Source organism: Ornithinimicrobium avium, assembly GCF_003351765.1.
Taxonomy (GTDB): Bacteria; Actinomycetota; Actinomycetes; order Actinomycetales; family Dermatophilaceae; genus Ornithinicoccus; species Ornithinicoccus avius.
Genome location: NZ_CP031229.1, coordinates 57,672 through 283,818, shown reverse-complemented (window position 1 = coordinate 283,818; position 226,147 = coordinate 57,672). Strand labels below are relative to the sequence as shown.

Annotated in this window: 211 protein-coding genes, 3 tRNA genes, 1 other RNA gene and 3 pseudogenes (2 of these 218 only partly in view); 71 read left to right on the top strand and 147 right to left on the bottom strand. The window is 72.9% G+C overall.

The genetic code is table 11. From position 1 onward, the window contains the following. The 4 genes from DV701_RS01305 to DV701_RS01290 all read left to right on the top strand — a co-directional run. Positions 1 to 1,004, top strand: the 3' portion of a protein-coding gene (locus DV701_RS01305; protein WP_114926757.1) for an acyl-CoA dehydrogenase family protein. The gene continues 622 nt to the left of window position 1, outside the view; 1,004 of the gene's 1,626 nt are visible here — the last part of the coding sequence; its start codon lies beyond the left edge, outside the window; its stop codon occupies positions 1,002 to 1,004. 138 nt (positions 1,005 to 1,142) lie between these two features. Next, positions 1,143 to 2,162, top strand: coding sequence for a TRAP transporter substrate-binding protein (locus tag DV701_RS01300; RefSeq protein WP_114926756.1), 1,020 nt, complete (start codon positions 1,143 to 1,145; stop codon positions 2,160 to 2,162). Positions 2,163 to 2,309: 147 nt separating this feature from the next. Then, positions 2,310 to 2,897, top strand: coding sequence for a TRAP transporter small permease (locus DV701_RS01295; RefSeq protein ID WP_228255149.1), 588 nt, complete (start codon positions 2,310 to 2,312; stop codon positions 2,895 to 2,897). Position 2,898: 1 nt separating this feature from the next. Beyond that, entirely contained in the window at positions 2,899 to 4,221 is a 1,323-nt protein-coding gene (locus DV701_RS01290; protein ID WP_114926755.1) for a TRAP transporter large permease, read from the top strand. Between the two features lie 48 nt (positions 4,222 to 4,269). Here the strand turns inward: DV701_RS01290 and DV701_RS01285 are convergent, their stop codons facing one another. Then, complete coding sequence (locus DV701_RS01285) at positions 4,270 to 5,670, bottom strand: glycine--tRNA ligase (RefSeq protein WP_114926754.1); 1,401 nt, start codon at positions 5,668 to 5,670, stop codon at positions 4,270 to 4,272. A gap of 57 nt (positions 5,671 to 5,727) precedes the next feature. On the opposite strand from DV701_RS01285, the gene DV701_RS01280 reads away from it, so the two are divergent. Genes DV701_RS01280 through DV701_RS18620 form a run of 5 tightly spaced genes read left to right on the top strand, consistent with a single transcriptional unit; the run spans position 5,728 to position 9,215 of the window. Next, a complete protein-coding gene (locus tag DV701_RS01280) occupies positions 5,728 to 6,057 on the top strand; it encodes a DUF6703 family protein (RefSeq protein WP_114926753.1) in 330 nt (109 codons plus the stop codon). A 44-nt stretch (positions 6,058 to 6,101) separates the two neighbouring features. Further along, complete coding sequence (locus tag DV701_RS01275; protein WP_114926752.1) at positions 6,102 to 7,055, top strand: metal ABC transporter substrate-binding protein; 954 nt, start codon at positions 6,102 to 6,104, stop codon at positions 7,053 to 7,055. Beyond that, the gene (locus tag DV701_RS01270; RefSeq protein ID WP_114930537.1) at positions 7,052 to 7,795 is read left to right on the top strand and encodes a metal ABC transporter ATP-binding protein; all 744 of its coding nucleotides are present in this window, start codon (positions 7,052 to 7,054) and stop codon (positions 7,793 to 7,795) included. Before DV701_RS01275 ends, DV701_RS01270 begins: the two co-directional genes overlap by 4 nt. Then, complete coding sequence (locus tag DV701_RS01265) at positions 7,792 to 8,811, top strand: metal ABC transporter permease (protein WP_228255148.1); 1,020 nt, start codon at positions 7,792 to 7,794, stop codon at positions 8,809 to 8,811. Before DV701_RS01270 ends, DV701_RS01265 begins: the two co-directional genes overlap by 4 nt. Further along, on the top strand, positions 8,808 to 9,215 hold the full coding sequence (locus DV701_RS18620; protein ID WP_228255147.1) for a Fur family transcriptional regulator: 408 nt from the start codon (positions 8,808 to 8,810) through the stop codon (positions 9,213 to 9,215). Before DV701_RS01265 ends, DV701_RS18620 begins: the two co-directional genes overlap by 4 nt. 488 nt (positions 9,216 to 9,703) lie before the next feature. Here the strand turns inward: DV701_RS18620 and DV701_RS01260 are convergent, their stop codons facing one another. Further along, positions 9,704 to 10,492: an isoprenyl transferase gene (locus tag DV701_RS01260; protein ID WP_114926751.1), complete on the bottom strand. Its 789-nt coding sequence runs from the start codon at positions 10,490 to 10,492 to the stop codon at positions 9,704 to 9,706. A 4-nt stretch (positions 10,493 to 10,496) separates the two neighbouring features. Continuing rightward, positions 10,497 to 11,228 (bottom strand): DNA repair protein RecO, encoded by a 732-nt coding sequence (recO, locus tag DV701_RS01255; protein WP_114926750.1) that lies wholly within the window; start codon positions 11,226 to 11,228, stop codon positions 10,497 to 10,499. Positions 11,229 to 11,318: 90 nt separating this feature from the next. Here recO and DV701_RS01250 point away from each other — a divergent pair, with 90 nt between their 5' ends. Beyond that, on the top strand, positions 11,319 to 11,960 hold the full coding sequence (locus DV701_RS01250; RefSeq protein WP_114930533.1) for an alpha-ketoglutarate-dependent dioxygenase AlkB: 642 nt from the start codon (positions 11,319 to 11,321) through the stop codon (positions 11,958 to 11,960). Here DV701_RS01250 and ptsP read toward each other — a convergent pair. The 11 genes from ptsP to hrcA all read right to left on the bottom strand — a co-directional run bounded on the left by ptsP (position 11,926) and on the right by hrcA (position 24,452). Then, positions 11,926 to 14,520 carry a phosphoenolpyruvate--protein phosphotransferase gene (gene ptsP, locus DV701_RS01245; protein WP_114926749.1) on the bottom strand — a complete coding sequence of 865 codons (2,595 nt, stop codon included), beginning with the start codon at positions 14,518 to 14,520 and terminating at the stop codon, positions 11,926 to 11,928. The two genes, DV701_RS01250 and ptsP, sit on opposite strands and share 35 nt — an antisense overlap. Positions 14,521 to 14,530: 10 nt before the next feature. Next, the gene (dhaL, locus tag DV701_RS01240; protein ID WP_114926748.1) at positions 14,531 to 15,157 is read right to left on the bottom strand and encodes a dihydroxyacetone kinase subunit DhaL; all 627 of its coding nucleotides are present in this window, start codon (positions 15,155 to 15,157) and stop codon (positions 14,531 to 14,533) included. Between the two features lie 6 nt (positions 15,158 to 15,163). Next, complete coding sequence (gene dhaK, locus DV701_RS01235) at positions 15,164 to 16,168, bottom strand: dihydroxyacetone kinase subunit DhaK (RefSeq protein WP_114926747.1); 1,005 nt, start codon at positions 16,166 to 16,168, stop codon at positions 15,164 to 15,166. Between the two features lie 38 nt (positions 16,169 to 16,206). Continuing rightward, positions 16,207 to 17,166 carry a GTPase Era gene (era, locus tag DV701_RS01230; protein WP_114926746.1) on the bottom strand — a complete coding sequence of 320 codons (960 nt, stop codon included), beginning with the start codon at positions 17,164 to 17,166 and terminating at the stop codon, positions 16,207 to 16,209. Further along, entirely contained in the window at positions 17,156 to 18,541 is a 1,386-nt protein-coding gene (locus DV701_RS01225) for a hemolysin family protein (protein WP_114926745.1), read from the bottom strand. The genes era and DV701_RS01225 overlap by 11 nt, the downstream gene beginning before the upstream one ends. After that, the gene (ybeY, locus tag DV701_RS01220; RefSeq protein WP_114926744.1) at positions 18,538 to 19,038 is read right to left on the bottom strand and encodes an rRNA maturation RNase YbeY; all 501 of its coding nucleotides are present in this window, start codon (positions 19,036 to 19,038) and stop codon (positions 18,538 to 18,540) included. Before ybeY ends, DV701_RS01225 begins: the two co-directional genes overlap by 4 nt. After that, positions 19,035 to 20,045, bottom strand: a complete 1,011-nt coding sequence (locus DV701_RS01215; protein ID WP_114926743.1) for a PhoH family protein — start codon at positions 20,043 to 20,045, stop codon at positions 19,035 to 19,037. Before DV701_RS01215 ends, ybeY begins: the two co-directional genes overlap by 4 nt. 53 nt (positions 20,046 to 20,098) lie before the next feature. After that, positions 20,099 to 21,472, bottom strand: a complete 1,374-nt coding sequence (locus tag DV701_RS01210) for an MFS transporter (RefSeq protein ID WP_228255146.1) — start codon at positions 21,470 to 21,472, stop codon at positions 20,099 to 20,101. Next, positions 21,469 to 22,206: a 16S rRNA (uracil(1498)-N(3))-methyltransferase gene (locus DV701_RS01205; RefSeq protein ID WP_114926742.1), complete on the bottom strand. Its 738-nt coding sequence runs from the start codon at positions 22,204 to 22,206 to the stop codon at positions 21,469 to 21,471. Before DV701_RS01205 ends, DV701_RS01210 begins: the two co-directional genes overlap by 4 nt. 10 nt (positions 22,207 to 22,216) lie before the next feature. Next, positions 22,217 to 23,344: a molecular chaperone DnaJ gene (dnaJ, locus tag DV701_RS01200; RefSeq protein WP_114926741.1), complete on the bottom strand. Its 1,128-nt coding sequence runs from the start codon at positions 23,342 to 23,344 to the stop codon at positions 22,217 to 22,219. Positions 23,345 to 23,435: 91 nt separating this feature from the next. Further along, positions 23,436 to 24,452, bottom strand: a complete 1,017-nt coding sequence (hrcA, locus tag DV701_RS01195; protein ID WP_114926740.1) for a heat-inducible transcriptional repressor HrcA — start codon at positions 24,450 to 24,452, stop codon at positions 23,436 to 23,438. Between the two features lie 131 nt (positions 24,453 to 24,583). Here hrcA and fumC point away from each other — a divergent pair, with 131 nt between their 5' ends. From fumC to DV701_RS01180, 3 genes are all read left to right on the top strand, one after another. After that, positions 24,584 to 25,990 (top strand): class II fumarate hydratase, encoded by a 1,407-nt coding sequence (fumC, locus tag DV701_RS01190; protein ID WP_114926739.1) that lies wholly within the window; start codon positions 24,584 to 24,586, stop codon positions 25,988 to 25,990. 134 nt (positions 25,991 to 26,124) lie between these two features. After that, a complete protein-coding gene (locus tag DV701_RS01185) occupies positions 26,125 to 26,988 on the top strand; it encodes a DUF3097 domain-containing protein (RefSeq protein WP_114926738.1) in 864 nt (287 codons plus the stop codon). Between the two features lie 37 nt (positions 26,989 to 27,025). Then, positions 27,026 to 27,433: a DUF4870 domain-containing protein gene (locus DV701_RS01180; RefSeq protein ID WP_228255145.1), complete on the top strand. Its 408-nt coding sequence runs from the start codon at positions 27,026 to 27,028 to the stop codon at positions 27,431 to 27,433. A gap of 472 nt (positions 27,434 to 27,905) precedes the next feature. On the opposite strand, the gene hemW is transcribed toward DV701_RS01180, so the two are convergent. Further along, positions 27,906 to 29,132 carry a radical SAM family heme chaperone HemW gene (gene hemW / locus DV701_RS01175; protein ID WP_114926737.1) on the bottom strand — a complete coding sequence of 409 codons (1,227 nt, stop codon included), beginning with the start codon at positions 29,130 to 29,132 and terminating at the stop codon, positions 27,906 to 27,908. 66 nt (positions 29,133 to 29,198) lie between these two features. Between hemW and ppk2 the strand changes: the two genes are divergently transcribed. Continuing rightward, on the top strand, positions 29,199 to 30,089 hold the full coding sequence (gene ppk2, locus DV701_RS01170) for a polyphosphate kinase 2 (RefSeq protein WP_114926736.1): 891 nt from the start codon (positions 29,199 to 29,201) through the stop codon (positions 30,087 to 30,089). Between the two features lie 113 nt (positions 30,090 to 30,202). On the opposite strand, the gene DV701_RS19070 is transcribed toward ppk2, so the two are convergent. The 5 genes from DV701_RS19070 to DV701_RS01150 form a co-directional block, all read right to left on the bottom strand. Next, complete coding sequence (locus DV701_RS19070) at positions 30,203 to 30,331, bottom strand: hypothetical protein (RefSeq protein WP_267874126.1); 129 nt, start codon at positions 30,329 to 30,331, stop codon at positions 30,203 to 30,205. 124 nt (positions 30,332 to 30,455) lie between these two features. Further along, positions 30,456 to 31,103, bottom strand: a complete 648-nt coding sequence (locus DV701_RS01165; RefSeq protein WP_114926735.1) for a hypothetical protein — start codon at positions 31,101 to 31,103, stop codon at positions 30,456 to 30,458. Positions 31,104 to 31,273: 170 nt separating this feature from the next. Further along, positions 31,274 to 32,035, bottom strand: coding sequence for a tRNA (guanosine(46)-N7)-methyltransferase TrmB (gene trmB / locus DV701_RS01160; protein ID WP_228255144.1), 762 nt, complete (start codon positions 32,033 to 32,035; stop codon positions 31,274 to 31,276). Next, on the bottom strand, positions 32,032 to 33,897 hold the full coding sequence (lepA, locus tag DV701_RS01155) for a translation elongation factor 4 (RefSeq protein WP_114926734.1): 1,866 nt from the start codon (positions 33,895 to 33,897) through the stop codon (positions 32,032 to 32,034). The genes trmB and lepA overlap by 4 nt, the downstream gene beginning before the upstream one ends. Positions 33,898 to 33,992: 95 nt before the next feature. Then, entirely contained in the window at positions 33,993 to 34,445 is a 453-nt protein-coding gene (locus DV701_RS01150) for a GNAT family N-acetyltransferase (RefSeq protein ID WP_114926733.1), read from the bottom strand. 124 nt (positions 34,446 to 34,569) lie between these two features. Here DV701_RS01150 and aceB point away from each other — a divergent pair, with 124 nt between their 5' ends. The 5 genes from aceB to DV701_RS01130 are packed head-to-tail and all read left to right on the top strand — an operon-like array spanning position 34,570 to position 40,414. Then, the gene (gene aceB, locus DV701_RS01145) at positions 34,570 to 36,186 is read left to right on the top strand and encodes a malate synthase A (RefSeq protein ID WP_114926732.1); all 1,617 of its coding nucleotides are present in this window, start codon (positions 34,570 to 34,572) and stop codon (positions 36,184 to 36,186) included. A 37-nt stretch (positions 36,187 to 36,223) separates the two neighbouring features. Further along, positions 36,224 to 37,705 (top strand): FAD-linked oxidase C-terminal domain-containing protein, encoded by a 1,482-nt coding sequence (locus DV701_RS01140; RefSeq protein WP_114926731.1) that lies wholly within the window; start codon positions 36,224 to 36,226, stop codon positions 37,703 to 37,705. Beyond that, positions 37,705 to 37,989, top strand: coding sequence for an FAD-binding oxidoreductase (locus tag DV701_RS19065; protein WP_202863593.1), 285 nt, complete (start codon positions 37,705 to 37,707; stop codon positions 37,987 to 37,989). The genes DV701_RS01140 and DV701_RS19065 overlap by 1 nt, the downstream gene beginning before the upstream one ends. Then, the gene (locus tag DV701_RS19060; protein WP_202863592.1) at positions 37,935 to 38,987 is read left to right on the top strand and encodes an FAD-binding oxidoreductase; all 1,053 of its coding nucleotides are present in this window, start codon (positions 37,935 to 37,937) and stop codon (positions 38,985 to 38,987) included. The genes DV701_RS19065 and DV701_RS19060 overlap by 55 nt, the downstream gene beginning before the upstream one ends. A gap of 2 nt (positions 38,988 to 38,989) precedes the next feature. Further along, positions 38,990 to 40,414, top strand: a complete 1,425-nt coding sequence (locus tag DV701_RS01130) for a heterodisulfide reductase-related iron-sulfur binding cluster (protein ID WP_324616610.1) — start codon at positions 38,990 to 38,992, stop codon at positions 40,412 to 40,414. A gap of 58 nt (positions 40,415 to 40,472) precedes the next feature. Here DV701_RS01130 and DV701_RS01125 read toward each other — a convergent pair whose 3' ends face one another. Continuing rightward, on the bottom strand, positions 40,473 to 42,263 hold the full coding sequence (locus tag DV701_RS01125) for an L-lactate permease (RefSeq protein ID WP_114926730.1): 1,791 nt from the start codon (positions 42,261 to 42,263) through the stop codon (positions 40,473 to 40,475). Between the two features lie 129 nt (positions 42,264 to 42,392). On the opposite strand from DV701_RS01125, the gene DV701_RS01120 reads away from it, so the two are divergent. Next, positions 42,393 to 43,172 (top strand): IclR family transcriptional regulator, encoded by a 780-nt coding sequence (locus tag DV701_RS01120; protein ID WP_202863591.1) that lies wholly within the window; start codon positions 42,393 to 42,395, stop codon positions 43,170 to 43,172. Next, positions 43,169 to 43,663 carry a type II toxin-antitoxin system PemK/MazF family toxin gene (locus tag DV701_RS01115; RefSeq protein ID WP_114926729.1) on the top strand — a complete coding sequence of 165 codons (495 nt, stop codon included), beginning with the start codon at positions 43,169 to 43,171 and terminating at the stop codon, positions 43,661 to 43,663. Before DV701_RS01120 ends, DV701_RS01115 begins: the two co-directional genes overlap by 4 nt. A gap of 151 nt (positions 43,664 to 43,814) precedes the next feature. On the opposite strand, the gene DV701_RS01110 is transcribed toward DV701_RS01115, so the two are convergent. The 5 genes from DV701_RS01110 to DV701_RS01090 all read right to left on the bottom strand — a co-directional run bounded on the left by DV701_RS01110 (position 43,815) and on the right by DV701_RS01090 (position 45,830). Continuing rightward, positions 43,815 to 43,890: transfer RNA gene (locus tag DV701_RS01110), tRNA-Ala, on the bottom strand. 92 nt (positions 43,891 to 43,982) lie between these two features. Next, entirely contained in the window at positions 43,983 to 44,618 is a 636-nt protein-coding gene (locus tag DV701_RS01105; RefSeq protein ID WP_114926728.1) for a histidine phosphatase family protein, read from the bottom strand. An 8-nt stretch (positions 44,619 to 44,626) separates the two neighbouring features. Further along, a complete protein-coding gene (gene rsfS / locus DV701_RS01100) occupies positions 44,627 to 45,010 on the bottom strand; it encodes a ribosome silencing factor (RefSeq protein WP_114926727.1) in 384 nt (127 codons plus the stop codon). Continuing rightward, the gene (nadD, locus tag DV701_RS01095) at positions 45,007 to 45,594 is read right to left on the bottom strand and encodes a nicotinate-nucleotide adenylyltransferase (protein ID WP_114926726.1); all 588 of its coding nucleotides are present in this window, start codon (positions 45,592 to 45,594) and stop codon (positions 45,007 to 45,009) included. The genes rsfS and nadD overlap by 4 nt, the downstream gene beginning before the upstream one ends. After that, entirely contained in the window at positions 45,594 to 45,830 is a 237-nt protein-coding gene (locus DV701_RS01090) for a hypothetical protein (protein ID WP_114926725.1), read from the bottom strand. Before DV701_RS01090 ends, nadD begins: the two co-directional genes overlap by 1 nt. A 41-nt stretch (positions 45,831 to 45,871) precedes the next feature. Here DV701_RS01090 and DV701_RS01085 point away from each other — a divergent pair, with 41 nt between their 5' ends. Then, the gene (locus DV701_RS01085) at positions 45,872 to 46,918 is read left to right on the top strand and encodes a glycosyltransferase family 2 protein (RefSeq protein ID WP_114926724.1); all 1,047 of its coding nucleotides are present in this window, start codon (positions 45,872 to 45,874) and stop codon (positions 46,916 to 46,918) included. Here DV701_RS01085 and DV701_RS01080 read toward each other — a convergent pair. The 7 genes from DV701_RS01080 to DV701_RS01050 form a co-directional block, all read right to left on the bottom strand. After that, the gene (locus DV701_RS01080; RefSeq protein ID WP_114926723.1) at positions 46,906 to 48,201 is read right to left on the bottom strand and encodes a glutamate-5-semialdehyde dehydrogenase; all 1,296 of its coding nucleotides are present in this window, start codon (positions 48,199 to 48,201) and stop codon (positions 46,906 to 46,908) included. The genes DV701_RS01085 and DV701_RS01080 overlap by 13 nt on opposite strands. A gap of 32 nt (positions 48,202 to 48,233) precedes the next feature. Beyond that, positions 48,234 to 49,382, bottom strand: a complete 1,149-nt coding sequence (gene proB, locus DV701_RS01075) for a glutamate 5-kinase (protein WP_114930521.1) — start codon at positions 49,380 to 49,382, stop codon at positions 48,234 to 48,236. Positions 49,383 to 49,460: 78 nt separating this feature from the next. After that, complete coding sequence (gene obgE / locus DV701_RS01070; RefSeq protein WP_114926722.1) at positions 49,461 to 50,975, bottom strand: GTPase ObgE; 1,515 nt, start codon at positions 50,973 to 50,975, stop codon at positions 49,461 to 49,463. Between the two features lie 122 nt (positions 50,976 to 51,097). Further along, positions 51,098 to 51,370 (bottom strand): 50S ribosomal protein L27, encoded by a 273-nt coding sequence (gene rpmA, locus DV701_RS01065; protein WP_114926721.1) that lies wholly within the window; start codon positions 51,368 to 51,370, stop codon positions 51,098 to 51,100. A gap of 37 nt (positions 51,371 to 51,407) precedes the next feature. Next, entirely contained in the window at positions 51,408 to 51,722 is a 315-nt protein-coding gene (gene rplU, locus DV701_RS01060; RefSeq protein ID WP_114926720.1) for a 50S ribosomal protein L21, read from the bottom strand. A gap of 160 nt (positions 51,723 to 51,882) precedes the next feature. Beyond that, positions 51,883 to 54,669: an Rne/Rng family ribonuclease gene (locus DV701_RS01055; RefSeq protein ID WP_228255143.1), complete on the bottom strand. Its 2,787-nt coding sequence runs from the start codon at positions 54,667 to 54,669 to the stop codon at positions 51,883 to 51,885. Between the two features lie 322 nt (positions 54,670 to 54,991). Further along, a complete protein-coding gene (locus tag DV701_RS01050) occupies positions 54,992 to 55,750 on the bottom strand; it encodes a TIGR03936 family radical SAM-associated protein (RefSeq protein ID WP_114926718.1) in 759 nt (252 codons plus the stop codon). A 159-nt stretch (positions 55,751 to 55,909) separates the two neighbouring features. Here DV701_RS01050 and serC point away from each other — a divergent pair, with 159 nt between their 5' ends. The 3 genes from serC (at position 55,910) to DV701_RS01035 (ending at position 58,495) form a co-directional block, all read left to right on the top strand. After that, positions 55,910 to 56,989, top strand: a complete 1,080-nt coding sequence (gene serC, locus DV701_RS01045) for a 3-phosphoserine/phosphohydroxythreonine transaminase (protein ID WP_114926717.1) — start codon at positions 55,910 to 55,912, stop codon at positions 56,987 to 56,989. A gap of 3 nt (positions 56,990 to 56,992) precedes the next feature. Next, on the top strand, positions 56,993 to 58,183 hold the full coding sequence (locus tag DV701_RS01040) for a phosphoglycerate dehydrogenase (protein ID WP_114926716.1): 1,191 nt from the start codon (positions 56,993 to 56,995) through the stop codon (positions 58,181 to 58,183). A gap of 102 nt (positions 58,184 to 58,285) precedes the next feature. Continuing rightward, positions 58,286 to 58,495, top strand: a complete 210-nt coding sequence (locus DV701_RS01035) for a dodecin (RefSeq protein WP_114926715.1) — start codon at positions 58,286 to 58,288, stop codon at positions 58,493 to 58,495. A gap of 51 nt (positions 58,496 to 58,546) precedes the next feature. Here the strand turns inward: DV701_RS01035 and DV701_RS01030 are convergent, their stop codons facing one another. The 7 genes from DV701_RS01030 to DV701_RS01000 are packed head-to-tail and all read right to left on the bottom strand — an operon-like array spanning position 58,547 to position 66,867. Next, complete coding sequence (locus tag DV701_RS01030; protein ID WP_114926714.1) at positions 58,547 to 59,614, bottom strand: hydroxymethylglutaryl-CoA reductase; 1,068 nt, start codon at positions 59,612 to 59,614, stop codon at positions 58,547 to 58,549. Beyond that, positions 59,611 to 60,747, bottom strand: coding sequence for a type 2 isopentenyl-diphosphate Delta-isomerase (gene fni / locus DV701_RS01025; protein WP_202863589.1), 1,137 nt, complete (start codon positions 60,745 to 60,747; stop codon positions 59,611 to 59,613). Before fni ends, DV701_RS01030 begins: the two co-directional genes overlap by 4 nt. Continuing rightward, the gene (locus DV701_RS01020; RefSeq protein ID WP_114926713.1) at positions 60,744 to 61,838 is read right to left on the bottom strand and encodes a phosphomevalonate kinase; all 1,095 of its coding nucleotides are present in this window, start codon (positions 61,836 to 61,838) and stop codon (positions 60,744 to 60,746) included. The genes fni and DV701_RS01020 overlap by 4 nt, the downstream gene beginning before the upstream one ends. Further along, positions 61,835 to 62,845 (bottom strand): diphosphomevalonate decarboxylase, encoded by a 1,011-nt coding sequence (gene mvaD / locus DV701_RS01015; protein WP_114926712.1) that lies wholly within the window; start codon positions 62,843 to 62,845, stop codon positions 61,835 to 61,837. The genes DV701_RS01020 and mvaD overlap by 4 nt, the downstream gene beginning before the upstream one ends. Further along, positions 62,842 to 63,837 carry a mevalonate kinase gene (mvk, locus tag DV701_RS01010; RefSeq protein ID WP_202863588.1) on the bottom strand — a complete coding sequence of 332 codons (996 nt, stop codon included), beginning with the start codon at positions 63,835 to 63,837 and terminating at the stop codon, positions 62,842 to 62,844. Before mvk ends, mvaD begins: the two co-directional genes overlap by 4 nt. 36 nt (positions 63,838 to 63,873) lie before the next feature. Beyond that, entirely contained in the window at positions 63,874 to 65,856 is a 1,983-nt protein-coding gene (locus DV701_RS01005; protein WP_114926711.1) for a TIGR03960 family B12-binding radical SAM protein, read from the bottom strand. A 51-nt stretch (positions 65,857 to 65,907) separates the two neighbouring features. Continuing rightward, positions 65,908 to 66,867, bottom strand: a complete 960-nt coding sequence (locus DV701_RS01000) for a sugar-binding transcriptional regulator (protein ID WP_114926710.1) — start codon at positions 66,865 to 66,867, stop codon at positions 65,908 to 65,910. Between the two features lie 161 nt (positions 66,868 to 67,028). Here DV701_RS01000 and DV701_RS00995 point away from each other — a divergent pair, with 161 nt between their 5' ends. Genes DV701_RS00995 through xylB form a run of 7 tightly spaced genes read left to right on the top strand, consistent with a single transcriptional unit; the run spans position 67,029 to position 75,251 of the window. Next, a complete protein-coding gene (locus tag DV701_RS00995; protein WP_114926709.1) occupies positions 67,029 to 68,411 on the top strand; it encodes an ABC transporter substrate-binding protein in 1,383 nt (460 codons plus the stop codon). Next, on the top strand, positions 68,408 to 69,349 hold the full coding sequence (locus DV701_RS00990) for a carbohydrate ABC transporter permease (protein ID WP_114926708.1): 942 nt from the start codon (positions 68,408 to 68,410) through the stop codon (positions 69,347 to 69,349). Before DV701_RS00995 ends, DV701_RS00990 begins: the two co-directional genes overlap by 4 nt. Further along, a complete protein-coding gene (locus tag DV701_RS00985) occupies positions 69,346 to 70,230 on the top strand; it encodes a carbohydrate ABC transporter permease (RefSeq protein ID WP_114926707.1) in 885 nt (294 codons plus the stop codon). Before DV701_RS00990 ends, DV701_RS00985 begins: the two co-directional genes overlap by 4 nt. Positions 70,231 to 70,283: 53 nt before the next feature. Continuing rightward, a complete protein-coding gene (locus DV701_RS00980; protein ID WP_114930515.1) occupies positions 70,284 to 71,732 on the top strand; it encodes a mannitol dehydrogenase family protein in 1,449 nt (482 codons plus the stop codon). Beyond that, positions 71,719 to 72,756: an NAD(P)-dependent alcohol dehydrogenase gene (locus DV701_RS00975; RefSeq protein WP_114926706.1), complete on the top strand. Its 1,038-nt coding sequence runs from the start codon at positions 71,719 to 71,721 to the stop codon at positions 72,754 to 72,756. Before DV701_RS00980 ends, DV701_RS00975 begins: the two co-directional genes overlap by 14 nt. Before the next feature lie 4 nt (positions 72,757 to 72,760). Next, positions 72,761 to 73,828 (top strand): zinc-dependent alcohol dehydrogenase family protein, encoded by a 1,068-nt coding sequence (locus DV701_RS00970; RefSeq protein ID WP_202863587.1) that lies wholly within the window; start codon positions 72,761 to 72,763, stop codon positions 73,826 to 73,828. Positions 73,829 to 73,832: 4 nt separating this feature from the next. After that, on the top strand, positions 73,833 to 75,251 hold the full coding sequence (xylB, locus tag DV701_RS00965) for a xylulokinase (RefSeq protein WP_114926705.1): 1,419 nt from the start codon (positions 73,833 to 73,835) through the stop codon (positions 75,249 to 75,251). Positions 75,252 to 75,306: 55 nt separating this feature from the next. On the opposite strand, the gene DV701_RS00960 is transcribed toward xylB, so the two are convergent. From DV701_RS00960 to DV701_RS00920, 9 genes are all read right to left on the bottom strand, one after another. Further along, positions 75,307 to 77,151 carry an AMP-dependent synthetase/ligase gene (locus DV701_RS00960; protein ID WP_114926704.1) on the bottom strand — a complete coding sequence of 615 codons (1,845 nt, stop codon included), beginning with the start codon at positions 77,149 to 77,151 and terminating at the stop codon, positions 75,307 to 75,309. A 33-nt stretch (positions 77,152 to 77,184) separates the two neighbouring features. After that, positions 77,185 to 78,387, bottom strand: coding sequence for a rod shape-determining protein RodA (gene rodA, locus DV701_RS00955; RefSeq protein ID WP_202863586.1), 1,203 nt, complete (start codon positions 78,385 to 78,387; stop codon positions 77,185 to 77,187). 8 nt (positions 78,388 to 78,395) lie between these two features. Beyond that, complete coding sequence (locus tag DV701_RS00950) at positions 78,396 to 79,352, bottom strand: bifunctional riboflavin kinase/FAD synthetase (protein ID WP_114930509.1); 957 nt, start codon at positions 79,350 to 79,352, stop codon at positions 78,396 to 78,398. 10 nt (positions 79,353 to 79,362) lie between these two features. After that, positions 79,363 to 80,331, bottom strand: a complete 969-nt coding sequence (gene truB, locus DV701_RS00945; RefSeq protein WP_114926703.1) for a tRNA pseudouridine(55) synthase TruB — start codon at positions 80,329 to 80,331, stop codon at positions 79,363 to 79,365. Then, entirely contained in the window at positions 80,321 to 80,791 is a 471-nt protein-coding gene (gene rbfA / locus DV701_RS00940) for a 30S ribosome-binding factor RbfA (protein ID WP_114926702.1), read from the bottom strand. The genes truB and rbfA overlap by 11 nt, the downstream gene beginning before the upstream one ends. 127 nt (positions 80,792 to 80,918) lie before the next feature. Beyond that, a complete protein-coding gene (gene infB, locus DV701_RS00935) occupies positions 80,919 to 83,777 on the bottom strand; it encodes a translation initiation factor IF-2 (protein ID WP_114926701.1) in 2,859 nt (952 codons plus the stop codon). A 192-nt stretch (positions 83,778 to 83,969) separates the two neighbouring features. Then, on the bottom strand, positions 83,970 to 84,224 hold the full coding sequence (locus DV701_RS00930) for a YlxR family protein (RefSeq protein ID WP_228255295.1): 255 nt from the start codon (positions 84,222 to 84,224) through the stop codon (positions 83,970 to 83,972). 76 nt (positions 84,225 to 84,300) lie between these two features. Next, entirely contained in the window at positions 84,301 to 85,332 is a 1,032-nt protein-coding gene (gene nusA / locus DV701_RS00925; RefSeq protein WP_114926699.1) for a transcription termination factor NusA, read from the bottom strand. After that, complete coding sequence (locus DV701_RS00920; RefSeq protein WP_202863585.1) at positions 85,332 to 85,859, bottom strand: ribosome maturation factor RimP; 528 nt, start codon at positions 85,857 to 85,859, stop codon at positions 85,332 to 85,334. Before DV701_RS00920 ends, nusA begins: the two co-directional genes overlap by 1 nt. Positions 85,860 to 85,959: 100 nt before the next feature. Between DV701_RS00920 and DV701_RS00915 the strand changes: the two genes are divergently transcribed. The 4 genes from DV701_RS00915 to DV701_RS00900 all read left to right on the top strand — a co-directional run bounded on the left by DV701_RS00915 (position 85,960) and on the right by DV701_RS00900 (position 91,667). After that, positions 85,960 to 87,018, top strand: coding sequence for a ferritin family protein (locus tag DV701_RS00915; RefSeq protein ID WP_162802745.1), 1,059 nt, complete (start codon positions 85,960 to 85,962; stop codon positions 87,016 to 87,018). Beyond that, a complete protein-coding gene (locus tag DV701_RS00910) occupies positions 87,015 to 88,010 on the top strand; it encodes an aminoglycoside phosphotransferase family protein (protein ID WP_162802744.1) in 996 nt (331 codons plus the stop codon). Before DV701_RS00915 ends, DV701_RS00910 begins: the two co-directional genes overlap by 4 nt. Positions 88,011 to 88,228: 218 nt before the next feature. Then, the gene (locus DV701_RS00905) at positions 88,229 to 90,220 is read left to right on the top strand and encodes a thioredoxin domain-containing protein (protein WP_114926696.1); all 1,992 of its coding nucleotides are present in this window, start codon (positions 88,229 to 88,231) and stop codon (positions 90,218 to 90,220) included. 175 nt (positions 90,221 to 90,395) lie between these two features. Then, positions 90,396 to 91,667, top strand: coding sequence for a CapA family protein (locus DV701_RS00900; protein ID WP_162802743.1), 1,272 nt, complete (start codon positions 90,396 to 90,398; stop codon positions 91,665 to 91,667). 57 nt (positions 91,668 to 91,724) lie between these two features. On the opposite strand, the gene DV701_RS00895 is transcribed toward DV701_RS00900, so the two are convergent. The 5 genes from DV701_RS00895 to uxaC all read right to left on the bottom strand — a co-directional run bounded on the left by DV701_RS00895 (position 91,725) and on the right by uxaC (position 98,769). Continuing rightward, complete coding sequence (locus DV701_RS00895; protein WP_407669332.1) at positions 91,725 to 92,555, bottom strand: sulfite exporter TauE/SafE family protein; 831 nt, start codon at positions 92,553 to 92,555, stop codon at positions 91,725 to 91,727. 14 nt (positions 92,556 to 92,569) lie between these two features. Continuing rightward, entirely contained in the window at positions 92,570 to 94,378 is a 1,809-nt protein-coding gene (locus DV701_RS00890; protein WP_114930503.1) for a proline--tRNA ligase, read from the bottom strand. Positions 94,379 to 94,468: 90 nt separating this feature from the next. After that, positions 94,469 to 95,689, bottom strand: coding sequence for a cysteine desulfurase-like protein (locus DV701_RS00885; RefSeq protein WP_114926694.1), 1,221 nt, complete (start codon positions 95,687 to 95,689; stop codon positions 94,469 to 94,471). Between the two features lie 294 nt (positions 95,690 to 95,983). Beyond that, positions 95,984 to 97,312 (bottom strand): mannitol dehydrogenase family protein, encoded by a 1,329-nt coding sequence (locus DV701_RS19055; RefSeq protein WP_202863583.1) that lies wholly within the window; start codon positions 97,310 to 97,312, stop codon positions 95,984 to 95,986. Positions 97,313 to 97,347: 35 nt separating this feature from the next. Then, entirely contained in the window at positions 97,348 to 98,769 is a 1,422-nt protein-coding gene (uxaC, locus tag DV701_RS00875; protein ID WP_114926692.1) for a glucuronate isomerase, read from the bottom strand. Between the two features lie 168 nt (positions 98,770 to 98,937). On the opposite strand from uxaC, the gene DV701_RS00870 reads away from it, so the two are divergent. Further along, complete coding sequence (locus DV701_RS00870; protein WP_114930501.1) at positions 98,938 to 100,266, top strand: lactate racemase domain-containing protein; 1,329 nt, start codon at positions 98,938 to 98,940, stop codon at positions 100,264 to 100,266. Here the strand turns inward: DV701_RS00870 and DV701_RS00865 are convergent. Continuing rightward, complete coding sequence (locus DV701_RS00865; protein WP_114926691.1) at positions 100,212 to 101,252, bottom strand: LacI family DNA-binding transcriptional regulator; 1,041 nt, start codon at positions 101,250 to 101,252, stop codon at positions 100,212 to 100,214. The genes DV701_RS00870 and DV701_RS00865 overlap by 55 nt on opposite strands. Before the next feature lie 116 nt (positions 101,253 to 101,368). Here DV701_RS00865 and DV701_RS19310 point away from each other — a divergent pair. The 3 genes and pseudogenes from DV701_RS19310 to larB form a co-directional block, all read left to right on the top strand. After that, positions 101,369 to 101,497 (top strand): annotated as a pseudogene (locus tag DV701_RS19310) (hypothetical protein); the annotation flags it as partial. After that, a complete protein-coding gene (larE, locus tag DV701_RS00855; RefSeq protein ID WP_114926690.1) occupies positions 101,442 to 102,347 on the top strand; it encodes an ATP-dependent sacrificial sulfur transferase LarE in 906 nt (301 codons plus the stop codon). The pseudogene DV701_RS19310 and the gene larE, both read left to right, overlap by 56 nt. Continuing rightward, on the top strand, positions 102,344 to 103,024 hold the full coding sequence (larB, locus tag DV701_RS00850; RefSeq protein ID WP_114930498.1) for a nickel pincer cofactor biosynthesis protein LarB: 681 nt from the start codon (positions 102,344 to 102,346) through the stop codon (positions 103,022 to 103,024). The genes larE and larB overlap by 4 nt, the downstream gene beginning before the upstream one ends. On the opposite strand, the gene larC is transcribed toward larB, so the two are convergent. Continuing rightward, positions 102,988 to 104,196: a nickel pincer cofactor biosynthesis protein LarC gene (larC, locus tag DV701_RS00845; protein ID WP_114926689.1), complete on the bottom strand. Its 1,209-nt coding sequence runs from the start codon at positions 104,194 to 104,196 to the stop codon at positions 102,988 to 102,990. The genes larB and larC overlap by 37 nt on opposite strands. 23 nt (positions 104,197 to 104,219) lie before the next feature. Between larC and DV701_RS00840 the strand changes: the two genes are divergently transcribed. Beyond that, on the top strand, positions 104,220 to 105,119 hold the full coding sequence (locus tag DV701_RS00840; RefSeq protein ID WP_114926688.1) for an alpha/beta hydrolase: 900 nt from the start codon (positions 104,220 to 104,222) through the stop codon (positions 105,117 to 105,119). Continuing rightward, positions 105,116 to 106,096 (top strand): DMT family transporter, encoded by a 981-nt coding sequence (locus DV701_RS00835; RefSeq protein WP_228255141.1) that lies wholly within the window; start codon positions 105,116 to 105,118, stop codon positions 106,094 to 106,096. Before DV701_RS00840 ends, DV701_RS00835 begins: the two co-directional genes overlap by 4 nt. 59 nt (positions 106,097 to 106,155) lie before the next feature. Here the strand turns inward: DV701_RS00835 and DV701_RS00830 are convergent, their stop codons facing one another. The 6 genes from DV701_RS00830 to DV701_RS00805 all read right to left on the bottom strand — a co-directional run bounded on the left by DV701_RS00830 (position 106,156) and on the right by DV701_RS00805 (position 113,564). Next, on the bottom strand, positions 106,156 to 107,628 hold the full coding sequence (locus tag DV701_RS00830; RefSeq protein WP_228255140.1) for an HNH endonuclease signature motif containing protein: 1,473 nt from the start codon (positions 107,626 to 107,628) through the stop codon (positions 106,156 to 106,158). Between the two features lie 125 nt (positions 107,629 to 107,753). Then, positions 107,754 to 108,509 carry an ABC transporter ATP-binding protein gene (locus DV701_RS00825; RefSeq protein WP_114926686.1) on the bottom strand — a complete coding sequence of 252 codons (756 nt, stop codon included), beginning with the start codon at positions 108,507 to 108,509 and terminating at the stop codon, positions 107,754 to 107,756. Next, entirely contained in the window at positions 108,506 to 110,200 is a 1,695-nt protein-coding gene (locus DV701_RS00820; protein ID WP_228255139.1) for a branched-chain amino acid ABC transporter ATP-binding protein/permease, read from the bottom strand. Before DV701_RS00820 ends, DV701_RS00825 begins: the two co-directional genes overlap by 4 nt. After that, positions 110,200 to 111,075 (bottom strand): branched-chain amino acid ABC transporter permease, encoded by an 876-nt coding sequence (locus DV701_RS00815; protein WP_114926684.1) that lies wholly within the window; start codon positions 111,073 to 111,075, stop codon positions 110,200 to 110,202. Before DV701_RS00815 ends, DV701_RS00820 begins: the two co-directional genes overlap by 1 nt. Positions 111,076 to 111,082: 7 nt before the next feature. Then, positions 111,083 to 112,258, bottom strand: a complete 1,176-nt coding sequence (locus tag DV701_RS00810; RefSeq protein ID WP_114926683.1) for an ABC transporter substrate-binding protein — start codon at positions 112,256 to 112,258, stop codon at positions 111,083 to 111,085. Between the two features lie 49 nt (positions 112,259 to 112,307). Further along, a complete protein-coding gene (locus DV701_RS00805; protein WP_228255138.1) occupies positions 112,308 to 113,564 on the bottom strand; it encodes an alpha-hydroxy acid oxidase in 1,257 nt (418 codons plus the stop codon). A gap of 137 nt (positions 113,565 to 113,701) precedes the next feature. Here DV701_RS00805 and DV701_RS00800 point away from each other — a divergent pair, with 137 nt between their 5' ends. After that, positions 113,702 to 115,813, top strand: a complete 2,112-nt coding sequence (locus DV701_RS00800) for a prolyl oligopeptidase family serine peptidase (protein ID WP_114926682.1) — start codon at positions 113,702 to 113,704, stop codon at positions 115,811 to 115,813. A gap of 36 nt (positions 115,814 to 115,849) precedes the next feature. Here DV701_RS00800 and DV701_RS00795 read toward each other — a convergent pair whose 3' ends face one another. Next, positions 115,850 to 116,482 (bottom strand): GNAT family N-acetyltransferase, encoded by a 633-nt coding sequence (locus tag DV701_RS00795; protein WP_324616607.1) that lies wholly within the window; start codon positions 116,480 to 116,482, stop codon positions 115,850 to 115,852. A 327-nt stretch (positions 116,483 to 116,809) separates the two neighbouring features. On the opposite strand from DV701_RS00795, the gene DV701_RS00790 reads away from it, so the two are divergent. Together DV701_RS00790 and glpK are read left to right on the top strand one after the other, a co-directional pair. Continuing rightward, entirely contained in the window at positions 116,810 to 118,549 is a 1,740-nt protein-coding gene (locus DV701_RS00790) for a glycerol-3-phosphate dehydrogenase/oxidase (protein WP_114926681.1), read from the top strand. A 68-nt stretch (positions 118,550 to 118,617) separates the two neighbouring features. Continuing rightward, positions 118,618 to 120,117 (top strand): glycerol kinase GlpK, encoded by a 1,500-nt coding sequence (glpK, locus tag DV701_RS00785; RefSeq protein ID WP_229574898.1) that lies wholly within the window; start codon positions 118,618 to 118,620, stop codon positions 120,115 to 120,117. A gap of 9 nt (positions 120,118 to 120,126) precedes the next feature. Here the strand turns inward: glpK and DV701_RS00780 are convergent, their stop codons facing one another. The 9 genes from DV701_RS00780 to DV701_RS00745 all read right to left on the bottom strand — a co-directional run bounded on the left by DV701_RS00780 (position 120,127) and on the right by DV701_RS00745 (position 129,873). Further along, on the bottom strand, positions 120,127 to 120,843 hold the full coding sequence (locus DV701_RS00780; protein ID WP_114926679.1) for a nucleoside/nucleotide kinase family protein: 717 nt from the start codon (positions 120,841 to 120,843) through the stop codon (positions 120,127 to 120,129). Between the two features lie 81 nt (positions 120,844 to 120,924). Further along, positions 120,925 to 121,776, bottom strand: coding sequence for a GNAT family N-acetyltransferase (locus DV701_RS00775; protein WP_114926678.1), 852 nt, complete (start codon positions 121,774 to 121,776; stop codon positions 120,925 to 120,927). A 22-nt stretch (positions 121,777 to 121,798) separates the two neighbouring features. Next, positions 121,799 to 122,968: a flavodoxin-dependent (E)-4-hydroxy-3-methylbut-2-enyl-diphosphate synthase gene (gene ispG, locus DV701_RS00770; protein ID WP_114926677.1), complete on the bottom strand. Its 1,170-nt coding sequence runs from the start codon at positions 122,966 to 122,968 to the stop codon at positions 121,799 to 121,801. A 30-nt stretch (positions 122,969 to 122,998) separates the two neighbouring features. Further along, on the bottom strand, positions 122,999 to 124,318 hold the full coding sequence (locus DV701_RS00765; RefSeq protein ID WP_202863680.1) for a M50 family metallopeptidase: 1,320 nt from the start codon (positions 124,316 to 124,318) through the stop codon (positions 122,999 to 123,001). After that, positions 124,318 to 125,550, bottom strand: a complete 1,233-nt coding sequence (dxr, locus tag DV701_RS00760; RefSeq protein ID WP_228255137.1) for a 1-deoxy-D-xylulose-5-phosphate reductoisomerase — start codon at positions 125,548 to 125,550, stop codon at positions 124,318 to 124,320. The genes DV701_RS00765 and dxr overlap by 1 nt, the downstream gene beginning before the upstream one ends. Further along, positions 125,547 to 126,371, bottom strand: coding sequence for a hypothetical protein (locus tag DV701_RS18585; RefSeq protein ID WP_228255136.1), 825 nt, complete (start codon positions 126,369 to 126,371; stop codon positions 125,547 to 125,549). Before DV701_RS18585 ends, dxr begins: the two co-directional genes overlap by 4 nt. Beyond that, a complete protein-coding gene (locus tag DV701_RS00755) occupies positions 126,368 to 127,516 on the bottom strand; it encodes a hypothetical protein (protein ID WP_114926674.1) in 1,149 nt (382 codons plus the stop codon). The genes DV701_RS18585 and DV701_RS00755 overlap by 4 nt, the downstream gene beginning before the upstream one ends. Continuing rightward, the gene (locus DV701_RS00750; RefSeq protein WP_114926673.1) at positions 127,513 to 127,836 is read right to left on the bottom strand and encodes a hypothetical protein; all 324 of its coding nucleotides are present in this window, start codon (positions 127,834 to 127,836) and stop codon (positions 127,513 to 127,515) included. The genes DV701_RS00755 and DV701_RS00750 overlap by 4 nt, the downstream gene beginning before the upstream one ends. 126 nt (positions 127,837 to 127,962) lie before the next feature. Next, entirely contained in the window at positions 127,963 to 129,873 is a 1,911-nt protein-coding gene (locus DV701_RS00745; protein ID WP_114926672.1) for a propionyl-CoA synthetase, read from the bottom strand. A gap of 125 nt (positions 129,874 to 129,998) precedes the next feature. Here DV701_RS00745 and DV701_RS00740 point away from each other — a divergent pair, with 125 nt between their 5' ends. After that, positions 129,999 to 131,210: an LOG family protein gene (locus DV701_RS00740; RefSeq protein ID WP_114926671.1), complete on the top strand. Its 1,212-nt coding sequence runs from the start codon at positions 129,999 to 130,001 to the stop codon at positions 131,208 to 131,210. A 133-nt stretch (positions 131,211 to 131,343) separates the two neighbouring features. Further along, the gene (locus DV701_RS00735) at positions 131,344 to 131,898 is read left to right on the top strand and encodes a mycothiol transferase (RefSeq protein ID WP_114926670.1); all 555 of its coding nucleotides are present in this window, start codon (positions 131,344 to 131,346) and stop codon (positions 131,896 to 131,898) included. Positions 131,899 to 131,913: 15 nt separating this feature from the next. Here the strand turns inward: DV701_RS00735 and rlmN are convergent, their stop codons facing one another. Genes rlmN through pyrH form a run of 4 tightly spaced genes read right to left on the bottom strand, consistent with a single transcriptional unit; the run spans position 131,914 to position 135,489 of the window. After that, positions 131,914 to 133,137, bottom strand: coding sequence for a 23S rRNA (adenine(2503)-C(2))-methyltransferase RlmN (gene rlmN, locus DV701_RS00730; protein ID WP_114926669.1), 1,224 nt, complete (start codon positions 133,135 to 133,137; stop codon positions 131,914 to 131,916). A gap of 43 nt (positions 133,138 to 133,180) precedes the next feature. Further along, positions 133,181 to 134,062, bottom strand: coding sequence for a phosphatidate cytidylyltransferase (locus DV701_RS00725; RefSeq protein ID WP_114926668.1), 882 nt, complete (start codon positions 134,060 to 134,062; stop codon positions 133,181 to 133,183). A gap of 41 nt (positions 134,063 to 134,103) precedes the next feature. Beyond that, positions 134,104 to 134,670: a ribosome recycling factor gene (frr, locus tag DV701_RS00720; protein WP_114926667.1), complete on the bottom strand. Its 567-nt coding sequence runs from the start codon at positions 134,668 to 134,670 to the stop codon at positions 134,104 to 134,106. Between the two features lie 45 nt (positions 134,671 to 134,715). Further along, entirely contained in the window at positions 134,716 to 135,489 is a 774-nt protein-coding gene (gene pyrH / locus DV701_RS00715; protein WP_114926666.1) for a UMP kinase, read from the bottom strand. A 99-nt stretch (positions 135,490 to 135,588) separates the two neighbouring features. On the opposite strand from pyrH, the gene DV701_RS00710 reads away from it, so the two are divergent. Continuing rightward, positions 135,589 to 136,488, top strand: coding sequence for an NUDIX hydrolase (locus DV701_RS00710; protein WP_114926665.1), 900 nt, complete (start codon positions 135,589 to 135,591; stop codon positions 136,486 to 136,488). A gap of 55 nt (positions 136,489 to 136,543) precedes the next feature. On the opposite strand, the gene tsf is transcribed toward DV701_RS00710, so the two are convergent. Then, positions 136,544 to 137,371: a translation elongation factor Ts gene (gene tsf / locus DV701_RS00705; RefSeq protein ID WP_114926664.1), complete on the bottom strand. Its 828-nt coding sequence runs from the start codon at positions 137,369 to 137,371 to the stop codon at positions 136,544 to 136,546. A gap of 45 nt (positions 137,372 to 137,416) precedes the next feature. Next, a complete protein-coding gene (gene rpsB, locus DV701_RS00700; RefSeq protein ID WP_114926663.1) occupies positions 137,417 to 138,427 on the bottom strand; it encodes a 30S ribosomal protein S2 in 1,011 nt (336 codons plus the stop codon). Between the two features lie 250 nt (positions 138,428 to 138,677). Between rpsB and DV701_RS00695 the strand changes: the two genes are divergently transcribed. The 3 genes from DV701_RS00695 to DV701_RS00685 are packed head-to-tail and all read left to right on the top strand — an operon-like array spanning position 138,678 to position 141,329. After that, positions 138,678 to 139,841, top strand: coding sequence for a pyridoxal phosphate-dependent aminotransferase (locus DV701_RS00695; protein ID WP_114926662.1), 1,164 nt, complete (start codon positions 138,678 to 138,680; stop codon positions 139,839 to 139,841). Between the two features lie 13 nt (positions 139,842 to 139,854). Next, positions 139,855 to 140,424, top strand: coding sequence for an RDD family protein (locus DV701_RS00690; RefSeq protein WP_114926661.1), 570 nt, complete (start codon positions 139,855 to 139,857; stop codon positions 140,422 to 140,424). Further along, complete coding sequence (locus tag DV701_RS00685; RefSeq protein WP_114926660.1) at positions 140,421 to 141,329, top strand: tyrosine recombinase XerC; 909 nt, start codon at positions 140,421 to 140,423, stop codon at positions 141,327 to 141,329. The genes DV701_RS00690 and DV701_RS00685 overlap by 4 nt, the downstream gene beginning before the upstream one ends. Before the next feature lie 246 nt (positions 141,330 to 141,575). Here the strand turns inward: DV701_RS00685 and DV701_RS00680 are convergent, their stop codons facing one another. The 9 genes from DV701_RS00680 to rplS all read right to left on the bottom strand — a co-directional run bounded on the left by DV701_RS00680 (position 141,576) and on the right by rplS (position 148,320). Further along, complete coding sequence (locus DV701_RS00680) at positions 141,576 to 142,043, bottom strand: SRPBCC family protein (protein ID WP_114926659.1); 468 nt, start codon at positions 142,041 to 142,043, stop codon at positions 141,576 to 141,578. Between the two features lie 78 nt (positions 142,044 to 142,121). After that, positions 142,122 to 142,763, bottom strand: coding sequence for a M23 family metallopeptidase (locus DV701_RS00675; RefSeq protein ID WP_162802742.1), 642 nt, complete (start codon positions 142,761 to 142,763; stop codon positions 142,122 to 142,124). 77 nt (positions 142,764 to 142,840) lie between these two features. Next, positions 142,841 to 143,962, bottom strand: coding sequence for a DNA-processing protein DprA (gene dprA, locus DV701_RS00670; protein ID WP_114926657.1), 1,122 nt, complete (start codon positions 143,960 to 143,962; stop codon positions 142,841 to 142,843). Continuing rightward, positions 143,959 to 145,485 (bottom strand): YifB family Mg chelatase-like AAA ATPase, encoded by a 1,527-nt coding sequence (locus DV701_RS00665; protein WP_114926656.1) that lies wholly within the window; start codon positions 145,483 to 145,485, stop codon positions 143,959 to 143,961. The genes dprA and DV701_RS00665 overlap by 4 nt, the downstream gene beginning before the upstream one ends. Continuing rightward, positions 145,485 to 145,865, bottom strand: coding sequence for a YraN family protein (locus DV701_RS00660; RefSeq protein ID WP_114926655.1), 381 nt, complete (start codon positions 145,863 to 145,865; stop codon positions 145,485 to 145,487). Before DV701_RS00660 ends, DV701_RS00665 begins: the two co-directional genes overlap by 1 nt. Before the next feature lie 130 nt (positions 145,866 to 145,995). Continuing rightward, a complete protein-coding gene (locus DV701_RS00655; RefSeq protein WP_114926654.1) occupies positions 145,996 to 146,319 on the bottom strand; it encodes a DUF2469 domain-containing protein in 324 nt (107 codons plus the stop codon). Then, positions 146,316 to 147,029, bottom strand: a complete 714-nt coding sequence (locus DV701_RS00650; protein ID WP_267874141.1) for a ribonuclease HII — start codon at positions 147,027 to 147,029, stop codon at positions 146,316 to 146,318. Before DV701_RS00650 ends, DV701_RS00655 begins: the two co-directional genes overlap by 4 nt. 2 nt (positions 147,030 to 147,031) lie before the next feature. Then, positions 147,032 to 147,799, bottom strand: a complete 768-nt coding sequence (lepB, locus tag DV701_RS00645) for a signal peptidase I (protein ID WP_228255134.1) — start codon at positions 147,797 to 147,799, stop codon at positions 147,032 to 147,034. 119 nt (positions 147,800 to 147,918) lie between these two features. Next, positions 147,919 to 148,320 carry a 50S ribosomal protein L19 gene (rplS, locus tag DV701_RS00640; RefSeq protein WP_114926653.1) on the bottom strand — a complete coding sequence of 134 codons (402 nt, stop codon included), beginning with the start codon at positions 148,318 to 148,320 and terminating at the stop codon, positions 147,919 to 147,921. 218 nt (positions 148,321 to 148,538) lie between these two features. Here rplS and serB point away from each other — a divergent pair, with 218 nt between their 5' ends. Beyond that, on the top strand, positions 148,539 to 149,417 hold the full coding sequence (serB, locus tag DV701_RS00635) for a phosphoserine phosphatase SerB (RefSeq protein ID WP_114926652.1): 879 nt from the start codon (positions 148,539 to 148,541) through the stop codon (positions 149,415 to 149,417). Between the two features lie 48 nt (positions 149,418 to 149,465). Here the strand turns inward: serB and DV701_RS00630 are convergent, their stop codons facing one another. Continuing rightward, positions 149,466 to 149,885 (bottom strand): hypothetical protein, encoded by a 420-nt coding sequence (locus tag DV701_RS00630; protein ID WP_114926651.1) that lies wholly within the window; start codon positions 149,883 to 149,885, stop codon positions 149,466 to 149,468. Further along, entirely contained in the window at positions 149,882 to 151,147 is a 1,266-nt protein-coding gene (locus tag DV701_RS00625; protein ID WP_162802741.1) for a DUF3238 domain-containing protein, read from the bottom strand. The genes DV701_RS00630 and DV701_RS00625 overlap by 4 nt, the downstream gene beginning before the upstream one ends. A 274-nt stretch (positions 151,148 to 151,421) precedes the next feature. Here DV701_RS00625 and DV701_RS00620 point away from each other — a divergent pair, with 274 nt between their 5' ends. Next, positions 151,422 to 152,987 carry an IS1380 family transposase gene (locus DV701_RS00620; RefSeq protein ID WP_114926649.1) on the top strand — a complete coding sequence of 522 codons (1,566 nt, stop codon included), beginning with the start codon at positions 151,422 to 151,424 and terminating at the stop codon, positions 152,985 to 152,987. 607 nt (positions 152,988 to 153,594) lie between these two features. Here the strand turns inward: DV701_RS00620 and DV701_RS00615 are convergent. The 6 genes and pseudogenes from DV701_RS00615 to DV701_RS00590 form a co-directional block, all read right to left on the bottom strand. Next, on the bottom strand, positions 153,595 to 154,677 hold the full coding sequence (locus tag DV701_RS00615; RefSeq protein WP_114926648.1) for an IS630 family transposase: 1,083 nt from the start codon (positions 154,675 to 154,677) through the stop codon (positions 153,595 to 153,597). A 50-nt stretch (positions 154,678 to 154,727) separates the two neighbouring features. After that, positions 154,728 to 155,444 carry a tRNA (guanosine(37)-N1)-methyltransferase TrmD gene (gene trmD / locus DV701_RS00610; RefSeq protein WP_324616606.1) on the bottom strand — a complete coding sequence of 239 codons (717 nt, stop codon included), beginning with the start codon at positions 155,442 to 155,444 and terminating at the stop codon, positions 154,728 to 154,730. Positions 155,445 to 155,447: 3 nt separating this feature from the next. After that, the gene (rimM, locus tag DV701_RS00605; protein WP_114926647.1) at positions 155,448 to 155,981 is read right to left on the bottom strand and encodes a ribosome maturation factor RimM; all 534 of its coding nucleotides are present in this window, start codon (positions 155,979 to 155,981) and stop codon (positions 155,448 to 155,450) included. Between the two features lie 118 nt (positions 155,982 to 156,099). Next, on the bottom strand, positions 156,100 to 156,342 hold the full coding sequence (locus tag DV701_RS00600; RefSeq protein ID WP_114926646.1) for an RNA-binding protein: 243 nt from the start codon (positions 156,340 to 156,342) through the stop codon (positions 156,100 to 156,102). A 113-nt stretch (positions 156,343 to 156,455) separates the two neighbouring features. Next, a pseudogene (gene rpsP, locus DV701_RS00595) lies at positions 156,456 to 156,974 on the bottom strand (30S ribosomal protein S16); the annotation flags it as partial. Between the two features lie 173 nt (positions 156,975 to 157,147). Continuing rightward, complete coding sequence (locus DV701_RS00590; protein WP_114926644.1) at positions 157,148 to 158,683, bottom strand: helix-turn-helix domain-containing protein; 1,536 nt, start codon at positions 158,681 to 158,683, stop codon at positions 157,148 to 157,150. A 120-nt stretch (positions 158,684 to 158,803) separates the two neighbouring features. On the opposite strand from DV701_RS00590, the gene aceA reads away from it, so the two are divergent. Further along, a complete protein-coding gene (gene aceA / locus DV701_RS00585) occupies positions 158,804 to 160,129 on the top strand; it encodes an isocitrate lyase (protein ID WP_114926643.1) in 1,326 nt (441 codons plus the stop codon). Between the two features lie 64 nt (positions 160,130 to 160,193). Further along, positions 160,194 to 161,771 (top strand): aldolase/citrate lyase/malate synthase family protein, encoded by a 1,578-nt coding sequence (locus tag DV701_RS00580; RefSeq protein WP_114926642.1) that lies wholly within the window; start codon positions 160,194 to 160,196, stop codon positions 161,769 to 161,771. A gap of 16 nt (positions 161,772 to 161,787) precedes the next feature. Here the strand turns inward: DV701_RS00580 and DV701_RS00575 are convergent, their stop codons facing one another. Next, positions 161,788 to 162,891, bottom strand: a complete 1,104-nt coding sequence (locus DV701_RS00575) for an amidohydrolase family protein (protein ID WP_114926641.1) — start codon at positions 162,889 to 162,891, stop codon at positions 161,788 to 161,790. Positions 162,892 to 162,966: 75 nt separating this feature from the next. Between DV701_RS00575 and DV701_RS00570 the strand changes: the two genes are divergently transcribed. Next, positions 162,967 to 163,722, top strand: a complete 756-nt coding sequence (locus tag DV701_RS00570; protein WP_114926640.1) for an N-acetyltransferase — start codon at positions 162,967 to 162,969, stop codon at positions 163,720 to 163,722. Here the strand turns inward: DV701_RS00570 and DV701_RS00565 are convergent. From DV701_RS00565 to ffh, 4 genes are all read right to left on the bottom strand, one after another. Beyond that, the gene (locus tag DV701_RS00565) at positions 163,683 to 164,279 is read right to left on the bottom strand and encodes a mismatch-specific DNA-glycosylase (RefSeq protein ID WP_114930488.1); all 597 of its coding nucleotides are present in this window, start codon (positions 164,277 to 164,279) and stop codon (positions 163,683 to 163,685) included. The genes DV701_RS00570 and DV701_RS00565 overlap by 40 nt on opposite strands. Next, positions 164,276 to 165,475 carry a M4 family metallopeptidase gene (locus DV701_RS00560; protein ID WP_114926639.1) on the bottom strand — a complete coding sequence of 400 codons (1,200 nt, stop codon included), beginning with the start codon at positions 165,473 to 165,475 and terminating at the stop codon, positions 164,276 to 164,278. The genes DV701_RS00565 and DV701_RS00560 overlap by 4 nt, the downstream gene beginning before the upstream one ends. Positions 165,476 to 165,516: 41 nt before the next feature. Continuing rightward, entirely contained in the window at positions 165,517 to 166,548 is a 1,032-nt protein-coding gene (locus DV701_RS00555; protein WP_114926638.1) for an LLM class flavin-dependent oxidoreductase, read from the bottom strand. Positions 166,549 to 166,613: 65 nt separating this feature from the next. Further along, positions 166,614 to 168,254, bottom strand: coding sequence for a signal recognition particle protein (ffh, locus tag DV701_RS00550; protein ID WP_114926637.1), 1,641 nt, complete (start codon positions 168,252 to 168,254; stop codon positions 166,614 to 166,616). 22 nt (positions 168,255 to 168,276) lie between these two features. Between ffh and DV701_RS00545 the strand changes: the two genes are divergently transcribed. Continuing rightward, positions 168,277 to 169,203 (top strand): oxygenase MpaB family protein, encoded by a 927-nt coding sequence (locus DV701_RS00545; RefSeq protein WP_114926636.1) that lies wholly within the window; start codon positions 168,277 to 168,279, stop codon positions 169,201 to 169,203. Between the two features lie 351 nt (positions 169,204 to 169,554). Here DV701_RS00545 and ftsY read toward each other — a convergent pair whose 3' ends face one another. The 4 genes from ftsY to DV701_RS00525 all read right to left on the bottom strand — a co-directional run bounded on the left by ftsY (position 169,555) and on the right by DV701_RS00525 (position 175,464). After that, entirely contained in the window at positions 169,555 to 170,751 is a 1,197-nt protein-coding gene (gene ftsY / locus DV701_RS00540) for a signal recognition particle-docking protein FtsY (protein ID WP_114926635.1), read from the bottom strand. Between the two features lie 158 nt (positions 170,752 to 170,909). After that, a complete protein-coding gene (locus DV701_RS00535; RefSeq protein WP_114926634.1) occupies positions 170,910 to 171,266 on the bottom strand; it encodes a hypothetical protein in 357 nt (118 codons plus the stop codon). A gap of 80 nt (positions 171,267 to 171,346) precedes the next feature. Beyond that, complete coding sequence (smc, locus tag DV701_RS00530) at positions 171,347 to 175,081, bottom strand: chromosome segregation protein SMC (protein ID WP_114926633.1); 3,735 nt, start codon at positions 175,079 to 175,081, stop codon at positions 171,347 to 171,349. A gap of 101 nt (positions 175,082 to 175,182) precedes the next feature. Further along, a complete protein-coding gene (locus DV701_RS00525; RefSeq protein WP_114926632.1) occupies positions 175,183 to 175,464 on the bottom strand; it encodes an acylphosphatase in 282 nt (93 codons plus the stop codon). Positions 175,465 to 175,487: 23 nt separating this feature from the next. Between DV701_RS00525 and DV701_RS00520 the strand changes: the two genes are divergently transcribed. Then, positions 175,488 to 176,507, top strand: coding sequence for a Gfo/Idh/MocA family protein (locus tag DV701_RS00520; protein ID WP_162802740.1), 1,020 nt, complete (start codon positions 175,488 to 175,490; stop codon positions 176,505 to 176,507). Positions 176,508 to 176,535: 28 nt separating this feature from the next. Here DV701_RS00520 and mutM read toward each other — a convergent pair whose 3' ends face one another. From mutM to DV701_RS00475, 9 genes are all read right to left on the bottom strand, one after another. Next, the gene (mutM, locus tag DV701_RS00515; protein ID WP_114926630.1) at positions 176,536 to 177,438 is read right to left on the bottom strand and encodes a bifunctional DNA-formamidopyrimidine glycosylase/DNA-(apurinic or apyrimidinic site) lyase; all 903 of its coding nucleotides are present in this window, start codon (positions 177,436 to 177,438) and stop codon (positions 176,536 to 176,538) included. Beyond that, positions 177,431 to 178,261: a ribonuclease III gene (gene rnc, locus DV701_RS00510; protein WP_114926629.1), complete on the bottom strand. Its 831-nt coding sequence runs from the start codon at positions 178,259 to 178,261 to the stop codon at positions 177,431 to 177,433. The genes mutM and rnc overlap by 8 nt, the downstream gene beginning before the upstream one ends. 15 nt (positions 178,262 to 178,276) lie before the next feature. Then, the gene (gene rpmF, locus DV701_RS00505) at positions 178,277 to 178,471 is read right to left on the bottom strand and encodes a 50S ribosomal protein L32 (RefSeq protein ID WP_114926628.1); all 195 of its coding nucleotides are present in this window, start codon (positions 178,469 to 178,471) and stop codon (positions 178,277 to 178,279) included. Between the two features lies 1 nt (position 178,472). Beyond that, entirely contained in the window at positions 178,473 to 179,087 is a 615-nt protein-coding gene (locus tag DV701_RS00500; RefSeq protein ID WP_114926627.1) for a YceD family protein, read from the bottom strand. Between the two features lie 111 nt (positions 179,088 to 179,198). Continuing rightward, on the bottom strand, positions 179,199 to 179,696 hold the full coding sequence (gene coaD, locus DV701_RS00495; protein WP_114926626.1) for a pantetheine-phosphate adenylyltransferase: 498 nt from the start codon (positions 179,694 to 179,696) through the stop codon (positions 179,199 to 179,201). 35 nt (positions 179,697 to 179,731) lie between these two features. Beyond that, positions 179,732 to 180,292 carry a hemerythrin domain-containing protein gene (locus tag DV701_RS00490; RefSeq protein WP_114926625.1) on the bottom strand — a complete coding sequence of 187 codons (561 nt, stop codon included), beginning with the start codon at positions 180,290 to 180,292 and terminating at the stop codon, positions 179,732 to 179,734. Positions 180,293 to 180,345: 53 nt separating this feature from the next. Continuing rightward, positions 180,346 to 180,936, bottom strand: a complete 591-nt coding sequence (gene rsmD / locus DV701_RS00485) for a 16S rRNA (guanine(966)-N(2))-methyltransferase RsmD (RefSeq protein ID WP_114926624.1) — start codon at positions 180,934 to 180,936, stop codon at positions 180,346 to 180,348. 5 nt (positions 180,937 to 180,941) lie between these two features. After that, the gene (locus tag DV701_RS00480) at positions 180,942 to 183,245 is read right to left on the bottom strand and encodes an ATP-dependent DNA helicase RecG (RefSeq protein WP_228255133.1); all 2,304 of its coding nucleotides are present in this window, start codon (positions 183,243 to 183,245) and stop codon (positions 180,942 to 180,944) included. Beyond that, entirely contained in the window at positions 183,242 to 185,005 is a 1,764-nt protein-coding gene (locus tag DV701_RS00475) for a DAK2 domain-containing protein (RefSeq protein ID WP_162802739.1), read from the bottom strand. Before DV701_RS00475 ends, DV701_RS00480 begins: the two co-directional genes overlap by 4 nt. A 186-nt stretch (positions 185,006 to 185,191) precedes the next feature. On the opposite strand from DV701_RS00475, the gene rpmB reads away from it, so the two are divergent. After that, on the top strand, positions 185,192 to 185,377 hold the full coding sequence (gene rpmB, locus DV701_RS00470) for a 50S ribosomal protein L28 (protein ID WP_084617151.1): 186 nt from the start codon (positions 185,192 to 185,194) through the stop codon (positions 185,375 to 185,377). A gap of 98 nt (positions 185,378 to 185,475) precedes the next feature. Here the strand turns inward: rpmB and thiL are convergent, their stop codons facing one another. Then, entirely contained in the window at positions 185,476 to 186,507 is a 1,032-nt protein-coding gene (gene thiL / locus DV701_RS00465; protein ID WP_228255132.1) for a thiamine-phosphate kinase, read from the bottom strand. Between the two features lie 45 nt (positions 186,508 to 186,552). On the opposite strand from thiL, the gene DV701_RS00460 reads away from it, so the two are divergent. Beyond that, complete coding sequence (locus tag DV701_RS00460; protein ID WP_114926621.1) at positions 186,553 to 186,786, top strand: Lrp/AsnC ligand binding domain-containing protein; 234 nt, start codon at positions 186,553 to 186,555, stop codon at positions 186,784 to 186,786. Next, positions 186,765 to 187,232: a DUF3515 domain-containing protein gene (locus DV701_RS00455; protein WP_228255131.1), complete on the top strand. Its 468-nt coding sequence runs from the start codon at positions 186,765 to 186,767 to the stop codon at positions 187,230 to 187,232. The genes DV701_RS00460 and DV701_RS00455 overlap by 22 nt, the downstream gene beginning before the upstream one ends. A 29-nt stretch (positions 187,233 to 187,261) precedes the next feature. Here the strand turns inward: DV701_RS00455 and DV701_RS00450 are convergent, their stop codons facing one another. Genes DV701_RS00450 through DV701_RS00440 form a run of 3 tightly spaced genes read right to left on the bottom strand, consistent with a single transcriptional unit; the run spans position 187,262 to position 190,230 of the window. Beyond that, positions 187,262 to 188,419 carry a D-alanine--D-alanine ligase family protein gene (locus DV701_RS00450; RefSeq protein WP_114926620.1) on the bottom strand — a complete coding sequence of 386 codons (1,158 nt, stop codon included), beginning with the start codon at positions 188,417 to 188,419 and terminating at the stop codon, positions 187,262 to 187,264. 51 nt (positions 188,420 to 188,470) lie between these two features. After that, positions 188,471 to 189,472, bottom strand: coding sequence for an NAD(P)H-dependent glycerol-3-phosphate dehydrogenase (locus DV701_RS00445; protein ID WP_114926619.1), 1,002 nt, complete (start codon positions 189,470 to 189,472; stop codon positions 188,471 to 188,473). After that, positions 189,469 to 190,230 (bottom strand): lysophospholipid acyltransferase family protein, encoded by a 762-nt coding sequence (locus DV701_RS00440; RefSeq protein WP_228255130.1) that lies wholly within the window; start codon positions 190,228 to 190,230, stop codon positions 189,469 to 189,471. The genes DV701_RS00445 and DV701_RS00440 overlap by 4 nt, the downstream gene beginning before the upstream one ends. Positions 190,231 to 190,276: 46 nt before the next feature. Here DV701_RS00440 and cofC point away from each other — a divergent pair, with 46 nt between their 5' ends. From cofC to DV701_RS00425, 3 genes are read left to right on the top strand one after another with little or no spacing between them, the layout of a single operon-like run. Further along, positions 190,277 to 190,930, top strand: a complete 654-nt coding sequence (gene cofC, locus DV701_RS00435; RefSeq protein WP_114926618.1) for a 2-phospho-L-lactate guanylyltransferase — start codon at positions 190,277 to 190,279, stop codon at positions 190,928 to 190,930. A gap of 10 nt (positions 190,931 to 190,940) precedes the next feature. Continuing rightward, a complete protein-coding gene (locus DV701_RS00430) occupies positions 190,941 to 191,174 on the top strand; it encodes a hypothetical protein (protein ID WP_114930479.1) in 234 nt (77 codons plus the stop codon). 40 nt (positions 191,175 to 191,214) lie between these two features. Beyond that, positions 191,215 to 191,898, top strand: a complete 684-nt coding sequence (locus DV701_RS00425; protein ID WP_228255129.1) for a M50 family metallopeptidase — start codon at positions 191,215 to 191,217, stop codon at positions 191,896 to 191,898. Positions 191,899 to 191,909: 11 nt separating this feature from the next. Here the strand turns inward: DV701_RS00425 and DV701_RS18580 are convergent, their stop codons facing one another. The 7 genes from DV701_RS18580 to clpS form a co-directional block, all read right to left on the bottom strand. Next, a complete protein-coding gene (locus tag DV701_RS18580; protein ID WP_228255128.1) occupies positions 191,910 to 192,650 on the bottom strand; it encodes an HU family DNA-binding protein in 741 nt (246 codons plus the stop codon). Between the two features lie 105 nt (positions 192,651 to 192,755). Further along, positions 192,756 to 192,828, bottom strand: a tRNA-Glu gene (locus DV701_RS00415). A 96-nt stretch (positions 192,829 to 192,924) separates the two neighbouring features. Beyond that, positions 192,925 to 192,996: transfer RNA gene (locus DV701_RS00410), tRNA-Gln, on the bottom strand. Between the two features lie 50 nt (positions 192,997 to 193,046). Further along, positions 193,047 to 193,874, bottom strand: coding sequence for an HAD family hydrolase (locus tag DV701_RS00405; protein WP_114926616.1), 828 nt, complete (start codon positions 193,872 to 193,874; stop codon positions 193,047 to 193,049). Further along, complete coding sequence (gene gltX, locus DV701_RS00400) at positions 193,874 to 195,427, bottom strand: glutamate--tRNA ligase (RefSeq protein WP_114926615.1); 1,554 nt, start codon at positions 195,425 to 195,427, stop codon at positions 193,874 to 193,876. The genes DV701_RS00405 and gltX overlap by 1 nt, the downstream gene beginning before the upstream one ends. A 24-nt stretch (positions 195,428 to 195,451) precedes the next feature. After that, positions 195,452 to 196,036 carry a DUF2017 family protein gene (locus tag DV701_RS00395; RefSeq protein WP_114926614.1) on the bottom strand — a complete coding sequence of 195 codons (585 nt, stop codon included), beginning with the start codon at positions 196,034 to 196,036 and terminating at the stop codon, positions 195,452 to 195,454. 3 nt (positions 196,037 to 196,039) lie between these two features. Continuing rightward, entirely contained in the window at positions 196,040 to 196,372 is a 333-nt protein-coding gene (gene clpS, locus DV701_RS00390; protein WP_114930477.1) for an ATP-dependent Clp protease adapter ClpS, read from the bottom strand. A gap of 38 nt (positions 196,373 to 196,410) precedes the next feature. Here clpS and DV701_RS00385 point away from each other — a divergent pair, with 38 nt between their 5' ends. Both DV701_RS00385 and DV701_RS00380 read left to right on the top strand, forming a co-directional pair. Beyond that, the gene (locus DV701_RS00385; protein ID WP_114926613.1) at positions 196,411 to 197,712 is read left to right on the top strand and encodes a nicotinate phosphoribosyltransferase; all 1,302 of its coding nucleotides are present in this window, start codon (positions 196,411 to 196,413) and stop codon (positions 197,710 to 197,712) included. Between the two features lie 2 nt (positions 197,713 to 197,714). After that, positions 197,715 to 198,287 carry an isochorismatase family protein gene (locus tag DV701_RS00380; RefSeq protein WP_114926612.1) on the top strand — a complete coding sequence of 191 codons (573 nt, stop codon included), beginning with the start codon at positions 197,715 to 197,717 and terminating at the stop codon, positions 198,285 to 198,287. 21 nt (positions 198,288 to 198,308) lie between these two features. Here DV701_RS00380 and DV701_RS00375 read toward each other — a convergent pair whose 3' ends face one another. Beyond that, complete coding sequence (locus DV701_RS00375) at positions 198,309 to 199,184, bottom strand: RDD family protein (RefSeq protein WP_114930475.1); 876 nt, start codon at positions 199,182 to 199,184, stop codon at positions 198,309 to 198,311. A gap of 187 nt (positions 199,185 to 199,371) precedes the next feature. Next, a complete protein-coding gene (hppD, locus tag DV701_RS00370) occupies positions 199,372 to 200,592 on the bottom strand; it encodes a 4-hydroxyphenylpyruvate dioxygenase (protein ID WP_114926611.1) in 1,221 nt (406 codons plus the stop codon). 108 nt (positions 200,593 to 200,700) lie between these two features. Here hppD and DV701_RS00365 point away from each other — a divergent pair, with 108 nt between their 5' ends. Then, positions 200,701 to 201,192 carry an Lrp/AsnC family transcriptional regulator gene (locus DV701_RS00365; protein WP_114926610.1) on the top strand — a complete coding sequence of 164 codons (492 nt, stop codon included), beginning with the start codon at positions 200,701 to 200,703 and terminating at the stop codon, positions 201,190 to 201,192. Positions 201,193 to 201,240: 48 nt separating this feature from the next. Here the strand turns inward: DV701_RS00365 and DV701_RS00360 are convergent, their stop codons facing one another. The 8 genes from DV701_RS00360 to DV701_RS00320 form a co-directional block, all read right to left on the bottom strand. Beyond that, positions 201,241 to 202,515 (bottom strand): glycoside hydrolase family 3 N-terminal domain-containing protein, encoded by a 1,275-nt coding sequence (locus tag DV701_RS00360; RefSeq protein WP_228255127.1) that lies wholly within the window; start codon positions 202,513 to 202,515, stop codon positions 201,241 to 201,243. Between the two features lie 10 nt (positions 202,516 to 202,525). Beyond that, positions 202,526 to 204,241: an ABC1 kinase family protein gene (locus tag DV701_RS00350; RefSeq protein WP_228255126.1), complete on the bottom strand. Its 1,716-nt coding sequence runs from the start codon at positions 204,239 to 204,241 to the stop codon at positions 202,526 to 202,528. 60 nt (positions 204,242 to 204,301) lie between these two features. Beyond that, positions 204,302 to 204,958 (bottom strand): IclR family transcriptional regulator, encoded by a 657-nt coding sequence (locus tag DV701_RS00345; RefSeq protein WP_114926608.1) that lies wholly within the window; start codon positions 204,956 to 204,958, stop codon positions 204,302 to 204,304. 38 nt (positions 204,959 to 204,996) lie between these two features. Next, the gene (locus tag DV701_RS00340) at positions 204,997 to 206,748 is read right to left on the bottom strand and encodes a DEAD/DEAH box helicase (protein WP_114926607.1); all 1,752 of its coding nucleotides are present in this window, start codon (positions 206,746 to 206,748) and stop codon (positions 204,997 to 204,999) included. 78 nt (positions 206,749 to 206,826) lie between these two features. After that, positions 206,827 to 207,168 (bottom strand): DUF3039 domain-containing protein, encoded by a 342-nt coding sequence (locus DV701_RS00335; protein ID WP_228255292.1) that lies wholly within the window; start codon positions 207,166 to 207,168, stop codon positions 206,827 to 206,829. A 49-nt stretch (positions 207,169 to 207,217) separates the two neighbouring features. Continuing rightward, on the bottom strand, positions 207,218 to 207,799 hold the full coding sequence (locus tag DV701_RS00330) for a YqgE/AlgH family protein (RefSeq protein ID WP_114926605.1): 582 nt from the start codon (positions 207,797 to 207,799) through the stop codon (positions 207,218 to 207,220). A gap of 7 nt (positions 207,800 to 207,806) precedes the next feature. Then, positions 207,807 to 208,193, bottom strand: a complete 387-nt coding sequence (locus DV701_RS00325; protein ID WP_114926604.1) for a VanZ family protein — start codon at positions 208,191 to 208,193, stop codon at positions 207,807 to 207,809. Between the two features lie 41 nt (positions 208,194 to 208,234). After that, positions 208,235 to 209,650: an NAD-dependent malic enzyme gene (locus tag DV701_RS00320; protein ID WP_114926603.1), complete on the bottom strand. Its 1,416-nt coding sequence runs from the start codon at positions 209,648 to 209,650 to the stop codon at positions 208,235 to 208,237. Positions 209,651 to 209,754: 104 nt separating this feature from the next. On the opposite strand from DV701_RS00320, the gene trxA reads away from it, so the two are divergent. Continuing rightward, the gene (gene trxA / locus DV701_RS00315) at positions 209,755 to 210,126 is read left to right on the top strand and encodes a thioredoxin (RefSeq protein ID WP_114926602.1); all 372 of its coding nucleotides are present in this window, start codon (positions 209,755 to 209,757) and stop codon (positions 210,124 to 210,126) included. 69 nt (positions 210,127 to 210,195) lie between these two features. Here trxA and DV701_RS00310 read toward each other — a convergent pair whose 3' ends face one another. From DV701_RS00310 to DV701_RS00300, 4 genes and pseudogenes are all read right to left on the bottom strand, one after another. Next, on the bottom strand, positions 210,196 to 212,343 hold the full coding sequence (locus DV701_RS00310) for a DEAD/DEAH box helicase (protein ID WP_114926601.1): 2,148 nt from the start codon (positions 212,341 to 212,343) through the stop codon (positions 210,196 to 210,198). A gap of 314 nt (positions 212,344 to 212,657) precedes the next feature. Next, positions 212,658 to 213,362 (bottom strand): annotated as a pseudogene (locus DV701_RS00305) (response regulator). Continuing rightward, positions 213,347 to 213,544, bottom strand: coding sequence for a sensor histidine kinase (locus DV701_RS18075; protein WP_162802738.1), 198 nt, complete (start codon positions 213,542 to 213,544; stop codon positions 213,347 to 213,349). Before DV701_RS18075 ends, DV701_RS00305 begins: the two are co-directional and overlap by 16 nt. A 20-nt stretch (positions 213,545 to 213,564) precedes the next feature. Then, positions 213,565 to 214,464 carry a sensor histidine kinase gene (locus tag DV701_RS00300; RefSeq protein WP_114926600.1) on the bottom strand — a complete coding sequence of 300 codons (900 nt, stop codon included), beginning with the start codon at positions 214,462 to 214,464 and terminating at the stop codon, positions 213,565 to 213,567. A gap of 107 nt (positions 214,465 to 214,571) precedes the next feature. Here DV701_RS00300 and DV701_RS00295 point away from each other — a divergent pair, with 107 nt between their 5' ends. Next, complete coding sequence (locus DV701_RS00295) at positions 214,572 to 215,075, top strand: EscU/YscU/HrcU family type III secretion system export apparatus switch protein (protein WP_162802737.1); 504 nt, start codon at positions 214,572 to 214,574, stop codon at positions 215,073 to 215,075. Positions 215,076 to 215,100: 25 nt separating this feature from the next. Here the strand turns inward: DV701_RS00295 and DV701_RS00290 are convergent, their stop codons facing one another. Then, positions 215,101 to 216,387, bottom strand: a complete 1,287-nt coding sequence (locus tag DV701_RS00290; RefSeq protein ID WP_114926598.1) for an IS256 family transposase — start codon at positions 216,385 to 216,387, stop codon at positions 215,101 to 215,103. 558 nt (positions 216,388 to 216,945) lie between these two features. Here DV701_RS00290 and DV701_RS00285 point away from each other — a divergent pair. Next, positions 216,946 to 218,229 carry an ISL3 family transposase gene (locus DV701_RS00285; protein WP_114926597.1) on the top strand — a complete coding sequence of 428 codons (1,284 nt, stop codon included), beginning with the start codon at positions 216,946 to 216,948 and terminating at the stop codon, positions 218,227 to 218,229. 377 nt (positions 218,230 to 218,606) lie between these two features. On the opposite strand, the gene DV701_RS19305 is transcribed toward DV701_RS00285, so the two are convergent. The 8 genes from DV701_RS19305 to ftsE form a co-directional block, all read right to left on the bottom strand. Beyond that, positions 218,607 to 218,996: a halocin C8-like domain-containing protein gene (locus DV701_RS19305; protein ID WP_407669357.1), complete on the bottom strand. Its 390-nt coding sequence runs from the start codon at positions 218,994 to 218,996 to the stop codon at positions 218,607 to 218,609. A 354-nt stretch (positions 218,997 to 219,350) separates the two neighbouring features. Next, entirely contained in the window at positions 219,351 to 219,878 is a 528-nt protein-coding gene (locus DV701_RS00275) for a MauE/DoxX family redox-associated membrane protein (RefSeq protein WP_162802735.1), read from the bottom strand. A 270-nt stretch (positions 219,879 to 220,148) separates the two neighbouring features. Continuing rightward, positions 220,149 to 220,517, bottom strand: a transfer-messenger RNA (tmRNA) gene (ssrA, locus tag DV701_RS00270). Positions 220,518 to 220,656: 139 nt separating this feature from the next. Then, positions 220,657 to 221,076 carry a CBS domain-containing protein gene (locus tag DV701_RS00265; RefSeq protein ID WP_114926594.1) on the bottom strand — a complete coding sequence of 140 codons (420 nt, stop codon included), beginning with the start codon at positions 221,074 to 221,076 and terminating at the stop codon, positions 220,657 to 220,659. A 102-nt stretch (positions 221,077 to 221,178) separates the two neighbouring features. Further along, on the bottom strand, positions 221,179 to 221,655 hold the full coding sequence (smpB, locus tag DV701_RS00260) for an SsrA-binding protein SmpB (protein WP_114926593.1): 477 nt from the start codon (positions 221,653 to 221,655) through the stop codon (positions 221,179 to 221,181). Between the two features lie 51 nt (positions 221,656 to 221,706). Beyond that, a complete protein-coding gene (locus DV701_RS00255) occupies positions 221,707 to 223,380 on the bottom strand; it encodes a M23 family metallopeptidase (protein WP_162802734.1) in 1,674 nt (557 codons plus the stop codon). Between the two features lie 11 nt (positions 223,381 to 223,391). After that, positions 223,392 to 224,315 (bottom strand): permease-like cell division protein FtsX, encoded by a 924-nt coding sequence (gene ftsX / locus DV701_RS00250; RefSeq protein ID WP_114926591.1) that lies wholly within the window; start codon positions 224,313 to 224,315, stop codon positions 223,392 to 223,394. Further along, positions 224,312 to 225,007 carry a cell division ATP-binding protein FtsE gene (gene ftsE, locus DV701_RS00245; RefSeq protein ID WP_114926590.1) on the bottom strand — a complete coding sequence of 232 codons (696 nt, stop codon included), beginning with the start codon at positions 225,005 to 225,007 and terminating at the stop codon, positions 224,312 to 224,314. The genes ftsX and ftsE overlap by 4 nt, the downstream gene beginning before the upstream one ends. 96 nt (positions 225,008 to 225,103) lie before the next feature. Between ftsE and DV701_RS00240 the strand changes: the two genes are divergently transcribed. Continuing rightward, on the top strand, positions 225,104 to 226,147 hold the 5' portion of the coding sequence (locus tag DV701_RS00240; RefSeq protein WP_114926589.1) for an alanine racemase. Its footprint extends 279 nt past the window's final position; the window shows 1,044 of its 1,323 coding nt (coding positions 1-1,044); the start codon lies at positions 225,104 to 225,106; the stop codon falls past the right edge of the window.

Genomic DNA, 226,147 nt, shown 5'->3' with positions numbered 1-226,147 from the left:
AGTGGTTCTGCAGCGCTCCCATGTCCGACGCCTTCCTCGTGCTCGCGCAGGCGCCCGAGGGGCTGAGCTGCTTCCTGGTCCCCCGCGCGCTGCAGGACGGCACCCGCAACACCTTCCGGATCCAGCGCCTCAAGGACAAGCTGGGCAACCGCTCCAACGCCTCGGCGGAGATCGAGCTCGAGGACACGGTCGGCCACCTCCTCGGCGAGCCCGGTCGCGGGGTGCGGGCGATCATCGAGATGGTCGCCCGCACCCGTCTGGACTGCGTGCTCGGCACCGCGGCCGGTATGCGGCAGTCCGTCGCCGAGGCGCTGTGGCACGCCCGCCACCGGTCGGCCTTCGGCGCCACGCTGGTCGACCAGCCCGCGATGACCGGCGTCCTGGCCGACCTCGCGCTGGAGTCGGAGGCGGCCACCACCACGGCGCTGATGCTGGCGCGTGCCCACGACGCCGACCAGGACCACGAGGACGACGTGGCCCTGCGCCGGCTCGCGACCGCCGTCGCCAAGTACTGGGTGTGCAAGCGCGGGCCCGGCCACGCCTACGAGGCGATGGAGTGCCTCGGTGGCAACGGCTACGTCGAGGAGTTCCCGCTGGCCATGCGCTACCGGGAGCAGCCGGTGATGGCGATCTGGGAGGGCTCGGGCAACGTCATCGCGCTCGACGTCCTGCGCACGCTGGCCCGGGAGCCGCGGGCGCTCAAGGCGTTCGAGGCCGAGGTGGGCCGGGCGCAGGGCGGGCACCGCCTGCTCGACGAGCACCTGCGCCGCACCGGCGAGCTGGCCGCCAGGCTGACGTCGGCGCCCCCGCACGAGGCGGCGGCCGAGGCGCGCCGGTTGGTCGAGGCGCTGGCCCTCGCGCTGCAGGCCTCGTTGCTGGTGCGTCTCTCGCCCGCCGCGGTGGCCGACGCGTTCGTCGCCTCCCGCCTGGGCCCGGCCGGCAGCCACCTGTACGGCGTGCTGCCCCGCGGCACCGACACCGCCGCGATCCTCGCCCGGCACTGAGTCCCGCGACAGGACGCGACGCGCGCCGTGCGACGGCGAGGCAACGAACGGCAACTGTTGGCATGCCCGGTGGCCCGCCGATTGAATGGCACGCAGACGGAGCCCCACCCTCCCGTCCCCGTGCTCGAAGGAGAACCCATGCGGACCACGTCCCGACTCGCACTCACCGGTATCGCCACTGCTGCGGCCCTCACTCTCGCCGCCTGCGGCGGTTCGGGTGACGGAGCCGGCGCCGGGGGTGACGGCAAGACCATGAAGCTGGCCCTCAACCAGACCGAGGACCACCCCTCCTACATCGCCCTGGAGGCCTTCGGGGAGGACCTCAACGAGGCCACGGACGGCCGCTGGGACATCGAGGTCTACCCGAACGCCACGCTGGGCGCCCAGGACGAGACCATCCAGCTGGTCAGCGACGGCAGCGTCGACCTGTCGATCGTGTCCGCGCCGCAGCTGGAGAACCTCAACGACGACTTCGTCGTGTTCAGCCTCCCGACGGTCTTCGACTCCGTCGACTCCCAGATGAGCATCATCAACGACGCGGACGTCGTCGGCGACGTCTACGCCAGCCTCGAGGACTCCCAGAACTTCAGCGTCGTCGGTGGCATCACCCAGGGTGCGCGCAGCTTCTACACCAAGGACGGCCCCGTCCAGACCCCCGCGGACATGCAGGGCCTGAAGATCCGGGTGCAGGAGAGCCCGGTCTTCATCTCGATGATGAAGGCGCTCGGCGCCTCCGCCACGCCGATGGCCTTCGGCGAGGTCTACACCGGCCTGCAGTCCGGCGTCATCGACGGCGCCGAGAACAACGAGGTCTCCTACTTCACCCAGAAGCACTTCGAGGTCGCGCCCTACTTCTCCTACACCCGTCACCTCATCGGCGCGGACTTCCTGATCGCCAGCACCCCGGTGCTCGACGCGATGTCGCAGGAGGACCGCGCCGCCTTCGACGAGGCCTGGCAGAACACCTGGAAGTACCACACCGAGCTGTGGAACGAAGCCACCGAGAAGGCCATCACCGACGCCGAGTCCGGCGGCGCGACGTTCACCGAGGTCGACGCCGGCGCCTTCGCCGACGCCCTCTCCCCGATGATCGAGGAGTTCGTCACCACGGACACGCAGCGCGCGCTGTACGACGGCATCAAGGCGGCCGGAGAGTAGTCTCCAGCTCACCAACGCAACGCATGGGGGCGCCGGACGGCTGATGTCGCACGGCGCCCCCTAGCCATATCCCGAGGCACGCACCACTCGCCCCCCACGCCACACCCCGACATCACGGCTCCCCACCAAGGGCGGCCAGGAGGAACGATGAGCACCGAACCACCACCGAAGGGCGAGGACGCCCCACCCGAGGGACCCGTGCGCTGGGGCCCGCTCATGTCCGCGCTGCGCGCCGTGCGCCGCGTCGTGGACCTGGTCCTCGCCGCGCTGTGCATCGTGGTCTTCACGGCGCTGGTCCTCATCGTCTCCTGGCAGGTCTTCACCCGCGAGGTCCTCAACTTCTCGGCGCCGTGGACCGAGGAGGCGGCCCGCTACACCTTCGTCGTCCTGGCGCTCGTCGCCGCGGCCTACGTCTTCTCCGAGCGCGGGCACATCGCGGTCGAGATGCTGGTCGAGAAGTTGCCGGCGCGCGGGCAGCTGGTCATGGGCCTGCTGATCGAGGCGATCGTCATCTTCTTCACCGCCTTCACCTTCGTCTGGGGCGGCTGGAGGATCGCGCTGAACGCCTGGAACCAGCACCTGTCGACGCTGCCGATCACGGTCGGCCAGGTCTACCTGGTGATGCCGGTGGCCGGGGTGCTCATCCTCTTCTACTCCGTCTACCACGTGATCGGTATCCTCTCCGGCGCGGAGTCGGCCACGCCGGAGTTCGACGAGAACGCGGAGGCGATCTGACATGGACACCCAGGTCCTCATCGCCACGATCGTCCTCATCGGCGGCATCGCCCTCTTCATCGCGATCGGGCTGCCCGTCGCCTACGCGATGGGCCTGCCCTCGGCCCTCGCCATCGTCATCCTCCTCAGCTGGGACGGGGCAGCGCTGACCTCGGCGCAGCGGATCCTGGCCGGCAGCAACTCCTTCCCGCTGCTGGCGATACCGTTCTTCATCCTCGCCGGAGGCCTGATGAACACAGGAGGGATAGCCCAACGGCTCATCGACCTGGCCCTCGTGGTCTCCGGCCGGCTACCGGCCTCGCTCGCGCAGACGACCGTCGTGGCCAACGCCATGTTCGGTACCGTCTCCGGCGCCTCTGTCGCGGCCGCCGCCGCGGTCGGCACCGTCCTCAACCCGCCGATGCGCCAGGCCGGCTACGACCCGAAGTTCTCCGCGATGATCAACGCGGTGTCCTCCCCGGCCGGGATGCTGCTGCCGCCCAGCAACACCTTCATCGTCTACTCGCTGGTGTCGGGCAGCTCGATCGCCGCGCTGTTCATGGCGGGCGTCGGGCCGGGCCTGCTGTGGGCACTGGTCTGCATCGTCATGGTGGCGCTCTACGCCCGCAAGCACCCGGAGCTCAAGGGCACCGGCGAGCGCCCGACCGTCGGCCAGGCGATCATCGTCTTCCTGCGCGCCCTGCCCGCGCTGCTCATGATCGTCGTGGTCATCGGCGGCATCCTCGCGGGCCTGTTCACCGCGACGGAGTCGGCCGTCATCGCCGTGCTCTACTGCCTGGCGCTGGGCCTCGCGCAGCGCACGCTGCCCGTCAGCTCCCTGCCCAGCGTGCTGCTGGAGGCCTCCAAGGTCACCGGCATCATCATGCTGCTGATCGGGATGTCGGGCGTCCTGGGCTGGGTGCTCTCCTTCGCCCGGCTCCCAGGGATGGTCGCGGAGTCGATGCTCGGGCTCACCGACAGCAAGGTGATCATCGTCCTGATCATCATGGTCGTCCTGCTCCTCGCCGGGACGGTGATGGACCCGACGCCGGCCATCCTGATCTTCACCCCGATCTTCCTGCCGGTGGTCACCGAGCTGGGTATCAGCCCGATCCACTTCGGCGCGATGATGGTGTTCAACATGTGCCTGGGCAACATCTCTCCCCCGATCGGCAACAACCTCTTCGTCGCGGCCCGCGTCGGGGACGTCCGGCTGGAGGGCCTCATCTCCAGGCTGTGGCCGTTCTTCTGGGCGCTGGTCGTCGCCCTGTTCGTCGTGGCCTTCGTGCCGGCGCTCTCCGAGTGGCTCCCGACCACCCTCGGGCTGATGGACATGGCGCCGTGACATGGCTCATCCGCTGACGCGCGTCATCCCCGGTGGCGGGCGTCGGCCTCAGCAGCCGACGAGACGCTGCGCCAGGTAGCCCTCGACCTGGTCCAGGGCGACACGCTCCTGGCTCATCGTGTCGCGCTCGCGGATCGTGACCGCCTGGTCCTCCAGGGTGTCGAAGTCGACGGTGACGCAGAACGGCGTGCCGATCTCGTCCTGCCGCCGGTAGCGACGCCCGATGGCACCCGCGTCGTCGAAGTCGACCATCCAGTGCTGCCGCAGGGCGGCAGCCAGGTCGCGCGCCTTGGGCGAGAGGTCGGCGTTGCGGGACAGCGGCAGCACCGCGACCTTCATCGGCGCCAGCCGCGGGTCGAGGCGCAGCACCGTGCGCTTGTCGACGCCGCCCTTGGTGTTGGGCGCCTCGTCCTCGGTGTAGGCCTCCACGAGGAAGGTCATCAGCGACCGCGACAGGCCGGCCGCCGGCTCGATGACGTAGGGGGTGTAGCGCTCCCCCGTCGTCTGGTCGAAGAAGGTCAGGTCCGCCCCTGAGTGCTCGGCGTGCGTGGAGAGGTCGAAGTCGGTGCGGTTGGCCACGCCCTCCAGCTCTCCCCACTCGCTGCCGGTGAAGTTGAAGCGGTACTCGATGTCGACGGTCCGCTTGGAGTAGTGGGAGAGCTTCTCCTTCGGGTGCTCGAAGTGGCGCAGGTTCTCCGGCGCGATGCCCAGGTCGGTGTACCACCGGGTCCGCTCGGCCAGCCAGTACTCGAGCCACTCCTCGTCCTCGCCGGGCTTGACGAAGAACTCCATCTCCATCTGCTCGAACTCACGGGTGCGGAAGATGAAGTTGCCGGGCGTGATCTCGTTGCGGAAGCTCTTGCCCACCTGGGCGATGCCGAAGGGCGGCTTCTTGCGCGCCGCGCCCATGACGTTGGCGAAGTTGACGAAGATGCCCTGGGCCGTCTCCGGGCGCAGGTAGTGCAGACCCGACTCGTCCTCGACCGCGCCGAGGTAGGTCTTGAGCATCATGTTGAACTCGCGAGGCTCCGTCCAGGCCTTGTTGCCGCAGTTGGGGCAGGCGATGTCGGCCAGCGGGACGTCGTCGGGGTCGACCGGCTTGCCCTTCCTGGCCAGCTTGTCGGCGACGCCCTCCTGGAGGTGGTCGGCGCGGAAGCGCTTGTGGCAGGACTGGCACTCGGTCAGCGGGTCGGAGAACGCGCCGACGTGACCCGAGGCGACCCACACCTGCCGCGGCAGGATGATCGAGGAGTCCAGGCCTACGACGTCGTCGCGCATCTGGACCACCGAGCGCCACCACTGGCGCTTGATGTTCTCCTTGAGCGCCACGCCGAGCGGCCCGTAGTCCCAGGCCGACCTCGTGCCCCCGTAGATCTCCCCGCTGGGGAAGACGAAGCCCCGACGCTTGGCGAGGGACACGACGAGGTCGACGGTAGAGGTCTTGGCCATGGGGGTCAGTCTAAGGGTGCGCCAGGGGCGTCCCACCCACGGACTACGCTTGGCGACGTGTCTACCGCGCCCTCCTCCGAGCCCGCCTCCTCCGCCGGTCCCGGTCCCACGCGACGCCGGGTCGAGCAGGCTTCCCTGCCTGCCCTCGAGCTGCTCGCGCGGCTTCCCGTCTGGCTGCCCTTCCTGGTGCTCCTGCTGCTCATGGTCGGTGGTGGGTTCCTCGGTGGTGTGGTCGGCTGGGTGCTGGTCGGGGTGGCCCTGGCGTTCATCCTCTGGCTCCTCTACCTGTCCTGGCCGCGGCTGAGCACCGTGGACCGGGTCATGCGCCTGGCGGTGCTGCTCCTCTTCGTGGCCGTCGCCGTGACCCAGCTGGTGCCGCGCGCCTGAACTCGTATTGACAATCATTCTCATTTCCGTGGACACTGGGGGCCATGCCCGCACGCCTGCGCCCCTTCCTGCTCGCCCCGCTCGTCCTCGCCCTGGCGGGCTGCGGCGAGGGGACCGGTGACGCCACCGGCGGCACCGCGGCAGACGGCGCCGGCCTGCAGCTGGTCGCCAGCTTCTACCCCCTCGAGTACCTCCTGGAACGCGTCGCGGGTGACCGGGCGACGGTCGACACGCTGACCGCCCCCGGGGTCGAGCCGCACGAGGTCGAGCTCAGCCCCCGCTCGGTCGGGTCGCTCGGCTCGGCGGATCTCGTGGTCTACGAGTCGGGTATGCAGCCCGCCGTCGACGACGCGGTGGGCCACCAGGCGGCCGACCACAGCTTCGACGTCGCACCCGCCGCCGACCTGCTCCCCCTCGGGGAGAGCTCGGACGAGCACGGGACGGCGGCGAGCGGGCACGACGACCACGACCACGGCCCGCTCGACCCCCACTTCTGGCTCGACCCGCAGCGCTACGGCGCGGTCGCCACTGCCCTCGGCGAGCGCCTGGCCGAGCTCGACCCGCAGCACGCGCAGGCCTACGCCGCCGACGCGGCGGCCCTGGTCGAGGACCTCGACGCCCTGGACGGCGAGCTCGCGGCCGGCCTGGCCAGCTGCGAGGTGCGCGAGGTGGTCACCACCCACGACGCGTTCGGCTACCTCGGTGCCCGCTACGACCTGCACATGACCGGCATCACCGGCCTCTCCCCCGAGTCCGAGCCGTCTCCGGCCCGCCTGGCCGAGGTCGCGGCCCTGGTCGACCGGCTCGGGGTGAGCACCATCTATGCCGAGCCCCTTCTCCCGCGCGCGATCGCCGAGACCGTGGCCGAGGAGACCGGCGCCCAGGTCCTGACTCTCGACCCGGCCGACGGCCTGAGCAGCGCCGGCTCGGACGCGGACTATTTCGACATCATGCGCACCAACCTGGCCACCCTGCGCGAGGGGCAGCGGTGCTCGTGAACGCCCCCTCCACCCCCGTCCTCCGGCTGCGCTCGGCCTCCTTCGGCTACGACGGCAAGCCGGTCGTCACCGACGTCGACCTCGACGTCGGCCGGGGCGAGGTGGTCGCGGTCCTGGGCCCGAACGGCTCGGGCAAGACCACCCTGGTCAAAGGCCTGCTCGGGCTCTCCGAGCACCTCTCCGGACAGGTCGAGGTGCTCGGCGCCCCCCTGTCCCGGCTGCGCGACCGGACCCGGATCGGCTACGTGCCACAGCGTCATACCCTCGTCGGCGCGGTGAGCGCGACCGTGAGCGAGGTCGTCGACACCGGACTGCTCGCCACCCGTCCGTGGTGGCGGCCGGCCGACCGCACCGAGCGCGAGCGGGTGCGGGAGGCGATCGAGGTCGCCGGCCTCGCCGACCGCGCGACCTTCGACGTCGACACGCTCTCCGGCGGCCAGCAGCGGCGGGTGCTCATCGCCCGCGCGCTGGTCTCGCGCCCCGAGGTGCTCGTCATGGACGAGCCCACCGCGGGCGTGGACCGGGCCAGCCAGGACGTGCTCGCCGGGGTGCTGCACCGGCTGGCCGACGAGGGGACCACGCTCGTCGTCGTCACCCACGAGCTGGCGGCGCTGCGCGGCATCGTCGACCGGATCGTGGAGGTCGACACCGGGCACCTCACCTTCGACGGCACGCCCGAGGGGTATGCCGTGCACCGGGCCGAGTCGGCCCGCCTGGCCGGGAGGACGAGGCTGTCGTGACCGAGATGCTGAGCCTGGACTTCATGCGCAACGCGCTGCTGGCCGCCTTCTTCGTGGGGCTCGCCGCCCCGATGGTCGGGATCTTCCTGGTCCAGCGCGGGCTGTCCCTCATCGGCGACGGCCTGGGCCACGTGGCCCTCGCCGGCGTCGCCGTCGGGGTGCTCACCGACCGCTCGCCGGTCCTCACCGCGCTGATCACCGCGGTCGTGGCGGCGGTCGCGATCGAGCTGGTGCGCGCCCGGGGCCGCACCTCCGGCGACGTGGCGCTGGCCCTGATGTTCTACGGCGGCATCGCGGCCGGCGTGGTCATCATCAACCGGTCCGCCGGCGCCCAGACCGGGACGCTGACCGGCTACCTGTTCGGCGCCATCACCACCACCTCCCGCTCCGAGCTCCTCGTCTTCGGCATCCTCTCGGGCGTGATCGTCGCGGTCACGCTGGTGCTGCGGCCGCGGCTGTTCGCCGTGGCCGGCGACGAGGAGTACGCCCGTGCCAGCGGCCTGCCCGTGCTGGCGCTCAACATCCTGCTCGCCGTGCTCACCGCGGTCACCGTCGTCGTCGCGATGCGCGTCATCGGGCTGCTGCTCATCAGCGCCCTGATGATCGTGCCGAACGCTGCCGCGCAGCAGGTCTCCGGCAGTTTCCGCGCCACCAACCGTTGGGCCGTGCTCTTCGGGGTGCTCTCGGCGGTCGGCGGCGTGGCCGCCTCCTACCAGCTGGACACCGCCTCGGGCGGGACCATCGTCCTGCTGGCCATCGCGATCTTCTTCCTCGCCGCCGGCGCCGGCGCCCTGGTGCGCGCGCTCTCCCGCCGCAGCCACCGCCGGGCCGAGCGGCACGCTCACGAGCACGGCCCGGACTGCGGGCACGAGGCCGTCGCCCACGGCGACCACCTCGACTACCTGCACGACGGCCACCGGCACGCCGCCCACGAGGGGCACTACGACGAGCACGCGGACCACGGGCACGGGGGCACCGACCACCCGAGCGTCGAGCACGAGGAGGCCGCACCGTGACCGCCACCCCGAGGAGGCGCCCCACGCGCCAGCAGTCCACCGTCATCGAGCAGCTGGGTCGGACCGAGGACTTCACCAGTGCCCAGGACCTGCACGCCCGCCTGCGCGAGGACGGGGCCCGGGTCGGCCTGGCCACGGTCTACCGCACGCTCACGGCCCTGGCCGCGGCCGGGGAGATCGACACCCTGCGCACCGACGAGGGCGAGGCCGTCTACCGGATGTGCTCGACCGGGCACCACCACCACCTCGTCTGCCGCGGGTGCGGGCGGACCGTGGAGATCGAGGGTCCGGCCGTCGAGCGGTGGGCCGACCGGGTCGGGCACGAGCACGGCTACACGCAGGTGGAGCACACCCTGGAGGTCTTCGGCACCTGCCCGGCCTGCGCGGGGGCCAGGACCCCGTGACCATCCCGGTCCGCGACGACATCGGACTCGACGAGCCGTCCTGGCTGCGCTGCCGGGTGCTGTCGTTCCTCGGCTCCGCCTACTTCGACGACGTCAAGACCGCGCGCACCACCTTCGAGGGCGAGGCCGCGGCGTGGCGATCGCCGGCTGGCCTGGATCCACGCCTGGACCCGCGAGAACCCGGCGGCCGACGCCTGGTACCTCGCGCGAGGTCTCGCCCTCGACCAGACCTACCTGCACATCTACGACGACTGGTCCGACCCGGACGCGGGTCTTGCCGCCCCGTACGGCCTGGGCGCCCCGGTCACGGCCTTCCTCCACGGCCCGGACGAGGACCCCGCGGTATGGCGTGCCCGCTTCGCGCGCATGCACCGGTGCCGCCGCTACGTGCTCACGCTCTGACCCCGGCCCACACCGGTGGCGACAGCCTCCCGGCCGCCCGACAGCGCAAGTAGGGCATCCGCGACCGGCCGATCACGCATGGAGGCTCACGTCCGCCCGGGCCGGTCCACCGCTCCCCCGTAGCGCCGGTCGCGAGCGGCATACGTCTCGATAGCGTCCCACAGGTGCCGGCGGTCGTAGTCGGGCCACAGGACGTCCTGGAAGACCATCTCGGCGTAGGCGCTCTGCCAGAGCAGGAAGTTGGAGGTGCGCTGCTCCCCCGAGCTGCGCACGAAGAGGTCCACGTCGGGCACCTGGGGGTGGTAGAGGTACCGCGCGACGGTCCGCTCGTCGACCCCCTGCGGGGACAGCCGCCCGGCCCTGACGTCCTCGGCGATGCGGCGCACCCCGTCGGCGACCTCGGCCCGCCCCCCGTAGTTGACGCAGAAGTTGAGCGTGATGACGTCGTTGTCGCGGGTCTGCCGCTCCGCCTGCTCCAGCTCGGAGATGACCGAGCGCCACAGCCGCGGCCGACGACCCGACCAGAACATCCGCACCCCCCAGGAGTCCAGCTGGTCGCGGCGCCGGTGGATGACGTCCCGGTTGAAGCCCATGAGGAAGCGCACCTCGTCGGGGCTGCGCCGCCAGTTCTCGGTGGAGAAGGCGTAGGCGGAGATGCACTCCACGCCGATCTCGATCGCGCCGGCGACGACGTCGAGCAGGGAGGCCTCCCCCGCCTCGTGCCCCTGCGTCCGCCTCAGCCCGCGCTGGTTGGCCCACCGTCCGTTGCCGTCCATGACGATCGCCACGTGTCGCGGCACCAGCTCGCGCGGCACGGCGGGCGGGCGCGCCCCGGAGGGGTGCGGGAAGGGTGGTTGCGGCTGGCGGGCGGCCATGGGGTCAGTGGATCCTCTCGACGTGGCGCAACGATCTCACCCCGCGCTCCAGGTGCCACTGCAGGTATGCGGCCACGAGCCCGCTCGCCTCGCTGCGGTGGCGCCGCTGGCTGGCGTCGGCGACCACCCAGTCGCCGCTGAACAGGGCCCCGAGCAGGTCCAGCGTCTCCGGTGCGGGCGCCGAGGAGCCGGGCGGGCGGCATGACGGGCACACCGACCCGCCCGACGGGACGTGGAAGGCGCGGTGCGGCCCCTCCATGCCGCAGCGCGCGCAGTCGTGGAAGCTGGCCCGCCAGCCCCCGATCGCCAGCGCCCGCACCAGGTAGGAGTCGAGGACCAGACGCGCCTCGTGCTCGCCCGAGGCGAGGGCGGAGAGTCCCCCCGCGAGCAGCCGGAAGTGCTGGAGCGCGGGCTGTCCCTCCTCGGTGAGCTGCTCGCAGGTCTCGAGCATGACGCTGGCGGCCGTGAAGGAGGGGTAGTCGCGAGCGATCGCCTCGCCGTAGGCGGCCAGCCCGTCGGCCTGGGTGATCGTGTCCAGGTTGCGCCCCTCGTAGCACTGGACGTCGACGACCATCCCCGGCTCGAGCCGTGCGCCGAACTTGCTCCTGGTGCGGCGCACGCCCTTGGCGACGGCGCGGACCTTGCCGCGCCCGCGGGTGAGCAGGGTGACGATGCGGTCGGCCTCGCCCAGCTTGTGCGTGCGCAGCACGACTGCTGCTTCGCGGTAGGTGGGCATGGACCCATTGTCCCCCGTGCACGCCCGGATCCGTGGCGGCAGGCCGGGGTGCAGGACACCTGGCGCGATTAGCACACCTGTTCTATGCTCATGACCATGATGCTCCAGGGTTCCTTGCTCGACCAGGTCGACGAGGTCGGTCTGCGCCCGCTGGCCGGCGCGGTCCGCCGCACCACGCTGTCCCACGGTGCCTGGGTGGACGTGCGCCCGGGCTGGCTGACCGGCGCGGACGAGCTGTTCGCCCGGCTCGCCCTGGGCGGACCGGCCGGCGTGGAGTGGCGCGCGGAGCGCCGCACGATGTGGGACCAGGAGGTCGACACCCCGCGTCTGCTGAGGTTCTACCGCGAGCACGAGACCCTGCCCGACCCGGTCCTGACGCGGGCGCGCGAGGCGCTGTCGCAGCACTACGCGCGCGAGCTCGGGGAGCCGTTCCGCACCGCCGGGATGTGCCTCTACCGCGACGGCCGCGACAGCGTCGCCTGGCACGGCGACCGGCACGGCCGCAGCACCCACCAGGACACGATGGTCGCGATCGTGAGCCTGGGTTCGCCGCGGACGCTGATGCTCCGGCCACGGGGCGGTGGCACGAGCACGCGCCACGTCCTCGGGCACGGCGACCTGCTGGTCATGGGCGGCAGCTGCCAGCGCACGTGGGACCACTGCGTGCCCAAGACGAGTCGACCGGTCGGTCCGAGGATCAGCGTGCAGTTCCGCCCGCTCGGGGTGCGCTGAGAGCCGCCCCGCGGACGGCCGGGCCGACCAGCTCGCGGACCGCGGCGGCGTCCGGGGCCGCCAGCGCCCGGTCGGCCAGCTCGCGGTACTCCCACGTGGAGCCGGCCCGAAGTGCCCGCTTGACCATCGGGACCGCCGACGCCGTCGCGCTCAGCTCGTCCACGCCGAGCCCGACGAGCAGCCCGGCCAGGTCGGGGTCGGAGGCGCTCGCGCCGCAGAAGCTCACGGCCACGCCCGGCGGGACGTGGTCGGCCACGTGCCGCACGAGCTGGAGCACGGCCGGCTCGAGGGGATCGGACCACGCCGCGAGCGCGGGGCTGCCGCGCTCGGCGGCCAGCACGTACTGCGCGAGGTCGTTGGACCCCACGGAGACGAAGTCCAGACCCCCGGCCAGCGTGCCGACGCACAGGGCCGCGGCGGGGACCTCGACCATGATCCCGACGCCCAGCCCCTCCGGCGGGCCGGGCAGGCCCGCGCGGGCGGCCGCCCGCGCCAGGAACGAGCGGGCGGTCCGCACGTCGTCGGCGGTGGAGACCATGGGGAAGAGCACCCGCAGGGGGTGGTCGACCGCGACCCTGCAGATGGCCTCGAGCTGGTCCAGCAGCAGCGCGGGCTGGGCGACGAAGGCGCGCAACCCCCGGAGGCCGAGGAAGGGGTTGCGGCCCTCCTCCGCGGGCATGAACGCCAGCGGCTTGTCCGCGCCGGCGTCCCACGTCCGGATCGTCACGTCGTGCGGGTCGAAGACCTCGGCCAGCGCGGCATACACCTCGACCTGCTGCTCCACCGTCGGAGCCTGGCGCCAGCGGGCGAAGACCGCCTCGGTGCGGACCAGCCCCGCGCCGTCGGCGCCCTGCCCCGCACCGGCGCGGGCCACGGCGAGGGAGGCGACGTTGGCCTTGACCCGGACGCGCACGTGGTCGGCGGTGAGAGCGGGCACGTGGGCGTCGCGCAGCCCCTGCTCGCGCTCCGTGCGGCGCCGGGTGACCATCTCCTCGAACTCCGCGCGCTCCTGCGGCCCCGGGTCGACCTCGAGCCGCCCGTTGCGGGCGTCGAAGGCGACCACGGTGCCGTCGGGCACGTCGAGCCGCGAGCCGACGCCGGTGAGGACCGGCATGCCCCGCGCCGTCGCCACCAGCACGCCGTGGCCGGTCGTGCCGCCGTGCCTGGTGAGCACACCGTGGACCCGCCCGGGGTCGAGCGCGAGCGCGAGCCCGGGATCGAGCTCGTCGACGACGAGGACGCCCTCGCCGGCGACCTCCGGCTCGGCCAGGCCGAGAAGCTCGCGCAGGACGCGCTCGCCGACGCTGCGCACGTCGAGCGCCCGCTCGCGCTGGTAGGGGTCGTCCAGCTCCTCGAAGCGACCTGCCGCCTCGGCGACCGCGTCCCACCAGGCACCGGCAGCGGACGACCCGCCCTCGATGCGCTCCGTCGCCGCCCCGGTGATCTGCGGGTCGCGCAGCAGGGTGGCCTGCGCGGTGAAGACCTCGGCCTCCCCGCGCCCGAGGTCGCTCAGAGCCCGGTCGGCCAGCTCCTCCAGCCGGCCCCCGGACTCCTCGAGAGCCACGCGCAGCCGGTCGGACTCCACGCCGGCGTCCTGCGCCGGCACCCCGTGCGGGTCCGGGAGGACGTCCAGCCGCACCACCGGGCCGATCGCGGCGTCCAGCCCGGAGCCCGTGACGGCGATGCCCGGCTCCCTCGCGACCGACAGGACCGGCGGCCCGTCCGCCAGCGGCTCGGCGGGGGGCAGGTCGCCGAAGCCCAGCTCGGCCAGCTCGACCAGGGCGGCCAGGACCTCCTCGCTGCGAGGGCCACGCGCCTCCGCCACGAGCACGTGGCCCTGGCGCGCGTCGAGGGTGGCCACGCCGGACAGGCTGAGGGCGTCGACGGGGCCGCGTCCCGAGGTGCGGTTGCGCACCAGCACGGTGGTGTCGGGGGCCACCGCGCCCGCCCGGGCGACGAGCCGCGCGGCCGGCCGGGCGTGCAGACCGTGCTCGGCCAGGACCGGCAGCTCCACCGACCTCGCCGGCGGACCCGGGGCGTCGCAGGTGCGGGTGCCCTCGCCGGTCGGTGCCGGGTGCGGACCGGGCCGCTCGTTGACGATGTGCCCCGCGGAGCCCCCGAGCGCAGCGTCGCCGGCACCGCCGCCGGCAGCGAGGTGCTCGACCTTGGCCCGCTGGGCGGCCTCCGCCTCGCGCGCGCAGGTCCACAGGTCCGCCCCGGCTGCCGCGGAGGCACTGGCGGCCACGACGCCCTCGACCAGTGGCGCCGGGCTGAGCACGACGCGCGCGGCCAGCTGCGGGTCGACCAGCTCAAGGGCCATCTCCGCGGAGAGGACGGCGCTGCCGAGGTCGAGCAGGACCAGCACGCCGTCGCCGCCCGAGGCGGTGTCCGCACGGACCAGCGCCTGCGCCACCGCGGTGGCGTCCGTGCCGAGCGTCTCCTCGTCCAACCCGGCCGCCATCTCCAGGTGCGGCCCGTCCCCGTCGACCGTGGCGTGCGCCAGCGCCACCACGGCGCGGGCGAGGCTCCGGCTGTGGGAGACCACGACGAGCGAGATCACGACGCTCCGATCAGCCGAGCGTGCGGGCCGCTGCCTCGAGCAGCAGCACCGCGCTGGACGCCCCCGGGTCCACGTGCCCCGCGCTCCGCTCCCCGAGGTAGGAGGCGCGTCCCTTGCGCGCCACCAGCGGCTCGGTGGCGTCGCGCCCGCGTGCCCCGGCCCCGGCGGCGGCCGCGAGGCACTCCGCCGTGCCCGACCCTGCGGCCAGCGCGGACTCGAACGCCTCCAGGGCGGGGGCGAACGCGTCGTACATCGTCTTGTCGCCGACCTCCGCCCGGCCCCGGGCGACGATCCCGTCCACCCCTGCGCGCAGTGCCTGCGCCAGGGCGCGGGCGTCCACGTCGGGGGCCGCGGACAGCGGCCCGGCCATCCGCAGGAAGAAGGTGCCGTAGAGGGGGCCCGACGCACCGCCGACGGTGCCCACCAGGGTCATCCCGACCTTCTTGAGGTAGGCGTCGATGCTGGTGAAGTCCTCCTCGGCGGCCAGCTCTGCGCACCGTCGGAAGCCACGGGCCATGTTGGTGCCGTGGTCACCGTCGCCGATGGCGCGGTCGAGGTCGGTCAGGTGCTCGGCCTGCTCCTCGATCGAGGTCGAGCAGTCGGCCAGCCAGTCCTGGAAAGCGGTCAGTGTCGTCATGTCTCCTCATGCTCCCCATCGCAGGCCGGGGGTCACCACGGGGGCGTCCCACAGCCTCACGACCTCGTCGTCGGCCCGCAGGAGGGTGACCGAGCAGCCGGCCATCTCCAGCGAGGTGATGTAGTTGCCCACCAGGCTACGGGCCAGGCCGACCCCGGCCCCGTCCAGGAGGTCCCGGACCTCGTGGCACATCAGGTAGAGCTCGAGCAGCGGGGTGCCGCCCATCCCGTTGACCAGGGCCAGCACCGCGTCGCCGCGCCGCAGACCGAGGTCCTCCACCACCGGCCCGACGAGGTCCGCGGCGACCTCGCGCGCGGTGCCCAGGGGCAACCGCCTGCGACCCGGCTCGCCGTGGATGCCGATGCCGAGCTCCATCCGCCCCTCCTCCAGCTCGAAGGTGGGCACCCCGGCGGCCGGCACCGTGCAGGAGGTGAGGGCCACCCCCATGGAGCGGGTCCGGGCGTTGACGTCGCGGGCGAGGGCCGTGCAGCCGGCCAGGTCGCGCCCCTCCTCGGCCGCGGCACCCACGATCTTCTCCAGCAGCACGGTGCCGCCGACCCCGCGACGGCCGGCGGTGGAGAGGCTGTCCTCGACGGCGACGTCGTCGTCGGTGACGACCACCTCGACCTGCGGGCCGTCCCCGGACTCCAGCAGCTCGAGGGCCATCTGGGCGTTGAGCACGTCGCCGGTGTAGTTCTTCACCACGTGCAGCACCCCGGCTCCACCGTCGGCGACGCGGTGCGCCGCCACGAGCTGCTCGGGCACCGGGGAGGTGAAGACCTCCCCGCAGGCCGCGGCGTCGAGCATGCCCACTCCGACATAGCCGGCGTGCAGCGGCTCGTGCCCCGACCCGCCCCCGGACACCAGCCCCACCTTGCCCGGCACCGCCCCGCCGCGGCGGCTGACCACGCGCTGCCCGAGGTCGACCACCAGGTCGTCGGGGTGGGCGGCGGCCATCCCGGCCAGCGCCTCCACCACGGCGTCCGCGGGGTCGTTGAGCAGCTTCTGCATGCGCCCACTCTGCCACGCCGCGGGCGGGACGGGCCTGGTCAGAACCCCAGCCGGTCCAGCGCCTTGGGGTCGCGCTGCCAGTCCTTGGCCACCTTGACGTGCAGGTCGAGGTAGACCCGCTGCCCGAGGAGCTGCTCGATGCCGCGCCGGGCGGTCGTCCCCACGTCCCGCAGACGGGAGCCGCCACGGCCGATGACGATCGCCTTCTGGCTGGGCCGCTCGACGTAGACGTTGACGCGCACGTCGCTCATCGGGTCGCCCTCGGGGCGGTCCTCGCGCGCCACGATCTCCTCGACCTGCACCGCCAGGCTGTGCGGCAGCTCGTCGCGCACCCCCTCCAGCGCGGCCTCGCGCACCAGCTCGGCGATCATCACCACGGTCGGCTCGTCGGTGACCTGGTCGGCCGGGTAGAGCATCGGCGAGGGCGGCAGGTAGGACGCCAGCAGGTCGCCGACCTCCTCCACCTGGTCGCCGCGCACCGCGGAGCACGGGATGATCGCCGCCCAGTCGCCGAGCCGGTCGATGGCGACCAGATGCTCGGCCAGGCGGTCCCGGTCGACCGCGTCGGCCTTGGTCGCGATCGCCACGACAGGCACCCGCCGCACCCGGTACAGGTCGGCCAGGTCCCCGGCGATGAAGGTGTCACCGGGCCCGATCCGCTGGTCGGCCGGCAGGCAGAAGCCGATGACGTCCACCGACAGCAGCGTCTCGCGCACGAGGTCGTTGAGCCGCTGGCCGAGCAGGGAGCGCGGCCGGTGCAGGCCCGGCGTGTCGACGAGGACGAGCTGGGACTCGTCGGTGGTGCGGATCCCCCGGATCGTGTGCCGCGTGGTCTGCGGCTTGGAGGAGGTGATCGCCACCTTCTGGCCGACGAGGGCGTTGGTCAGGGTCGACTTGCCCGCGTTGGGGCGTCCGACCAGGCAGGCGAACCCGCTGCGGTATGCGGTCTGCTGCCCTGCGGCGTCGTCGCCCGGGTGCTCGGGGTGGTCAGCGGGCACGGGTCACCTCCGTGGTCTCGGGGCCGTCGGTGGCCCGGGGCCGCCCTGGTGTGGCGTCGGGCCCGTCCTCGGGCTCGTCGTGGTCGGAGTCCCGGCTCCCCGGGTCGGTCTCGGGCAGCCTGCGGACCAGGACGGTCGCGACCCGCCGGCGACGGCCGGCCATCCGCTCGGCGGTCAGCTCCAGGCCGCCGACCAGGCCCACGGCACCCTGGATCGGGACACGCCCGATGACGGTGGCGAGGAGACCGCCGACGGAGTCGACGTCCTCGGACTCGATCTCCACGTCGAACATCTGCGCCAGGTCGTCGACGGGAAGGCTGGCCGGGACCCGGACGACGTCGGTGCCGTCCTCGGCCGCGAGAGTCTCGACCTCGACGTGGTCGCGGTCGTACTCGTCGGTGATCTCCCCGACGATCTCCTCCAGGATGTCCTCGATGGTGACCAGTCCCGCGGTGCCGCCGTACTCGTCGATGACGATGGCCACGTGCTGGCGAGCCTGCTGCATCTCTCGGAGCAGGTCGTCCACGCGCTTCATCTCCGGCACCCGTTGGACCGGCCGCATCACCTCGGTGACGGGCACGGTGCGGGCCGACCCGGAGTTGGAGTTGACCTGGCGCGCGACGTCCTTGAGGTAGAGCATGCCCAGCACGTCGTCGGCGTCCTCGCCGACGACGGGGACGCGGGAGAACCCGGAGCGCAGGAAGAGGGACATCGCCTGACGCAGCACCTTCTCCGCCTTGATCGAGACGAGGTCGGGGCGCGGCACCATGACCTCGCGGGCGACGGTGTCGCCGAGCTCGAAGATCGAGTGGATCATCTCCCGCTCGTCCTCCTCGATGAGCGCGGACTCGCCGGCCAGGTCGACCAGGTCGCGCAGCTCGGACTCCGAGGAGAAAGGACCCTCGGCATAGCCGCGGCCCGGCGTCACCGCGTTGCCGAAGACGACCAGCAGCTTGGCCACCGGGCCCAGGAAGACCCGCAGCAGCCGGACGACGGGAGCGGCCAGCAGCGCGACCGACTCGACGTGCCGGCGGCCCAGGGTGCGCGGGGAGACGCCCACGACGACGAAGGAGACGACGGCCATGATGGCGGTGGCCACGAGTGCGGTCTGCCAGTGCGAGTCGGCGACCATGTCCACCGCGACGGTCACCGCCACGGCGGTCGCCGCCTCGGCGGTGACCCGGACGAAGGTGGCCACGGCCAGGTAGGGCGAGGCGTCGACGCTGATCCGCACCAGGGCCCCGGCCCCCCTGCGCCCCTCCTCGAGCAGCTGCTCGGCGCGGTGCCGCCCGGTCCGGATCAGGGCGGTCTCCCCGGCCGCGAGGAGGAAGGTGACGACCGTGGTCAGGATCGCGACCAGGACGAGCGCGGTCATGCGCGACCGGCCTCCGGTGCGGCGGTGGTGGTCCTCCCCCGGGCGGCGAGGAAGGTGAGCAGCAGCGTGCGCTGCAGGTCGAACATCTCCCGCTCCTGCGCCGGCTCGGCGTGGTCGAAGCCGAGCAGGTGCAGGATCCCGTGGGTGCTGAGCAGGAGCAGCTCGTCCCCGACGGCGTGGCCGGCCGCCGCGGCCTGGCGCCGGGCGACGGCCGGGCAGAGCACGACGTCGCCCAGCACCCCCTCGGCCAGCTCCTCGTCCTCGCCCCCCGGACGCAGCTCGTCCATCGGGAAGCTCATCACGTCCGTGGGGCCGGGCAGGTCCATCCACCGCTCGTGCAGCGCGGCCATCGCGCCCTCGTCCACGAGCGTGATCGTCAGCTCGGCGAGCGGGTGCACGCGCAGCTCCTGCAGGACGTGGCGGCCCAGGTCGGCCAGCTCCTGCTCGGGCACCGGGGAGGGGACCTCCCCCGACTCGTTGAGGATCTCGACGCTCACGCCTGACCCCGTCGTCCCCCGCCGTGGCTGGCGTCGTAGCGGCCGTAGGCGTCCACGATCTCGCTGACCAGCCGGTGCCGGACGACGTCCTGGCTGGTGAGCTCGGCGAAGTGGATGTCCTCCACGCCGTCGAGGATCTCGCGCACGACGTTGAGGCCGGAGCGCGTGCCGCCCGGCAGGTCCACCTGGGTGGTGTCGCCGGTGACCACCATCCGGGAGGCGAAGCCGAGCCGGGTCAGGAACATCTTCATCTGCTCCGGGGAGGTGTTCTGCGCCTCGTCCAGGATGATGAAGGCAGAGTTGAGGCTGCGGCCCCGCATGAACGCCAGCGGTGCGACCTCGATCGTGCCGGCGGCCATCAGCCGCGGGATCGAGTCGGGGTCCACCATGTCGTGCAGCGCGTCGTAGAGGGGGCGCAGGTAGGGGTCGATCTTGTCGGTCAGCGTGCCGGGCAGGAAGCCGAGCTTCTCCCCCGCCTCCACCGCGGGCCGGGTCAGGATGATCCGGTTGACCTCCTTGGCCTGCAGGGCGGCCACCGCCTTGGCCATCGCCAGGTAGGTCTTGCCCGTGCCGGCGGGCCCCAGGCCGAAGACGATCGTGTTGCGGTCGATGGCGTCGACGTAGTGCTTCTGGTTGAGGGTCTTGGGCCGGATGGTGCGCCCGCGGCTGGAGACGATGTTCATGGTCAGCACGTCGGCGGGCCGCTCGGAGGTGGAGGCGCGCAGCATACCGATCGCGCGCTCGACCGCCTCCCGGTTCAGCGGCTGGCCCGCGCCGGCGACCTCGAGCAGCTCGTCGACGAGCCGTTCGACGAGGGCCATCTCCCCGGAGTCCCCGGCGAGCCGGAACTCGTTGCCGCGCACGTGGACGTCGACCTTGGGGAAGGCGCGCTCGATCGTGCGCAGGAGCTCGTCACGGGGCCCCAGGAGCGCCACCATGGGCACGTCGTCCGGGACCACGACGGTATGGGTGGGGACGGTCCGGCGCTCCGGCTGCGTGTCTGTCATCGTGCTCCCAGTCTATGCGGGGCTCGCGGGTACGGCGGCGACGACGGCGGCCCTCACGCCGGCCGCGAGCGCGCCGCCGCAGCCACCGCGACCGAGCCGACCAGCGCGGCGACGACGAGCGTGCCGACGAAGGACACGTGCGGCAGGGTGGCGTAGAAGTAGCCGAAGACCACCCCGGTCAGGGCCAGCGCGACGGCCCCGGTGAGCGACTCGCCGACCTGCAGCGCCGAGGAGTTGCGTCCGATCTCGGCGTCGGGTGACAGTCGCATGACCAGCAGCGTCGTCGTCGGATAGGCGAGCCCGACCCCGAGCGTCGCCAGGCCGTAGACGAGGATCGGCACCCAGCCGGGCCAGGAGGCCCAGACCGCCACCGCGAGCAGCACCATCATGACCGCGAAGACGCTCACGCCCGCCCTCATCAGCCGGTAGCGGTCCACGGTCTCGCCGAGGCGACCCTGCACCCACGAGCCGAGCGCCCAGGCCACGGACGCGACGGCCAGCACCCCGCCGGCCCGGGCCGGCGAGTAGCCGTGCTCGTCGCGCAGCATGAGCGGCAGGTAGGCCTCGGCCGCCAGGAACGAGCCGCCCATCGCCGCGCGCACCGCGATCACCGAGGGCAGGCCCCGCGCCAGGTAGAGCGTGCCCACCGGCAGCAGCCGCCAGCTGGCGACGGCCACCACCAGCAGGACCAGCGGCCCGATGAGGCGCTCCGCCCCCTCGACCCGCTCACCGGCGAGGTTGAGCACGCCGACGCCGAGGGCCGCCACGATCGCCCACAGGATCGTCGAGGGGCGCAGGAAGGGGGTCTCCTCGCCAGCGTGGGTGGCGCGCAGCGCGCGCCAGAAGACGAGGAGGGACAGCAGCGCGAAGGGCGCCACGCCGAGGAAGACCCAGTGCCAGCTGAGGTGCTCGACGATGAGGCCGGTGAGCAGCGGGCCGGCGAGCCCGGGGACCACCCAGGCCGCCGCCAGCAGGGAGAACACCGCGGGGCGTCGCGCGTCCGGGATGCGCTGGGCGATGACGACGTAGACGGCCACCGTCGTCAGCCCGCTGCCCAGGCCCTGGACGGCGCGGCCGGCGACGAAGACCTCCATCGACAGCGCGAGCCCGGCCAGCACGAGCCCCACCGTGAAGAGCAGGACACCGACCACGGTCACCCGGCGCGGCCCGGCTCGGTCGCTCCACCAGCCGCCGACGATCATCCCCACGACGCTGCTGGCCACGGTGGCGCCGAAGGCCATGTTGTAGAGGTGGTAGCCGTCCAGGTCCGCGGCGATCGTCGGCATCGCGGCACCGACGGCGATGTACTCCAGGGCCAGCAGGGCGATGAGTGCGGCCGCACCCACGGAGGCGCTGCGCAGGCCCGGCGAGAAGATCGAGCGCGGCACCTCGTCGGCGACGAGCGGGGGCCCCGCGCTCACGCTCACCGCCAGCCCCCGAGGGTGTGCAGCGAGGCCAGCGCCGCGGCGCCCGCCGTCGAGGTCCGCAGCACGGTGCGGCCGAGGCGCACCGGCTGGGCGCCGGCGCCGGTCAGGGCGTCGAGCTCGTCCGGGGAGACGCCACCCTCGGGACCGACGACCAGCAGCACCTCCCCCTGCTCCGGCAGGCTCACGCCGGTGAGCGCCGCGTCGGCCTCCTCGTGCAGGACGATGGTCAGGGCGGCACCGCGGACGCGCCCGACCAGGTCCGCCCGGCCGACCGGCTCGGCGACGTGCGGCACGCGTGCCCGGCGCGACTGCTTGGTGGCCGCGACCGCGGTCCGCTGCCAGCGGCGGCGGGACTTCTCGCCCCGTTCGCCGCGCCAGCGCACGATCGAGCGGTCCGCCTGCCAGGGGACGACCTCGTCGACGTCGAGCTCGGTGGCCGACTCGACGGCGAGCAGGTCGCGCTCCCCCTTGGCCAGTGCCTGGACCAGGACCAGCCGCCGGGCGGGCTCGGGCTCGTCACGCAGCTCCTCGACGGCCAGGTCGAGCGCACCGCGGTGCGCGGTGGTCACGGTGCACCGCGCGACCCGGCCGGCGCCGTCGGCGAGCAGCACGGTCTCGCCCGGGGCGAGCCGTTGCACGTCGGCGGCATGCCGACCCTCGGCGCCGTCGAGGTGGACCGTGGTGGTGCCGTCAGGCAGGGCTCCGGGCCCGACGAGGAAGAGGGGTGCGCTCACGGACGTGCCGTCAGCGGCCCCGCAGGGCGTCCCAGAACTTGCCGGCGCGGCCGTGTCCGTGCCCGGCCGCGGCCATCCGGGCCTCCGGGCGCGACTCCCCCCGGTCCTCGGCCAGCCGGGCCAGCAGCTCGCGCTGCTCCTCGGTGAGCCGGGTCGGCGTGCGGACGTCCAGGTGCACCACGAGGTCGCCGCGGCCGCCGCCGCGCAGGTGCGTCACCCCGTGCTCCGCCAGGGTCACCGTCTCGCCCGGCTGGGTGCCCTCCTCGACGTCGATCTCGGTCGGTCCGTCGAAGGTCTCCACCGGCAGGGTCGCGCCCAGCGCCGCGGCGGTCATCGGCAGCTCGACCGTGCAGTGCAGGTCGTCGCCGCGACGGGCGAAGGTGTCGTGCGGCTCCACGGCCACCTCGACGTAGAGGTCACCGGGGGCTCCCCCGTAGGGACCCGCCTCGCCCTCGCCCGCCAGCTGGATGCGGGTGCCGCTGTCGACGCCGCCGGGCACCTTGAGCGTGAGGTCGCGCCGGGTGCGCACACGGCCCTCCCCCGAGCAGTCGAAGCACGGGTGCTCGATCACGTCGCCGTAGCCTCGGCACGCCTGGCAGGGCCGGGAGGTCATGACCTGGCCGAGGAACGAGCGCTGGACCTGCTGCACCTCCCCCCGGCCGGCGCACACCTCGCAGGTGCGGGTGCCGCTGCCGGGCTGCGCGCCGGACCCGGTGCAGGTGCTGCACCGGATCGCGGTGTCGATGGTGAGCGTCTCCTCCCCTCCGAACACGGCGGTGCGCAGGTCGACGTCCAGACGGACCAGCGCGTCGTGGCCGCGCTGCACCCGCGAGCGCGGGCCGCGGGAGCCCGCGGCCGTCCCGCCGAAGAAGGCGTCCATGATGTCGCTGAAGGTGAAGCCCTGGCCGAAGCCGCCGCTCGCGCCGCCGTAGGGGTCCTGACCGCGGTCGTAGGCGGCCCGCTTGCCGTCGTCGGAGAGCACGTCGTAGGCCTGCGAGACCCGCTTGAACTCCGACTCCGCCTCAGCGCCAGGGTTGACGTCGGGGTGCAGCTGGCGGGCCTTCTTGCGGTAGGCCCTCTTGATGTCCTCCGCGCTGGCGTCGCGGGAGACTCCCAGGTCGGCGTAGTAGTCGTTCACGGCGTGACAGGTCCTCGGGTCGGTGTGGTTCTGGGCTCAGGGGTGCAACGGTCTGGGGCGCCCGGGTATGCCGTGCGCCCACGGGTCGTGGTCATCCGTCCAGGATCTCGGCCACGTAGCGGGCCACGGCGCGCACCGACGCCATCGCCTGCGGGTAGTCCATGCGGGTGGGACCGACGACGCCGAGGCCGCCGGCCACGCCGTACCTGCTGGTGACCACGGAGGTGGTCTGCAGGGGGACGTAGGCGTTCTCCGCGCCGATGCTCACGGCGACGTGCTCGCCGTCCCCGGCGGTCAGGCCGCCCATCAGGCGCAGCAGCACGACGTGCTCCTCGAGCGCGTCGAGGACCAGGGACAGGGAGGTCGGGAAGTCGCTGCCGACCCGGGCGAGGTTGGCCGTGCCGGAGAGGACCACACGTTCCTCGGTCTCCTCCTGGAGGGCCTCACCCAGCGCGGCGGCCACCGACTCGGCGACCGGCCGGTCGAGCGGGTCGACCGCGTCCACCACCGCGGCCATCCGCGTCGGTGCCGCCGTCAGCGCGAGCCCGGCGACCTCGGCGTTGACCCGTGAGCGGAGGTCGGCGACGAGGTCCTCGGCGTCGGCGAGGTCGCGGCCGACGTCGACGACCCGCTGCTCGACCCGTCCGGTGTTGACGATGAGCACGATCATGAGGCGGCCGCCGCCGACCGGCACCAGCTCGACGTGACGGACGGTGGAGCGGGACAGGCTCGGGTACTGCATGACCGCGACCTGGTGGGTCAGGCTGGACAGCAGCCGGGTCGTGCGCGCCACGACGTCGTCGAGGTCGACGGCCCCGTCGAGGAAGCGCTGGATGGCGGTGCGCTCTGCCCGGGTCAGCGGCTTGACCGAGGAGAGCCGATCGACGAAGAGGCGGTAGCCGGCGTCGGTCGGGACCCGCCCGGCGCTGGTATGCGGCGCGGTGATCAGCCCCTCGTCCTCGAGCAGGGCCATGTCGTTGCGCACGGTCGCGGCGGAGACGCCGAGCTCGTGCCGCTCGAGGAGCGCCTTGGACCCGACCGGTTCCGAGGTGCGCACGTAGTCCTGGACGATGGCACGCAGCACGTCGAGGCGACGGTCGTCGCTCATGGTCCTGCTCACCTCCCCGGGCTCGATGCTGGACGGCCGCTCCTGGCACTCTGCGACCCTGAGTGCCAGTCTACGCGTCCGGCGCAAACCGGGGCCCGGACGGCCGCAGGGCTGTGCCTACGATGGGGCACATGACCGAGGTGCGCAACGAGACCGACAGCATGGGCCAGGTCGAGGTTCCCTCCGACCGCTACTGGGGAGCGCAGACGCAGCGCAGCATCCACAACTTCCCGATCGGGCGGGACACCTTCGTCTGGGGCCGGCCGGTCATCAAGGCCCTCGGCATCCTCAAGAAGGGCGCGGCGCAGGCCAACGCCGAGCTGGGCGAGCTGCCCCAGGACGTGGCCGACCTCGTGGTGCGGGCCGCCGACGAGGTCATCGCCGGCGACCTCGACGACCACTTCCCGCTCGTCGTCTTCCAGACCGGCTCCGGGACCCAGAGCAACATGAACAGCAACGAGGTCATCGCCAACCGTGCGATCGAGCTCGCCGGGGGCCGGCTGGGCAGCAAGACCCCGGTGCACCCCAACGACCACGTCAACCGCGGACAGAGCAGCAACGACACCTTTCCCACCGCGATGCACATCGCGGTCCTGCTCGAGCTGCGCGACCGGCTCGAGGCCGACGTGGCGGTGCTGCGCGACACCCTCGCGGCCAAGGCCGAGGAGTTCGCCGGGGTCGTCAAGGTCGGCCGCACCCACCTGCAGGACGCCACGCCCATCACTCTCGGCCAGGAGATGAGCGGCTGGGTCGCCCAGATCGACTACGCGATGGCTGAGGTCGGGCACGCGGCGCAGGGCCTGCACGAGCTGGCCATCGGCGGCACCGCCGTCGGCACCGGCCTCAACGCCCACCCCCGCTTCGGCGAGCTCGCCGCGCAGAAGATGGGGCAGGAGGCGGGCCTGGAGCTGCGCTCGGCGGCCAACAAGTTCGCGGCCCTGTCCGCCCACGACGCGCTCGTCCAGGTCTCTGCCGCCCTGCGCACCCTCGCCGGGGCGCTGATGAAGATGGCCAACGACGTGCGATGGCTCGCCTCGGGGCCGCGCAACGGCATCGGCGAGCTGCTCATCCCCGAGAACGAGCCGGGCTCGAGCATCATGCCGGGCAAGGTCAACCCGACCCAGGCCGAGGCGCTGACCATGGTGACGACCCGTGTCTTCGGCAACGACGCGACCGTCGCCTTCGCCGGCACCCAGGGCAACTTCCAGCTCAACGTCTACAAGCCGGTCATGGTGCACGGGGTGCTGGAGAGCATCCGACTGATCGCCGACGCCAGCCGCGCCTTCAACGACCACTGCGCGGTCGGCCTGGAGCCCAACACCGAGCGGATCGAGGCCAACCTGTCCAGCAACCTCATGCAGGTCACGGCGCTCAACCCGCACATCGGCTACGACAAGGCGGCGGCCATCGCCAAGAAGGCCCACAAGGAGGGCCTGACCCTGCGCGAGGCCGCGATCGCCAGCGGCGCGCTCACCGCCGAGGAGTTCGACCAGTGGGTCGTGCCGGTCGACATGACCCACCCGCGCCGGGTCGACTGACGCGCCGGGCGGTCCACCACGACCGGCAGCCCGACCGTCGCCCGGCGGTCTCGGCCCGGCCAGCAGAGCCCCGCCGGACCTCGCCCCGCGAGCCTCACCGGTCCCAGCGGCCCGACCGCGTACCCTCGTGCGCTGTGAGCGACCGCTACGGGACCGATGTGCTGAAGACGGACTGGCGCGTGCCGCCACGCGGCCGCGCCCAGGAGGTGGAGGCCGAGCACGGCCTCGTCGTCGAGGACGTCGACACCGGCTGGTGCGGCGCCGTGGTGCGCGTCGAGAAGGCCGGTGGCATGCAGGTGGTGCACCTGGAGGACCGGCGCGGGCGGGTGAAGGGCTTCCCCCTGGGTCCGGGGTTCCTCCTCGACGGCGCGCCGGTGATCCTCACCGTCCCGACCGCCGAGAGCCGGGCGCGCAGCGCCGCGGCCGCCGCCGCCCGCAGCCGGACGGCCAGCGGCTCGGTCCGGGTCACCCACCGGCGCGCCAGGGTCGCCAGCGGATCGCGCATCTGGGTCGAGGGCAGGCACGACGCCGAGCTGGTGGAGAAGGTCTGGGGCGACGACCTGCGCGTGGAGGGGGTCGTGGTCGAGATGCTCGACGGCATCGACGACGTTGCCGACCTGGTCCGGAAGTTCGCCCCGACCGCGGACCGCAGGCTCGGCGTGCTGGTCGACCACCTCGTCGCCGGCACCAAGGAGACGCGCATCGTCGCCGAGGCGGCCAGGGTCAGCCCGCACGTGCGCATCCTGGGCCACCCCTACGTCGACGTGTGGCAGTCGGTCAAGCCCGCCCGCCTGGGGCTGGAGGCCTGGCCGGTCATCGAGCGCGGCCGCTCCTGGAAGCACGGCATCCTCGCCGAGCTGGGCTGGCCGCACGCCTCGCAGGCAGACGTCGCGCGGGGATGGAAGAAGATACTGGGGTCCGTGCGTTCCTACAGTGACCTGGAACCCACGCTGCTCGCCAGCGTCGAAGAGCTGATCGACTTCGTGACCGTCACCTGACGCTCGCCGAGGTTCCGGAACGACCCAGGAGGGGATCATGACCTACCAGCCAGACCGCGCCCACGGCGCGCCCGCACCGTCCGTCTCCAGCGAGGAGCGGTCGATGATGATGATCGCGCACCTGTCGGCGCCCGCCGCGATGCTGCTCAGCGCCGGCTGGCTGCCCTTCCTCGGGCCGCTGCTGGTGTGGCTCTTCTACAAGGACCGCAGCCCGGCGGTCCGGACCGCCGCCGCCGGCGCCTTCAACTTCAACATCTCGCTGACGATCGTCTCGGTGCTGACCTGGATCAGCGTCTTCCTCACCCTGTTCATCGGCCTCATCTGGGCCATCCCTATCTGGATCGTGCTCTTCGTGGTCCAGCTCTGGGTGCACATCAAGGGTGCGGTCAAGGCTTCCCACGGCGAGGTCTACGACTACCCGTTCCAGATCCGCATCCTCAGCTGATTCCCTGACCCGCCACCTCGGCACGGCGTGTCAAGCACGACACGCCGTGCCGAGACATCATTTCGACTTGACCCCTTGCGCCCGGCGCGCAGACCGGGTAGACATCTCTCTACGCGCTTCCGCAAGGAGGTGCGGGTCGCAAGACTTGTCGAGGATTCGAGAGTCCTACCGGTGCTTCGGCACCGACGGACACCTCCGGTGATGCGGAGGTCGAGCCTCCGGACACCTTGCGCACCGTCCGTCGCGTCACCGTCGGTCAGTGGCCCGCTTCGCGAACTCATACTTCGCGAAGCGGGCCACACCCTTTGACGCCACGCATCAGGCCCTGCCCGCTCATACCCGGCAGGGTCTGCTGTCATGTCTACCGCGTGCGGGCAGCGCGCAGCCGCCTTGGAGGTGGCGTGTCGGTGAACTGCCCGCGTCCGGCTCTCCCGTCGGCCTCGACCGGCTCGACGCCGACCGGGCGCGTCGGTCAGGCGCGGAGCAACCGGTGGACCACGGTGTCGGCCAGCAGTCGACCGCGGCGGGTCAGCACCACCCGCCCGCCGACAGCGGCGCCGCGCTCCACGAGCCCGTCCGCGACGAGGCCGGGCACCTCCAGCCGACCCCCGTCGCGCAGCCGTCCGACGGCCAGTCCTTCGGCCAGCCGGGACCGCAGCAGCACCGTCTCGTCGAAGCGCTGCGCGTCGTCGAGCACCTCCCGGGCGTGCGCGGGGCTGGCGTCGCAGGCCAGCCGGTCGGCGTAGGCCCGCGGGTGCTTGACGTTCCACCACCGCACGCCGCCGACGTGGCTGTGCGCCCCGGGGCCCACGCCCCACCAGTCCCCGCCCCGCCAGTAGGCCACGTTGTGCCGACACTCCAGGCCGGGCCCGCGCGACCAGTTCGAGATCTCGTACCATCCGTAGCCCGCGGCGCCGAGCAGCTCGTCGGCCAGCTCGTACTTGTCCGCCTCGTCGTCGTCGTCGGGCGCCGGCACCTCGCCGCGGCGCACCTGCGCCGCCAGGCGGGTCCCCTGCTCCACGACGAGCGCGTACGCCGAGACGTGGTCGGGCTCGAGCTCGACCACGGCCTCCAGGCTGCGCCGCCAGTCCTCCAGGCTCTCCCCCGGCGTGCCGTAGATCAGGTCGAGGCTGACCTGCATCCCGGCCGCCCGTACCGCGGCCACCGCGGCCACGACGTTGGCGGGGTCGTGCGTGCGGTCCAGCGTGCGCAGCACGTGCGGCACCGCCGACTGCATGCCCAGGCTCACCCGCGTGAAGCCCCGCTCCGCCAGCCGCTCGGCCACCGCCGGGGTGATCGTGTCCGGGTTGGCCTCGGTCGTCACCTCCGCGTCCGGTGCGGTCCCGAAGCGGTCGCGTATGTCGTGCACGAGGTCTCCCAGCACCTCCGGCGCGAGCATGGTCGGGGTGCCACCGCCGAGGAAGACGGTCGAGACCGCGGGGGGGCGCCCCCCGGCCAGCACCTGCTGCGCCAGCGCCAGCTCGGCGTGCGCGGCCGTCGCGTAGTCCAGGGTCTGCCGCTCGCCCTCGCCCAGCTCGGGCAGCGTGTAGGTGTTGAAGTCGCAGTAGCCGCACCGCACCCGGCAGAAGGGCACGTGGACGTAGACGGAGAAGGTGCGCGACGGCATACCCTCCAGCGCGGAGGCCGGCAGGCCGCCGTCGGCGGGCGCGGGGTCCCCGGGAGGGAAGGTGGACGGCATACCCGCAGTGTCCCATCCGCCCCCGTGGCCTCCTGCCCGCGAGGGTGCTCGCGCTAGGGTCGGCACGTGCAGCAGCGCCTCCGCGAGTACATCGACCACCTCCGTGAGGAGGGGTACACCGTCCGGGACGACCAGGGGTCGGACCCGGACCTGATCACGCCCGACGGCAGCGCCGTCGACACCTGGCGCGAGGACTACCCGTACGCGGAGCGGATGACCCGCGACTACTACGAGGTGGAGAAGTGGCTGCTGCAGGTCGAGCTGCTGAAGTTCCAGTACTGGGCCAAGGACAACGACAGCCGGCACATCCTCGTCTTCGAGGGGCGTGACGCGGCCGGCAAGGGCGGCTCGATCAAGCGCTTCACCGAGCACCTCAACCCGCGCGGGGCGCGCGTCGTGGCGCTGAACAAGCCGACCGAGGTCGAGGCCGGGCAGTGGTACTTCCAGCGCTACGTGCAGAACCTGCCGACCAGCGGGGAGATGGTGCTCTTCGACCGCAGCTGGTACAACCGCGCAGGGGTCGAGCGGGTGATGGGCTTCTGCTCCAACCGCGAGTACGAGACCTTCATGCGGCACGCGCCGATCTTCGAGCAGATGCTCGTGGAGACCGGCATCACGATCACCAAGTTCTGGTTCTCGGTCACGCGCACCGAGCAGCGGACCCGCTTCGCCATCCGACAGCTGGACCCGGTGCGGCAGTGGAAGCTGTCGCCGATGGACCTGGAGAGCCTGGACCGGTGGGAGGACTACACCGAGGCCAAGGAGGAGATGTTCCGGCGCACGGACACCGACTGGGCCCCGTGGATCACGATCAAGTCCAACGACAAGAAGCGTGCGCGGATCAACGCGATGCGCCACTTCCTGAGCCAGTTCGAGTACGACGGCAAGGACCACGACGTCGTGCTGCGCCCCGACCCGCGGCTGGTCAAGCGGGCGCGGGACAGCGTCGGCGACTGACGGCCGCGCTCGGCATCGCCTCACCGGGGGCGAGTGCCCCGCTCCGGTCGACCTGCTGTGACCTCCGCCGCCCGGACCCGGGCGAGTGCCCCGCTTCCGTCGACGGGCTGGGCTCAGGTGCGCTCCGGGAAGTAGCGACGCCACTCCTGCAGCGGCCTGCCGACCGGTATGCCGCGCCGGGTGAAGGTCCGCCGCAGGCGCTCGACGGTGGCACCGGGCGAGGTGTAGACGTCCTTGCTCACGAGCGTGACGATGCGCCACTCCTGGTCCTCGAACTCCCCCCGCCGCCCGATGTCGGCCTCCCACTGCGCCTCGCGCTCGATGTGGTGGCGACCGTCGTACTCGACGGCCAGCCGCGTCGCCCGGTCACCGGAGTCGAGCCGCCGCAGGAGGTTGCCGTCGAGGTCGAAGAACCTGACATCGGTCTCCAGCTCCCAGCCCGCTGAGCACCCGGAGCATCCGGCAGCGCGTCTCCATCGGCGAGTCCACGCCCGTCCGCACCAGACCCGCGGCGCGACGGGCCAGACGCACGCCGCGTCCGTCCGCCTCAGCGGCGGCGCGCACCAGCTGCTCCGGGGTGGCCCGCTTCCTGCGCACCAGGCTGTCCCCCAGCACGACGAGGTCCAGCAGGTTGAGGTGGGCAGCCAGGTCGAGGAAGGTGTCCTGCGCAGAGGTGGTGCGCTGACCCCGGAAGAGCACCGGAGCCCGTGAGGAGGCGTGCACCGTCACGTCGCTGCGGTCTGCGCGCGACACGCCCCTGGGCACGCTGACGTGCACCTTGTCGCAGTGCGGGACGACGGCGCCGTAGAGTCGCGCGGCCGTGTGGTGGGAGACGAAGGCCGACCGGTGCGTCACCAGGAGGGCCGCCCTGGCCTCGACGTAGCCGTCCACCTTGGTGCCGTGCCCGACGAAGACGCCCCGCAGCAGCTGCCGGTACTTTCCGGTCACGAGCGCGTGGTGGGTGATCCCGGAGGCGAGGCCCTCCTGGCGGCGCATGGTGGTGTCGAGAGGCACTCGACCACACTGCCTGCGCGCGGGCTCGGGCCGCAGAACTCGTCCACAGGGTCGGCGCCACCGGGTCCGGGGTCGCTGAGCGCCGGACCGGGGCCAGTGCCCCGCTTCGGTCGATCTGCCACGCTCGGCATCGCCCGGACCGGGGCGAGTGCCCCGCTTCCGTCGGTGCGTCAGTCCCGGACGTAGGCCAGGTCGGTGATCGGGCGGCCCTCCTCGATCCCGCGACGCTCGAACCTCGTCATCGGTCGCAACGGGGCCCGGTCCGTGGAGACCAGCCGCAGACCGTCGTGGGCATCGAGGACCTCGCGCATCGAGCGGGCGTACTCCGCCCAGTCGGTGGCCAGCCGCCACGTCCCGCCCGGCTCGAGCAGCCGGAGCACGGTGCCGGCGAATCCGGCGTCGACGATCCGGCGCTTGTGGTGACGCTGCTTGGGCCACGGGTCCGGGAAGAACGTCCACACCTCGTGCACCGAGCCGGCGGCCAGCAGCGTGCGCAGCGCCACCTCGGCGTCCACCTCGACGAAGCGGACGTTGGGCAGGGCCTCTCCCCCGGTCGCCGAGGACATCTTGGCCAGCGTGTGCCCGATGCCGGGGCGCCAGACCTCCAGGGCGAGGAAGTCCCAGTCGGGATGCTCCGTCGCCCCGGTCACGAGGGCGTCGCCGGACCCGGAGCCGATCTCGACGACCAGCGGGGCGCGCCGCCCGAAGACCTCGTCGACGTCCAGCTCGACGGTCGGGTCGACCACCGTGGAGCTGTCCCCGTTCAGGCGGGGCAGGTCCAGCACGGCGACGTGGGCGAGCCGGTCCCAGGCCGCCTGGTGGGTGCGCGGCATACGGCCGCCCCGTCGCGTGAACGACCGGGTGCGCCGCAGCGGGCGCGGGCCGACCGCCGGGTTGCCCAGGGCGTAGTGGCCGCGGGGCTCCTCGGTCACTTCTTGCCCTTCTCGCCCGCTCCCGACCCGTCCTGGGACAGCGCCGCGATGAAGGCCTCCTGCGGCACCTCGACCGACCCGACCATCTTCATCCGCTTCTTGCCCTCCTTCTGCTTCTCGAGCAGCTTGCGCTTGCGGCTGATGTCGCCGCCGTAGCACTTGGCGAGCACGTCCTTGCGGATCGCGCGGATGGTCTCGCGGGCGATGACGCGCGAGCCGATGGCGGCCTGCACCGGCACCTCGAACTGCTGGCGCGGGATGAGCTCCTTGAGCTTGGTCGCCATCTGCACACCGTAGGCGTAGGCCTTGTCCCGGTGCACGATCGCGCTGAAGGCGTCGACCGTGTCGCCCTGGAGCAGGATGTCGACCTTGACCAGGTCCGCCTCCTGGTCCCCGTCGGGCTCGTAGTCCAGCGAGGCGTAGCCGCGCGTCTTGGACTTCAGCGCGTCGAAGAAGTCGAAGACGATCTCGGCCAGCGGCAGGGTGTAGCGCATCTCCACGCGCTCCGGAGAGAGGTAGTCCATCCCGCGCAGCACGCCCCGCCGGGACTGGCACAGCTCCATGATCGCGCCGATGAACTCGCTGGGCGCCAGGACGGTCGCGCGCACCACCGGCTCGGTGATCGAGCCCACCTTGCCCCCCGGGAACTCGCTGGGGTTGGTGACGTCGACGTGCGTGCCGTCCTCGAGCACGACGTCGTACTCCACGTTGGGAAGGGTCGAGATGAGGTCGAGGTCGAACTCGCGCTCCAGCCGCTCCCGCACGATCTCCAGGTGGAGCATGCCCAGGAAGCCGACGCGGAAGCCGAAGCCCAGCGCCGCGGAGGTCTCCGGCTCGTAGACCAGCGCCGCGTCGTTGAGCTTGAGCTTGTCGAGGGCGTCGCGCAGGATCGGGTAGTCCGAGCCGTCCATCGGGTAGAGCCCCGAGAAGACCATCGGCCGGGGCTCCTTGTAGCCGCCCAGCGCCTTCTGCGCGGGCCGCGAGGCACCGGTGACCGTGTCGCCGACCTTGGACTGGCGCACGTCCTTGACGCCGGTGATCAGGTAGCCCACCTCGCCCACGCCCAGGCCCTTGCTCGGCACCGGATCGGGGCTGATGGCCCCGATCTCGAGCAGCTCGTGCGTGGCGCGCGTGGACATCATCGAGATGCGCTCGCGCGGCGAGAGGGAGCCGTCGATGACGCGCACGTAGGTCACCACGCCGCGGTAGGTGTCGTAGACCGAGTCGAAGATCATCGCGCGCGCCGGGGCGCCGGCGTCCCCGACCGGCGGCGGGACCAGGTCGACGATGTGGTCCAGCAGCTCGGGCACGCCCTCGCCGGTCTTGCCCGAGACCCTCAGCACCTCCGCCGGGTCGCAGCCGATGAGCCCGGCTAGCTCCTCGGCATACTTCTCCGGCTGCGCGGAAGGCAGGTCGATCTTGTTCAGGACCGGGATGATCGTGAGGTCGTTCTCCATCGCCAGGTAGAGGTTGGCCAGCGTCTGCGCCTCGATGCCCTGCGCGGCGTCGACGAGCAGCACCGCGCCCTCGCACGCCGCGAGGCTGCGGCTCACCTCGTAGGTGAAGTCGACGTGCCCCGGGGTGTCGATCATGTTGAGGATCAGCGTCCGGTCACCGACCGCCCAGGGCATCCGCACGGCCTGGCTCTTGATCGTGATGCCACGCTCGCGCTCGATGTCCATCCGGTCGAGGTACTGGGCCCGCATGAGCCGCTGCTCGACGACGCCGGTCTCCTGCAGCATCCGGTCCGCGAGCGTCGACTTGCCGTGGTCGATGTGGGCGATGATGCAGAAGTTGCGGATGCGCCCGGGCGGCGTGGAGGCCGGCTGGGGCACCGTGCTGGGCGGGGCAAGGGGTGACACGCTCGGTCTCGACCTCGTGGCTCTCGAAGGGGGGTATGTCGTGCGTCGGACAGTCGTCCCAGTCTCCCACGGACGAGGGCCAGGTCCGGCCCTTCCTACGCCTGGCGCGCGCCGTCCGGCTCGTCGAAGCGCACGAAGGCGCGCAGCCGGCCGTCCCCGTGCTCCCGGATCTCGGAGTAGCCCAACGACTCGTAGAACTTGCGCTGGCGCGGCTCGTCGTCGGTGAGCAGGACCTTCTGCCGGCAGGCGGCAAAGGGCTCCAGCGCCGCCTGCACCAGCTGGCGCCCGACCCCCTCGCGCTGCAGCTCGGGCCGTACGAGCACGTCCTGCAGGTAGGCGATCGTCACGCCGTCGGAGACCACCCGCGCCAGGCCGAGCAGCTGGTCGCCGTAGCGCGCGGTCACCACCCGCGAGGACCCGCACACGGCGGCCTCCAGGACCTCCGGGTCGGAGGCGTACGCCGTCCACCCCACCGCGTCGTAGAGCTCGACGAGCTCCTCACGCCCCGGTCGGTCCTCGGCGCTGATGACGATCTCGTGCGCACCCACGCCTGCAGCCTAGCCGCAGGGCCGGTGCGCTCCCCGCTGGACCCGACCGCCAGGCACCGGCTAGGCTAGATTTCATCTAGCGGATCATTTATTCCGCTGAACGGAATCTACGCCGGGAGGCCTCATGACCGACGCGACGACCACCATGCTCGACCTGCCCGACGGTGTCGAGGTCACCGGCGAGCTCCGCCCCGGCTACGAGGACATCCTGAGCCGTCCGGCGCTGGAGCTGGTCGCCACCCTGCACCGCGCGCTCGAGCCGCGCCGCCAGGAGCGCCTCGCCGCCCGCGAGAAGGTCGTGCAGGCCGTCGCCGAGGGCCAGGACCTCGACTTCCTGCCCGAGACCGCGCACGTGCGCGAGGACCCCTCGTGGCGGGTCGCCGACCACGCCCCCGGCCTCGTCGACCGCCGGGTCGAGATGACCGGCCCCACCGACCGCAAGATGACGATCAACGCGATGAACTCCGGCGCCAGGGTGTGGCTGGCCGACCAGGAGGACGCCAACACCCCCCTGTGGGAGAACGTCGTCGAGGGTCCGGCCAACCTGCGCGACGCCGCGCTCGGCACGATCAGCTTCACCTCCCCGGAGGGCAAGGACTACGCCCTGTCCACCACCGACCACTCCCAGCTGCCGACGATCGTCGTGCGGCCCCGCGGCTGGCACCTGGACGAGAAGCACGTCCTGGTCGACGGGCAGCGCACCTCCGGCTCGCTCGTCGACATGGCCCTCTACCTGGCCGCGTGCGCCCAGCCGCAGCTCGACGCCGGCAAGGGGCCCTACTTCTACCTGGCCAAGATGGAGCACCACCTCGAGGCCCGGCTGTGGAACGACGCCTTCGTCATCGCCCAGGAGGCGCTCGGCATCCCCCGCGGCACGATCCGCGCGACCTGCCTGGTCGAGACCTACCCGGCCGCGTTCCAGATGGAGGAGATCCTCTACGAGCTGCGCGAGCACTCCGCCGGGCTCAACGCCGGCCGCTGGGACTACCTGTTCAGCATCATCAAGACCTACCGCACCCGCGGCGCGGACTTCGTCCTGCCCGACCGCAACGCGGTGACGATGACCGCGCCGATGATGCGCGCGTACACCGAGCTGCTCGTGCGCACCTGCCACAAGCGCGGAGCCCACGCGATCGGCGGCATGGCCGCCTTCATCCCGTCCAGGGACGAGGAGGTCAACGAGGCGGCGTTCGAGAAGGTCCGCGCCGACAAGCAGCGCGAGGCCGCCGACGGCTTCGACGGGTCGTGGGTGGCGCACCCGGGCATGGTCGACACCTGCCGGGAGGTCTTCGACGAGGTGCTGGGCGAGCGGCCGAACCAGGTCGACACGCTGCGCGAGGACGTCAACGTCGGCGCCGCCGACCTGCTCGACGTCAAGGGCACGCCCGGCGAGGTCACCGAGACCGGGCTGCGCGCCAACATCGACGTCGCGATCCAGTACCTCGCCGCCTGGCTCACCGGCCGCGGCGCGGTCGGCATCCACAACCTCATGGAGGACGCGGCCACGGCCGAGATCTCGCGCAGCCAGATCTGGCAGTGGATCCACAACGGGGTGAAGCTCGCCGACAGCGGCGAGACGGTCACCCGCGAGCTCGTCGAGCGGCTCACCGCAGAGGTGCTGGCCAGCCTGCCCGGAGAGGCCGCGGACTACCGCGACGCGACCGACACCTTCCTCGAGGTGGCGGTGGCCGACGACTTCGCCGACTTCCTCACGGTGCCCGCCTACGAGCGCATGCCCTGACCACCTACCCTGAGGGGACGGGACGAGGAGGTCTGTCATGACGCAGGAGACGGTGCTCGGCACGGTCGACGAGGTGCTGGCGGAGCTGCGCCACCACATACCGGAGCACCGGCTGCTCACCGACCCCGCTCAGCTGACGACGTACGAGTGCGACGGCCTGGCGGCCTACCGCGTGACGCCCGCGCTCGTGGTCCTCGCCGACACGGCCGAGGAGGTCGCCCGGACCGTGCGGGCGTGCGCGCGCCACCGGGTGCCGTTCGTCGCGCGCGGGTCCGGCACCGGGTTGTCCGGGGGCGCCCTGCCGCACGCCGAGGGCGTGCTCGTCGTGACCAGCCGGCTGCGGACGCTGCACGAGGTGCGGTCGCGGGACGAGCGCGCCGTCGTCGACACCGGCGTGATCAACCTGCAGGTGACGAGGGCGGCGACACCGCAGGGCTACTACTTCGCGCCGGACCCCAGCAGTCAGCAGATCTGCTCGATCGGCGGCAACGTCGCGGAGAACTCCGGCGGGGCGCACTGCCTCAAGTACGGCTTCACGAGCAACCACGTCCTCTCCCTCGACGTCGTCACGCCGGACGGGGAGCAGGTGACGCTGGGCACCGAGGCGCCGGACGCGCCCGGCTACGACCTCGTCGGCGCGTTCGTCGGGTCGGAGGGGACGCTGGGCGTGGCGACCCGCGCGACCGTGCGCCTCGTGCGCCTGCCGCAGGAGGTGCGCACCGTGCTCGCCGGGTTCGCCAGCACCGACCAGGCCGGGGCCGCGACGAGCGCGATCATCGCGGCCGGCATCATCCCGGCCGCGATCGAGATCATGGACGCCCTGGCCATCGAGGCGGCCGAGAAGGCGGTCAGCTGCGGCTACCCCGAGGGCGCCGGCGCGGTGCTCGTCGTCGAGCTCGACGGGCCGGCCCAGGAGGTCGAGCACGAGTACGCCGCGGTCGAGCGGATCTGTCGCGAGCAGGGCACCTTCGAGTTCCGGGTAGCCACCGACGCCGCCGAGCGGGCCGAGATCTGGAAGGGTCGCAAGTCCGCGTTCGCCGCCGTCGGCCGGATCTCCCCCGACTACATCGTCCAGGACGGCGTCGTCCCCCGCACCGCGCTGCCAGAGGTGCTGCGCCGGATGGCCAAGATCAGCGCGGAGCGCGGCGTGCGCGTGGCCAACGTCTTCCACGCCGGGGACGGCAACCTGCACCCCCTCGTCCTCTTCGACGCCGACGAGGAGGGCGCGACGCAGCGGGCCGAGGAGGTCAGCGGGATGATCCTGGACCTGTGCATCGAGCACGGCGGTTCGATCACCGGCGAGCACGGGGTGGGGGCCGACAAGGCCAAGCACATGCCCGCGATGTTCACCGCGGAGGACCTGGACACGATGCAGATGGTGCGCTGCGCCTTCGACCCGGCAGGCATCGCCAACCCCGGCAAGATCTATCCCACACCGCGGCTGTGCGGCGAGCGCCCGCGCGCCGTCCGCGGCGAGCATCCGCTGGCCGCCGGGCACGAGGGGGTGGACCTGTTCTGATGAGCACCCGCACTGATCTGCTCGACCGGCTCTCCCCCGCCTGCCGGGTGCGCGCGGCCACCGGCGAGGACCACGTCGACGGCGTCGGACCGCAGGTCGTGGCGTCCCCCGCATCCACCGAGGAGACGTCTGCGCTGATGCGCGCCTGCCACGAGCACGGCCTCGCGGTCGTCGTGCGCGGCCACGGCAGCAAGCTCGCCTGGGGCCGGCCCCCGAGCACGTCGACGTCGTGCTGGACACCACGCGGATGGCCGCGCTCGTCGAACACTCCCGCGGGGACCTGATCGCGACCGCGGGAGCCGGTATGCCGCTGGCTCGCCTGCAGTCCCTCGTCGGCGAGGGTGGGCACGAGCTGGTCGTCGACGACCTGGCCCCCGGCCGGGGCCGGGACGCCGCCGGCGAGAGCGCGGCGTCCACGCTGGGCGGCGCGTTCGCCACCAACATGTCCGGCCCGCGCCGGATGCGCGTGGGTGCCATGCGCGACCTCGTCATCGGGGTGCGCTTCGTGCGCGCCGACGGGACCGTCGCCAAGGCGGGCGGCAAGGTCGTCAAGAACGTCGCCGGCTACGACCTGAGCAAGCTGCTGGCCGGCTCCTACGGCACGCTGGCCGTCGTCACCGAGGTGACCGTCCGGCTGCACCCGCTGCCGGAGGCGAGCCGCACGGTGTCCGCCCGGGTCGACCCCGGACGGCTGGCACACGTCCTCGCAGACGTCGTCGGCTCCCAGCTCGTGCCGCACGCCGTCGAGGTGCACGCCGGGCCCGAGCATGCCGACCGACCGGACACCGTCGTCGTCTCGGTGCTGCTCAGCGGCACCCGGCAGGGCGTCGAGGCCCGGGCGGCCGACCTCACCGGTCGGCTGCGCTCGGTGGGCGGTGCCCAGGCCCAGGTCCTCGACGACCAGCCCGCGGGCCGCCGGCTGGGCGGGACCGGCCGACCGACGCTGCTCCGGACCACGGCGCGGCTGAGCGGCGTACCCGAGATCGTCGCGACCGCGGCCGCCAACGGCCTGACCGTCAGCGGCTCGGCGGGCACGGGGGTCCTCTACGCCATCGTGCCCGAGGCGCGGGCCGCGGAAGAGGTCGCCACCGCCGTGGCGGCCGTGCGCGCAACCAGCGCACGCCTCGGCGGATCCACCGTCGTGCTGGACGCGCCCCCGCAGGTCAAGGCCGTCCTGGACAGCTGGGGGCACGTCCCCGGGCTGGAGCTCATGCGGCGGGTCAAGGCTGAGTTCGACCCGGCGCGGATCCTCGCGCCCGGCCGCTTCGTAGGAGGGATCTGAGGATGACCGCGCAGCAGGACCGCCACCAGGCGCCCACCGGCGTGTCAGTGACGCGCGTCACGCGCCCCGAGGAGGCTGTCGAGCTGGGGATGCCGACGGTGCGCGGGGACCGCTCGCAGGCGCTGGCCACCCCCGCCTTCGACGAGCACCGGCCGCCGAGCCAGGAGCTGCTGGACGACTGCGTGCACTGCGGCTTCTGCCTGCCCACCTGCCCGACGTACACGCTCTGGGGCGAGGAGATGGACAGCCCGCGCGGGCGGATCGACCTCATGCGTGCCGGGGTGGAGGGTGCGCCGCTGAGCGCCTCGATGGTCGACCACTTCGACGCGTGCCTGGGCTGCATGGCCTGCGTGACCTCCTGCCCCTCGGGCGTGCAGTACGACCGGCTCATCGAGCAGACGCGCGCCCAGGTGGAGCGCCGGGTCGAGCGCCCTGCCGGGGACCGGGCGCTGCGCACGATGATCTTCAACCTCTTCCCCTACCCCGAGCGGCTGCGGGTGCTCCGCGCCCCGCTGCGGCTGGCCCAGCGCAGCGGCGCGCTGCGCCTCGTGGACCGCACCGGCGTCGTGGCGCGGCTCAGCCCCGGGCTGGCGGCCATGCAGTCGCTCGCGCCGCCCCTGGGCCCGCGCGTCACCGTGCCTGCCCGCACCCCGGCCGTGGGCGAGCGACGCGCCGTGGTCGGGATGCTCACCGGCTGCGTGCAGCGCGAGTTCTTCGGCGAGGTCAACGCCGCCACCGCGCGCGTGCTGGCCGCCGAGGGCTCCGACGTCGTCGCTCCGCAGGAGCAGGGCTGCTGCGGAGCCCTGTCGGTCCACACGGGGCGGGAGCCGGAGGGTATGGCGTTCGCGCGCCGGCTGATCGACACCTTCACCGAGGCCGGTGTGGACCACGTGGTCGTCAACTCGGCCGGTTGCGGGTCGACGATGAAGGACTACGTGCACCTGCTCGCCGACGACCCGGACTACGCCGACCGGGCGCGGGAGTTCGGCGCTCGCGTGCGCGACCTGTCCGAGATCCTCGTCGAGCTCGGCCCGGTCGCGCAGCGCCACCCGGTGAGCGCGCACGGCCGGGACGTCGTGGTGGCCTACCACGACGCCTGCCACCTGCGGCACGCGCAGAAGGTGGTGAGCCAGCCGCGGGCGCTCCTCAACGGCATACCCGGCGTGTCGCTGGTGGAGATCCCGGACGGGGAGATCTGCTGCGGTTCGGCGGGCGTCTACAACATCCTCAACCCCGAGCCGGCGACCGAGCTCGGCGACCGCAAGGCCGCAGCGATCCTGCGGACCGGTGCCGAGCTGCTCGTCACCGCCAACCCCGGCTGCCTCATGCAGATCAGCCGGGCGCTGGAGCGCGCCGGGCACAAGGTGCCGTTCGTCCACACGGCGACGGTGCTCGACGCCTCGCTGCGCGGCCAGACGCTCCTCTGACGCGGGCCTGAGAGCGTGCGCCGCACCTGCGCGGCGCACGCCCGGCAGACCGGCCGCGTCAGTCGGCGGCCACCAGGAGCGAGTCGCGGCGCCGCATCCAGACCACGAGCCCGACCAGCAGCGCGACCAGGAAGATGCCCTGGATCAGGCCGGCGTGCAGTCCGACGCCGTAGATCATCAGGTAGCCGATCACGCCCGCGGTCAGGCAGTAGTAGGCGGTGACCAGCGCGGTCTTGCGGATGAGGTCGCCCTCGCGGCCGAGCAGGCCGACCGTGGCCGAGGCCGCCACGATGTTGTGGATCGCGATCGGGTTGCCGCCGGCACCGCCGACCGCCTGCGTCGCGACGACCGTGTCCGGCGTGACGCCGATCTCCTGGCCGGTGGCGAACTGGAACAGCGAGAAGGTCAGGTTGGACACGGTGTTGGAGCCCGCGACGAACGCACCCAGCGCCCCGATCCAGGGGCTGATCAGCGGCCAGTTGGCACCTGCGACGGCAGCCGCGCCCTCGGCGAGCGTCACCGGCATGCTGGCCAGGCCGGACGCGGTGAAGTCCGGACCGGAGCGGATGAGTAGCCGCACGAGCGGCAGCGCGAAGAGCAGAGCCACGGCGGTGCCGAAGATCTGTCCCCCGGCGACCTTCCACGTGCTCTTGATCTGCTCGGCGCTCATCCGGTGCAGCAGGTAGGTGATCAGCACCGTGACGATGAAGACCGTGCCCGGGCTGTAGAGAAGTTGCCAGGTCGTGGAGATCTCGGTGCCCAGGATGTTGGTGAAGGGGATCGACACCCACGGCGCGGCCGAGGTCAGCGCGGCCTTGATCGGGTCGATCAGGCGGGTGGCGAGCAGGAGCAGCGCGATGATGACGTAGGGCATCCAGGCGACGACCATGCTCATCTTCTTCTTGCCGACGTAGAGGTGGTCGATGTCCACCTTTCCCATCCACCGCTCCTCCCAGGAGGTGCGGGGGCCGAAGTCGAAGGTCTCCTTCGGCATCAGGAAGCCCTTGCTCGAGGTGAACATCACCAGCGCCAGGCCGACGAGGCCACCGATGAGCGCGGGGAACTCGGGGCCGGCCAGGACGGCGACGATGACATAGGGCACGGTCATGGCCACGGAGGCGTAGAGCGCGAAGGGCCAGATCTTCAGGCCCTCGGCGAAGCTGCGGCGCTCGCCGAAGAAGCCGGTCAGCATGACCGCGATGATGAGCGGGATGAGCAACCCGCAGATCGCGTGGATGATGGCCACCTCGGTGGCGATGTGCGCGACGTAGCCGTCGTAGGTGAGGCCGAGCTCGGCGACCCGCTCGTCGACGCCGGCGCCGTCCTTCAGGCCGCTGCCGACGCCGACGATCATCGGGGTGCCGACCGCGCCGAACGAGACCGGCGTGGACTGGATGATCAGCCCCACCATGACCGCCGCCATGGCCGGGAAGCCGAGCGCGAGCATGAGCGGCGCGACCACCGCGGCTGGTGTGCCGAAGCCGGAGGCGCCCTCGATGAACGACCCGAAGAGCCAGCCGATGATGATCGCCTGGACCCGGCGGTCCGGCGAGATCGAGGTGAAGCCGGCGCGGATCGTGCTCATCGCGCCGCTGCCGATGACGGTGGCGAGCAGCAGGAGCGCGCCGAAGACGATGTAGAGGAGCGTGACCGCGATGATGAGGCCCTCGATCGTGGCCGCGGCGACCGCCTCCGGGTGCATCTTCCACACCGTCAGGGCGATCAGGACCGTGACGGCGTAGCCCACGGGCATGGCGTACTTGGCCGGCCAGCGCAAGCCGGCGAGGAGCACCCCGACCAGCAGGATCGGGGCGATGGCCAGCAGGCTCAGCACAGCAAGGTTGTCCACTCTGACACCTCTCGGGGGATCGCGGTCACCCCACCGTGAGGTCGACCGGAACCAGGCACGATGCCAGCCCCCGCTCGCCGGGTCAAGTGGTGAGGCGGTGACGGCCGGCGCCGCCGGTAGGGTGAGCGCATGGTCCACCCGCGTCCCGACGAGCGTCCCCGCGGCGTGCAGTCCGTGGACCGGGCGCTGGACATCCTCGAGCTGCTCGCCTCCCGCCCAGGCACCCTCGGCGTCACCGAGATCGCCCGGGGCACCGGGTTGGCCCCGGGCACCGCGCACCGGCTGCTCGTCGGTCTGGCCCAGCGCGGCTGGGTCCGCCAGGACCCGGGACGCCGGTACGGCGTGGGGCCGGGCGCCCTGCGCATCGGCGGTGCTGCGGCCACCACGCTGGCGGTGGTGGCCGCCCCCGCGCTGCGGACCGCGGTGGAGGTGACCGGGGAGACGGCCAACCTGGCCTCCCTGGACGGGGACGTGATGGTCTACGTCGCGCAGTCGCCGTCGCCGCACACGCTGCGGATCTTCGCCGAGGTGGGCCGGCCGGTCCCACTGCACTCGACCGCGGTCGGCAAGGTGGTGCTCGCCGGGATGGCCCCCGGTCCGGCCATGGAGCTGCTGGCCGGCACCCGGCGGACGGCGCGCACACCGCATACCCTCACCGACCTCGCCCAGCTGCGGGACGAGCTGGACCGCGTGCGTGAGCAAGGCTGGGCGATGGACGACGAGGAGCAGGAGCTGGGGGTGCGTTGCGTCGCCGTCCCGGTCGCCACCGGCAGCGCGTGGACCAGGATGGCGCTGTCCGTGAGCGGCCCGACCGAGCGGATGTCCAGGGACCGCGCGGTCGCCGTCGTGCCCGACCTGCGCAGGATCGCCGAGGACCTCGGCCGGCGCGAGCTGGGGGCGGCGGGATGAACGGCCCGGGTCTGGCCCGAGGGCTGCGCCGTGCCGCGCGCGCCGTGGTGCGGGCGGCACGGCCGCAGACGCGGGCCGAGATCGTCGACCCGCCGCAGGCACGGACCGCGGCCTACTCCTACGCGCCGGTCGACGACGACCGGGCCGACCCCGGCGAGGTGGTGTGGGCCTGGGTGCCCTTCGAGGAGGACCGCAGGAAGGGCAAGGACCGCCCCGTGCTCGTGGTGGGCCGGGACGGCAGTCGGCTGCTGGCGCTGCAGCTGACGAGCAAGGACCACGACCGCGACGAGGCCCAGGAGGCCTCGGTGGGCCGCTACTGGACCGATATCGGCAGCGGCGGCTGGGACCGACGCCGCCGCCCCAGCGAGGCGAGGGTCAACCGGCTGCTGCGGCTCGAGCCGTCGGCGGTGCGCCGGACGGGGGCGGTGCTGGACGAGGAGATCTTCGACCGGGTGCTGCAGGAGGTGCGTCGGCACTTCCCGCAGCCCTGAGGGCCGGCGTGCACGACCCACTCAGGTGGGTGACCCCTGCACGGGCTGGGCCCGGCTGGCGTGCACGAACCACTCAGGTGAGTGACCTCGGTCCGTGCCGAGCGGTCGGACGCGAAAGGCCCGGGCTGGTGCCCGGGCCGTCTGGTGGATCTGGTGGAGCTGAGGGGATTCGAACCCCTGACCCCTTCCATGCCATGGAAGTGCGCTACCAACTGCGCCACAGCCCCTCGTCGTCGCGAGGACTGGATCACTTTACCCAGAGCGCGGGGCGAACGCCAAATCGCGCACGCCGTCCCGGAGGGGGCGCGCAGCCCCGCCCTCAGCGGTCGGTGACGCTGCCCACGCTGGCGGTCACGCCGACGTTCCAGGCCTCCAGGCGCCACCCCGTGCGGTGCTCCACGAGCTCGGCCCAGTGGCAGTTGTGCAGCCCCACCAGGGAGAGCCAGGCCTGCCGGTAGGTCAGCCCGACGACGTCGGCGATGAGCGCCCGGCTGGCCAGGCCGTGCGTGGTCACCACCGCGGTGTCCCCGACGTCCAGGCGGCGCACGAGCTCCTCGAACGCGGCGCGCATTCGCACCTGCAGCTCGGCGACCCGCTCCCCCGTCACGCCCCGGACCGTGTCCTCACCACGGTCGAGCGCGGCGAGGGCGTCGGGGAAACGCTCCGCGACGTCGGCGTGGCGCAGCCCCTGCCACTGCCCCACGTGGATCTCCCGCAGGCGGGGGTCGTGCTCCACCGGGAGGCCGGTGCGGGCGGACAGTGCCTCGGCGGTGTCCGCAGCACGGGCCAGGTCGCTGGACAGCAGCCGGCTCGCTCCCCGATCGGCCAGCGCCTGCGCGGCGGCCGCGGCCTGCTCCCGGCCGCGCGCGGACAGGTGGCTGTCGAGCTGCCCCTGGTAGATGCCTCCGGCGTTCTGCTCGGTCTCCCCGTGCCGCCAGACGATGACCCGTCTCATCGGCCGGGTCAGGCGCCCGCCCCGGCGGCCTGCCCGTCCTGGGGCAGCGCCACGGCCGGGCAGTCCTTCCACAGCCGCTCCAGGTCGTAGAACTCCCGGTCCTCGGTGTGCATGACGTGGACGACGATGTCGCTGAAGTCGAGCAGCACCCACCGGCCCTCGCGCTGACCCTCCCGGCGCAGCGGCCTGGAGCCGAGCTCGGCGAGCCGTTCCTCCACCGCCTCGACGATCGCGCCGACCTGGCGCTCGCCCGGGGCCGAGGCGATGACGAAGACGTCGGTCAGGGCCAGCTGGGCGGAGACGTCCAGGCCGACGACGTCCTGGGCGAGCTTGTCCTGGGCGGCCGAGGCGGCGGCCCGGGCCAGCTCGACCGCGCGTGCGGTTGCGGTCACGAGGGGTCCTCCCTGTAGAGGTGGTACTTGCCGATGTACTGGACGACGCCGTCGGGCACGAGGTACCAGACCGGCTCGCCGGTGGCGGTCCGCTCCCGGCAGTCGGTCGAGGAGATGGCCATGGCCGGCACCTCGAGCAGCGTCACCTTGTCCTCGGGCAGGCCCGCGTCGGTCAGCTCGTGCCCGGGCCGGGTGACCCCGACGAAGTGCGCGAGCTCCCACAGCTGGTCTACCCCGTGCCAGGACAGGATCTGGGCCAGCGCGTCGGCGCCGGTGATGAAGAACAGCTTGTCGTCGGGGCGCTGCGCGTGCAGGTCCACCAGGGTGTCCCGGGTGTAGGTGGGCCCCTCGCGGTCGATGTCGACGCGGCTGACGGTGAAGCTGGGGTTGGACGCGGTCGCGATGACCGTCATCAGGTAGCGGTGCTCCGCGGGCGTGACGCTGGTGACGTCCTTGCGGTAGGGCTGCCCGGTCGGCACGAAGACGACCTCGTCGAGGTCGAGCAGATGGGCGGCCTCGCTGGCCGCCACCAGGTGCCCGTGGTGGATGGGGTCGAAGGTCCCACCCATCACCCCGAGACGCATCAGTGGGCGGGCGTCCCGCTGGGGGTGGTGTGGGTGTCCGGGTCCTGCCGGTCGCCCGCGACGTGGTGCGGGTCGAGGGCGAGGGTGTTGCGGAAGAACCACAGCGTCATGAGCAGGACCAGGAAGACCGCCAGCGCGATCACGCCGAACCAGATCGGCGAGAACAGCAGCTCGTTGACGATGTGGTGCCCGCCCTCGGCGGAGGCGACCAGGACCTGGGACAGCGCAGACGTCATGCGGGCCACTCTACCCGGGGCGAGCACCTACAGTGAGAGGCATGCCGTCGCCCGCCCGTCCCGTCCTCTCGGTCGTCGTGCCGATGTTCGAGGAGGAGGACGTGCTGCCGCTGCTGGTGGCCCGGCTCCGTCCGGTGCTGGACGGCCTCGGGGAGGCCTACGAGGTGGTGGCCGTGGACGACGGCAGCCGCGACGCCACCCCCGTGCTGCTGGCATCGGCACGCCGCAGGTGGCCGCAGCTGCGGGTGCTGCGCCTGCGCGCGAACGCCGGTCACCAGGCCGCCATCTCCGCCGGTCTGGCCGCCGCCCGCGGGGACTGGGTCGTCACCCTGGACGCCGACCTGCAGGACCCGCCTGAGGTCGTCCCGCAGATGCTCGAGGCGGCCCGCGCACACGACGCCGACGTGGTCTACGGGGTGCGCACCGACCGGTCAGCCGACAGCGCGTTCAAGCGTCACACCGCCCGGGCCTTCTACGCGGGCATGCGGGCGATCGGCGCCAAGGACGCCCCCGACGCGGCCGGCGACTACCGGCTGATGTCGCGGGCGACGGTGGAGGCCGTCAACGCGCTGCCCGAGGAGCACCGGGTGCTGCGCCTGGTCGTCCCGGCCCTCGGCTTCCCCTCCGCCACGGTCGGCTACGCCCGCGCCGCACGGGCCGCCGGCCGCAGCAAGTACCCGCTGTCCAGGATGGTCAGGCTGACCGTCGACTCGGTCACCGGCTTCTCGCTGGCCCCGCTGCGGCTGGCCACCTGGTTCGGCCTGGGCGGCTTCGTCCTGGCCGTCGGCCTGCTCGCCTACGCGCTGGTGGCCAAGGCCACCGGCCACACCGTCGCCGGCTGGACCTCGACCGTGGTCATCGTCGCCGCCTTCGGCGCCCTCCAGCTGCTCAGCCTGGGGATCATGGGCGAGTACGTCGGCCGCATCTACTCCACGCTGCAGCGCCGCCCGTCCTACTACGTCGCGCACGACTCGCTGCACGAGACGAGCGCCGAGCACGACCCGACGGTCAGGGCCGCGCAGGACGGCCCCGACCGTCCTGGCGCACGCCCCGAGCACGCGCGCCAGGACGTGCCTCACCGCACCTGACCGTCGCCCTCCACGACCCATTTGGTGGTGGTCAGCTCCGGGAGCGCCATGGGCCCCCGGGCGTGCAGCTTCTGGGTCGAGATGCCGATCTCGGCGCCGAACCCGAACTCCTCGCCGTCGGTGAAGCGGGTCGAGGCGTTGACCATCACGGCCGCGGCGTCCACCTCGGTGGTGAAGCGGCGTGCCGCGGCCCGGTCGGCGGTGACGATCGCCTCGGTGTGCCCGCTGGTGTGCTCCTGGACGTGCGCGATCGCCTGGTCGAGGCTGTCGACCACCCGCGCGGAGAGGTCCGCGGAGAGGAACTCGGTGTCGTCGTCCTCGTCGGTGACCGGGACGTGCGCGGTCCCGGCGGACTCGGCATACCCCTCCATCGCGGCGTCGCCGTGCACCGTGACGCCGGCTGCGCCCAGGCGCGCCATGATGGCGGGCAGGACCCGGTCGGCGGCGTCCCGGTGCACGAGCAGCGACTCGGCGGCGTTGCACACCGAGTTGCGGTGGGTCTTGGAGTTGACGACCACCTCCACGGCCATGTCGGTGTCGGCCGAGGCGTCGACGTAGACGTGGCAGTTGCCCACGCCGGTCTCGATCACCGGGACGGTCGACTGGGTGACGACGGTCTGGATCAGGCTGGCCCCGCCGCGCGGGATCACGAGGTCGACCAGTCCGCGCGCGGTCATCAGCGCACGGGCCGCGTCGTGGCCGCCCTCGGTGAGCAGGTTGACCGCGTCGGGGCTGATGCCCTGCTCCGCCAGCGCGGCGCGCAGCACCTCCACGAGCCGGGTGTTGGTCGAGGCGGCGGCCGACCCGCCGCGCAGGATCACCGCGTTGCCGCTCTTGAGCCCGAGGCCGGCGGCGTCGACGGTGACGTTGGGACGGGCCTCGTAGATCATCCCGACCACACCCATGGGCACCCGGACCTGACGGATCTGCAGACCGTTGGCCAGGGTCGAGCCGCGCACCACCTCCCCCACCGGGTCCGGCAGCGCGGCGACCTGGCGCAGCCCCCGGGCGACCGCGTGCACCCGCTCCTCGTCGAGGGTGAGACGGTCCAGCAGGTTGGTGGGCAGGCCCTTCTCGCGGCCGCGCTCCAGGTCCTGGACGTTGGCCGCGACGACCGAGGCCGCGGCGGCGTCGACGGCGTCGGCCAGCGCGAGCAGCGCGGCGTCCTTCTGCGCACGGGTGAGCAGGGCGAGCTGCCGGGCCGCCGTGCGGGCGCCGCGCGCGGTCTCGTGCACGTGCTCGCGGACGTCCGCGGGGATCTCGGCGACGGTCTGGGCGGTCATGGGAACTGGTCCTCCGGTCGGGGTGGGCGGGGTCAGGGTATGGGCAGCGTGCCCGGTCCGAGCACGACCAGATCGTCCCGGCGCACGACGGGCCGGGGCGCGGGTGCGCCGTTGCGCAGCCCGCCGGCGCGGTCGAGCCGGCGGCCGACGAGCGGGCGCAGCTCCTGGGCGTCGTAGCCGACGAGCCCACGGGCCACCACGTGGCCCTCCGGGTCGCACAGGTCCACGGTGTCGCCGGCGGCGAAGCGGCCGTCGACGCGCGTGATGCCGACCGGCAGCAGCGAGGTCTGGTGCCGCACGACCGCCTCGACGGCGCCAGCGTCCAGCACCACCCGGCCGGTCGCCGCGGTGGCGTGGGCGAGCCAGCGGCGGCGTGCGGGGCTGCGCGTGCCGGTCGGGGTGAACAGGGTCCCGACGTCGTCGCCGGCGAAGGCGGCCGTCATCTGCTCGGCGCTGGTGAGCAGCACGCCGATGCCTTCGGCGGTGGCCATCTGCGCGGCCGCGACCTTGGTGGCCATCCCGCCGGTGCCCACCTGCGAGCCGTGCGCGGAGACGTCCACGTCGGCGATCTGGGCCGCGGAGGCCACGTGCCGGATCCGGTGGGTGCCGGGGGTGCTCGGGTGCCCGTCGTAGAGGGCGTCCACGTCGGAGAGCAGCAGCAGGGCGTCGGCGCTGACCAGGTGCGCCACGAGGGCGGCGAGCCGGTCGTTGTCCCCGAAGCGGATCTCGTCGGTGGCCACCGTGTCGTTCTCGTTGATGATCGGCAGGATCTCCAGCTCCAGCAGCCGCTCGAGCGTGCGCGAGGCGTTGACGTAGTGGCTGCGGCGGTGCATGTCGTCGGCGGTGAGCAGCACCTGGCCGACCTTGACGCCGTGCATCGTGAACGCGTTGGCGTAGGCGCTGAGCAGCACGCCCTGACCCGCGCTGGCCGCGGCCTGCTGGGTCGCGAGGTCCTTGGGCCGGCGGGTCAGCCCCAGCGGCCCCATCCCGGCGGCGATCGCGCCGGAGGAGACCAGGACGATCTCCACCCCGTCCATGGCACGCCTGGCCAGCGTGCTGGCCACGGCCTGCACCCGGAAGCCGTCCAGCCCGCCCCGGGGACCGGTCAGCGAGGACGAGCCCACCTTGACGACCAGCCTCCGCGCGTCGCGGACGATGCCGGGGTCGGGGATGCTGGCCATGGAGGGCATACTATTCCAGTCCTCCGAATATCCATGCATCGCCCAGGTCAGGGTCGCGTGCTCGCAGGACGGGTCGGCTCACTCCCGCCGGTCGGGGTCGGACCACCGGCCCGCCCGGCGCTCGGCCTCCATCTCCTCCCGGACGGCCGTCTCGGCGTCCTTGCGGGCGTGGAAGGCGTCGCGCTTCTCGGCGCGCGTGGGCCGGGAGCGCTCGTCCAGGCGCAGGTCGCTGCCCCTGGAGCCGAGCAGCTCGGCGCCGGCTGCCATCGTGGGCTCCCAGTCGAAGACGACCGCGTCGTCCTCGGGGCCGATGAGGACCGTGGACCCCGCGACCGCACCCGCCTTGAGCAGGCCGTCCTCGACCCCGAGACGGTTGAGCCGGTCGGCCAGGTAGCCGACGGCCTCGTCGTTGGCGAAGTCGGTCTGGTGCACCCACCGGGTCGGCCGCTCCCCCACCACGCGGAAGACCTCGCCCTGCGCGGTGTTCTCCCGGCGCACGGTGAAGCCCTCGTCGTCGACGGCCCGGGGCCGCACGACGGTGCGCGCGGGCTCGAGGGCGACCTGCTCGGCCCGGGCCCGGCGCACGTGCGCGGCCAGGGAGAAGGTCAGCTCCTTCAGGCCCTGGTGAGCGACCGCGGAGACGACGTGGACCTCATACCCCTGGGACTCGAGGTCGGGCCGGACCATCTCGGCGAGCTCGCGCGCCTCGGGCACGTCGGCCTTGTTGAGGACCACCACGCGGACGCGCTCGGCCAGCGGGATGCCGCCCAGCTCCCCGTGCGGCACGTAGGCCGCCAGCTCGGCCTCGATCACCTCGAGGTCGGTGAGCGGGTCGCGACCCGGCTCCAGCGTCGCGCAGTCGATGACGTGCACGAGCACGTGGCAGCGCTCGACGTGCCGGAGGAACTGCAGGCCCAGGCCCTTGCCCTCCGAGGCGCCGGGGATCAGCCCGGGGACGTCGGCGATCGTGAACCGTTCGCCGCCGGCGGTGACGACGCCCAGGTTGGGCACCAGGGTGGTGAAGGGGTAGTCGGCGATCTTGGGCCGGGCGGCCGAGAGCACCGAGACCAGCGAGGACTTGCCCGCGGACGGGAAGCCGATGAGCGCGACGTCGGCGAGGGTCTTGAGCTCGAGGACGACCTCGCCCTCCTCCCCCGGCTCGCCGAGGAGCGCGAAGCCCGGAGCCCTGCGGCGCTGCGAGGCGAGCGCCTTGTTGCCCAGTCCGCCGCGGCCGCCGCGGGCCGCGACGTACTCGGCGCCCTCGCCCACGAGGTCGGCCAGCACCTGCCCGTCGCGGGTGGTGACGACCGTGCCCGAGGGCACCGGCAGCACCAGGTCCTCGCCCTGGGCACCGTTGCGCTCGCCCCCCTCGCCGGGGCGGCCGTGGGGCGCGGTGCGGTGCGGGCCGTGGTGGTAGTCGATGAGCGTGGTCACCTGCTGGTCGACGCGCAGGACGATGTCCGCGCCCCTCCCGCCGTTGCCGCCGTCCGGACCGCCCAGCGGCTTGAACTTCTCCCGGTGCACGGAGGCGACGCCGTGACCGCCGTTGCCGGCGCGCAGGTGCAGCACGACCCGGTCCACGAAGTTGGCCATGTGGTCATCCTCTCAGGGGTATGTGGTGCGTGCGCGGCCCGGGCGGCCGCGTCCGCAGACGCCGCGACGCCGGCGGGGCCGTGGCCCCACCGGCGTCGCGGTGTCGCTGTCGGGTCGTGCGCTCAGGCGTCGACGGTCGCGGTGTCGGACGCGACCACGTTCACGGTCTTGCGGCCGCGCTTGGAGCCGAACTCCACGACGCCGGGGACCAGCGCGAAGAGCGTGTCGTCGCGCCCGCGGGCCACGCCCTCGCCGGGGTGGAAGTGCGTGCCGCGCTGGCGCACGATGATCTCGCCGGTGCCGACGACCTGCCCGCCGAAGCGCTTCACGCCGAGGCGCTGGGCGTTCGAGTCACGACCGTTCTTGGTCGAGGACGCACCCTTCTTGGTTGCCATCTGCCTGCCTCCTTGGAAAAAGCCGGTGTCGCGACGCTCAGGCGTCGATCGCGGTGATCTTGACCTGGGTCAGCGGCTGGCGGTGGCCCTGGCGCTTCTTGTACCCGGTCTTGTTCTTGTACTTCTGGATGACGATCTTGGGGCCCTTGGTCGCACCCATGACCTCGGCCCTGACGACGGCCTTGCCCAGGGCGTCGGCGTCGGTGGTCACGGCGGAGCCGTCCACCAGGAGCAGGGCAGGGAACTCGACGGTGTCGCCCGCGGCAACCTCGGCAGAGACCTTGTCGATGGTCAGCACGTCGCCGACGGAGACCTTCTCCTGGCGGCCGCCAGCACGGACGATCGCGTACACGTTGAACTCACTTCCTGCAGTCTTGGGTAGGTATGCAGCTCCCGGCGGTCTGGGTCGAGCCGCCGCCTCACGGATGCGTCTCTAGACCCGTCCCGGACCGGGGCGAACCGACGCACCAGACTACCGTGCCCGGGCCGCCCTGACCAAACCGGGCGCAGGCTCAGGCGGGGTCGGTCGCCGGCCCGGTCGCCGGCCCGCCCTCGGGGGCCCCGGTCGGGGGCCCGGCGGGTGCGACCACGCGGCCTCGCCGACGCCGCTTCGGGGCGGGAGCCAGTGCGGCCTCCACCACCGGGGCGGGCTCACGTGCGGGCTCGTCAGCGGCCGGCTCCTGGTCAGCGGAACGCTCGTCGGCCGGCTGCTCGGCGGCCGGCTGCTCGGCGGCCGGCTGCTCGGCGGCCGGCCTCGCGGGGGACCGCTTGGCCGCGCGCCGCTTGGTGGCCGGCTGCTCGGTCGCAGCCTGCTCGGAGACAGCCTGCTCGGAGACAGCCTGCTCGACCGCAGTGCCGGGCGTGGACATGGCCTGCCCCCCGGCCACCGGGTCGGCGGCCGTCTCGGCCGCGACCGGCTTCTCGCCGGCCTGCACCGCCGCCGCGTGCGCCGCGGCCGCGATCTGCGCCGGCGTCGGTCCGGTCGGTTTCGACGGCTGCTGGGCAGTCCTGCCCTCGCCGCCGCCGGAGGACGAGCCGGACCGGCCCTTGCTGCGGCCGCGTCGGCCGCCGGAGTCCTCGGAGCCGCCGTTGCCGTTCCCGTGGCGGTGCGCCGGCTCGGTCTGCACGATGATCCCCCGGCCGGCGCAGTGGGCGCAGGTCTCGGAGAAGACCTCGATGAGACCGGAGCCGACCCGCTTGCGGGTCATCTGGACCAGGCCGAGGGAGGTCACCTCGGCCACCTGGTGCTTGGTCCGGTCCCGGCCCAGGCACTCCAGGAGCCGACGCACGACGAGGTCGCGGTTGCTCTCCAGCACCATGTCGATGAAGTCGATGACGATGATGCCGCCGATGTCCCGCAGCCGCAGCTGGCGCACGATCTCCTCGGCCGCCTCGATGTTGTTCTTGGTCACCGTCTCCTCGAGGTTGCCCCCGGAGCCGGTGAACTTGCCGGTGTTGACGTCGACGACGGTCATCGCCTCGGTGCGGTCGATGACCAGGGAGCCGCCGGAGGGCAGCCACACCTTGCGGTCCATCGCCTTGGCGATCGCCTCGTGCACGCGGTAGGCCGTGAAGGCGTCCTGGGTGCCGGTGTGCTTCTCGACGCGGTCGGCGAGGTCGGGGGCGACGTCGTCGATGTAGCGCTTGACCTCGGTCCAGGCCTCGTCGCCGGCGACCACGAGCTTGGCGAAGTCCTCGGTGAAGACGTCACGGATGACCCGGACGGTCATGTCCGGCTCCCCGTGGAGAAGGGCAGGGGCGTTGGCGCTCCCGGACTTCTTCTGGATCCGCTCCCAGGTGGAGGAGAGCCGCTCGACGTCGGCGCGAAGCTCGGCCTCCGAGGCGCCCTCGGCGGCCGTGCGGACGATCACGCCCACGTCGTCCGGGACGACCTCCTTGAGGATCTTCTTCAGCCGGGCGCGCTCGGTGTCCGGCAGCTTGCGCGAGATTCCGGTCATCGAGCTGCCGGGCACGTAGACCAGGTAGCGCCCCGGCAGCGAGACCTGCGAGGTGAGCCGGGCACCCTTGTGCCCGATCGGGTCCTTGGTCACCTGGACCAGGACCGTCTGACCGGACTTCAGGGCGTTCTCGATGCGCTTGGGCTGCCCGGAGGACATGCCGGCCGCGTCCCAGTTCACCTCACCGGCGTAGAGGACGGCGTTGCGTCCCTTGCCGATGTCGACGAAGGCCGCCTCCATGCTGGGCAGCACGTTCTGCACCCGCCCGAGGTAGACGTTGCCGGCCATCGTGGTCTGCGCCGAGCGGGACACGTAGTGCTCCACCGGCACGCCGTCCTCGAGCACCGCGATCTGGGTCCGGTCCTCCAGGCCGCGCACGACCATGACGCGCTCGACGCTCTCGCGCCGCGCGAGGAACTCCGCCTCGGTGATGATCGTGCGACGCCGGCCGGCCTCGCGGCCCTCCCGCCGGCGCTGGCGCTTGGCCTCCAGCCGGGTCGACCCCTTCAGCGAGGTCACCTCGTCGCGTGCCGACCGCTCGCCGGAGCCGGACTCCCCGCTGCGCCGGCGGCGGCGCCGCCTCCGGGTGCTGGAGGAGTCGTCGTCCTCCGAGGTGCCGGCGTCCTCGGCGCTCGCCTCGTCCTTCGCGTCCGCGGACCGGCCGTCGTCGTGCTGGCCGGTGCCGGTGCCCCGTCCCCGGCGGCTGCGACGACGCGCGGTGCCACTGCCCTCCTGCTCCGTCTCCCCCTGGTCGGTGCTCTCGGTCTGCTCCTTCCCGCCGGCGTCGGCCGAGCCGGCGGACTGCGACCCGTCGTCGTCGTCCTCCCCCTGGTCGGAAGAGGTTCGGCCGCGCCGTCCCTTGCCGCCCCGGCGCCGGCGACGACCGGCGCGAGAACCCGGGCCGTCGTCCTCGCCGGAGTCGTCGGATCCCTCGTCGTGGGTCTGGTCGTCCTCGTCCTCGTCCTGCCGCTCGACCGGGGCGGTCACGGCCGACGTCGCGCGCCTGGAGCGCCGGCGCGGCACGTCGCTGAGGTCAGGCGCCTGGAAGAGGACACCGAAGGACGGCACGCTCTGACCGGCCGTCCCGTCCGCGGACCCGTCCTCGTCCGTGTCGTCGCTGTCGCTGTCGCTGTCGCTGTCGTCGTCGCTGTCGTCGTTGGTGTCTTCGTCGTCGTCGGCGGCGGCGAGGTCCTGGTCGTCCTGGGGGTCCGACCCCCTCGCCGGGAACGTCGCGGCGGTGAACAGGGCCTGGGTCTCGGCGATGAGCGCCACGGCCCGGTCGTGCCGGTCGTCGCCCGGTGCCTGTTCCACGTCGGTGGTGCGGTCCGTCTCGTCAGACACGGTGTGTCCTTCCTCAGCCGCACGGCCGAGCCCACACCTCGGGGCCGATCCGGCCCGCTCCCCCGCGCGGTGCGGGTGCAGTCGTCCCGACCCGGGCGGGCCGTGGACGGAAGTCGTCCTTGGTACCGCGTCGGTTCGCGCGGTGGGCGCGGCCCCGACGGGCCGGTGGGGTCTCGTCGACGCTCAGTCGAGGGCGTCGCGCGTGCCGGCAGGCTTGCCGCACAGCGGGTGGACCGCACCGGGTCGGACAGCGGTGTGGCACTTCTGCCCGGCCGTGGGAAGTATCTCACAGCGCTCGCTCCCCGGCCGCATCGCCGGCTGCTCAGCGCGCGTCGAGGCTCTCCGCGACGGTGCCGTCGACCACCGGCCCCTGCCGCAGCCTGGTGCTGACCGGGCGCGACAGGTCGAGCCCGGAAACCTCCCGCAGCGCGGCCCAGAGCTCGTCGGGGCGCACCGTGGGGGTCAGGTGCAGGAGAGCGGCGAGCAGCACCACGTCGCCCTCCTGCACCGGCACCGCCGGGAGCGGGTCGACGCTCTGGCGCAGGTCCAGCAACGCCTCGCGCACGTCCAGCTCGCGTGGCCCCTTCTTCATCATCCGCGTGACCGTGACGCGCGGTGCCGCGAGGAGCGCGGTGACGGCGGACGCCATACCCTCCAGGTCCGTGCCCCCGGCCCGGAACCGCAGCGCCCAGAGGCTGCCCTGCAGCCGGTCCGCGAGCGCGCCGTCCAGGTCGTCGGCGTCGACGACCTCGACCACGTCCAGCCCCACGGGCAGGGAGGCGTCCAGCAGGGCCGCCACCCCTGACGGGTCGACCAGCTCGCAGAGGGCGACCTCGACGTACTCCGCCTCGCTCGCGGCGCCGGTCGGTGCGGCGTTGGCGTAGGAGATCTTGGGGTGCGGGTGGAACCCGCCGGAGAAGGCCACCGGCAGTCCGGCGCGCCTCACGGCCCGCTCCAGCGCGCGCTGGAAGTCCCGGGTCGAGGTGAACCGCATCCGTCCGCGCTTGGCGTAGCGGATGCGCAGCCGCTGCACGGCCGGGTCTGGTGCAGGTCCCTCGGGGACGCGTCGGGGAGCGGCCATGGCGGGCACGCTACCGCGCACGTGCGCGACGCCACAGCGACGGGGCTTCGTGCCTGAGGGGGGCCGGGGATAACGTAGCCCTACGCTCGACGCCGAGCCCGGCCGGGTCGTGCGTGCGCGCCCCGGTGCCACCACGTCCCCGACCTAAGGTGTGAGCCAGTGCGCGTCTACAACTTCTCCGCCGGCCCAGCGACCATGCCCGTGGAGGTCCTCGAGCGCGCCCAGTCCGAGCTGCTGGACTGGAGCGGGTCCGGCATGTCGGTGATGGAGATGTCCCACCGCAGCAAGGAGTTCGTCGGGATCGCCGAGGCGGCCGAGGCCCGGCTTCGCTCCCTGCTGGGCGTGCCGGAGGACTACGCCGTGCTCTTCCTCCAGGGGGGCGCGACCGGTCAGTTCGCCGCGGTGCCCCTCAACCTCGCCGGTCCCGGCGCCACCGCCGCCTACGTGAGCACCGGCGCGTGGAGCAGGAAGGCCATCAGCGAGGCCGAGAAGTACCTCGAGGTCCGCACGGTCGCCGACGAGGCCCCGACGAACTACTCCACGGTCCCGGCCGAGGGGTCCCTGCAGGTCCCCGGCGACGCGGCCTACCTGCACTACACGCTCAACGAGACGATCGGTGGCGTGGAGTTCCCGTACGTCCCCGATGCCGGGGACGTGCCGCTGGTCACCGACGCCAGCTCGACGATCCTCTCCCGCCCGCTGGACGTCAGCAGGTATGGCGTGATCTACGCGGGTGCCCAGAAGAACCTCGGTCCTGCGGGCCTGACCCTGGTCATCGTCCGCAAGGACCTGCTGGACCGCGCCCGCCAGGAGACCCCGGCGGTGCTGGACTGGACGGCGATGGCCGGGGCCGGCTCCATGCTCAACACTCCCCCGACGCTGGCCTGGTACCTCGTCGGCCTGGTGCTGGAGTGGGTCGAGGAGCAGGGCGGGCTCCCCGCGATGGCCGTCCGCAACAGGGACAAGGCCGACCTGCTCTACCGGGCGATCGACGGCTCCGGGTTCTACTCCAGCCCGGTGGAGGCGTCGGCCCGCTCGTGGATGAACGTGCCCTTCCTGGTGCCCGACCCGGCGCTGGAGAAACCCTTCCTCGAGGCCGCGGCGGAGGCCGGGCTGTCCGGGCTCGGGGGGCACCGCAGCGTGGGAGGCATGCGCGCCAGCCTCTACAACGCGATGCCGATCGAGGGCGTCCAGGCCCTCGTGGACCTCATGACCGACTTCGAGAAGCAGAACGGCTGACCCATGACGAAGTTCGCCATCAAGACGATGAACGCCATCAGCCCGGTGGGCCTGCAGCGCCTCGACCGGGACCGTTTCGACGTGGGCACCGACATCGAGTCGCCCAGGGCGATCCTGCTGCGCTCGGCCGACCTGCACTCCGTCGAGCTGCCCCCCCAGCTCTACGCCGTGGCCCGGGCCGGCGCGGGCACCAACAACATCCCGGTCGACAAGCTGGCCGCCCTGGGCATCCCGGTCTTCAACACCCCCGGCGCCAACGCCAACGCGGTCAAGGAGCTGGTCATCGCCGGCATGCTGCTCGCGGCGCGCAACCTCTACCACGCCGCGGACTACACCCGGTCCCTGGTCGCCGACCAGGGGCTCTCGGGCAAGGAGCTCGAACTCCGGGTCGAGGCCGGCAAGAAGAAGTTCGCCGGCTTCGAGCTGCCCGGCCGCACCCTCGGCGTGGTCGGTCTGGGCTCGATCGGCGTCCTCGTCGCCAACGCCGCGCAGTCGCTGGCGCTGAAGGTCCTGGGCTACGACCCGGCGGTGACGATCAAGAACGCCTGGCAGCTCTCCCCGTCCGTGGAGCAGGTCACCAGCGTCGAGGAACTCTTCTCCCGCGCCGACATGGTCACCCTGCACGTGCCGCTGGTCGAGGGCACCAGGGGCATGGTCGACGCGGCGCGGATCGCCCTCATGCCGTCCGGCGGCGTCGTCCTCAACTTCGCCCGCGGGGGCGTCGTCGACGAGGGCGCGGTGCTGGCGGCCCTGGACTCGGGGCACCTGCGCTGCTACGTCAACGACTTCCCCACCGTCGCCGGGGCGGTGCACCCGCGGGTCATCGCGCTGCCGCACCTGGGCGCCTCCACCGGGGAGGCCGAGGACAACTGCGCGGTGATGGCCGTGGACCAGCTCTCCGACTACCTGCTCAACGGCAACATCCGCAACGCGGTGAACTTCCCGGAGGTCGTGATGACGCGCCAGCCGGGCACCACCCGCCTGGGCATGTTCAACGAGAACAAGCCGAACATGATCGGGCAGATCACCGCCGCCCTGGCCGAGGCCGGGCTCAACGTCGCCGAGTTCACCAACAAGGCCAAGGGCGAGTACGCCTACACCCTCGTCGACGTCGAGGGCGCGGTCCACGACGAGCTCAAGGAGCAGATCCTGGCGATCGACGGCATCGTGCGGGCCCGCAAGATCGACGGCTGACCCGGTGGCGCGGGATCCTGCCACGGGCGGCCTGGCGCGGTCCGCACTAAGGTTCCTCGTGAGGGGTCGGCCCCCGGCCCCCGGCAGTCCAGGAGGTCGGTCATGAGCAACCACGTCTACAAGGTGTCCGAGGTCGTCGGCAGCTCGCCGGACGGGCTCGAGGCCGCCGTCGACAACGCGATCGCGACCACGGCGAGGTCGGTGCGCAACCTCGACTGGTTCGAGGTGACCGAGATCCGCGGCCACCTTCGCGAGGGCGCCGTCGCCAGCTGGCAGGTGGCCGTCAAGGTCGGCTTCCGCGTCGACGAGTGAGGCCGGCCCCCGGGGAGGGCCCCGGGCGCCGCGGCGCACTCGTCGAGGTGCTCAGCCCCCGCCGGGCGTCCCCTCGGGCGTGCCGCGCTCGAGCCGGTGATGCGCCGCCATCAGCTCGCCCGGGTTGGTCTGCGCCGCGAGCAGCGACAGCTCGCCGCACAGCACGGTCGCGGCGATCAGGCCGGCGAGCCGACGCGCGTTGGCGCCCGTCTCGCGCTGCTCGCGGCAGCCGAGCCGGGCCAGGTTGTGCTCGACGTGCGGCAGGTGCTTGCCGTTGCCGACGGTCCCGACGATCAGGTGCGGAAGCGTGCAGGAGAAGTAGAGGCCCTCGGGGCGCTCCTCGGCGAAGGTGATGCCCTGGGAGCCCTCCACGATGTTGGCCGCGTCCTGGCCGGTGGCCAGGTAGAAGGCCAGCAGCATGTTGGCGTAGTGCGCGTTGGCCGAGCGGATCGCACCGGCGATCGTGCTGCCGACCAGGTTCTTGCGCACGACCAGGTCGACCATCTTCCGCGCGTCGGTGCGCAGCCCGGAGGCCAGCAGGTCGTGCGGCAGCAGGATGTCGGCGACGACATTGCGGCCGCGCCCGAGGATGCCGTTGACCGCGGTGGCCTTCTTGTCCGAGCAGTAGTTGCCGGAGATCGACCCGTAGCCCAGGCCGGTCCCCCAGGACAGGATCCGCTCCATGAGAGCGTCCGCCGCGCCGGTCACCATGTTGTGGCCGGACGCGTCACCGGTCGTGAACGCGAAGCGGACGAAGAGCAGGTTGCCCACCACCTCGGGGTGCGCCTCGATCAGCTGGGCGAACCTGCTGGCCTGCGCGACCACGTCCTGCAGCTCGCCGAGCCGGGACTGGACGGCCAGCGCACCGGCGTGGGCGACGGCAGCGTCGGGCGCGGAGAAGAGCACCGAGCGCGTCATCCGCTCACCGAGGACGACCACCTTGATGCCACCCTCCACCTGCCGGGAGACGCGGGCGCCGCGGCCGACCGAGGGCCACAGCGGGCTCTCGTAGGTGGCCAGCGGCACCGAGATCTCCCCCTCCACGGCGTCGCCGCTGACGCGGATCGGGCCGACCCAGCTGGTCGGGACGAGGGTGGAGGGGGTGGAGACGTTCTTCACGGGGTGCGGTCCTCGTTGCCGGGGTGTGCGGGGGACGGGGCCGACCAGGACGGTCGGGGGGCGGACGAGCGCTGGCTGAGCTGGACGAGGTCGACGCCGCGCAGGCGGCAGAACTCCCCCAGCCGTCCGCGGACGATCAGGTCGGTGCGGCCCAGGTCGGCGGGGGTGCGCGCGCCCAGGAGCGCCAGGATCGCCGCGGTCTGCCCGGCCCAGGCGTGCACGAGCGGCACGAGCGCCTCGGCCCCGCCGTCCAGCACCGTCTTGAGGAAGGTCCCGGCCACACCGACCGCCCGGGCGCCCGACGCGAGCGCCTTGACCACGTCGAAGGGGTTGCGGACGCCGCCGGAGGCGAGCAGCACGGGGGCGTGCGCGGGCGCGTCCAGCAGGCAGGCGAGCGCCGACTGGCCGAAACCGCTGAGCACGGAGTAGTCGGGGCCGGTGAGGAGGTCCCGGCGTGCGTTCTCGATGCTGAGGAAGTCGGTGCCGCCGCGACCGCTCACGTCGGCCACCGGCACTCCGAGGTCCGCCAGCACCTCCAGGGTGCTCCGGCTCAGGCCGAAACCGACCTCCTTGACCACGACCGGGACCGGCGAGGCCGCAACCACCTCGGCGACCGAACGGCGCCAGTCGGAGAAGTCGCGGCTGCCCTCCGGCATCGCGGTCTCCTGGACCGCGTTGAGATGCAGCTGCAGGGCGTCGGCGCCGAGGAGCTCGACGGCGCGCACGGCGTCCTCGCCGCTGCGGCCCGCCCCCAGGTTGGCCATCACGAAGCCGTCCGGGTTCTCCTCGCGGATCACCGTGAAGCCGCGGGCGGCGTCGGGGTCGTCCAGGGCGATCGAGACCGAGCCGCAGGCCATCGGCATACCGGTCTCACGGGCCGCGACGGCGAGCTCACGGTTGATCCGCCCGGTGAGGTCCGTCCCGCCGGTCATCCCGTTGACGTAGAAGGGGGTCGGCCACCGCCACCGGTGCACCTGCACGGACAGCTCGACCTCCTCGGTGCTCACCCCGCCCAGGGCGTGGTGGACGAACTCGAGGTCGTCGAACTCCGACGGTGGGAGCCGCAGCTGCTGCTCCTCGGCGAGCCTGACGTGGTCGTCCTTGCGCGCGGCGCGGTGCAGGTCGTGGCTCACGGGCCGGGGCTCCTTTCCGAGGGTGGGGAGACCGACAGGTCGAGGTGCCGTATGCCGTGAGCCTCCCACCCGGCAAGGATACCGGCCGAGGAGGCGGCCGCCGGGACCAGTGCGACCCCGCAGTCGCCGCCGCCCGCGCCGGAGGGCTTGGCCGCCGCGCCGTGCTGCTCGGCGACGGCGCACAGCACCCGCAGCCGTTCGGTCTCGATGGTCGTGCCCGAGTCGCGGCCGAGCTCCTGGAGCAGACGACGCGCCCGGCGCACCGCGTCCATCGCGCGGGCCGGGTCGCAGCGCAGCCCGGCGACGAGGTCACCCACGCAGTCGCTGCTGGCGGCGAGGAAGTCCGCGCGGCGGGCCACGGCGTCCGCGTCCACCCCGTGCACGCCGGCGACGAGCAGGTCGGTGGAGGCGGGCGAGCCGGTCCAGCCGACGAGCAGGTCCAGGTCCGGTGGCACAGGGAGCTGCTGGACGTCGAAGGTCTCCCAGGCGTCCGAGCCGAGCAGCGCGGACACCGGCTCCAGGGGCAGCGCCCGGGCGAGCGTGGCGCGGTCCGGCGCCGTGTAGCGGACCCATCCGCCGAACGTGCTCGCCGCGAGGTCTCCGCCAGAGGCGCGCGGCGAGACCTGCACGGTGGCCAGCAGGGCCACCTGGAAGCGCTGCACCGGGGTCAGGCCCAGCCGGTAGAACCGGTCGAGGGCCGCGACGAGCGCGACCACGACCGCGCCGGAGGAGCCCAGGCCCAGCTTGCGGCCCTCCTCGTCCTCCAGGTCCGAGGAGATCCGCACGTCGAAGCAGCCCGGCGCCAGCCCACGCTCGGCCCGCAGCCGGTCGACGGTGCGCAGCGTGGCGCCGACGTGGTCGCGCGCGTCGTGGGCGACCACGACCTCCCCGCTGCCGGCCTCCCTGCCCCAGGTGAGCGGACCCGTGGGGTAGACGTCGGAGTGAACCCTGCCCACGCCCGCCTCGGCGGGCTCGTCCAGCCGGACCGTCAGCCGCCGGTCCACGGCCACGAGGACGGCCGGCTGGCCGGGGTCGACCACGGCATACTCGCCGGCGACGTAGAGCTTCCCGGGGGCGCTGGTGCAGATCACTCCTGGGTCCCCGTCCCCGGGGCCGGCGGCACCTCGCAGCCCTCGGGGAGCAGGTGCGCTCCAGGCCCGGCGCCGACGACGCGCACCTGGTCGACACCGACGATCGCGGCCAGCCGCGCGGCCGTCTCCGCGGCGCCCTGCGGCTGGACAAGCACGGCCACGTTGGGTCCCGCGTCGGCGGTCGCCCACGCCTCCACGCCGTCCTCGCGCAGCCCGGCGACCGCGTCGAAGACCTCGACGCTGCGGGGGCGCAGGTAGCGGATCGGCGGCTCGGTGGAGGCGATGAGCGCGTGCATCCGCAGCGCGTGCGCCTCGGTGAGCTGCCCGATCGTGGTGAAGTCGCCGGCGCGGCACGCCGTGACCATCCGCTCCAGGTAGTCCTCGGTGCTGCTCACCCAGGCGGAGAAGTAGGGCGAGGTCTGCACCGTACGGCGCATCGCCTCCCGGCTGGAGACCGCCTTGGGTCCGCCGTCCACGGTGGCGATGACCATCCCCATCGGCGGCGCGGGCACCGCCTCCGCGTAGGACGACTCGTCGTCCGTGCCGGCGTGCCAGACCGCCACGCCGTCGACCAGGGACCGGGCGGCCGAGCCCGAGCCGCGGCGGGCCAGCCGGCTCAACCCCCGGGCGTCGAGGTCCAGCCCGTAGGCGGCGGAGGCCGCCATGGCCAGCGCGGCGAAGCCGGAGGCGGACGAGGCCAGGCCGGCGGCGGTCGGCGCCTCGTTGACCGAGCGGACCACGGCCCGCCCGCTCGCCCCGGCGAGCGAGCGCACGTGGTCGAGGAAGGCGGACACGCGTGCCAGCTGTTCCCCGTCCCGGACGAGGCCGTCGAGCTCGAGGCGGTCCTCGGCGAGGCCCTCGCGCAGCTCCACGCTCGTCGTGGTCGCGAACGCGTCGAGCGTCAGGCTGAGGCTTCCGGCGACCGGCAGGATGAGCTCCTCGTCCTTCTTGCCCCAGTACTTGATCAGCGCGATGTTGGGATGGGCGCGCGCGGTGACGGCGCTCATGCGGCCGGCACCGTGGTTGTCCAGGTGCGGGCCGCGCCCGCCCCGCGCAGCGCGGTCGCCAGCTCGTCGGCGTGGTCCTCGGAGTCGGCGAGCGCGATGACGCAGCCGCCCTGACCTCCGCCGGTGAGCTTGGCGCCCGCCGAGCCGGCCGCGGTGGCCGCGGCCACGAGCCTGTCCAGGACCTCGTTGCTCACCCCGAGCCACGCCAGCAGCCGGTGGTCCTCGGACAGGGCGGTGCCGAGCGCGGCGAGGTCTCCGTGCGCCAGCTGTCGGGCCCCCTCCTCGACCAGGTCGGCGATGCGGGCGAAGGTCCGCTCCACGGCGGACGGGTCGGCCTCGAGCCGCTCGCGCACCCCGGCCACGGACCGGGCGGTGGACCCGGCCATGCCGGAGTCGGCCAGCACGAAGGTCGTGGTCGTCCCGACCGGGACGGGCGCGACCCTCCCCCGCTGGAAGCGGATCGGGGTGTCGGCCACGACGGCCCTGGCGTCCAGGCCGCTGGGGTTGCCGTGGGAGTGCCGCTCGGCCTCCTGCACGACCTTGTAGAGCGCGTCCGGCCCCAGCTCGACGCCGGCCAGGCCGGCCACGGCCCGGGCCACGGCCGCCGCCACGGCAGCGCTGGAGCCCAGGCCCCGCTCGTGCGGCAACGAGCTCAGGATGCGCACCTTCGCGCCGTGACCGAGCCCGACGAGGTCGAGTGCCGCGGACAGGGCTGTGACGACGGGGCGGACCAGCCCCGGCGCGGTCGACGCGTCGCCGGCGAAGAGCTCGCTGTCGACGTGCACGCCCTCCGGCGCGGGCCACACGCGCGCCTCGACCCCGAGGCCGTGCACCGGGACGGCGAGGGCCGGCGTGCCGTAGACGACGGCGTGCTCACCCAGCAGGATGGCCTTGGCGTGCGCGTAGCCGGTCCCGGACGGGTCGGGGCCCACCGCGGCGGGGGGATCAGTCCTCTGCACGGGCAGGTGTGTGGTGGCGGCCTGGTCGGTCACAGGCCCAAGGGTACGGCGCAGACCGGGCCGGGGGCCTCATCCGGCGGGTCGGACCACCGTCAGGGGCAGCAGCGTCCGGCCCGTGGGGCCGGTCTGGATCTCGGTGCCCAGCTGCGGGCAGACGCCGCAGTCGAAGCAGGGCGTCCACCGGCAGTCCTCGACCTCGCGCCCCTCGAGCGCGTCGAGCCAGTCCTCCCAGAGCCACTCCTTGTCAAGCCCCGCGTCGATGTGGTCCCACGGCAGCACCTCGTGCTCGCCGCGCTCGCGGGTGGTGTACCAGGCGACGTCGACGGGCTGGTCGGCGAGCGCCGTCCGGGCGGCAGCCATCCAGCGCTCGAAGGAGAAGTGCTCGCTCCACCCGTCGAACCGGGCGCCGGCGCGCCATACCTCCTCCACGACCGCGCCCAGGCGCCGGTCGCCACGGGACAGCAGTCCCTCGACGACCCCCGGCTGCCCGTCGTGGTAGCGGAAGCCGATCGCCGACCCGTAGCGTCGGTCTGCCCGGACCGCCGCCCGCAGCCTCGCCAGCCGCGCGTCGGTCTCCTCCCAGCCCAGCTGGGCGGCCCACTGGAAGGGGGTGTGCGCCTTGGGGACGAAGCCGCCGATGGAGACGGTGCAGCGGATGTCGCGGCGCCCGGAGACCTCCCGGCCGGTGTCGATGACCTTCTTGGCGAGGTCACCGATCGCCAGCACGTCCTCGTCGGTCTCGGTCGGCAGCCCGCACATGAAGTAGAGCTTGACCTGCCGCCAGCCGGCGGCGTAGGCCGCCGCGACGGTGCTGATCAGGTCCTCCTCGGAGACCATCTTGTTGATCACCCTGCGCATCCGCTCGGTGCCGCCCTCGGGCGCGAAGGTGAGCCCGGAGCGGCGGCCGTTGCGGGTGAGCTCGTTGGCCAGGTCGATGTTGAAGGCGTCCACGCGGGTGGACGGCAGGGACAGCCCGGTCTGGGTGCCCTCGTAGCGGTCGGCCAGCCCGGTCGTGATCTCCCTGATCTCGGAATGGTCGGCCGAGGACAGGGAGAGCAGGCCCACCTCGTCCAGGCCGGTCGCCTGCAGACCCCGCTCGACCATCTCGCCGATCCCGGTGATCGACCGCTCGCGGACCGGGCGGGTGATCATCCCGGCCTGGCAGAAGCGACAGCCGCGCGTGCAGCCGCGGAAGATCTCCACGCTCATCCGCTCGTGCACGCTCTCGGTGACGGGGACCAGAGGCTGCTTGGGGTAGGGCCAGGCGTCCAGGTCCATCACGGTGTGCTTGGACACCCGCCAGGGCACCCCGTGCAGCTCCGGCCTGGGCGCGACGCGCCGGATGCGCCCGTCGGGCAGGTAGCTCACGTCGTAGAACGCGGGCACGTAGACGCCGCCGGTGCGGGCGAGCTCGAGCAGCAGCCCCTGGCGGCCGTCGGGACGGCCCGCCTCCTTCCACGCCCTGATGATCCGCGAGGCGTGCAGCACCGCCTCCTCCCCGTCACCGACGATCACCGCGTCGACGAAGTCGGCGACCGGCTCGGGGTTGAAGCTCGCGTGGCCCCCGGCGATCACGAGCGGGTCGTCCTGCCCGCGGTCGGCCGCGTGCAGGGGGATGCCGGCCAGGTCGATCGCGGTCAGCATGTTGGTGTAGCCCAGCTCGGTGGAGAAGGACAGCCCCAGCACGTCGAAGTCGCGGACTGCGCGGTGCCCGTCGACGGTGAACTGCGGGACCCCCGCCCCGCGCATCCGCGCCTCCAGGTCCGGCCAGACCGCGTAGGTGCGCTCAGCCAGCACGTCGGGCTGCTCGTTGAGGACCTCGTAGAGGATCATCACGCCCTGGTTGGGCAGCCCGATCTCGTAGGCGTCGGGATACATCAGCGCCCAGCGCACGGTGTGCTCACCCCCGCACTCCCAGTCCTTGACCTGGGAGTTCAGCTCGCCGCCGACGTACTGCACCGGCTTGCTCACCGCCTCCAGCAGCGGCTCCAGGTCGGGCAGCAACGAGGCGCCGGGTGCGCTGGTCGGGACCGTGGGCTGGCTCGCGGACATGCCCACAGCGTATGGCGTGCACGCCCGGTCCGGTCGTGGACGCGGGCGCCCTCAGCCGAGGAGCAGCTCCGCGGTCGCCGAGGTGGTGACCAGGCTGGTGACCAGCCCTCCGGCCACCGCGGCCCGCAGCACCTCCACCTTGTCCGGACCGTGGGCGATGGCCACCACCTCGTCGATGCCCCGCAGCTGGTCGCCGGAGAGCGAGACAAGCCGTTCGTCCAGCGGCGAGACCACGAGGTCGCCGGCCGCGGCGAAGGTCCGCCCGGCGATCTCGCCGGTGCCGCCGGCGCGGCTCACCTCGCGCCGGGTCGTGGCGTCCACGGCGTCGAAGACCGTCGAGGACCCCGCGGACCAGGCGCCGACGCCCACCACCGCCACCGTCACCGTGTCCGCGGCGGCGAGCGCCGCGGTGACGCTCGGCTCGCGGCGCAGCGTCGCGGCGGCGTCCGCGTCCGGCATGACCAGGGGTGCGAAGAACACCGTGCGGCCGCCCTGGAGCACCCGCGCGGCGCGCCGCACCACGTCCACCGTGCTGCTGTCCTCGCTGCCCGTCGCCAGGGCACCGCTGAGCTGGACGACCGGGACCGGTGGGGGGCGCATCCCCAGCGACTGCAGGGCGTTGACCATCTGGTGCACGCCACGGCTCCACGGCAGACCGAGCACGTCGTCGGGGTCGAGCAGCCCGCACAGCAGCCGGGCGGCCGCCTCCCCCACGGCGCCTGGCGTGGGGGAGCGCCCCGTGGAGTCCACGACCGCGGCGTGCCGCAGCCCCAGCCGCTCCTGCAGCTGCTGGGCCAGCCGCTCCGACGACCCCCGCGGATCCTCCACCTCGATCCGGACCAGGCCGGCAGCATGGGCCTGGTCGATGAGCCGCGCGACCTTGAACCGGCTCAGCCCGAGGTCCGCCGCGATGTCCACCTTGGACTCGCCGGCGACCAGGTGGCGGCGGGTCACGGTGGCAGCGAGCACCAGGTCGTCCTCGCCCGCACGGGAGCCTTCCTCGGCAGCCATCTGCCCGCCATCCCTTCCGACCCGTCCAAGGACGGTTCCTGCACCGTCGGCGCCTCTGCTCTTGACAGGCGGGGCCGTGGGCCGGTTCACTGGCCCCACGCTCAGACGTGCATCATGATCCGCTCAGTCGAGCGCGTCTGTCAACGCCGAGGAGGCGCAGAGTGCCGACGAAGAACTCACCCGGGAGCCGCGCGGTGGTGGTGTGCGCGGCGGTCTCCCTGCTCGCCAGCGGCTGCACGGCCGGCTGGGGCAGCACCGGCGGGGGCGCGGACACCCTCAACGTCCTGATGGTCAACAACCCGCAGATGATCGACCTGTCCCGGCTGACCTCGCACTTCACGCAGGAGACGGGGATCAGGGTCAGTTTCACGATCCTGCCCGAGAACGACATGCGCGACCTCGCCAGTCAGGAGTTCACCAGCCAGGCCGGCACCTACGACGTGGCGTCCCTGTCCAACTTCGAGATCCCGATCTACGGCAAGGCGGGGTGGATCGCCCCGCTGGACGACTTCATCACCGCCGACCCCGACTTCGACCAGGACGACATCCTGAAGCCGATGACGCAGTCGCTCTCGGCGGACGGTCACGTCTTCGGCGAGCCGTTCTACGGCGAGTCCTCGTTCCTGATGTACCGCAAGGACCTCGTGGAGCAGGAGGGCCTGACCATGCCGGAGGCACCCACCTGGCCCGAGGTGGCCGACCTCGCGGCCCAGCTGGACGGTGTCGAGCCGGGCATGAGCGGCATCTGCCTGCGCGGACAGGTCGGCTGGGGGCAGGTCTTCGCTCCGCTGACCACGGTGGTCAACACCTTCGGCGGCACCTGGTTCTCGTCCGCCGAGCCGCTGTCCACCGTAGGCATGGAGGCCCACGTGAACTCGCCGCCGTTCGTCGAGGCCGTCAACTTCTACGTCGACCTGGTCCGCGAGCACGGTCAGAACGGCGCGTCCCAGTCCGGCTTCGTCGAGTGCATGAACAACATCGTGCAGGGCAACTCGGCGATGTGGTACGACGCGACCTCGGCCGCCGGCTCGCTGGAGGCCGAGGGCTCACCCGTCCGCGGCAAGATGGGCTATGCCGCTGCGCCCGTCGTCGAGACCGACAGCTCGGGCTGGCTCTACACCTGGGCCTGGGGCATCCAGGAGTCCAGCGAGAAGAAGGACGCGGCCTGGAAGTTCATCTCCTGGGCCTCGAGCAAGGAGTACGAGCAGCTCGTCGGCGAGGAGGTCGGCTGGGCCAGCGTGCCGGCCGGCAAGCGGGCCTCGCTCTATGAGAACCCCGACTACCTGGAGCAGGCAGGCTCCTTCGCCGAGGCCGAGCGAGACGCGATCAACTCCACCGACCCCACCGACCCGGGGCTGCAGCCGCGGCCCGCCATCGGCATCCAGTTCGTCGACATCCCCGAGTTCCCCGAGCTCGGCACCCAGGTGAGCCAGGACGTCAGCGCCGCCATCGCCGGGCGGATGAGCGTGCAGGAGGCACTCGACCGGGGCCAGAAGCTGGCCGAGGACATCGCCGAGCGCTACGAGGAGAGGGCGAAGCAGTGAGCACCGTGGCCACCAGCACCGCGGGGGCCACCAGCGCCACCCGCCAGCCGACCACCCGGAAGCACGACACCCCGTGGCGCAGACGCCTCCCGCTGCTGCCTGCGCTGATCTTCGTCATCGTGCTCACCCAGCTGCCCTTCGCGGCGACCCTGGTGGTCTCCTTCATCCACTGGAACGCCTACTACCCCGACGACATCGCCTTCGCCGGCGTCGACAACTTCGTCCGCGTCTTCACCGACGTCAACGCCCGCTCCGCAGTGATCGTCACCATCGTGCTGACCGTGGCGGTGGTGCTGATCTCCCTGGTGCTGGGGATGGCGATCGCGATGCTGCTGGACCGCAGGTTCGGGGGCCGCAGCGTGGTGCGCACCCTGATGATCGCGCCCTTCCTCGTGGTCCCCATCGCTGCGGCGCTGCTGTGGAAGCACGCCCTCTACAACCCGGAGTACGGCCTGTTCAACGGCCTGCTCACCCTCGTCCTGGGCAAGGACGCACCGCAGCCGGACTGGGTGGGCGCCATGCCGCTGCCCTCGCTGATCATCGCGCTGGTCTGGCAGTGGACACCGTTCATGATGCTGATCCTGCTGGCGGGCCTGCAGAGCCGCCCGCTCGACGTCGTGGAGGCCGCTCGGATCGACGGGGCCGGCGCCTGGCAGATCTTCGTGAACATGACGCTGCCCCACATGCGGCGCTACATCGAGCTGAGCGTCCTGCTCGGGTCCATCTACGTCGTGCAGAACTTCGACCACGTCTTCACGATCACCGGTGGCGCCTCCGGCTCTGCCAACCTGCCCTTCTACATCTACCAGACCTTCTATACCGCCCAGGACTACGGGCGCGCGTCCGCGGCCGGCGTGGTCACGGTGATCGGGACCCTGATCATCGCCATGCTCGCGCTGCGCACCGTGTTCAGCATGTTCAAGGAGGAGTCGCGATGAGCACGACGAGCGCCACCACCGAGGACACCCAGTCCCTGGCCGCCCCCGGTCGTGCCTACGACAAGCCCCGCAAGCCCCGCGGCGGGCTGGTGCTAAGCATCCTGGCGTGGGTCGTGGGGATCATGTTCGCCTTCCCCGTCTTCTGGATGCTGCTGATCTCCTTCCGCAGCGAGCCGGACGCCGCCACCAACCCGCCCCAGCTCCTGGCCCCGTTCAGCCTGGAGGGTTACCGCACGTTCTTCGCCGCCGACCCCTGGCCCCCGCTGCTCAACTCGCTGACCGCCAGCGTGCTGTCCACGGTCCTGGTCCTCCTGCTCGCCTTCCCCGCGGCCTATGCGCTGTCCATCCGGCCGGTGCGCAAGTGGACCGACGTCATGTTCTTCCTGCTGTCCACCAAGATGCTGCCGATCGTGGCGGCGATCCTCCCGCTCTACCTGTTCGCCAAGACCACCGGGCTGCTGGACAACATCTTCCTGCTGACCATCCTCTACACGTCGATGAACATGCCGATCGCGGTCTGGATGCTGCAGTCCTTCCTGGCCGAGGTCCCGGTCGAGATGCTCGAGGCTGCCCAGATCGACGGGGCCGACCTGATCACCACGCTGCGCAAGGTGGTGGCGCCGGTCGTGATGCCCGGGATCGCCGCGGTGGCGCTCATCTGCTTCATCTTCAGCTGGAACGAGCTGCTGCTCGCCCGGGTGCTCACCGGCCCGGTCGCGGGCACCGCGCCGGTCTTCCTGATGGGCTTCATCACCAGCCAGGGTCTGTTCCTGGCCAAGGTCTGCGCAGCCAGCTTCGTCGTCTCCCTGCCCGTGCTCATCGCCGGCTTCGCCGCCCAGGACAAGCTGGTCCAGGGCCTGTCGATGGGTGCGGTCAAGTGAGCGGGAGCACCATCCCCCTTCGCGAGAGCACCTTGGCGGACCTGCCCGCCGACATGGCCCGGCCGGCCTACGACCGCTCCCGCCTCACGCCCGGCATCGTCCACTTCGGGGTCGGCGGCTTCCACCGGGCCCACCAGGCGGTGTACCTCGACACCCTGATGAACGCCGGCACCGCCCTCGACTGGGGGATCGTGGGCGTGGGCACGATGCCCGGCGACGTGCGGATGAAGGAGGCCCTGGCTGCCCAGGACCACCTCTACACGCTGGTCGTCAAGCACCCGGACGGCACGCTGGAGCCTCGGGTGATCGGCTCGATCGTCGACTACCTCTTCGCCCCCGACGACCCCGGCGCCGTCCTGGAGCGGCTCTGCGACCCGGCCACCCGGATCGTCAGCCTGACGATCACCGAGGGCGGCTACCACGTCAACCAGGCCACCGGCGAGTTCGACCCCGACGACGAGGCTCTCCAGCACGACCTCGGTGCGCCGGACCGGCCGCGCAGCGTGTTCGGCTACCTGACCGAGGCCCTGCGGCGCCGCCGCGCGGGCGGCACCGTCCCGTTCACCGTCATGTCCTGCGACAACCTGCCCGGCAACGGCGAGGTCGCCCGGAGCACGCTCGCGGCCTTCGCGCGCCTCCAGGACGAGGCCGCCGGGAGCGCCGAGCCGCTCGCCGACTGGCTGCTCGAGCAGGTGGCCTTCCCCAGCTGCATGGTGGACCGGATCACCCCGGTCACCTCGCCCGCCGACATCGAGGTGCTCGCCACCCGCCTCGGGGTGCAGGACGCCTGGCCGGTCGTCTGCGAGCCGTTCACCCAGTGGGTCCTGGAGGACCGCTTTCCGGGCGGTCGCCCACCGTACGAGGAGGCGGGCGTGCAGGTCGTGCAGGACGTCGTCCCCTACGAGCTGATGAAGCTGCGGCTGCTCAACTGCAGCCACCAGGCGCTGTGCTACCTGGGCTACCTCTCCGGCTACCGCTACGCCCACGAGGTCTGCCAGGACCCGCTGTTCGTGGACTTCCTGCTCGGCTACATGGAGCAGGAGGGCAGCCCGACCCTCCCACCGGTCCCGGGCGTGGACCTGGACGCCTACCGGCACCAGCTCATCGAGCGCTTCGCCAACCCCGAGGTGCGCGACACCCTGGCGCGGCTGTGCGCGGAGAGCTCGGACCGCATACCCAAGTGGCTGGTCCCCGTCGTCCGGGCCAACCTGGCCTCGGGCGGGCAGATCGACCGCGCCGCGCTGGTGATCGCCTCGTGGGCGCGCTACGCCGAGGGCGTGGACGAGCAGGGCCGGCCCATCGAGGTGGTCGACCGGTGGAAGGACCGGGTCATGGCTGCCGCCGCCCGCCAGCGCGAGGAGCCCCTCGCCTTCCTCGAGGAGGAGACCTTCTTCGGCGACCTGCGCCAGCACCCCCGTTTCACCGAGGCCTACACCGGTTTCCTCGACTCGCTGCACACCCGCGGCGCGCACGCCACGCTGGACTCCCGTGACTGGCGCTGAGACGGTCCGCGCCGCCGTCCTGACCGGCGTGGGCAGCGTCGAGGTCCAGGAGCGGCCGCGGCCGGTGCCCCGACCGGACGAGGTGCTCGTCGAGGTCCTCTCGGTGGGCGTGTGCGGTTCCGACACGCACTACTACGAGCACGGCCGGATCGGCAGCTTCGTCGTGGAGGACCAGCTCGTGCTCGGACACGAGGCCTCGGGCCGGATCGTGCAGGTGGGCGCCGACGTCGACCCCGCCCGCGTCGGCGAGCGCGTCTCGATCGAGCCAGGCGTGCCGTGCCGCACCTGCGAGCAGTGCCTGGCGGGCCGCTACAACCTGTGCCCGCGCATGGTCTTCCACGCCACGCCGCCGGTGGACGGATCGCTCGTCGAGATCGTCAGCCACCATCACGCTTTCGTCCACCCCGTCCCGGACGGGGTGGACGACGACGCGGCCGCCCTCGCCGAGCCGCTCTCGGTCGGCATCTGGGCCTGCCGCAAGGGCGGCGTGCGGCTGGGCTCCCGGGTGCTCGTCACCGGCGCCGGCCCCGTAGGGATCCTCTCCGCGTATGCCGCACGCGCCGCCGGTGCGGCCTGGGTGGCCGTGGCAGACGTCAACCCGCACCGGCTGGCGGTGGTCGAGCGCATGGGCTTCGTGGCGCTCGACGTCTCGGCCGCGCCGCTGGACGAGGCGCTCGGCGGGGCGCGGGAGCCAGAGGTGCTCCTGGAGTGCTCGGGCCACGAGGGGTCGACGGTGGCCGGCCTGCACGCCCTGGCCCGCGCCGGTCGTGCGGTCCTCGTCGGCATGGGTAGCGACGAGATGCCGCTGCCGGTGGCCGCCCTGCAGGAGCGCGAGCTCGTCCTGACGGGCGTCTTCCGCTACGCCAACACCTGGCCGACCGCTCTCGGGCTCCTCGCGCACGACGACGGCTCGCTGGCGGCCCTGGTCACCGGTCACTTCGACCTCGAGCACACCGCGGACGCGCTCACCGCAGCGGGACGGGACCCCCGGGCGATGAAGTCGATGATCCACCCGGGACGATGAGGCGATGACCCAGGCACCAGCCTCGCCGACGATGCCCGCAGTGCGGCTCCCCGGGGGCAGCACCGTGGAGCTCGTCACCGTCGACCGGCCGGTCCCCGGCCACGGCCAGGTCCTCGTCCGGATGCGCGCCTCCAGCATCTGCGGCAGCGACATCCGGGCCATCTACCGCGAGCACCTCGGCCACGGCGCCGAGGCCTACCAGGGCGTCGTCGCCGGCCACGAGCCGTGCGGCGAGGTGGTCGCCCTGGGCCCGGGCACCGCCCGGCTGGGCGTCGGCGACCGCGTCGTGGTCTACCACATCGCGGGCTGCCAGCAGTGCGAGGAGTGCCGCCGCGGCTACCCCGTCGGGTGCACCTCCCCGGTCCGGTCGGCCCACGGCTGGCAGCGCGACGGCGGGCACGCCGACTACCTGGTGGCGCAGGAGGAGTCCTGCCTGGTGCTGCCGCACCCGTTGACCTTCGTCGACGGAGCCCTGATCTCCTGCGGGTTCGGCACCGCCTACGAGGGCCTGCTGCGCGGCAGGGCCAGCGGCCGGGACCGGCTGCTGGTCACCGGCCTGGGGCCGGTCGGCCTGGCGGCGGCCATGCTCGCCCGGCTCCTGGGCGTGCGCACGGTCATCGGCATGGACGTCTCGGCACCGCGTGCCGGGCTCGCGCGCGACCTGCGCCTGGTCGACCACGTCGTGACCGACGAGGACGCCCTGGCCGACGTCGTGGAGGAGGTGACCGGCGGCGAGGGCTGCGAGGTGGCGATCGACTGCTCCGGGCACCCTGCCGCCCGGGAGGCGGCGCTGCGGCATACCCGGCGGTGGGGGCGGCTCGTCCTCGTCGGGGAGGGTGGCGGGATGCGCCTGGACGTGTCGAACCAGCTGATCCACCGCCAGATCAGCCTGCACGGCTCCTGGGTCAGCTCGGTCCAGCACATGGCCGAGCTGATCGAGCTCCTCGTGCGGACCGGCGAGCATCCTGAGAGGATCGTCACCCACCGTTATCCGTTGGCCGAGGCCGGCGAGGCCTACCGGACGGCCGACGCCGGTGCCTCGGGCAAGGTCTGCATCGTCTGGGAGGACTGAGGACGTGCGCACTCTCGTGGCAGGGGTGGACTCCTCCACCCAGTCGTGCAAGGTCGTGGTCTGCGACGCCGCGACCGGGGAGGTCGTGCGCGAGGGCAGGGCGGCGCACCCGGACGGCACCGAGGTCGATCCCCGGCACTGGTGGGACGCGTTCGAGCAGGCGACCGCGGGCGGGCTGCTGCAGGACGTGCAGGCGCTCTCCGTGGGTGGTCAGCAGCACGGTCTGTGCGCGCTCGACGACGCCGGCGAGGTGGTCCGTCCGGCCCTGCTGTGGAACGACACCCGCTCGGCCGGCGACGCCGCGGACCTCGTCGCCGAGCTCGGCGGTGCGCAGGCCTGGGCGCAGGCCACGGGGGTGGTGCCGCTGGCGGCGATCACCGTCAGCAAGCTGCGCTGGCTGGCCCGGCACGAGCCCGAGCAGCTGGGCCGCACCAGGACCGTGGTGCTCCCCCACGACTGGCTCACCGGGCAGATCCTGGCCCGGCACGGCGGCCCCGCGGGCTGGACGACCGACCGCGGCGACGCCTCGGGCACCGGCTACTGGTCGGCGGCCGACGGTGACTACCAGCCCGACCTGCTCGAGCTCGCGACCGGCCGGCGGGATCTTGAGGTCCCTCGCGTTTTGGGACCTGCCGAGCCGGCAGGCACGGCCACGAACCAGGCGCTGCTGGGCGCGGGCACCCTGGTGGGGGCCGGGACGGGGGACAACATGGCCGCCGCGCTGGGCCTCGGGCTCGAGCCCGGCGAGGCCGTCATCTCCCTGGGCACCAGCGGCACCGCCTTCGCCCGGCACACCGGCCCGACGCAGGACGCCCTGGGCGAGGTGGCCTCCTACGCCGATGCGACCGGCGGCTTCCTGCCGCTGCTGTGCACGCTCAACGCCGCGCGGGTGCTCTCCGCCGGGGCGAGGATGCTGGGGGTGGACCTCGAGGGCCTCGAGCAGCTCGCGCTCGCCGCGCCGGCGGGCTCCGGCGGGCTCACCCTGCTGCCCTACCTCGACGGTGAGCGCACGCCCAACCTGCCGACGGCGACGGGCACCCTCTCCGGCATGACACGAGCCAACCTCACCCCGGAGAACCTCGCCCGCGCCGTGGTCGAGGGCATGCTGCTCAACGTGGTCGCCGGTGTCGACTCGCTGCGCCGGGAGGGGGTGGCTGTGGAGCGGGTGCACCTGATCGGCGGGGCCGCCCGCTCCGGTGCGGTGCGGGCGGTAGCCCCGGCGCTGCTGGGCGTGCCCGTCACGGTGCCCGAGCCCGGCGAGTACGTCGCGCTCGGCGCCGCGCGGCAGGCGGCCTGGGCCCTGACCGGTGAGCTGCCGGACTGGCCGGTGGAGGTCACCGAGCTCCCGGCCGGTGCGCAGGACCCGCAGGTCGGGGAGCTGCGGGCCCGCTACGCCGGGCTGCTGGCCACGATGCACGGCTGAGCCGGCGACGCCCCGGCCCTCCCGCGGAGGATCGGGCGCCGGTCGGGCACGGGGATCAGTCGGTGTAGAACTCGGCCAGCTCGTCCTTGTACTTCGCCACGACGGCCTTGCGCTTGAGCTTCATGCTCGGCGTCAGGTCCCCGTCCTCCACGGACAGGTCGTGGTCGAGGATGTGGAACTTCTTGATCTGCTCCCAGCGGTTGAGCTGGGAGTTGAGCTCGTCCACGTAGCCCTGGACCATCTCCCGGCAGGCGTCGGAGGAGACGATCTGGGCGTAGGAGTCGCCGGCCATGTCGTTCTTGGCGCCCCAGGCGGTGACCGCCTCGGCGTCCAGGGTGATCAGGGCGGAGACGAACTTGCGGCCGTCCCCCTCGATGATCAGCTGGCTGGCGTAGGGGCAGATGCCCTTGAACATGGACTCGATCATCGACGGCGCGACGTACTTGCCGCCGGAGGTCTTGAAGAGGTCCTTCTTGCGGTCGGTGATCCGCAGGTGGCCCCGCTCGTCGACGGTGCCGATGTCGCCGGTGGCGAACCAGCCGTCCTCGCCCAGGACCTCGGCGGTGAGGTCGTCGCGGCCGTGGTAGCCGGCCATCACTCCCGGACCCTTGAGCAGGATCTCGCCGTCCTGCGCGATCCGCACCTGCGTCCCGGGCAGCGGCCAGCCGACGGTCCCGAAGACGTTGTCCTGAGGGGTCGGCCGGTTGACGACCGAGGCGGCGCTGGTCTCGGTCAGGCCGTAGCCCTCGATGATCACCAGGCCCATCGCGTCGAACCAGCGGGCGACGTCGGGGTTGAGCGCGGCCGAGCCGGAGATGAAGAAGCGGACACGCCCGCCGAAGCGGTCGCGGATCTTGGAGAGCACGAGCTTGTCGGCGAGCCGGTACTTCAGCCCGAGCACGCCGCTGGGCTCCTGCCCGCCGTGCCGCACCTTGGCGGCCTCCAGCCCGACACCGGCGGCCCAGTCGAAGAGCTTGGCCTTCACGCCGCCCTCGTCGGCCATCATCGTGACGATCTTGCCGTAGGCCTTCTCGAAGATCCGTGGCGCGGCGGCCATGAAGGTCGGCTTCACCGCGCCGACGTTCTCGATGATCCTGGTGACGTCGCCGGCGACCGCGGTCGGGAACCCGACCTGCATGGGCAGGACGAGCAGCATCTTGCCGAAGACGTGCGACAGGGGCAGCCAGAGGAACTGCAGGTCGTCCGGCCCCAGGATGCGGATGCTGTCCACCGTGGCCCCGATGTAGGTCCACGCCGAGTGGAGCAGGCGCACCCCCTTGGGGCGACCGGTCGTGCCGGAGGTGTAGATGATCGTTGCGAGGTGGTCCGGCGACAGCGCGTCGATGCGTCCGTCGACCAGGCCGGGCTCCGCCTGGTGCCTGGTCCCCCCTAGCGCCTCCAGCTCGGCGAAGGTGATCACCCAGTCGCCGTCGCCCTCGCCCTCCAGCACGACGACCTTGAGCACGTCGGGCAGGTCGGCGCGCATGGAGCGCAGCATCTCCACGTGCTCGACGGTCTCGGCCACGACCACCCGGCTGCCCGAGTCGGCGACGATGAAGGCGACGTCCTCGGGGATCGTCGTGGGGTAGATGGTCGTGGTCGCCGCCCCGGCGCACATGGTCGCGATGTCGGCGAGCACCCACTCGATCCGGGTGCTCGACATGATCGAGACGCGCTCCTCCGGCTGCACCCCGAGCTCGACCAGGCCCGCGGCCAGCGCGTAGGCGCGGTCGCGGGTCTGCTCCCAGGTCAGGGACTCCCACCCCTCGGCCTGCGGGTAGCGGAACGCCTCGGACCCCGGCGACGCGGCGACCCTGTCCCGGAACAGGTGGCCGACGCTGGCGGCCCGGTCCTCGATCACGCTCTGGTCGACGACCTCGTCGGTCACTGAACGGGCCATGCTGAACTCCTTCGTCGTCCGACGTCGGGACACTCAGCCCGACCGTCGCCCTGCCTGCACGTGCACCGATCCTCTCAGGTCGGCTCCCCCTCGCCAAGCATCGGGGCTGCCGCGCTGCGCGCTGGCGACCAGGCCCACGGCCAGCCAGGAGGCCAGCATCGAGGAACCACCGTAGGAGAGGAAGGGAAGCGGCAGGCCGGTGACGGGCATCAGGCCCAGGTTCATCCCGACGTTCTCGAAGACCTGGAAGGCGAACCACGCCCCCACCCCGACCGCGACGAGCCGGCCGAAGGAGTCCTCGCAGCTCAGCCCGACCAGGAGTGCGCGCAGCACGAGGAAGCCGAGCAGGGCGAGCAGACCCGCGGCACCCAGGAAGCCCAGCTCCTCGCCGGCCACCGAGAAGACGAAGTCGGTGTGCTGGAAGGGGACCAGGCCGCCCTGCGTCTGCGGGCCCAGACCCAGCCCGGCGCCCCGCCAGCCCCCGGAGCCGATGGCCAGCCGCACCTGCGCGGTCTGGTAGCCGATCCCCTCGGGGTCCAGGGACGGGTCGCGGAAGGCCAGCAGCCGGTCCAGCTGGTAGGGGTCGAGCAGCGGGACGGCGACCGCCGCCACCACGGCCGTCACGGTGCCGGCGAGCGCGACGACCGTCCAGCGCAGCGCCGCCCCGGAGGCGGCGACGACGCCGACCGTCAGCATGCCGAGCACCAGCGCGCTGCCCAGGTCCGGCTGGAGCAGGATGAGCACCACCGGCACCGCAGCGAGCACCCAGGCGAGCAGGACGTCGCGCCACCCCGGCGGGAGGAAGGGGTCGCGCCCCTCCGCCAGGATCATCGCCAGCCCGATGACCAGCCCGATCTTGGCCAGCTCCGCCGGCTGCAGGGAGAAGCCTCCGGGCAGGAACAGCCAGGAGCGGGAGCCGTTCACCGTCTGGCCCAGCGGCGTCAGGACCAGGACCAGGCCGGCGACGCCGGCCAGGTAGATCCACGGTGCGGCGGCCCGCAGCCGTCGCACGTCGACCAGCACGAGGGCGAGCGCACCGACGGCGCCCACCGCCGCGTTGACCAGGTGGCGCACCGCCAGGTCGGTCCCGACCTGCCGGTGGGTGGCGGACCACACCAGCAGCGCACCCACCAGGGACAGCCCGAGCGCCGCGACGAACAGGCCCCAGTCGGTGCGGGCGAGCGCGCTGCGCACCGACGCCCCGGCGCCGTCCCGGAGGGTGACGCGCGACGCCATGCCCGGGCTCAGGCGAGCAGCTCGCGGACGCGGTCCACGTCCGCGCCGATCTGCTCCATCAGCTCCTCCACGGAGGTGAAGCGCAGGTTGTCCCGCAGCCGCTGCACGAACTCGACCCGGACGGTCTCGCCGTAGAGGTCGAGGTCGTCCCGGTCGAGGACGTAGGCCTCCACGCTGCGCTCGACGTCGTCGAAGGTGGGGTTGGTGCCGACCGAGACGGCGGCGGGCAGCCGGTGGTCGGGGTGGTCGGCGGGAAGCCCCGGGCGCGTCAGCCAGCCCGCGTAGACGCCGTCGGCGGGCACCAGGCCCTCGCTGTCGGCGGCGAGGTTCGCGGTCGGGAAGCCGAGCTCGCGGCCACGGTGGTGCCCGTGCACGACCTCGCCGGAGACGCTGTGCAGCCGACCGAGGGCCTCGGCGGCCCCGGGGACGTCCCCGCTGGTGATCGCCTCGCGCAGCGCCGTGGACGACCAGGCGCGGACACCGTGGTCGGTCTCGCCGAGGGTCCCGGGGACGATGACCTCGAAGCCGTGCACCCGCCCGAGCTCGCGCATGGTGTCGGCGTCGCCGCTGTTGTGCAGGCCGAAGCGCGAGTCGTGGCCGATGACGACCACCTGCGCGCGCAGCCCCCGGACGAAGGTCTGGACCACGAAGTCCTCGGGCGTGAGCTGGGCGTACTCCCGGGTGAACTCGACCACGACCACGCCGTCCAGGCCGGTCTCCTCGAGCAGGTCGAGGCGGCGCTGCAGCCCGCAGATCTCCTGGGGGGCGCGCTCGGGGTGCAGCACCGCGACGGGGTGCGGGTCGAAGGTCACCGCGACCGCCGCGAGGCCGCGGTCGCGGGCGACGGAGGTGACGGTGTCCAGCACGGCGTGGTGGCCGCGGTGCACTCCGTCGAAGTTGCCGAGGGTCGCGACGGTGGGGCCGAGGTCGGCGGGCACGTCGTCGAGGGTGGTCCAGCGGTGCACGCGCGTCACTCTACTTCGCGCCGGCCGGGGCGAGCACCACGTGGGCGCGCGCGGTGGCTCGCCGCTCGTCCAGGACTGCCACCAGGGTGCCGTCGGGGGCGAACGCGGCGACGGGCTCCTCGCGCCCCGGCTGCGCCGAGGCGACCCGCTGCCCGTAGCCGAGCGCACGGGCCTGCGCCTGGTCCAGCTCTCGGGTGGCCAGGGCTGCCCTGGCCGCGTCCGCGAGGTCCACGAGGTAGGCCGCGGGGCCGGGTCCGGTCTGCGGGTCGAGCTGCTCGAGGCTCGCCGCCTGCTCGAGGGTGAGGTGCCCGACCCGGGTCCTGCGCAGTGCGGTGAGGTGCCCGCCGACGCCCAGCGCGGAGCCGAGGTCGCGGGCGAGGGCCCGCACGTAGGTGCCCGAGGACACCTCGACCTCGACGTCCACGTCGAGCACCCCCTCGGGGACGGGGTTGCCGTCCGTCCCCGCCTCGCCGGGCCTTCTGGTCGCGAGCACCTCGAACCTGCTCACGGTCACCGGACGGGCGGCCAGCTCGACGTCCTCTCCGGAGCGCACCCGGGCGTAGGACCGCACCCCGCCCACCTTGATCGCGCTCACCGCGCTGGGGACCTGCTGGACCTGTCCGGTGAGTGTCGTGACGACGCGGGCGATCTCGCCGTCGGTGAGACGGCTCGCGTCCGACCCGCCGGTGGCCTCGCCCTCGGCGTCGTCGGTCACCGTGGTCCGCCCGAGGCGGACCGTGGCGGCATACCCCTTGTCGTGCCCGACGAGGAAGGTGAGCAGCTTGGTGCCCTTGTTGACGCCGACGACAAGCACGCCGGTCGCCATCGGGTCGAGCGTGCCGGCATGGCCCACGCGACGGGTGCGGCACAGGCGGCGGAGGCGGCCGACGACGTCGTGGCTGGTCCAGCCGGCGGGCTTGTCGACGACGAGCAGGCCGTCGCCGACGGCCCGCTCGTCGTGCTGCTCCTCAGCGGCCATCCGGGTCCGGGCCCGCGTCCGGGTCCTCGCCCGACTCCTCGGGGCGCGGCTTGCGGTAGGGGTCCTCGTCACCTGCGTAGCGCGCCGCCCGGCGCGCGGCCGCCAGCTCGGCGTCGCGCTCGGCGACCTGGCGCAGCAGCTCGTCCAGGTGCTGGGCGTCCTCGGGCAGGGCGTCGAGGATGAACTCCAGGCTCGGCGTGAGCCGGATGCCCAGCCCCTTGCCGACGAAGGAGCGCAGCCGCCCGCGGTAGTCCTCGAGGATCTCGGCGGCGACCTCGCGGTCCTCCTCGGTCCCCAGGACCGTGTAGAAGACGCTCGCGTGCTGGAGATCGCCGGTGACGCGGACGTCGGTGATGGTGACGAAGCCGACGCGCTCGTCCTTGACGACCTGGGTCATCCCCTGGGTCACCAGCTGCTTGATGCGCTCGGCGATGCGGCGGGCACGGGCCTGGTCGGCCATGGCGACCTCCAATGAGTGGTGGGTGTCGGGCAGCCCGTCCATCCTACGGAGCGGACGGGCGGGGGGGCGGGACGACGGGGCCGGCCCCACCCGGAGGTGGAGCCGGCCCACGTCGTACCTGACGAGGTCAGTCGCGCGGGATCTCGCGCATCTCGTAGGTGGTGATGAGGTCCTCGACCTGGACGTCGTTGAACGAGCCCAGGTTGATGCCGCACTCGAAGCCGTCGCGGACCTCGGTGACGTCGTCCTTGAACCGCCGCAGACCGGCGATCTCCAGACCCTCGGTGACGACCACGCCGTCGCGGGTGATCCGCGCCTTGGCACCGCGCTTGATGGTGCCGCTGCGGACCAGGGAGCCCGCGACGTTGCCGAACTTGGAGCTGCGGAAGATCTCGCGGATCTCGGCGGTGCCGGTCTCGAACTCCTCGTACTCCGGCTTGAGCATGCCCTTGAGGGCGTTCTCGATGTCCTCGATGGCCTGGTAGATCACCGAGTAGTAGCGGATCTCCACGCCCTCCTTGTCGGCGTAGTCCGCGTTCTGGCCCTCGGCCCGGACGTTGAAGCCCAGGATGATGGCGTCGGAGGCGACGGCGAGGTTGATGTTGTTCATCGTGATGGCGCCGACGCCGCGGTCGATGATCCGCAGGTCGACCTCCTCGCCCACGTCGATCTGCAGGAGCGCGTCCTCCAGGGCCTCGACCGATCCGGACACGTCGCCCTTGAGGATGAGGTTGAGGGTCTCGACCTTGCCCTGGGCGAGCGCCTGGTTGAGGTCCTCCAGGCTGATCCGCTTGCGGGACTTGGCCAGGGCGGCCTGCCGGTCGGCGGCCTCCCGCTTCTCGGCGATCTGGCGCGCGGTCCGGTCGTCGGGCGCCACCACGAAGGTGTCGCCCGCACGGGCCACGGTGTCCAGACCCAGCACCTGCACCGGACGCGACGGGGTCGCCTCCTGCACGTTGTTGCCGTTGTCGTCGAGCAGCGCCCGGACGCGGCCGTGGCTGGAACCGGTGACGATGGCGTCGCCGACCCGCAGGGTGCCCTGCTGGACGAGGACGGTCGCCACGGCGCCGCGGCCCTTGTCCAGGTTCGCCTCGATCGCCACGCCGCGCGCGTCCTTGTCCGGGTTGGCCCGCAGGTCGAGCGCCGCGTCGGCGGTCAGCAGCACCGCGTCGAGCAGCGTGTCGATGTTGGTGCCCTGCTTGGCGGAGACGTCGACGAACATGGTCTCGCCGCCGTACTCCTCGGCGACCAGGTTGTACTCGGTGAGCTGCTGGCGGATCTTGGCCGGGTTGGCGCCCTCGACGTCGATCTTGTTGACCGCCACGACGATCGGCACGTCCGCGGCCTGCGCGTGGTTGAGCGCCTCGATCGTCTGCGGCATCACACCGTCGTCGGCGGCGACCACGAGGATCGCGATGTCGGTCACCTTCGCGCCACGGGCACGCATGGCGGTGAACGCCTCGTGGCCCGGGGTGTCGATGAAGGTGATCCGGCGCTCCTCGCCGTCGTGCTCGGTGCCCACCTGGTAGGCGCCGATGTGCTGGGTGATGCCACCAGCCTCGCCCTGACCGACCTCCGAGCGGCGGATCGCGTCCAGCAGGCGGGTCTTCCCATGGTCGACGTGACCCATGACCGTGACGACCGGCGGACGGGCCACCAGGTCCTCGTCGGCCTCCGCCTCGGCCTCGGCCTCCAGGTCCAGTCCGAAGGAGGTGAGCAGCTCGCGCTCCTCCTCCTCCGGGGAGACGACGCGGATGTCGTAGCCGAGCTCGGAGCCCAGCACGGCGAAGGTGTCCTCGTCGAGGGACTGGGTGGCCGTGGCCATCTCGCCCAGGTGGAAGAGCACCGTCACCAGCGAGGCCGGGTCGACGTTGATCTTGTCGGCGAAGTCGGACAGCGAGGCGCCGCGGCGGACCTGGACGGTCCGGCCGTTGCCGCGCGGGACGGAGACGCCACCGATCGCCGGCGCCTGCATCTGCTCGAACTCCTGGCGCTTGGCCCTCTTGGACTTGCGTCCGCGGACCTTCCCGCCGCCACGACCGAAGGCACCCTGCGTGCCGCCGCGGCCGCGCGGGCCACCGCCACGACCCCCGGGACCGCTGCGGAAGCCACCGCCGGCACCGGGACCGCCACCAGGGCCGCCGCCGGGACGACCGCGACCGCCGGGGCGGGCAGGACGCTCGCCCGGACGTGGCACCGCGGCCTTCTCCGGCATCATGTTCGGGTTCGGACGCGGACCCCCGGGACGGGGACCGCCCGGGCGGGGACCGCCGGGGCCGGCCTGGCCGCCCCGGGTGCCGCCGGGACGGGGCATGCCCTGGCTGGGTGCGAACGGGTTGTTGCCGGGACGGGGCGCGCCGCCGCGCTCCGCGCGTTCACCGCCACCACCGCGACGCTCGCGGGTCTGGCCCATGCCCTGGCTGGGGGCGAAGGGGTTGTTGCCCGGGCGGGGGCCCGGCTTGGCGCCCGGACGTGCCGGACGGGGGCCGGGGGTCGCTCCTCCCGACGGACGGCCCTTGGGCCGCTCCTGGGCCGCGGGGGCCTCGGCCGGACCGGGACGGGGCCCCGGTCGGGCGGCCGGGCGCTCTGCCTTTGCCGCGGGAGGCTCGGTCTGCGCGGCCGGGGACTGCTCTGCGGCAGGCTCCGGGGCGTCGGCAGCAGCCGCGGGCGCCTCGGTCGGCGCGGGCGCGGAAGAGACCTGCTCGGCGGGCGCGGGCCTGGGCCCGGGGGTGGCGCCCCCGGCCGGCCCGGGCTTGCGGGACGGCGTGGCCTGGGGCTTGCCGCCCCCGGCCGGGGCGCTCTTCTTGCCCTCCTCGGCAGGCTTGGCGGCCGCCGGAGGGTTCTCACGAATCTTGCGGACGACAGGGGGCTCGATGGTCGACGACGCCGACCGGACGAACTCGCCCTGCTGCTTCAGGTGGGCGAGCAGCTCCTTGCTCTCTACCCCGAGCTCCTTGGCGAGCTCGTAGACCCTGAGTTTGGCCACGGTGTGGTGTCTCCTTGAAGATTGCGCCACGACCGGGCCCGTCCAGGGCACAGCCGTGACTAAGGCTGGTGGGTGCTCATTGCTGAGTACTCATCGGGTGCTCATCAGCGTCAAACCCGCTTCCGGATACTCGATGACAGACCCTGTCGGGCCCGCCCTTGCTCGTCGTCCCGGTCTGGTGACCGGGACGTGTCACGCCTGCTGCCCCACCAGCTCCTGCACGTCTGCGGGATCGGTCCCGCTCCCCGCCGGAAGGCGGAGAGCCCGGCCGAACGCCCGACGCGCGATCGCCGTGCGGAGGCATTCCGGGTCGCGGTGCACGTAGGCACCTCGCCCGGGAGCACGCCGCCGTTCGTCCGGCACGAGGGTCCACCCGGGGGTGGTCCCGTCCCGGACTGCGACGACGCGCAGCAAGGCTGTCTGTTCGTCCCTGCGCCGGCACCCCACGCACGTGCGCACCGGCGGACGGGGCGCAGCTGAGGGCGTGGCGGACCCGGAGCAGTGACGGGCAGCGGCCCCCACTCTACACGTCCGCGCCGCTGGAGCCGTCCTCCGGCACGGCCGGCGGCTGCTCCTCGGTGTCCGCGCGGATGTCGATCTTCCACCCGGTGAGCCGGTGCGCGAGCCGGGCGTTCTGCCCCTCACGACCGATCGCCAGGGACAGCTGGTAGTCGGGTACGACGACCCTGACCTGCCGCGTCCGCGGGTCCACGATCCGGGCCGACTGCACCCTGGCCGGGGACAGTGCCGAGGCTACGAACTCCTCCGGGTCCTCGCTGAAGTCGACGATGTCGATCTTCTCGCCCTGCAGCTCGGCCATGACCGCGCGCACGCGCTGACCCATCGGGCCGATGCAGGCACCCTTGGGATTGACTCCGGGGACCGTGGCGTGGACCGCGATCTTGGTGCGGTGCCCCGCCTCGCGGGCCACCGCCGCGATCTCGACGCTGCCGTCGGCGATCTCGGGGACCTCGAGGGCGAAGAGGCGGCGCACCAGGTTGGGGTGTGTGCGCGACAGCGTGATCTGCGGTCCGCGGAAGCCGCGCTTGGCGCTGACGACGTAGCAGCGGATCCGCTGGCCGTGCTCGTAGGTCTCCCCGGGCACCTGCTCGGCCAGGGGCAGCTCGCCCTCGACGGTGCCGAAGTCGACGAGCACGAAGCGGGGGTCGTTGGACTGCTGGATGACTCCGGAGGCGATGTCACCCTCGCGCGCCCGGAAGTCGCCGAGCACGGCGTCGTCCTCGAGCTCGCGCATCCGCTGGGTGATGACCTGCCGCGCCGTGGCGGCGGCGACCCGGCCGAAGCCGGCCGGCGTGTCGTCGAACTCCGGCCCGGGCTCGCCGCGGCTGCCGTCCTCGAGCAGCGGAGCCTCCTCGCGGGCCCACACCGTCACGTGGCCGCCCTTGCGGTCCAGCTCGACGCGCGCGTCGCGGTAGTGGCCCTCGATCCTCTGGTAGGCCGACAGCAGCGCCTGCTCGATCGCCTGGACGATGACGTCCATGGGGATCTCGCGCTCGCGCTCCAGCAGGCGCAGCGCGCTCATGTCGATGTCCATCAGGCGTCCTTTCCGTCGGGCCGGGAGAACTCGACCTGCACGGTCGCCCGGGTCACGTCCTCCCACGGGATGTCGGTCGGGGCGTCCTGCGGAGCGCCTCCGGCCAGTCGTATGCCGTCCGCACCCGTGGCGAGCAGGCGTCCGGTCACCGGCGACAGCCCCTCGGTCCGGGTCACCGTGAGCAGGCGGCCCACGTTGCGGCGGAAGTGGTCGCGCGAGCGCAGCGGCCGGTCCAGGCCGGGCGAGCTGACCTCGAGGGTGTACGGCGCCTCGCCCATGGCGTCGGAGGAGTCGAGGACGTCGGAGACCACCCTGGTCGCCTCCGCCACCTCGTCCAGGCTCAGCGGCGCCACCGCGCTGGAGCCGTCCTCGGCTGGAAGCCCGGAGACGTCGCGGGCGACGAAGACGCGCACGAGACGGCGTCGGCCGGCCTGCTGCACGCTGGCGTCGTCGACGACGACCCCGGCTGCGGCCAGGGGTTCGGAGACCAGCTCCACGATCGTCTCGGTACGTGCCGCGGCGTCCACGGGTGCCTCCTGGCTTCTCTGCTGTTGTACGACCGGCGAGCGGGCAGCACGCGGCCGCCCGACCGTCCACCGGTCCGGGGCGTCTACCCTACCCTCTGAGATGATCCCCGTCATGCCCCGAGCCGTGTCCCGCCGCGCTGTGCTCGGCGCCCTCGTCGGCGTCGGCGGCGCCACTCTGCTCGCCGGGTGCGACGAGCAGGACCCGCGCACTCCCCTCTCCCCCACCGAGGGGGTGCGCGCGGACGACCCCGCGACCTGGCTCCCCGACACCCAGCTGTTCATCGCCGTGCGCCAGCGCGTGCACGGCTACCGCCTCGCGCTCGACGTCGTGGCCGGTCGGGAGCGCACGCGCGACCGGCTGGCAGAGCTGTGGCGCGTGCAGCAGGAACGGTTGGAGCTGCTCATCACGCTCGGCGGGGTCCCGCTGCCGGACCTGCTCGACGACCCGGCGGTCGCCGGTCCGGGCGACGGCACCTCTGCCCCGGCCGACGGGAGTGGCGACCGGGGTGTCGACGGCACGACCGCGACCGGCGGCGCCGACGCCGAGGGGAGCACCTCGACGGGGGCCGGTCCGGCTCGCCCCGACGCCGAGGTTCTCGGCCGGGTGCTGCGCCGGGACCACACCGAGGCCTGTCGCGAGCTCTCCACCGCGACGGCGACCAACGTCCCCACGCTCGCCTCGCTCGCCGCCCAGCACGTGGCGGCCGCCGCCTGGCTCGGCGCGCCGGTGCCGTGGGGCGAGATGGCCGGGCCCTCGGACGCCGCCGCGGTCCCGGTGCTGGCCGTGGCCCGCCCGGCCGTCTTCGGGCTCGAGGTGGTGGCCGCCCGGTCACGGGACGAGGAGCGCGCCGACTACGAGTCGGTTCTCGAGCCGCTGCGTTCGGTGACCCGCCAGCTGGCGACCCTCGCCGGTGCTGCCGCCCCGGTGGCACCGCTGGGCTACGACCTCCCAGAGCCGCTGGAGACCGCCGAGCAGCGCCGCGCCCTGGCGCGGCGCCTCGTCGCCGACATCGCGCCGGCGACGCTCGAGGCCGCCCAGCGCCTGCCCGGCCGGGCGGCCGAGCTCACCGGCGTGGTCCGGGTGGTCTCGGACACGGTCGTCTGGGACCGGGCGCTCGGCACCCGGGCGCTGCCGTTCCCCGGCATGACGCTGCCGTGACGTCCCTGCGACCGGCGGAGCTGCCGGCGCAGTTCGTCGAGGCGGTGGTCCAGCACGTCCCCGACCCCGAGCCGGTCGGTCGTGGGCCGGCCCCGGACCGCCCACCGCACCGGCCGGACGGAGCCACCTGGCTGGCCGAGCTGCCCGGCCTCGTCGCCGTGGCCCTGGAGCGCTGGGAGCTGGTCCGCGACCCCGACGAGCCTCTGCGGTGGGGTTTCACCGCTCTCGTGCTGCCCGTCCTGCGTTCCGGCGGCTCGCCCGCGATGCTCAAGGTCGGGTGGCCGCACCCGGAGGCCGACCACGAGCACCTCGCCCTGCGGTCGTGGAACGGTCGGGGCGCGGTCCGGCTGCTCGCGGCCGAACCGGCGGACACGGCATACCTGCTCGAACGGCTGGACCCGAACCGGGACCTGGAGACCGGTTCGGTCCGCACCACCACCGAGGCCCTCGGCCGCCTGCTCGCGCGGCTGGACCTGCCCGCGCCGCCGTGGGCGCGCCCGCTCAGCGAGCAGCTGCAGAGGCTGCAGGGCGACCTCGCGGCCGCCGCCGGCGACCCGGCGGCCGCGCGCTTCCCGCGCCGGATGCTGCAGCACGCTGCCTCGCTCGTGGTCGACCTGCTGGCCGAGGACGACGTCGACACCAGGTTGGTGCACACCGACCTGCATCAGATGAACGTGCTGTGGCGCCCCGACCCCGGCGAGTGGGTGGCGATCGACCCCAAGGTGGTGGCCGGCGACCCGCACTGGGTGGTCGCCCCGTCGTTGTGGAACCGGTGGGCCGACAGCCTCGCCGCGCCCGACCTCGGCGCGCACCTGCTGGGTCGGCTGGAGGTGCTCTGCGAGGCGGCGGGGCTGGACCGGGACCGGGCCCGCGCGGCCACCATCCTGCGGATGGTCCAGAACGCGTTGTGGGCGGTCCGCGACACCCGGACCGAGAGCGAGGACGAGATCACCCGGGCCGTGGCGATCGTCAAGGCGATGCAGCGCGGCTGACGCCCCGACCGCCCCTTTCCACCACGCCACGCCGTCTCGAACCGCACCGCTCCCGCTCCCCGGCGCCACGTCCTCATCACCGGCGTCCCGCCACTGCTCTGGCACCACGCCTCGCCTACCCGCACCTCGTGCTTGTGCCCGACACGCCGGTCGGGGCGGCGTCCCGCCCGGCTGACGCCCGACCGGCTCGCCCGCGCGGCGCCCCGTAGCGTAGGAGCATGCCCAACCGTCTGGCCGCCAGCACCTCGCCCTACCTGCAGCAGCACGCTGACAATCCGGTGGACTGGTGGGAGTGGGGCGAGGAGGCGTTCGCCGAGGCGCGCCGGCGGGACGTGCCGGTGCTGCTCTCCGTCGGCTACGCCGCCTGCCACTGGTGCCACGTGATGGCCCACGAGTCGTTCGAGGACGAGCAGGTCGCCGCCGTGGTCAACGACGGCTACGTCGCGATCAAGGTCGACAGGGAGGAGCGGCCCGACGTCGACGCGGTGTACATGGCCGCCACCACCGCGATGACCGGGCAGGGCGGCTGGCCGATGACCTGCCTGCTGACCCCGGCCGGCGAGCCCTTCTGGGCGGGGACCTATCTGCCCCGGGACGTCTTCGTGCGGCTGCTGGTCGCGGCCGGGAGGTCCTGGCGGGAGGACCGGCGGCGCGTGGAGCAGGGCGGCGCCGAGGTCGTCGCCGCGCTGAGGGGCATGGGCGACGGCGCGGCGCGCGGCGCTGCGCTGACCGAGGACGACCTGGCGGCCGCGGCCGTCGCGCTGGCCGGCGACTACGACCACCAGTGGGGCGGCTTCGGCGGGGCGCCGAAGTTCCCGCCGTCGATGGTGCTGGCCTTCCTGCAGCGGCACCACGGGCGGACCGGCGACGCCCACGCCCTGGCGATGGTCCGCGGCACCTGCGAGGCGATGGCGCGGTCGGGCCTCTACGACCAGGTCGGCGGCGGCTTCGCCCGGTATGCCGTGGACCGCCGGTGGGTGGTCCCCCACTTCGAGAAGATGCTCTACGACAACGCGCTGCTGCTGGGCGTCTACGCCGACCTCGCGCGGCTCGACGAGACGTCCCGGCCGTGGGCGGAGCGCGTGGTGCGCGAGACCGTGGAGTGGTTGCTGCGCGAGATGTGGACCGAGCAGGCCGCCTTCACCAGCTCCCTCGACGCCGACACCCAGGGCGTGGAGGGCCTGACCTACGTGTGGACCCCCGAGCAGCTGCGCCAGGTCCTGGGTGAGGAGGACGGCGCCCGTGCCGCGGAGCTGCTGGCCGTCACAGAGGTGGGCACCTTCGAGCACGGCGCCTCCACCCTGCAGCTGCGCCAGGACCCCGACGATCCTGCCTGGTGGCGCGGCGTCCGCGAGCGCCTCGACCTGCACCGCTCGCTGCGCCCGCAGCCGACCCGCGACGACAAGGTCGTCACCGCCTGGAACGGTCTGCTGATCTCGGCGCTGGCCCACGCGGGCTGGGTCCTCGACGAACCGGAATGGGTGGACCTGGCAGCCCGCTGCGCCCGCTTCCTCCTCGACGTGCACGTCGTCGACGGGCGGCTGCGACGCAGCTCGCGCGACGGCACCGTGGGGACGGCGCTCGGGGTCGCCGAGGACTACGGCGACCTCGCCGACGGGCTGCTCGCGCTGCACCGCGCCACCGGCGAGGAGACCTGGCTGTCCGAGGCCGGCCTCCTGCTGGACCGGGCCGTGGACCTGTTCGGGGAGCCTGACGGCACCTTCCGCGCCACCGGCTCCGACGCCGAGCGCCTCGTGCTCACCCCGCGGTCCGAGGGGGACAACGCCGAGCCGGGCGGCGCCAGCTCGCTCGCGCTCGCGCTCGTCCGGCACGGCGCCCAGGCCGCGCACGCAGGTCATCTCGACGCCGCCGGGGTCGCCCTGGAGGGTATGGCCTCGCTCGCCCGCCAGGCGCCCCGCTTCGCCGGGTGGGCGCTCACCGCGGCCGAGGAGCTGGCCGCCGGACCGGTGGTGGTCCGGCTCTCCCCCCGCGGAGCGACCGGACCGGGGCAGGAGGCGGAGGGCGACCTCGAGGAGTCTGCACGGCATACCTCCCCCGGCACGCTCGTCGTCGACGGCGACCCCGGGACGCCCGACGTGGGCGGGGTGCGCGCCGCCGTCGTCTGCCGGGGCACGGTCTGCGACCTGCCGGTCACCCGTGGCGCGGACCTTCCGCAACAGGTCCTCGGGAGCGTCGGCGACCGCCCCTGAGCCGCCCGCCCACCCGACGTCCTGGCCAGCACCTCCCTCGAACCTGAAGCAACCTCTTCGCCGCGATCACGTTGATCTTCATCGGGCTCACCTGCTCCGGGCCTGAGCTGGCTCGCCGGTCCGCTGAATGCGGGTCGCGCGGGTGGGCGTCGCCCTGTCCACTAGGGTCATTTCCATGAGGCGTGCGATCCGAGGGACAGGGCTGGCGCTGGCAGCCTCCGTGCTGCTGGCGGGCTGCGCCGGGGCGGACGAGGTGCCGGCGGCGACCGCGCCGCCGCCGGCCGCCGCAGGGGACGGCAGCGCGGACACCGCGCCGAGCGAGGGCGCCCAGGGCTCGTCGGCCCCGCAGGAGCCGGTCGAGACCACCGGGGCGCCGGGGCCGCTCACGGTGCACCTGACCGCGATGGGGGACATCCTGACGCACTCCCGCGTCACGGTGACTGCCAACCGCTACGCCGGCGGTGCGCCGGGCGCCTACGACTACCGGCCGATGTTCGCCGACGTCGCGCCGCTGCTGAGCGCAGGCGACCTGACGCTGTGCCACATGGAGACGCCGCTGTCCCCGGACGACACGAACCTGTCGGTGCCCGACGTCCTGATCTTCAACACACCGCACGAGATGGCCGAAGCACTGGCTGATGCTGGCGTCGACGGGTGCGACTTCGCCTCCAACCACACGATGGACCAGGGCATCCAGGGCCTTGCCGACACCGAGCAGGTCATCCGGGACGCCGGGATGGGCTACGCGGGCCCGACCGCGCACGAGGACGAGGCCGGCGTGCCCGAGGTCTACGACGTCGCGACCGAGGACGGCGGGACCGCCCGGGTGGCGCACCTGGCCTACACCTACACCTATCCCAACTCGGGCATCCCGACCACCAGCATCCCCGGCGAGGCACCGTGGCTGGTGAAGGCCTCCTGGCCCTCGATCGGCAGCGAGGGCATCCTCGAGCAGGCGGAGGCCGCCAAGGAGGACGGCGCCGACTTCGTCGTGGTGAGCATGCACTGGGGCGACGAGTACAACCACCAGCCGAACGCGGTCCAGGAGGAGCTCGCCGAGGACCTCCTGAGCTCCGACGCCGTCGACCTCATCCTGGGCACCCACGTCCACGTGATCCAGCCGTGCGCCAAGATCAACGGCAAGCACGTCATCTACGGGCTGGGCAACTTCCTGTCCAACCAGTCCCCCGACGTCGCGCCCAACCTGCTCCCGGGCACGCAGGAGGGCATGGTCGCCGAGTTCACCCTGCAGCGCGACGCGGACGGTGCGGTCACCACGCAGATGTCCTACCAGCCCACCCGCGTGGACATCCGCCCGTGGGACATGGAGACCGGCCCGCACGTCGTGCGGCTGGTGACCCCGGAGAACTACCCCGAGACCTGGCAGCGGACCACCTCGACCGTCGACAGCCTCGGCGGCTGCGACGCGACGCCCGTGCACCCCTGAGGGCCCATCTGGGCTCCGGCGTCCTGGTCACCACCGACGGCCGGTGCTTCGCCACGGTCAGCCCAGGAGCTGGGACCAGGTGTCCAGCCCGATCTTGACGATGAACGCGGCGAGCACGACCACGAAGAAGAGCCGCACGAAGCGGCTGCCCCGAGCCACCGCCACCCGAGCCCCCAGATAGCCGCCGACCACGTTGCACGCGCCCATGAGCAGCCCCACCTGCCACAGCACCGCGCCCTGCGGCACGAAGACCACGAGCGCCGCGAGGTTGGTGGCCAGGTTGGCGATCTTGGCCTTGGCGCTGGCCTCCAGGAAGCCGTAGCCCAGCGCGCTGACGAGCGCGAAGACGAAGAACGAGCCGGTCCCCGGGCCGAGGGCGCCGTCGTACGCCCCGATGACCAGGCCGATGAGCAGCGCCACCGCGAGGTGCCGGCGGGGGTGCCGGCGGCCGAAGCGCAGCCGCTGCATCTGCCCCATCGACGGCCTGGCGAGGGTGTAGATCCCGACCCCGACGAGCACCACGAGGATGATCGGGTTGAAGGCCGCCTTCGTGATGAGGAACGCCAGCAGGGCGCCACCGACGCTGCCGGCGAAGGCCGCCCCGGCCAGCGGCAGCGCCGTGCGCAGGTCGGGCCGCACCCGGCGGTAGTAGGTCAGCGCGCTCGTGGTGGTGCCCATGATCGAGCCCAGCTTGTTGGTCGCCAGCAGCTGCACCGGCGCGGCACCGGGCAGCGCGACGAGGAGGGCGGGCAGCTGGATCAGCCCGCCTCCCCCGACGACCGCGTCGACGAAGCCGGCGGCCAGCCCGGCGAGGGCCAGGAAGAGCAGGAGCCGGACGTCCAGGTCCGGCAGCAGCCCCTCCAGGGCCGCGGTCCCGAGCTCGACCACCTGCGGGTATGCCGTCAGGCCGGCGCTGACGCGGACGTCGCGTCCGCGCCGGTGGAGGTCGCCTCACCGCGCACCTCGGCGAGGACCTCGCCGACGGCGCGCCCGACGGGCACCTCGCGACGGTTCCCGGTGCGACGGTCCTTGATCTCGACAGTTCCCTGCTCCAGGCCCCTGCCGACCACGACGATCGTGGGCACGCCCAGCAGCTCGGCGTCCTTGAACTTCACGCCGGGGCTGACCTTGGGCCGGTCGTCGAAGATGACCGACAGCCCGGAGGCCTCGAGGTCGCCGACCAGCAGCTCGGCGTGGTCGAAGACAGCCCGGTCCTTGCCGGTGGCCACGACGTGCACGTCGGCCGGGGCCAGCTCGCGTGGCCAGCACAGCCCGATCTCGTCGTGGGTCGCCTCGGCCACGGCAGCCACCGCGCGGGAGACGCCCACGCCGTAGGAGCCCATCGTCACCGTGACCAGCTTGCCGTTCTCGTCCAGGACCTTCAGGTCCAGCGCCTCGGCGTACTTGCGGCCGAGCTGGAAGATGTGACCCATCTCGATGCCACGGGCCAGCGTGAGCGGGCCGGCGCCGTCCGGGCTGGGGTCGCCCTCGCGGATCTCGGCGGCCTGGACCGTGCCGTCGGCGGTGAAGTCGCGGCCGAGGACCAGGTCGTAGACGTGCTTGCCGTGCTCGTCGGCGCCGGTGACCCAGGCAGAGCCCTCGGCGACGGACGGGTCGAGCAGGTAGCGGATCTTCGAGGGGCTCTCCAGCCCGAGCATCGTCGGGCCGATGTAGCCCTTGGTCAGCATCGGGTAGGCCGCGAAGTCCTTCTCCTCGAAGGGAGCCCACTCCGCCGGGGCGACCTGCGCGGCGAGCCGCTTGTCGTCCACCTCACGGTCTCCGGGCAGGCCGATCGCCAGCGGCTCGGTGCTGCCGTCGGGGTGGGTGAGCATGACGACGACGTTCTTCAGCGTGTCGGCGGCCGTCCAGCCACGACCGTCGGCCCGCGGGTGCAGTGCGTCGGACCGCGTCACGAGCGTGTCGATGGTCGGGCTGTCGGGGGTGTCCTCGACGTGCGCCGCCGGCACCGCGGAGGCGTCCACCGGCTGTGCCTGGGGCACGACGACGGCCTCGACGTTCGCGGCATACCCGCTGGCCTCGCAGCGCACGAAGGTGTCCTCGCCGACCGGGCTCACCGCGAGGAACTCCTCGCTGGCCGAGCCGCCCATCGCGCCGGAGTCGGCATACACGATGACGTAGTCGAAGCCGAGGCGGTCGAAGATCTTCACGTAGGCGGCCCGGTGGCGCTGGTAGGCGGCCTCGAGCCCGGCGTCGTCGACGTCGAAGCTGTAGGAGTCCTTCATGATGAACTCGCGCCCGCGCAGCAGACCGGCGCGCGGACGCGCCTCGTCGCGGTACTTGGTCTGGATCTGGTAGAGGGTCAGCGGCAGCTCCTTGTAGGAGCTGTACATGTCCTTGACCGTGAGGGTGAACATCTCCTCGTGCGTCGGCCCGAGGAGGTAGTCGCCGTCCTTGCGGTCCTTGAGGCGGAAGATGTTGTCGCCGTACTCCGTCCAGCGGCCGGTCGCCTCGTAGGGCTCGCGCGGCAGCAGGGCCGGGAAGCTCAGCTCCTGGCCGCCGATGGCGTCCATCTCCTCGCGGACGATGTCCTCCACCTTGCGCAGCACCTTCAGTCCCAGCGGCAGCCACGAGTAGATGCCCGGGGCCGCCCGCCGGACGTAGCCGGCGCGCACGAGCAGCTTGTGCCCGGGCAGCTCGGCATCGGCCGGGTCCTCGCGCAGGGTCCGCAGGAACAGCGTCGACAGGCGCATGGCCACGAGGGGGTACTCCTTGGTGAGGGGTGGTTGACCGTCTGAGCGTACCCGCACGGTCGTGCGGAGCTCCGACCGTATTCCGCGTCCTCAGCGGCGTGCGGCCAGCTCGGCGACGCCCTCGAGCAGCCGGTCCACCTCGTCCTCGGTCGTGTAGGGGGCGATGCCGACGCGCACGCCGCCCGCGGCTCCGAGTCCGAGACGGTGGCTGAGCTCCCAGGCGTAGAAGTGCGAGGCGGGCGCGTTGACGCCCAGCGTGGCCAGGTGCCGGTGGACGTCCCCCGGCTCCACCCCCGCCAGGGTGAACAGCAGGGTGGGGGTGCGGCGCACGGCGCGGGACCAGACGGTCACGCCGTCGATGCCGGCCAGCCCGTCCTCCGCGCGCACCCGCAGGACGTCCTCGTGCTCCTCGACCGCGGCGAACGACGCCGCGAGCCGGGCCCGACGCGAGGCACCGTTGGCCTCCTGCGGGGTCAGCCCGGCGATGAACTCGACCGCGGCCGTCGTGCCGGCGAGCAGCTCGTAGGGCAGCGTGCCCAGCTCGAAGCGCTCGGGGACCCGGACCGGGCTGGGCAGCAGCTTGTCGGGCCGCAGCTCCTCGAGCAGGTCGGCCCGGCCGCTCATCACCCCCAGGTGCGGGCCGAAGAACTTGTAGGGCGAGCACGACATCAGGTCTGCCCCCAGTCCCTCCCGGTCCAGCAGCGCGTGGGCCGCGAGGTGGACGGCGTCGACGTGGACGAGAGCACCGGCGTCGTGGGCTGCCGCGACGATCCCCTCCAGGTCGGGCCGGGTGCCGATCAGGTTGCTGGCGCCGGCGACCGCGACCAGCCGGGTGCGCTCCGAGAGCACGTCCTTCACCGCCGCGAGGGGCAGCTCGCCGGTGGCCGGGTCGACCTCGGCCCAGCGGACGGTGGCACCCACCGACCCCGCGGCGAGCACCCAGGGGCGCACGTTGGCGTCGTGGTCGAGGGAGGTGACGACGACCTCCTCGCCCGGTCCCCACCGGTGGCAGCGGGCCAGGGTGCGGGCCAGGTCCATGGTGCCGGCCGTCATGCTGCGGACGAAGACCACGGTGGCCGGGTCGGTGCCGAACAGGTCCCCCATGGCCGACCTGGCCTCCGTCACGGTCCGCTCGGCGAGCAGCTCGGCCTCGGTGACGGTGCCCCGGTTGGCGATCGAGCTCGTCAAGGTCGCCGCGACCGCCTCCGCGACCGTGTCCGGGGTCTGCGAGCCGCCCGGGCCGTCGAAGTGGGCGGTGCCCGCGCGCAGGCCGGGGAAGCGCGCGCGGACGGCCTGCACGTCATACCTCATGGCGCTCAACCTAGTCACTGCAACGGCGGCGCGGTTGACGCCGGGCAGGGAAACCCGGGCGACAACCGGCAACGGGTGGCGGGGGTACCGCCCTTCGCCGTCGACGGGCGAGGCACCGTCCCGTGGAAGAGCGTCCCGTGGGACGCGGCACCGGCGGCGACACCCACGGGACGCTCTTCCACGGGACGCTCTGGTCGACCCTCGGGGAGGCGCCCCGTCGCACACGACCTCCGGACGCAGGAGCACCCGCGAGGGGACGCCGGCCTCCCTCACGGGGGCGCCGGGCAGGGCAGCTCAGCGCCTACCCTCGACCTCCTGCGCCAGCTCGACCGTCCGGCCGGTGAGCGCCTCGTCGATCTGCCAGCGGGCCAGCACCCGGCGGACGGCGTCGGGCAGGTCACCCTCGACGAGCTCGCGGGCACGGCCGGCGGCGGCGTCGGTCAACGGCGCGCCGGCGCCGCGGGCGTGCAGGACCCACGCCGCGACGGCGCGCAGGGCACCGTCGGTGTCCTGGCCGGCCTCGTGCGCGGCACGCAGGGCGGGGACGATCCGCACCGGGATCTTCTGCATCCCGTCGGCGGCGATCTGCGCGAGCAGGTGGCGGATGCTCGGGTTGGCGAACCTGTCGACGAGCGCCCGGGCATAGTCACGCAGCTCCTCCTCGGGCAGCACCAGGTGCGGGACCGCCACGTCCCACCACTGCTGCACCCAGCCGGCCACCTCGGGGTCGGCCATCGCGTCGGCGACCGTCTCGTGGCCCCGGATGCTGCCGGCGTAGGCCAGCAGCGAGTGGGCCCCGTTGAGCAGCCACAGCTTGCGCGTCTCGTAGGGCCGCACGTCCTGGGTGAGGACCGCGCCGGCCTTCCCCCAGGCCGGCCGCCCGGCCACGAACTCCCCGGCCAGGTCCCACTCGACGAACGGCTCGGTCACCACGCACGCGGGGTCGTCCACGCCGGTCAGCTCGCGCACCGTCGCCCGGTCCGCGTCGGTGGGGCGCGGGGTGATGCGGTCGACGGCGGTGGTCACGAAGGAGACGTTGTCGCCGACCCACGCTGCCAGCGCCGGGTCGAGCCGCTCGGCCGCGGCCAGCACCACCTCGCGTGCGACCGGGCCGTTACCGGGCAGGTTGTCGCACGGCACGACGCTCAGCCCGCCGACGCCGGCCTCGCGGCGTGCCTGCAGCCCGCTGGCGATCCGGACCGGGGCCGTCCGCAGCGCGTCCCGCCGGCCCCGGGCCACCTCCTCCAGGTCGGCGCGCACGTCCGGGTCGTCCAGGTCGAGCCCGCCCCCCGGGCCCCGCTTGTAGCCGGCCTCGGTCACGGTGGTCGTCACGATCGCGACGGCAGGGTCGCACAGGTGGCGGTGCCAGGCCTCCAGGTCTGTCCCGGGGTGGGCCGCGACGATGCTGGCGATCACCTCCGTGCTGGGACCGTCGGCGCCGTCGACCACCAGCGTGTAGAGGCCGTCCTGTGCCTCCAGCTGCTCGGCCACCGTCGTGGAGCGTCCGGTGAAGGCGGCGATCCCCCACTGCTCCTGCGGCGGGAGGCCCTCGTTGGCTCGGTGGGTGTACCACGCCTGGTGGGCGCGGAAGAAGTTGCCGAGCCCCAGGTGCACGATCCGCACGGGAGGCTTCTGGGTATGACGTACGAGCCGGTCGTTCACAGGCCGAACACCTCTCTGGGCTGGGTCTGGACAAGGTAGCGCGCCGTCTCGACCGCCTCGTCCTCGGTGAGCCGGTGCTCGGCGATGAGCCGGGCGAGGAAGCCGCTGTCCAGGCGGCGGGCCATGTCGTGGCGGGCCGGGATGGACAGGAAGGCGCGGGTGTCGTCGACGAAGCCCGAGGTGCGGGTGAAGCCCGCGGACTCGGTGACGGCGGCCCGGAACCGGGTGATGGCGTCCGGCGCGTCGATGAACCACCACGGGACACCGACGTGCAGGCTCGGGTAGAACCCGGCCAGGGGCGCGAGCTCACGGCTGTAGACGGTCTCGTCGATGGTGAAGACGACCAGGGTGAGGTTGGGGTGCGTCCCGTAGCGGGCCAGCGCCGGCTGGAGGGCGCGGGTGACCTCGACCGAGATGGGGATGTCGGCGCCGACGTCGGCACCGTACGCCTCGAGGGTGCCGGGGTGGTGGTCGCGGTGCACGGCCGGGTGCAGGGTCATGGTGAGCCCGTCCTCGGAGGCCATCCGCACCATCTCGCACACCATGTGGCGCCGCAGCCGGTCGCCGTCGACGGTGCTGATCCGTCGGGCCAGAGCCGCTGAGTAGAGCCGCTCGGCCTCGACCGGCTCCAGCGGCTCGGTGCCCAGGTCGCGGTGGCTGTGGTCGGTGGAGACCGCGCCGTGCGCCTTGAAGTAGGCGCGGCGTTCCTCCATCGCGGCCACCCACCCGGCGTAGCTGCCGGTGTCCTGCCCGGAGACCTCACCGAGCCGGTGCATGTCGGCGACCCAGACCGCCGAGGCGGGCTCCAGGTAGCGGTCGGGGCGGAAGGTCGGCACCACCCGACGGAGGAAGGACGGGTCCTCGGCCAGCGTCCGGTGGTGGGCCAGGTCGTCGCAGGGGTCGTCGGTGGTGGCGAGGAAGGCGATGTCGAAGGTGTCCATCAGCGCGCGCGGCCGGGAGGTGTCCTGGGCGATCCAGGTCGCGATCTGGTCGTAGAGCTCGTCGGCGGTCCCGGCCGACGGCACGAGCTCGGTGCCGAAGACCTGTCCCAGCACGGTCTCGAACCACAGCCGCATCGGCGTGCCGCGGAAGACCGGCCAGTGCTGGCAGAAGACCCGGAACGCGGCGCGGGCCTCCTGCTCCGACAGCGCCTCGCGCCCCACGCCGAGCCGCGCGAGCTCGACGCCGCTGGCGTGCAGGAGCCGGGTGATGTAATGGTCCGGCGTGATCAGCAGCGAGGTCGGGTCACGGAAGGGGGTGTCCTGCGCGAGCCAGGCCGGCGGGACGTGGCCGTGCGGGCTGATGATGGGCAGGTCGGCGACCTCGGCGTAGACCCGGCGCGCCACCTCCCGCGTGCCGGGGTCGGCCGGCAGCAGGCGGTCGGGGTGGAGGCTCGGTCGTGCTCCGTCGGGCGTCATCTCGCATCAGTCCTCGGTCGTCGCAGCCACGGGGGACGTCGCAGGCACGGCGCTGCCGGTCCTGGTCCTACCCTGCACCTCACCAGTCCCGGGCGCCGGACGCCAGACCCTTGCCACTTGTTGCACGAGTCCCGGGCGGTGCGGGGCGGCGAGCACTAGCCTGTGGGCATGCCGGACGCCGCGACCCAGCCGACCAGCCGCCTCGTGGGCGGACCCCACCAGCAGGTGAGCGGCGAGGAGCTCGACGGGCTCGTCGGCCGGTCGGTCGCCGAGGCCGGCCTGGAGGGCCAGGACGTGGTCCTGGTCATCCCCGACGGCACCCGGTCCTGCCCGCTGCCCCTGCTGGTCGGCACCCTCCACCGGCACCTGTCCCCCGTCGTCTCCTCCCTGACCGCGGTCATCGCGCTGGGCACGCACTCCTACATGGAGCCGCACGAGATCGACCGCCTGCTCGGGGTGGGAGGTGAGGGGCAGCCGGAGTCGCTCGAGGCGGCATACCCGGGCCTGAGCGTGGTCAACCACGAGTGGGCGGACCCCGACATGCTCGTGCACGTGGGCACCGTCCCCGCCTCCCGGATCTCCGAGCTGTCCGGGGGCCTCCTGGAGCGGGAGGCCCCGATCGTCATCAACCGGTATGTCGTCGAGTCCGACGCGGCGATCGTGGTCGGACCGGTCTTCCCGCACGAGGTGGTGGGGATCTCTGGCGGCAACAAGTACTACATCCCCGGTGTCGCCAGCCAGGAGTTCATCGACATGACCCACTGGGTCGGGGCGCTGATCACCTCCACCGAGATCATCGGCACGACCGGCATCACCCCGGTCCGGGCGATGATCAACGAGGGCGCGCAGATGATCCCGACCCGGCGCCTGGCGCTGTGCTGCGTGGTGCGGTCGGGCACCGGCGAGCTGGAGGCGGCCGCCTTCGGCACCCCCGAGGACGCCTGGGCGGCGACCGCCGAGATCGCGGCGGAGACCCACGTCAACTGGCTCGAGGAGCCGATGCACCGGGTCATCGCGGTCATGCCGACCCGTTACGACGACATCTGGACCGCGGCCAAGGGGGGCTACAAGACCGAGCCCGCGATCGCCGACGGCGGCGAGGTGGTCATCTACGCCCCGCACGTCACCGAGGTCTCCGAGGTGCACCACGAGATCTACGACATCGGCTACCACTGCCGCGACTACTTCGTGAAGCAGTGGGAGAAGTTCGAGCACGTCCCCTGGGGCGTGCTGGCGCACTCCACGCACCTGCGCGGGCAGGGCACCTACGACGCCGGGACCGGCGAGGAGCGGCTGCGGATCCGGGTGACGCTGTCCACGCAGATACCCCGGGAGGTCTGCGAGCGGATCAACCTGGGCTATCTGGACCCGGCGACCGTCGACCTGGAGGCGCTGGCGCAGGAGCCGGGCACGACCGTGATCCCCAACGCCGGCGAGGTGCTCTACCGGCTGCGCGACCCGGAAGCCGCGCGCACCGGGGCGGGTCCCGTGGACTGACGCACCTCGAGGTGCACCGGGAGCACCGCGGTGATGTCCCGGGAGTCGGCCTTGCCGGTGAGCAGGGAGATCACGTGCCGGGTGGCGGTCTCGCCCAGCGTGGTGACCGGCTGGGCCACGGTGGTCAGCCCGGGGGTGACCAGGTCGGCCGGCAGGGTGTTGTCGAAGCCGACCACGCTCACCTCCCCCGGCACCTCGACCCCCATCGCGGCCAGCCCCCGCAGCAGCCCCACGCCGACGAGGTCGTTGTAGCAGATCACCGCGGTGAGGCCGCGGTCGAGGACCAGCTGTGCGGCGGTGCGTCCACCGGCCAGCGTCGGCTGAACCGGACCCACCCTCGCGTCGGTGAGCAGCAGCTCGTGGCAGGCCTCGCGCAGCGCCCGCCAGCGCGAGCCGTCGGCCCAGGACGCCTCCGGTCCGGCGACGTAGCCGATGCGACGGTGCCCGAGCGTGGCGAGGTGCTCGACCGCGCGCCGCACCCCGCGGGCGTTGTCCGGGACCACGCAGGGCAGCCCCTGGACCTGCCGGTTGATGACGACCAGCGGCAGCCGGCGGGCCAGTCCGCGCAGGTCGGTGTCGGACAGCCGCGAGGAGGTCACGACGAGTCCGTCGACGAGCGGCAGGTGCCGTTCGAGCATCCGTCGCTCCTCGTGGGCGGACTCGCGCGCGTCGGCGACCATGAGGGTGAAGTCGTTGTCGTGGGCCGCCTTCTCCGCCCCCCGGATGATCCCGAAGTAGAAGGGGTTGGTGATGTCGCTCACCGCGAGCGCGATCACCCGCGAGCTGGTGGAGGACGGGAGCCGGTAGGGGGTGTCGGCCCGGTAGCCGAGCCGGCGCGCGACCTCGTGCACCCGCCGGGTGGTGGCACTGCTGACCCGACCGGGCCGGGAGAACGCCCGGGACACGGTCGAGGCGCTCACGCCGGCCTCGCGGGCGACGTCGTAGATCGTCACCCGAACCTTCTGGCCAGCGTCCTCGACCGCCATGACGACACCCTACGCCGACAACACCCGGCAACAGGGCTGCTGGAGCACGGCCCCGTCGGACGATCCGCCAGGGTGCCGCGCTCCGCCACGCCCCCGTGCTGCGACGACACCGCGCGCGCCGACCTGCGGCCTGCCCCGCTGGTCAGGGGCAGCGTGACTACCTCGGGGCGCACACGTATCGTCGGGTGGATGACGACGGCAGCTTCCACACCGACTGGTCCGGCGACCGCACCGAGGTCCGTGCCCGACCGGGGCGCCCCGCCCGCGCACCTCGTCGACCACCTCGACCGGTTCACGCGCTCCCTGGCGGGGGTAGGCCGTCTCGGTGTCGCCTTCTCCGGCGGCGTCGACTCCTCCGTGCTCCTCGCGCTCGCGCTGCGCGAGCTCGGTTCGGAGCGGGTGCTGGCGATCACCGGCGTCTCTCCCAGCCTGGCCGCCCGGGACCGCTCGCGCGCAGCCTCGGTGGCCGAGCACCTGGGGGCGCGCCTGCTCGAGGTGGAGACCCACGAGATCGACAGCCCCGGCTACCGCCGCAACGACGCCGACCGCTGCTACTTCTGCAAGGACGAGCTGTTCACGGTGATCTCCGACGAGCTCGTCGCCGACCAGGACCTGGACGCGGTCGCCTACGGCGAGAATGCCGACGACGCGCTGCGGCCGGACCGGCCCGGCGCCGGCGCAGCGACCGAGCACCGGGTCCTGCGCCCGCTGGCCGACGCCGGCCTGGACAAGCAGGCGGTGCGCGAGCTGGGCCGGTGGCTCGACGTCCCGACAGCCGACACCCCGGCCTCGCCCTGCCTCGCCTCGCGCATCCCGCACGGCCAGGAGGTGACGGCCGACAAGCTCGTCCAGGTCGAACGGGCCGAGGACGCGGTCCTGGCGCTCGGCATACCGGAGGTCCGGGTGCGCCACCACGGCGACATCGCCCGGATCGAGGTCCCGCCGGAGCACCTCGCCACCCTCGTGGCGGCCCACGGGCAGCTCGTCGCGCAGATCCGCCGTGCCGGATTCCGGCACGTGACCCTCGACCTGGCGGGGCTGCAGTCCGGCCTGTTCACCCTGGACGCCCTGGGCCTGCGGGGCGCCGGGAGGTGACCGCGGAGGAGTTCGCAGACTTCGACCTCGACCACGGCCGGACCCTGCGGCGCGGCTACCCCGAGGCGGTGCTCTGCGACGCCAAGACCCCCGACCAGGTGCGCCGCGTCGCGGCCGCCTGCCGCCAGAGCTCGACCGGCGCGGTGATCTTCACCCGGGCCGACGAGGCCCGGGCCGAGGCCGTCCTGGCCGAGCTCCCCGACGCACGTCACGTGCCCGAGGCCCGACTGCTCGTGTGGCCGGCCGAGCCGCCGCCGCCCACCGGCGGGCTGGTCGTCGTCCTCAGCGCCGGCACCTCCGACCTGCCGGTGGCGCGGGAGGCGGAGCTGACGGCGGCCCACCTCGGCCGGCGCACCCGACTGGTGGTGGACGTCGGTGTGGCCGGCCTGCACCGGGTCCTGGGCCACCTGGAGCTGCTGCGCTCCGCGCGGGCCGTGGTGGTCGCCGCCGGCATGGACGGCGCTCTGCCGTCCGTCGTCGCCGGGCTGGTCCCGGCCCCGGTCGTCGCGGTGCCGACCTCGGTCGGCTACGGCGCGAACCTCGGCGGCGTGGCGGCCCTGCTGACGATGCTCAACAGCTGCGCCCCGGGGGTGGCGGTGGTCAACATCGACAACGGCTACGGCGCCGGCCACCTCGCCGCTCAGATCGCCGCGCCGGACTCCCAGCCCTCGGCCTGAGCCGCGGCCTCGGCGGCGCGCAGCACGACCCTCAGCGGCACCCCGAGCCGCAGCGCGACCTCCCGGCAGTCCTCGAGCTCGGGGGTGAGGCTCAGGACCAGCCCGTCACGGCTGCCGACCTTGATCCGCACCCGCTCCCCCAGTGCCGCGACCTCCCGCCAGGTCCGGTCCAGCGCGGCGCGACGGACCTCGTGCCAGCGCACCCCCAGGGTGGTGGTGTGCGCCAGCAGCACCTCGACGACCGTCCGGCGGTCCTCGGGCCGCGACAGGGTGCTGACGACCGTGCCGGGCCGGCCCTTCTTCATCAGGACGGGCGTCGTCCAGGCGTCGAGCGCGCCGTGCGCGAGCAGCTCCTCGAGCACGGCGGGCCAGACGCGCGGGTCGAGGTCGTCGACCGTGGCGGCCACCTCGACCAGGGTCTCCTCGCCGACGTCACCCTCGCCGACCGGCTGGTGCAGCACCACCCGCGTCACGTTGGCGCGGTCCGGCACCTCGCGGCTTCCCGCGCCGGCACCCACAGCGAGGACGCGGCCCGAGGGCGCGGCGGCGGGCATGGTTCCCAGGGCGGCCAGCAGGGCCACGCCCGTCGGCGTCGCGCACTCCCCGACCAGGTCCTCGTCGTCGGCGACCACCAGCGTGCTTCGGGCCAGGACGCCGAGCACCGCGGGCACCGGGACCGGCATCCTGCCGTGCTGGGTCTGCACCGTGCCGGACCCGAGCCCGACCGGGCCGCAGGTGAGCCGGTCCACGCCCAGGTCCGCGAGCGCGGCGCACACGCCGACGACGTCGGCGACCGAGTCCCAGGCCCCGACCTCGTGGAAGTGGACGTCGTCGGCCGCGACGCCGTGCGCCTGCGCCTCCACCTCGGCGAGCAGCGAGAACGTCGCCAGTGCCTCCTCGCGAACCCGCGCGTCCAGCACGGCCGCGCCGATCCGGGCACGCAGGTCGGCCCACGTGCGCTCCGGCGAAGGCCCCTCGTGCGTCACGACCGCGCGCGTCGCCGCCAGGCCCGCCCGCAGCACCTCTTCGGTGCCGACACCTGCCTCTCCGGGCAGCACCGCGGCGACGGCCGCGCGCACCGCGTCCAGGTCGGCGCCCGCGCCGAGCAGCGCCCCCAGGAGCATGTCGCCGGCGACCCCGGCCGAGGGGTCGATCCACGCGTGGCGAGTCACGTCCGTGACCCTACGCTGTGCCCATGCGACTCGACCTCACCGACCTGCTGCCGGTCCGTGACGCCCGGCTCACCGGCGACCTACGCTCGTGGCGGGACGTCGACCTGCCAGAACTGGGCCGCAGCGCCGAGGTCTACGTCTGGCTGCCGCCCGGCTACGACGAGGGCGACGACCGCTATCCCGTCCTCTACCTGCACGACGGCCACAACATGTTCCTGCCGCAGCGCGCCTCCGGCGGCGTGGCGTGGGACGTGGACCGGGCGATGAGCGCGCTGGCGCGCGACGGCATACCCGCCGTCGTGGTCGCCGTCCCCTGCCATCCCACGCAGCGGGGCGAGGAGTACACCCCCTACGGCGACCCGCGGCTCGGCGGCGGCCGGGCGGCCGACTACGCGACGTTCCTGGCCGACCACCTCAAGCCGGCGGTCGACGAGGTGCTGCGCACCCTCCCCGGTCCGGAACACACGCTGACGCTCGGCAGCTCGCTCGGCGGGCTGGTCAGCGCCTACCTGTGGACCACCAGGCCCGAGGTCTTCGGCGCCGCGGGGATGCTCTCCCCGGCCTACTACTGGCCGACCGAGGAGCTGGGTGAGCGCTGCCTGCGCGACCTCGAGCGGGCGCTCGCCTCGGGTCCGCCCCCTGGCCGCGTCTACCTCGACGTCGGCGGCCGTGAGCACCACCCGGACCGGCACGTCGAGGAGCTCTACGTCGAGCACGCCGAGAGGCTGCTCGGTGCGCTGCGGAGCGCCGGGGTGCCGGTGCGCTACACCTACGACTCGCAGGGCTACCACTTCGAGACGGCCTGGGCCGAGCGTTTTCCGGCTGCGGCCGCCTGGTTGCTGCGGGGGTATGCCGTCGCGCCACCGCCCTCCGTGCAGGCCGACCTGGCCGCCGCCGCCAGCTCCGCGGAGCAGCACGGGTGAGCGCCCCGGACGCGGCCGTCGTCGCCGCCTCCCCCGACCCGACCAGGCGGACGCGCGCCAACCTGCTGCTCGTCCTCACTTCCGCCATCTGGGGCCTGGGGTTCGTCGCCCAGCGCCTGGGTGCCGACCACATGGGCGCGCTGAGCTTCAACGCCGCCCGCTTCGGCATCGGGGCGCTCTCGCTGCTGCCGCTGATCTGGTGGTTCGCGGCCCGGGACCGCAGGGCGCCGCTCGTCGTGCCGGGACCGCCTGCGGGCGAGGTGCTCGACGAGGTTCCCCCGCGCATGGGTGCGAGCCGCTCCCCGCTGCTGCCCGGTCTGGCTGCGGGCGCGGTGCTCTTCACCGCCGCCGGGCTGCAGCAGCTGGGCCTGGAAAGCACGACCGCGGGCAAGGCGAGCTTCGTCACCGGCCTCTACATCGTGCTCGTGCCGGTTCTCGGCCTGGCGGTGGGCCACCGCGCGACGAGGGCCATCTGGGTCGGGCTGGGTGTCGCGGTCCCCGGCCTCTACCTGCTGAGCATGACCGAGGACCTGACGATCGCCCCCGGCGACATGCTCGTCCTGGTGGGCGCCTTCTTCTGGGCGCTGCACATCCTGGTCATCGACCACTTCGTGCGCACGGTGGACGCGCTGAGGCTGTCGGCCGCGCAGTTCGCGGCGTGCGCGCTGCTGTCCGCCGGAGGGGCCCTGATCCTGGAGGAACAGCCGTTCACCGGGCTCGGGCCGGCGCTCTGGGCGGTGCTCTACGGCGGGCTCTTCGCGGTCGGCGTCGCCTACACCCTCCAGGTGGTGGCGCAGCAGGACGCGAAGGCCTCGCACGCGGCGCTGCTGCTGAGCCTGGAGTCGGTCTTCGGGGCACTCGGCGGCTGGCTGCTGCTCGAGGAGGTGATGAGCCCGCGCATGCTGCTGGGCTGTGTGCTGATGATGACCGGGATCGTCGTCTCGCTGCGCGGGACGGAGACCACGCACGAGACCTGAGCGGGTCCTCGGGCATGCCTGTGGCCCGGCCGGTTGTGGGCCGGGTCGGGGCGTGGTGGTCATAAGTGCCAGGTGACGACGTCGCCGACGACGGTGGCCATCAGGTCCTCGGCGTGGACCACGGTGTGGTGCCTGGGGCACAGGAGCACGAGGAGGATGATGTCGGTGTCGCCGTCGCGGCACCACCAGATGAGGTGGTGTGATTCGCACCACGACCCGGGGATCGTGCAGCCCGGGAACGTGCACGTCTTATCACGGACCAGGAGGGCTTTGAACTGTCCCGGGGACGCCAGGCGCTGTGTGCGGCCCAGGTCGAGGGGTTCACCCAGCTCGCCCAGGACGACGGGGGTCAGGTCCCCGATGCACGCGTAGCGTCCTGCGGCGGTGGAGGTGAACCACGTGTTCCCGGTCGCGGACTCCGCCGTCCCGGTGGGGCGACCGGTTTCCGGGTCGGCCTTGACGGTGACGATGACCGAGGCCCGGGCCGATGACGCCGGCGCGCCGGGGTTGGCCAGGCCCCGGGACACCACGGTCTTGACCGCGTCGTACTGACGCTGTCCGGCGTCGCGGGAGTCCTTCTCACCCTCCGGCCCAGGAACCGGTGCGGCGAGAGGTCCGAAGAGGATCCCGTCGAACATCGGGGCGTCCTGGATGGGTGCGTCGACGGTGTAGCGGACCATGCCCTCACCCAGGAGGTGGCGGGTGACGCAGCGCAGGGCCTGCGGTGCTGGGTCGGGGGTGTCCTTGTCGTCGGGGTCCTTGCCCCTGTCGGGGTCCTCCTCCAGCAGGTCGGTGAGCAGCTTGGTGCAGACCTTCCCCAGTTCCGCATCACTGATCTTCGTCCCGCACGCGGCACCGGTCGCGATCGCCGCGTAGGCCTCGGCCTGGTCGGGGTCCAGGGCCCGACGCAGGCGAAGCATCACCTTGGCCACCCTCCCCGCTCGGGCCAGCGACGTGCGTCCTTCCCGGACGGCGGCGTCCAGAGGTGCACCCCAGTGGTGAGTACTGGCCTCCACGACCTGCTTCAGCGCGGAGCCCTGCGGGACGGTCATCCAGGGGCAGCGGGCCCGCACCCAGTCCACCAGGGACAGCCCGACGGCGGTGTGCAGGCCACGGGCGTGGACCTGCACGGCCAGGGCGTAGGTCAGGGACTCGGTGCGCGTCGCCAGGCGACCGGCCTGGTCGATCGCGTCACGGACCGCGTCGTCCATGCACCGGGTCAGGTCCCCATCCTCCAGGCCCGCCGCCACGTCCAGGGCCGTCTTCGCCTGCGCCAGGCAGGAGGCGAGCACCTCCGGTGCCCAGCCCAGCTGGTCGGGGTCGAGCAGGTCCGCCTCCAGGGTGGCGACGATGTCGGCCCACTCCGCCTCCGTGGCCGGGTCATCACCGGCGTTGAGGGCGGCCAGCTGCTCGGCCGCCACCACCTGGGCCGCGGCCGCCTCCGCCTCGCTCACCGGGGCCGGTGCGGGCAGCCAGTCAGCGGGGTCGAAGAACTCCTCCTCGACACCCACCCGCCTGCTCCTGATCGACATACCCACACCCAACCACCCACCACCGACAGACCCGCTGACCAGGCACGATGCCCGAGACGGGGCGCAAAGAGACGCCGCGCGGACGCCCTCGAGGACGTCCGCGCGGGAGCAGGCGGCTCAGGACGTCAGCCGCGCTCCAGGCCCAGGTAGGCCGCCACGATCCCCTCGTCGGCGAGCAGCTCGTCCGCCGGCCCGGACTGGGCCACCTCGCCGCTGGACAGGACGTAGCCGTGGTCGGCCGCGCGCAGGGCGCGGCGGGCGTTCTGCTCCACCAGGAGCACGCTGGTGCCGCCGGAGCGGATCTCCTCGATCACGCGGAAGACGTCGTCGACGACCTTGGGCGCCAGACCCATGGACGGCTCGTCGAGGAGCATGAGCGTGGGCTCGGCCACGAGGGCACGTCCGATGGCGAGCATCTGCTGCTCGCCACCGGACAGGCTGCCCGCCGGCAGAGCACGCCGCTCGGCCAGCACCGGGAAGCGGTCGTAGACCTCGTCCGTGCGCGCGCCCGAGCTGTGCCACGCGCCCAGCTGGAGGTTCTCCTCGATCGTCATCGAGGCCAGGATCTGCCGGCCCTCGGGGACCTGCACCAGGCCGCGTCGCACGAGCGTGTGCGCCGGGGTCTTCGTCACGTCCTGGCCGTCGAAGAGGATGCGTCCGCCGGAGGGCCGCACCACCCCGCTCACCGCGTTGATGATCGAGCTCTTGCCGGCGCCGTTGGCACCCACCAGGGTGACCAGGCCGCCCCGCTGGACGGTGAAGCTCACGCCGCGCACGGCACGGACGCGCCCGTAGGAGACCTCGAGGCCCTCCACCGTCAGCACGGGCTCGGCCGTCGCGGTGCCTCCGCCCGTCGCGGTGGGGGCAGTCGCCTCGCTCATCGCACCTCCTCCGTCTCTCGCTCCGGTCCTGCGTCGTCACCGAGGTAGGCCTCGATCACCGCAGGGTCCTCGATGATCTCCGCAGGTGTGCCGGCGGCGATGACCTCGCCGAAGTTGAGCACGACGATCCGGTCGCAGGTCTTCATCACCATGCCGACGTTGTGCTCGATGAGCAGGATCGTCAGACCCTCCTCGGCGAGGGAGCCGATCAGCGCGGACAGGGAGTCGGCCTCGACGTGGTTCATCCCGGCGGCCGGCTCGTCCAGGATGAGCAGCGAGGGTCCCGACGCCAGCGCCCGGGCGATCTCGAGCCGGCGCTGGTCGCCGTAGGACAGAGATCCTGCGTACTCCCCCGCCCGGTCGGCCAGTCCGACCCGGTCCAGGCAGCGCGCGGCGTGCGCCACGACCTCCTGCTCGTCCCGACGCGCGCCCGGCAGCCACAGCAGCCGCCGCAGGAACGTCGGACGGCTCACCACGTGCGCGCCGACGAGGACGTTCTCTAGCGCCGAGAGCCGGGGGAAGAGCTTGGAGTGCTGGAAGGTCCGGCTCACGCCGGCCTGCGCCACCTTGTGCACCGCGGTGCGTCCGGGCTTGGTCCCGAGCACCTCGAAGGTGCCCGACGACGGCGCGACGACGCCGCTGATCATGTTGACCAGGGTGGTCTTGCCGGCGCCGTTGGGCCCGATCAGGCCGACCACCTCGCCGGATGCCACATTCAGGTCGACGTCGCGGACGGCGTGCACACCGCCGTAGTCCTTGTTACCCCCGCTGATGCGCACCACCTGCTCACCGTCCGCGGGGTGCGGCCGCTGCACCAGCCGGCTCGTCCCGTCGGTCACGGTGCCGGCCTGCGGCGCCCGCACCCGCACGCGGGGGATGAGCGACCCGAGGCCGCCGGGCAGGAAGACGATGACCAGCAGCAGGAGCAGGCTGGCGACGAACGGCCGGATCCAGCCGGCCTCGACGCCGACGGCCCGCTGGATCTCGGGAACGGCGGTGAGGAACCCGGCACCCAGCAGCGGCCCCAGCCAGGTGGTGGAGCCGCCGACGACGGCCATGACCAGTCCGTCGATCGCGGTGCTGAAGGAGAAGTCCTCCGGGGCCAGCAGCCGGACGTAGTACGCCCAGAGCACGCCGTAGAGGCCGGCGACGGCCCCGGCCGCGACGAAGGCGGAGAGCCGGTGCCGACCGACGTCGATGCCCATCGCGCGCGCGGCCAGCTCGTCCTCGCGGATCGCGGCCAGGGCGCGGCCGTAGCTGCTCGGACCCTGGCGCCAGAACCAGTAGGCGACCAGCGCCAGGCACACCCAGGCCATCGCGGGCGTGACGACCTTGGGCACCGACATCCCGTTGGCGCCGCCGGTCCACTCGGCGTTGATGAGCAGGATCCGCACCGCCTCGGCGAAGCCGAGCGTGGCGATCGCCAGGAAGACGCCGCGCAGGTGCATGGTCGGCAGACCCAGCACGACGGCGGCGAGCGCCCCGACCACCATGCCGATCACGATCGCCACGAGCAGGGTCGGCAGCTCTCCGGCGTCGCGCGGGGCAGGTGCCAGCGCTGCGGCGGCGAACCCGCCGAGCGCGCCGAACCCGGCCTGGCCCAGGCTCAGCTGCCCGGCGACGAGGACGGCGTAGAAGGAGAACGCGAAGATCGCGTTGAGGGCGATGAAGACGATGAGGGACTCGGTCATCACACCTCCCGGACCCGGCGGCTGCCGAAGAGCCCCTGCGGCCGGACGACCAGCAGCAGGAAGAGCAGCCCGAAGGCGACCAGGTCGCGCCAGCTGGAGCCGATGTACTGCACCGCGAACACCTCGGCGAGCCCCAGGACGAGCCCGCCCACGAGGGCCCCGGGCAGCGACCCCATCCCTCCGACGATGATGACGGCCAGGCCCTTCAGCTCGATCGCCGACCCCATGCCCAGCTGGGCGGAGTTGACGTTCATCGCGAACAGGGCCCCGGCGACCGCCCCGAGCGCCGAGGACAGGGCGAAGGTGGTGGCCGTGACCCGGTCGACGTTGATGCCCAGGACCGTGGCGGCCCGCGGGTTCTCCGCGACGGCGCGCATCGCCCGGCCCAGCCGGGTGCGGGCCACCAGCCAGGTCAGCCCGACCATGAGGACGATCGAGATGGCCAGGATCGCTACCTGCAGCACGGTCACGCGCGCGCCGAGGAAGGTGAAGGTCTGGGTCGGGAAGGCCTCGACCGGGAACCGCCGCGTGTCCGGTCCGTAGCGGAACAGCAGGAGCGCGATGAACATCCCGCCCAGCCCGATCGAGGAGATCAGCCCGGCGAAGTGCGCGTCCGGTCTTCCGGTGAGCGGCCGGAAGGCTACCCGCTCGATGATCAGTCCGAGGACCGCCCCGACCACCGCCACCAGCGGCAGGGCCACCCAGATGGACAGTCCGCCGACCGCGACCAGCTCGATCCCGACGAACGCGGCCGCCGCGAAGACGGCCGGGTGCGCCAGGTTGAGCCGGTCGAGGATCCCGAAGACCAGGGTGAAGCCGATCGCGAACAGCGCGTAGAGGGAGCCCAGGAAGAGACCGTTGAGGAGCTGTTGCACCGGGTCCTCAGTTCAGCGGCGTGAAGGAGCCGTCCTCGACGATCTGGACGACCGCCTGGTGCTCGGCGTCCCGGTCGGCGTTGATGGAGAAGGTTCCCAGCACGGTGTCGAGGTCCTTGATGGTGGTCAGCCCGTCACGGATGTCGTCCCGTTCGCCGGAGCAGTTGGCGCGGACCGCGGCGTCGATGACCATCAGACCCGTGTAGGCCTGGGCCGCGAACTGGTCGGGCTGGCCGTCGAACTTCTCCGCGTAGTCGGCGAGGAAGGCCGTGTTGAGCTCGCCCTCGGAGGCGGAGTTCCAGGCGGCGCCCACGACGACGCCCTCGGCGGCCTCGCCGGCGTCGCTCATCAGCTTGGGGTTGTTGAAGCCGTTGCCGCCGATGATCGGCGTGTCGATGCCCAGCTCGCGGGCCTGGGTGACCAGCGGGATCGCCGCCTCGATCAGGCCGGAGACCACGAGGGCGTCCGGGTCCTTGCCCTTGGCCTCGGTCAGCAGGGCCCGGAAGTCGGTGTCGGCCTTGGAGAAGGTCAGGGTGTCCAGGACCTCCACGCCCTGGTCCTGCAGCGCCTGCACGAAGACGTCGTAGCCGGACTCGGTGAAGGCGTCGTCGTTGGAGTACATGACCACGACCTTCTCCAGGCCGAAGTGCTCCTTGGCGACCTCGACGGTCTGCGGGATGACCTGGGCCTCGGTGAGGGAGTCACGGAAGATGTAGTCGCCCTGCTCGGTGATGCCGGAAGCGGTGTTGGAGATCGCCAGCACCGGGACGCCGGCGTCCTGCGCGATCGGCTGGGACTGGAAGGCCGTGTTGGACAGGGTCGGGCCGATGATGATGCTCTTGTCCTTGGTCAGGCTCTCGAAGACGGTGATGCCCTGCTTGGGGTCGCTCGCGTCGTCCTCGATCTTGAGGTCGTAGGTGATGCCCTCGCCCTCGGCGAGCTTGTCCGCGGCCAGCTCCAGCCCCTTCTTCTGCGAGTCGCCGTAGGACGCGGCCCCGCCGGTGAGCGAGACGACCGCGCCGACCGGCACCGGGGCCTCGATCGTGCAGGAGTCGCCGGAGCCGGATCCGACGAGCTCGCCGCCGCCGGCGGCCTCTCCGTCGCCGCCGTCGCCGCCGCCGCAGGCGGTCAGGACGAGGGCGAGGGCTCCGGTGCCGGCGAGCAGCTTCAGGGTGGTGTTCATGTCTCCTCCGAAAGGGGTGTGGGCTGGTCTGGTTCAGGGGCGGGTGTGCTCAGGGAAGGGGGTGGGTGTCCAGGACGTCGCGGGTATGGGGTGCACGCGGCACGTGCTCGGGGGTCAGGTCAGCGAGCGAGGCGGTGCCCAGCAGCCGCATCGTGCGGTGCACCTGGGAGATGAGGATCTCCAGGGCACGCGCCACGCCTGCCTCGCCTCCGGCCATCAGACCGTAGAGGTAGGCGCGTCCGACCATGACCGCGTCGGCGCCGCGGGCGCGGGCGGCCACGACGTCACCGCCGTTGAGCACCCCGCCGTCGATCAGGAGCGGCACGTCCGGGCCGACCGCGGCGCGGACCTCGGGGAGCAGGTCGAGGGGCGCGACCGCGCGGTCCAGCTGGCGGCCACCGTGGTTGGAGACGACCAGGCCGTCGACGCCGAGGGCGATGAGGTCGGCCGCGTCCTGCGCGTGCTGGACGCCCTTGACCACGATCCGGCCCGGCCACTGCGCTCGCAGCCAGGCCACGTCCTCGTGGGTGACGCCGGGGTCGAACATCCGGTCCACCAGCTCGGCGACGGTCCCGCCGCTGGTGCGCAGCGAGGCGAACTCGATGGGCTCGCTGGTGACGAGGTCGACCCACCAGCGCGGATGGAGCGCCATGTCGCCGAACGTCCGGGCGGTCAGGGCCGGCGGCACGGTCAGTCCGTTGCGCACGTCGCGCAGGCGCTGCCCGGCGACCGCGGTGTCCACGGTGAGCACCAGCGTGCCGAAGCCCGCGGCGGACGCGCGGCGGACGAGCTCGGCCGAGGCCTCGCGGTCCTGCCACAGGTAGAGCTGGAACCAGCGCTGGACGTCCGGGACGTCCGCGGCGAGGTCCTCGACCGAGACGGTGCCCATCGTCGACAGCGTGTAGGGCACGCCCGCGGCGGCCGCGGCGCGGGCGACGGCCCACTCCCCCTGGGTGTGCATCATCCTGGTGAAACCGGTGGGTGCGAGCACGACCGGCACGGGGCTGGTCACACCGAGCAGCTCGACGCGCGAGTCGACGTGGCGCACGTCACGCATGACCCGTGGACGGAACTGCACCTCGGCGAACGCCCGCCGCGAGCGGGCCAGCGACAGCTCGCTCTCGGCCGCGCCGTCCACGTAGTCGAAGACCGAGCGCGGAGCGCGCCGTCGGGCCACCTCGCGCAGGTCCTCGACCGTGGCAGCGCGGCGCAGCGCCGCCTGCGTCCGGCGCAGCGTCGGCGGCTCGAACCGCACGAGGGGGCGCAGCTCGGCCCAGGTGGGGACGCGGCGGTGCAGGGGCGACACGACGACGCACCTCCTCCGCTCAATCCTGGATGGTTATGCGCTGTCACGGATGCGCACGCAGGGCACCCTACCTCTCACGGGCGCCGACGCCGACGGCGTGGCGCGGATGGTGACCGAACTGTGATGAAGTGGGCGGTATGGCAGCGACCTCCGCCCCGGACCCGCACGACGATCCGCACCGCTGGCTCGAGGAGGTCGACTCCTCCGCGGTGCTGGACTGGGTCGGCGCGCGCAGCGGCCGGACCGAGGCACGGCTGGGCGCCGTCCCCGGCCACGAGGCCAGGCACGCCGCCGTCCGGGAGGCGCTCGAGGCGCCGGACCGGATCCCCCTGGTCGGCCAGGTCGGCGACCACCTCTACGGCTTCTGGACCGACGGGGAGCACCCGCGCGGCGTCTGGCGCCGGACCACGTGGGAGAGCTACCGCACCGAGGAACCGCAGTGGGAGGTGCTCGTGGACGTGGACGCGCTCGCCCGTCACGAGGACGTCCCCTGGGTCTGGCAGGGGGCCTCGGTGCTGCGGCCGGCCCACGACCGGGCCCTGGTCCACCTGTCGCGCGGCGGGGCGGACGCCGGCACCACCCGCGAGCTCGATCTGACCACCCTGGAGTGGGTGGCCGGGCCCGAGGGTTTCGCCAAGCCGGAGGCCAAGGGCCGCCTGGTGTGGCGCGACCGCGACCACGTCTACCTGACCTCCGCGGCCGACCCCACGGGCGCGACCCGGTCGGGCTACCCGCGCACGGCCCGGCTCTGGCGGAGGGGCACGCCGGTGGAGGAGGCGACGGTGCTCCATACCCTCGACGAGGGAGATCTGGGACTGTTCGTGGACCACGACCAACGCACCGGGCGGACCTTGCTCCGACGGGCGCTGGCCTTCTACGCCGAGCAGACGCTCGTCCTCAGCGACGAGGGCCTCGTCGCCGTCCCGGTCCCGGAGAGCGCCGAATCCTCGGCGCACGGCGACCTCCTGGCCGTCCGTCTGCGAGAGCCCTGGACGAGCACCGCACCCGGGGGCGAGACCGCCTCCTGGGAGGCTGGGAGCCTGCTCGTCGCGCGCCTGGACGAGGTCCTCGCCGGCACGGCCGAGTGGACCGCCCTCTTCGTCCCCGACGAGCGGTCCTCCCTCGTCGACATCACCTGGACCGCCGGCCACGTGGTGACGACCACCCTGGTCGACGTGCGGCACACCGTGCAGGTCCACTCCCTTGCGGCCGACGGGTCCTGGGGCAGCCGCGACCTGACCGACGCGCTGGGGCTGGGGATGCGCACGGTGAGCATCAGCGCCGTCGACGACCATGACGGCGACGACCTGTGGGTGGTGACGACGGGGTTCCTGGAGCCGATGGAGCTGTCCGTGGCACGCCTGGGCGGGCCTCAGAACGCCGACGCCGACGCCGACGTCGTCCTCGAATCCCTGAAGACAGCTCCGGAGCGTTTCGACGCCTCCGGGCTCGCGGTCTCCCAGCACCGGGCGACCTCGGCCGACGGCACCGCCGTGCCCTACTGGCAGGTCGGCCCGGCGCAGCTGCCCCTGGACGGGTCGACGCCGACGGTGCTGCACGGGTACGGCGGGTTCGAGCAGGCGCTGACGCCGGCGTACGACCCGATCGTCGGGCGTTGCTGGCTGACGCACGGGTTCGTCCACGTCGTGGCCGGCATCCGGGGTGGCGGCGAGTTCGGTCCGCGGTGGCACCGGGCCGCGCTGGGCCCGGAGCGGCACCGTGCCTACGAGGACTTCGCGGCGGTGGCCCGCGACCTCGTGGCGCGCGGCGTGACCTCGGTGGGGCACCTGGGCTGCACCGGCCGTTCCAACGGTGGCCTCCTCGTGGGCAACATGCTCACCGGCTACCCCGAGGACTTCGGCGCGATCGTGTGCCAGGTGCCGCTGCTGGACATGGAGCGCTACCACCTGCTGCTCGCCGGCGCGTCGTGGATGGCGGAGTACGGCGACCCGGACGACCCTGAGCAGTGGGCGTGGCTGCGGACCTACTCCCCCTACCACCGCTTCGACCCGCAGCGGCCCACGCCGCCGGTCTACCTGGCCACCTCGACGCGCGACGACCGGGTGCACCCGGGCCACGCCCGGAAGATGGCCGCGCTCCTGGAGGAGCACGGGCGCGACGTGACCTACTGGGAGAACACCGAGGGAGGGCACGGCGGCGCGAGCACCGCCGACCAGTGGGCGACCTGGCACGCGCTGGCCTGGACCTTCCTGCACGAGCGCCTGGCGGGCGACCGGGCCAGCCGATGACGGGCCCCGCGGCCGGGCGGCGCTGCGCGCGAGCGGTCAGAGGAGGACGGTGGCGAAGGTACCCGTGCGCGCAAAACCCACGCGCTCGTAGGTGCGCACCGCCGGTTCGTTGAAGTCGTTGACGTAGAGCGTCACCGTCCTGGCGACGTGCCGCCGGGTGTGCTCCACGACCGCCGCCATGGCCGGCGCGGCCATGCCCCGCCCGCGCCAGCCGGGGTGCACCCACACGCCCTGGACCTGGGCCACGCCGAGGGCCACCGAGCCCAGGTCAGCCTTGAAGACCACCTGGCCGTCCTCGACCCGCACCAGCGTGTGACCGCGCTCGATGAGCCCGGACACGCCGCGGCGGTAGGCCACCCCGCTGCCCTGGTAGGGCGGGTAGCCGATCTCCTCGGTGAACATCGCGGTGGCGGCGGGCACGACGAGCTCGAGCTCCTCGGGCCGGGCCGGCCGGACGGCCAGGTCCGGGACGACCCCGGGCACCACGGGGTCCTCGATCGTCATGACGTGCTGGGTGGGGCGGACCTCCCGAGGCTTTCCCCAGGTTCGCTCCAGACGGCCCCACAGGTCCATCACCTGGTCGGCGGGCCCGAAGACCGAGCTGGCCCACGTGCGCCGCCGCACCACCTTGGCGGCCAGCGCCCCCAGGGCCCGGCTGCTCGCCTCCACCGGCACGACGTTGGCCGAGCACCAGCACAGCGCACGCTCCCCCCGGAGTCGTAGCCGAAGAGCGGTCCACGCGTCCCCGACAGCCCGCTCTCCACGATCCGCGCGGCGACGAAGACGTTGGTCACCGGATCCGCGGCGCACACCTCGAGCGCGTCGTCGACGTCCCTCATCCCGAGGGCGCGGACGGCACCGAGGCTGCGCAGCATACGCACAGCCTGCCGCACCCGGGCCACCCGGTCGAGGCCGGACCCTCCTTCCGTCACCGGCCCGGGGGTGAGAGGCTGGCCGCACCCCGGGAGCCGGGGAGGGATCGGAAGGGGTGAGGGGATGCAACCCAAAGCGCTCACGGGCAGGGACCGCGACGAGGCCCTGCGCGTGCTCGAGGCCAGCGGCGCGGGCGGGGTCCCGCTCGACGTGCTCGTCGTCGGCGGGGGCGTGACGGGGGCCGGCACCGCGCTGGACGCGACCACGCGCGGGCTGACCACCGCGGTCGTCGAGGCCGGCGACTGGGGGTCGGGCACCTCCCAGTGGTCGACCAAGCTCGTGCACGGCGGGCTGCGCTACCTGCAGATGCTGGACTTCGGCCTGGTCCACGAGGCGCTCACCGAGCGGGGCCTGCTGCTGCGCACGCTCGCCCCGCACCTGGTCAAGCCGGTGCCCTTCCTCATCCCGCTGGAGCACCGGGTGTGGCAGCGGGCCTACTACGGCGCCGGGGTGACGCTCTACGACCTGCTCGCCAACCTCATGCCCGGCCGGCGTGCGCTGCCGATCCACCAGCACCGGGGGCGGTCCGGTCTGCTCCGGGAGTTCCCGCAGCTGCGCGCCGACCAGGCCGTGGGCGCGGTGAAGTACTGGGACGCCACGGTCGACGACGCCCGGCTGGTGTCCACGCTGGTCCGCACCGCGCACGCCTACGGAGCCCACGCCGCGAGCCGCACCCGGGCGGTCGACCTGCTCAAGGACGACTCCGGGCGGGTGGTCGGTGCCAAGCTGCTGGACGAGGAGACCGGGCGCACCTTCGAGGCGAGGGCCCGGCACGTCATCTCCTGCACCGGCGTGTGGACCGAGGAGGTCACCGACCTGGCCGAGACCGACGGCGGGCTGCGGGTGCTGGCCTCCAAGGGCATCCACCTGGTCGTCCCCCGCGACCGGATCGCGGGCGAGAGCGGGCTGTTCCTGCAGACCGAGCGTTCGGTCCTCTTCTTCGTCCCGTGGTCGCGCTACTGGATCATCGGCACCACCGACACCCCGTGGCACCTCGACCGCGGGCACCCGGTCGCGACGGCCACGGACATCGACTACGTGCTGGAGCACGCCAACGAGGTGCTGACCACCCACCTGACCCGCGAGGACGTCGTGGGCTGGTACGCCGGGCTGCGCCCTCTCCTGCAGCCCGGGACGAAGGCCGCCGGCGACAGCGCGAGCATCAGCCGCGAGCACACCGTGGCTTCCCCCGTGGCCGGACTGACGGTCGTCGGTGGTGGGAAGCTGACGACATACCGGGTGATGGCGCGCGACGCGGTCGACTTCGCCCTCGGCGGGCGGGCGGGCGAGCTGCCCTCGATCACCGAGCAGATCCCGCTGCTCGGCGCCGTCGGGGAGGCGGCGATGCGGCGGCGGATGCCGGCCCTGCGCGAGCGCTTCGGCTGGGACGGGCAGCAGACGGACCACCTGCTGCACCGCTACGGCTCGCTCGTCGAGCAGCTGCTGGAGCTGATCGAGGAGGACCCCTCCCTCGCCAGACCGCTGGAGCACGCAGCGGCCTACCTGCGCGTCGAGGTGGCCTACGCGTGCATCAGCGAGGGCGTCCTGCACCTGGAGGACGTGATGATGCGCAGGACGCGGCTCTACTACGAGCAGCCCCGCAAGGGGTTGGCCACCGTGCCCGAGATCGCCGAGATCGCCGTGCAGTGGCTCGGCTGGGACGAGGAGCGTGAGGCCGCCGAGGTCCGGGCCTACGAGCGCAGGGTGCTCGCCGACGAGGCCGCAGCGCTGGAGCCGGACGACGAGAGCGCCGTGGCGGCGCGCGACCGGGTGCTGGCCGGTGAGCAGGTGGAGGCGCCGTGAACGACCAGGCACGGGACCGGGCGCGCCACGTGCTCGCGATCGACCAGGGCACGACGAGCACGAGGGCGATGGTCTTCGCGCACGACGGCACGGTGCGGTCGGTGGCGCAGAAGGAGCACGAGCAGATCTTCCCCAGGGCCGGGTGGGTGGAGCATGACGCGGCGCAGATCTGGCGGAACACCACCGAGGTGATCGGCCAGGCGCTGGGTCGCGCCCACCTCGGCGGCCACGACCTGGCGGCGATCGGCATCACCAACCAGCGGGAGACCACCGTCGTGTGGGACCGGACCACCGGAGAGCCGGTCCACCACGCGATCGTCTGGCAGGACACGCGCACCGACCGGCTCGTCGCCGAGCTCGGCGGTGACGAGGGGGCCGACCGCTTCCGCGAGGTGTGCGGGCTGCCCCTGGCCACGTACTTCTCCGGGCCGAAGATCCGATGGATCCTGGACAACGTCGACGGGGCGCGGGAGCGCGCGGACGCCGGCGACCTGCTCTTCGGCACCACGGACTCGTGGCTGGTGTGGAACCTCACCGGCGGCCCCGACGGGGGCGTGCACGTCACCGACGTCACGAACGCCTCGCGGACGATGCTCATGGACCTGCGGACGTTGTCCTGGTCGGAGGAGGTCGCCGGGGCCATCGGGGTGCCCATGTCGATGCTTCCGCAGATCCGCAGCTCCTCGGAGGTCTACGGGGAGAGCAGCAAGCTGGGCGTCCCGATCGCCGGCGTCCTCGGCGACCAGCAGGCCGCCACCTTCGGTCAGGCCTGCTTCGAGCGGGGGATGTCGAAGAACACCTACGGCACCGGCAACTTCCTGCTGCTCAACACCGGCGGCGAGATCGTGGCCAGCGACCACGGACTGCTCACCACGGTCTGCTACCAGCTCGGCGAGCAGGACCCCGTGTATGCCCTCGAAGGGTCGATCGCGGTGACCGGCTCGCTCGTGCAGTGGCTGCGCGACAACCTCGGGATCATCGACGACGCCGCGCAGGTCGAGGAGCTGGCGAGCCGGGTGGAGGACAACGGCGGCTGCTACGTCGTCCCCGCCTTCTCCGGGCTCTTCGCGCCCTACTGGCGCGACGACGCCCGGGGCGCCATCGTCGGCCTGACCCGTTACGTGACCAAGGAGCACCTGGCCCGGGCCGCCCTGGAGGCCACGGCATACCAGACCAGAGAGGTGGCCGAGGCCATGGAGGCGGACTCCGGCGTGGAGCTGGCAGAGCTGCGCGTGGACGGCGGGATGGTCGCCAACGACACGCTCATGCAGTTCCAGGCCGACATGCTGGGCGTCGACGTGGTCCGCCCCGAGGTGGCCGAGACCACAGCCCTGGGAGCCGCCTACGCCGCCGGCATCGCGGTCGGGTTCTGGAGCCAGCAGGACGTCGTGGACAACTGGCGCGAGGGCCGGCGGTGGAGCCCGCAGATGCCGGAGCACGAGCGCGCCCGGCTCTTCCGGCAGTGGAAGAAGGCGGTCACCCGCACCTTCGACTGGGTCGACGACGACACCGAGGCCGTCGAGGAGGCCGTCGCCGAGCAGGCCTCGGACGGGGGGGCCAAGGACTGACCGGCCGGCTCAGGCCTGCGACGCCTCGTCGAACCACTGCGGTTCCTCGGGGTCGGGGACGATCAGCTCGGGCCGCTGCAGGTCGCTGTTGTCGACGATCCACGTGGGCTGCCACAGCCGCGCCTGCTGCTGGTAGAGACGCTGGGCGCCGGCGGAGCGCTCGTCGGAGAGGTGGTGGGGACCCTCGTCGCCGGCGGCGCTGCTGAGCAGCCCGGCGTCGCCGCAGGGAGGCGTCCCCGCGGACGACGCGGTGACCAGACAGGTCGCGTCCCACTCTCCCCGCAGCTCGGGCCGGCGCAGGAACACGCCCTCCACGATCAGCAGCGCGTCCTCGCCCGGCTCGATCGGGTCGGGCTGCACCGCGTGGTCGGTGGCGACGTCGTGCACGGCGGTCACGATCTCCCGGCCGGCCCGGAAGGGCCGCAGGACCCGCCGGCGCAGCGCGTCGTAGTCGAAGGCGTCCCTGTAGTGGGTCTGCGCGGTCCTCCCGTCGGCGTCGCGCCTGGCCCGGGGGTGGTGGAAGCCGTCGACGGAGACGCTGAGCACCTCGCGGCCGGCCACGTGCGGGGCGATCGCGACCAGCTCGCCCACCAGGCGTGTCTTGCCCACGCCGGCGGGGCCGTCCACGGCGACGACCGCGCGCTCCCCCGGGCGCGTGGCGAGCATGAGCCCCAGCAGGTCCACCAGGACGAGCTGGCGGGTCGGGAGGAATCCGGGCGCCGTCATCCCCCAAGCCTAGGCAGCACGGGCGCGTCCCGCGTCGTAGCGCGGGCAGGCGTGGACGATCTCGCGTGACCGCGACCCCGCTCAGTGACGCTCGGCCGACCACTCCATGTACATGCCGTTCTCCAGCAGGATCGCACCGGGGGGCGCCTCCTTGTGCACGAAACCGAAGCTGCGGTAGAGGTTGCGGGCCCGCACGTTGTCGGCACCGACGTCGAGCCACACGCGCGTCACCTGCGGGCGGGCCAGGGCCTGTTCGAGCAGGTGGCGCAGCAGCAGGCGCCCCAGGCCCTGGCGGCGTCCCTCCGGGGCGACGATCATCCGCCGCAGCTCGACCGCGCCCGGCTCGCTCAGCCCGGCCAGGATGCCGAAGGCGCAGACGCGGTCGAGATGGTCGACGAGCACCCAGTGCTCCATGTCGGCGTCCTGCAGGACCTGCTTGTGCCAGTCGATGCCCCCCTCACCGACCCACTGACGGGTGTCGTTGGCATCCTCGACCTCGGCCACCGCCTCCAGGTCGCGGGGGCGCGTCCTGCGCACGTAGGAACCGACGACCAGCTTGCTGCGGTCCCGCTGCTGGGACCGGGCGCGACGGGCGTGGGGATTGCCCGAGACCCGCGGTGAGGAGATCACGAGCACCTCGAGGTCCTCCTCGCCGTTGTTGCGCACGCGATGACGCACACGGGGGCCCACCTCGATGCCCGATCCGGCCGGCAGCGTGTGGGTGCGCGGCCCCACGGTCATCGTGGCCTCGCCGCGCAGCACGTGAAAGAACTGCCGCGAGCGGTCGTGGGCGTGCGTGCGCGTGGACGTCCCCGGCGGCAGCAGCTCCTGCACGACCGACAGATCGGGGCGGTCCAGCAGGTAGTAGGCGGCGCACGCCTCGTCCCAGGTGGCGCTGCGCACCGTCTCGGGGCTGACCGGTTCCGCTGCCATGGTCAGACGTTACCGGGTGCGCTCACCCCACGCTGACGTCAGGCGCACCCTGTCCTGCCTGCCCGGCGGCCTCCATCTCCTCGGCGATCCGCATGGCCTCCTCGATCAGGGTCTCCACGATCTGCGACTCGGGCACGGTCTTGATGACCTCGCCCTTGACGAAGATCTGGCCCTTCCCGTTGCCGGAGGCCACGCCCAGGTCCGCCTCGCGGGCCTCTCCGGGCCCGTTGACCACGCACCCCATGACCGCGACGCGCAGCGGCACCTCCAGTCCCTCCAGCCCGGCGGTCACCTGGTCGGCCAGGGTGTAGACGTCGACCTGCGCACGCCCGCAGGACGGGCAGGAGACGATCTCCAGCTTGCGGGGTCGCAGGTTGAGGCTCTGCAGGATCTGGTTGCCCACCTTGACCTCCTCCACCGGCGGCGCGGACAGGGAGACCCGGATGGTGTCGCCGATGCCCTCGGAGAGCAGCGCGCCGAAGGCCACCGAGGACTTGATCGTGCCCTGGAACGCGGGACCGGCCTCGGTGACGCCCAGGTGCAGCGGCCAGTCCCCGCGCTCGGCGAGCAGCTCGTAGGCGCGGACCATGACGACAGGGTCGTTGTGCTTGACCGAGATCTTGAAGTCGTGGAAGTCGTGCTCCTCGAACAGGCCGGCCTCCCACACCGCGGACTCCACCAGCGCCTCGGCGGTCGGCCTGCCGTACTTCTCCAGCAGCCGCTTGTCGAGGGAGCCCGCGTTGACGCCGATCCGCAGCGACACCCCGGCGTCCTTGGCGGCCGCGGCGATCTGCTTGACCTGGTCGTCGAACCTGCGGATGTTGCCGGGGTTGACGCGGACCGCCGCGCAGCCGGCGTCGATCGCGGCGAAGACGTAGCGCGGCTGGAAGTGGATGTCGGCGATCACCGGGATCTGGGACTTGCGCGCGATGGCCGGCAGCGCCTCGGCGTCGTCCTGGCTCGGGCAGGCGACCCGCACGATGTCGCAGCCGGCAGCGGTGAGCTCGGCGATCTGCTGCAGGGTGGCGTTGATGTCGGTCGTCGGCGTCGTGGTCATGGACTGCACCGAGATCGGTGCGTCGCCGCCGACCTCGACCTTGCCGACGCGGATCTTGCGGCTCTTGCGGCGCGGGGCGAGCACGGGCGGAGGCGGGGTCGGCAGGCCGAGCGCGACGGGGTTGCCAGGGGTCATGGACGGCATTCTCTCAGGCGAGGCTGGGGATCAGCCGAGGCGGATCGGGTCGACGATGTCGGCGTAGACCAGCAGGGCCGTCATGCCGAGCAGCCCGATCGCCACCGCGTAGGCCAGCGGCAGCGCGGCGGCGGTGTCCACCGGTCCGGGCGTGGGGAGCCCGCGCAGGCGGGCCCAGCCCTTCTTCAGCCCCTCCCACAGCGCCCCGGCGATGTGTCCGCCGTCCAGCGGCAGCAGCGGCACCAGGTTGAAGACGAACAGCGCCATGTTCAGCGAGGCGACCAGAGAGAGCAGGATCCACATCCGGTCCGCGAGGGAGTTCGTCACGACGCCGAGACCCCCCTCCGCGACGTCGCCGGCCACGCGACCTACGCCCACCACCGACATCGGACCGTTCGCGTCCCGCTCCTCGCTGCCGAAGGCGGCCTGCGCGACGTCGACCATCCGCTGCGGCAGGGTGAACACGACGCGCGCGGTCTGGGTGAACATGTCCCCCACGAAGCCGGGCACCGCGCTGATCGGCTGCGGCTGGTAGACGAACGTCGGTGAGGCGCCGAGGAAGCCGGCCTCACCCCATACCTGCTGGCCGTCCGCGTCCAGGCGCGGCGTGCCGTCGGCGTTGACGAGCGGGCGCTCGCGCAGCACGAGGTCGGCGGTGAGGCTCTTGCGCTGCCCGTCCCGCTCCACCAGGAACGTGGCGCGCTCCCCGGAGCTCTGGATCGCGTAGGTCGTCTCGGCCCAGCTGGAGACCGGCTGCCCGTCGACGGCGATGATGGTGTCGCCCTCCTCCAGGCCCGCGGCGAGTGCCGGGGACGGGTCCTGGCCGGCGCAGTCGTCGTTCGCGACGTCCGCGTTGGCGCAGGCGGCCACGTGCGAGACGGTGGGGGTCAGCGCGCCGACACCGTGGACGGTGAGCAGCAGGGTGACCAGGACCGCGGCGATGACCAGGTTCATCAGCGGCCCGCCGGACATGATGACCAGGCGCTTCCAGACCGCCAGCCGGTAGAACACGCGGTCCTCGTCGCCGGGCTCGACCTCGTCCAGGGAGTCCTCGCGCGCCTGCTCGATCATCTGGTGGAAGGGGTTGGAGGAGCTGCGCCGCAGCAGCCCGCCGTCACCCGGGCGCGGCGGGAACATCCCGATCATCCGCACGTAGCCACCGAGCGGGACCGCCTTGACGCCGTACTCGGTCTCGCCGCGGCGCATCGACCACACGGTGGGACCGAAGCCGACCATGTACTGGGTGGTCTTGACCCCGAACTTCTTGGCCGGGATCAGGTGGCCGATCTCGTGCAGCGCGATCGAGACCGCGATGCCCAGGGCGATCACGAGGACACCGAGCAGGTACATCACCGGGAGAGCTCCTTGAGGTCGTGCGTGGCGGCGATCCGGTCGGCCGCCGCCCGGCGGGCCCAGGCGTCCGCGGCGAGCACCCGGTCCACGGTGAGTTCAACCTCCGGGGCGCCGGTTCGGTTCCCGCAGGCATGCTCGTCGACGACCCGCTCGACGACGTCGACGATGCCGGTGAAGGGCAGGCGCCGGTCGTGGAAGGCCTCGACGGCCTCCTCGTTGGCGGCGTTGTAGACGGCCGGGAAGGTCCCGCCCTCACGGCCGACCCGTTCGGCGAGCCGCACGGCCGGGAAGGCCTCGTGGTCCAGCGGGTGGAACTCCCAGGTGCTGGCCCGGCTCCAGTCGCACGGCTCGTCGACGTCCTCGAGGCGCTCCGGCCAGGACAGGCCCAGTCCGATCGGCACGAGCATCCGGGGCGGGCCCAGCTGCGCGATCGTGGAGCCGTCGTGGAACTCGACCATCGAGTGGATCTGCTGCTGGGGGTGCACGACGACGTCGATGTCGTCGATGTCGACGTCGAAGAGCAGGTGCGCCTCGATGACCTCCAGCCCCTTGTTGACCAGCGTCGCCGAGTTGGTCGTGATGACCCTGCCCATCGCGAAGTTGGGGTGGCGCAGCGCCTCCTGCGGCGTGACCTGCTCCAGCTCGGCGCGGCTGCGGCCGCGGAACGGACCACCGCTGGCGGTGAGCACGAGGCGGCGGACCTCCCCGCGCCGGCCGCCGCGCAGGCTCTGGGCGATCGCGCTGTGCTCGGAGTCGACCGGCACGATCTGCCCGGGTGCCGCGGCGGCCCGCACGATCGGTCCGCCGACGATGAGGGACTCCTTGTTGGCCAGCGCGAGCGTGCTGCCGGCCGCGAGCGCGGCCAGGGTGGGCCGCAGCCCGATGCTGCCGGTGATCCCGTTGAGCACCACGTCGACCCCGTTCCCCGCGACCGTCGTCGCGGCCTCGGGGCCGGTCAGCACCTCGGGACGGTATGCCGTGCGCCCGGCCGCCGCGGCCTCCTCGACGAGGGCGTCCTCGAGCGCGGCGCGGGTGGCGGCCTCGTCCCGGGCCAGCGCGACCTGCGCGACGTCGAGGGCCACCGCCTGCCGGGCCAGCAGCCGCACGTCCGACCCGCCGGCGGCCAGGGCCCGCACGCGGAAGCGGTCCGGGTGCGCACGGACGACCTGGATCGCCTGGGTCCCGATGGACCCGGTCGACCCGAGGATGGTCACGGAGCGCTGCCTCACCCCGCCATTGTGCCCTGCCCGGCGAAGGGAGCCGCGCGGGCGCGGACCCAGTCCTCCACCCACCCGGGCCCGACGGGACGGAACTCGACCTCGGCCCGCGTGCCGTCCGGCGGCAGGTCGGCCGCCCAGCAGCCGCGCGGGCCGAGCGCGACGAGGTGGCATGACGGCGGGGGCAGCGGCGGCCGGTCCCCGCCGGTGGCCGCAGCCGCGTGCTCCGGGACGCCTGCCTCCAGCCGCACCAGGCTGGTCGGACGCCCGAGGGCGTCGGCCAGGTCGACGGTCGGCCGGGTGAGGCCCGCCGGTGCGTGGGTGAAGGACGGGCCCGTACCGGCGGCGGCGTTCTCGGGGACGCAGACCGCCACCACCGCGGACACCACCTGATCGGGCTCGGCCAGTGCCAGCTGGACCCCGCCCGGCATCGCGTCCTCCACGCACGCCGCACCGGCGGCGAGGTGGACCAGCCGTTCGCCGTGCCGGGCGTGCGGGTCGTCCGTCAGGTCTGCGCCCAGGCCGTCCCCGACCGGCCCCGCCACCGTCCGGTGGACGCGCAGGACCAGCCCGGCGGCGAGCCGGGTGGACAGCACGGCGTCGAGCCAGACCCCGAGCAGGTCGTCGCCGAGACAGCCGTCCGGGCCCAGGACGCCGCGCAGGGTGAGGGAGCGCACGGCCTCCTCCAGGGCGGGCCCGTCGAGCTCGTCCGGGTCCTCCGCGGCTGTTCCTTCCTCGCGCTCGATGGCTCGCTCCAGGACGTCGAGCTCGGTGTCGGTCAGCACGACGCTCAGGGCCGACCAGTGCGCCGGGTCGACCGTCGTGCTGCTCACGCCGACACCCCGACGGGGACCCTGCCGGGAGCGGCGGGCTGCGGCCGGGGCCCGCCGGCCCAACTCCTGTCCTCGCCCCGCAGCGTGGCGAGCCGGTCGGCCGCCCTCCGCCGGAACTGCGAGACTCCTCGGCTCCCCCGCCTCCAGGTCCGCGCCAGGGCCTGCCCGATCTCCCTCCTGTTGTCGTAGACCGCGTTGCCGATCGTCCAGGCCTGATAGGTGGCAGCCGCACCGAGGCCGACCGCGGCGGCCGCCGGGGCGGCGACGAGCACGGCCACGCCCGTCCCGACCACGGCGCCGACGGCCAGGACGCGGGTGACGCCGCCCCGCCAGCCGCGGTATCCCCCGCCGTCGAGGACCCCCTTCCCCGCGTCGAGCACCACCAGGACCGGGACCGCCTTGCCGACGGCCCCCAGCGCGGTGCCCACGCCGGGGATCTTCGACACCCATCCCGGAGGACTGAGCCTGAGCCGTGCCACGTTGCGCTCGATGCGCTGCTGCATCTGGTGCAGGGTCCGCTCGGCGGACCGCCCGCGGACCCTGCGCAACCGGTACCCCGTCGTCGCCGACGCGGTGAGTGCCCTGCCGTCCTTGGCCAGGTTGACGGCCTGGTCCGTCGTCGCCACCAGCAGCGCCAGGTCGCGCAGGTGCTCGGGCGTCGCCGCCCGGATCCTGTCCAGCACGACCGCGACCGCCTGCTGGACCTGGTCGAAGCGCTCCTGGGCCTGGGCGACGAGGCTCTCGTGCCACCGCTGCGACGAGCCGAGCTCCTCCAGCCGCGCTTCCCACCGCACCGCCGCCACCGGGTCCGTCGGGGCACCGAGGGCCAGCAGCCTGGCCCGCTCCAGCGCGGCGTCCTCACCGAGCCGCGCGTGGTGCCTCACCAGCGCCCCCTCCTCGCGGGCTGCCACCGCCACCCGCGAGATGGCTGCCGCCACGTCCTCGACCTGCGGGGTGAAGGACCGGAGGAGGTCGCCCGCCTCGCCGCGGCGGGCGCCCTGCTCGATCGCTGCCAGTCCGCTCCAGTCCTGCACGGTCGCCGAGGCGACCTCGGCGGCGACCGTGTCGAGCTCGGCGGCGAGCTGACGCAGCGTGCGCGCCGTGGCCTCCAGCTCCTCGGGGTCGCAGGCGAGGACCGAGCTCATCGCAGGACCCGCCCCTCACCCTCGGGCGCACCCCAGCAACCGGTCAGCGCCTCCTCGGTCGCGCTGTAGCCCTGCCCGGCCGCACCGGTGGACGCCGCGAGCCGGGCTACTGCCTCGGCGCCCGCCGCCAGCCCCCGGGCCAGATCACGACCGGTGCCCTCGAGCGCACCGGCCACCGCCGGAGCACCGGCGGCCTGCCCGGCGCAGCCGCCCAGCACCGCCAGCCGGCAGGACAGCGTGTCCAGCGTGCTCGCCGCCCTGGCGAGCCGCCGCGCACCGGCGCCCAGCAGGACCGGGTCCACCTGCACCGCACGCCCCATCGCTTCCGCCTCCCTCCCGCGCCGGTCCCCTCTGGTCCGGGCCTGAGCAGCAGGATAGGAAGAACGCCGGTGCCGGCCGCCGAGTTATCCACAGGAAGGCACGCCACCGCCGAGCGCGCCCGGCGGCTACTCCTCGCCGCGCAGCACCGGCTCCAGCGCGTCCAGCACCCCCCGGTCCTCGATCGTGGAGGGCACCTGCGCCTCCTGGCCGTCGGCGATCTGGCGCATCGTCCTGCGCAGGATCTTGCCCGACCGCGTCTTGGGCAGCGCCTCGACCACGTCGACCCGGCGCAGCGCGGCGACGGCGCCCACCTCGTCGCGGACCCGCTGCACGAGCTCGGCCTCCAGGGCGGCGATCGCTCCGGCGTCCAGGTCCACGTCGGCCTTGAGCACGACGAGCGCGCGCGGCACCTGGCCCTTGAGCGCGTCCCGCACGCCGATGACCGCGCACTCGGCCACCGCCGGGTGGCCGGCGAGCGCCTCCTCCAGCGACCCGGTCGAGAGCCGGTGCCCGGCGACGTTGAGGACGTCGTCGGTGCGACCCATGACGTAGAGGTAGCCGTCCTCGTCGACGTAGCCTCCGTCACCGGTCAGGTAGTAGCCGTCGTAGGCGGACAGGTAGGAGGAGACGTAGCGCTCGTCGTCCTCCCACAGGGTCGGCAGGGTGCCGGGCGGCAGGGGCAGCCGGATGCAGATCGCACCCTCGGTCCCGGCCGGCACCTGCTCGCCGCGCTCGTCGAGCACCTGCACGTCGTAGCCGACCGTCGGCAGCGTCGGGCTGCCCGGCTTGAGGTCGAACAGCGTGATCCCGACCGGGTTGGTCGCGATCGGCCAGCCGGTCTCGGTCTGCCACCAGTTGTCCACGACCGGGATCCCGAGCCGGTCGGTGGCCCACTGCCAGGTGTCCGGGTCGAGCCGCTCCCCGGCCAGGAAGAGCGTGCGCAGCGAGGAGAGGTCGTGCGCCTCGATCAGCTCGCCCCTGGGGTCCTGCTTCTTGACGGCGCGGATCGCGGTCGGTGCGGAGAACATCGCGACGACGTCGTGCTCCTCCACGATCCGCCAGTAGGTGCCGGCGTCCGGCGTCCCGACCGGCTTGCCCTCGAAGAGGACCGTCGTGGCGCCGGCGAGCAGCGGCGCGTAGACGATGTAGGAGTGCCCCACCACCCAGCCCACGTCCGAGGCGCAGAACCACGTCTCCCCCGGCTGCACGCCGAACAGGTTGGTCATCGACCAGCTCAGCGCGACGGCATACCCCCCGCTGTCGCGGACGATCCCCTTGGGCCTGCCGGTGGTGCCGGAGGTGTAGAGCACGTAGAGCGGGTCGGTCGCCCCGACCGGCACGCAGGCGGCGGGGGCGACCGCGTCGGGGTGCATCAGCTGCGCCCAGTCCAGGTCGCGCTCGCCCATCTCGGCCTGGAGCTGCTCGCGCTGGACGATGACGCAGTGGTCCGGCTTGTGCTCCGAGCGACGCACCGCCTCGTCCAGCATCGGCTTGTAGGCGACCACGCGCGAGGGCTCGACGCCGCACGAGGCGGAGACGACGACCTTGGGCCGGGCATCCTCGATGCGGGCGGCGAGCTCGGCGGGCGCGAAGCCGCCGAAGACCACCGAGTGGACCGCGCCGATCCGCGCGCACGCCAGCATCGCGACGACGGCCTCGGGGATCATCGGCAGGTAGATCACGACCCGGTCGCCCTTGCCCACGCCCAGGTCGCGCAGCACGCCGGCAAAGCGCGCCACGAGGTCCAGCAGCTCGGCGTAGGTGTAGGTGCGCCCGGTCCCGGTGACCGGGCTGTCGTAGACGAGCGCGGCCTGGTCGGCCCGGCCGTGCACGACGTGGCGGTCCAGGGCGTTGAAGCAGACGTTGAGCCTCCCGTCGGGATACCAGCGGTAGAAGGGCGGGCGGCTGTCGTCGAGCACCTGGCGCGGCGCCCTGACCCAGTCCACGAGGCCGGCGGCCTCCCCCCAGAAGCCGGCCGGATCGGTCACGCTCGCCGCGACCGTGTCGCGGTAGCCCTGTCTCGCGTCGTCGCTCATGGGCCCAGTCAACACCGTGGGGCCGGGCCGCGTCCGGCGGAGCGCGCTCCGCGTCGACCGGCGGACCGCCTCCGTCGACGGGCGGCGGGGACGGCACGTCGGGCGGCTGCATAGGGTTCGGGGGTATGGAGCACAGCCAGCGACCCGTCAGCGCCCGCGTCTCCGCTGCGCCGGTCGGGGGACGCTCGCTGCCGGAGGTCCGCTACCCCCGGGCGCAGACCCTCGCCAGCGGCCCGCCGCGCGAGGTCGAGGACCGGACGACCTGGGCGCGGCTGCTGCGCGCGCCCGAACCGCTGCACGCGCTGCGGCTGCAGGGGCTGGACCTCTCGGCCGACCGCGACCTGCTGCTCGCCCGCGACGACCTCAGCGACCTCGTCGTCCTGGGCGGCGTGCTCGACGAGGAGGTCCAGGAGCACCTGCGCGAGCACGGGGCGATCATCTTCCCTGCCCTCCCGCACGCCCCGGTGGATCCCTACCGGGCGCGGCTCTACACCCCCCAGGAGCTCTACGCCGGGCTGGAGGAGGAGGGCTACGCCTCGACCGTGGACGCCCGGGCCTACCGCTGGTTCGCGGACGCCGAGGTGCGCCACGACGCCTACGTCACGGTGCTGCGCGCGATCCACGACGACGCCATGTCCGACGCCCTCAGCTCCCGGGTCGAGGGCCGCAGGGTCGTCGGGGTGATGGGCGGCCACGCCCTGCGCCGCGGGTCCGAGGGGTTCGCGGCGGCTGCGCTGCTCGGCCACCGGGTCGCCGGCACCGGGGCGGTCGTCCTCACCGGTGGCGGACCGGGCGCGATGGAGGCTGCCAACCTCGGCGCGTGGGCGCCGGACGAGGTCGTGCTGGCGGACGCCCTCGAGGACCTGGCGAGGGTGCCGGACTTCGCGCCGAACATCGGCGCGTGGGCCGAGTCCGCGCTCGCGCTGCGCCGGGACGCGCCCGGCGAGTGGCCGGGCCGGCTGCGCAGCCTGGGGATCCCGACCTGGTACTACGGCCACGAGCCGCCGAACGCCTTCGCCCAGCTGGTCGCCAAGTTCTTCTCCAACGCGCTGCGCGAGGACCTGCTGCTCGCGCACTCCCGCGACGGGCTCGTCGTGCTGCCCGGCGCGGCCGGCACCGTGCAGGAGATCTTCCAGATGGCCACGCGCCTCTACTACGAGGTCGACGCGACCGACCGGCCGCTGACGCCGGTCGTGCTCGTCGGCCGTCGGCACTGGACCGAGGAGCTGCCCGTCTGGGGGCTGCTGCAGGCCCTCGGCGAGGACCGGCGGATGCGCAAGGCCCTCTTCCTGGTGGACACCGTCGACGAGGCCGCCGCGGTGGTCGCCGGGGGCTGAGCGTGGAGCGGTGACCGCGCCCCGAGGCTGCGGACCGGACCCGTCCGCGACAGGCTCCCCGGGTGATGACCTCCGTCGGTGCCCGGGACTAGCGTCGGGAGCACGGCACACCCCTGACCACGGAGGCGACACCATGACCGACCCAGCCTGGGAGCCCCCGCTCGCCGGCACCGACGTCGAGCACCTGACCGGAACCCTGGAGCGGCTGCGCGCCACCTTCCGGTGGAAGGCCGACGGCCTGGACGCCGAGCAGCTGCGCGCGCGTCCCGTCCCCAGCTCACGGCTCAGCATCGGGGGGCTGCTCAAGCACCTGGCGGTCTGCGAGGACGACGTCTTCGCCTGGCGGATCCTCGGGCAGCGGCCCGAGACCTGGTCGATGGTCCCCGAGGACGACGTCGCCCGCTGGCAGTTCACCGTCGACCCGGACGAGAGCGCCGAGGACGTCTACCAGATCTGGGCCGCCGCGGTCGGCAGGTCGCGCCAGCGGCTGGCGCAGGTCGTGCAGGACGGCGGGCTGGACCAGGACGGCCACCTGGAGTTCGAGGGCGCCCGGCCGGGCGTGCGCCGGCACCTGCACGACCTCATCGAGGAGTACGGCCGGCACACCGGCCACATGGACCTGCTGCGCGAGGCGATCGACGGGCGGGTCGGCGAGGACCCGCCGCGCGACTGGCCGATGATCCCCTGACCCGGCCGGTCAGCGTCAGGCGGTGACGGCCGCCAGCTGCCCGCAGGCGCCGTCGATCTCCGAGCCGCGGGTGTCCCGCACGGTGGTCGGGATGCCGTGCGCGCGCAGCCGCTCGACGAACTGCTGCTCCACGCCCCGGCGCGAGGCGGTCCACTTCGACCCCGGCGTGGGGTTGAGCGGGATGGGGTTGACGTGCACCCAGCCGCGGCCGCGGGCGTTGAGCTTCTCCCCGAGCAGGTCGGCCCGCCAGGCGTGGTCGTTGATGTCCCGGATGAGGGCGTACTCGATCGAGACCCGCCGTCCGGTCGCGTCGAAGTAGCGGCGCGCGGCGTCGAGGGCCTCGTCGACCTTCCAGCGGGTGTTGATCGGCACCAGCTCGTCGCGCAGCTCGTCGTCGGGGGCGTGCAGGCTCAGCGCGAGCGTGACCGGGATCCCCTCCGCGGCCAGCTTGTCGATCGCCGGCACCAGGCCCACCGTCGACATCGTGACCCCGCGGGCCGACATGCCCAGGCCGGCGGGCGAGGGGTCCACGAGGCGGCGGATCGCCCCGATCGCCTGCTTGTAGTTGGCCAGGGCCTCCCCCATGCCCATGAAGACGACGTTGCTGACATGGAGGGCCGCCCGGACGCTCTCCTCGGTGCTGCCCTCGGGGTGCCCCGGCGTGCCGGCACCGTCGTCCCCGTGCTCGACCGCGGTGCCGGCGTGCAGCTCGCCGTGCCGCATGGCCCGCGCGGCGGCGACGACCTGCTCGACGATCTCTGCGGTCGACAGGTTGCGGGTCAGGCCCTGCTGGCCGGTGGCGCAGAACGGGCAGTTCATGCCGCAGCCGGCCTGGCTGGAGATGCACATCGTGACTCGGCCCGGGTAGCGCATGAGCACCGACTCCACCATCGCCCCGTCGTGCAGCCGGTGCACCTGCTTGAGGGTGGCGCCCTCGTCCGCCGAGAGCGTGCGGATCGGCGTCAGCAGCGCCGGCAGGAGGGTGGAGACCAGCTCCTCGCGGCCCTCGCGCGGCAGGTCGGTCATCTGCTCGGGGTCGGTCACGAGCCGCTCGAAGTAGTGGCGCGACACCTGGTCGGCGCGGAAGCCGGGCACCCCGAGCTCCTTGGCCCAGGCCTTGCGGCCGGCGGTGTCGAGATCGGCCAGGTGCGCGGGCGCCTTGCCCCTGCGGGGCGCGCTGAAGGTCAGCCGGCCAGGCTCGGGGCGGGCGGCGGTCGGGGTGGGCAGCTCGGTGGTCATCCCCACCAGTCTCCCATCCTCCGCGGCCACCGGCGTCATCTCCTCAGACGAACAGATGCATGAGCGCCCAGCAGACCGGCGCCGTGACCAGCAACGAGTCCAGACGGTCCATCACCCCGCCGTGGCCGGGCAGCAGGCTGCCCATGTCCTTGATCCCGATGTCCCGCTTGATCGCCGACTCCGCAAGGTCGCCGACGGTCGCGAAGCTCGCGGCGACCGCCCCGAGCAGCAGCCCGGCCCACCAGGGGCCGCCGAGCAGGAAGACCACCGCGAGCAGCCCGATCACCGCGCTGGCGCCCACCGAGCCGGCGAAACCCTCCCAGGACTTCTTCGGCGACAGCGACGGGGCCATCGGGGTGCGCCCGAGGTTGACGCCCACGGCATACCCCCCGGTGTCGCTGGCGACGGTGACAAGGACGTAGGTGAGCACGCGCAGAGCCCCCTGGTCCTCCACCAGCATGAGCGGGGTGATCGCGGCGAGCAGCGGCACGTAGGCGATGACGAAGACTCCCCCGCCGACGTCGCGCAGCGCGCCCTTGGCGGCCCCGACCGAGCGCCACAGCAGGACGAGGGCGGCGGCCGCGACGAATCCCACCGCCAGACCGCGTGTCCCGCCCAGGTAGGCCAGCGGGACCAGCGCCGCGCCCAGCAGCATCGGCGCGAGCGGCGGACGGACCCGGGAGACGCGCAGCGCCTGGTCCAGCTCCCAGATCCCGATGGCGGCCACCGCGGTCACCAGCAGCACGAACAGCGGCGGGTAGAGGAGCAGGCTTGCGATGACCAGCCCGATGAGCAGCAGGCCGACGACGATGGCTGCCGGCAGGTTGCGCCCCGCCCGGCCGGGTGTCCTCGGCGCGGGCGCCGAGGCCCGGCGCGCCCGGTGCTCGCGCCGGGTCCGGGGCGGCTCTCCCGTCGTGTCGTGCATGTGTGCGGCGTCGAGTGTGCGAGGTAGGGGGTCGGGTGCCCTCAGACCTCGAGCAGCTCGGTCTCCTTGGCCTTGAGGATCTCGTCGACGGCCTCGACGTGCCTCCTGGTGAGCGCTTCCAGCTCCTTCTCCGCGCGGGTGCCCTCGTCCTCGCCGACCTCGCCGTCCTTGACGGCCCGGTCGATGGTGTCCTTGGCCTGCCGACGCAGGTGCCGGATGGTGACCTTGGCGTCCTCGCCCTTGCTGTGGGCGAGCTTGATGTACTCCTTGCGACGCTCCTCGGTCAGCTGCGGGATCACGATCCGGATCGCGTTGCCGTCGTTGCTGGGGTTGGCGCCCATGTCGGAGTCGCGCAGACCCTTCTCGATGGAGCTCATCGCGCCCTTGTCATAGGGCGTGATCAGCAGCGTGCGGGCGTCCTGGACCGTGAAGGAGGCCAGCTGCTGCAGCGGCGTCGGCGCCCCGTAGTAGTCCACGAGGATCTTGGCGAACATCCCCGGGTGGGCCCGGCCGGTGCGGATCGAGGACATGTCCTCGCGCGCCACCTCCAGCGCCTTCTCCATCTTTTCCTCGCCCTCCATGAGGGCCAACTCGATGACCTCGGACATCGCTGCTCGCTTCCTTCGTCGCGTCGTGCGTGCTAGGGCGGGCCTTTAGCCCGCGGTGACCAGTGTGCCGATCTTCTCACCCTTGATCGCCCGGGTGATGGCGTCCTCGCCGTCGATGCCGAAGACGAGCATGGGCAGGTCGTTGTCCATGCAGAGGCTGAACGCCGCGGCGTCGACCACCCGCAGGTTGCCCGCGAGGGCCTGCGAGAAGGTCAGCTGGTCGAGGCGGACCGCGGAGTCGTCGGTGCGCGGGTCTGCGGTGTAGACGCCGTCGACGCCGTGCTTGCTCATCAGGACCGTGTCGCACTTGATCTCCAGCGCGCGCTGGGCCGAGACGGTGTCGGTGGAGAAGTAGGGCATGCCCGCCCCGGCGCCGAAGATGACGACCCGGCCCTTCTCCAGGTGGCGGATGGCCTTGCGGGGGATGTAGGGCTCGGCGACCTGCCCCATCGTGATCGCGGTCTGGACGCGGGTGTCCACGCCCTCCTTCTCGAGGAAGTCCTGCAGGGCCAGGCAGTTCATGACGGTGCCCAGCATGCCCATGTAGTCGGCGCGGGCCCGCTCCATGCCGCGCTGCTGGAGCTCGGCGCCGCGGAAGAAGTTGCCGCCGCCCATGACGACGGCGACCTCGACGCCGCTGCGCTGACCGGCCGCGATCTGCTTGGCGAGGGTTCGCACGACCTCGGGGTCCAGCCCGACCTTGCCACCGCCGAAGGCCTCCCCCGAGAGCTTGAGCAGCACCCGCCGGGAGCTGTGCGGCTCCTCACGCGCGGCGGGCGAGGTCGGGGTGGGGACGGTCGCAGGGCCGGGCGTCGACATGCGGGAGCTACCTCCGGGTGGGTGCAAGGGCGGTCGTCCGATCCTGCCACACCCCGGGGCCTGGCCGGCACAGTAGGGCGCCCGGGGCATCATGGGCGGATGACCCAGGAGCGTGCGGCGACCGAGCTCGTGGCGGTCGTGACCGCGGTGACGGCGGACCGTCCGGTCGTCCTGACGGCCGGCGGTGGTCGACGCCTGCCGGCCGGGCCGCTGCACGACGAGCACCGTTCCATGCAGGCGGGCCTGAGCGCGTGGGTGGAGCAGCAGACCGGGCACCGGCTCGGCTACGTCGAGCAGCTCTACACCTTCGCCGACCCCGACCGGTCCCGCTCCGGCGGTCGCGTCGTCTCGGTCTCCTACCTCGGCCTGACCTTCCTGGTGGGCACCCCCGGGGCGGAGTGGCGCGACTGGTACTCCTACTTCCCCTGGGAGGACCACCGCCCCGGCGCCGACGGCCCGGGGCTGGTGGCCGACGTCCTCACCCCGCGCCTGCAGGAGTGGTCCGCGGCCGGCGCGGACCACGAGGAGCGTGCGCGGCGCGGCCTGCGGACCGCGGTGTGCCTCGGGCTCGGGGGAAGGGCCTGGTCCTCCGAGCTGGTCCTGCAGCGCTACGAGCTGTTGTACGAGGCGGGCCTGCTCCCGGAGGGCGGTGCGGACCCCGGGGAGGTCCCGGGCGTGCGCATGGACGGGGACCACCGGCGCATCCTGTCCACCGGCCTGGCCCGGCTGCGCGCCAAGATCCAGTACCACCCCGTCGTCTTCGAGCTGGTGCCCGACACCTTCACCCTGGGCCAGCTGCAGTCCGCCGTGGAAGCCCTGGCGGGACAGGCGCTGCACAAGCAGAACTTCCGACGGCTGGTGACCCAGCAGGACCTCGTCGAGCCGACGGGCGGCACCGACGGCCGGACCGGGGGCCGGCCGGCGCGGCTCTACCGCTTCCGCCGCGAGGTGCTCGACGAGCGGCAGGTGGTCGCCACCAAGCTGCCCCGGCCACGCTGAGGGCCCGCCGCAGCGCTGCTGCGACGGGCCCTCGGACCAGGTGACCAGGATGCGGTCAGACGCCGACCTTGAACCGGGCGAACCCGGTGACCTCGGCTCCGGCCTCCTTGGCGACCTGCGCCACGGTCTTCTTGGCGTCCTTGGCGAACGGCTGGTCGACCAGCACGTTCTCCTTGAAGAAGCCGTTGACGCGACCCTCGACGATCTTGGGCAGGGCCTGCTCGGGCTTGCCCTCCTCACGGGCGGTCTCCTCGGCGATGCGACGCTCGTTCTCCACGGTCTGGGCGTCGATGTCCTCGCGGGTGAGGACCGAGGGCGAGAACGCGGCGACGTGCATCGCGATGTCCCGGGCGACCTGCTCGTCGCCGCCGGTGGTGGCGACGAGGACGCCGATCTGCGCGGGCAGGTCGGGCATGGTCTTGTGCAGGTAGGACACGACCCGCTCACCGGTGAGGCGGGCCACGCGCCGGACCTCGATCTTCTCGCCGAGGGTGGCGTTGGCGTCGTCGAGGACGTCCTTGACCGTCGTGCCGTCGAGCTCGGAGGCCAGCAGCGCCTCGGCGTCGGCGGCCTCGACCGCCACGGCCTGAGCCAGGATCCGGTCGGCCAGCTCGCCGAACTTGGGGTTCTTGGCCACGAAGTCGGTCTCGCAGTTGATCTCGACCATCGTGCCGACGCCACCGTCGACCTGGGTGCGGACCAGGCCGTTGGAGGCCGAACGGCCCTCGCGCTTGGTCACGCCCTTCAGGCCCTTGACCCGCAGGATCTCGGTGGCCTTGCCCAGGTCGCCGTCGGCCTCGTCGAGGGCCTTCTTGACGTCCATCATCCCGGCGCCGGTGTTCTCGCGCAGGGTCTTGATGTCAGCGGCGGTGTAGTTCGCCATGTGTGCTGTCTCGCTCCTTCTGGAGGTAGGTGTGCGTCGCGGTGGTCAGGACTGCTGGGCGTCGGTGGCGGGAGCCTGCCCGGCCACCGCCTCCTGGGCCTCGGCCTGGGTCTCCTCGGCGGTCGCCTCGGGGGTCTCGGCGACCGGGGCCTCGGCAGTCTCGGCGACCGGAGCCTCGGCAGTCTCGGCGACCGGAGCCTCGGGGCTCGCGGCGGCCGGGGTCTCGACCGGGGCGTCGTCCTGCGCCGGGGCCTCTTCGGCCTCGGGCGCGGCGGCAGCGGCCGCCTCGGCACCGGCGAGCAGCTCGCGCTCCCACTCGGCCATCGGCTCGTTCTCGGCGGTCTCGCCGTCGGTGGAGCCGCCGCCGGAGCGGGACATCAGGCCGTCGGCCACGGCGTCGGCCACGACGCGGGTCAGCAACGTGACCGAGCGGATGGCGTCGTCGTTGCCGGGAATCTTGTAGTCGACCTCGTCCGGGTCGCAGTTGGTGTCGAGGATCGCCACGACCGGCAGGCCGAGCTTGCGCGCCTCGGTGACCGCCAGGTGCTCCTTCTTGGTGTCGACGATCCACACGGCCGAGGGCACCCTCTGCATGTCGCGGATGCCACCGAGCTCCTTCTGGAGCTTGACGAACTCACGACGCATCATGAGCAGCTCCTTCTTCGTGCGGCCACTGCCGGCCACGTCGTCGAAGTCGACCTCCTCGAGCTCCTTCATGCGCGCCAGGCGCTTGGAGACGGTCTGGAAGTTGGTGAGCATGCCGCCCAGCCAGCGGTGGTTGACGTAGGGCATCCCCACGCGGGTGGCCTGCTCGGCGATCGACTCCTGCGCCTGCTTCTTGGTGCCGACGAAGAGGATGGAGCCGCCGTGGGCGACGGTCTGCTTGACGAAGTCGTAGGCCTCGTTGAGGAAGGTCAGCGACTGCTGCAGGTCGATGATGTAGATGCCGTTGCGCTCGGTCATGATGAAGCGCTTCATCTTGGGGTTCCAGCGACGGGTCTGGTGCCCGAAGTGGACGCCGCTCTCGAGGAGCTGGCGCATGGTGACGACGGCCATGCCGTGGTCTCGCTTTCTGTTGCAGGTGCAGTTGGTTCCTGGCCCGGGGACGCCCCCCACCCGGCACCGGTGGTGACGGGACCGCGAGGGACGACGTCGAGCGTGCTCGACCATGCCCGGGCGCGAAATTCGTGCAGGTGCCTCGCCTCGGAGGTGCCGGGGCAGGACACACCGCACGTGCGCATCATCCTACGGCAGCCGGGCTCCCCGACCGAATCGCCGCAGCGGGCGGCTCGCTACGGTGGCGGGCATGACCTCACCGCTCGTCGCCCGCCTGCAGCCCTTCGGCACCACCGTCTTCGCAGAGATGACGCAGCGGGCCCTCCGCTTCGACGCCGTCAACCTCGGGCAGGGCTTCCCCGACACCGACGGTCCGGCCGCGATGGTCGAGATCGCGGCACGCGGCCTGCACGAGGGGCTCAACCAGTACGCCCCCGCACGCGGGCTCCCGGTGCTGCGGGAGGCGGTGGCCGAGCACCAGGAGCGCTTCTACGGCATACCCCTGGACCCGCAGACCCAGGTCCTGGTGACGGTGGGGGCGACCGAGGCGATCGCCGCCAGCCTGATCGCGCTGGTGGAGCCGGGCGACGAGGTGGTGATGGTCGAGCCCTACTACGACTCCTACGCGGCGTGCGTGGCGATGGCCGGCGGCGTGCTGCGCACCGTCCCGCTGCGCTTCCCCGACCTGGCGCTGGACGTCGCCGCGCTGCGCGCCGCGGTGAGCGACCGGACGCGCGTCCTGCTGCTCAACACGCCGCACAACCCGACGGGCAAGGTCTTCTCCCGCGCGGAGCTGGAGCAGGTCGCGCAGGTGGCCCGGGAGCACGACCTGGTGGTCGTCGCCGACGAGGTCTACGAGCATCTCGTCTTCGACGGGCTGCAGCACGTCCCGGTCGCGACGCTGCCCGGCATGGCCGAGCGGACGCTGACGATCTCCTCGGTGGGCAAGACCTTCTCCTTCACCGGCTGGAAGACCGGCTGGGTCACCGGGCCGGCGGAGCTCGTCGACGCGGTGGCGGCGGTCAAGCAGTTCCTCACCTTCGTGGGCGTGAGCCACGTGCAGCCCGCCACCGCCCACGGACTGCGCATGCCGGACGAGTTCTTCGCGGGTCTGGCGAGCGACCTGCAGGCCAGGAGGGACGTGCTGGTCGAGGCGCTCACCGACGTCGGGGTGCCGGTCTCGCCGTGCCAGGGCACCTACTTCGTGATCGCCGACTTCGCGCCGCACGGGGTCACCGACGCGGTGGACTTCTGCCGCCGGCTGCCCGAGGAGGTGGGCGTGGTCGGCGTCCCCGTCTCGGTCTTCGTGCAGGAGCCGGAGCCGGTCGCCTCCCTGGTGCGCTTCGCCTTCTGCAAGCGGGAGGAGGTGCTCCGGGAGGCGGCGCGCCGCCTCCACGGGCTCGCACGGGCGTGACAGCCTAAGCGGTATGCCGTCCGCTCCCCCCGTCACCACCTGGCGCCCGGCTCCTGTCGCGCGGGTGCGCTCCTGGCTGGGTGACTGGTTCGTGGTGGCCGCGTGGCTGGGCCTCCTCGCCCTCGTCGGTCTGCTGACGCGGCCGCTGCTCACCGGCGATGCCCCGGCGGCCCCTTCGGGACGACAGCTGCTCGTCGCCGACCTGCTGATCACGCTGGCCACCGTCGTGCCGTTCGTCGTCTACCTGTCCGTGACGGAGTCGTCGCGCCGACGGGCCACGCTGGGCAAGCGGTGGGCTGGACTGGTCGTGGTGGACGCATCCGGCGGGCGGGCAGGCACCGGGCAGGTCTGGCTGCGCAACATCGTCAAGGCGCTCCCCTGGGAGATCGCCCACCTGGGCGTGACCCGAGCCATCTTCGAGGTGCAGACGGCCGCCGCGATCACCCTCACCGTGCTGTCTCTCGTGCTCGCGGCCGCGTGCGCCGCGCCGGCGCTGATCGGCGGACGCGGGCTGCACGACCGGATGGCGGGGACCCGAGTGGAGAGGGCCTCGTGGAGCCCTGCGGGAGGGGCAGCCCCGTGAGCGCGGACACGGAGACGCTGGTCGCCTTCGAGCAGCACCTGCTGGTCGAGAAGGGCCGCTCGGCCAACACCGTGCGGGCCTACGTCGGCGACCTGCGCTCGCTGCTGTCCCACCTGGAGGCGCAGGGGGTCCAGGGGCTGAGCGACGTGCGGCTGGCCGAGCTGCGCAGCTGGCTCGCCTCGCAGGGCGACGCCGGGGTGACCCGGTCCACGGTCTCGAGGAGGGCCGCCGCCGCGCGCACCTTCTTCCGCTGGGCCGTGCGCACCGGCCGGCTCCCCCGGGACCCGTCCGTGCGGCTCGTCGCCCCCGGTCGGGACAAGCACCTGCCCGGCGTGCTGCGCCAGGGCCAGGCCGCCGAGCTGATGGACCTGGCGGCCGTGGCCACCGACGACGCCGACCCGGTGGCCGTGCGGGACCGGGCCGCGCTGGAGCTGCTCTACGCCTCGGGCATGCGCGTCGGGGAGCTGACGGGGCTGGACGTCGACGACGTCGACCTGTCCGTCGGCACCGCCCGGGTGCTCGGCAAGGGCGACAAGGAGCGCATCGTGCCCTTCGGCTCCCCGGCCGCGGACGCTCTCGCGACGTGGTTGCGCACCGCGCGCCCGCAGCTGGTCACTGCCGAGTCCGGCCCCGCGCTCTTCCTCGGCAGGCGGGGTCGCCGGGTCGACCAGCGGCAGGTGCGCTCGGCCCTGCAGCGGCTGCTGGAGCACCTGCCCGACGCGCCGCACCTGGGACCGCACGGGCTGCGGCACAGCGCGGCCACCCACCTCCTCGAGGGCGGGGCAGACCTGCGCACCGTGCAGGAGCTGCTGGGGCACAGCAGCCTGGCCACCACCCAGATCTACACGCACGTCTCGGTGGACCGGCTGAGGGCCGCCTACGAGCAGGCCCACCCCAGGGCCTGAGCGCGCCGCCCAGCCGGCACCGGGACAGAGACCACCACCGCGTCCTCCGGGCCCCGTGACCGGCTGCCGCCGGGTGCGATCGCCGGGCCGGAGCCACCCGCCGTGCTTCGCCCGGCGTGCACGATCGCGCGAACGCCCATGTCTGCCCAGGTAGGGGCCCATCGTGCACGCCGGGCGAAACAGCGACACCGAGGCCCACCCACTGACCTGACAGCACGCTGAAGGCCCCGACGGGCCGCGGGTCCCTCAGGCCCCGTGCTGACCCTCGACCAGCGCGGCGAGGCGGTCCAGCGATGCGGACAGCCGCTCCGCCGTGGTGGACCTCGCCCGTTCGAACCGTGACCGGTCGGTCAGCTGCGTCCAGTCGTACGTGTGCGTCACCCGGGTGGTCCCGTCCGGCGTCGGCTTAAGCTCCCACCGCCACAGGTGGCCGAAGGGCTGCGAGCCGACCTCCGAGGGGCGCCACGCGATCAACCGGCCCTCCTCGAACTCCACGACGTGGTTCTCCCGCAGCTTTCCGCTCTTCAGCTCGGTCACGAAGCTGTCGCCGACCGCCCTGACGCGGTGGCCCTCGGCGCTGGAGCCAAGGTTGTCGTTGCCGTCCCACTGGGGTTGCCGCGCCGGGTCGGCGATCAGCTCGAAGACCTGCTCCGCCGGCGCGGCCACCTCGCGGCTGGCCGACACGACGCGGGAACCGTGCTCGTCGTCCGTCATGAGGACATGGAACCACGCTCCCGGCTGTCCGTGGGTCGGCTGCGCCGTGGCACGGTCCGACCCGTGGTGCCGGGCGGGTCAGCGCCCCTCAGGCGGGACCGGCAGCAGCGAGAGCGTGACCGGGCGCAGCAGCGGCTCGGGGTCGACGTAGTGGTGGCGTCCCCGCCGGGCACCAAGGTGCAGGCAGTCCCGCAGGACGCAATGGCCTCCCTCGTCCAGCGCTCCCAGGCGGTCCCCGCGGCCGAGCCGGGTCCCGCGCGCCACGCGGTCGGTCACGGGCTGGTAGGTGCTCCGCAGGCCGCTGGCATGGTCGACCGAGACCACCCCGACGCCGGCCACGACTCCGCTGAAGGCCACCACCCCCGCGTCGACGGAGAGGACGGGCTCGCCCACGAGGCCGGCGAGGTCGATCCCCCGGTGTCCCGCCGACCAGCGCTCCTGCGGCGGGTCGAACCGGCGCACGACGGCGGGGTGGCCGGCGAGCGGCCAGCCCCACGCCGACGTCTCCGTGCGGTCCCCACCGCCGGCACCGAACCGCGACCTCGGTGCCGGATCCCGCACACCGAGCACCGTCGACAGCACGCTCCCGTCCACCGGCGCTCCCAGGCCCTCCACGACGTGCGCGACGCGGTCCTCCACGACCACCCGGGCGGACGACGCACGGTCCGGCGACAGCTCGGCGACCGCGGCACCGGGGGCCAGCAGCAGGGAGAGGAGCACCGGCCCGAGGACGGCGGACAGGAGGCGCCTGGCGACCTGACCTGCCGATCGTCGGCCCGACGGTAGCGTCCCCCGGGTCATCGTCGTCCACCCGCCCTCTTCCACCCGTCGAGCAGGTGGTCGGCCAGGCCGAGCTGCTCCAGCTCGGCGAGGGCGACGAGCACCTCGCCGAGGTCCAGGCCGGACCGGATCATCAGCTCGTCGACGCTCGTGGAGGCCCTGGGGCGCAGCCACTGCCACACCCGCCTCGTCTCCGGCTCGAGGGAGTCCTCGGGCCGGTCCTCGCCGCGCTTGACCGGCGCCATGTCCTCCCCGATGCGGCCGACGAGGTCGGCCACCTCCGCCGCGTCGGTGACCAGCGTGCTGCCGAGCCGGATCTCCTCGTGGCACCCCGACGACATCGCGCTCGTCACCGGCCCGGGGACGGCCATGACGTGCCGGCCGAGGTCACGCGCCTCCCTGGCGGTGCTGCGCGCGCCCGAGCGCAGGTTGGCCTCCACCACGACCGTGCCCGGGGTGAGTGCGGCGATGATCCGGTTGCGGGCCAGGAACCGCATCCTGGCCGGCGCTCCCCCGGGCGGCGTCTCGCTGACCACGGCCCCCGTACGGGCGATCGCCACCAGCAGGTCGGTGTTGGCGCGTGGGTAGGGGACGTCGATCCCGCCGGCGAGCACCGCCACGGTGAGCCCGTCCGCGCGGAGGGTCGCGCGGTGCGCCGCGGCGTCGATCCCGTACGCGGCACCGGAGACGGTGGTGAACCCCCGCTCGACTAGGCCGTAGGCCATCCGTGCGGTCACCTCGTCGCCGTAGGCCGTGCTGGCGCGCGAGCCCACCATCGCCACGCTGCGGACCGTCGCCTCCGGCACGCCGAGGGGCCCTCTGACCCAGAGGCACCACGGCGGGTGCTGCAGGTCGTCCAGCCCCGTGGGCCACTCCTCGTCGCCGGGCACCAGGACGCGGGCACCGAGCGAGCCGCAGATCTGCCGCTCGTCCACGTCCCGCGCCGTCGGCAGCCGGGAGCGGAGGCGGTCGAGCCGGTCACCCTCCGGCGTGCGGCCGTCTCGGATGGCGTAGCCGACGAGGTCGGCGACGCCGTGCGCGGCCACGAGCTCCTGGACCTTCTCGTCGTACGGTTCGGCGACCCGGGACAGCAGCAGCCGGGCCGCACGGTCGGTCAGCGGTCGCAGCAGCTCGGTCATGCCGCCTTCACCCCCTGGGCCTCGCGCATCATCAGGGCGTGCGCGACGTGCGGGTAGCGCGGGGCGTCGACGCCCTCGAGGTCCGCGAGCGTCCACGCCACGCGCAGGCACCGGTCGAGCCCGCGCAGGGTGATCAGACCCAGGTCGAGCGACTCGTCCAGCGGCCGCCGGTCCCGGTCGGGCAGCCGCCACCTGCCCTCCCGCAGAGCGGCCCCCGGGACGTCGGAGTTCAGCGACCAAGGATGGTCGGCCCAGCGCCGCGCCTGACGCTCGCGGGCCCCACGCACCCGTTCGGCGACACGCGCCGACGGCTCGCCGGGGCCGGCCCGAAGGTCGGCCCGGGCGACCGCGCTGACCGCCACCTTGATGTCGACGCGGTCCAGCAGCGGCCCGGAGAGCCGGGAGAGGTAGCGCTGCCGGTGAAGCGGCGCGCACGAGCACCCGCCGGATCCCCCGCAGGGGCACGGGTTGGCGGCGAGCACCAGCTGGAAGCGGGCCGGGAGACGCACGTGCCGGTCGGCGCGGGCGATCACGACCTCGCCGGACTCCAGGGGCTGACGCAGGCCGTCCAGCACGTCCCGACGGAACTCCGGCGCCTCGTCCAGGAAGAGCACGCCCCGATGAGCGCGGGACACGGCGCCCGGGCGCACCACCCCGCTGCCGCCGCCGATCACCGAGGCCATCGAGGCTCCGTGGTGCGGGGCGACGAAGGGCGCGTGCCGCAGCAGCACGCCGCCCGAGGGCAGCAGTCCCAGCACCGAGTGGACCGCGGTCACGGCGAGCGCGTCCTCCTGCCCCAGCGGCGGCAGGATCCCGGGGAGACGCTGCGCGAGCATCGTCTTGCCCGCCCCGGGCGGCCCCACCAGCATGAGGTTGTGCCCGCCCGCTGCGGCCAGCTCGAGGGCCGAGCGCGCCACCGCCTGCCCGACGACGTCGGCGAGGTCCGGGGCCGGCGGCGGGTCGACCGGTGGGGCGACCGGACGGGGCAGCACGGGGTCCGTCCCCGCGGCGCGGGCCTCGTAGAACTCGCGAACCTGCGCGAGCGTGTGCACCGGCAGCACCCGGACCCCTGCCACGAGCGCGGCCTCCGGGGCGGACACCGGGCAGACCATCACCTCGCGCACCCCGTCCGCGGCGGCGGCGGCCACCATCGGCAGGGTCCCGGCGACGGGGCGGATGGTGCCGTCCAGCCCGACCTCCCCGAGGTGGGCGACCTGGTCGATCTGCCCTCCGTCCAGATGTCCGTCGGCGGCGAGCAGGGCCGTTGCGACCGCCAGGTCCAGGCCGCTGCCCGTCTTGGGCAGACCTGCGGGCGAGAGGTTGACCGTCCAGCGTCCCGCGGTCAGCGTGATGCCCAGGTTGCGGATGGCGGGACGCACCCGGTCGGTGGCCTGCCGGCAGGCGCTGTCGGCCAGACCGCTCATCACGAAGACCGGGACGCCGCCGCTGCACTGGGCCTCGACGGTGACCACGCGCCCTTCGACCCCGGACAGCGTGAGCCCGCGCGTGCGTCCAAAACCCATCAGGCCACCGCCTCGAGGTGGTCGACCCGCGGCTCCTGCCCGGGCAGCCAGAGCACGCCCACCAGGTCGATGCGGAACCGCGGGGCGCGCACCCCGCGCTCCTGCAGCCAGGCCCACGCCAGGGTCCGCAGCCGCCTGGCCTTGTCGCGGCCGACCGCCTCCACGGGCAGCCCGCACCGGTCGGACCGGCGCGTCTTGACCTCGCAGAAGACGAGCAGCCCGTCCGGGTCGCGCAGCACCAGGTCGATCTCCCCGAGCCGGCACCGCCAGTTGCGCTCGACCACCACCCAGCCCAGCGCCTCCAGGTGCGCCAGGGCGAGGTCCTCGCCCCGGTCGCCCACGTCGCGCGCCCGGCGCCACGGCATACCCCCAGCAACCATGTCCCCTCCTCCTCGTCGTCCTCGGATCGCCCCAGCCAACGACGCGGGAGGGCCCCGGACAAGACACCGGCCCCGCGCTGTGGACAGCGGAGGCCGGGCGAGCAGGATGTGGACGACGGCGGGCGGCGCGCTACCCGCCGAAGGGGCCGTCCTTGGGGATCTCGAGGTCGCTCTTGGCCAGCTCCTCGACGTTGACGTCCTTGAAGGTGATGACACGCGCCTTCTTCACGAACCGGGCCGGACGGTAGACGTCCCACACCCACGCGTCGCTCATCGTCACCTCGAACCACGTCTCCCCGCCGCCGGTGCGCACCTGCACATCCACCTCGTTGGCCAGGTAGAACCGCCGCTCGGTCTCCACGACGTGCGAGAAGAGCCCGACGACGTCGCGATACTCGCGGTACAGCGCGAGCTCCATGTCGGTCTCGTACCTCTCCAGGTCCTCGGCGCTCACGGCACGCTCCCTTCCTCGACGGTGCCCGCCAGCCGCCAGCTCCTCCGGTGGTAGGAGGTCGGCCCGTGCACCCGGAGGGCCTCCTGGTGCTCCGGCGCTGCGTAGCCCTTGTTGTGCTCCCAACCGTAGGCCGGATGCTCCGGCGAGCGCGCCACCACCATCGCGTCGCGCTCGACCTTGGCCAGGACGGAGGCCGCCGCGACCGAGGAGCACCGCAGGTCGGCCTTGATCATCGTGCGCACCGGCGGGCCGGGCGCAGGGCCGTCCAGCAGCCCCAGCAGGCCCACCCGCGCCGGGTCGGTGAGCCAGTCGTGGTTGCCGTCCAGCAGGACCAGGTCCGGGACGAGGTCCAGCTGCGCCAGCGCCCGCTCCCCCGCGAGCCGCAGCGCGGCCATGATGCCCAGCTCGTCGATCTCCGCCGGGGAGGCGTGCCCGACCGCGTGGGCCAGGCTCCACCGCCGGATCCGCGGGACCAGCGACTCCCGCGCCGCCGGGCTCAGCAGCTTGCTGTCGCGCACCCCCGCCGGCGCGGACCGGCACGTCGCGTCGATCGCGCACACCCCGACCGAGACCGGACCCGCGAGCGCCCCGCGGCCGACCTCGTCCATCCCGACGAGCACGGCATACCCCTCGCGCTGGAGCGTCCGCTCCACGCGCAGGCTGGGCCGGCCCGGGCCCTGGCGGAGGGTCGTCGTGCGGGTGACGCGCACGGTCACGTCGACCCCGCGGCAGGGACGTCGTCGAAAGTCTGCGGGATGGAGAACCAGGTGATCCGGTCCAGCGGGAAGAGCAGCACGAACGCCTGGCCGACGACGTGGTCGCGCGGCACCGAGCCGGTCGCGCCGGTCCCGTCGTCGTGCATCCGCGAGTCGCTGGAGTTGGAGCGGTGGTCACCCATCACCCAGATGCTGTCGTCGGGCACGGTGATGTCGAACGGGATGTCGCTCGGGTCGTCGCCCGGGTAGAGGTAGGGCTCGTCGAGCGGCTCGCCGTTGACCGTCAGCCGCCCCTCCTCGTCGCAGCAGGCGACATGGTCGCCGCCGACACCGATGACCCGCTTGATCAGGTGGTTGCCGTGAGCGACCGGCACGACACCGACGAACTCCAGCACGTCGAGGACGGCGCCCACCACCGGGCCGCGGTCCTTCTGCGGCATCGGTCCGAGCCAGCTGCCCGGGTCCTCGAAGACGGCGATGTCGCCGCGCTCGACCTTCATCGGCCCGGCCTGGATCTTGCTCACCATCACCCGGTCGCCGTAGACGAGCGTGTCCTCCATGGACCCCGACGGGATCCAGAAGGCCTGCGCGACGAAGGACTTGATGACGAAGGAGATGACCAGCGCGGTCACGGTGATCATCGCGATCTCGCGCAGTGCGGGCCACAGCCGACCGCGCCGGCGCCCGTCGTCCCCGCGGCCCTGCCGTTGGTGCTGCCCGTCCTGCTCCTCGGGGAGCACCTCGTCCCTGCTCGGGTCGCTCACGTGCCGTCCTGTCCTCTCGTCCGCAGACCCACCGACCCTAGCGCCGGGGGCTGGGAGAAACGACGATCCCCCGCCGGAACCTTCTCCGACGGGGGATCGCCCGGGTATGTGGTGCCGGCTCAGGCCTGCTCAGCCGGCGCCGGGGCCTGCTCGGCGGCCTTGCCCGAGGTCGGCACGGTCTCGCGGCGCTCGCGGATGCGGGCGGCCTTGCCGCGCAGGTCGCGCAGGTAGTAGAGCTTGGCGCGACGCACGACGCCGCGGCTGACGATCTCGATCTTCTCCACGTTCGGGGAGTGCAGCGGGAAGGTGCGCTCCACGCCGACCCCGAAGGAGACCTTGCGCACGGTGTAGGTCTCGCCGATCCCCCCGCCGTGGCGGCGGATCACGACGCCCTTGAAGATCTGGACACGGGAGCGGCTGCCCTCGATGACCTTCACGTGGATGTTGACGGTGTCGCCAGCGCGGAAGTCCGGGATGTCGGTCCGCAGGCTGGCGCTGTCCAGCGCGTCGAGCTTGTGCATGGTCGTCTCCTGGTCGTGGCTGCCACAGGTCACCCACGGCGGTCTGGTGCCCGGGTCGGGCACGCTGTCGGTATGCCGTCTCTCCGGCTCCGTTCCGCTCGCACGGCTCCCCCTGTGGCAGGGGTGCGAGGTGGTGGCACGGTGCCGGGACGCAAGGGTCAAGTCTGCCAGACCCGGCGCCCCGCGACCAAGTCGGCGGCACCGCCTACGATCACCGCGTGCACACCCTCACCCTCCTCGCGGCCCCCCAGCGCGCGGACCTCACCGACGCGGCCGTCGAGGAGCTGGCCCGGGCCTGGGGCGCGCGCGACCCGCGCTGGCTCTCCGCCGGCGTCGCGCTCGAGGCCGACCTGCCAGACGTGCCGACGGACCTGTGGGAGGTGTGGGAGCGCTGGCAGGAGAGGGGCTTCGATTTGGTCGTCCAGCCCGCGGAGGGCCGGCGCAAGCAGCTCCTCCTGGCGGACATGGACTCCACGATGATCGAGCAGGAGTGCATTGACGAGCTCGCGGCGCACTCCGGGGTCGGCGCGCAGGTGGCCGCGATCACGGCGCGCGCGATGGACGGCGAGCTCGACTTCGTGGAGTCGCTGCGCGCCCGGGTGGCCCTGCTGGAGGGGCTAGCGACCTCCGTCGTGGACACGGTGCTGGCCGAGCGGATCACCTTCGCCCCCGGCGGCCCGCAGCTGGTCGCGACGATGCGGGCGCACGGCGGCTACACGGCGCTCGTCTCGGGCGGGTTCACCCCGTTCACCCAGGCGGTCGCCGGCGCCCTCGGCTTCGACGAGCACCGCGCCAACACGCTGGCCGTCGACGGGGAGCGGTTCACCGGGCGGGTGGTCGAGCCGGTCGTGGGCCGCGAGGCCAAGGTCGCCGTGCTGCGGGAGATGACCGCCCGTCTCGGCCTGACTCCTGCGGACGCGGTCGCGGTCGGCGACGGCGCCAACGACCTCGGCATGCTACGACTGGCCGGCACCGGGGTGGCGCTGCACGCCAAGCCCGCCGTGGCGCAGCAGTGCGCCGTCCGCGTCAACCACGGCGACCTCACCGCGGTGCTCTACCTCCAGGGGTACGTTGCGGACTCGTTCGCGCGCGTCTGATCTGGCACTGCACTCCGGTTCATCGTGCTGGATCAGACCGGTTTCCCGTCAACTGGCGATCTTCTCGCTGGACCTCCTGGCCCGACGCGCAGACCTAGCCTCCATCGCCATAGCAAAGAAGAGAACCATGCAGGACCAGGCCGGAAATGCGAAAATAATGAACCCGGTCGAGCCGATCGGCAGTTGCCACCACCCAGTCAACGGCACGGCGATAAAAAGCCCTATGAAGATGGTCAGTCCGGACACAATTACGTACATCACCCGGCCAGCCTGGCTCAATCTGCTCGAAGCGACCCCCCAGGACAGCACAGCTGCCGCGGCGAGGCCAAGGAGCACTGTCGCGCCAAGAACGTCCCCTGGGTCTGGGAACCGACTCACCGCCAATGGGGCGATCCAGATACCACCGATGACGAGGATGAGGATCAGGCCACGGACAATCGAGGCCGCGGTCCGCGCCGGCAACTTCATGCTACGGATTTGCTGAAAGATTTGCTCCACGCCCCTGTCCCGCAGTCCACATTCAGGCACACGAAACTCCTGAGGGCACGTCTTGCTACTGTCTGGTATGAGCCTCCCTGGCTGCCAACCACGTACGCCTCATGGTTCGGCGCCAACAAATGATGCCCATAGAAACTGGCCGTTCCATTCCTCCACACTGTGGCATCGACTTGGTACCAGATGCCGCCCGCGGCGTAGCAAAGCGGGTTCGCGACGTCGTGCTTGAGGCGGTACGAAGCGGAGCTAGTGCCCATTTTTACATTGCTCAACTTGATGTTCTTGCTACTCGCCGTAGCGGAGGCGACCACCTTGGTGCTAGTTGCATCTTTGTATCTCTTCGTACTCGAAACCCACTTGTTTAGATAAACACCCCTCGAGCTCGACGTGAAGTCAGCCTTTACCTGCGCTCGAGTCCGGTACCGGCTTGAAGTCGCACTCCACGAACGGTCGTCGCCCGCAAAGTAGATCTTCCCGACGGTCCACCAGGGGCGACACACCGAGCCAGAAAACACCGACACCCTCTCGTTGGGGATGAAGGTCTTGTAGTTGAACCAGATCCGGTCGTTCCGAAGGGCCCCACTGGTAACTGCCTGGCTCTGGTAGGCACCAGCCTGAACAATGACGGCTCCGTCTTCGCCTACCAACTCGTAGGTGTATGAGTGACTTGGCACCACGTCGTTGTCCCTGAACGTTCCCTTCGCATCCAAGGCGCCGGCGTGCTGACCATCCTTGAATACTTCCACGACGGGCGGCTCGACTGGCAAAGTCCCTCCTCCTCCGCCGCCGCCGTCACCACCCACGGGCAGCACCCCGCTGACGATAATCACCTCAGCACCCGTGCTCACCTCACCAACTAAGGGAATCAGCGTCTCAGAGTCGTATTCTGCGGGGGAATAAAATTCCTCCCCGTACTGGTCAGGGGTCACGACGTCCGGCTCTTCAGTAAACGCGACCACACCGTCAGTATAATCGCCACTCGTCATGGTCGGCGCGGTAGGTGCAGGGTCAGGGTCCGGCACCAAGTAGACCACGCTTTCAACCAGGGCGCCAGAGGAGGTTGACCCAGTCGAGATTACCAGGGTGTTGTCCGACTCTTCCATGACGGTCATCTGGAGGCTGACGCCGTTCTCGGACACGACCAACGCCCCGTTTGAGTCGAACGCCACATCGATGTTAGAAGCTGCAAAGGCCACTGGGAGCGTGGTCAAGGCCGAAGCGGCCGAGACAACCACGGCGCTAATCCAGGCGACGAATCGAGCATTTCGTGATACCTCCATGACGAGGCCCCCGATCTTGTTGTGTGCTGGCTACGCTGCCGCGCACGTTGGCGCGAGACTACCGGTTTCCTCCGGACGGAGTCAAGCATCGAACTGCTGCCGGGACGATGCCGGGACAGGGCCATGCATGAAGTGCTTCCTGATAGCTACCGAGCACGTTATGGCGGGCCTGAACCTGGAGTATTCACTAGGGGAGTCGGGCAGGGCCGGTAAGTAGCGTGTCGCGGGGGTGAGGGTGTCCCTGACCTGGGAGAATACGGATTGTCTAGATCTGGATTCATACCCGGGAAGGGACACCCTCAAGGTGAAGCGTACAAGCGGGACGGCTGCTGCTGAGGCAGCCTGGTCGAAGAGCCTGCTGGTGAAGGCGGAAGGCGCTGGGACGGTGGCGCACGCGGGGGTGGTGCTGCCCCGGCTGCTGGCCGACCGGGTCGGGCTCACGGGCGCGTTCCGGGACGTGCTCGCCCGGCGTGGCTTCCGCCCGGGCCGGGACCGTGGCCGGGCGGTCACGGACACGGTCGCCGCGTTGGCGTCCGGGGCGCGGTGCCTGAGCGACGTGGAGGCGATGACCGCCCAGGTCGAGCTGTTCGGCCCGGCCGGTGGGGCCAGCGACACCACGGTGCTGCGGGTGCTGGGTGAGTACGCCGACCGACTCGGTGAGGACGGGCTGGCCGGGCGGGCGTTGGCGCGGGCCACCGCCAAGGTCCGCTCCCGCGCCTGGGAGCAGATCGTGGCCCGGCACGGGAGGCTGCCCGCGGTTCGGGTCGCCGGCAAGGACCTGACCCGCCCGGGCCGGGGTGAGGACGTGCCGGTGCTGGTGATCCGTCTGGACGCGACGGTGATCGCGGCCGCCTCGGCCAAGGAGGGCGCGGAGGCGAACTACAAGGGGTTCGGCTTCCACCCCCTCACCGCGTGGTGCTCGAACACGGGCGAGAACCTGGCGATGATGAACCGGGTCGGGTCGGCCGGCTCGTTCACCGCCGCCGACCACGTGAAGGTGCTGGACGCGGCGCTGGCCCAGGTGCCCGCGGCGCACCGCCGCGAGGTGCTGGTGAGCGTGGACGGGGCCGGTGCCTCCCACGGCCTCGTCGAGCACCTGGACGCCCTGAACACCGCTGGTCAGCACGGGCGACGCGGGCGAGGGGTGGAGTACTCCATCGGGTGGCCCGTCGATGCCCGCACCCGGTCCGCGATCGAGGCTACCGGCGAGGGTGACTGGTCAGCGGGGCTGACCGCGACCGGTGGGGCCGAGGAGCACGCGCAGGTCGTGGAGCTGACCGGGCTCCTACGACACAGTCACACCGGTGACCTGCTGTCGGGGTGGCCGGGCGACATGCGGATCTTCGCCCGCCGCACTCCGCGCTCACCCGGGGAGCAGGCGCAGCTGGGGCAGGACCCGAACTGGCGCTACGGCGCGTTCGCCACGAACACGCCCACCGGTCAGGTCCAGCACCTGGACGTCCGGCACCGCACCCAGGCGCACGTGGAGGACCGGATCAAGGAGCTCAAGGCCTGCGGGGCCACCCGGCTTCCCTCGACCTCCTACGACCGCAACAGTGCCTGGCTGCACCTGGCCGCCCACGCCGTCACCGTGCTGGCCTGGCTGCGGCTGCTCGCCCTGGAGGATGACCTCGCCGTCGCCGAGCCCAAGGCCCTGCGGTTCCGGCTGCTGTCCGCACCAGCCCGATACGTGCGCCACGCCAGGAAACGGGTGCTGAAGATCCCCACCGGATGGGCCTGGGCCACCCACCTCGCCGACGCGTTCGACCGCCTCCGCGCACTGCACCCGGCCTGACGACAGTGTCCTTGTCCACCCACCACCCCAGCACACCCGAGCAGTGGAACCCGGCGCCCACCCGAGCGGATCGGGCCCCGACCCTGCCCACCGCCACCGCGGCCACCCGGCGCGGACCGCGACACGAACTCAGGACCCCACATCACCGCCGTGAATCATCGAGGTGAAGGCCGTCGGCACCGCAGTTCTTGCCGTGGCGGTTGCCACCGACGCGGTCATCCTGTTCCAGACGCGAGCAGGTCACCATCACGAGCCTGGGCCAGGTCGTCGCGCGGGCAGCGCAGCCCGTGCTGCTGGGGCGCCTGGTGGTCGCGGCGGTGGGGGGCGGCATCCAGTAGTATCTCCGGGCCCTGGGGTCCGGGGCCGCCTCCCGGCGGCGGCGGCGCGGGTGCTTGCCGCCGCCGGCTGGAGCAGGCGCCGGTCCACGGGCGTGAGCGCCGTCGAGCACCGGGCAGCCCAGATCCTGGCGACCGGCCTGGTCTGGGTCGCCGGCGCCTGGCTCGTCAGCGGATCGGGCAGCGGCCTTCGGTTCCTCGGTGGTCGCGGCGTCCTTCCTGACGGTCCTCCTGGCGACCCGCGCGATCGCACGCCTGCTCAGAAGGCGCGACTAGTGCCCCGTGTTTAAAGTTGGCTGACGGTTGGCATTCTTGAGGATCTCGTCCGCGGTCTTGGTCCACACGAAGGGATGACAGCGGTCGTTCCAGCCGTTGATGAAGGCGCGGATCTTGGCGTTCAGGTCCTTGACCGAGCCGAAGCTGCCGCGGTGGATGGCCTGGCGCTCGATGATCCCGAACCAGACCTCGACCAGGTTGAGCCAGGAACCGGAGGTCGGGGTGAAGTGGACCTGGATCCGTGGGTTGGCCGCGAGCCAGTCCCGCACCTCGGCCTTCTTGTGCGCGGCGTAGTTGTCCATCACCAGGTGCAGCTCGGTCCCATCCCCGGTGTCCGGATAGGCCCTGGCGACCTGCTTGAGAAAGGCGAGGAACTCCTGGTGGCGGTGTCGCGGCTTGCACGCCCCGGTGACCTTGCCGGTGGCGATCTCCAGCGCGGCAAACAGCGTAGAGGTGCCGTGCCGCTTGTAGTCATGGGTGCGCCGCTCGGGCAGCCCGGGCTGCATCGGCAGCATCGGCGCGGTACGGTCCAGCGCCTGGATCTGGGACTTCTCGTCCACGCACAGCACGATCGCGTTCTCCGGCGGCGCCAGGTGGAGCCCAACCACGTCGGTGACCTTCGCCACCAGCTCCCGGTCGGTGGAGAACTTGAACGTCTCGGCCCGCCACGGCTGCACCCCGTACTCGCGCCACGCCGTCGCGACGGTCCTGTTCCCGATCCCCAGGTGCCGGGCCAGCAGCCGCGTCGACCAGTGCGTCACCCCGTACTTCCTCGGCGGCGCCAGGGTCACCGACACGATCCGCGCGTGATCCACCGTCCGCGGCCGCCCCGACCTCGCCTCGTCCGACAGGCCGGCCAACCCCTTGGCCTGGTACCGGCCCCGCCACTTCAGCACCGTCGCCTTCGACGTCTCCAGCCGCTGGGCGATCCGCTCGTTCGCCTCCCCGTCCGCGGCCGCCAGCACGATCCGCGCCCGCAGCACCTCACCAGCACGAGCAGCAGTCGAGCGGTGCAACCGCTCCAGCTCCCCTCGATCACCCTCACGCAACGTCAGCGCCGGAGCAGCACGATTCGCCATGCCCCATCTTCCCAAATCACCAACCGTTTAGGAACTAACGACACGCTCCACTAGGTCCGCCCGTCCCGGCCGCCCATCAGGTCGGGCCGCCGCGAAGCCGTGCGCTCGAGCCGCTGCTCGTGCCGCCACGCCGCGATCTGCCCGTGGTGGCCGGACAGCAGCACGTCGGGCACTTTGCGCCCTCGCCACTGCGGGGGCTTGGTGTAGACGGGATACTCCAGCAGCCCGCCGGTGTGCGACTCCTCCACCAGCGACTCGGCGTTGCCGATCACGCCGGGGACCAGGCGCGCGACCGCCTCGGTCATGGCGAGCACCGCCACCTCGCCGCCGTTGAGCACGTAGTCCCCCAGGCTCAGCACGGACAGCCGGTAGCGCGCCGCGAACTCCTCGTAGACGCGCTCGTCGATCCCCTCGTAGCGCCCGCACGCGAAGATCAACCAGTCCTCCTGCGTCGCCAGCTCACGGGCGGTCTGCTGGGTGAACAGGTCGCCGCCCGGTCCGGGGAAGACGAGGTGCGGGGTCCGCCCGGGCAGCGAGCCGCATACCTCGTCCAGCGCCTCCCCCCACGGCTCGGGGCGCATGACCATGCCCGCTCCCCCGCCGTAGGGCGTGTCGTCGACGGTGCGGTGCCGGTCGTGGGTCCAGTCCCGCAGGTCGTGCACGTGCACCCCGAGCAGGCCGTCGCGCTGCGCCCTGCCGATGAGCGAGAGCTGCAGCGGCGCGAGGTAGTCCGGGAAGATCGTGACGACGTCGATGCGCAGGACCACGGCCTACTCCCCCAGCTCCAGCAGACCGGCCGGCGGGTCGATGACCACGCGACGGGCCTCCTCGTCGACCTCGGGCACGATCTCCTCGACGAACGGCACGAGCACCTCGCGACCGTCGGGCAGGCGCACCTCCAGCAGGTCCTGCACCTCCCGCAGGTGCAGCGCGCTCACCTCTCCGACCCGGGAACCGTCCACGAGCACCACCTCGAGGCCGAGCAGGTCCTCCTCGCGCCAGCCGTCGTCGTCCTGGTCCACGTCGTCCTCGTCGGTGACGAGCAGCCGGGTGCCGCGCAGCGCCTCGGCGGCGGTCCGGTCCGGGTGCCCCTCGAAACCGAGCAGGTAGATGCCCTGGTGCACGCGCACGCTGCGCAGCACGAGCGGACCGCACGCGGCCGGCTCGGTCGGGAAGGAGGCACCGGGCACGAACCGTCCCTCCGGGTCGTCCGTGTGCGTCTGCACGGTCACCTCGCCGCGCAGCCCGTGCGGCTTGCCGACGCGGGCGACGACGAAGCCCTCGGGCTGGGTCGGGGTGGTCATGCTCTCCTCCGGGTGGCTGGACGACGAGGGGTATGCGGTGGTGCCGGGGACGCAGCACGGCCCGCCGGGCGCGTGGTGCGCCGGGCGGGCCGTGCGGTGGCTCAGGTCGGGCTCGGTCTCAGCGCAGCCGGTCGGTGTCGACGATGTCGACCCGGACCTTCTGGCCGCCGGCCAGCGCGCCGACGACGGTGCGCAGCGCGCTGGCGGTGCGTCCGCGGCGCCCGATCACACGGCCCAGGTCGTCGGGGTGCACGCGGACCTCGAGGATGTCGCCGTGGCGCGCACCCTTGGTGCGCACCTGCACGTCGCCGTCGTGGTCGACGATGCCCTTGACCAGGTGCTCCAGGGCCTCCTCGAGCATGGTCAGCCCTCGGACTTCTCGGCCTCGGCACCCTCGGTGACGGTGCCCTCGGCGGCCTCGGTGTCCTTGGCCTCCTCGCCGGAGCTGGACGCGGCCGAGCCCTCGGTGTCGGCGGCCGGGGCGGTCTCCTCGGCGACGGCCTCGGCGGGAGCCTCCTGGGCGACCTTGTCCTCGCCCTTGTCGGCAGCCTCGTCCTCGGTCTTCTCCGCGGCCTTGTCGGCCTTCTTGGACTCGGTCTTCTTGGTGGCCTTGCGCCTGGTGGTGGCGCCGCTGTCGTCGCCGTCGGCACCGCCGGCCGCGGCCAGGGCCGCCTCGTAGAGGGCCTTCCTGTCCGGCCTGGGCTCCTTGACCTTCAGGGTGCCCTCGGCGCCCGGCTCGCCCTTGAACGTCTGCCAGTCACCGGTGATCTTCAGCAGCGCGGCGACCTGCTCGGTCGGCTGCGCGCCGACGCCGAGCCAGTACTGCGCACGCTCGGAGTCGATCTCGATGAGCGAGGGCTCCTCGGTCGGGTGGTACTTGCCGATCTCCTCGATCGCCCGGCCGTTGCGCTTGGTGCGCGAGTCCATGACGACGACGCGGTAGAACGGTGCACGGATCTTGCCCATGCGCTTGAGACGAATCTTGACTGCCACGAGAGTGGTGTCTCCTGTTTCTGTGTGGTGGGCACGGCGAGACCGCACACGGGTCGGTGCGGGGAGTCGTGGTCCGGTGTGTAGGCGTCCGGTCCAGCCTGGAGCCGGACGGGTACAGCGCTCCATTGTGCCAGACCTGACCGCGTGCCCCAACCCGTCGTCGGCGCGGGCGGCTAGCTCGGTCCGGCGTCGGCGGGGTCGGCGGGTGCGGGGTCGGCGGGTGCGTGGTCGGCGACGAAGCGGAGCACCTCGGTGTCGTCCACGCCGGGGAAGACCCCCGGCGGCATGACGGCGAGCAGGTGGGAGTGAGCCCGGGCGCTGGGCCAGACCTTGTCCTGCCAGCGCCGGGCCAGGTCCGGCGGCGGCTGCGTGCAGCAGCGGGGGTCGGGGCAGCGCGAGGCCCGCCGCTGCGTCGTGTCGCGTCCGCGCATCCAGCGGACCTGGTCGAAGGGCACGCCGACGCTCACCGAGAACCGCCCGGCGGGGGTCTGCTCGACCACCGCCGTGCACCAGTAGGTGCCGCGCCCGGTGTCGGTGTACTGGTGGTAGACGTCACCCACCGGCTGCTCGAAGACGACCCGGGCCGTCCACGCACGGCAGACCCGGGCCCCCTCGATCGCGCCGGTGGCGTCCATCGGGAAGCGCACGCCGTCGTTCTCGTAGGCCTTGTAGATGACACCGTCGGAGCTGGTGCGCATGAAGTGCACGGGCAGCTCCAGGTGCCGGGTGGCCAGGTTGCAGAAGCGGTGGGCCGCGGTCTCGTAGGAGACCGCGTAGGCGTCGCGCAGGTCCTCCAGGGCGATGTCACGCTCCTCCTTGGCCCGCTGCAGGAAGGGCACCGCGGTGGCCTCGGGCAGCAGGACCGCCGCGGCGAAGTAGTTGATCTCGATCCGCTGGGCCAGGAACTCGGCGTAGTCGCGGGGCGCCTCGTGCTCGAGCACCACGTGGCCGAGCGCCTGCAGCGCGGTGGCGCGCAGGTCGTGCCCGCTGCGCACCGGGACGTAGATCCGCCGGTGCTCCAGGTCGGTGACCGTCCGCGTCGAGGCGGGCAGGTCGGCCACCGTCCGGACCTCGAAGCCCACGTGGCGGGCGATCCGGTTGACGGCCTCGCGGGTCACCGGCCCGGCGCCCTGGCCGACGGCACGGACGAGGTCGGCGGCACGCGCCTCGATCTCGGGGAAGTAGTTGTCGGCCTCGCGCATCAGGCGCCGCAGCTCGGCGTTGGCCGCGCGGGCGAACTCCGGCGTGGCCGCGCGCTGCTGCTGCAGTCCCACGACGCTCTCGTAGAGCCCGACCAGGGCCTCCAGCGCGTCGTCGGGCAGGCCGGCGCCGACCCGCACCTCGGGGACCCCGAGGCTCTCGAAGCCGGGCGAGCGCTGCGCGCGCTCCCAGCGGACCTCGAGGGCGGCCCGCCGGCTGGGCGGGGCGCCGCTGAGCAGCTGCTGCACCTCCACCCCGAGCGCGGCGGCCACGGCCCCGAGCGTGGACACCCGGGGCTCTCGTCGACCGTTCTCCATGAGCGAGAGCGCGGAGGCGGACAGCCCCACCTTCACCCCCAGCTCGGCGAGGGTCAGACCCGCCTCCCGACGGTGGTGGCGCAGCCGGCGGCCCAGCGCGACCGAGTCGTCCCCGCCCGTCGACGGGGCGGAGGTCCCCTCCAGGTGCGGTGAGGGGGCGAACGGCAGGACGCGGTCGTGGACGATCGTCATCCCTGCACGATAGCGAAAGAACGCTGGTTCTTGACACCCCTATGGACGTCCTGGTCCCGTGCCCGTGCCCCAGTGTTGTCAACACAGACCTGTTGACACCGCCACGGAAGGGACACCCCGATGACGACGACCACGACGCCACGGACCGACACCACCCAGCTCACCCCGGCCGGGCTGGCCGTCGAGCTCGAGCAGGAGTGGGCCGACAATCCTCGTTGGGCAGGTGTCCAGCGCCGCTACTCCGCCGAGGACGTGATCCGGCTGCGTGGCTCGGTGGTCGAGGAGCACACCCTGGCCCGGCGCGGCGCCGAGCGTCTCTGGGAGGCCATCCAGACGAAGTCCTTCGTCCGCGCCCTGGGCGCGCTGACCGGCAACCAGGCCGTCCAGATGGTCAAGGGCGGGCTGGAGGCCATCTACCTGTCCGGCTGGCAGGTCGCCGCCGACGCCAACCTGGCCGGCGAGACCTACCCCGACCAGAGCCTCTACCCGGCCAACTCCGTCCCCGCCGTGGTCCGCCGGATCAACAACGCCCTCAAGCGCGCCGATCAGATCGCCTGGATGGAGCAGGACGGAGACGTCGACCCTATCGACTGGTTCGCGCCGATCGTCGCCGACGCCGAGGCCGGCTTCGGCGGGCCGCTCAACGCCTTCGAGCTGATGAAGTCGATGATCGCCGCCGGCGCCGCCGGCGTGCACTGGGAGGACCAGCTGGCCTCGGAGAAGAAGTGCGGCCACCTGGGCGGCAAGGTCCTGGTCCCCACCGGACAGCACGTGCGCACCCTGAACTCCGCGCGCCTGGCCGCCGACGTCCTCGGCGTGCCCTCGCTCGTCATCGCCCGCACCGACGCCCTCGCCGCGGACCTGCTGACCAGCGACGTCGACGAGATCGACCAGCCGTTCACCACCGGCGAGCGCACCTCCGAGGGCTTCTACCGGGTCCGCAACGGCATCGAGCCGGTGCTGGCCCGGGCCAAGGCCTACGCGCCCTACGCCGACCTCATCTGGGTCGAGACCGGCACCCCCGACCTCGGCCTGGCGCGCGAGTTCGCGCAGGAGCTGCACAAGGACTTCCCGGACCAGAAGCTGGCCTACAACTGCAGCCCCTCCTTCAACTGGAAGGCGGCGCTGTCCGACCAGGAGATCGCCGAGTTCCAGGACCGCCTGGGCGACCTGGGCTACGCCTTCCAGTTCATCACGCTGGCCGGCTTCCACTCGCTCAACCACGGCATGTTCCACCTGGCGCACGAGTACTCCCGCAGCGGCATGACGGCCTACGTCGAACTGCAGGAGGCCGAGTTCGCCGACGCCGACCGCGGCTACACCGCGGTGCGCCACCAGGCGGAGGTCGGCACCGGCTACTTCGACGCGGTGAGCACCGCGGTCAACCCCGACTCCTCGACCACGGCGCTGTCCGGCTCCACCGAGGCCCAGCAGTTCCACCACTGACCCGCCGGCGCCAACACCGGGCACCCCGTCGACAACCGTCGGCCCGCACAGGGAGGATGGACCCGTGAACAGTTCCAGCAGCTATGTCACCCACCTGCTCGACGAGGAGGGCCAGGCGGCCCTCGACGCCCTGGAGCGCGCCACGCGAGAAGAGCGGCACACGCTCCTCGCGGCACGCAAGGAGCTGGCGCGCCGGGTGCGCGACGGGGCCGACCTGGCCCAGCTCGAGGAGACCCGCTCGATCCGCGAGGACACGACGTGGCAGGTGACACCCCCGCCGGCCGACCTCACCCACCGGCTCGTCGAGCTGGCCACCCCGGCGACGGCCGAGGCCGCCAAGGCCGCGATGGCGGTCGGGACCGACGTCTGGGTCGCCGACCTCGAGGACATGCTGGTCCCGACCCCGGCCCGGCTGCTGGCCGCCCACCGGGTCATCGAGGAGGTCGCCGCCACCCGGACCGGCGACGCCGCGCCGCGCGTGCCCACGCTCATGGTGCGCCCGCGGGGGCTCCACCTGCCCGAGGCTCACGTGGTCGTCGACGGCGCCCCGGCCAGCGCCTCCGTCGTCGACGTCTTCCTCTTCCTGGCCCGCAGCGGCCGCCGTCTGATCGACAACGGCAGCGGTCCCTACCTCTACCTGCCCAAGCTGGAGTCGTGGCAGGAGGCCCTCTGGTGGGAGGGGCTCCTCGCCCGGGCCGAGACGGCGCTCGACCTGCCCGTGGGATCGACGAAGGTGAGCGTGCTGGTCGAGACCGTCCAGGCGGCATACCAGCTGGAGGAGATCGTCCACGCGCTGCGCGAGCGGGTGACCGGGCTGACCGCCGGCCGGTGGGACTACGTCTTCTCCTACCTGCGGGCCTACGGGCACCGGACCGAGTGCGGGCTGCCCGACCTGGACGGCTTCACGATGAACACCCGCTTCCTGCGCACCTACACCGAGGTCATCGTGCGCACCTGCCACCGGCGCGGCGTCCAGGCGCTCGGCGGTCCGATCTCGCTGTCGGCGAGCGGCCCCTTCGACGAGTCGGTCGCCATGACGCACGCCCGGATCACCCGTGACAAGTCGCGCGAGGCCTCCCAGGGTTTCGACGGCGCCTGGGCCCTGCACCCGGCCCTGGTGCCGGTGGTGCGCGCGCCCTTCGAGGCCCGCGACGAGCGTGCCGGTGCCTCCACCGCGCCCCGGCACCCCGCGGACCCCTCCGTCGACGTGCCGGTCGACCCGCTGGCCCTGCGCGACGTGGGGACGCTGGCCGGCAGCGCCACCCTCACCGGTATGCGGACCGCGCTGCGGTCCTCGCTGGCCTACCTCACCGGGTGGCTCGCCGGTGAGGGCACGGCCGTCATCTCCGGCCACATCGAGGACTTCGGCACGGTCGAGCTGGCCCGGATGCAGCTGTGGCAGTGGATGGCGCACGGCAAGCGCTTCGCCGAGGGCCCCACGATGTCGACCCGGCTGCTGGACCGGATGCTGGAGGACGAGATCGCCCTGCTGCGCCGGCGCGGCGCCCGGGACGACCTGCTCCAGCACGCGGTCACGCTGCTGCGCGGCGCGGTCGTGGCGGAAGAGCCGCCGGCCTTCCTGTCGGTGCTGGCCTACGAGGTGCTGCTGACGCTCAGGGAGCACACCGCCGCCGCGGCCTGAGGGGCCCGGCCGCGCCTCAGCCGCGGGCGCCGGAGCGCTCGTGGCTGTGCCCGCGCAGGATGACGCGGTAGGGGTCGGCCATGGTGCGCACGTCCTCGCGCGGGTCGTCCCGGTAGACGACGAGGTCGGCCGACTCCCCCTCGGCGATGCCGGGCCGGCCCAGCCAGACCCGTGCGTCCCAGGTGGCGGCGCCGATCGCCTCGAGGTTCGACATACCTGCGCGCGTCAGGGCCTCCACCTCGTGAGCGACCAGCCCGTGCGGCAGCTGGCCCCCGGCGTCGGTGCCCACGTAGACCCGCACGCCTGCCTCCCGCGCCTTCGCCACCGTCTGGTAGCGACGCTCGTAGAGCTCCATCATGTGGTCGGCGTAGGTCGCGAACTTGCCCCGGCCGGCCTCGGCGAACGCCGGGAAGTTGTCGATGTTGACCAGGGTCGGGACGATCGCGATGTCCTGCCGGGCGAAGGTGTCGATGGTGTCGTCGGTCAGGCCGGTGGCGTGCTCGATGCAGTCCGTGCCGGCAGCCGCGAAGTCCTCCAGCGACTGCTCCCCGAAGCAGTGGGCGGTCACCCGGGCGCCCTCCTCGTGCGCGGCCGCGATCGCGTCGGTGAGCACGTCCACCGGCCAGCAGGTGCCCAGGTCGCCGGTCTCCCGGTCGATCCAGTCGCCGACCAGTTTGACCCACCCGTCGCCGGCCCGTGCCTCCTGCCGGACGTACTCGACGAGGTCCTCCGGCTCGATCTCCCAGGCGAAGTTGCGCAGGTAGCGCCGTGTCCGCGCGATGTGCCGCCCGGCCCGGATGAGCCGCGGCAGGTCCTCCCGCTCCTGCACCCAGCGGGTGTCGGCCGGGCTGCCGGCGTCGCGCAGCAGCAGCGCCCCGGCGTCGCGGTCGGCGAGCGCGTGCTCCTCGGCGCGGGCCGGGTCGACCGCGCCGTGCGCCTCGAGCCCGACGTGACAGTGCGCGTCGACCAGGCCGGGCACGGCATACCCCTCGACGGTCTCGACCTGCCCGACGGTCGGCCGGGTGAGGCTGACGACCCCGTCGATCACCCACAGCTCCTCGAGCACCTCCTCGGGGCCGACCAGGACCTGTCCACGGATGTGCAGCGCCGGTGCGCTCATCTCGCCTCCTCGCGGGGGGTTTGCGGTCCTGCCAGGCTATCGGCCGACGCGCGTGGCGGCTCGTAGACTCCCGACGTGGCCGCCGCCCCGCACCCGCCCGTCGCCCGCGTCGACCTGGCGCAGCTGCTGCGCCGGGCCGCGGACGGCCGCTTCCCGCAGACCGACGGCGGGTTCTCCCGCGCCGCGCCCTGGCGGCCCGGGGTCGAGGCGGCGGTCGCCTTCACGGGTCACGCGGTGATGGTCGTGGCCGAGGACGTGGACGACGGGAGGCTGGTGGGTCTGGGCGTGCACGGCTACGGCGGTGCGCACGACCCGCGGACCACGCTCGCGCTGGTCGGTGCCGGCAAGGTCGGCGTGCTGGACGTCCTGCTCCTCGGACGCGGTACCGGTGGTGGAGGCCGGCTCGTGGCACGCCCCGACCTGGCCTCCACCGAGCGCGCCCGGCACGCTGCGCAGTGGCGCGACGACGTCCGGGTGCACGGCCTGCCGGACCGCTCCAGCACCTCCCTGGCCACGCTGTCGCGAGGCGTCGGCGGGCTGCCCGAGGTCGGCCTGCACGATGCGGACGACGCCGCCGACGAGCTCCTCCACGGCGTGCTGGCCCTCGTGCCGCCCGGTGACGTCGTCGTCGCCTCGGTCACCCCGGGGAACGCCCGCTCGCTGCGCTTCTTCCTGCGGCACGGCTTCGTCCCTGTGGGCAGCGTCCAGCAGTGGAAGCCGCACCGTCCTGCACGCTCGACTCCTGTGGACCACCACGGAAGGTCCCCGGATCCCTCGCCCGCGGCGCCTGATCAGGCCAGCACGCCAGCGGCACGCGCCGGCCCGGCGTAGGCGTCGGCGAGCGTGGCGACGGTCTCGTGGGCGTTGAGCCCGCTCGGGTTCGGCACCACCCACAGCCTGGCCCCCTCGAACGGCTCGGGCTGCTCGCCCGCCACCGCACCGCGCACGCCGAACGCGCTCCGGTATGCCGTGATGCCGGCCACCGCGACCACGCCCGGCCGCGCTCGGCGCACCGTCTCGCGCAGGCGCTCCCCTCCCTCGCGCAGCTCGGCCGCGGTCAGCTCGTCGGCGCGGGCCGTGGCCCGCCGGACCAGGTTGGTGATCCCGATCCCGCGACCGCGCAGGTGGGCACGGTCGTCGTCGGTCATGCCCGCGGAGGGGTCCACGCGCCGGTCGATGACGCCGGCCGTCAGCAGCGCCGGGTAGAACCGGTTGCCCGGGTGGGCGAAGTGGGTCTGCGTCGCGGCCGTCCACAGGCCGGGGTTGATGCCGACGAAGAGCAGCCTCAGCGGCGTGCCGCCGTCCGTCGCCAGCAGGTCCGGCACCTGCGCGCCGCGGAAGGAAGCCAGCTCGTCGCGGGTGAAGCTGCGTCGCGACGGGTCGCTCACGGCCACGCCGGCGGCTCCGGCGGGCCCCCCGCGGCGGGCGGTGCCGGCGGAACGGCGTCGGCCGGATCCACACCGACCTGGTCCCAGGCGGACCGCAGCGCGGACTCGACCTCGGAGCCTTCTCCATACCTCGTGGTGGCCGAGACGAGGGTCGCGGCGGCGAACCCGGCGAAGCTGACGTCCCGGGGCACCAGACCCCGGGTGGTCATGGTGTCGTACCAGACCTGCCCGGCCCGCTCCCACGAGTGTCCGCCCAGCGCCGTGGCGAACAGGTAGAAGGCGTGGTTGGGGATGCCGGAGTTGATGTGCACGCCGCCGTTGTCGTTGTCAGCGTCGTGGGGAAGCACGACGTAGCCGGCCATGGTCGCCGGCTGCGGGTCCTTGCCGAGCACCGGGTCGTCGTAGGCCGTGCCCGGCGCCGCCATCGAGCGCAGCGCGACGCCCTGCACCTTGTCGGTGAAGACGCCGACGCCGATGAGCCAGTCGGCCTCCTCGGCGGTCTGGCCGAGCACGCGCTGGCGCACCATCGAGCCCCACACGTCGGAGGCGGACTCGTTGAGCGCCCCGGACTGGCCGACGTAGGTCAGGCCGGCGGTGTACTGGGTCAGGCCGTGCGCGAGCTCGTGGCCGATCACGTCCACACTCTGGGTGAAGCCGTTGAAGTAGATCCCGTCACCGTCGCCGAAGACCATCTGTTCGCCGTCCCAGAAGGCGTTGTCGTAGCTCTGGGCGTAGTGCACGCTCCCCACCAGCGGCAGACCCTGACCGTCGAGGGAGTCTCGGCCGAAGACCTCCGCGAGCAGGTGCCAGGTGGCTCCCAGCCCGTCGTAGGCCTGGTCCACGGCGGTGTCCCCGCTGGCCTGCCCTCCCTCCTCGCGGACGAGCACCCCCGGCAGCGTGGTGCCGTGCTGCGCGTCGTGCACCGAGCGCTGCGGGGTGGCGTCCGCGGGCACGGCGCGCTCGGTCGGCGCCGGCGCGCTCTGCGCACGGCTCTGCAGGGGCCACGCGACGATGGCCTGACCGCCGCTCGGGCGACGGCCCTGTGGCCAGCGGGTCGCGGTCAGCTCGCGCCGCTGCCGCACCGTCATGCTGTCGCGCAGCGCGAACCGCACCGCCTCGGCGAGCGAGGGCTCGGCCTGCGCCAGCCGGAGCAGCAGGTAGGGCGGGACGATCGAGCAGTGCGGGTGCGACGTCATACCGGCACTCTGGCACGCACCACCGACAGCGTCCTGTCGGCTCAGGCCTCCGCGAGCAGCTCGCGCACGCGCGGGAGCACCTGCGTGCCGTAGAGCTCGATCGAGCTCATCAGCTGGCTGTGCGGCATCGGCCCGTTGGCGTACTTCAGGTCGAAGCGGTCCAGCTTCAGCGCCCGCACGGTCGCCGCGATCTTCTGCGCGACGGTCTCCGGGGAGCCGACGTAGAGCGAGCCGTGGGTGATCTCGCCGTGGTACTCGTCCAGGCCGACCGGCCCCCAGCCGCGCTCCGCGCCGATCCGGTCGCGGTTGACCTTGAAGTGCGGGTAGAGCTGCTCGCGCGCCAGCTCGTCGGTCGCGGCGACGTGGCCGGGCGAGTGGACGGCGACGGGCAGCCGCGGCGCACCGCTCTCCTCGAGCAGCCGCCGGTAGAGGTCGGCGAACGGCACGAAGCGCTGCGCCGGACCGCCGATGATCGCGAGCATCAGCGGGATCCGGTAGGACGCCGCCCGCACCACGCTCTGCGGGGACCCGCCGACCGCGATCCAGGTGCTCAGCCGCCCGGACCCGGTCTTGGGCCAGACCTCCTGGTCGACCAGCGGCGGTCGGATCGTGCCCTCCCAGGACACCGGGCCCTCGTCCAGCACCCGGGTGAACAGGTCCAGCTTCTCGGCGAAGAGCGTCTCGTAGTCCCGTAGGTCGAAGCCGAACAGCGGGAAGGACTCGGTGAACGAGCCACGGCCCAGGACCACCTCGGCGCGACCGTCGCTCAGCGCGTCGACGGTGGAGAAGCGTTCGAAGACGCGGACCGGGTCGTCCGAGCTGAGGACGGTGACGGCGGAGCCGAGCAGGATGCGCTCGGTGCGCGTCGCCATGCCCGCGAGGACGACGTCGGGGGCGCTCACCGCGAAGTCGGAGCGGTGGTGCTCCCCCACCCCGAAGGAGTCGATCCCGACCTGGTCGGCCAGCACCGCCTGCTCGACGAGGTCGCGGATCACCCGGGCGCCGGTCTGCGGCGTCCCGTCGTCGGTGAGCGTGATGTCGCCGAAGGTGTCCAGCCCCAGCTCGACGGTCATGTCGGTTCCTCTCCTCGGATGGTCAGTTGACGCGTCAACAACCCGAGGATGTGCGGTGTTCCCCGCTAGTTCTTGCCGTCCTCCTTGAGGAACTTCTCGAAGCCGGCGGGCAGCTTGAGGCCGGAGAGCTCCCCGGCGTCGCCTCCGTCCGCCCCGGGCTGGCCCAGCGCACCGGCGCCGAAGGCGTTCTCCAGCGAGGACTGCCGCGCCGACTCCGCCTTTTGGGCCGCCTCGCGCTCCTGCTGGGCGCGCTTGGCCGGGTTGCCGGACCTGCCCTTCTTCTTCGGGGCCGGCCTGCCGCGCCTGCCGCCGCCGGGGCCACCCATGCCCGGCATCCCGGGCATCCCGGGGATGCCGCCGCCCTTCTTGAGCTGGCGCATCATCTTCTGCGCCTCGCCGAAGCGCTCGAGCAGCTGGTTGACCTCGCTGGGCGAGACCCCCGAGCCGCGGGCGATGCGTGCCCGGCGCGAGCCGTTGATCTGCTTGGGGTGGTTGCGCTCGAAGGGGGTCATCGAGCGGACCATGGCCTCGACCCGGTCGAACTCCCGCTCGTCCAGGGCGTCGAGCTGGGCACGCATGCCCTGCATACCGGGCATCATGCCGAGCATCTGCTTCAGCGAGCCCATCCGCTTGATCGCGGCCATCTGCTCGAGGAAGTCGTCGAAGGTGAAGTCCTCGTCGGCGAGGAACTTGCGGGTCATCTCCCGCGCCTGCACCTGGTCGAAGGCCTGCTCGGCCTGCTCGATGAGCGTCAGGACGTCGCCCATGTCCAGGATGCGCGAGGCCATCCGGTCGGGGTGGAAGAGCTCGACGTCCTTGACGCCCTCGCCGGTGGAGGCGTACATGATCGGCCTGCCGGTCACGCTGGCCACCGACAGTGCGGCACCACCGCGGGCGTCGCCGTCCAGCTTGGTGAGCACCGAGCCGGTGATCCCCACGCCGTCGGCGAAGGCCTTGGCCGTCTCCACCGCGGCCTGGCCGATCATCGCGTCGATGACGAAGAGCACCTCGTCGGCGTCGGTCTCGACCCGGATGTCGTGCGCCTGGCGCATGAGCTCCACGTCGACCGCGAGCCGGCCGGCGGTGTCGATGATGAGGATGTCGTTGCCCCTGCGCCGGGCCTCCTCGACGCCGTCGACGGCGACGTCGACCGGGTCGCCGAAGGAGCGGGTCCCCTCCCCCGACTCCAGCGCGGCGTCGTGGCCGAAGACGTTGCCGCGCTCCGGGGCGAAGACCGGGACGCCGGCCCGCTCGCCGACGACCTCCAGCTGGGTGACCGCGTTGGGCCTCTGCAGGTCGGCCGCGACGAGCATCGGCGTGTGGCCCTGGCCCTTGAGCAGGTGCGCGAGCTTGCCCGCGAAGGTCGTCTTGCCCGAGCCCTGCAGGCCGGCGAGCATGATCACCGTCGGCGGGTTCTTGGCCAGCTGGAGGCGACGGGTCTGGCCGCCGAGGATCCCGACGAGCTCCTCGTTGACGATCTTGACGACCTGCTGGGCAGGGTTGAGCGCCTGGTGCACCTCGGCACCGAGGGCGCGTTCGCGCACGCTCCCGGTGAACTGCTTGACGACGGGGAGCGCGACGTCGGCGTCGAGGAGCGCGATCCGGATGTCGCGGATCGTCGCGTTGACGTCGGACTCTGTGACGGTGCCCTTGCGCTTGAGGTTCTTGAAGGTCAGCGTCAGACGGTCGGAGAGACTGGTGAACACCCGGCAAGGATACGTTGAGCAGATGAACGCCCCGGTCTCCGCCGTCCGCCGCCGTCTGTCCCGCTCCCTGCGCGACCGGGTGGCGGGCCCGGACGCCGAGCGCAGGGCGCACGCCATCTGGCTGGCCCCGGGCGAGCGCCGCTTCGCCCCCGACGACCCCATCTGCCGGGTGCAGGGCCATGCAGGCATGTATGCCGGGGGCATCCGCGCCCTGCTCCTACAGTCGCTCCACCCGTTGGCGATGGCCGGGGTCGGGGAGCACTCGGGCTACCGGGACGACCCGTGGGGCCGGCTGCAGCGCACCAGCGAGTTCATCGCGATGACGACCTTCGGGCCGGTCAAGGCGGCCGAGCGGCTCATCGACCGGATCAACCGGGTCCACGAGACCGTGACCGGCACCGACCGGCAGGGGCGGGCCTACTCGGCCACCGACCCGCACCTGCTGGCCTGGGTGCACGTCGCCGAGATCGACAGCTTCCTGACCGGCCACCAGCGCTACTCCCGCACACCGCTGACCCCCGCCGAGGCCGACACCTACGTCGACCAGGCCTCCTACGTCGCCGGCCGGCTCGGCGTCCTGGACCCGCCGCGGACGGTGGCCGAGCTGGGGAGCCAGCTCGCGGCATACCGTCCAGAGCTGGAGACCACGCCGGGCGCGCTGGACGTCGTGCGTTTCCTGCTGCGCGAGCCGCCGCTGCCGGTGGTGGCCAGGCCGGGGTTCTGGCTGCTGGCGGCCGGCGCGATCGACATGCTGCCGGACTACGCCCGCAAGATGCTCGGCCTGGGGCTGCCCGGCCGGCTCGGGGCCCTCGACCCCGTGGCGCTGCGCGCGGTGGCCGGCCCGCTGGGTCGTGTGGGCACCGGCGCGATCGCCTGGGCCCTCGGTGACCCGTCCGAGCCTCGCAACGCCCCCGTCAGCGTGCGGCGCGCGGGGCACGGCGGCGACTGAGCGACGACCCGGGGCCACCGGCGAACCGACGTGCAGGAATGCCGTGACACGGACGTACGCGGGAGTACCGCCGGGTCACGGCATTTCCGCACGAGGGTTCTCGCGGGCCTGTCAGCCGACGACTCCTCCAATCGGCTTCCGCGACCCGCTCCGGGCCTCGCTCGTCCCTCGCTCGTGTCCTCGCGGGCCTGTCAGCCGACGACTCCTCCGGTCGGCTTCCGCGACCCGCTCCGGGCCTCGCTCGTCCCTCGCTCGTGTCCTCGCGGGCCTGTCAGCCGACGACTCCTCCGGTCGGCTTCCGCGACCCGCTCCGGGCCTCGCTCGTCCCTCGCTCGTGTCCTCGCGGGCCTGTCAGCCGACGATGGCCCCGACGAACGCCTCCGGGTCGAAGGGCGCCAGGTCGTCCGGGCCCTCGCCCAGTCCGATGAGCTTGACCGGGACGCCGAGCTTGCGCTGGACGTTGACCACGATGCCGCCCTTGGCGGTGCCGTCCAGCTTGGTCAGCACGATGCCGGTGATCGCGACCTGCTTGGCGAACTCCTCAGCCTGGCGCATGCCGTTCTGCCCGGTGGTGGCGTCCAGGACGAGCAGCACCTCGCCCACCGGTGCCAGCTTCTCGACGACGCGCTTGATCTTGCCCAGCTCGTCCATCAGGCCACGCTTGGTGTGCAGCCGGCCGGCGGTGTCGATGATCACCACGTCCGACTCCAGCTCGATGCCACCCTTGACCGCCTCGTAGGCCACCGACGCGGGGTCGGCGCCCTCCTGGTGGGAACGCACGGTCGGGACACCGACCCGCTCGCCCCAGGTGGTCAGCTGCTCGGCGGCCGCAGCACGGAAGGTGTCGGCCGCGCCGAAGAGCACGTCCTTGTCCTCGGCCACGAGCACCCGTCCCAGCTTGCCGACGGTCGTGGTCTTGCCGGTGCCGTTGACGCCGACGACGAGGATGACGGCGGGATGCCCGTCCTCGCGGCTGGCCGCGATGCGCCGATCCATGGTCGGGTCTACCAGCCGGAGCAGGTCGTCGTGCAGCCACCGGCGGACCTGGTCGGGGTCGGTGGTGCCGTCGACCTTGACCTGCGTGCGCAGCGAGTCGACGAGCTCCTGCGTCGCCTCGACACCGAGGTCGGAGGCCAGGAGCGTGTCCTCCACGTCCTCCCAGTCGCCCTCGTCCAGCCCGCCTCGGGAGAGCAGCCCGAGCAGGACGTTGCCGATCGCCGAGTTGGACCGCGCCAGGCGTGCCCGTAGCCGCTGGAGCCGCCCGCGGGCCGACTCCGGCCGCTCGAGCGAGGGAACCTCCGGCTCGGTCGGCGCCTCCGGCTCGACGGCGACGCCGCCACCGCGGTTCTCGACCTCCTCCTCGGAGGTACGTCCGGGAGCCAGGACGTCGCCCGAGGCCTCGGTGCGGTCCACCCGTGGCGGGCGGGGAGCGGACTTGGGTCCCGACCTCCCGCCGCCGCGGAACAGCGCCACCAGGACGGCCAGGCCGCCCAGGACGACGACGGTGACGAGAGTCAGGATCTCCCAGAGCTGATCGATCGGTCCCACGAGGGCAAGTCTCCCAGACGGTGGCGGTTAGGGCCGACCTGGCGGTGCGCCGCTCCACCACGGCTGCGCACCCCGGTCGTCGGTCGGACCCGATGAGGGAAGGAGGAAGAAGAAGGTTCGGCGGGACGCGACGCGCAGGACGCGTGCGGTCCGAAGAGTCAGCTCGCGGCGCGGTAGCCGTCCTGGCCGTCGCGCTCGGCGACCACCGTGGCTTCGGCCTGCGGCTCGTCGCCCGCGGGCCCGGCATCGGCCACGTCACCGCTGCTGCGGCGATCGGCGCCCCTCTCCGGAAGCCGGGCGGCCAGGTCGCGGGTGCGCTCGGCGGCGGAGCGCCCGAGCCGCTCGCCGCGGTGCCGCACCTTGTCGGTGGTACGGCGCGCCCCGGCGATCAGCTCCTCGCCCTCGGCGGTCCAGAACTCGCCACGACCCTCGCGCCGGGCCTCGAGGAGCACGTAGCCGACGATGCCCAGACCGACGGCGACGCAGAAGAGGATGGCAAGGAAGAGGGCGAGCATGGGACCAGTGTGGCAAGAGCGCAGGGCCAACCACGAATCGCCCGACGGCGTGTCTCTCAGCAGGGACGGTCCACCCCGGCTCACGCGCGCGCCTGCTCGGGACTGCGGTCCATCTCCGCGCCCGCGGCAGCGTCCGAAGCCTCCGCGATGCCGGCACCGTCCTCGGGGTCCGGCACGGCACTCCCCGCGGTGACCGGTCCGGCCGCGCCCTGCGGCGTCACGTCCTTGACCCGCTGGCTCACCACCGTCGTCACGCCGTCGCCCTGCATCGAGACGCCGTAGAGCGCGTCGGCGACCTCCATCGTGCGCTTCTGGTGGGTGATGACGATGAGCTGGCTGGAGTCGCGCAGCTCCTCGAAGAGCGTGATCAGCCGGCCCAGGTTGGTGTCGTCCAGCGCCGCCTCGACCTCGTCCATGATGTAGAACGGGCTCGGCCGTGCCTTGAAGATCGCCACCAGCAGCGCCACCGCCGTCAGCGACCGCTCGCCGCCGGAGAGCAGCGAGAGCCGCTTGATCTTCTTGCCCGGCGGCCGCGCCTCGACCTCGATGCCGGTGGTGAGCATGTCGTCGGGGTCGGTCAGCGTGATCCGCCCCTCGCCACCGGGGAACAACCGGGAGAACACCCGCTCGAACTGCTCGGCCGTGTCGTGGAAGGCCTGGGTGAAGACCTGCTCGACCCGCTCGTCGACCTCCTTGACGATCTCCAGCAGGTCCGCCTTGGAGCGACGCAGGTCCTCGACCTGCTCGGCCAGGAAGGTATGGCGTTCCTCCAGCGCCGCGAACTCCTCCAGCGCCAGGGGGTTGACCCGCCCCAGCTGGGCCAGCCGGCGCTCGGCCGCCCGCAGCCGCTTGTCCTGCACCTCGCGCACGAACGGCGCCGGCTCGGGCCGCTCCGCCTCGTCGGCGGGGTCGTCTGGCCCGGCGATGTGCGGGATGAGCCGGTGCGGGCCGTACTCCTCGACCAGGGTCGCCGGGTCGACGCCGAGCTCCTCGACCGCACGGGTCTGGAGCGCCTCGATCCGCAGCCGCTGCTCGGCGCGGGCGATCTCGTCGGCGTGCACGGAGTCGGTCAGGTCGCGCAGCTCGGCGGCCAGCTCCTGGGCCCGGGACCGGGCCGCGGCCAGCTGCTGGTCGCGCTCGGCCTGCCGCGCGCGGGCGACCTCCCGCTCCTGCTCCGCCTGCGCCACCAGGTGCCCCACCCGCTCGACGAGGTATGCCGCTGCGCTCCCGACCGCCTCCGCGGTGCGGCGCTCCTCGGCCCGGCGGGCGCGGCGCCGGGCCGCGCGCTCGCGGGCAGCGAGCTCGTTGCGGGCCGCCGCCTCGAGGCCGTCGGCCCGTCCGGCGAGCGCCCGGGCCCGCTCCTCCTGGGTGCGCAGCGCCAGCCGGGCCTCGGTCTCGGCGCTGCGGGCGCGGGCGGCCGCCTCGGCCAGCCGCTCCCGCTCGTCGGTGTCCGGCTCGGTCGTCTCCCCGCTCTCGGCGGCGACCGACTCGGCGTCGGTGAGACGCTGCTCCAGCTCGGCCAGCTCGGCGCGGGTGGCCTCCAGCCCCTGCTCGGCGGTGGTGATCGCCGAGGACGTGCGCTCGTGCTCGGCGCGGGCCGAGCGCATGACCTGCCCCAGCTGGGCCAGCTGCTCGGCGACCGCGGTCATCCGGGCGTCGGAGTCGTGCAGGGCCTCGAGGGCGGCGTCCTCGCGCTCCTCGGCCTGCTCCAGCGCCTCCCGGGCGGTCCGCAGCGCGAACGTCGCCCGCTCGGCCCGGGCGGAGGCCCCGTCGATCCCTGCGCGCGCCTCGTCGAGCGCGGACTGCAGCTCGAGCAGGCTGGGCGCCGCGCTCGACCCGCCGCGCGCCCAGCCGGGCCCGTAGACGTCGCCCTGCTCGGTGACGACCGTGACGCCGTCGACCTCGTGCAGCAGGCGGAGCGCGTCGTCCTCGGACCCGACGAGCGCGACGCGGGCCAGCAGCCCGGTCACGGCGTGGGCCAGCCCGGCGTCGTCGGTGCCGACCGCGTCGGCGGCCCACCCGGCATACCCGGGCAGGGACGGCCAGCCCGAGCGGTCGACCTCGGGCGCGGCGTCGGGCACGAGCAGCCCGGCACGGCCCTGGTCCTGCTCGCGCAGCCAGCCCAGCGCCCGGCGGGCGGGCTCCAGCCCGTCGACGACGAGCGCCTCCCCCGCCCAGCCCAGGGCGGCGGCGACCGCGGCCTCCCGGCCGGGCTCGACGCGCAGCCGGTCGGCCAGCGTGCCCCGCACGCCGCCCACCGTGTCCGCGCCCAGCAGCGCGCTCGCGCCGTCGGTGCGGCGCAGGCTCAGCGAGAGCGCCTCGACGCGCGCCTGGAGCGTGCCCTGCTCGGCCTGCGCCGAGCGCAGCTCCTCGGTCAGCGAGGCGACCTGCTCCTCGGCCGCGGTCCGGGCCGCCTCGGCGCTCTCGTGCTCGGCGTCCAGGCCCTCCTCGCCGTCCTCGACGTCCAGGACGGTGCTCTCCAGCGCGGCGAAGTCCTGCTCGGCGGCGCCGGCGCGCTCGTCCACCGACGCGGCGGCGGCGCGCAGGCGCTCGATCTCGCCCTCACCGGCCTCGATCCGCGAGCGCTTGGCCGCGACCTGGCCGGCGAGCCGCGCCAGCCCCTCCCGACGGTCGGCGGCGGCGCGGGCGAGGCGCTGGAGCCGCGACTGCTCCTCGGCGTGGGCGGCCTCGGCGGCGCCCCGCTCCTCCGCGGCCTCCTCCAGCGCCCGGGAGAGGTCGGCGACGCGGGTGAGCAGCGCGGTCTCCTCGGCCCGGACCTGCTCGGCCCGGGCGCGCAGCTGCTCGGGGTCGCCGCCGCGGTGGTCACCGGACCCCCCGTGTTCCTGGCCCCGCAGCTCCTCCTCCTCGGCGCCCAGGAGCCGCACCCGCTCGGCGGACAGGTCGCGCAGGGCGCGCAGGCGCTCGAGGGATGAGGACAGGGAGTACCACCGGTCCTGCACCTCGGTCAGCGCCGGGCTGGCCTCGGCGCGCTCGCGCTCCAGCTCCAGCACCATGGCCTCGGCGGCCTCCACGCCCTCCTGCACGGCGGCCCTCCGGCGGACCAGCGCCTGCTCGTCGGCGATCTCCTGCTCCAGGGTGCTGGTCAGCTGGACGAGGTCGTCGGCCAGGATCCGCAGCCGGGCGTCGCGCACCTCGGCCTGGATCGTCGCAGCCCGCCGGGCGGTCTCCGCCTGGCGGCCCAGCGGCCCGAGCTGGCGGCGGATCTCGGTGACGAGGTCGGTCAGCCGGGTGAGGTTGCCCTCCATCGTGTCCAGCTTGCGCAGCGCGCGCTCCTTGCGCTTGCGGTGCTTCAGGACGCCCGCGGCCTCCTCGATGAAGCCGCGCCGCTCCTCCGGCGTGGCCCGCAGCACCGCGTCCAGCTGCCCCTGGCCGACGATGACGTGCATCTCCCGGCCGATGCCGGAGTCGGAGAGCAGCTCCTGGACGTCCAGCAGCCGGCAGCCGGTCCCGTTGATCGCGTACTCCGAGCCGCCGGAGCGGAACATCGTCCGGGTGATCGTCACCTCGGTGTAGTCGATCGGCAGCGCCCCGTCGGTGTTGTCGATCGTCATCGACACCTCGGCGCGGCCCAGCGGCGGGCGGCCCGAGGTGCCGGCGAAGATGACGTCCTCCATCTTGCCGCCGCGCAGGCTCTTGGCCCCCTGCTCCCCCATCACCCAGGCGAGCGCGTCGACGACGTTGGACTTGCCCGAGCCGTTGGGCCCCACGATGCAGGTGATGCCGGGCTCCAGGCGCATGGTCGTCGCGGAGGCGAACGACTTGAACCCCTTGAGGGTCAGGCTCTTGACGTACACGCGGGCTGGCTTCTCACGGTCGGCGACGGTGGCTTGGTGGGCGCCACACTACCCGCGAGGTATGCCGTTCCCCGGCAACCGGCGCCACCCCCGTCGACCCCTCAGCGCTCGACGAAGCCGGTCAGCCCGGGCCGCGGCGCGTGCCGCTGGACGACGACGGCGTCCACCCGACCGGGCCTGGAGCGCGTGGACGGGTCCTCGCGGAGCAGGTCGACGAGCGCCTCGACGTCCGCCTCCTCACCCTGGGCGAGCACCTCCACCCGCCCGTCCGCCAGGTTGCGGGCGTGCCCGACCAGACCGAGCTCCAGGGCCCGCGCCCGTGTCCACCAGCGGAATCCGACACCCTGGACGCGGCCGCGGACGAAGACCAGTGCGCGCTCCATACCCGCGAGGCTACGGTGGGAGGGTGAGCACGGCATACCCGCCCATCGTCGACCGACCGGTGCGCTGGGGGCTGCTCGGCGCCGGGTCGATCGCCCCCGCCCTCGTCCGTGCGGTCGCCTCGACCTCCGGCGGCGAGGTGGTCGCGGTCGCGGCCCGCGACGGCGCCCGGGCGCAGGCCTTCGCCGACGAGCACGGCGTCCCGCGCGCCTGGGGCAGCTACGCCGAGCTGCTCGCCGACGACGGGGTGGACGTCGTCTACATCTCCTCGACCCACCCCCACCACGCGGCGCAGGCGCTGGACTGCCTCGCGGCCGGCAAGCACGTCCTCGTCGAGAAGCCGATCACGCTCACCGTCCGCGACACCGAGGCGGTGCTGGACCGCGCCCGGGCCCGGGGCCTGTTCGCGATGGAGGCGATGTGGACCCGCTGCCTGCCGCTGGTGCGCGAGCTGCTGGGCCGCGTGCGCTCCGGCGAGCTGGGGCAGGTCCGGTCGGTCTTCGCCGCGTTCACGGTGCCGTTCGGGTATGACGAGTCGCACCGCCTCTTCGACCTCGCCAACGGCGGCGGCGCCCTCATGGATCTCGGCGTCTACCCGGTCACGCTCGCGCACCTGCTCGCCGGCCACCCGACCGACGTGCAGGTCATCGGCAGCACCGTGCCCACGGGTGCCGACGACCAGGTCGGGCTGCAGTGGCGCAGCGAGGACGGCGTCCTGGTCCAGGTGCTGTGCGACTCCCAGAGCCACGGCGCCTCGCGCACGGTCGTGCGCGGCACCGGCGGCTGGATCGAGGTCCACGGACCGGTCAACGACCCCGAGTCCTTCACGGTGCACCGCGCCGGCGACGGCCCCGAGCAGGTGACCGGCGAGCGGCGCGGCTTCGTGCACCAGGTCCAGGAGGTCCACCGCTGCCTGCGCGAGGGCCTGGTCGAGTCGCCGCTGGTGCCCCACGAGGCGTCGGTCGCGGTGATGACGGTGCTGGAGAGCGTGCGCCACGAGCTCGGGGTGCGCTACCCGCAGGAGGAGGAGCTCCGGCGCGCGTGAGGCCGGCAGCCCCGGCAGACCAGGGCCCTCAGCCGGCCCGGTGCCGCCGCGGGCGGGGCTGGCAGCGCGGGCAGAAGTGCGAGGAGCGGTTCATGAACTCCTGCCGGACCACGGTCGTGCCGCACCGCGGGCAGGGCCGCCCCGTCTGCCCGTAGACCGCCAGCGCCCGGTCGAAGTAGCCGCTGGCCCCGTTGACGTTGACGTAGAGCGCGTCGAAGCTCGTCCCGCCCTGGTCCAGCGCCTCGCGCATGACCTCCGCGGCGTGGTCGAGCAGCCGGCCGATGGCCGGCCGGGTGAGGGCGGACCCGCTGCGAGAGCCGTGCACGCCGGCGCGCCACAGCGCCTCGTCGGCGTAGATGTTGCCCACCCCGCTGACCACGCCCTGGTCCAGCAGCACCCGCTTGACCTCGCTGTCCCTGGCCTTGATCCGCCGGACGGTGGCGGCCCGGTCGAAGGCCGGCTCGAGCGGGTCCGGCGCGATGTGCACGACCGGCTCCGGTATGCCGTGCCCGTGCGCCCCGGGCACGGCATACCGGTCGGGCCGGAGCGGGGCGAGCGCCAGCCCGCCGAACGTGCGCTGGTCGACGAAGCGCAGCTGGGTGCCGCCGTCGGCGAGGTCGAAGGTCGCGTGCAGGTGCTTCTCGGGCGGCGCGCCGGCGGCCTCGACGAGGAGCTGGCCGCTCATGCCGAGGTGCACGACCAGGGCCTGCGGGTCGTCGTGGGGCGGCTGGAGGACCATCCACAGGTACTTGCCGCGGCGGTCGGCGGCGACCACCTTCGCCCCGGTGACGCGGGCGGCGAGGTCCTCGGGCCCGGCGACGTGCCGACGCGCGACGCGCACGCCGGTCAGCCGGGCCCGCTCGACGGTGCGGCCGACCACGTGGTCGACCAGGCCGCGGCGGACGACCTCGACCTCGGGAAGCTCAGGCACCCGCCACCGGGAGGCCGGTCCCGTCCTCCACGCTCTCGTCCTCGACGGTCCTGTCGTCCGACCCGTCGTCCCCGGCCGCCACGCCGTCCTTCGGCGGGCCCGCCGTCGGGTCGACCTCGGCCACCCGCGCGGCGCGCTCGGTGAGCACGTGCCAGGCCGCCTCGGCGGCCCGCTGCTCTGCCCCCTTCTTGGAGCGGCCCGTCCCGGTGCCGAGCACCTCGCCGTCGACGAGGGCGTGGGCGGTGAAGAACTTGTCGTGGTCGGGCCCCTCGGAGGTCACCTGGTAGACCGGCGGCCCGAGCTCACCGGTCGAGGCCGCCTCCTGCAGGCTGGTCTTCCAGTCGAGCGCGGCGCCCAGCGCGGCGCTGCGGCGCATGAGCGGGTCGAGCAGGTGGTGCACGAAGGTGTCGGCGGCGGGCATGCCCCCGCAGAGGTAGACGCAGCCGATGACCGCCTCGGTCGTGTCCGCCAGGATGGAGGCCTTGCCCCGTCCCCCGGTGGTCTCCTCGCCCTTGCCGAGCAGCACGAAGTCGCCCAGGTCGATGACCCGGGCGACCTCTGCCAGCGCCCTGGAGTTGACGACCGCGGCACGCAGCTTGGCCAGCCTGCCCTCGGGCAGGTCGGGGTGCGCGCGGTAGAGCGTGTCGGTGACGACGATCCCCAGCACGGAGTCCCCCAGGAACTCGAGCCGCTCGTTGTGCGGCAGCCCGTCGTGCTCGTAGGAGTAGGACCGGTGCGTCAGGGCACGCTGCAGCAGCGCCTCGTCGCAGCGTTCGCCGACGACCTCCGCGAGGTAGTCGTTGAGCTCGGCGGCGGGGCGCATACGCGGGGGGTGCGCTCAGTCCTGGTGCTCGGTGCGCTCGGCGGCCACGTAGTGGCGGCCGGCGTAGGTGCCGCAGGTGGTGCAGGCCTGGTGCGGGGTGCGCACGGAGCCGCACTGCGGGCAGGTCGACAGCGCGATCGGCGCCGCCTTCCAGTTGGAGCGACGGCTCCGGGTGTTGGAGCGCGACATCTTCCGCTTCGGGACGGCCACGTCAGTTCCTCTTCTTCGTCTCGTCGTCGGTCGGCGTGCCCATCGCGGACAGCGCCGACCACCTGGGGTCGATCACGTCGTGGTGGTGGTCCGGGTCGTCGGCCAGGCGTGCCCCGCACTCGGAGCACAGACCCGGACAGTCGTCCCGGCACACCGGCTGGAACGGCAGCGCGGTCACGACGGCGTCCCTGACGACCTCCTCGAGGTCCATCAGGTCGCCGTCGAGGACATGCTGCTCGTCCTCGTCGGTCTCGGTGTCCTTGCCGCCGCCCTTGCGGGACGGCGGCGCGGTCACCTTGTGGTGATGCGCCGCACGCTCGGGATAGGCGAACAGCTCCTGCAGACCGACCTCGAGGTCAACCTCGAGGTCCTCCAGGCACCGCACGCACATCCCGCTCGCCGTGGCCGTGACCGTCCCCGTGACCAGGACGCCCTCGACGACCGACTCCATCCGCAGGTCCAGCTCGACCGGCTGGCCGACCTGGACCGCGACGACGTCGGTGCCGATGCGCTCGGGCGCCGTGACGGTGCGGGACAGCTCGCGCATGGCGCCCGGTCGCCGGACGAGCTCCCGGGTGTCGACCACCCAGGGGCCCTCCTGCTCGTGAGCAGCCATGATTCGTCTGTCCCTCGTGCACTCGTGACGGTTGCGGTGACGGTCCTGTCCAGGGCGAGACTGCACGGACACAAACCGACGCACCAGCCTATCCGAGCAGGTGCCCCGGACTCAAACCCGGTCCAGCGAGCGCAGCGCCTCCAGCACCTGGGCCGGCACCAGACCGGTCACGTCGCCGCCGTAGCGGTGGACCTCCTTGACCAGGGAGCTGGAGACGTGCTCCAGGCCGGGGTCGCCGGGCAGGAAGACGGTCTCGACACCGGTGAGGTGCCTGTTCATCCTGGCCATCGGCAGCTCGTAGGCGAAGTCCGTGCCGCCGCGCAGCCCCTTGACCACCGCTCCCGCGTCCACCTCCAGGCAGACGTCGACGAGCAGCCGGTCGGCGAACGCCTCCACCCGCACCCGCCCGGCCAGGTCCTCCGGCAGCGAGCCACGGATCAGCTCCAGGCGCTGCTCGACCGGGAAGGTGCCCTGCTTGGCCGGGTTGTGCAGGACCGCGACGACGACCTCCTCGAAGATCGTCGTGGCGCGCTCCACCACGTCCAGGTGCCCGTTGGTCACGGGGTCGAACGAGCCGGGGCACACGCAGCGGCGGGTGGGCGGGGTCATACCCCGTGAGCCTAGCCGTGCCCGTCACCGTGCGGTCAGGACCCGCCCTCCTCCTGCGCCGGGAGCAGACCCTTCTCGTGCGCCTCCTCCACGAGCCTGCGCACGTTGTCCTCCGACCCGGGGCGCTGGTCCAGCTGCTCGCTCCGGGCCCGCAGGAACGCCTCGCCGAGCGTGGCGCGCTCCTCCTCGCCGACCTCCTCCCGCGCGGGGTTGAGGATCGTCAGCTCCTCCTCGGTGACGTGGTGCTGGAGGACCTCGTTCATCTTCTCCACCGCGTCGTCGAACTTCTGGGTGTCGGTGCCCCGGCACTCCAGCAGGGCCAGCAGCGCCTCGTTGATCTGCGCGTGCTCGTGCTCGCCGTGGTGCACCTCCTCGGCGTCGACGTCCTCGGTCCTCCTCTCCAGGCGGGGGTAGACCTCGTGCTCCTCCGCCTCGCCGTGCGCCACGAGCACGTCGGCGAACGCCTCGCGCGCCGCCGCCCGGTCGGCCGTGCTGTCGCGCATCTCGCGCATGAGGGACTCGAACAGCCGGTGGTCCTGGAGGATGAGGTCGACGACGTCTCCGGACACGGGTCGTGGGATCGGGAAGTCAGGCATGCCCAGATCGTGGCATCCCGGCCCGCTCCCGTCGCGCCGGACCGGTCCGCGCGTCACAGGGGGGTATGAGGTGCCGGCTCCGCCAGGTGCAGCGCGGTCTCGCCGTAGGAGCGAGACCCCAGGGGGGCCAGGCCTGCCGGCCACCTCGGCTCGGGTGAGCGGACGCTGCGCTCGACGACCACCAGGGCGTCTGGAGCGAGCCAGCCGTGGTCGACCAGGAGGGCGAGCACCGTGGCGAGGCCGTCCTCGTCCAGCGGGTAGGGCGGGTCGAGCAGGACGAGGTCGTAGGCGTCCTCCGCGCCTCCCGCGCCGGGACCGCCGCGCAGCACCCGCTCCACCGGCGCGGCCTGCACCTGGACGGACCCGTCCAGGCCGAGGGTCCGGGCGTTGCGCTCGGCCAGCGCCGCCGTCGGGCGGTGCTTCTCCACGGCCAGCAGCTGCGCGGCCCCCCGGGAGAGCGACTCCAGACCCAGGGCGCCGGAGCCGGCGTAGAGGTCCAGCACCCGGGCACCGTCGAGGTCGACGAGCGCCGCCACGCGCGAGAACAGCGCCTCCCGGACGCGCTCGGTCGTCGGCCGGGTGGCCGCCCCGCGCGGGGTCGCGATGGTACGGCCGCCCAACCTGCCGGCGATGATGCGCGTCACCGGCCTCAGCCCCTCTCCAGGAAGGCGGCCCGCTCGGCGTCGAGCAGCGCCAGCTCGCGCCGCAGGGCCGGGTGCCCGGCCAGGTCCGGATCGGACTCGACGGTCGCCCAGGCCGCCTCGTGGGCCGCGACGATCAGCTCCTCGTCGCGGGCCAGGCGCAGGAAGCGCAGCCCGCTGCGGCCACCGCTCTGGGTGGCGCCCAGCACGTCGCCCTCGCGGCGGGTCTCCAGGTCGAGGCGGGCCAGCTCGAAGCCGTCGGTCGTCGAGGCGACCTGGTCCAGGCGCTCGACCGCACCGGCGTCCCCCGACCCGCCCTGGGTGACCAGCAGGCACAGCCCCGGCCGCCCGCCGCGACCCACGCGTCCCCGCAGCTGGTGCAGCTGGGAGATGCCGAACCGGTCGGCGTCGAGCACCACCATCGTCGTGGCGTCCGCGACGTCGACACCCACCTCGATGACCGTCGTGGAGACCAGCACGTCGACCGCCCCGGTGGCGAAGGCGCGCATGACCGTGTCCTTCTCCTCCCCGCTCATCCGTCCGTGGAGCGTCTCGATCCGCAGGTCGGCCGTGCTGGGCAGCGCGCGCAGCGCGCGCGCCACCTGGTGCACCCCGTGCAGCTGGGGCCCCTCCTCGGCCGGCCCGAGCTCCTCACCCCCCGTCGGGTCGTCCGTGGCTCCTGCACCCCCCTCCTCCCCGGCGGCCGGTGCGCCTGCCTGCTGCTCCGGCGCGGTGGGCCCGCCCGGCCCGACGGTGTCCGCGCCGGGCAGGTCGGGGTCGGTCTCCTCCCCGATCCGTGGGCAGACGACGTAGACCTGGCCGCCCCCGCGGGCCTCCTCGGCCACCCGCTGCCAGGTCCGCTCCAGCCAGCGCGGCTTGTCTCCGGTGACCACGTGCGTGGTGATCGGCTGGCGTCCTCGCGGCAGCTCGCGCAGGGTCGAGATGGTCATGTCGCCGTAGACGGTCATGGCGACGGTGCGCGGGATCGGGGTCGCGGTCATCACCAGCACGTGCGGCGCGGCGTCCGCCTTGGCCCGCAGGGCGTCGCGCTGCTCGACGCCGAAGCGGTGCTGCTCGTCGACCACGACGAGGCCGAGCTCGGCGAGCTGGACGTGCTCCTGGATGAGGGCGTGCGTGCCCACGACGATCCCCGCCGCCCCGGAGGCGGCCGCCAGCAGGTTGGCCCGGCGCTCGGCGGTCGACTGGCTGCCGGTGAGCAGCGCCACCCGGGTGCCCCCCTCCATACCTCCGAGCATCCCGCCCTCGGCGATCGGTCCGAGCATGGCCGTGATCGCCCGGTGGTGCTGGGCGGCGAGGACCTCGGTGGGGGCCAGCATCGCCGCCTGGCCACCGGCGTCGACGACCGCGAGCATCGCCAGCAGCGCCAGGACGGTTTTGCCGGAGCCGACCTCGCCCTGCAGGAGGCGGTTCATCGGGACGGGGCGCGACAGGTCGCTGCGCAGCTCGCCGAGGACGACGTGCTGGCCCTGGGTGAGGTCGAAGGGCAGCCGCTCCAGGAGCGCGTCGACCAGGCCCCCCTCGACGGGCTCGCGCGGCACCGCCGGCACGGCGTCGCTGGCCAGCCGGGCCTGCGCCAGGGCCGCCTGGATGACGAAGGCCTCCTGGAACTTCAGCCGCCACCGGCCCCGGCGGTGGTCCGCGACGCTCTGCGGGCGGTGCACGAGATGGTAGGCCTCGAGCAGGCCCGGCAGGTCGTGCGCGGCGCGCACCTGCTCCGGCAGCGGGTCGGGCAGCTCGACGAGGGCGTGCAGGACCAGGTCGAGCAGGTCACCGTGGACGATCGGCGAGAGCTTGGCCGTGGCCGGGTAGACCGGGACCAGGCCGCCCAGCAGCCACCCCCCGGAGGACGACCCCGCGGAGGACGGACCGGCTCCGCCGTCGAGCACGGCGTAGTCGGGGTGGGTGAGCTGGAGCTGGCGCCCGTAGGTGCCGATCTGGCCGGAGGCGACCACCCGTGCCCCGGGCACGAGCCGGTCCTGGTGACCGAACGGCTTGAAGAAGGTGAGCTGCAGGGTGCCGCCGCCGGAGTCGTCCTCGAGGTCGACCACCAGGATCCGGCCGCGCCGGGTCTTCATGGAGCGGGTCGTGGCCGAGCGTACGGTGCCGACCACGACGACGTCCTCACCGTGCGGCAGGTGGGTGAACGCGGTCGGCCGGGCGGGGTCGAGGTAGGTGCGCGGCAGGAAGTCGAGCATGTCGCGCACCGTGGTGAGGCCGCGCGCGGTCTCCAGTCGCTTGGCGCCGGCGCCGACGATCGTGCGCAGTCGGGAGTCCAGGTCCAGGCCGGTCACTCGACCCCCAGCAGGTAGGGGTAGGTCGGCTGTCCCCCGTCGATCGTGTCCACCTCGACCCCCGGGCGACGCAGGAGCAGGTCCTCCAGCACCTGGTCCAGCTCCCCGGGCTGCGCGCCGCCGCCCCGCAGGACCGTGACGATCTCCGCGTCGTCGTGCCAGAGCAGGTCCAGCAGCCGGGTGGCGACAGCGGGCAGGTCGGTGCCGACGGCGACGATCGTGTGGTCCACGATCCCGATCCACTGGCCGGGGGCGACGTGACCCACCGGCGTCTCCGCGGGGCGCTCGGCCTGCGTCAGCGCACCCGGGCGCACCGCGGCGGCGGCCTCGGACATCGCCGCCACCGCGTCCTCCGGCTCCGCCGCCAGGTCGAGAACGGCCAGCGCGGCGAGGCCCTGCACGAGGGTGCGGCTGGGCACGACGTCGACCACGACGCCCTCGCGCGCAGCGGCGTCGGCTGCGGCCATCGCGACCATGACGGTGTCGGCGTCGTTGGGCAGCAGCGCCACCCGCGGGGTGTCGCAGGCCCAGATCGCGGCGAGCAGCTGGCCCGCCGAGGCGCGGTGGCGCGGCCCGGAGGGGACCACCTGGGCACCGCCGGCCGCGAGGAGCCGCTCGACGCCCGCCCCGAGCCCGCAGGCGACCACGGCCAGCGCGGGCCGTGCCTCCGCCGCGCCGGGGCCGCCGTCCGTGCCGTCGGGATCCCCGTCGGTCGCGCGGGAGCTCAGGGCTTCCCGGAGCGCCTCGCAGGGTGCGGCCGGTCCGGGCAGCGGCGCGAGCGCGCTGCCGTCCTTCAGGGAGGTCATCCGCACGTCCTCGACCACGCCGGCCAGGGCGCCCGCCTCGACGGCGAGCCTCGGGTCGTCGAGGTGCACGTGGACCTGGTAGTCGTGCGGTCCGCCGGCCACGGCGACCGAGGTGCCCAGCCGGACCAGGTGGGCCCTCAGCCTCCCGGCCCGCCCCTCGTCGCTGCCGGTGAGCAGGAACATCACCTCCACGCTCCCCCCGTCGGGCCCGGCGCGGCCCGCTGCGGGGCGGCGGTCCTCCCCGGCCCCGACCTCCCACCACGTGGGCAGCTCGGCCGTCCTTCGCTGGGGCCGGTCCTCCAGCACGGCCTGCAACGCCTCCACCACCAGGACGAGCCCTGCGCCGCCCGCGTCGACGACGCCCGCGTGGCGCAGCTCGGGCAGCTGCTCCGGGGTGCGCGCGAGGGCCTCGCGGGCTCCCTCGAGCGCCTCGCTGACGACGTCCAGCACGTCGATCTCGCCTTCCTCCGAGTGCAGCGGGCGACCCCGGTCGACCGCAGCGCGGGCGCTCTGCGCCGCCGCCCGCGCCACCGAGAGGATCGTGCCCTCGACCGGTGAGGCGACCGCGTCCCAGGCGGTGCGGGCCGCGGTCTCGAACGCCACCGCCAGCTCCTCCGGTCCGGCGACCTGCACCTCGGGGCCGACCGCGTCGGACAGGCCACGGGTCAGCTGGGCGAGGATCACGCCGGAGTTGCCGCGGGCCGAGAGCAGCATCCCGCGGGCGATCAGCGCCAGGCCCTCGTCGAGCCGGTCGGTGCCCGCACCCAGGGCGAACTGGCCGCGCACGAAGTCCAACGAGCCGTCGATGGTGAGATACATGTTGGTGCCGGTGTCCCCGTCGGCGACCGGGAACACGTTGAGGTCGTCGATCCGCTCCCGCGCCCCCGCGAGCATGAGACGTGAGGTCATCGCCCAACGTCGGGCGGCGACCAGGTCGAGGCCGGGATGAGACACGTGCCCAACCTATCCGCAGCGGCCGCCGCCTCCGAGCGCCCTCCACAGGACGTCGGCGAGAAGGTCCAGATTTGGGAGCATCCCGCGCGTTCCGGTACGCTGACGAGGTTGCCCGTGACCGGTCGCGACACGTATGCCCGGTCCTGCAGCACCAGACCACCACCGGACCGACACCAGGAGAACACCGTGGCTGCCACTTGCGACGTCTGCGGCAAGGGACCGAGCTTCGGTCACAGCATCTCGCACTCCCACCGCCGCACCAAGCGCCGCTGGAACCCGAACATCCAGCGCGTGCGCGCCATGGTGGGGGCGACCCCGAAGCGCCTCAACGTGTGCACCTCCTGCCTCAAGGCAGGCAAGGTCACCCGCTGACCCGGTCCCGGGCCCGACCCGGCCCGAGCAGCACCCGAGCCGACCGCACCCAGGTGGTGCGCGTCGGCTCTTGTGCGTCTTCAGGGACCGGCCGGGCTTCAGCCGCCGAAGTGGTCCCAACCCCCCGTCGCAGGGTCCAGCCGCGACCCGTCCAGCCGCACCCCCGGCGGGCCGTCTGCGCCATCCGCCGCGACCGCCTGCCCCAGGACGGTCCACCCCGCCGGCACGGCGGAGGCCGCCGGGAAGGTGGCCAGCAGCTCGTGCTCCTCGCCCCCGGCGAGCACCTGGCGCAGGGCCCCTGAGGCGGGCAGCGCCGGGACCAGCTGCGCCGCCAACCTCTCCAGCGCGCCCCGGTCGAGCACCAGCGTGACTCCCCCGGCGCGGGCGACACGGTCGCTGTCCCGCACGAGACCGTCCGACACGTCGATCATCGCGGTCGCCCCCGCGCGTGCCGCCACCGGTCCCTGCTCCAGGTCCACGACGGGGCGCCGATGGTGGTCCAGCAGCCGTCGTTCCTGCTCGTCCCGGCCGACCGACGCACCGCCCTCCAGCAGCGCCAGCCCGGCCCCCGACCTCCCCAGCGGCCCGGACACGGCCAGGACGTCCCCCGGGCGGACGCCTCCGCGCAGCACCGGCTCCTGGACGCCGTCCGCGAGCTCGCCGAGCGCGGTGACGGCGACCATCACCGCGTCCGACGCCGTCGAGGACACGTCGCCGCCGAGGACCGGGACCCCTGCCATGCCGGCCGCGGTCGCGATACCCTCGCTCAGGCCGCGTGCCCAGTCCATCGGCAGGGTCGGCGGGGCCGCCAGCGCCACGAGGAGACCGGTGCCCCGGCCGCCCATGGCGGCCAGGTCGGCGAGGTTCTGGGTGACGACCTTGATCCCGACGTCCTGCGCCGAGGACCACTCGTCGCGCCAGTCCCGGTCGCGCACGACGGTATCCGTCGTGGCCAGCACCGCACCCCGACGGACGGCCAGGAGGGCCGTGTCGTCCCCCGGTCCCACCAGCACCCCGTCGGTCGGCAGGTCCCGGTATGCCGCGAGCACGTCACCCAGCAGGCCCGCCTCCCCCCGGCCCGCGAGCGTCGTCCCGTCGTCGGTCATCGCCGCTTCCTCCTCAACGTCCACCCCCGCACGGTAGCCTCTGGGCAGACCCCGCCCAGGAGGTGCGACGTGATCAAGGCCTACATCCTCGTCCAGACCGAGGTCGGCGCCTCTGCCGACGTCACCCGTGCCGTGCGCCAGCTCCCCGGCGTCCTGTCCGCCGAGGACGTGGCCGGGCCCTACGACGTGATCGTCGTGGTCGAGTCCCCGACCGTGCAGGCCCTGGGCCGTGAGGTCATCGCCCGGGTCCAGGCCGTCCCCCGCATCACCCGCACCACCACGTGCACCGTCGTCGAGTTCTGAGCCCGGCACTCCTGCTGCTGCCCGCGGTGGTCCTCGCCGGCTGCGGCGAGCCGCCGGTCAGGGCGGTGCCCTTCGGCGCGGCCGACTCCCCCGCGTGCCGGGCGGTCGCGGCCCACTGGCCGCAGACCGTCGGCGGCCTCACCCCCCGGGTCACGGCCGTGCAGTCCGCCGGCGTCGCCGCCTGGGGCGATCCGGCGATCGTGGCCCGGTGCGGAAAGCAGCCACCCGGTCCCACCACCGACCAGTGCCTGGACATCAACGGCGTCGACTGGGTCGCCACCGAGCTGGACGACGGGACGATGTTCACCACCTACGGGCGCTCCCCCGCGATCGAGGTGCTCGTGCCGGACTCCTACGACACGGCGCCGCTGTGGTTGCCGGCCTTCACCGGGGCGGCCGACCAGGTGGAGCAGACGCTGGGTCACTGCTCGTCCGTGACGGGCTGAGCGCCGGTCACGGACCGGGCCGGCCCGGCTCAGCGCAGGCCGAGGGGGCGCTCGAGGCCGAGCTGCACGAGCTCGTCCACCAGCTCGGGGTAGGTCATGCCGGAGGCCGCCCACACCAGCGGGTACATGGAGAAGGGCGTGAAGCCGGGCATGGTGTTGATCTCGTTGATGATCACCTCGTCGTCCTGGGTGACGAAGCAGTCGACCCTGGCCAGGCCCTCGCAGCCGGCCACCTCGAAGGCGGTGGTGGCGATCTCCCGCATCCGGGACCGCACCGCCTGGCTGACCTGCGCCGGGGCGGTGATCCGCACGTTGCCCTCGTCGAGGTACTTGGCCTCGAAGTCGTAGAACTCGTGGCCGCCGACGACGGTGACCTCCCCCGGCTCGCTGATGCGGGGGCGGTCGGTGCCGCGCCCCTGGAGGACTCCGCACTCGACCTCGCGGCCGACGATCTCCTGCTCGACGACGACCTTGGGGTCGTGCTGACGGGCCTTGTCCACGGCGGCCTCGAGCTCGTCGGGGTGGTCGACCTTCACCACGCCCACCGACGAGCCCGCCCTCGCCGGCTTGACGAACACGGGCAGGCGCAGGGCGTTGGCGGCGTCCAGGCAGGCGGCCCGGTCCCGCCGCCAGTCCAGGTCGGTGATGACGGTGAACGGCCCCACCGGCAGACCCGCGGAGGCGAAGAGCACCTTCATCACGTGCTTGTCCATCATCACCGCCGAGGCGAGCACGCCGCAGCCGACGTAGCGGATGTCGGCCATCTCCAGCAGTCCCTGGATCGTGCCGTCCTCCCCGTAGGGGCCGTGCAGGAGCGGGAAGACGACGTCGACCTCGCCCAGCGCGGTGGTGGACCCGTCCGGCTCCACCACGCGCAGCACCCGGTCCTTGCCGCCGAGCGGCACGACGACGGCACGCCCCGTGTCGACCACGGCGGGGAGCCGGCCCTCCCGGATCTCCAGCGCGGCGGGGTCGTCCTCGGCCAGCACCCAGCGTCCCTCGCGCGTGATGCCGACCGGCAGCACGTCATACCGGTCGCGGTCGATCGCCCGCAGCACGCTGGCCGCGGTGGCGCAGGAGATCGCGTGCTCCTCGGAGCGACCGCCGAAGACGAGGGCGACCCTGGGGCGCGTCGCGGCGACCGCCGGGTCGACGGGGCGGTCGGGCTGCGCGGGCTGGCTGTCCATCGGCCCCGAGCCTAGTGCCAGCGGACTGCCGGCCGGGGCAGTGACCCGCCGTCAGGCGAGCTCGTGCTTGCGGGCCCGGGACATCAGCGCCCCGGTCAGCTGCTCGGGAGTGGCCTTGCCGTCCACGACGGCGGTCACGCCCTGGCAGATCGGCATGTCGACGCCGTGGCGGCCCGCCAGCTCCACCACGGACCGGCACGACTTGAGCCCCTCGGCGGTCTGGTGCGGCACGCTCATCAGCTCGGCGACGGTGCTGCCCTGGCCGAGCGCGACGCCCACGCGGTGGTTGCGTGACAGCGGGGACATGCAGGTGGCGATGAGGTCGCCCACCCCCGCCAGGCCGCGCAGCGTCGACGGCTCCGCGCCCAGCGCCTGGCCGAGCCGCGCGATCTCGGCCAGGCCCCTGGTGATCAGCGAGGACTTGGTGTTGTCGCCGTAGCCCAGCCCTTCGGCCATGCCCACGGCGATCGCGATGACGTTCTTGACCGCTCCGCCGATCTCGGCACCGACCACGTCGGTCTGGGTGTAGGGCCGGAAGTAGGGCGCGGCGACGAGGCCGGCGACCCGCTCTGCGGCCGCGCGCTCGGTGCACGCGACCACGGCGGCGGCCGGCTGGCGCTCGGCGATCTCGCGGCTGAGGTTGGGTCCGGTGACCACGACGATGCGGCCCCGGTCGGTCCCGGCCGCCTCGATCACCTCGCTCATCCGCAGCCCGGTCCCCAGCTCGATCCCCTTCATGAGGGAGACCACCAGGGCGTCCTGCGCCAGCACGTCCCCCCAGGCGGCGAGGTTCTCGCGCAGGCTCTGGGAAGGCACGGCCAGCACGACCAGGTCCGCGTGCCGTGCGGCCTGCTCCGGGTCGGTGGTCGCGCCCACCTGCGGGGCCAGCTCCACGTCCGGCAGGTAGTCGGGGTTGCGGTGGTCCTCCCGGATGGAGCGGGCCACCTCCTCCCGGCGCGCCCAGATCGTCACCCGCTGCGCCCCTGCGTCGGCGAGGACCTGGGCGAAAGCCGTGCCCCAGCTGCCTGCGCCGAAGACCGCGGCCCGGGTCACGGGTGCCCCTCCCGCCCGGGTCGGGGCCGCCGGTGCAGCTCGGAGGCGGTGGGGACGTAGGGCTTCTCCGGCGGGGTCTGACCGCGCAGCTCGGCGACGAGCGCGGTGATGGCCGCCATGATCCGGGCGGTCGCCTCGATGAGCGTCCGGGTGTCGTGGTCCTGGCCGTGCAGGTCGGACAGGTCCACCGGCGGGCCGGCCCTGACCTGCTGCACGGGCCTGCGGAGGATGTTGCCGGGGCGACGGGCGTAGCGGTCCAGGATCGCCTGGGCTCCCCACTGCCCGACCGGGATCACCGGGGCGCCGGTCGACAGCGCCAGCCGGGCGACGCCGGGCCGACCGCGCATCGGCCACATGTCGGGGTCGCGGGTGAGGGTGCCCTCGGGCATGACCCCGATGCACCTGCCCGCGGCGAGCGCGTCGCGGGCCGCCTCGAGCGCGTCGCCGGCCCGCGAGGTCTCCCGGTAGACCGGGACCTGGCCCAGGTGCCGCAACGCGCCCCCGAGCACGGGGACCTCGAAGAGCGAGGACTTGGCCAGGAAGAAGGGCGCGCGCCCCTGGTCGACGACGAAGTGGGCCAGGGTCAGGGGGTCCACCTCGGAGTAGTGGTTGCTCGCGACGATGAAACCGCCGGTGCGCGGGATGTGCTCCCCGCCGGACCACTCGCGGCGGGTGATGCCCATCAGCAGGGGCCGGACGGTGCCGATCACCCCGTGGTAGGACCACGGGATCTTGTCGTGCAGGGGCTGGCGGCTCACCTGCTCATCTTGTCATCCACCCCGGTCGGTGGGCGAGGATGCCCGGGTGAGCAACGACGTGCACGGCCGCGCGACCGACGTCCGGTGGCACCTGGTGGTCCCGGTCAAGGAGGCCGACCGGGCCAAGACCCGCCTGGCCGCCCCGCACCCGCTCAGCCGGCCGGTGCTGGCCCGGGCGGTCGCCCGCGACACCCTGGAGGCGGCCTGCGCGGCAGTGGGTGGGGACCACCTGACCGTGGTCACCTCCGACCCCGTCGTCCGTGCCGCCGCGCTGGAGCTGGGCGCGCACGTCGCCCCGGACCCCGGGCGGGGGCTGGACGCGGCGGTGCTGGCCGGGTGGGAGTCCCACCCCGGTCCCGCGCAGCAGCCGGGTCGGATCGGCTGGGCGGCCCTGCTCGGCGACCTGCCCGCCCTGCGCGCCGCGGACCTGCGGGCCGCGCTCCGGGCCTGCGCGCGGTACCCCAGGGCCGTGGTGCCCGACGCCGACGGGACCGGCACGGTGCTGCTCACCTCGACGGCGGCTCCGCCGGTCCCCCGCTTCGGTGCCGGCTCGGCGGCCCGGCACGCCCAGGACGCCCACCTCCTCGACCTCGCCCTGCCGCGGGTGCGCCGCGACGTCGACGTCGTGGCGGACCTGCGCGAGGCCGTGGCCCTCGGCGTCGGACGGCACACCCTGCTCGCCCTCGGACGGGCCACCTAGAGTGACCGGTATGCAGGCCAGCGTGCACACCTTCGACCCGGCGTCCGGCAACGGGACGGTCCTGCTGGACAGCGGGCGGCTGCTGCCCTTCGCCCCCGAGGTCTTCGCGGCCAGCGGCCTGCGGCTGCTGCGGCTGGGCCAGCGCGTGTCGGTCGAGGTCGAGCCCGCCGACCCCGAGGCTCCCGGCGCCCGGCTGACCCGGCTGTGGATCGTCGGCATCGGCGCCGGCGAGACGATCCGCTGACCGGCCGCGGCCCGGGACCGTGACCCAGCTCTGGGAGCGCGTGACGACCACGCAGGTGCCGCTGCCCTGGCAGGCGACCCTCGTGCTCGGGGCCGTCGCCCTCCTCGTCGCCGCCAGCCCCCGCGGCTACCTCCTGGTGCGCCACCTGGTGACGCTGCTGCACGAGGCCGGCCACGTCCTCGTCGCCGCCCTCGCCGGGCGCCGCGTCGGGGGCGTCCGCCTGCACGCCGACGCCTCCGGGCTGACCCTCTCCCGCGGGCGCCCGCGGGGCCCGGGGATGGTAGCCACGCTGCTGGCGGGCTATCCCGCACCGGCGCTGGCCGGGGCGCTGGGCGCGCTGCTCCTCGGGGCCGGGTATGCCGCCGGCCTGCTGTGGGCGATCGTCCTCACCTGCGCGGTGCTGCTGGTGCTCGTGCGCAACCTGTTCGGGCTCTGGGTGGTGCTCGTCACGGGCGCCGTCGTCGCTGCCCTGTCCTGGTGGGCCCCCGCCGAGGTGGTGGGCGGCGCGGCACACCTGGTGGTGTGGACCCTCCTGCTGGCCGCGCCGCGGTCCGTGGTCGAGCTGCAGCGGGCGAGGCGGCGCGGCGGGCGTGGCACGGACGCCGACCAGCTCGCCGCTCTCACCGGGGTGCCGGCCATGGCGTGGGTGGCCCTCTTCTGGCTGGCGTGCGCGGCGGCTCTCGTCCTGGGGGCCTGCGCCCTGCTGGTCGGGGCGCAGGCCTGAGCCGCCCGGCGTCAGCCGGCCGACCCGCCGCCCTTCTTCTTGCCCTTCTTCCTCTTCTTGCCGCCCTTCTTGCCCCGGGCCGGGAGGTCTGCCAGCAGGTCGTCCTTGGCGCGGGCCAGCTCGGCCTTCTTGGCCCGGATCATGCTGCGTGTGATGTCCTCCCCGCCGAGCATGAGCCGACCGCCGAGTGCTGGCTCGTGGCCGGTTCCCTCCCGTTCCTGCCCGCCGTGCTCGGAGCGGTCGGCCCGGACCGAGGCCGGCGTGCCGGAGGTGCGCGGCCGGGCCCGGCGCGGCGGGCCGGGGTCCTCGTCGTGGGCCTCCTCCGAGGGCGGCGCGGACCGGCGGATGCTGGTGGGCACGCCGCCGCCTCCGGCACCTGACCCGGTCCCGGCGAGACGCTCCGCGGTGTCCGCGTCGTACCCGGCCGGCCCCGGGCTGCCCACGCGCGCTCCGGCCAGGCCGGACGCCGGCAGCTGGTCGGGGTCGGCCACGACGGCCGTGAAGTAGCTGCCCGGGCGGAACCGCGGACGGCTGACGGCCGCGATCGGCACGGCGTCACCCGTGTGCGGGTTGCGGCCGGTCCGTGGCGCGCGCTCGACGCGCTCGAAGGTGCCGAAACCGGTGATGCCGACCTGGCCGCCCGCGGCCACCTCGCGCAGCACGACGTCGACGAAGGACTCGACCGCCAGGGCCGCCTCCGCGCGGCCGCCCAGCCGGGGTGCCAGCGCCTCGACGAGGTCGTTCTTGTTCACGCTGCGTCCTCCTGCTCCGAGGTCGTGGGCCCTCGTGCGACACGCTACCCCGGGACAGCACGAGGCCCCCACCACGGGATACGTGGTGGGGGCCTGGTCACGGCGTAGCCCCGACGGGATTCGAACCCGCGCTACCGCCTTGAGAGGGCGGCGTGCTAGGCCACTACACAACGGGGCCGTGCGGCTGGCGCGCTCTGCGCCGAGGAGAGACCATACCTGATCGGCAGACTCTCCACGAAATCCACCACCCGTGCGGGACGGGCGGAGACTCGCGCTGGGGTACCAGGACTCGAACCTAGACTAACTGAACCAGAATCAGTCGTGCTGCCAATTACACCATACCCCAAGGGGTATCTCCGGAGCGGTGTCCCGCAGCCGGTGAACCGAGGAGAAACCTTACCCTGAGACCGCTCCGGACCCAAATCCCGGGTGGTCGGCGGTCCTGGTCCCGGCGAGCGCGTCGATCACCTCGGTCAGCGTCCCCGCAGGGTGCAGCCCGTGCGAGGCCGCGTGGGACAGGTGCCCCTCCTCGCGGGCGTAGCCGGGACGTCGCAGCCACGCAGCCCCGAGGCCGGCCGCGAGGGCGCCGCAGGTGTCCACGTCCAGCTCGTCGCCGACGTAGACCACCTGCCCGGGCTCCAGGCCCATCAGCCGGCAGCCGTGGTGGAAGACCCGCGGCGCGGGCTTGCCGATCCCCAGCGTGTCCTTGGTGACCACGCCGGCCGTGAGCTCGGCCACCGCCCGCGTCAGGCCCGCCAGCTCGAGCTTGTCGCGGGTGTAGGCCGCCGAGGAGTTGGTGAGCAGCGCCGTGCGCCAGCCGCGCTCCCGGCAGGTCTCCAGGACCTCGACCACGTCGTCGAAGACGTGCAGCGCCTCGGCGAAGGCCCGGTCGAAGGCGGGGGTCCACCTGTCCAGGTCGCTACCGGCCGGCTCCTGCCCCAGCCACCGCGCGACGTCCTCGACCCGCCGCGCCCGCATCTCCTCGAAGGCGTGCTCACCGCGGGTGAAGGCACGGAAGTGGCCCTCGGGGTCCTCGCGGTAGCGCTCCCCCGCCCGGTCCACGCGCCAGGGGGCGGCGTCCGGCCACACCACGCGTGCGGCGGCACGTCCGGCGCGCACCATCGCCGCCCGGGTGCCGACGAGGGTGTCGTCGACGTCGAGCAGCACGCCCCCGACCCCGTCCGGCGGCGGCAGCACGCGCGCCAGCCCGCCGCCGCGGGTCATCACAGCTCCGTGCGGAGGCGGCGCAGCCGCTCCATCGTCTCGTGCTTGCCCAGGATCTCCATGGACTCGAACAGGGGCGGGCTGACCCGCTGGCCGGACACGGCCGTGCGCAGCGGACCGAAGGCGAACCGGGGCTTGAGCCCCATACCCTCCACGAGTGCCTCTCGGAGCACCGTCTCGATGCGCCCGGCCGTCCACTCCACGCCGTCCCCCAGCGGCTGGGGCAGGGCACCGGAGAGCGGCTCGAGCGCCGCGAGGGCGGCGCCCAGCACGGCGCCGGCGTCGTCCTTGAGCTGGGCGCGCGCGTCGGCGGCGATCGGCAGCTCGGCCCCGCGCAGGTAGAAGGGTGCCACCAGCGGGACGGCCTCGGAGAGGACCTGGACGCGGGTCTGGATCAGCTCGGCCACGGCCTTGAGCCGGGCCAGCTCCCCCATGCCGCTCTGCGGTCCGAGCACGCCGGCCTCGCGCAGCACCGGCAGCAGCCGGGAGGTGAACTCCGCCAGCGGCAGCAGGCGGATGTGGTCGGCGTTGATCGCCTCGGCCTTCTTCTGGTCCCACCGCGCCGGGTTGGGGTTGACGTCGCGCAGCTCGAAGGCGCGGACCAGCTCCTCGGGGGAGAAGACGTCCCGGTCCGGCCCGATCGCCCAGCCCAGCAGGGCCAGGTAGTTGACCATGCCCTCGCGCACGAAGCCCCGCTCGCGGTGCAGGAAGAGGTTGGACTGCGGGTCGCGCTTGGACAGCTTCTTGCTGCCCTCTCCCAGGACCAGCGGCAGGTGCGCGAAGGTCGGCACCCGCTCGGCCACCCCGAGCTGCACCAGGGCGCGGTGGAGCGCGACCTGGCGCGGCGTGGAGGAGAGCAGGTCCTCGCCGCGCACGACGTGGGTGATCCGCATCATCGCGTCGTCCACCGGGTTGACCAGCGTGTAGAGCGGCTGGCCGTTGCCGCGGACGATGACGAAGTCGGGCACCGAGCCGGCGCGGAAGGTGACCTCGCCGCGGACCAGGTCGTGGAAGGTGATGTCCTCCTCGGGCATCCGCAGACGCAGCACCGGGTCACGCCCCTGCGCACGGTATGCCGCACGCTCCTGCTCGGTGAGGTCGCGGTCGTGGTTGTCGTAGCCGAGCTTGGGGTCGCGGCCCGCGGCCCGGTGCCGTGCCTCGACCTCCTCGGGCGTGGAGAACGACTCGTAGGCCAGGCCCTCCTCGAGCAGCCGGCGGGCGACCTCGTCGTGGTGCTCCCGCCGCTCGCTCTGCCGGTAGGGGCCGTAGGGACCGCCCACGCCCGGGCCCTCGTCGTAGTCGATGCCGAGCCACTCGAGGGCCTCGACGAGCAGGTCCATGGACTCCTGGCTGTCGCGGGCCGCGTCGGTGTCCTCGATGCGGAAGACCAGCGTGCCGCCGTGATGGCGCGCGAAGGCCCAGTTGAACAGGGCGGTGCGCGCCAGGCCCACGTGCGGGGTGCCGGTCGGGCTGGGCGCGAAGCGGACCCGCACGTCGGCGCCGGTGACCTCGGCGTGCTCGGTCGGGGAGGCGGGGGCAGGGTGAGTCGTCATGGTGGCCCTTAGGATACTGGCCGCTCAGCGGGCCATCAGGGCGGCGGTGACCGACTCCTGCAGCCAGGAGAGGAAGTCGTAGTAGGCCATCTTCTGCGCCGTGCCCGGGTCGACCTCGAGCTCCCCGGCGAGCATCGCCGAGAGCTCCTCGTGCAGCCGCTCGGAGTCCTCGTCGGTGCGCAGGCCGAGCCGTTCGCCGAGGATGAGGCGGGCATCGGTGAGGGCGATCGCCAGGGCCCGGCCCTGGTCCAGGTCGATGTCGAGCACCGGCGGCTCGGCCTGCGCCAGCGCGCCGAGCGCGGTGCTGATCGTGGCCGCCTTGCGCCGGCGCAGCCCGTGCTCGGTCAGCCGGCGGAACTCGGCGGCCTGCTCGGCGTCCTCGCGGGAGGCTGGCGGGAGCAGGCGGGCGAGGGCGGGGTCGCTGGGCTCCTCGGGGTCGACCTCGTCGCCGAGGCCCTCCACCAGGTCCAGGAACGGGTCGCCGCTGTCGGGCCGTTCGGGCGCGACGAAGGCGCGGGTCAGCTCCAGCACGTGGGCGACGACCTCGATCTCCTCGGCCTCGAAGGTGGCCACGAGCCGCTGGCCCTCACGACGGAAGGGGGAGGCCATCCCTCAGTCGTCCTTCTGGAAGGTGGCCCACAGCCCGTAGCCGTGCATCGCCTCGGTGTCGGCCTCGCAGGTCTCCCGCGTGCCGGTGGAGACGACCGCCCGGCCCTTGGTGTGCACGTCCATCATCAGGGCCTCGGCGCGGGCGAGCGGGTAGCCGAAGTGCGTCTGGAAGACCCAGGTCACGTAGGACATGAGGTTGACCGGGTCGTTCCACACGAGGGTCACCCAGGGCGTGTCGGCCGCCGGCCGGTCGAGGACGGCGACCGAGCTCTTCCGCTCGGGCGTGGTCTGCGGGCCGGCGGGTGGCGCGGGAGGCTGCGGGACGTCGACGGGCACGAGGTCCACTCTAGGCAGCCCGCACTAGGCTGGTCGACGTGAACGGGAGCACCGCCCTGCTGACGGACCACTACGAGCTGACGATGATCCAGGCTGCCCTCGCCAGCGGGCACGCGGACCGGCCCTGCGTCTTCGAGGCGTTCGCCCGGAGACTGCCCGACGGGCGGCGCTACGGCGTCGTGGCCGGCACCGGCCGGATCCTGGAGGCGCTGCGCGACTTCCGCTTCGGTGAGGACGAGCTGGCTTTCCTCAGGGAGCGACAGGTCGTCGACGGGCGCACGCTGGGCTGGCTCGCGGACTACCGCTTCTCGGGCGACGTCTGGGGGTATGCCGAGGGTGAGGTCTACTTCCCCGGCTCCCCGCTGCTGGTGGTCGAGTCGACCTTCGCCGAGGGCGTGGTCCTGGAGACGCTGGTGCTCTCGATCCTCAACCACGACTCTGCGGTGGCCTCCGCCGCCTCCCGGATGACCGCCGCCGCGGGCGACCGCCCGTGCATCGAGATGGGCTCGCGGCGCACTCACGAGGAGTCCGCGGTCGCCGCGGCGCGCGCGGCCTACATCGCCGGCTTCGGGTCGACGTCCAACCTGGAGGCGGGGCGGCGGCACGGCATACCGACCGCGGGGACCGCCGCCCACTCCTACACGCTGCTGCACGACGCCGAGCGCGACGCCTTCGCCAACCAGCTGGCCAGCCTGGGGCCGGGCACGACGCTGCTCGTCGACACCTACGACGTGAGCGGGGCCGTCGAGGTGGCGGTCGAGCTCGCGGGGCCGCGGCTGGGCTCCGTCCGGCTGGACTCCGGCGACCTGGTCGGGCAGGCCCACGAGGTCCGCGCCCAGCTGGACCGGCTCGGCGCGACCGGCACCAGGATCGTGGTGACCTCCGACCTGGACGAGCACGCGATCGCCGCGCTGCAGGCCGCGCCGGTGGACCGCTACGGGGTGGGCACCAGCGTGGTCACCGGGTCCGGGCACCCGGCCGCCGGCATGGTCTACAAGCTGGTGAGCCGGCAGGGCTCGGCCGGCGTCATGGAGGGCGTGGCCAAGGCCAGCAAGGACAAGGCGTCGGTGGGCGGTCGCAAGTTCGCGCTGCGGCGCCGCCGTCCTGACGGGGTCGCCCAGGCCGAGATCATCGGCATCGACGAGCGGCCGCAGGACGACGGCGACGACCGCGAGCTGCTCGTGCGCCTCATCAAGCGGGGCCAGGTCGTCGCGCCCACCGACGCACCCTCGGCCCGTGAGCACCACGCCATGGCGCGCGCCGAGCTGCCGAGCCGGGCGCTGCGCCTGTCCCACGGCGACCCGGCGATCCCCACCACCTACCTGGACGACTGGAGCTGACCATGAGCCGGGCACTGATCATCGTCGACGTGCAGAACGACTTCTGCGAGGGCGGCGCGCTGGCCGTCGAGGGCGGGACCGCGGTCGCCGCCGGTGTCGGTGAGCACCTGCGCGCCCACGGGCAGGACTACTCGACCGTGGTGGCGACCGCCGACTGGCACATCGACCCGGGCGACCACTGGTCCGCGGAGCCGGACTACCGCACCTCCTGGCCGGTGCACTGCCGGGCGGGCACGCCGGGGGCGGCGTTCCGCGCCGAGCTGGCTCCTGCCCTCGGACACGTCCAGGCGGTGTTCCGCAAGGGTGAGCACGAGGCCGCCTACAGCGGTTTCGAGGGCGCGACCGAGGAGCCCGGCCGGCGCACCGGCCTGGCGGAGTGGCTGCGCGAGCGGGAGGTGCGCGAGGTGGACGTCGTCGGCATCGCCACCGACCACTGCGTGCGCGCCACGGCCCTGGACGCGGTCCGGAAGGGCTTCGGCACGACCGTGCTGCTCGACCTGGTCGCCGGGGTCGCGCCGGACACCGCGCAGGCCGCGCTGGAGGAGCTGCGCGCGGCGGGCGTCACCCTGGCCTGAGTCCCGGGGCCTGCGTCGTCCTCAGCGGTTCCGCACGACGTTGGTCCTGGCCGCCTTGTCGTGGATGGCCTGCTTCTTGGAGTCCCACAGCGGCCAGAGCACGTCCAGCACCGGGAAGAGCGCGAGGAAGCCCAGGACGGTGCTCAGCTGGGAGACGATCCCCACGCCCTGGTAGACCAGCGCGCGCAGCAGCGAGGGCACCCAGCCGATCTTGCCCGGCTCCTCGCGCAGCCGGATGCGCAGCCCCGTGGCCAGCTTGCCGAGGGTGCCGCCGACCATCGTCACCATGATGATCTCGTAGGCCAGCCCGAGCACCCCGACCCCGAGGGTCCACCGCAGCTGCAGCGCGACCAGGTCGGCGGGCAGCGGCGCGAAGGGGTCGTCCTGCGACATCGCGAAGTCCATCAGCCCGCTCCAGTAGCCGGGCGCCAGCACGGGGAGCAGCGCGAGGCCGACGGCGAGGATGATGACCCCGTCGATGATGCGGGCAGCGACCCGGTGCCACCAGCCGGCCAGCGGCTGACCGTCGGGCGTGGTCGGGACGGGTAGGCCCTGGAGCTGATGGCCTCCGGGCATCGACTGCCACTGCTGCCCCTGGAAGGGCGGTTGGGTCCCGCCTGCGTAGGGGTTGGAGGGATCGTGGCCGCCCTGCTGGCCGTGGCCCTGCTGACCGTGACCCTGCTGACCGTAGCCCTGGTGCACACCCCCGTGCCCGCCCTGGCTCTGCTGGCCCTGCTGGCCGGGCGCGGCGCCCCAGCCGGCCTGCGCGGCCTTCCCGGCCTGGTCGAGGCCGGGTTTGCGCTTGGGGCTCTTGTGGTCCGTCCACTGGACCCCGTCCCAGTAGCGAAGGTTGTCTGCGTTCTCCGGGTCGTCGTACCACCCTGCTTGCTGACTCATGGGCCCAACTCTCGCACGTCCCACCCAGGTCCCCGACCAGTGCACGGCATCCTGTCTGCCTCGGCTCCCCCGTCCCGTGCCTGACGCGTCGCGGGCGTGCGGGGATCCTGAACCGGTGCGCGCGCCGAAGGCGGGCGGCACACCTCGTCGTCGAGGGATGCCGCCCGCTGTCAGGGGAGGTCCGGCCTCAGAGGTTGCCGCGCTTGTCCTGCTCGCGCTCGATCGCCTCGAAGAGGGCCTTGAAGTTGCCCTTCCCGAAGCCGAGCGAGCCGTGCCGCTCGATGAGCTCGAAGAAGACCGTCGGGCGGTCCTGGACGTTGCGGGTGAAGATCTGCAACAGGTAGCCGTCCTCGTCGCGGTCGACCAGGATGCCCCGCTTCTGCAGCTCCTCGATGGGCACCCGGACCTGGCCGATCCGCTCGCGCAGCTCGGGGTCCTCGTAGTAGGAGTCCGGGGTGTCGAGGAACTCGATGCCGTTGGCGCGCATGTGGTCCACGGTGGCGAGGATGTCGTTGGTGGCCAGGGCGAGGTGCTGGGCGCCGGCGCCCCGGTAGAACTCGAGGTACTCGTCGATCTGCGACTTCTTCTTGGCCACCGCCGGCTCGTTGAGCGGGAACTTCACCCGGTGGTTGCCGTTGGCCACGACCTTGGACATCAGCGCCGAGTAGTCGGTGGCGATGTCGTCGCCGATGAACTCGGCCATGTTCACGAAGCCCATGACCTTGTTGTAGAACTCGACCCACTCGTCCATCCGACCGAGCTCGACGTTGCCGACGACGTGGTCCAGCGCCTGGAAGAGCCGCCTGGGCTCGCTGTCGCGCTTGACGTAGTCGGAGGTCTTCGCGACGTAGCCGGGCAGGTAGGGCCCGCTGTAGCCGTAGCCCTCCCCCTCGCGCTGGACCAGGGTGTGGCGGGTCTCTCCGTAGGTCGCGATCGCCGCCGCCCGGACCTTGCCGTGCTCGTCCTCCAGGTCCTCCGCCTCCTGCAGGACGGTCGCACCGATGGAGCGGGCGTGCTCGATGCAGCGGTCCACGTCGGGCACCTCGAGGGCGATGTCGACGACGCCGTCGCCGTGCCGGCGCACGTGGTCGTGCAGCGTGCTGTCCGGGTCGACGCCGCCCTTGAGGACGAACTTGATGGAGCCGCTCTTGAGGACGTAGGCCTTGTGGTCGCGGTTGCCGGTCTCCGGTCCGGAGTAGCCCACGAGCTCCATCCCGAACGCCGACTGGTAGAAGTGGGCGGCCTGGGTGGCGTTGCCGACGGCGAAGACGATGGCGTCCCAGCCGGTGACGGGGAAGACGTCGGTGGTCTGGTCGTAGGGCACGAGGCCGACGAGCTGCTTGAGCTGGTCGAGCTCGAGCTCGGCGTCCCGCTCCTGGTCGGTGAGGTGGACGGCGGTGTCGGTCATCCTCCGAGACTGTCCCTCGAGGGGTAGGCGGCGCAAGCTCGCCCCCCGGCGGTGAGCAGCCTGCGCAGACTGTCTTGGCTCAGCAGCCGGATAGTGCACACTTTGTCCATGGCCCCCGTGATCGACGACCTGGACGCCCGGCTCCTGGCACTCCTCGAGGAGGACCCTGCGGTCGGGGTGCTCGGCGCCTCGCGCCGGCTGGGCGTGGCCCGCGGCACCGTGCAGAGCCGGCTGGACAAGCTGGTGGCCCGCGGGGTGATCCGCAGCTTCGCCCCGCAGGTGGACCCGGCGCACCTGGGCTATCCGGTGACGGCCTTCTGCACCCTGGAGATCCGCCAGGGCACCGGCGGCGGACCTGTGGTGGCGCACGTGAGCGGCATACCCGAGGTGCTCGAGGCCCACACGATCACCGGCTCCGGGGACCTCATGATCCGGGTCGTCGCGCGCGACAACCCCGACCTGCAGCGGGTGATCGACGAGGTGGTGGCACACCCGCTGGTGGAGCGGTCCTCCACGGTGATCTGCCTGTCGACGAGGGTGGCCTACCGCACGCGACCACTGCTCGGGCGCGCTCAGCAGACCCAGGCTCCAGCGACGTAGCCCGGGGGTGCGGCTGGGGCCCGGCCCCGGGCGCCCTGCCGGCCGGTCTCAGCTGCAGGGCAGGAGCCCCAGCGAGTCCTTGAGCTCCAGGACCCTGAGCAGCGAGGCGTCCACCTTGGCGGCGAAGGCGGGGTCCGTCCGGGCCAGGTCGGCGACCTGCTCGACCATCCGGGCGCCGGAGGCGGTGTCACCGGTGAGCACGACGTCTCCTCCGGCAGCCACGAGGTCGGTCGCCGGCCGCACCCCGGTCAGGCCGCGGACTGCGGCCGCGTTGACGTCGTCGGAGATGACGACGCCGTCGTAGCCCAGCTGCCGCCGCAGCAACCCGTCGATGATCGCCGGGGAGAACATCGCCGGGTGGTCGGGGTCGATCCTGGGGTAGAGCGCCGAGCTGACCATGACCGTGCTGGCGCCTGCCTCGATCCCGGCGCTGAAGGCGTCGAGGTAGGGGTCGTCCGCGGTGAGCACGTCGTCGACCAGCCCGTCGGTGGTGAAGTCGGGGTTCCCGGTGATCCGGCCGATGCCGGGGAAGTGCTTGACGGAGGTCGCGACGCCGGCCTGCTGCATCCCGTGGATGAAGGGGACGATCCCGGCGGCGACGGTCTGCGGGTCGTGGCCGTACTCCCGGCCCCACCGGCCGACGGGGCCGTTGCTCGTGCCCAGCTCCGCGGGCACGACGTCGGCGACCGGCGCGAGGTTGAGGTTGATACCGGCGGCGACCAGCTGCTCTCCCCAGACCGTGGCCTCGCGCGTCAGCTCCTCCGCACCGAGGGTGGCCTGGACCAGGGCGGTGGGAATGGTCGAGAACCCCGGGCCGCGCAGCTGCTGGACCTCGCCGCCCTCCTGATCGGCCGCCACCAGCAGGCCGATCCCGCCGGTCGCGTCCCGCGTCGCCAGGGCCTGCACGGTGGCTGACGCGGCGGCGATGTCCTGGATGCTGCCCGTCCACCCGCCCAGGTAGAGGATGTTGCCGACGTGGCCGTCCTGGACGACCGGGGCGAGGCTGGACGGGGCGCTGCCGACCTGGAGGGCGACCATGACCAGCTGGCCGGCCCGCTGGCCCGGCGTGAGCTCCTCGGCGACCTGCTCCACGCAGCCGGGCGCGCCCGAGGTCGGCGCGCTCGCCGAGGCTGGCGCGCTGGAGGTCGGGGCGGAGGTGGAGGTGGCTGCGGAGGACGCGGGGGCGTGGGTCTGCCCCGGCTCCGTCGTGGCGGCGGAGGCGTCCGTCGACGTCGGGGCGGGCTCGGTCGGGTCCATCGTGCAGCCGGCCGACAGCACGCTGGTCAGCACGGCCGCGAGCAGGACGGAACGGCTCCTCGACATGGGCACGACGCTACGCGTGCACAGGTGCTCGGGGCCACCCGTCGCCGCCCGCCGCTCCCGCATCGTCAGTGCGGCGGCGCGCGTCCCGCCGATCGGTGAAGACGACCGAGACGACCAGGATGAGCCCACCGACCGCGGCCAGGAGGAAGAACACGATGGAGACCGCCGGGTAGCCCAGGAGCGTGAGGTCGCTCTTCACCCGCATCGTCAGTGCGGCGCCGACGATGATGGCCGACAGGACCAGACCCACCACGAGGCGGGTCGTCAGGTGCTGGACCACCCGAAGCAGTCGCTCCTCGTCGAACGCGTCCACCCTCAGGGTGAGCTCGCCGTCGCCGAGCGCGTCGAGCAGGCGGTTGGCCCGCCGCGGCAGCTGTGCAGCGAAGTCCTTGGCCTCCATCGCCCCGGCCAGGAGCGACCCCGGACTCGTGCTCAGCCCCCTGCGCAGGAGCTGGTCGAGGTTGGCGCGGACGGCCTGCGAGGGCGTGAAGTCAGGGTCGAGGTGCCTGGTGGCCCGGTCGAGGTTGAGCAGGGCCTTGCCGATCATCGCCATCTCCGGCGGTGGCCGCAGCCCGTGGGCCCCGGACAGACGCGAGAGCTCCACCATCACCCCGCCCACGTCGAGGTCGCCGCCGGCCGAGACCGCGGCGGAGACCAGGTGGCTGACGTCGTCGCGGAACCGGGCGGCGTCGTGGTCCTCCAGCGGGTGCCCCATCTCGGCCAGCACCCGCGCGGCCTCCTCGCCGTCCCCGTCGGAGATCGCCAGGAGCAGCTTGATGACCGCGTCCTGCACGCGGCGCGGCACGCTCGCGACCATGCCGAGGTCGATCAGCGCGAGGCGCCCGTCCTCGGTGAGGATCATGTTGCCCGGATGCGGGTCGGCGTGCAGGACACCCTCGTCCAGGATCATCCGCAGGTAGGCCCGGAAGAGCTCCTCGCTGATGGCCTCCCCGTCGACCGACAGCATCCCGAGCTCGCCGATGTCGGTCACCTTGCGGCCCTCGACCCGCTCCATGGTGAGCACGCGACTGGTCGTGTAGTCCGGGAGCGGCCGGGGCACGAACAGGTGGTCGTACTCCTCGGTCATCTCGCCGAAGGCCTCCAGGTTGCGCGCCTCCTGGACGTAGTCGAGCTCGCCGGTCAGCGAGCGGCGGAACTGCTGCAGCAGGTCCGTGGTGCCGTAGCGACGCCCCAGCTCGGTATGCCGGTCGGCCGCCGCCGCGATCCGCGTCAACACCTCCATGTCCTGGGCCACTGTCTCCCGGACCCCGGGTCGCTGCACCTTGACGACGACGTCCCTTCCGCTGCGGGTCCGGGCCCTGTGCACCTGGCCGAGGGAGGCAGCGGCCATCGGCTCACGGTCGAACTCGCAGAAGAGGTGCCGCAGCTGCGCCCCGAGCTCCTCCTCGACGATCGCCACCGCGACGTCCCCGTCGAAGGGCTCGACATCGTCCTGCAGGCGGGTCAGCGCCTCGGTGTAGGCCGGCGGAAGCAGGTCGTGCCGGGTCGACAGCAGCTGTCCGAGCTTGATCCACGTCGGTCCCATGCGCTCCAGGTCCGCGGCGAACGCCTCGGCGGTCGCCGGGTCTCCCGCCCCTGCGCTCGCGGTGCTGGGCTCGACGTCGCCCAGGCCGCTGCCGGTGACGAGGTCGGACCGGCCGTAGCGCAGGAGCAGGCGGACAAGGTCGGCGTAGCGGCTCAACGAGCCGGCTGCGTCCTGGGGCACACGGACCTCCGTCGTGGGGTCGCCCCGGCCCGGGGCTCGCGTAAGGCGGTGCGCGTCATCCTAGCCGGTCGCCGGCCCCGCCAGCAGACGGCCCAGGCGTAAAGCTGCGGCCAGCACCAGTTCCTCCACCGGCGGGGGCGGGCCCATGGTGACCACCCCGACCGACGCCTCCAGCCCGGGGACGCCGGGCACGGCGGCGGCCACCCCGTGAGCGCCGAGCTGCAGCTCCCCGGTGGTGGTCGTCGCGCCGTCGAGCGTGCCGCGTCGACCCTCGAGGATCGCTCTCCCGGCGGCGCCGCGCTCCAGCGGGTGACGGCTACCGACGCGGTAGGCGACGTGGAAGTCGGTCCAGGTCGGCTCCACGACGAGCAGCGCGACGGCGTGCTCGCCGTCGGCGAGGGTGAGGTGCGCCGTCGCCCCCGACTGCTCCGCGAGCTCGTGCAGCACCGGTCGCGCCACCTCGACCAGGACGGGACGGACGGCATACTGCAACCGCGCCACCCCCAGCCCCAGCCGGACGCGGCCGTCCTCGCCGCGACTGACGAACCCTCGCGCCTCGAGCGTGGTCACCAGCCGGTAGACCACCGTGCGCGCCAGACCGAGCCGCTCGGCCAGCTCGCTCATGCTCAGGCCGTGCACGTTCCTCGGGGCGCCCAGGGCCTGCAGGACCAGCAGTCCGCGGTCCAGGGTCTGCGCGGTCTCCGGTCGGGCAGCCACCGCTGCAGGTTACCCGGGCGGCGCACCGCCTGTGCAGCTCAGCGCCGGCCGACGAACCAGTTGCGGATGCGCTCGATGCGCGCCTGGACCTGCTCCGACGACGCGGTCGCCAGCTCGGGGCCGCCGCAGGTGCGCCGCAGCTCGGCGTGCACGACCGCGTGCGGCTGGCCCTTCTTCTGGGCGTAGGCGGAGACCAGCTTGTTGAGCTCCTTGCGGTGCTCGGCCAGCGCCCGGTGGGCCGAGACGGCCTGGGCGCGCTCGCGGCCTCCTCCGCGGCGAACCTGCTTCTTCTGCCGCTCCCGCAGGACGTGGGCGACCTGGTCGGGCTCGAGGAGCCCGGGGAGGCCGAGGAACTCCTCCTCGTCCTGCGACCCGGGCATCCCGCCCAGGCCGAACTGCTCGGCGTCGAAGAGCACGTGGTCGAACTCCGCGTCCGAGCCCAGCGCCTCGTAGCTGCCCTCAAGCTCACCCGAGGCGGACTCCGTGGTGCTGGCCGCGGCGAGCAGTCCGTCCTCCTCGGACCACAGCTGGTCCTCCTCGTCGGCGGCCTTGCGGTTGAGCGCGTGGTCACGCTCGACCTCCATCGATCCGGCGTGGGCGAGCAGGAGCGCGACGTTGGGCAGGAAGACCGAGGCGGTCTCCCCGCGGCGTCGGGCGCGCACGAAGCGACCGACGGCCTGGGCGAAAAAGAGCGGCGTCGAGGTCGAGGTCGCGTAGACGCCGACGCACAGGCGGGGCACGTCGACACCTTCGGAGACCATCCGCACCGCGACCATCCAGCGCGAGGTGCCGGCGGCGAACTCCTCGATCCTGCTCGAGGCGCCCGCGTCGTCGGAGAGCACCACGGTGGGCTCCTCCCCGGTGAGCTCGTGCAGCTGCCGGGCGTAGGCCCGTGCCGAGACCTGGTCGGAGGCGATGACGAGGCCACCGGCGTCCTCCACGTGCCTGCGCACCTCGGCCAGCCGCTTGTCGGCCGCGCGCAGCACGCTGGGCACCCAGTCCCCCGCCGGGTCGAGCGCGGTCCGCCAGGCCTGCTTGGTCACGTCCTTGGTCAGCTGCTCGCCCAGGCGTGCCTCGAGCTCGTCGCCGACCCTGGTGCGCCAGCGCATCGTCCCGCCGTAGGAGAGGAAGAGCACGGGGCGCACGACCCCGTCCCGCAGCGCCTCGGCATACCCGTAGGTGTAGTCGGCCGAGGAGCGCAGGACGCCCTCCTCGTCCATCTCGTAGCGGACGAACGGGATCGCCGCGGTGTCCGAGCGGAACGGGGTCCCGGTCAGCGACAGCCGGCGGGCGGCCGGCTCGAAGGCGTCCCGGACCGCCTCGCCCCACGACAGCGCGTCGCCGCCGTGGTGGACCTCGTCGAGGATGACCAGGGTCCGGGCCGCCTCGGCGCGCGCCCGGTGCAGCAGCGGCTTGCTCGCCACGCCCGCGTAGGTCACCGCGATGCCGTCGAAGTCCGTGCCGTGCCGACCCTGGCCGTTGACGAAACGGGGGTCGATGCGGATGCCGACCTTGGCCGCGGCGTCGGCCCACTGCACCTTGAGGTGCTCGGTCGGCGCCACGACCGTGACCCGCTGCACCTCACCCCGGTCGAGCAGCTCGGTCGCCACCCGCAGCGCGAAGGTGGTCTTCCCGGCGCCGGGCGTGGCGACCGCGAGGAAGTCACGCGGCCGCTCGGTCAGGTAGCGCTCCAGCGCGGACGCCTGCCAGGCCCTCAGCTTTCCGGCGGTCCCCCAGGCTGCGCGCTCCGGGTAGGCGGGTGAGAGGTTGGAGGCAGCAGACGTCGACATGGCCGGACCAGTGTAGGTCGCCCCGCCGACCCTCCCCGCCCGGGCGGGCCGGCGTGCCGCACCGCCCCTCCGGGAGGCTCAGTCCTGTGCGCCGCCGCCCTGGCCGGGGCCTCCGGAAGCCCCGTCGCCACCGTCCTGCGGGGCGCGCAGGCCCTCGTAGATCTCCTTGCACATCGGGCAGACGGGGAACTTCTGGGGGTCGCGTCCGGGCACCCAGACCTTGCCGCACAGCGCGATGACGGGGTTGCCGCTCATCGCGCTCTCGAGGATCTTCTCCTTGCGCACGTAGTGCGAGAAGCGCTCGTGGTCGCCCGGCTCAGACAGGTCGTGCTCGACCCGGGTGTCCTCGCGCTCGAGCAGCGCGGTCTGGGTCTGCGGGTCGCCCGGAGCCTCCGGTGCGTCGAGCGGCTGGTCGGACATGCGGACAATCGACATACCACCAGTGTAGGCAGCCGGCGCGGGACCGGACCTAGTTGCGCTCGGGGTGGCCCGTCCAGGTCGTCACCAGCGACAGGCTGCTGCGCTGGCGCAGGAGGACCTCGCGCCACAGGTCGTCGGTGCCGTCGTGGAAGGGGTCGCGCGGCTCGCGCGGCAGGACGAACCAGGCGCCCTGCGCGATCTCGGCGTCCAGCTGGCCCGCGGACCAGCCGGCGTAGCCCACGAAGATGCGGAAGGCGGCCAGCTCGGGCACCACGAGCGGGGCGGGGGCATCGAGGTCGACCAGCCCGAGGCCGCCGAAGAGGAGCTGGGTGCCGAGCGGGGAGTCCTCCTTGCCGTGCCCGGGCACGCTGACCAGCCCCATCGCCGTGTCCTTGCCGACCGGTCCTCCCTGGAAGAGCACCCCGGGTGCGGTGACGAACGGCTGCCAGTCGGGCAGCACCACGCTGACCGCGGCGTCCAGCGGCCGGTTGAGGACCAGGCCGTGGGCGCCGTCCTCGTCGTGATGCAGGACGAGGACCACGGAGCGCTCGAAGACGTCGCCGGTCAGCGGCGTCGCGACGAGCAGCCGTCCGGTCACGTCGCCGTCCCGCCCTCCGCCGTGATCCGTCATCCACCCATCATGACCGACCGTCTCGGGAGCGCGCCACGGGACGTGCCCTGGACCGGGACACGAGCGCGCCACCGAACAACCACCCGGCCCCGATCCCCACGAGGTCGGCCACGGTGTCGAGCGCGTCCAGCTGACGGTGCGGCGCGACCTGGTGCTGGAGCGGCTCGCTGACGAGGGCGTGGGCGACCAGCGCCACCAGGACCCACCGGACACCGAGGAGCCTCGCCAGCGCGGCCGGCACGGCGAACGCCACGAGGTGGGCGACCTTGTCCAGCCCCGGGACGCCGCCCGGCTGCGGGGTGCCCTGGGAGTAGAGGCCTGCCACCTGCAGGACCACCGCCACGACGAGCGCGAGCCAGCCGAGCAGGCGCAGCGTGCCGCCGTCCCCCTCCACCGCCTCCGGAGGGTCCGTGCCCGGTGACGCTCCTCGGCCGGTCAGAGGGTCTTCTCCTGCGCAGCACGCGCGGCGGCCTCCACCGCCCTGGCCACCGCCTTGGTCGCCTCGGGGTTGAAGACGCTGGGGATGATGTAGGTGGGGTTGAGCTCATCGGCGTGCACCACGTCCGCCAGGGCCGAGGCCGCGGCCAGGAGCATGTCGTCGTCGACGTGACCGCTCTGGGCGTCCAGCAGCCCGCGGAAGACGCCGGGGAAGACCAGCACGTTGTTGATCTGGTTGGCGAAGTCGCTGCGCCCCGTGGCGACCACGGTCGCGTGCCGCCCGGCCTCGACCGGGTCGACCTCGGGGACCGGGTTGGCCATCGCGAAGACGATCGCGTCCTCGTTCATCTGAGCGACGTCCTCGCCGGTCAGGATGTTGCCGGCGGAGACGCCGATGAAGACGTCGGCGCCCACGAGCGCGTCCTTGAGCGAGCCGGTCTCCAGGGCGAGGTTGGTCTGGCTCGCGATCCACGCGAGGTTGCCGTTGGCGCCGCTGGCCACGTCCGGACGCCGCGCGTGGATGATGCCGTCGACGTCCGCGACGACGAGGTCGCGCGCCCCGGCCTTGAGCAGGAGCCGGATGATCGCCGACCCGGCCGCGCCTGCCCCTGACATGACGATCTTGACGTCGTCCAGCTCCTTGCCGACCACGCGCAGCGCGTTCTTCAGCGCTGCGAGCGCGACGATCGCGGTCCCGTGCTGGTCGTCGTGGAAGACCGGGATGTCCAGCTCCTCCCGCAGCCGGGCCTCGATGTAGAAGCAGCGCGGGGCCGAGATGTCCTCCAGGTTGATGCCCGCGAACCCCGGTGCCAGCGCCTTGACGATGCGCACGATCTCGTCGGCGTCGTGGGCGTCGAGGCAGATCGGGAAGGCGTCGATGTCGGCGAACCGCTTGAACAGCGCGGCCTTGCCCTCCATCACCGGCAGGGCCGCGAGCGGGCCGATGTTGCCCAGCCCGAGGACGGCGGTGCCGTCGGTGACGACCGCGACGGTGTTGCGCTTGATCGTCAGGCTGCGCGCGTCCGCCGGGTTCTCGGCGATGGCCTGGCAGATCTTGGCCACGCCCGGGGTGTAGACCAGCGACAGGTCGTCACGGTTGCGGATCGGCAACCGTGACTTGACCTCGAGCTTGCCGCCCAGGTGAGCCAGGAAGGTGCGGTCGCTGACGCGGCCGATCTCCACGCCGTCCACCGTGCTGATCGCCTCGACCACCTCGGCGGCGTGGTCGGTGCCGGAGGTGGCGATGGTCAGGTCGGCCTGGAGGCGCTCGGTGCCCGACTCGCTGATGTCGACCGCCGTCACCATTCCCCCCACGTCGGCCACCGCGGTGGTGATCTCGCTGACGGCGGTCACCCGGGCGGGCAGCTCGAGGCGCACGGTGATGGAGTTGGACACGGACGGCGCGGGGCTCATGCGCCCCATTCTCCGGTATGCCGTGCGCGTCGCCGAGGCAGGTGGTCGCCCGGGCGTGGCCCGGATCACGGAAGAGATCCGCACCGGGGCGCGTTGACGCCGGCATGAGCACCGTGAACCTGACCACCGACACCTTCGAGGAGACCGTCACCGGCAACGACATCGTGCTGGTCGACTGGTGGGCCGACTGGTGCGGCCCCTGCAAGATGTTCGCCCCGGTCTACGAGAAGGCCGCCGGGACGCACGAGGACGTCGTCTTCGCCAAGGTGGACACCGAGGCCCAGCAGGCCCTCGCCGCCGGTGCGCAGATCACCTCGATCCCGACGATCATGGCCTTCAAGGACGGCGTCCTCGTCTTCCGTCAGGCCGGCGCCCTCCCCGCGCGCGACCTCGAGTCCGTGATCGACCAGGTCAAGAACCTGGACATGGACGACGTGCGCGCCAGGATGGCCGAGCAGCAGACCCAGCAGGCCTGAGCCGAGCCGGTCACCCACGAGGTCGGCCCCCACCTGCGCGAGCAGGTGGGGGCCTCGTCGTGGGAGGGGTCAGGAGGCCCGGCTGCTGACCCTCTCCTCCAGGGCGTCCTCGAGCAGCGTGACGAGCGCCTCGAGCTGCACGTCGGAGGAGTCGGCGACGTCCTCGTCGGCCCCGTCGAGCGCCCGGGCGGCCAGCCCGGCCTTGCTGTCGATGAGCTCGGCGATCCTGGTGTCGAGGGTGCGTGCGGCGACGATCCGCCACGCGGTGACCGGCTCGTCCTGGCCGATGCGGTGGACACGGTCGATGGCCTGGGTCTGCTCGGCGTCCGTCCAGGACAGCTCCGCGAGCACCATGTTGGAGGCGACCTGGAGGTTGATGCCCACGCCGGCGGCCGTCAACGAGCACACGGCGACGGCGACGTCCGGATCCCCGGTGAACGCCTCGATGTTCTTCTGCCGGACCGAGGACGTCTGGCCGCCCCGGATGGAGGCGAAGCGGATGCCCCGCCTGGTGAAGGTCTCCTCGGCCGCGTCCATGACGTCGATGTGCTTGGCGAAGAAGACGACCTTGCCGGCGCTGCGGGCGAGCTGGGCGGCGTAGTCGGCGGCGAGACCGGCCTTGGCCTGGCCGATGCGCCGCATCACGCCGAAGACGTTCTCCTCCGAGGACTTCGCGGTCTTGTTCGCCCGTTCCCGCGCCGCCACCTGGCGCACGAGGGCGTGGTCGACACCCTCGCCCTCCACGACGTCGCGCAGCTCCAGAGCGCGCTCGTAGCGCGCGAGGAGACGACGGGCGAGCCGCTGCTCCGCGGCCCGGATGGACCGGCCGGCCTCGCCGTCGATCTCGACGGGGACGTCGGCCACCCGCCGGGCGGGCAGGTCGGCCGCCACGTCGACCTTGCGTCGTCGGACGATGCCGCGGTCGACGACGGCGGCACGGGCCGCGGCGGAGAAGCCGCGGTCGCCCGGCGTCAGGCCGATCTCCTCCAGCGCCGCCATCAGCTCGCCCACGGGCTTGCTCTCGTCGATCCAGCCCAGGAACTGCCAGATCGCCGTGAAGTCCTCGATGTCGTTGATCAGCGGTGTGCCGGTGAGCGCCATCAGCAGCGGCTCGGCGGTCCGCGCGCGGATGCGCTCGGAGAGCTGCAGCACGTGCTGGGACCGCTGCGACTTCCTGTTCTTGATGTAGTGCGCCTCGTCGACGACCATCCCGCGCAGACCCAGTTCCCGCAGCCAGCCCACGTGCCGGTCGAGCACCTCGTAGTTGACGATGATGATGTCGGCGAAGCCGTCGATCGTGTCGCCGTCGCCGTAGACCACCGTCGCGGGGTGGTCCGGTGTCCACAGCTCCGCCTCGTGCGCCCAGTTCCTCTTCACGACGTTGGGTACGACGACGAGCAACGGGTAGGCGTCCGCCACCTGCGCGGCGAGCAGCGCCTGTGCCGTCTTGCCCAGGCCCGGCTCGTCGGCGAGCAGGAACGTCCGGTGGCCCGCCGCCGCGGCGGCGACCAGGCCGGCCTGGTGCGGCATGAGCTCACGCCCGCCGACGACGCGCGTGGTCGCCGGTGACGGCAGGTCCATGCACGACAGCGCGCCACCGTCCTCGAAAGCCCTCAGCAGCGGCTGGATGAGCTCCCAACCGGCGAGCCGGCGAGGCTTGGCGGTGCGCTTGGCGGCGACGGAGTAGTCCGGTGGAAGGAACGGGTTGGCCAGCTGCCGCGAGGCCACCGACTGTGGCACCACGCCGCGCTCCTCGGCTCCGGGGGTCTCCTCCGGCGTGGACCGCCCGACCGGTCCGGCCAGCTCGTCCGGCTCGTCCGGCACCTCGATGCCCGCCGCCTCGAGCAGCTCGCGGCGCAGGGACCGTGCGCGCTCGGAGATGACGGCGTCCTCACCGAGCAGCCCGAGCAGGGTGGTGTCACGCGCGGCCGTCGTCGCGAGGATGGTGGCGATGCCGTCGAGGCGCTTGAGCTCCTCGGCACGCCGGGCCGCGGGCGTCGCTTCCTCCGCCCTGACCCTGGCACGTTCCTCGCGCATGAGGAGGGCCACCACCTGGAAGCTGGTCCGGGTCGACGACGAGGCGCGACCGTGCTGGACCGCGGACTCGACCTCGCGGACGACCTTGGCGAGCACCGGGATGATGCCGTCGTTGTCATGGCGCGGTCGCCGCTGCGGGCGCGAACGTGCACCCCTGTGACGCTGGGCTCCTCGAGCCACGAAGTCCTCCTCGGCAGAGATCGGTCATGCACCGGCCAGGGGCCGGGCCCGCCCCGCGCCCGCGACCGGGCGATGGACGTCCGGGCGGCCTGTGCTGCAGGCGTCCCCGGGGGCCAGCAGTCCAGCGGATCTCGACGAGATCGACGCCTCGGACCTGTCCCGCCGCGACGACTCCAGCTGGGACTCCCCCAGCGTACCGCGCCTTTGCCGCTCGGCGAGCACGCTCGGCACGCGCTCACCCCGTGTCGAGGTGCGCGGTTTCTCCAGGCGCCCGTCATACCCATCCGTGCAGCAGCCCCAGGGGCCCGGATGCTTCAGTCAGTGCCCAGGTGCGGGGGGGCCTCAGAGGTTCCGCCGGGAGAGACGAGACCGAGCTGGTAGGCGGCGATCGCTGCTTGTGTGCGGTCGCGCACCTGCAGCTTTCGCAGCAGCGAGGCGACGTGCGTCTTGACCGTGCCCTCGCCCAGCTAGAGCGCGGCGGCGATCTCGCCGTTGGACCGGCCGGCTGCGACTTGCCGCAACACCTGCGTCTCCCGAGGGGTGAGCCGGTCCAGGAGCTTCGAGTGCGGGACGCGACGTCGTGCCTGCTCGCGCAGGAGCCGGTCGACCAGTGCCGGAGCGACCGCCGTCTGGCCGGAGGAGGCGGATCGCACAGCGGCTCGGATGTCCTCTGGTGGCATGCTCTTGAGCAGGTAGCCGCACGCCCCCGCGCGCACGGCGTCCAGCAGCAGCTCGTCGTCGGCGAAGGTGGTGAGGATGAGCGTGCGCGTAGCTCGCAGGGCCGGGTCAGCCATGATGCGGCGTGCGGCGCCGATGCCGTCCAGGCGCGGCATACGCACGTCCAGCAGCACCAGGTCTGGGCGGTGTTCTCGGACCAGGGCGAACGCCTGCACGCCGTCTTCGGCCTCAGCGAGGACCACGATCCCTGGGTGACGCTCGAGGACGAGCCGCAGGCCCTGTCGCACGAGCGGTTCGTCGTCGGCCACGATCAGCCGCACCAGGTTCACCTCATCGCCCATGGGATGCGTGCCTCCACCCGCCAACCCTCGTCAACATCGCCGCCGGCCTCGTCGCCGCGCGGGCCGTACTGGACCACTCCACCGAGGAGCCCGACCCGTTCCTGGAGCCCGCCCAGGCCGGTCCCCGATCCTTGCACCTGCGAGGCACGTGCACGACCGTTGTTCTCAACGACGATCAGCACCCTGCCTGGCCGCTCCTGCTTCACCTCGACACGCGCGCACGTGGCCTCGCTGTGCCGGACGACGTCGTGAGTCCCTCCTGCACGACGCGATAGATCGTCGTGGACACGGTCGCCGGGACCGCCTCGGGGAGGTCGACCTGAAGACGGACGTCGAGGTCAGGGCTACCGACCGTGGTGACGAGGTCAGGCAGGGCGGCCACGCCGAGCGCCTCGTCACCCACGTTCCCCCCGAGCCGCAGGAGCCGGTGCAGGTCGTCCAGTGCCCCGCGTGCTGTGGTCTCCAGGCCGCTGAGCAGGTCGCGGGTCACAGGTTCGGTCGCGCGCTCGCGGGCGCCGCCGGCCTGCAGCGTGATGAGGGTGAGTGCGTGCGCCATGGAGTCGTGCAGGTCCCGAGCGATCCGAGCGCGTTCGGCCACGACCGCTTGGTGCGCGGCGCGGTCAGCGGCCAGCTCTGCGCAGACGCGGCGGTCCGTGGTCCGGCGCAGTGCATGCGCCACGGCCCACGTGCCGAGGATCAGCACCGAGTTGACGACGGCGTCGGCTGCGGTCGTCGACCGGGTCGCCAGCTGCGGGCCGAGCCCGCCCGCGAGGACCAGTCCCGTCCCGGCAAGTCCGGGCCGAAGGGCCGCATACCACCCGAGCGAGGCCAGCAGGAACAACAACGCCAGGAAAGGCGTAGCGACGCCCACCTGCTCACCGGTGCTCATCGCCAGGGCGAAGCCGAGCGCCGCCACGGCGGCGGCGAGCAGTGGCCTGACACGGCGCAAGGTCAAGGCAGGAAGGGTGACCAGGGTGGCCAGCACGGCACCGGCCGGCACTCCCGAACCGAGCGTGACCAGCACGAGCTCGAGCTCGGCCACAGCCGTCACCCCCGCCGCGAGGAGGAGATCGCGTCGCCAGAGGGCCGTGCGCCCGGACATGCGGCCGATCGTAGTAGCAACACGTCCCCCGGACCTCTGCCGCGAGAGAGAGGTGTCAGGGCCGTAGGAGGGAGGCGGCCGACGCGCAGCCCCCGCACCGTTGACCCATGACAGTCACCCTTCAGCCTCGCACCGCGACCACCACCCGCCTCCCTCTTGCGCGAGGCGCCGCAGCCGCGGCGGCGCTGTGCCTGCTTGGAACCGGCGTCGTCGGACTGGTGGGCGACCCGGCCACGCCCGCCGACCACACCCGTGGCGCCGGCGCCGCCTCCGAAGTCACGACCGGGCTGGCCTTCCTCGCCGGCGCCCTCTGCCTCATGGCACTCACCCCTGTCGGCGGGTGGCGGCGCCTGCTCTGGCTGCTGGCCCCCATCGGTCTGACCATCGGCGGCGCCACCATGCTCGCCGTGCCGCTCGTGGGCGTCGAACCACCCGGATGGCTCTTCGTCCTGGCAGTCGTGCCGATCTTCGTCGGCATGATCGCGGCCGGTGTGCTCGGCACCCGACGGGTGTGGCCATGGTGGACCGGAGCGGCCGTCGCCCTCTTCCTGCCGATCATGCTCGTGATGCCCTACAACGGATTCCTCATGACCGCCGTCTGGGCAGAGTAATTGTCAAGACCTGTGGATCGGCGTGTCACGCGACGTGTTGGTGGTCTCCTGATTCCTCGGGTCGTTCTACGAGCTTGCCCTTCTCGAAGGTGGCGCCGGCGCGGACGAGGGCCACGAGGTGGGGGGCGTTGACCGCGCGCCAGCGTCGTTGCGCGGACTCGATGAGCTTGAACGCCATGGCGATGCCCGCGGCGCGCGAGCCGGGGCCCTTGGTGACCCGCTGACGGAGCCGGACGGTGGCGAAGGTTGACTCGATGGGGTTGGTCGTGCGCAGGTGCACCCAGTGCTCGTCCGGGAAGTCGTAGAACGCGAGCAGGACGTCGAGGTCGTCGGTGATCTTCGCGGCCGCCTTGGGCCACTTGGTCCCGTAGGCGGCCGCGAACGCCTGCGCCGCGGCCTGGGCGTGTTCGCGGTCCTGCGCCTGGTAGATCTCGGCCAGCGCCGCCTTGGCGTCCTTGTGCACCGACTTGGGCAGCGCGGCGAGCACGTTGCCGATCTTGTGCCACCAGCACCGCTGCTCAGCGGTCTCGGGGAAGACGTCGCGCAGCGCACGCCAGAACCCCAGCGCCCCGTCACCGACCGCCAGGACCGGGGCGGCCATGCCGCGGCGCTTGCACGAGCGCAGCAGGTCGGCCCAGGACTCGGTGGACTCGCGGTGCCCGTCCTCGAGCGCGACGAGCTCCTTGGTGCCGTCGGCGCGGACGCCGACCATGACCAGCAGGCAGACCTTGTCCTGGGTCAGGCGGACCTTGAGGTGGATCCCGTCGACCCACACGTACACGTAGTCGGTGCCGGCCAGCGACCGCTTGTTGAACGCGGCGGCCTCGGCTTGCCACTGCTCGGTCAGCCGGGTGATCGTCTTGGCCGACAGCCCCGAGGCGGTGCCGAGGAACTGGGTCAGCGCCGGGGCGAAGTCGCTGGAGGACAGGCCGTGCAGGTACAGCAACGGCAGCACCTCGGCCAGCTGCGGGCTCTTGCGGGCCCACGCGGGCAGAATCGCCGAGGCGAACCGCTTGCGCTCACCGGTGGCCTCATCCACCCGCCGGTCGTTGACCCGCGGCTGGCGCACCGGGACCGCACCAGCGGCGGTGCTCACCTCCCGCGGTTGGTGGTAGCCGTTGCGGACCACGAGCCGGTGGCCGTGCTCATCGACCTCCTCGGCGTACCGCTCGACGTAGGCGGCGACCTCGGCCTGCAACGCCGCGGCGAGCATCTGCCGAGCACCGTCACGGACGATCTCATCCAGCAGCGACCCACCCCCAGCGGTCGCGTCGACGTTGGACTCGATGCTCTCCTGGACTACCTTGAGCATGGGCGTACCTTCCCGAGCCGGCGCGCCAACGCCGACCCCGATCAGAACTTCTATGGGCTTTCAGATCTTGCTCGGGAGGTACGCCACTTGCACGTCACCCCGCCGAGGGCCATCCACAGGTTCTGATCATTGCTCGTCTGGGCAGGCGTCGCCCTGACCATCCGCAGACACCACCGATGAGCAGGTCCCCGCATCGACCTTCTCCCTGACCGCGACGCTTCGGGTCGAGGCCCACACCACCACGCCTGCCCTTCGACCACCACGTTTCCTCCGCACCGCCAGAGAACGGACGGGGCTGGTGATGGCCGCTCCTGCTTGGCACGGCTTCGACGCCCAGGAGCGACTCGCGGCAGGAGGGCGCGAACCGTCCCGACGACGCGCCCGACCAGGTCCGGCTGGAGCGTTCATGTGAACCGCTCTGGCCGACATCGTGCGGGCGGTCGCAGGGACCGATGGCGGCTCTTCAACTTTGAGCGTGGTGGGGCCCTGACGTAGGGCTCGCGGCCCTGCGCCAGCATGGGTGTTGTCAAGACATCCCAGAGAGCGAGGACCGCGAGCGTGCACAAGCCTACGTTCGACGTCGATGCGGCGTCGATCCTGTTCAACCTGCCCGGCTACCGGGTCGTCTCGGCCAGCCCTGCTGTCGGCGACCGACCCAGGCAGGTGATCGTGGAGACGATCACCTGCGAGGGCGCGTGCCCGGCGTGCGGGGTGTTCTCCTGCCGGGTGCAGGCCCGGCCCCTGCAGCACGTCAAGGACGTGCCCTGCGGCGGTGAGCGACTGGACGTCGTCCGAAAACGCCGCTACGCCTGCATCGAAGAACTATGTCCTCGGCGCTCCTTCACCGAGGAGACCGACCAGCTACCAAGCCGGGCACGGGTGACGACCCGCCTGACCGAGCAGGTGATCACCGCGTGTCGTGCCGAGCCGCGCGCCGTCTCTCGCGTCGCCGACGAGGTCGCCCTGGCCTGGCCGACGGTGATGCGGATGCTCACGAGCACCTTGGACCTGGACAGCGGTGTCGACCGTCGGCACGTGGCGCACCTGGGGATCGACGAGCACCGGTTCCGGACCGTGCGCTACCTGCGCGACCCCGACTCCCACGCGGTGAAGCGGGTCGAGCCGTGGTCCATCGTGTTCACCGACCTGGACGACGGCTCCATCCTGGATGTGGTCGACGGCCGTCGTGGTGCGACCGTGCGGAAGTGGTTGGCGGCGAGGCCGCGGTGGTGGCGCAAGCGTGTGCAGATCGTCGCCCTCGACATGAGCAGCGAGTTCCGCGCCGGCGTCCGCACGGCGCTGCCCAGGGCGAAGGTGAGCGTGGACCACTGGCACGTGGTCCGGCTGGCCAACGACATGGGCACCAAGGTCCGCCGCCGCCGGGTCTGGGAGCTGCACGAGCGCCGCGGCCGCGCCACCGACACACCGTGGAAGTACCGCAAGCTGCTCACCTGCGCCGGCGACCGGCTGACCCTCCGGCAACGGTCCAGGCTGCAGGAGATCCTCGCCCAGGACATCGAGCTGGCCGTGGCCTGGGGCATCAAGGAGCACGTGCGCCAGCTCCTCGCCGCCCGGGACACCGCCTCCTTCCAGCGGCACTGGGCGCGCCTGGCCAGCGCCGTGCGCGCCACCCGACTGCCCGAGCCGGCCAGCCTCATGCGCACCCTGCGAGCGTGGCGGCGCGAGCTGCTCACCTTCTGCCGCAGCAGGGTCACGAACGCGCGCACCGAGGCGGCGAACCTGACCGCCAAGACGATCAAGAGAGTCGGACGTGGGTACCGCAACCATGACAACTACCGATGCCGCATCATTGGCTACGCGCCCCGACCGATCGCGGCGTGAACACCCGGCACCACGCTCAAAGTTGAAGACCCCGTTTACCTCTGGCCGTGCCCCAGATCACCGATTAGCTGCGGAACTCAGGGAGAGAGGCACAAATCGCAATGGCTATTCAGGCAAACTAGAAAACGCTATTAACTCAGGATGGGTGCGACGGTCCCTGCTCCTTGCGGTGACTGTAATTCGCGATCTTGGCAACGACGAATCCAACCAGCCCCACTCCTGCGAACCGAATTCCGGAGAGCAGAAAGTCCGGCCTGTCGGCAATGAGGGCGATCGCAACGATCAGAAGCCCACCTAATGCGACACCAGCAGTGGACCACTCTAGAACATAGTGGAGTGGCCACCGTCGTCTGTTCACGGCATCTCCTTCCATGTGATCAACCGCAAATGATCCTTGTTGCCCTACGGCAACCCCACCAAGAGATCAGGACCAAGACTACGCCGCAGCCCAGCCCCGTCCATGGGCCAGTAAGGCTCCCGAGCATAGCACAAGCAATAGCGCTATCGAGACCGGCCGAGATTTGGCATACATTGCTGATTACGTCCTCGCACCACCCCAACGTTGAGAAGCCTGTAGTTGGCGTAGTGGTATTCAGGCCTGCCGTGGCAGGGTTCTGCTCAAGTAGGACCTTGGGGTCTTCGGACCCCTTTGCCGGGCGGAGATTCCCTTCCGGATCAAGGACGCCAGTCCATGCAATCTCACTTTCGCCAAAGCGGATTTCGACGAGGCGGTCTAAACCACGCTTCTTGAAGGTGGTGTGTTGCACGAAAGCAATCCGTCCTCTGGTCACATCCACCAGGGCTCGGACATAGACTCCTTGTGCCCGACCATGAGTTGCTCCAACGTGGACCCAGGCGTATGCGTCGGTGCTGAGAGCTTCGGCGCTTGCCCAATCGAACCGATACTGTGGGTACTGGGCAGCTACTGCGGCGAAGTCGTCGCTCTCGCGCACCAGTGTGATTACCGGCGCTTCCTAGAACGCCGTGGAGCGCAGGCCACTCCGAGCCTTCCCCACCTCTGGGAAAAGTCCAAAGAGAAACGTGCCGAAACTTGCCGCGGCACCACCCTTGACAAAGAGGCGTCTTGTGAGCGTCATGATGTTCCTTCCATGGTGTGTGAATCATGTGGGCAAGATAGGTTGGGGAACTTTGTGAAGTCGCCTCGCAAAGATGCCGGAGGCGATGATCGGCAACAGCAACGCGGCTGCGTCGTATGCTTTCACCGAAAACAGTTCTGCTCTCAATGTTTGACCCGCCATCGGCAAGGCGATGAGCGCGACCGCGATAACTACGTTGCGCAAAATCAGCGGCCAGCTGACTTGCGAACTGCTAAGCCGGCCCATGCACCCGCACTCCACGACCAGGCCCCGCTTGAGTGTGACATACATTACGGCGGCGAAACTGGCGAAGGTCAAACCAGTCAGCACCATGGTCAGAGATTCCCGATATCCCATGATGAGAAGCGTTCCCAATGTCAGCTCCGTCGCCAAAAGAATCGCCAAGGCGGTCTTCGAGGTTCGAGCAGGCAGCAATCTATACGCGGAAAGTTGCTTGATAGCACCACGCAAGTCCAACACTTTTCCGACTAGCGCAATCAGCAGAAGTGTGCCAACACTCAGGCGGACGACTAGAATGAGGGTTGCCACCATGAAATCAGCCCCTTGATCTCCAAACGTCTTCATTGACTGGTGAGACAACTGTCCCATGTAGACCGGCTCTTCGCAACCGACGGTCCGACCGAAGGGTCCATGGACAAGATCGCCACCAGCCCGGACCGCGTGACAAGCCTGTGACAAATCAGATGCTCTGTCGAGCCTACATCTGCTCACACGCGCCCACGCGACGAAGCCCCCGGATTCCGCGTAGTTACGCGGAATCCGGGGGCTGACGTGGGATAACCAGCACAGCGTGAGACACATTCGTGGAGGTGGCGGGAATCGAACCCGCGTCCGTCGCAAGTAGATCAGGGCTTCTCCGGGTGCAGTGCGCTACGGATTTTCTCGGCCCCAGGGCTCGCGCGCACACGTTCCCTGACAGGCCCAGTCACGTTAGGAGTCCCCCGCCGTCCGGTGACCTGACGGCGGAGCAAGTTCTCTAGCTGATGCCAGACACTGAGTCGAGAACTAGCTCAGGCTGACAGACTTCGTGGCTCGCTCAGGCGGCGAGGGCGAAGTCGCTGCGCTTGGAATTGGCAGCTATTGGTTTCGCAAGGAGCGTTGACGAGATGACCTTGCCTCCTCGACCCGCTTCCCCTGAAATGCCGTACGACGTCGAAACCGATCACCCCCATGGGGGTGTCTCACGCTGTGCAGTTGTCAAGATCCCGCCCTGGCGGCGGAACGTCCAGTCTAGACGGTCCAACGCGGACCTGTGCACACCGATTCCCGACGGCCCACCCGCCGGGCGGCGCAGGAGGTCCAGGCCGGCTCAGCCGCGCCCGTAGACCATCTGCACGAAGTGCACCACGTGGTCGTCAGCGACATGCCGCGCGAGGTCGGCCTCGCTGATGATGCCCACCAGGTTGCCGCCCTCCATCACCGGTAGGCGCTTGACCTGCTGCCCGCCCATGGTGTCCACGATCCGGTTGATGTCCTCCTCCGGGCCCACGGTCGAGACGATCCCCTGGGCCAGGCCCCCGATGCTCATGGAGGTGAGGTCGCCGCCGTCCGCCACGCCGCGGATCGCGATGTCACGGTCGGTGACGATGCCGACCAGCGAACCGTCGGCGGCGACGACCGGTACCGCACCGATGCCCTGGTCGCGCATGAGCCGGGCAGCCTCGACGAGGGTCTGGTCCTCGCGGAGCGTGTGGGGGTCGGCGGTCATGATCTCGCGTGCGGTGGTCACGGGTCTCCTTCACGGGGGGTATGACGTACGCGTCCACCCTGCACCGGCCGGCGTGCCCAGGCAACCGCAGAACGTCCGGGGCCGCGACCCTCCTGACACCGCTCAGCCGTGCCGCTTGAGGTGCGCCGACATGGCGCGCTCCGCCTCGCGGCGATCCTGACGCTCGCGCAGGGTCTGCCGCTTGTCGTGCAGCTTCTTGCCCTTGGCCAGCGCGATCTCGACCTTGGCCCGCCCGTCCTTGAAGTAGAGCGAGAGCGGCACGATCGTGTGCCCGGCCTGCTCGACCTTGACCACCAGCTTGTCGATCTGCTCCCGGTGCAGCAGCAGCTTGCGCCGCCGCCGCGCGGCATGGTTGGTCCAGGTGCCCTGGGAGTACTCGGGGATGTGCACGTTCTCCAGCCACAGCTCGCCGCCGTACTCCACGACATACCCCTCCGCGAGGGAGGCGCGTCCGTGCCGCAGCGACTTCACCTCGGTCCCGGACAGCACCAGGCCGGCCTCGACGGTGTCCTCGATGAGGTACTCGTGCCGGGCCTTCTTGTTGTTGGCGATGACCTTGCGGCCGGTTTCCTTGGGCATGACCGGCCCATCCTAGGCGGTGACCGGGCCAAGGCCCAGCGGGTTATCGGCTCAGAGCCAGTTGCGCGGGTTGACCGGGGTGCCGTTCTCGCGGGTCTCGAAGTGCAGGTGGCAGCCGGTCGAGGACCCGGTGGTGCCCTCGTAGCCGATGACCTGCCCGCGCGCGACCGACTGGCCCGGCGAAACCGCGAAGCTGCTCAGGTGCAGGTATGCCGTGGTGAGGTTGACGCCCCGCTGCACCCCGTGGTCGACGATCACGTGGTTGCCGCGGCTGTCGTCGTAGGGCGTGGCCCAGACGACGCCGTCCGCGGCGGCCGCGACCGGCGTGCCGCAGGCAGCACCGAAGTCGATGCCGGAGTGCAGGACGTAGATGCCCAGGATCGGGTGCAGGCGCATCCCGAACTCGCTGGTGATCCCTCCCGGCATCGGCTGGCTGAGGTAGCCAGAGGAGGACACCTGCTGGGCCTGCGCGCGCTCCTGGACAGCCTCCTGACGACGGGCCCGCTCCTGCGCGTCCTCGCGGGCCTTGGCGTCCGCGGCGGCGTCCTGGGCCCGTCGCGCCTCGGCGTCCGCGGCAGCGGCGCGCCGGTTCGCCTCGTCCGCGGCGGCCTGGTCGCTGCGGCGCTGGGCCTCGGCGGCCGCCTCCCGCTGCCGCTGTGCCTCGCGCTCGGCAGCCCGCTGACGGGCGGCCTCCTCGGCAGCCTGCTGCCGCGCGGCGGCCTCCTCCGCTCGGCGCCGCGCCTCCGCGCGGAGGCGCGCCTCCGCCGCCGCCTCGGCGGCCGCCTTCTCGCGGGCGATCCGGTCCACCTCGACCTGCTCCTGGGCCTTGAGCCCGTGCTTCTTGCTGGCCAGGCTGCGCAGCTGGGCGGTGAGGTCGTCCGCGCGTCGCTGCTCGGCGGCCAGGGCCTTCTCGACCTTGGCCTTCTCCTTCTCCAGGGCGGCCTTGTCCTGCGCCTGCTGCGCCTCGAGCGCCTCCAGGGCGGACTTCGCCTCCTCGGCCGCCTGGCGCGCCTGCTCCTTGGCGACGACGTTGGCCTCCGCCCTGGCCAGCAGGTAGTCGATGTCGCGGCGGACGCCGGCGAGCCGGTCCTGCTCGGCCACCGCCTGCGCCTGCTGCACCGACAGCGCGAGGATCTGCTGGTCCTGGACCCGCAGCACGGTGCGCGCCATCGCCATCTGCTCGACCGCGTCGGACTCCCCGGAGAGCAGCTCGAGGGTGGTCGCCAGCGAGCCGAGCCCGCCCTGCTTGTAGCTGTCCCGCGCGATGGCCCCGATCGTGGAGCGGCTCTCCGCCTGGGCGTCCTCGTTGGCGGCCAGCGACTCCTCGATCTGCGCCTCGTTGGCACGGGCGACGGCCAGCTCGGCCTCGATCCGGCGGGCCTCGGCCTCGGCGTCGGCCAGGTCGGCCTCGGCCTCGCCGAGGGCCACCCGCGCGTCCGCGACCTTGGCGGTGGTCTCCCGGAGCCGCTCGTCCGCGGCCACCAGCTCGGCGCTGGTGTGCTCGAGCTCGTCGCCCAGCTGCCCGGCCTGCTGCGTGGCGGCGCTGCGGTCGTCCTTGGCCCGGTCCTGCTGCTGCTCGACCTTGCGGATCCGGTCGCGGATGTCGTGCAGGTCGTCGGCGAGCGCCGGCCCGCCGAGGAGGGCCCCCGCCAGGGTCAGGGCGAGCGCCCCGTGGAGGCGGCGGCGGAGCCGCCTGCCCCGGGAGGTGGTGACGTGCTTGCTCATGGTGACTCTCCTCATACCCTCACGTGGCGGTGCAGCGCCAACCAGGCGGTGACGACGGCCAGCAGGAGAGCTCCTCCGGCCAGGAACGGGGTGATCAACCACAGGTCGTGCGGGCCGACCAGGCTGATCAGGCCGCTGTCCCCCGCCAGCAGCTCGGAGAGGAACCCGGTGATGCCGTAGCGCACGGTGGCCCACAGCAGCCCGACGGCGAGCCCGGCGCCGACCAGCGTGGCCACGACGGTCTCCAGGACGAACGGCAGCCGGATCGAGAAGGCCGACGCGCCGACCATCCGCTTGATCGCGGTCTCCCGGCGCCGGGTCCACGCGGTGAGCCGGATCGTGGTCGAGATGAGCAGCACCGCGCAGACGACCATGGCCACCGCGAGCGCGAGCGCCCCCACGCTGAGAACCCCGAGGAAGGTGAAGAGCTTGTCCACGACCTCGCGCTGGTCCTCCACGCTCTCCACGCCGGGGGCGTTCTCGAAGGCGGCCCGGATGACCTCGTACTTGCTCGGGTCGGACAGGTTGACCCGGAAGGACTCCGGGATCGCCTCCTGGGGTATGGAGTCCAGCACCGGTGAGTTGCGGAACTGCTCGCGGAAGCGCTCGTAGGCCTCGTCGTTGGACTCGTAGAAGTACTCGGTGACGAGGGGCTTGAGCCCGTCGAGGTCGGCGGCGATCTGGTCGCGCTGGTCCTGGGACACGCCGCCGCCGGCGCAGGAGGCGACGTCGACGCTGTCGGGGGTGCACAGGAAGATCGAGACCTGGACCTTGTCGTACCAGTAGCCCTTGGCCGTGCTCACCTGCGCCTGGGCGAGCAGCCCGACGCCGAGGAAGAAGAGGGAGACCATCGTCACCAGGACGACGGAGACGACCATGGAGGCGTTGCGGCGCAGCCCGTTGGCGACCTCGCCCAGGAGGAAGCCCGGCCTCACGGCGCGACCACCTCCCGGTAGCCGCCCTCGGCCTGGTCGCGGACCACGCGGCCCTCGTGCAGCTGCACCACGCGCTTGCGGAACTGGTCGACGATCGTCGTGTCGTGCGTGGCCATGAGCACGGTGGTCCCGGCCCGGTTGATCCGGTCCAGGATCGCCACGATCTCGGCGCTGGTGTCCGGGTCCAGGTTGCCGGTCGGCTCGTCGGCGAGCAGGATGGGCGGCTTGTTGACCATCGCGCGCGCGATCGCCACCCGCTGCTGCTCGCCGCCGGAGAGCTCGTGCGGCAGCCGCCGACCCTTGTCCTGCAGCCCGACGAGCGCGAGCGTCTCGGGGACCCGCTGGCGGATCTCGTGGCTGCGCACGCCCAGCACCTGGAGCACGTAGGCGACGTTCTGCGCCACGGTGCGTCCGGTCAGCAGGCGGAAGTCCTGGAAGACGACGCCGATCTGGCGGCGCAGCAGGTGGACGCGCCGGTGCGGCAGCTCCCCCAGGTCGTGCCCGGCCACCAGGACCCGTCCCTGCGTCGGCTGCTGCTCGAGGTTGACCAGGCGCAGCAGCGAGCTCTTGCCCGAGCCGGACGGGCCGACGACGAAGCAGAACTCCCCGCGCGTGACGTCGAGGTCCGCCTCCCGCAGCGCCCAGGGGTCCCCCTTGGCGTAGCGCAGGCTGACCTGCTCGAGTGTGATCATGCGGACGCGATTTTCTCCGGGGACAGGGGTGACGGCCGTGACTCACGGTAACGGATGTGGCACCTGTGACCAAGCACCGTGGCCTAGAGTCGGTCCGTGCTCCTGACGCTGCCGACGACCGACACCCGCGGCCCCTGGGCGCACCCCTCGTCCTACTGGCCGGCCCTCTCCTCCGCCGTGGCGGACCGGCCCGCACCCGTCGTCACCCTGGACGCGGCGGCCCTGGAGAGCAACGCGGCGGACCTCCTGCGGCGCGCCGGCGGCACGCCCGTGCGGGTCGCCACCAAGTCGGTCCGCTCCCGTCCCGTCGTGGAGGCCCTGCTCGCACTGCCCGGGTATGCCGGGGTGCTCGCCTACACGCTCGAGGAGGCCGTGTGGGCGGCCGGGTGGTGCGACGACGTCGTGCTCGGCTACCCCACCGCGGACCGGGTGGCTCTGCGTGCGCTGCTCGCCGACGACGAGGCCTGCCGGAGGGTGACGCTGATGATCGACTCCGTCGACCACCTCGACCTCGTCGACGCCGTCGCCCACCCCTCGGGCAGGCCCGAGGTGCGGGTCGCGGTCGACCTCGACCTCTCCTACGAGCCACCCCGGGCCGGGCGGCTGACCGGCCGGGTCGGCGTCTACCGCTCCCCCGTCTCGACGGCCGCCCAGGCCGCCGCCCTGGCGCGGCAGGTCCTCGCCCGTCCCGGCTTCCGGCTCGTCGGGCTCATGGGCTACGAGGCGCAGCTGGCCGGGGTGGGCGACGCGACCGTGGGGAGCGGCGGTCGGGGCGCGCGGGCGAGGGCGGCGGGCGCCGACGCGCGCACGCTCCTCGTCCGCCGGCTCCAGGCCGCCTCGTGGCAGGACGTGCTCGCCCGGAGGACCGCCATGGTGGCGGCGGTGCGCCAGGTCGTGCGGGAGGGAGGCGGTGAGCTCGAGTTCGTCAACGGCGGCGGCACCGGATCGGTGCACCTGACGCGCCAGGACCCCAGCGTCACCGAGGTGGCCGCCGGCAGCGGTCTGTTCGGGCCGACGCTCTTCGACCGCTACCGCAGCTTCTCCCCCGCCCCTGCCGCCGCCTTCGCGCTGCCCGTCGTGCGACGTCCCGGGCCCGGGGTCGCGACGGTGCTCGGCGGTGGCTGGATCGCCTCCGGCCCC

Coding starts and splice junctions, on each gene's coding strand:
- DV701_RS00430 (WP_114930479.1), top strand. CDS start 190,941: ATGCAGGCCAGCGTGCACACCTTCGACCCGGCGTCCGGCAACGGGACG.
- DV701_RS01250 (WP_114930533.1), top strand. CDS start 11,319: ATGACCATGATGCTCCAGGGTTCCTTGCTCGACCAGGTCGACGAGGTC.
- DV701_RS00905 (WP_114926696.1), top strand. CDS start 88,229: ATGCCCAACCGTCTGGCCGCCAGCACCTCGCCCTACCTGCAGCAGCAC.
- DV701_RS00695 (WP_114926662.1), top strand. CDS start 138,678: ATGACCTCACCGCTCGTCGCCCGCCTGCAGCCCTTCGGCACCACCGTC.
- DV701_RS01300 (WP_114926756.1), top strand. CDS start 1,143: ATGCGGACCACGTCCCGACTCGCACTCACCGGTATCGCCACTGCTGCG.
- DV701_RS00340 (WP_114926607.1), bottom strand. CDS start 206,748: ATGTCGACGTCTGCTGCCTCCAACCTCTCACCCGCCTACCCGGAGCGC.
- obgE (WP_114926722.1), bottom strand. CDS start 50,975: ATGGCCAACTTCGTGGACCGGGTCGTGCTGCACCTGCGCGCCGGCAAC.
- ftsE (WP_114926590.1), bottom strand. CDS start 225,007: ATGATCACACTCGAGCAGGTCAGCCTGCGCTACGCCAAGGGGGACCCC.
- proB (WP_114930521.1), bottom strand. CDS start 49,382: ATGGCCAGCATCCCCGACCCCGGCATCGTCCGCGACGCGCGGAGGCTG.
- DV701_RS01080 (WP_114926723.1), bottom strand. CDS start 48,201: ATGACCGCCCAGACCGTCGCCGAGATCCCCGCGGACGTCCGCGAGCAC.
- rodA (WP_202863586.1), bottom strand. CDS start 78,387: ATGGCGTCGCGCGTCACCCTCCGGGACGGCGCCGGGGCGTCGGTGCGC.
- DV701_RS01295 (WP_228255149.1), top strand. CDS start 2,310: ATGAGCACCGAACCACCACCGAAGGGCGAGGACGCCCCACCCGAGGGA.
- DV701_RS00765 (WP_202863680.1), bottom strand. CDS start 124,318: ATGTACCTGCTCGGTGTCCTCGTGATCGCCCTGGGCATCGCGGTCTCG.
- DV701_RS01260 (WP_114926751.1), bottom strand. CDS start 10,492: ATGGCCGCCCGCCAGCCGCAACCACCCTTCCCGCACCCCTCCGGGGCG.
- DV701_RS00970 (WP_202863587.1), top strand. CDS start 72,761: ATGACCCAGGCACCAGCCTCGCCGACGATGCCCGCAGTGCGGCTCCCC.
- DV701_RS00450 (WP_114926620.1), bottom strand. CDS start 188,419: ATGGACAGCCAGCCCGCGCAGCCCGACCGCCCCGTCGACCCGGCGGTC.
- DV701_RS00555 (WP_114926638.1), bottom strand. CDS start 166,548: ATGACCGTCGAGCTGGGGCTGGACACCTTCGGCGACATCACGCTCACC.
- DV701_RS00545 (WP_114926636.1), top strand. CDS start 168,277: ATGAACGCCCCGGTCTCCGCCGTCCGCCGCCGTCTGTCCCGCTCCCTG.
- DV701_RS01115 (WP_114926729.1), top strand. CDS start 43,169: ATGAACGGCCCGGGTCTGGCCCGAGGGCTGCGCCGTGCCGCGCGCGCC.
- DV701_RS00255 (WP_162802734.1), bottom strand. CDS start 223,380: ATGAGCAAGCACGTCACCACCTCCCGGGGCAGGCGGCTCCGCCGCCGC.
- DV701_RS00960 (WP_114926704.1), bottom strand. CDS start 77,151: ATGGCCCGTTCAGTGACCGACGAGGTCGTCGACCAGAGCGTGATCGAG.
- DV701_RS01215 (WP_114926743.1), bottom strand. CDS start 20,045: ATGACAGACACGCAGCCGGAGCGCCGGACCGTCCCCACCCATACCGTC.
- truB (WP_114926703.1), bottom strand. CDS start 80,331: ATGGCCGCTGAGGAGCAGCACGACGAGCGGGCCGTCGGCGACGGCCTG.
- DV701_RS00820 (WP_228255139.1), bottom strand. CDS start 110,200: ATGACCGAGTCCCTCATCGTCTTCATCGCCCTCAACGCGATCTTCGCG.
- DV701_RS00665 (WP_114926656.1), bottom strand. CDS start 145,485: ATGGGTTTTGGACGCACGCGCGGGCTCACGCTGTCCGGGGTCGAAGGG.
- DV701_RS00590 (WP_114926644.1), bottom strand. CDS start 158,683: ATGACGATCGTCCACGACCGCGTCCTGCCGTTCGCCCCCTCACCGCAC.
- DV701_RS00745 (WP_114926672.1), bottom strand. CDS start 129,873: ATGAGCGACGACGCGAGACAGGGCTACCGCGACACGGTCGCGGCGAGC.
- coaD (WP_114926626.1), bottom strand. CDS start 179,696: ATGACCCCGCCCACCCGCCGCTGCGTGTGCCCCGGCTCGTTCGACCCC.
- DV701_RS00395 (WP_114926614.1), bottom strand. CDS start 196,036: ATGGCCTCCCCCTTCCGTCGTGAGGGCCAGCGGCTCGTGGCCACCTTC.
- DV701_RS01050 (WP_114926718.1), bottom strand. CDS start 55,750: ATGGCCGCTCCCCGACGCGTCCCCGAGGGACCTGCACCAGACCCGGCC.
- DV701_RS01085 (WP_114926724.1), top strand. CDS start 45,872: ATGCCGTCGCCCGCCCGTCCCGTCCTCTCGGTCGTCGTGCCGATGTTC.
- DV701_RS01090 (WP_114926725.1), bottom strand. CDS start 45,830: ATGACGTCTGCGCTGTCCCAGGTCCTGGTCGCCTCCGCCGAGGGCGGG.
- DV701_RS00490 (WP_114926625.1), bottom strand. CDS start 180,292: ATGCCTGACTTCCCGATCCCACGACCCGTGTCCGGAGACGTCGTCGAC.
- nadD (WP_114926726.1), bottom strand. CDS start 45,594: ATGCGTCTCGGGGTGATGGGTGGGACCTTCGACCCCATCCACCACGGG.
- rplS (WP_114926653.1), bottom strand. CDS start 148,320: ATGCACAAGCTCGACGCGCTGGACAGCGCCAGCCTGCGGACCGACATC.
- DV701_RS00365 (WP_114926610.1), top strand. CDS start 200,701: ATGGCCCCCGTGATCGACGACCTGGACGCCCGGCTCCTGGCACTCCTC.
- DV701_RS00330 (WP_114926605.1), bottom strand. CDS start 207,799: ATGACGGATCACGGCGGAGGGCGGGACGGCGACGTGACCGGACGGCTG.
- rlmN (WP_114926669.1), bottom strand. CDS start 133,137: ATGACCACCGAGCTGCCCACCCCGACCGCCGCCCGCCCCGAGCCTGGC.
- DV701_RS00710 (WP_114926665.1), top strand. CDS start 135,589: ATGACCCAGGAGCGTGCGGCGACCGAGCTCGTGGCGGTCGTGACCGCG.
- pyrH (WP_114926666.1), bottom strand. CDS start 135,489: ATGTCGACGCCCGGCCCTGCGACCGTCCCCACCCCGACCTCGCCCGCC.
- dhaK (WP_114926747.1), bottom strand. CDS start 16,168: ATGCAGAAGCTGCTCAACGACCCCGCGGACGCCGTGGTGGAGGCGCTG.
- hemW (WP_114926737.1), bottom strand. CDS start 29,132: ATGCCGTCCACCTTCCCTCCCGGGGACCCCGCGCCCGCCGACGGCGGC.
- DV701_RS00810 (WP_114926683.1), bottom strand. CDS start 112,258: ATGAACACCACCCTGAAGCTGCTCGCCGGCACCGGAGCCCTCGCCCTC.
- hppD (WP_114926611.1), bottom strand. CDS start 200,592: ATGACCGACACCGCCGTCCACCTCACCGACCAGGAGCGGGACGCCGAG.
- DV701_RS00830 (WP_228255140.1), bottom strand. CDS start 107,628: ATGTCGATCAGGAGCAGGCGGGTGGGTGTCGAGGAGGAGTTCTTCGAC.
- DV701_RS00375 (WP_114930475.1), bottom strand. CDS start 199,184: ATGAGTCAGCAAGCAGGGTGGTACGACGACCCGGAGAACGCAGACAAC.
- recO (WP_114926750.1), bottom strand. CDS start 11,228: ATGCCCACCTACCGCGAAGCAGCAGTCGTGCTGCGCACGCACAAGCTG.
- DV701_RS01225 (WP_114926745.1), bottom strand. CDS start 18,541: ATGACCGCGCTCGTCCTGGTCGCGATCCTGACCACGGTCGTCACCTTC.
- ispG (WP_114926677.1), bottom strand. CDS start 122,968: ATGACCCCTGGCAACCCCGTCGCGCTCGGCCTGCCGACCCCGCCTCCG.
- DV701_RS01005 (WP_114926711.1), bottom strand. CDS start 65,856: ATGTCCGCGAGCCAGCCCACGGTCCCGACCAGCGCACCCGGCGCCTCG.
- uxaC (WP_114926692.1), bottom strand. CDS start 98,769: ATGACGCCCGACGGAGCACGACCGAGCCTCCACCCCGACCGCCTGCTG.
- DV701_RS00840 (WP_114926688.1), top strand. CDS start 104,220: ATGCGACTCGACCTCACCGACCTGCTGCCGGTCCGTGACGCCCGGCTC.
- DV701_RS00915 (WP_162802745.1), top strand. CDS start 85,960: ATGATCCCCGTCATGCCCCGAGCCGTGTCCCGCCGCGCTGTGCTCGGC.
- DV701_RS00535 (WP_114926634.1), bottom strand. CDS start 171,266: ATGCTCGCCCTCTTCCTTGCCATCCTCTTCTGCGTCGCCGTCGGTCTG.
- DV701_RS00865 (WP_114926691.1), bottom strand. CDS start 101,252: ATGGCGGTCGAGGACGCTGGCCAGAAGGTTCGGGTGACGATCTACGAC.
- trxA (WP_114926602.1), top strand. CDS start 209,755: ATGAGCACCGTGAACCTGACCACCGACACCTTCGAGGAGACCGTCACC.
- DV701_RS00755 (WP_114926674.1), bottom strand. CDS start 127,516: ATGAGCTCGGTCCTCGCCTGCGACCCCGAGGAGCTGGAGGCCACGGCG.
- dhaL (WP_114926748.1), bottom strand. CDS start 15,157: ATGACGACACTGACCGCTTTCCAGGACTGGCTGGCCGACTGCTCGACC.
- DV701_RS01000 (WP_114926710.1), bottom strand. CDS start 66,867: ATGGCTGCCGAGGAAGGCTCCCGTGCGGGCGAGGACGACCTGGTGCTC.
- DV701_RS00680 (WP_114926659.1), bottom strand. CDS start 142,043: ATGACGGACGACGAGCACGGTTCCCGCGTCGTGTCGGCCAGCCGCGAG.
- DV701_RS01130 (WP_324616610.1), top strand. CDS start 38,990: ATGACCGCGCAGCAGGACCGCCACCAGGCGCCCACCGGCGTGTCAGTG.
- DV701_RS00380 (WP_114926612.1), top strand. CDS start 197,715: ATGAGCCGGGCACTGATCATCGTCGACGTGCAGAACGACTTCTGCGAG.
- DV701_RS00615 (WP_114926648.1), bottom strand. CDS start 154,677: ATGGCGAATCGTGCTGCTCCGGCGCTGACGTTGCGTGAGGGTGATCGA.
- DV701_RS00295 (WP_162802737.1), top strand. CDS start 214,572: ATGACAGTCACCCTTCAGCCTCGCACCGCGACCACCACCCGCCTCCCT.
- rpsB (WP_114926663.1), bottom strand. CDS start 138,427: ATGGCCGTCGTCACCATGCGCCAGCTCCTCGAGAGCGGCGTCCACTTC.
- DV701_RS00780 (WP_114926679.1), bottom strand. CDS start 120,843: ATGACGGCGCCCGGATTCCTCCCGACCCGCCAGCTCGTCCTGGTGGAC.
- DV701_RS00660 (WP_114926655.1), bottom strand. CDS start 145,865: ATGGTTGCTGGGGGTATGCCGTGGCGCCGGGCGCGCGACGTGGGCGAC.
- DV701_RS00885 (WP_114926694.1), bottom strand. CDS start 95,689: ATGAGGTATGACGTGCAGGCCGTCCGCGCGCGCTTCCCCGGCCTGCGC.
- hrcA (WP_114926740.1), bottom strand. CDS start 24,452: ATGAGCGACGACCGTCGCCTCGACGTGCTGCGTGCCATCGTCCAGGAC.
- DV701_RS01105 (WP_114926728.1), bottom strand. CDS start 44,618: ATGAGACGGGTCATCGTCTGGCGGCACGGGGAGACCGAGCAGAACGCC.
- DV701_RS01120 (WP_202863591.1), top strand. CDS start 42,393: ATGGTCCACCCGCGTCCCGACGAGCGTCCCCGCGGCGTGCAGTCCGTG.
- DV701_RS00630 (WP_114926651.1), bottom strand. CDS start 149,885: ATGAAGTTGCCGGCGCGGACCGCGGCCTCGATTGTCCGTGGCCTGATC.
- DV701_RS00320 (WP_114926603.1), bottom strand. CDS start 209,650: ATGAGCCCCGCGCCGTCCGTGTCCAACTCCATCACCGTGCGCCTCGAG.
- DV701_RS00750 (WP_114926673.1), bottom strand. CDS start 127,836: ATGGGGCGTGCGGTGCAGGTGGACCCGGTCCTGCTGGGCGCCGGTGCG.
- DV701_RS00740 (WP_114926671.1), top strand. CDS start 129,999: ATGGAGCACAGCCAGCGACCCGTCAGCGCCCGCGTCTCCGCTGCGCCG.
- DV701_RS00725 (WP_114926668.1), bottom strand. CDS start 134,062: ATGCACGACACGACGGGAGAGCCGCCCCGGACCCGGCGCGAGCACCGG.
- DV701_RS01285 (WP_114926754.1), bottom strand. CDS start 5,670: ATGGCCAAGACCTCTACCGTCGACCTCGTCGTGTCCCTCGCCAAGCGT.
- DV701_RS19065 (WP_202863593.1), top strand. CDS start 37,705: ATGAGCACCCGCACTGATCTGCTCGACCGGCTCTCCCCCGCCTGCCGG.
- rbfA (WP_114926702.1), bottom strand. CDS start 80,791: ATGGCCGACCAGGCCCGTGCCCGCCGCATCGCCGAGCGCATCAAGCAG.
- DV701_RS00690 (WP_114926661.1), top strand. CDS start 139,855: ATGCCGTCCGCTCCCCCCGTCACCACCTGGCGCCCGGCTCCTGTCGCG.
- DV701_RS01140 (WP_114926731.1), top strand. CDS start 36,224: ATGACGCAGGAGACGGTGCTCGGCACGGTCGACGAGGTGCTGGCGGAG.
- DV701_RS00275 (WP_162802735.1), bottom strand. CDS start 219,878: ATGGTGGCAACCCTCATTCTAGTCGTCCGCCTGAGTGTTGGCACACTT.
- DV701_RS01290 (WP_114926755.1), top strand. CDS start 2,899: ATGGACACCCAGGTCCTCATCGCCACGATCGTCCTCATCGGCGGCATC.
- DV701_RS00980 (WP_114930515.1), top strand. CDS start 70,284: ATGGCCCGGCCGGCCTACGACCGCTCCCGCCTCACGCCCGGCATCGTC.
- DV701_RS00500 (WP_114926627.1), bottom strand. CDS start 179,087: ATGGCTGCTCACGAGCAGGAGGGCCCCTGGGTGGTCGACACCCGGGAG.
- DV701_RS00900 (WP_162802743.1), top strand. CDS start 90,396: ATGAGGCGTGCGATCCGAGGGACAGGGCTGGCGCTGGCAGCCTCCGTG.
- larE (WP_114926690.1), top strand. CDS start 101,442: ATGACGACGGCAGCTTCCACACCGACTGGTCCGGCGACCGCACCGAGG.
- DV701_RS00560 (WP_114926639.1), bottom strand. CDS start 165,475: ATGACGTCGCACCCGCACTGCTCGATCGTCCCGCCCTACCTGCTGCTC.
- DV701_RS00600 (WP_114926646.1), bottom strand. CDS start 156,342: ATGCTCGAGGAGGCCCTGGAGCACCTGGTCAAGGGCATCGTCGACCAC.
- DV701_RS00985 (WP_114926707.1), top strand. CDS start 69,346: ATGAGCACGACGAGCGCCACCACCGAGGACACCCAGTCCCTGGCCGCC.
- DV701_RS00790 (WP_114926681.1), top strand. CDS start 116,810: ATGCAACCCAAAGCGCTCACGGGCAGGGACCGCGACGAGGCCCTGCGC.
- DV701_RS00360 (WP_228255127.1), bottom strand. CDS start 202,515: ATGTCGAGGAGCCGTTCCGTCCTGCTCGCGGCCGTGCTGACCAGCGTG.
- aceB (WP_114926732.1), top strand. CDS start 34,570: ATGACCGACGCGACGACCACCATGCTCGACCTGCCCGACGGTGTCGAG.
- DV701_RS00525 (WP_114926632.1), bottom strand. CDS start 175,464: ATGGAGCGCGCACTGGTCTTCGTCCGCGGCCGCGTCCAGGGTGTCGGA.
- aceA (WP_114926643.1), top strand. CDS start 158,804: ATGACGACGACCACGACGCCACGGACCGACACCACCCAGCTCACCCCG.
- rpmA (WP_114926721.1), bottom strand. CDS start 51,370: ATGGCAACCAAGAAGGGTGCGTCCTCGACCAAGAACGGTCGTGACTCG.
- frr (WP_114926667.1), bottom strand. CDS start 134,670: ATGTCCGAGGTCATCGAGTTGGCCCTCATGGAGGGCGAGGAAAAGATG.
- DV701_RS01035 (WP_114926715.1), top strand. CDS start 58,286: ATGAGCAACCACGTCTACAAGGTGTCCGAGGTCGTCGGCAGCTCGCCG.
- DV701_RS00775 (WP_114926678.1), bottom strand. CDS start 121,776: ATGGCAGCGGAACCGGTCAGCCCCGAGACGGTGCGCAGCGCCACCTGG.
- DV701_RS01180 (WP_228255145.1), top strand. CDS start 27,026: ATGACCTACCAGCCAGACCGCGCCCACGGCGCGCCCGCACCGTCCGTC.
- fumC (WP_114926739.1), top strand. CDS start 24,584: ATGACCGAGGTGCGCAACGAGACCGACAGCATGGGCCAGGTCGAGGTT.
- DV701_RS00825 (WP_114926686.1), bottom strand. CDS start 108,509: ATGAGCGAGGCGACTGCCCCCACCGCGACGGGCGGAGGCACCGCGACG.
- rnc (WP_114926629.1), bottom strand. CDS start 178,261: ATGCGCCCCGCCGCCGAGCTCAACGACTACCTCGCGGAGGTCGTCGGC.
- nusA (WP_114926699.1), bottom strand. CDS start 85,332: ATGGACATCGACATGAGCGCGCTGCGCCTGCTGGAGCGCGAGCGCGAG.
- gltX (WP_114926615.1), bottom strand. CDS start 195,427: ATGACGACTCACCCTGCCCCCGCCTCCCCGACCGAGCACGCCGAGGTC.
- DV701_RS00575 (WP_114926641.1), bottom strand. CDS start 162,891: ATGAGCGCACCGGCGCTGCACATCCGTGGACAGGTCCTGGTCGGCCCC.
- glpK (WP_229574898.1), top strand. CDS start 118,618: ATGGTCTTCGCGCACGACGGCACGGTGCGGTCGGTGGCGCAGAAGGAG.
- DV701_RS01040 (WP_114926716.1), top strand. CDS start 56,993: ATGACGAAGTTCGCCATCAAGACGATGAACGCCATCAGCCCGGTGGGC.
- DV701_RS00300 (WP_114926600.1), bottom strand. CDS start 214,464: ATGTCCGGGCGCACGGCCCTCTGGCGACGCGATCTCCTCCTCGCGGCG.
- DV701_RS00335 (WP_228255292.1), bottom strand. CDS start 207,168: ATGTCCGACCAGCCGCTCGACGCACCGGAGGCTCCGGGCGACCCGCAG.
- DV701_RS01275 (WP_114926752.1), top strand. CDS start 6,102: ATGCCCGCACGCCTGCGCCCCTTCCTGCTCGCCCCGCTCGTCCTCGCC.
- smpB (WP_114926593.1), bottom strand. CDS start 221,655: ATGCCCAAGGAAACCGGCCGCAAGGTCATCGCCAACAACAAGAAGGCC.
- DV701_RS00870 (WP_114930501.1), top strand. CDS start 98,938: ATGCCGGACGCCGCGACCCAGCCGACCAGCCGCCTCGTGGGCGGACCC.
- DV701_RS00735 (WP_114926670.1), top strand. CDS start 131,344: ATGACCGACCCAGCCTGGGAGCCCCCGCTCGCCGGCACCGACGTCGAG.
- DV701_RS00290 (WP_114926598.1), bottom strand. CDS start 216,387: ATGCTCAAGGTAGTCCAGGAGAGCATCGAGTCCAACGTCGACGCGACC.
- DV701_RS00890 (WP_114930503.1), bottom strand. CDS start 94,378: ATGCGCCTGTCGACGCTGTTCCTGCGGACCCTGCGCGAGGACCCGGCC.
- DV701_RS00405 (WP_114926616.1), bottom strand. CDS start 193,874: ATGACCCGCGGCGGCGGGCTGGCGCGCGTGCTGCCGCCGCCGGACGGG.
- mvaD (WP_114926712.1), bottom strand. CDS start 62,845: ATGAGCGCCGTCACCGCGCGCGCCCATCCCAACATCGCGCTGATCAAG.
- dprA (WP_114926657.1), bottom strand. CDS start 143,962: ATGACCGAGCTGCTGCGACCGCTGACCGACCGTGCGGCCCGGCTGCTG.
- DV701_RS00800 (WP_114926682.1), top strand. CDS start 113,702: ATGGCAGCGACCTCCGCCCCGGACCCGCACGACGATCCGCACCGCTGG.
- rimM (WP_114926647.1), bottom strand. CDS start 155,981: ATGACCACCCCGACCCAGCCCGAGGGCTTCGTCGTCGCCCGCGTCGGC.
- tsf (WP_114926664.1), bottom strand. CDS start 137,371: ATGGCGAACTACACCGCCGCTGACATCAAGACCCTGCGCGAGAACACC.